The sequence below is a fragment of the Rhizobium sp. NPDC092011 genome (genome assembly GCF_044756305.1).
GTDB lineage: Bacteria > Pseudomonadota > Alphaproteobacteria > Rhizobiales > Rhizobiaceae > Rhizobium.
This window is the reverse complement of the sequence record NZ_JBIVSO010000001.1, coordinates 1371066-1599861: the sequence shown is the minus strand read 5'-3', so window position 1 is coordinate 1599861 and position 228796 is coordinate 1371066. Positions and strand designations below refer to the sequence as shown.

Annotated in this window: 199 protein-coding genes and 1 riboswitch (2 of these 200 only partly in view); of the genes, 91 read left to right on the top strand and 108 right to left on the bottom strand. The window is 59.3% G+C overall.

All coding sequences use genetic code 11. The features are described 5' to 3' along the window. Nucleotides 1–932 carry the 5' portion of an aminotransferase class I/II-fold pyridoxal phosphate-dependent enzyme gene (locus ACIQJ2_RS07270; RefSeq protein ID WP_400668265.1) on the bottom strand. The gene continues 205 nt to the left of window position 1, outside the view, so only the first 932 of its 1137 coding nucleotides appear in the window; its start codon is at nt 930–932; its stop codon lies off the left edge, out of view. Nucleotides 933–1052: 120 nt separating this feature from the next. Between ACIQJ2_RS07270 and ACIQJ2_RS07265 the strand changes: the two genes are divergently transcribed. The 7 genes from ACIQJ2_RS07265 (at nt 1053) to ACIQJ2_RS07235 (ending at nt 8861) form a co-directional block, all read left to right on the top strand. Next, nucleotides 1053–1712, top strand: coding sequence for a transcriptional regulator (locus ACIQJ2_RS07265; RefSeq protein WP_400668261.1), 660 nt, complete (start codon nt 1053–1055; stop codon nt 1710–1712). A gap of 1072 nt (nt 1713–2784) precedes the next feature. Continuing rightward, entirely contained in the window at nt 2785–3480 is a 696-nt protein-coding gene (locus ACIQJ2_RS07260) for a FadR/GntR family transcriptional regulator (RefSeq protein WP_400668259.1), read from the top strand. Continuing rightward, nucleotides 3477–4643 (top strand): PLP-dependent transferase, encoded by a 1167-nt coding sequence (locus ACIQJ2_RS07255; protein WP_400668257.1) that lies wholly within the window; start codon nt 3477–3479, stop codon nt 4641–4643. Before ACIQJ2_RS07260 ends, ACIQJ2_RS07255 begins: the two co-directional genes overlap by 4 nt. A 40-nt stretch (nt 4644–4683) precedes the next feature. Beyond that, nucleotides 4684–5943 carry a sugar ABC transporter substrate-binding protein gene (locus ACIQJ2_RS07250; protein WP_199146770.1) on the top strand — a complete coding sequence of 420 codons (1260 nt, stop codon included), beginning with the start codon at nt 4684–4686 and terminating at the stop codon, nt 5941–5943. Between the two features lie 88 nt (nt 5944–6031). Continuing rightward, a complete protein-coding gene (locus ACIQJ2_RS07245; protein ID WP_400668255.1) occupies nt 6032–6964 on the top strand; it encodes a carbohydrate ABC transporter permease in 933 nt (310 codons plus the stop codon). Between the two features lie 3 nt (nt 6965–6967). Beyond that, nucleotides 6968–7798 (top strand): carbohydrate ABC transporter permease, encoded by an 831-nt coding sequence (locus ACIQJ2_RS07240; RefSeq protein ID WP_400668253.1) that lies wholly within the window; start codon nt 6968–6970, stop codon nt 7796–7798. 4 nt (nt 7799–7802) lie between these two features. After that, nucleotides 7803–8861 carry an ABC transporter ATP-binding protein gene (locus ACIQJ2_RS07235; RefSeq protein WP_400668251.1) on the top strand — a complete coding sequence of 353 codons (1059 nt, stop codon included), beginning with the start codon at nt 7803–7805 and terminating at the stop codon, nt 8859–8861. 41 nt (nt 8862–8902) lie between these two features. Here ACIQJ2_RS07235 and ACIQJ2_RS07230 read toward each other — a convergent pair whose 3' ends face one another. Next, on the bottom strand, nt 8903–10045 hold the full coding sequence (locus ACIQJ2_RS07230) for a M24 family metallopeptidase (RefSeq protein WP_400668249.1): 1143 nt from the start codon (nt 10043–10045) through the stop codon (nt 8903–8905). A 429-nt stretch (nt 10046–10474) separates the two neighbouring features. Between ACIQJ2_RS07230 and ACIQJ2_RS07225 the strand changes: the two genes are divergently transcribed. Continuing rightward, complete coding sequence (locus ACIQJ2_RS07225; RefSeq protein ID WP_400668247.1) at nt 10475–11128, top strand: hypothetical protein; 654 nt, start codon at nt 10475–10477, stop codon at nt 11126–11128. Between the two features lie 806 nt (nt 11129–11934). Here the strand turns inward: ACIQJ2_RS07225 and ACIQJ2_RS07220 are convergent. From ACIQJ2_RS07220 to ACIQJ2_RS07180, 9 genes are all read right to left on the bottom strand, one after another. After that, nucleotides 11935–13200 carry an ATP-binding protein gene (locus ACIQJ2_RS07220; protein ID WP_400668245.1) on the bottom strand — a complete coding sequence of 422 codons (1266 nt, stop codon included), beginning with the start codon at nt 13198–13200 and terminating at the stop codon, nt 11935–11937. Beyond that, nucleotides 13197–13928 carry a response regulator gene (locus tag ACIQJ2_RS07215; protein WP_199093699.1) on the bottom strand — a complete coding sequence of 244 codons (732 nt, stop codon included), beginning with the start codon at nt 13926–13928 and terminating at the stop codon, nt 13197–13199. The genes ACIQJ2_RS07220 and ACIQJ2_RS07215 overlap by 4 nt, the downstream gene beginning before the upstream one ends. Nucleotides 13929–14110: 182 nt before the next feature. Then, complete coding sequence (locus tag ACIQJ2_RS07210) at nt 14111–15163, bottom strand: hypothetical protein (RefSeq protein ID WP_400668243.1); 1053 nt, start codon at nt 15161–15163, stop codon at nt 14111–14113. An 18-nt stretch (nt 15164–15181) separates the two neighbouring features. After that, complete coding sequence (locus tag ACIQJ2_RS07205) at nt 15182–16507, bottom strand: glycosyltransferase family 4 protein (protein WP_400668240.1); 1326 nt, start codon at nt 16505–16507, stop codon at nt 15182–15184. 43 nt (nt 16508–16550) lie between these two features. Further along, nucleotides 16551–17414, bottom strand: a complete 864-nt coding sequence (locus tag ACIQJ2_RS07200) for an FkbM family methyltransferase (RefSeq protein ID WP_400668237.1) — start codon at nt 17412–17414, stop codon at nt 16551–16553. Between the two features lie 118 nt (nt 17415–17532). After that, nucleotides 17533–18591 (bottom strand): polysaccharide biosynthesis/export family protein, encoded by a 1059-nt coding sequence (locus tag ACIQJ2_RS07195; protein WP_246762275.1) that lies wholly within the window; start codon nt 18589–18591, stop codon nt 17533–17535. A gap of 170 nt (nt 18592–18761) precedes the next feature. After that, nucleotides 18762–19775: a helix-turn-helix transcriptional regulator gene (locus ACIQJ2_RS07190; protein WP_199149684.1), complete on the bottom strand. Its 1014-nt coding sequence runs from the start codon at nt 19773–19775 to the stop codon at nt 18762–18764. 644 nt (nt 19776–20419) lie between these two features. Continuing rightward, nucleotides 20420–21154, bottom strand: coding sequence for an ATP-binding cassette domain-containing protein (locus tag ACIQJ2_RS07185; protein ID WP_199149685.1), 735 nt, complete (start codon nt 21152–21154; stop codon nt 20420–20422). Continuing rightward, nucleotides 21151–22356, bottom strand: coding sequence for a capsule biosynthesis protein (locus tag ACIQJ2_RS07180; protein WP_400668232.1), 1206 nt, complete (start codon nt 22354–22356; stop codon nt 21151–21153). Before ACIQJ2_RS07180 ends, ACIQJ2_RS07185 begins: the two co-directional genes overlap by 4 nt. Nucleotides 22357–23174: 818 nt before the next feature. On the opposite strand from ACIQJ2_RS07180, the gene ACIQJ2_RS07175 reads away from it, so the two are divergent. The 3 genes from ACIQJ2_RS07175 to ACIQJ2_RS07165 all read left to right on the top strand — a co-directional run bounded on the left by ACIQJ2_RS07175 (nt 23175) and on the right by ACIQJ2_RS07165 (nt 27627). Beyond that, nucleotides 23175–25118, top strand: a complete 1944-nt coding sequence (locus tag ACIQJ2_RS07175; protein WP_400668230.1) for a capsular polysaccharide biosynthesis protein — start codon at nt 23175–23177, stop codon at nt 25116–25118. After that, nucleotides 25112–26479, top strand: a complete 1368-nt coding sequence (locus ACIQJ2_RS07170; RefSeq protein WP_400668228.1) for a glycosyltransferase family 4 protein — start codon at nt 25112–25114, stop codon at nt 26477–26479. The genes ACIQJ2_RS07175 and ACIQJ2_RS07170 overlap by 7 nt, the downstream gene beginning before the upstream one ends. 92 nt (nt 26480–26571) lie before the next feature. Then, on the top strand, nt 26572–27627 hold the full coding sequence (locus ACIQJ2_RS07165) for an FkbM family methyltransferase (RefSeq protein WP_400668225.1): 1056 nt from the start codon (nt 26572–26574) through the stop codon (nt 27625–27627). A gap of 602 nt (nt 27628–28229) precedes the next feature. Here ACIQJ2_RS07165 and ACIQJ2_RS07160 read toward each other — a convergent pair. Continuing rightward, a complete protein-coding gene (locus ACIQJ2_RS07160; RefSeq protein WP_400668220.1) occupies nt 28230–29039 on the bottom strand; it encodes an ABC transporter permease in 810 nt (269 codons plus the stop codon). Between the two features lie 164 nt (nt 29040–29203). Here ACIQJ2_RS07160 and ACIQJ2_RS07155 point away from each other — a divergent pair, with 164 nt between their 5' ends. Continuing rightward, nucleotides 29204–30415 carry a capsule biosynthesis protein gene (locus ACIQJ2_RS07155; RefSeq protein WP_400668217.1) on the top strand — a complete coding sequence of 404 codons (1212 nt, stop codon included), beginning with the start codon at nt 29204–29206 and terminating at the stop codon, nt 30413–30415. 339 nt (nt 30416–30754) lie between these two features. Further along, the gene (locus ACIQJ2_RS07150; RefSeq protein WP_400668214.1) at nt 30755–31867 is read left to right on the top strand and encodes a DUF4214 domain-containing protein; all 1113 of its coding nucleotides are present in this window, start codon (nt 30755–30757) and stop codon (nt 31865–31867) included. Nucleotides 31868–32048: 181 nt separating this feature from the next. Here the strand turns inward: ACIQJ2_RS07150 and ACIQJ2_RS07145 are convergent, their stop codons facing one another. From ACIQJ2_RS07145 to ACIQJ2_RS07100, 10 genes are all read right to left on the bottom strand, one after another. Then, on the bottom strand, nt 32049–33938 hold the full coding sequence (locus ACIQJ2_RS07145; RefSeq protein WP_400668211.1) for a hypothetical protein: 1890 nt from the start codon (nt 33936–33938) through the stop codon (nt 32049–32051). 52 nt (nt 33939–33990) lie between these two features. Continuing rightward, a complete protein-coding gene (locus ACIQJ2_RS07140) occupies nt 33991–34827 on the bottom strand; it encodes an SAM-dependent methyltransferase (RefSeq protein WP_400668208.1) in 837 nt (278 codons plus the stop codon). Nucleotides 34828–34922: 95 nt separating this feature from the next. Next, entirely contained in the window at nt 34923–37073 is a 2151-nt protein-coding gene (locus ACIQJ2_RS07135; protein ID WP_400668202.1) for a tetratricopeptide repeat protein, read from the bottom strand. A 191-nt stretch (nt 37074–37264) separates the two neighbouring features. Beyond that, nucleotides 37265–39064, bottom strand: a complete 1800-nt coding sequence (locus ACIQJ2_RS07130) for a Hint domain-containing protein (RefSeq protein WP_400668199.1) — start codon at nt 39062–39064, stop codon at nt 37265–37267. 674 nt (nt 39065–39738) lie between these two features. Continuing rightward, nucleotides 39739–40929: a Hint domain-containing protein gene (locus ACIQJ2_RS07125; RefSeq protein WP_400668196.1), complete on the bottom strand. Its 1191-nt coding sequence runs from the start codon at nt 40927–40929 to the stop codon at nt 39739–39741. 54 nt (nt 40930–40983) lie between these two features. After that, on the bottom strand, nt 40984–41676 hold the full coding sequence (locus ACIQJ2_RS07120; protein ID WP_199149696.1) for an outer membrane protein: 693 nt from the start codon (nt 41674–41676) through the stop codon (nt 40984–40986). Nucleotides 41677–42518: 842 nt separating this feature from the next. After that, a complete protein-coding gene (locus ACIQJ2_RS07115) occupies nt 42519–43073 on the bottom strand; it encodes a DUF982 domain-containing protein (protein ID WP_400668193.1) in 555 nt (184 codons plus the stop codon). Nucleotides 43074–43570: 497 nt separating this feature from the next. Further along, nucleotides 43571–43816, bottom strand: a complete 246-nt coding sequence (locus tag ACIQJ2_RS07110) for a helix-turn-helix transcriptional regulator (protein WP_199144089.1) — start codon at nt 43814–43816, stop codon at nt 43571–43573. A 217-nt stretch (nt 43817–44033) separates the two neighbouring features. Then, nucleotides 44034–44705, bottom strand: coding sequence for an NUDIX hydrolase (locus ACIQJ2_RS07105; RefSeq protein ID WP_400668190.1), 672 nt, complete (start codon nt 44703–44705; stop codon nt 44034–44036). A 156-nt stretch (nt 44706–44861) separates the two neighbouring features. After that, entirely contained in the window at nt 44862–46190 is a 1329-nt protein-coding gene (locus ACIQJ2_RS07100) for a dicarboxylate/amino acid:cation symporter (protein ID WP_199144091.1), read from the bottom strand. 233 nt (nt 46191–46423) lie between these two features. Here ACIQJ2_RS07100 and ACIQJ2_RS07095 point away from each other — a divergent pair, with 233 nt between their 5' ends. Together ACIQJ2_RS07095 and ACIQJ2_RS07090 are read left to right on the top strand one after the other, a co-directional pair. Next, nucleotides 46424–48286 (top strand): ATP-binding protein, encoded by a 1863-nt coding sequence (locus ACIQJ2_RS07095; protein ID WP_400668704.1) that lies wholly within the window; start codon nt 46424–46426, stop codon nt 48284–48286. Further along, nucleotides 48283–49659, top strand: a complete 1377-nt coding sequence (locus ACIQJ2_RS07090) for a sigma-54-dependent transcriptional regulator (protein WP_400668187.1) — start codon at nt 48283–48285, stop codon at nt 49657–49659. The genes ACIQJ2_RS07095 and ACIQJ2_RS07090 overlap by 4 nt, the downstream gene beginning before the upstream one ends. Nucleotides 49660–49834: 175 nt before the next feature. Here ACIQJ2_RS07090 and yghU read toward each other — a convergent pair whose 3' ends face one another. After that, nucleotides 49835–50710: a glutathione-dependent disulfide-bond oxidoreductase gene (yghU, locus tag ACIQJ2_RS07085; RefSeq protein WP_400668185.1), complete on the bottom strand. Its 876-nt coding sequence runs from the start codon at nt 50708–50710 to the stop codon at nt 49835–49837. 494 nt (nt 50711–51204) lie between these two features. Next, nucleotides 51205–51351 carry a DUF1127 domain-containing protein gene (locus ACIQJ2_RS07080; RefSeq protein ID WP_184709113.1) on the bottom strand — a complete coding sequence of 49 codons (147 nt, stop codon included), beginning with the start codon at nt 51349–51351 and terminating at the stop codon, nt 51205–51207. 235 nt (nt 51352–51586) lie between these two features. Beyond that, a riboswitch (TPP riboswitch) is annotated at nt 51587–51683 on the top strand. A 47-nt stretch (nt 51684–51730) separates the two neighbouring features. Here ACIQJ2_RS07080 and thiM point away from each other — a divergent pair. Genes thiM through ACIQJ2_RS07060 form a run of 4 tightly spaced genes read left to right on the top strand, consistent with a single transcriptional unit; the run spans nt 51731 to nt 54745 of the window. After that, the gene (gene thiM, locus ACIQJ2_RS07075) at nt 51731–52534 is read left to right on the top strand and encodes a hydroxyethylthiazole kinase (RefSeq protein ID WP_400668181.1); all 804 of its coding nucleotides are present in this window, start codon (nt 51731–51733) and stop codon (nt 52532–52534) included. Beyond that, nucleotides 52531–53166 (top strand): thiamine phosphate synthase, encoded by a 636-nt coding sequence (thiE, locus tag ACIQJ2_RS07070; protein ID WP_400668179.1) that lies wholly within the window; start codon nt 52531–52533, stop codon nt 53164–53166. Before thiM ends, thiE begins: the two co-directional genes overlap by 4 nt. Then, nucleotides 53163–53984: a bifunctional hydroxymethylpyrimidine kinase/phosphomethylpyrimidine kinase gene (gene thiD, locus ACIQJ2_RS07065; RefSeq protein WP_400668176.1), complete on the top strand. Its 822-nt coding sequence runs from the start codon at nt 53163–53165 to the stop codon at nt 53982–53984. Before thiE ends, thiD begins: the two co-directional genes overlap by 4 nt. Then, nucleotides 53981–54745, top strand: coding sequence for a 3-oxoacyl-ACP reductase (locus ACIQJ2_RS07060; protein ID WP_400668174.1), 765 nt, complete (start codon nt 53981–53983; stop codon nt 54743–54745). The genes thiD and ACIQJ2_RS07060 overlap by 4 nt, the downstream gene beginning before the upstream one ends. Nucleotides 54746–54821: 76 nt before the next feature. Here the strand turns inward: ACIQJ2_RS07060 and ACIQJ2_RS07055 are convergent, their stop codons facing one another. The 4 genes from ACIQJ2_RS07055 to ACIQJ2_RS07040 form a co-directional block, all read right to left on the bottom strand. Next, nucleotides 54822–55694: an undecaprenyl-diphosphate phosphatase gene (locus tag ACIQJ2_RS07055; protein WP_199144107.1), complete on the bottom strand. Its 873-nt coding sequence runs from the start codon at nt 55692–55694 to the stop codon at nt 54822–54824. A gap of 374 nt (nt 55695–56068) precedes the next feature. Further along, nucleotides 56069–56431 carry a hypothetical protein gene (locus ACIQJ2_RS07050; RefSeq protein WP_400668171.1) on the bottom strand — a complete coding sequence of 121 codons (363 nt, stop codon included), beginning with the start codon at nt 56429–56431 and terminating at the stop codon, nt 56069–56071. Nucleotides 56432–56734: 303 nt separating this feature from the next. After that, nucleotides 56735–58777: an FAD-dependent oxidoreductase gene (locus ACIQJ2_RS07045; protein WP_400668168.1), complete on the bottom strand. Its 2043-nt coding sequence runs from the start codon at nt 58775–58777 to the stop codon at nt 56735–56737. Between the two features lie 79 nt (nt 58778–58856). Beyond that, nucleotides 58857–59765, bottom strand: coding sequence for a DMT family transporter (locus ACIQJ2_RS07040; protein WP_400668165.1), 909 nt, complete (start codon nt 59763–59765; stop codon nt 58857–58859). Nucleotides 59766–59879: 114 nt separating this feature from the next. Between ACIQJ2_RS07040 and ACIQJ2_RS07035 the strand changes: the two genes are divergently transcribed. Then, a complete protein-coding gene (locus ACIQJ2_RS07035) occupies nt 59880–60755 on the top strand; it encodes a LysR substrate-binding domain-containing protein (protein WP_400668163.1) in 876 nt (291 codons plus the stop codon). A 19-nt stretch (nt 60756–60774) separates the two neighbouring features. Here ACIQJ2_RS07035 and ACIQJ2_RS07030 read toward each other — a convergent pair whose 3' ends face one another. From ACIQJ2_RS07030 to cydD, 14 genes are all read right to left on the bottom strand, one after another. After that, nucleotides 60775–61173, bottom strand: coding sequence for a cupin domain-containing protein (locus tag ACIQJ2_RS07030; protein ID WP_400668161.1), 399 nt, complete (start codon nt 61171–61173; stop codon nt 60775–60777). 363 nt (nt 61174–61536) lie between these two features. After that, nucleotides 61537–63168 carry an FGGY-family carbohydrate kinase gene (locus tag ACIQJ2_RS07025; protein ID WP_400668158.1) on the bottom strand — a complete coding sequence of 544 codons (1632 nt, stop codon included), beginning with the start codon at nt 63166–63168 and terminating at the stop codon, nt 61537–61539. Next, nucleotides 63168–63896: an SDR family oxidoreductase gene (locus tag ACIQJ2_RS07020; RefSeq protein ID WP_400668156.1), complete on the bottom strand. Its 729-nt coding sequence runs from the start codon at nt 63894–63896 to the stop codon at nt 63168–63170. The genes ACIQJ2_RS07025 and ACIQJ2_RS07020 overlap by 1 nt, the downstream gene beginning before the upstream one ends. Before the next feature lie 25 nt (nt 63897–63921). Continuing rightward, the gene (locus tag ACIQJ2_RS07015; protein WP_400668153.1) at nt 63922–65172 is read right to left on the bottom strand and encodes a sugar ABC transporter permease; all 1251 of its coding nucleotides are present in this window, start codon (nt 65170–65172) and stop codon (nt 63922–63924) included. Then, complete coding sequence (locus ACIQJ2_RS07010; RefSeq protein WP_400668151.1) at nt 65169–65990, bottom strand: ATP-binding cassette domain-containing protein; 822 nt, start codon at nt 65988–65990, stop codon at nt 65169–65171. The genes ACIQJ2_RS07015 and ACIQJ2_RS07010 overlap by 4 nt, the downstream gene beginning before the upstream one ends. An 86-nt stretch (nt 65991–66076) precedes the next feature. Further along, nucleotides 66077–67162: a sugar ABC transporter substrate-binding protein gene (locus tag ACIQJ2_RS07005; protein WP_400668148.1), complete on the bottom strand. Its 1086-nt coding sequence runs from the start codon at nt 67160–67162 to the stop codon at nt 66077–66079. 202 nt (nt 67163–67364) lie between these two features. Beyond that, nucleotides 67365–68249 carry a helix-turn-helix domain-containing protein gene (locus ACIQJ2_RS07000; protein WP_400668145.1) on the bottom strand — a complete coding sequence of 295 codons (885 nt, stop codon included), beginning with the start codon at nt 68247–68249 and terminating at the stop codon, nt 67365–67367. A gap of 606 nt (nt 68250–68855) precedes the next feature. After that, nucleotides 68856–69260 (bottom strand): DUF983 domain-containing protein, encoded by a 405-nt coding sequence (locus ACIQJ2_RS06995; RefSeq protein WP_199144130.1) that lies wholly within the window; start codon nt 69258–69260, stop codon nt 68856–68858. Between the two features lie 190 nt (nt 69261–69450). Further along, on the bottom strand, nt 69451–70854 hold the full coding sequence (locus tag ACIQJ2_RS06990; protein WP_400668142.1) for a PLP-dependent aminotransferase family protein: 1404 nt from the start codon (nt 70852–70854) through the stop codon (nt 69451–69453). Between the two features lie 256 nt (nt 70855–71110). Continuing rightward, nucleotides 71111–71236 carry a cytochrome bd-I oxidase subunit CydX gene (gene cydX / locus ACIQJ2_RS06985; RefSeq protein ID WP_199144134.1) on the bottom strand — a complete coding sequence of 42 codons (126 nt, stop codon included), beginning with the start codon at nt 71234–71236 and terminating at the stop codon, nt 71111–71113. An 18-nt stretch (nt 71237–71254) separates the two neighbouring features. Beyond that, nucleotides 71255–72409: a cytochrome d ubiquinol oxidase subunit II gene (gene cydB, locus ACIQJ2_RS06980; RefSeq protein WP_400668138.1), complete on the bottom strand. Its 1155-nt coding sequence runs from the start codon at nt 72407–72409 to the stop codon at nt 71255–71257. A 6-nt stretch (nt 72410–72415) separates the two neighbouring features. After that, on the bottom strand, nt 72416–74017 hold the full coding sequence (locus ACIQJ2_RS06975) for a cytochrome ubiquinol oxidase subunit I (protein ID WP_199144138.1): 1602 nt from the start codon (nt 74015–74017) through the stop codon (nt 72416–72418). A gap of 79 nt (nt 74018–74096) precedes the next feature. Further along, nucleotides 74097–75788: a thiol reductant ABC exporter subunit CydC gene (gene cydC, locus ACIQJ2_RS06970; RefSeq protein ID WP_400668135.1), complete on the bottom strand. Its 1692-nt coding sequence runs from the start codon at nt 75786–75788 to the stop codon at nt 74097–74099. Next, nucleotides 75785–77506 (bottom strand): thiol reductant ABC exporter subunit CydD, encoded by a 1722-nt coding sequence (gene cydD / locus ACIQJ2_RS06965; protein ID WP_400668701.1) that lies wholly within the window; start codon nt 77504–77506, stop codon nt 75785–75787. The genes cydC and cydD overlap by 4 nt, the downstream gene beginning before the upstream one ends. Before the next feature lie 803 nt (nt 77507–78309). On the opposite strand from cydD, the gene ACIQJ2_RS06960 reads away from it, so the two are divergent. From ACIQJ2_RS06960 to ACIQJ2_RS06935, 6 genes are all read left to right on the top strand, one after another. Then, nucleotides 78310–78744 carry a universal stress protein gene (locus ACIQJ2_RS06960; protein WP_400668133.1) on the top strand — a complete coding sequence of 145 codons (435 nt, stop codon included), beginning with the start codon at nt 78310–78312 and terminating at the stop codon, nt 78742–78744. A 94-nt stretch (nt 78745–78838) separates the two neighbouring features. Beyond that, the gene (locus ACIQJ2_RS06955; RefSeq protein WP_400668130.1) at nt 78839–80095 is read left to right on the top strand and encodes an arsenic transporter; all 1257 of its coding nucleotides are present in this window, start codon (nt 78839–78841) and stop codon (nt 80093–80095) included. A 57-nt stretch (nt 80096–80152) separates the two neighbouring features. Continuing rightward, nucleotides 80153–80755 carry a TetR/AcrR family transcriptional regulator gene (locus ACIQJ2_RS06950; RefSeq protein ID WP_199087525.1) on the top strand — a complete coding sequence of 201 codons (603 nt, stop codon included), beginning with the start codon at nt 80153–80155 and terminating at the stop codon, nt 80753–80755. Nucleotides 80756–80797: 42 nt separating this feature from the next. Then, a complete protein-coding gene (locus ACIQJ2_RS06945; RefSeq protein ID WP_400668127.1) occupies nt 80798–81775 on the top strand; it encodes a zinc-binding dehydrogenase in 978 nt (325 codons plus the stop codon). Between the two features lie 183 nt (nt 81776–81958). Beyond that, nucleotides 81959–83137 (top strand): GGDEF domain-containing protein, encoded by a 1179-nt coding sequence (locus tag ACIQJ2_RS06940; protein ID WP_400668124.1) that lies wholly within the window; start codon nt 81959–81961, stop codon nt 83135–83137. Between the two features lie 146 nt (nt 83138–83283). Next, complete coding sequence (locus ACIQJ2_RS06935; protein WP_400668121.1) at nt 83284–85623, top strand: heavy metal translocating P-type ATPase; 2340 nt, start codon at nt 83284–83286, stop codon at nt 85621–85623. A gap of 90 nt (nt 85624–85713) precedes the next feature. Here ACIQJ2_RS06935 and ACIQJ2_RS06930 read toward each other — a convergent pair whose 3' ends face one another. Beyond that, entirely contained in the window at nt 85714–86508 is a 795-nt protein-coding gene (locus ACIQJ2_RS06930; RefSeq protein WP_400668119.1) for an AraC family transcriptional regulator, read from the bottom strand. A gap of 117 nt (nt 86509–86625) precedes the next feature. Between ACIQJ2_RS06930 and ACIQJ2_RS06925 the strand changes: the two genes are divergently transcribed. The 3 genes from ACIQJ2_RS06925 to ACIQJ2_RS06915 all read left to right on the top strand — a co-directional run bounded on the left by ACIQJ2_RS06925 (nt 86626) and on the right by ACIQJ2_RS06915 (nt 89281). After that, nucleotides 86626–87804: an FAD-dependent oxidoreductase gene (locus tag ACIQJ2_RS06925; protein ID WP_400668116.1), complete on the top strand. Its 1179-nt coding sequence runs from the start codon at nt 86626–86628 to the stop codon at nt 87802–87804. A gap of 11 nt (nt 87805–87815) precedes the next feature. Beyond that, nucleotides 87816–88235 carry a hypothetical protein gene (locus tag ACIQJ2_RS06920; protein ID WP_400668115.1) on the top strand — a complete coding sequence of 140 codons (420 nt, stop codon included), beginning with the start codon at nt 87816–87818 and terminating at the stop codon, nt 88233–88235. A gap of 209 nt (nt 88236–88444) precedes the next feature. Then, on the top strand, nt 88445–89281 hold the full coding sequence (locus ACIQJ2_RS06915) for an ATP-binding cassette domain-containing protein (RefSeq protein ID WP_400668112.1): 837 nt from the start codon (nt 88445–88447) through the stop codon (nt 89279–89281). 77 nt (nt 89282–89358) lie between these two features. Here the strand turns inward: ACIQJ2_RS06915 and ACIQJ2_RS06910 are convergent, their stop codons facing one another. From ACIQJ2_RS06910 to ACIQJ2_RS06875, 8 genes are all read right to left on the bottom strand, one after another. Next, entirely contained in the window at nt 89359–90399 is a 1041-nt protein-coding gene (locus ACIQJ2_RS06910) for an LLM class flavin-dependent oxidoreductase (protein ID WP_400668110.1), read from the bottom strand. A 12-nt stretch (nt 90400–90411) separates the two neighbouring features. Beyond that, on the bottom strand, nt 90412–91323 hold the full coding sequence (locus tag ACIQJ2_RS06905; RefSeq protein ID WP_400668699.1) for an ABC transporter substrate-binding protein: 912 nt from the start codon (nt 91321–91323) through the stop codon (nt 90412–90414). Nucleotides 91324–91427: 104 nt separating this feature from the next. Continuing rightward, nucleotides 91428–92372: an ABC transporter substrate-binding protein gene (locus tag ACIQJ2_RS06900; RefSeq protein WP_199144176.1), complete on the bottom strand. Its 945-nt coding sequence runs from the start codon at nt 92370–92372 to the stop codon at nt 91428–91430. Between the two features lie 93 nt (nt 92373–92465). Beyond that, complete coding sequence (locus tag ACIQJ2_RS06895; protein WP_400668107.1) at nt 92466–94250, bottom strand: amino acid ABC transporter permease/ATP-binding protein; 1785 nt, start codon at nt 94248–94250, stop codon at nt 92466–92468. Between the two features lie 39 nt (nt 94251–94289). After that, nucleotides 94290–94838 carry a GNAT family N-acetyltransferase gene (locus tag ACIQJ2_RS06890; RefSeq protein ID WP_400668105.1) on the bottom strand — a complete coding sequence of 183 codons (549 nt, stop codon included), beginning with the start codon at nt 94836–94838 and terminating at the stop codon, nt 94290–94292. 8 nt (nt 94839–94846) lie between these two features. Next, on the bottom strand, nt 94847–96046 hold the full coding sequence (locus ACIQJ2_RS06885; RefSeq protein ID WP_400668697.1) for a M20 aminoacylase family protein: 1200 nt from the start codon (nt 96044–96046) through the stop codon (nt 94847–94849). A gap of 16 nt (nt 96047–96062) precedes the next feature. Beyond that, nucleotides 96063–97412, bottom strand: a complete 1350-nt coding sequence (locus tag ACIQJ2_RS06880; RefSeq protein WP_400668102.1) for an LLM class flavin-dependent oxidoreductase — start codon at nt 97410–97412, stop codon at nt 96063–96065. A 25-nt stretch (nt 97413–97437) separates the two neighbouring features. Further along, entirely contained in the window at nt 97438–98430 is a 993-nt protein-coding gene (locus ACIQJ2_RS06875) for an MsnO8 family LLM class oxidoreductase (protein WP_400668694.1), read from the bottom strand. A gap of 454 nt (nt 98431–98884) precedes the next feature. On the opposite strand from ACIQJ2_RS06875, the gene ACIQJ2_RS06870 reads away from it, so the two are divergent. The 7 genes from ACIQJ2_RS06870 to ACIQJ2_RS06840 all read left to right on the top strand — a co-directional run bounded on the left by ACIQJ2_RS06870 (nt 98885) and on the right by ACIQJ2_RS06840 (nt 105497). Continuing rightward, the gene (locus tag ACIQJ2_RS06870) at nt 98885–99574 is read left to right on the top strand and encodes a CDP-diacylglycerol diphosphatase (RefSeq protein WP_400668099.1); all 690 of its coding nucleotides are present in this window, start codon (nt 98885–98887) and stop codon (nt 99572–99574) included. Between the two features lie 322 nt (nt 99575–99896). Further along, entirely contained in the window at nt 99897–100910 is a 1014-nt protein-coding gene (gene tauA / locus ACIQJ2_RS06865) for a taurine ABC transporter substrate-binding protein (RefSeq protein ID WP_400668097.1), read from the top strand. 54 nt (nt 100911–100964) lie between these two features. Beyond that, the gene (locus tag ACIQJ2_RS06860) at nt 100965–101753 is read left to right on the top strand and encodes a taurine ABC transporter ATP-binding protein (RefSeq protein ID WP_400668094.1); all 789 of its coding nucleotides are present in this window, start codon (nt 100965–100967) and stop codon (nt 101751–101753) included. Then, nucleotides 101750–102604 (top strand): ABC transporter permease subunit, encoded by an 855-nt coding sequence (locus tag ACIQJ2_RS06855; RefSeq protein WP_400668092.1) that lies wholly within the window; start codon nt 101750–101752, stop codon nt 102602–102604. The genes ACIQJ2_RS06860 and ACIQJ2_RS06855 overlap by 4 nt, the downstream gene beginning before the upstream one ends. Before the next feature lie 66 nt (nt 102605–102670). Beyond that, the gene (locus tag ACIQJ2_RS06850) at nt 102671–103741 is read left to right on the top strand and encodes an LLM class flavin-dependent oxidoreductase (protein WP_199144273.1); all 1071 of its coding nucleotides are present in this window, start codon (nt 102671–102673) and stop codon (nt 103739–103741) included. A 110-nt stretch (nt 103742–103851) separates the two neighbouring features. Then, nucleotides 103852–104493, top strand: a complete 642-nt coding sequence (locus ACIQJ2_RS06845; protein ID WP_400668089.1) for a DUF47 family protein — start codon at nt 103852–103854, stop codon at nt 104491–104493. Further along, a complete protein-coding gene (locus ACIQJ2_RS06840) occupies nt 104493–105497 on the top strand; it encodes an inorganic phosphate transporter (RefSeq protein WP_199144194.1) in 1005 nt (334 codons plus the stop codon). The genes ACIQJ2_RS06845 and ACIQJ2_RS06840 overlap by 1 nt, the downstream gene beginning before the upstream one ends. A gap of 112 nt (nt 105498–105609) precedes the next feature. Here ACIQJ2_RS06840 and ACIQJ2_RS06835 read toward each other — a convergent pair whose 3' ends face one another. Beyond that, complete coding sequence (locus tag ACIQJ2_RS06835; RefSeq protein ID WP_400668086.1) at nt 105610–107544, bottom strand: methyl-accepting chemotaxis protein; 1935 nt, start codon at nt 107542–107544, stop codon at nt 105610–105612. Nucleotides 107545–108108: 564 nt separating this feature from the next. On the opposite strand from ACIQJ2_RS06835, the gene ACIQJ2_RS06830 reads away from it, so the two are divergent. From ACIQJ2_RS06830 to ACIQJ2_RS06815, 4 genes are all read left to right on the top strand, one after another. Then, a complete protein-coding gene (locus tag ACIQJ2_RS06830) occupies nt 108109–109419 on the top strand; it encodes an Nramp family divalent metal transporter (protein ID WP_400668083.1) in 1311 nt (436 codons plus the stop codon). A 108-nt stretch (nt 109420–109527) separates the two neighbouring features. After that, the gene (mntR, locus tag ACIQJ2_RS06825; RefSeq protein WP_199144200.1) at nt 109528–109977 is read left to right on the top strand and encodes a manganese-binding transcriptional regulator MntR; all 450 of its coding nucleotides are present in this window, start codon (nt 109528–109530) and stop codon (nt 109975–109977) included. A gap of 200 nt (nt 109978–110177) precedes the next feature. Further along, the gene (locus ACIQJ2_RS06820; RefSeq protein ID WP_400746471.1) at nt 110178–111644 is read left to right on the top strand and encodes a diguanylate cyclase domain-containing protein; all 1467 of its coding nucleotides are present in this window, start codon (nt 110178–110180) and stop codon (nt 111642–111644) included. A gap of 121 nt (nt 111645–111765) precedes the next feature. Beyond that, nucleotides 111766–112575 carry a mechanosensitive ion channel family protein gene (locus ACIQJ2_RS06815; protein WP_400668076.1) on the top strand — a complete coding sequence of 270 codons (810 nt, stop codon included), beginning with the start codon at nt 111766–111768 and terminating at the stop codon, nt 112573–112575. 50 nt (nt 112576–112625) lie between these two features. On the opposite strand, the gene ACIQJ2_RS06810 is transcribed toward ACIQJ2_RS06815, so the two are convergent. The 3 genes from ACIQJ2_RS06810 to ACIQJ2_RS06800 all read right to left on the bottom strand — a co-directional run bounded on the left by ACIQJ2_RS06810 (nt 112626) and on the right by ACIQJ2_RS06800 (nt 115852). Continuing rightward, on the bottom strand, nt 112626–113282 hold the full coding sequence (locus ACIQJ2_RS06810) for a hypothetical protein (protein ID WP_400668073.1): 657 nt from the start codon (nt 113280–113282) through the stop codon (nt 112626–112628). Between the two features lie 341 nt (nt 113283–113623). Beyond that, on the bottom strand, nt 113624–114715 hold the full coding sequence (locus tag ACIQJ2_RS06805) for an LLM class flavin-dependent oxidoreductase (protein WP_400668070.1): 1092 nt from the start codon (nt 114713–114715) through the stop codon (nt 113624–113626). 225 nt (nt 114716–114940) lie between these two features. Further along, a complete protein-coding gene (locus ACIQJ2_RS06800) occupies nt 114941–115852 on the bottom strand; it encodes a LysR family transcriptional regulator (RefSeq protein ID WP_199144217.1) in 912 nt (303 codons plus the stop codon). 103 nt (nt 115853–115955) lie between these two features. Here ACIQJ2_RS06800 and ACIQJ2_RS06795 point away from each other — a divergent pair, with 103 nt between their 5' ends. The 4 genes from ACIQJ2_RS06795 (at nt 115956) to ACIQJ2_RS06780 (ending at nt 123466) form a co-directional block, all read left to right on the top strand. Then, complete coding sequence (locus ACIQJ2_RS06795) at nt 115956–117350, top strand: VOC family protein (protein ID WP_400668066.1); 1395 nt, start codon at nt 115956–115958, stop codon at nt 117348–117350. Nucleotides 117351–117408: 58 nt separating this feature from the next. Then, complete coding sequence (locus ACIQJ2_RS06790; RefSeq protein ID WP_199144222.1) at nt 117409–118941, top strand: aldehyde dehydrogenase family protein; 1533 nt, start codon at nt 117409–117411, stop codon at nt 118939–118941. Nucleotides 118942–118946: 5 nt separating this feature from the next. Further along, nucleotides 118947–120182: a pyridoxal phosphate-dependent aminotransferase gene (locus ACIQJ2_RS06785; protein WP_400668063.1), complete on the top strand. Its 1236-nt coding sequence runs from the start codon at nt 118947–118949 to the stop codon at nt 120180–120182. Nucleotides 120183–120430: 248 nt separating this feature from the next. Further along, nucleotides 120431–123466 (top strand): FAD-binding and (Fe-S)-binding domain-containing protein, encoded by a 3036-nt coding sequence (locus tag ACIQJ2_RS06780; RefSeq protein WP_400668061.1) that lies wholly within the window; start codon nt 120431–120433, stop codon nt 123464–123466. Nucleotides 123467–123647: 181 nt separating this feature from the next. Here ACIQJ2_RS06780 and ACIQJ2_RS06775 read toward each other — a convergent pair whose 3' ends face one another. After that, on the bottom strand, nt 123648–124751 hold the full coding sequence (locus ACIQJ2_RS06775; protein WP_400668058.1) for a saccharopine dehydrogenase C-terminal domain-containing protein: 1104 nt from the start codon (nt 124749–124751) through the stop codon (nt 123648–123650). Nucleotides 124752–124889: 138 nt separating this feature from the next. Here ACIQJ2_RS06775 and ACIQJ2_RS06770 point away from each other — a divergent pair, with 138 nt between their 5' ends. From ACIQJ2_RS06770 to ACIQJ2_RS06755, 4 genes are all read left to right on the top strand, one after another. Continuing rightward, nucleotides 124890–125321, top strand: coding sequence for an Lrp/AsnC family transcriptional regulator (locus ACIQJ2_RS06770; protein WP_199144230.1), 432 nt, complete (start codon nt 124890–124892; stop codon nt 125319–125321). 379 nt (nt 125322–125700) lie between these two features. Next, nucleotides 125701–126234: a hypothetical protein gene (locus ACIQJ2_RS06765; protein WP_400668055.1), complete on the top strand. Its 534-nt coding sequence runs from the start codon at nt 125701–125703 to the stop codon at nt 126232–126234. Between the two features lie 109 nt (nt 126235–126343). Continuing rightward, complete coding sequence (locus ACIQJ2_RS06760; RefSeq protein ID WP_199144234.1) at nt 126344–126838, top strand: histidine kinase; 495 nt, start codon at nt 126344–126346, stop codon at nt 126836–126838. Between the two features lie 187 nt (nt 126839–127025). Continuing rightward, nucleotides 127026–128048, top strand: coding sequence for an LLM class flavin-dependent oxidoreductase (locus ACIQJ2_RS06755; RefSeq protein WP_400668051.1), 1023 nt, complete (start codon nt 127026–127028; stop codon nt 128046–128048). Nucleotides 128049–128167: 119 nt separating this feature from the next. On the opposite strand, the gene cml is transcribed toward ACIQJ2_RS06755, so the two are convergent. Beyond that, entirely contained in the window at nt 128168–129367 is a 1200-nt protein-coding gene (gene cml, locus ACIQJ2_RS06750; RefSeq protein ID WP_400668049.1) for a CmlA/FloR family chloramphenicol efflux MFS transporter, read from the bottom strand. Nucleotides 129368–129707: 340 nt separating this feature from the next. Between cml and ACIQJ2_RS06745 the strand changes: the two genes are divergently transcribed. Beyond that, nucleotides 129708–131210: a globin-coupled sensor protein gene (locus ACIQJ2_RS06745; RefSeq protein WP_199144240.1), complete on the top strand. Its 1503-nt coding sequence runs from the start codon at nt 129708–129710 to the stop codon at nt 131208–131210. Nucleotides 131211–131304: 94 nt separating this feature from the next. On the opposite strand, the gene ACIQJ2_RS06740 is transcribed toward ACIQJ2_RS06745, so the two are convergent. Then, a complete protein-coding gene (locus tag ACIQJ2_RS06740; protein WP_400668043.1) occupies nt 131305–132183 on the bottom strand; it encodes a LysR family transcriptional regulator in 879 nt (292 codons plus the stop codon). Between the two features lie 170 nt (nt 132184–132353). On the opposite strand from ACIQJ2_RS06740, the gene bla reads away from it, so the two are divergent. From bla to ACIQJ2_RS06700, 8 genes are all read left to right on the top strand, one after another. Continuing rightward, complete coding sequence (gene bla, locus ACIQJ2_RS06735) at nt 132354–133247, top strand: class A beta-lactamase (RefSeq protein WP_400668040.1); 894 nt, start codon at nt 132354–132356, stop codon at nt 133245–133247. Nucleotides 133248–133356: 109 nt separating this feature from the next. Next, the gene (gene ampC / locus ACIQJ2_RS06730; RefSeq protein ID WP_400668692.1) at nt 133357–134547 is read left to right on the top strand and encodes a class C beta-lactamase; all 1191 of its coding nucleotides are present in this window, start codon (nt 133357–133359) and stop codon (nt 134545–134547) included. Between the two features lie 544 nt (nt 134548–135091). Beyond that, complete coding sequence (locus ACIQJ2_RS06725) at nt 135092–135481, top strand: hypothetical protein (protein WP_400668038.1); 390 nt, start codon at nt 135092–135094, stop codon at nt 135479–135481. Nucleotides 135482–135684: 203 nt separating this feature from the next. Then, nucleotides 135685–136374: a GntR family transcriptional regulator gene (locus tag ACIQJ2_RS06720; protein WP_400668689.1), complete on the top strand. Its 690-nt coding sequence runs from the start codon at nt 135685–135687 to the stop codon at nt 136372–136374. Between the two features lie 68 nt (nt 136375–136442). Beyond that, nucleotides 136443–137957, top strand: coding sequence for a putative N-acetylmannosamine-6-phosphate 2-epimerase (locus ACIQJ2_RS06715; RefSeq protein WP_400668036.1), 1515 nt, complete (start codon nt 136443–136445; stop codon nt 137955–137957). Between the two features lie 47 nt (nt 137958–138004). After that, a complete protein-coding gene (locus ACIQJ2_RS06710; protein WP_400668033.1) occupies nt 138005–139330 on the top strand; it encodes an extracellular solute-binding protein in 1326 nt (441 codons plus the stop codon). A 52-nt stretch (nt 139331–139382) separates the two neighbouring features. Beyond that, the gene (locus tag ACIQJ2_RS06705) at nt 139383–140249 is read left to right on the top strand and encodes a carbohydrate ABC transporter permease (RefSeq protein ID WP_400668030.1); all 867 of its coding nucleotides are present in this window, start codon (nt 139383–139385) and stop codon (nt 140247–140249) included. Continuing rightward, nucleotides 140250–141071: a carbohydrate ABC transporter permease gene (locus ACIQJ2_RS06700; protein WP_400668027.1), complete on the top strand. Its 822-nt coding sequence runs from the start codon at nt 140250–140252 to the stop codon at nt 141069–141071. A gap of 96 nt (nt 141072–141167) precedes the next feature. Here ACIQJ2_RS06700 and ACIQJ2_RS06695 read toward each other — a convergent pair whose 3' ends face one another. From ACIQJ2_RS06695 to ACIQJ2_RS06675, 5 genes are all read right to left on the bottom strand, one after another. Further along, a complete protein-coding gene (locus tag ACIQJ2_RS06695) occupies nt 141168–141689 on the bottom strand; it encodes an AAA family ATPase (protein WP_400668024.1) in 522 nt (173 codons plus the stop codon). 236 nt (nt 141690–141925) lie between these two features. After that, nucleotides 141926–142906, bottom strand: a complete 981-nt coding sequence (locus tag ACIQJ2_RS06690; protein ID WP_400668021.1) for a branched-chain amino acid ABC transporter permease — start codon at nt 142904–142906, stop codon at nt 141926–141928. Beyond that, nucleotides 142903–143811 (bottom strand): branched-chain amino acid ABC transporter permease, encoded by a 909-nt coding sequence (locus ACIQJ2_RS06685; RefSeq protein ID WP_199144256.1) that lies wholly within the window; start codon nt 143809–143811, stop codon nt 142903–142905. Before ACIQJ2_RS06685 ends, ACIQJ2_RS06690 begins: the two co-directional genes overlap by 4 nt. Next, nucleotides 143808–144557 (bottom strand): ABC transporter ATP-binding protein, encoded by a 750-nt coding sequence (locus tag ACIQJ2_RS06680; protein ID WP_400668018.1) that lies wholly within the window; start codon nt 144555–144557, stop codon nt 143808–143810. Before ACIQJ2_RS06680 ends, ACIQJ2_RS06685 begins: the two co-directional genes overlap by 4 nt. Further along, nucleotides 144554–145351, bottom strand: coding sequence for an ABC transporter ATP-binding protein (locus ACIQJ2_RS06675; protein WP_400668015.1), 798 nt, complete (start codon nt 145349–145351; stop codon nt 144554–144556). Before ACIQJ2_RS06675 ends, ACIQJ2_RS06680 begins: the two co-directional genes overlap by 4 nt. A 122-nt stretch (nt 145352–145473) precedes the next feature. Between ACIQJ2_RS06675 and ACIQJ2_RS06670 the strand changes: the two genes are divergently transcribed. From ACIQJ2_RS06670 to ACIQJ2_RS06635, 8 genes are all read left to right on the top strand, one after another. After that, entirely contained in the window at nt 145474–146208 is a 735-nt protein-coding gene (locus tag ACIQJ2_RS06670; RefSeq protein WP_199144264.1) for a GntR family transcriptional regulator, read from the top strand. Next, nucleotides 146205–146693, top strand: coding sequence for a DUF3830 family protein (locus ACIQJ2_RS06665; protein ID WP_400668012.1), 489 nt, complete (start codon nt 146205–146207; stop codon nt 146691–146693). The genes ACIQJ2_RS06670 and ACIQJ2_RS06665 overlap by 4 nt, the downstream gene beginning before the upstream one ends. A gap of 1 nt (nt 146694) precedes the next feature. After that, nucleotides 146695–147048: a TIGR04076 family protein gene (locus ACIQJ2_RS06660; protein WP_199148936.1), complete on the top strand. Its 354-nt coding sequence runs from the start codon at nt 146695–146697 to the stop codon at nt 147046–147048. Nucleotides 147049–147053: 5 nt separating this feature from the next. Next, the gene (locus ACIQJ2_RS06655; RefSeq protein WP_400668010.1) at nt 147054–148109 is read left to right on the top strand and encodes an aldo/keto reductase; all 1056 of its coding nucleotides are present in this window, start codon (nt 147054–147056) and stop codon (nt 148107–148109) included. Continuing rightward, nucleotides 148106–148534 (top strand): hypothetical protein, encoded by a 429-nt coding sequence (locus ACIQJ2_RS06650; RefSeq protein WP_400668007.1) that lies wholly within the window; start codon nt 148106–148108, stop codon nt 148532–148534. The genes ACIQJ2_RS06655 and ACIQJ2_RS06650 overlap by 4 nt, the downstream gene beginning before the upstream one ends. Nucleotides 148535–148584: 50 nt before the next feature. Further along, the gene (locus ACIQJ2_RS06645) at nt 148585–149841 is read left to right on the top strand and encodes an ABC transporter substrate-binding protein (protein ID WP_400668004.1); all 1257 of its coding nucleotides are present in this window, start codon (nt 148585–148587) and stop codon (nt 149839–149841) included. 136 nt (nt 149842–149977) lie between these two features. After that, complete coding sequence (locus ACIQJ2_RS06640) at nt 149978–151276, top strand: NAD(P)/FAD-dependent oxidoreductase (protein ID WP_400668003.1); 1299 nt, start codon at nt 149978–149980, stop codon at nt 151274–151276. Nucleotides 151277–151437: 161 nt separating this feature from the next. Then, a complete protein-coding gene (locus tag ACIQJ2_RS06635) occupies nt 151438–152667 on the top strand; it encodes an SfnB family sulfur acquisition oxidoreductase (RefSeq protein ID WP_400668687.1) in 1230 nt (409 codons plus the stop codon). Nucleotides 152668–152774: 107 nt separating this feature from the next. Here ACIQJ2_RS06635 and ACIQJ2_RS06630 read toward each other — a convergent pair whose 3' ends face one another. The 3 genes from ACIQJ2_RS06630 to ACIQJ2_RS06620 all read right to left on the bottom strand — a co-directional run bounded on the left by ACIQJ2_RS06630 (nt 152775) and on the right by ACIQJ2_RS06620 (nt 156879). Next, nucleotides 152775–154247, bottom strand: a complete 1473-nt coding sequence (locus ACIQJ2_RS06630; protein ID WP_400668000.1) for a nucleobase:cation symporter-2 family protein — start codon at nt 154245–154247, stop codon at nt 152775–152777. Nucleotides 154248–154568: 321 nt separating this feature from the next. After that, nucleotides 154569–155774, bottom strand: a complete 1206-nt coding sequence (locus ACIQJ2_RS06625) for an acyl-CoA dehydrogenase family protein (protein ID WP_400667997.1) — start codon at nt 155772–155774, stop codon at nt 154569–154571. Nucleotides 155775–155832: 58 nt separating this feature from the next. Further along, nucleotides 155833–156879, bottom strand: coding sequence for a substrate-binding domain-containing protein (locus tag ACIQJ2_RS06620; protein WP_400667995.1), 1047 nt, complete (start codon nt 156877–156879; stop codon nt 155833–155835). A 401-nt stretch (nt 156880–157280) separates the two neighbouring features. Here ACIQJ2_RS06620 and ACIQJ2_RS06615 point away from each other — a divergent pair, with 401 nt between their 5' ends. The 5 genes from ACIQJ2_RS06615 to ACIQJ2_RS06595 all read left to right on the top strand — a co-directional run bounded on the left by ACIQJ2_RS06615 (nt 157281) and on the right by ACIQJ2_RS06595 (nt 163307). Then, nucleotides 157281–158285 carry a sugar ABC transporter substrate-binding protein gene (locus ACIQJ2_RS06615; RefSeq protein ID WP_199148945.1) on the top strand — a complete coding sequence of 335 codons (1005 nt, stop codon included), beginning with the start codon at nt 157281–157283 and terminating at the stop codon, nt 158283–158285. A gap of 61 nt (nt 158286–158346) precedes the next feature. Further along, the gene (locus tag ACIQJ2_RS06610; protein ID WP_400667993.1) at nt 158347–159897 is read left to right on the top strand and encodes a sugar ABC transporter ATP-binding protein; all 1551 of its coding nucleotides are present in this window, start codon (nt 158347–158349) and stop codon (nt 159895–159897) included. Beyond that, complete coding sequence (locus ACIQJ2_RS06605; protein WP_400667990.1) at nt 159887–160906, top strand: ABC transporter permease; 1020 nt, start codon at nt 159887–159889, stop codon at nt 160904–160906. Before ACIQJ2_RS06610 ends, ACIQJ2_RS06605 begins: the two co-directional genes overlap by 11 nt. A gap of 1 nt (nt 160907) precedes the next feature. After that, the gene (locus tag ACIQJ2_RS06600) at nt 160908–161882 is read left to right on the top strand and encodes an ABC transporter permease (protein WP_400667988.1); all 975 of its coding nucleotides are present in this window, start codon (nt 160908–160910) and stop codon (nt 161880–161882) included. 36 nt (nt 161883–161918) lie between these two features. Continuing rightward, nucleotides 161919–163307: an LLM class flavin-dependent oxidoreductase gene (locus ACIQJ2_RS06595; RefSeq protein ID WP_400667986.1), complete on the top strand. Its 1389-nt coding sequence runs from the start codon at nt 161919–161921 to the stop codon at nt 163305–163307. Between the two features lie 36 nt (nt 163308–163343). Here ACIQJ2_RS06595 and ACIQJ2_RS06590 read toward each other — a convergent pair whose 3' ends face one another. Then, nucleotides 163344–164015, bottom strand: coding sequence for a TetR/AcrR family transcriptional regulator (locus ACIQJ2_RS06590; RefSeq protein ID WP_400667983.1), 672 nt, complete (start codon nt 164013–164015; stop codon nt 163344–163346). Nucleotides 164016–164121: 106 nt separating this feature from the next. On the opposite strand from ACIQJ2_RS06590, the gene ACIQJ2_RS06585 reads away from it, so the two are divergent. Continuing rightward, nucleotides 164122–165489 (top strand): cytochrome P450, encoded by a 1368-nt coding sequence (locus ACIQJ2_RS06585; protein WP_400667981.1) that lies wholly within the window; start codon nt 164122–164124, stop codon nt 165487–165489. A gap of 18 nt (nt 165490–165507) precedes the next feature. Here the strand turns inward: ACIQJ2_RS06585 and ACIQJ2_RS06580 are convergent, their stop codons facing one another. Continuing rightward, entirely contained in the window at nt 165508–166545 is a 1038-nt protein-coding gene (locus ACIQJ2_RS06580; RefSeq protein WP_400667979.1) for a dipeptidase, read from the bottom strand. 213 nt (nt 166546–166758) lie between these two features. Between ACIQJ2_RS06580 and ACIQJ2_RS06575 the strand changes: the two genes are divergently transcribed. The 7 genes from ACIQJ2_RS06575 to ACIQJ2_RS06545 all read left to right on the top strand — a co-directional run bounded on the left by ACIQJ2_RS06575 (nt 166759) and on the right by ACIQJ2_RS06545 (nt 174430). Further along, nucleotides 166759–168357, top strand: coding sequence for an ABC transporter substrate-binding protein (locus ACIQJ2_RS06575; RefSeq protein WP_400667978.1), 1599 nt, complete (start codon nt 166759–166761; stop codon nt 168355–168357). Continuing rightward, the gene (locus ACIQJ2_RS06570) at nt 168354–169367 is read left to right on the top strand and encodes an ABC transporter permease (protein WP_400667976.1); all 1014 of its coding nucleotides are present in this window, start codon (nt 168354–168356) and stop codon (nt 169365–169367) included. Before ACIQJ2_RS06575 ends, ACIQJ2_RS06570 begins: the two co-directional genes overlap by 4 nt. Further along, nucleotides 169364–170266, top strand: a complete 903-nt coding sequence (gene nikC, locus ACIQJ2_RS06565) for a nickel transporter permease (RefSeq protein ID WP_400667974.1) — start codon at nt 169364–169366, stop codon at nt 170264–170266. The genes ACIQJ2_RS06570 and nikC overlap by 4 nt, the downstream gene beginning before the upstream one ends. Before the next feature lie 3 nt (nt 170267–170269). Further along, nucleotides 170270–171097, top strand: coding sequence for an ABC transporter ATP-binding protein (locus tag ACIQJ2_RS06560; protein ID WP_199148955.1), 828 nt, complete (start codon nt 170270–170272; stop codon nt 171095–171097). Beyond that, entirely contained in the window at nt 171094–171858 is a 765-nt protein-coding gene (locus ACIQJ2_RS06555; RefSeq protein WP_400667972.1) for an ABC transporter ATP-binding protein, read from the top strand. Before ACIQJ2_RS06560 ends, ACIQJ2_RS06555 begins: the two co-directional genes overlap by 4 nt. A gap of 109 nt (nt 171859–171967) precedes the next feature. Next, a complete protein-coding gene (locus tag ACIQJ2_RS06550; protein ID WP_400667970.1) occupies nt 171968–173476 on the top strand; it encodes a serine hydrolase domain-containing protein in 1509 nt (502 codons plus the stop codon). A gap of 69 nt (nt 173477–173545) precedes the next feature. Further along, a complete protein-coding gene (locus ACIQJ2_RS06545) occupies nt 173546–174430 on the top strand; it encodes a LysR family transcriptional regulator (protein WP_400667968.1) in 885 nt (294 codons plus the stop codon). A 24-nt stretch (nt 174431–174454) separates the two neighbouring features. On the opposite strand, the gene ACIQJ2_RS06540 is transcribed toward ACIQJ2_RS06545, so the two are convergent. From ACIQJ2_RS06540 to ACIQJ2_RS06530, 3 genes are all read right to left on the bottom strand, one after another. Further along, nucleotides 174455–175321, bottom strand: a complete 867-nt coding sequence (locus ACIQJ2_RS06540) for a D-amino-acid transaminase (protein ID WP_400667966.1) — start codon at nt 175319–175321, stop codon at nt 174455–174457. Between the two features lie 122 nt (nt 175322–175443). Further along, nucleotides 175444–176517: a P1 family peptidase gene (locus tag ACIQJ2_RS06535; protein ID WP_199148960.1), complete on the bottom strand. Its 1074-nt coding sequence runs from the start codon at nt 176515–176517 to the stop codon at nt 175444–175446. 147 nt (nt 176518–176664) lie between these two features. Beyond that, a complete protein-coding gene (locus ACIQJ2_RS06530; protein WP_400667964.1) occupies nt 176665–177576 on the bottom strand; it encodes an alpha/beta hydrolase in 912 nt (303 codons plus the stop codon). 366 nt (nt 177577–177942) lie between these two features. Here ACIQJ2_RS06530 and ACIQJ2_RS06525 point away from each other — a divergent pair, with 366 nt between their 5' ends. The 3 genes from ACIQJ2_RS06525 to ACIQJ2_RS06515 all read left to right on the top strand — a co-directional run bounded on the left by ACIQJ2_RS06525 (nt 177943) and on the right by ACIQJ2_RS06515 (nt 180246). After that, on the top strand, nt 177943–179133 hold the full coding sequence (locus tag ACIQJ2_RS06525) for a helix-turn-helix domain-containing protein (RefSeq protein WP_400667963.1): 1191 nt from the start codon (nt 177943–177945) through the stop codon (nt 179131–179133). Nucleotides 179134–179406: 273 nt separating this feature from the next. Next, nucleotides 179407–179628 carry a hypothetical protein gene (locus ACIQJ2_RS06520; RefSeq protein WP_184707810.1) on the top strand — a complete coding sequence of 74 codons (222 nt, stop codon included), beginning with the start codon at nt 179407–179409 and terminating at the stop codon, nt 179626–179628. A 180-nt stretch (nt 179629–179808) separates the two neighbouring features. After that, complete coding sequence (locus ACIQJ2_RS06515; protein WP_400667961.1) at nt 179809–180246, top strand: VOC family protein; 438 nt, start codon at nt 179809–179811, stop codon at nt 180244–180246. Nucleotides 180247–180392: 146 nt separating this feature from the next. Here the strand turns inward: ACIQJ2_RS06515 and ACIQJ2_RS06510 are convergent, their stop codons facing one another. Both ACIQJ2_RS06510 and ACIQJ2_RS06505 read right to left on the bottom strand, forming a co-directional pair. Continuing rightward, a complete protein-coding gene (locus tag ACIQJ2_RS06510) occupies nt 180393–180749 on the bottom strand; it encodes a hypothetical protein (RefSeq protein WP_400667960.1) in 357 nt (118 codons plus the stop codon). Between the two features lie 114 nt (nt 180750–180863). Then, the gene (locus ACIQJ2_RS06505; protein WP_400667959.1) at nt 180864–181277 is read right to left on the bottom strand and encodes a hypothetical protein; all 414 of its coding nucleotides are present in this window, start codon (nt 181275–181277) and stop codon (nt 180864–180866) included. Nucleotides 181278–181452: 175 nt separating this feature from the next. On the opposite strand from ACIQJ2_RS06505, the gene ACIQJ2_RS06500 reads away from it, so the two are divergent. Further along, entirely contained in the window at nt 181453–182229 is a 777-nt protein-coding gene (locus ACIQJ2_RS06500) for an SDR family oxidoreductase (protein ID WP_400667958.1), read from the top strand. A gap of 12 nt (nt 182230–182241) precedes the next feature. On the opposite strand, the gene ACIQJ2_RS06495 is transcribed toward ACIQJ2_RS06500, so the two are convergent. Together ACIQJ2_RS06495 and ACIQJ2_RS06490 are read right to left on the bottom strand one after the other, a co-directional pair. Next, nucleotides 182242–183204: a S1C family serine protease gene (locus ACIQJ2_RS06495; RefSeq protein ID WP_400667957.1), complete on the bottom strand. Its 963-nt coding sequence runs from the start codon at nt 183202–183204 to the stop codon at nt 182242–182244. Nucleotides 183205–183384: 180 nt separating this feature from the next. Next, nucleotides 183385–183804 carry a MarR family winged helix-turn-helix transcriptional regulator gene (locus ACIQJ2_RS06490; RefSeq protein ID WP_400667956.1) on the bottom strand — a complete coding sequence of 140 codons (420 nt, stop codon included), beginning with the start codon at nt 183802–183804 and terminating at the stop codon, nt 183385–183387. A gap of 102 nt (nt 183805–183906) precedes the next feature. On the opposite strand from ACIQJ2_RS06490, the gene ACIQJ2_RS06485 reads away from it, so the two are divergent. Continuing rightward, a complete protein-coding gene (locus ACIQJ2_RS06485; protein WP_400667955.1) occupies nt 183907–185181 on the top strand; it encodes an FAD-dependent monooxygenase in 1275 nt (424 codons plus the stop codon). A gap of 275 nt (nt 185182–185456) precedes the next feature. Next, entirely contained in the window at nt 185457–186089 is a 633-nt protein-coding gene (locus ACIQJ2_RS06480; RefSeq protein ID WP_400667954.1) for a lysozyme inhibitor LprI family protein, read from the top strand. 209 nt (nt 186090–186298) lie between these two features. Here ACIQJ2_RS06480 and ACIQJ2_RS06475 read toward each other — a convergent pair whose 3' ends face one another. Further along, on the bottom strand, nt 186299–186547 hold the full coding sequence (locus ACIQJ2_RS06475; RefSeq protein ID WP_199151565.1) for a hypothetical protein: 249 nt from the start codon (nt 186545–186547) through the stop codon (nt 186299–186301). 292 nt (nt 186548–186839) lie between these two features. Between ACIQJ2_RS06475 and ACIQJ2_RS06470 the strand changes: the two genes are divergently transcribed. Next, entirely contained in the window at nt 186840–188066 is a 1227-nt protein-coding gene (locus ACIQJ2_RS06470) for an ROK family transcriptional regulator (RefSeq protein ID WP_199151566.1), read from the top strand. Between the two features lie 196 nt (nt 188067–188262). On the opposite strand, the gene ACIQJ2_RS06465 is transcribed toward ACIQJ2_RS06470, so the two are convergent. From ACIQJ2_RS06465 to ACIQJ2_RS06415, 11 genes are all read right to left on the bottom strand, one after another. After that, complete coding sequence (locus ACIQJ2_RS06465; RefSeq protein ID WP_400667951.1) at nt 188263–190284, bottom strand: beta-N-acetylhexosaminidase; 2022 nt, start codon at nt 190282–190284, stop codon at nt 188263–188265. Nucleotides 190285–190312: 28 nt separating this feature from the next. Continuing rightward, nucleotides 190313–190783: a GNAT family N-acetyltransferase gene (locus ACIQJ2_RS06460; RefSeq protein ID WP_400667949.1), complete on the bottom strand. Its 471-nt coding sequence runs from the start codon at nt 190781–190783 to the stop codon at nt 190313–190315. Nucleotides 190784–190795: 12 nt separating this feature from the next. Beyond that, nucleotides 190796–191722, bottom strand: coding sequence for an ABC transporter ATP-binding protein (locus ACIQJ2_RS06455; protein WP_400667947.1), 927 nt, complete (start codon nt 191720–191722; stop codon nt 190796–190798). Next, nucleotides 191719–192534 (bottom strand): ABC transporter ATP-binding protein, encoded by an 816-nt coding sequence (locus ACIQJ2_RS06450; RefSeq protein ID WP_199149483.1) that lies wholly within the window; start codon nt 192532–192534, stop codon nt 191719–191721. Before ACIQJ2_RS06450 ends, ACIQJ2_RS06455 begins: the two co-directional genes overlap by 4 nt. Continuing rightward, nucleotides 192531–193433: an ABC transporter permease gene (locus ACIQJ2_RS06445; RefSeq protein WP_199149484.1), complete on the bottom strand. Its 903-nt coding sequence runs from the start codon at nt 193431–193433 to the stop codon at nt 192531–192533. Before ACIQJ2_RS06445 ends, ACIQJ2_RS06450 begins: the two co-directional genes overlap by 4 nt. After that, the gene (locus ACIQJ2_RS06440) at nt 193430–194413 is read right to left on the bottom strand and encodes an ABC transporter permease (protein WP_199149485.1); all 984 of its coding nucleotides are present in this window, start codon (nt 194411–194413) and stop codon (nt 193430–193432) included. Before ACIQJ2_RS06440 ends, ACIQJ2_RS06445 begins: the two co-directional genes overlap by 4 nt. Nucleotides 194414–194435: 22 nt before the next feature. Further along, complete coding sequence (locus tag ACIQJ2_RS06435) at nt 194436–196130, bottom strand: ABC transporter substrate-binding protein (protein WP_400667944.1); 1695 nt, start codon at nt 196128–196130, stop codon at nt 194436–194438. A gap of 551 nt (nt 196131–196681) precedes the next feature. Next, a complete protein-coding gene (locus ACIQJ2_RS06430) occupies nt 196682–197077 on the bottom strand; it encodes a RidA family protein (protein WP_199149487.1) in 396 nt (131 codons plus the stop codon). Between the two features lie 263 nt (nt 197078–197340). After that, nucleotides 197341–199140 (bottom strand): NAD(P)/FAD-dependent oxidoreductase, encoded by a 1800-nt coding sequence (locus ACIQJ2_RS06425; protein ID WP_400667942.1) that lies wholly within the window; start codon nt 199138–199140, stop codon nt 197341–197343. Between the two features lie 66 nt (nt 199141–199206). Further along, a complete protein-coding gene (locus ACIQJ2_RS06420) occupies nt 199207–200280 on the bottom strand; it encodes a 2,3-butanediol dehydrogenase (protein WP_400667940.1) in 1074 nt (357 codons plus the stop codon). A gap of 165 nt (nt 200281–200445) precedes the next feature. Next, entirely contained in the window at nt 200446–202323 is a 1878-nt protein-coding gene (locus tag ACIQJ2_RS06415) for a sigma-54-dependent Fis family transcriptional regulator (protein WP_400668684.1), read from the bottom strand. Nucleotides 202324–202545: 222 nt separating this feature from the next. Between ACIQJ2_RS06415 and ACIQJ2_RS06410 the strand changes: the two genes are divergently transcribed. The 3 genes from ACIQJ2_RS06410 (at nt 202546) to ligD (ending at nt 205322) form a co-directional block, all read left to right on the top strand. Then, nucleotides 202546–203382, top strand: coding sequence for a glycosyltransferase family 25 protein (locus tag ACIQJ2_RS06410; RefSeq protein ID WP_400667938.1), 837 nt, complete (start codon nt 202546–202548; stop codon nt 203380–203382). A 168-nt stretch (nt 203383–203550) separates the two neighbouring features. Beyond that, nucleotides 203551–204345 carry an SDR family NAD(P)-dependent oxidoreductase gene (locus tag ACIQJ2_RS06405; RefSeq protein WP_400667936.1) on the top strand — a complete coding sequence of 265 codons (795 nt, stop codon included), beginning with the start codon at nt 203551–203553 and terminating at the stop codon, nt 204343–204345. Between the two features lie 89 nt (nt 204346–204434). Continuing rightward, the gene (gene ligD / locus ACIQJ2_RS06400) at nt 204435–205322 is read left to right on the top strand and encodes a non-homologous end-joining DNA ligase (RefSeq protein WP_400667933.1); all 888 of its coding nucleotides are present in this window, start codon (nt 204435–204437) and stop codon (nt 205320–205322) included. A gap of 1 nt (nt 205323) precedes the next feature. Here ligD and ACIQJ2_RS06395 read toward each other — a convergent pair whose 3' ends face one another. The 5 genes from ACIQJ2_RS06395 to ACIQJ2_RS06375 all read right to left on the bottom strand — a co-directional run bounded on the left by ACIQJ2_RS06395 (nt 205324) and on the right by ACIQJ2_RS06375 (nt 207935). Beyond that, nucleotides 205324–205890, bottom strand: coding sequence for a methyltransferase family protein (locus ACIQJ2_RS06395; RefSeq protein ID WP_400667931.1), 567 nt, complete (start codon nt 205888–205890; stop codon nt 205324–205326). A gap of 3 nt (nt 205891–205893) precedes the next feature. Then, nucleotides 205894–206631 (bottom strand): glutathione S-transferase, encoded by a 738-nt coding sequence (locus ACIQJ2_RS06390; RefSeq protein WP_400667929.1) that lies wholly within the window; start codon nt 206629–206631, stop codon nt 205894–205896. A gap of 208 nt (nt 206632–206839) precedes the next feature. Continuing rightward, nucleotides 206840–207154 carry a plasmid stabilization protein gene (locus ACIQJ2_RS06385; RefSeq protein ID WP_199149495.1) on the bottom strand — a complete coding sequence of 105 codons (315 nt, stop codon included), beginning with the start codon at nt 207152–207154 and terminating at the stop codon, nt 206840–206842. 39 nt (nt 207155–207193) lie between these two features. Continuing rightward, nucleotides 207194–207388, bottom strand: coding sequence for a hypothetical protein (locus ACIQJ2_RS06380; RefSeq protein WP_400667927.1), 195 nt, complete (start codon nt 207386–207388; stop codon nt 207194–207196). Nucleotides 207389–207662: 274 nt separating this feature from the next. Continuing rightward, complete coding sequence (locus ACIQJ2_RS06375; RefSeq protein WP_199149497.1) at nt 207663–207935, bottom strand: DUF2934 domain-containing protein; 273 nt, start codon at nt 207933–207935, stop codon at nt 207663–207665. Between the two features lie 349 nt (nt 207936–208284). Between ACIQJ2_RS06375 and ACIQJ2_RS06370 the strand changes: the two genes are divergently transcribed. Both ACIQJ2_RS06370 and ACIQJ2_RS06365 read left to right on the top strand, forming a co-directional pair. Continuing rightward, nucleotides 208285–209748 carry a phospholipase D-like domain-containing protein gene (locus ACIQJ2_RS06370; protein ID WP_400667925.1) on the top strand — a complete coding sequence of 488 codons (1464 nt, stop codon included), beginning with the start codon at nt 208285–208287 and terminating at the stop codon, nt 209746–209748. A gap of 123 nt (nt 209749–209871) precedes the next feature. Next, complete coding sequence (locus tag ACIQJ2_RS06365; RefSeq protein WP_400667923.1) at nt 209872–210711, top strand: endonuclease/exonuclease/phosphatase family protein; 840 nt, start codon at nt 209872–209874, stop codon at nt 210709–210711. A 78-nt stretch (nt 210712–210789) separates the two neighbouring features. On the opposite strand, the gene ACIQJ2_RS06360 is transcribed toward ACIQJ2_RS06365, so the two are convergent. From ACIQJ2_RS06360 to ACIQJ2_RS06350, 3 genes are all read right to left on the bottom strand, one after another. Then, entirely contained in the window at nt 210790–211539 is a 750-nt protein-coding gene (locus ACIQJ2_RS06360; RefSeq protein ID WP_400667921.1) for an SDR family oxidoreductase, read from the bottom strand. A gap of 613 nt (nt 211540–212152) precedes the next feature. Further along, the gene (locus tag ACIQJ2_RS06355) at nt 212153–213340 is read right to left on the bottom strand and encodes an MFS transporter (protein WP_400667919.1); all 1188 of its coding nucleotides are present in this window, start codon (nt 213338–213340) and stop codon (nt 212153–212155) included. A 209-nt stretch (nt 213341–213549) separates the two neighbouring features. Continuing rightward, nucleotides 213550–214296 (bottom strand): FadR/GntR family transcriptional regulator, encoded by a 747-nt coding sequence (locus ACIQJ2_RS06350; RefSeq protein ID WP_400667917.1) that lies wholly within the window; start codon nt 214294–214296, stop codon nt 213550–213552. A gap of 102 nt (nt 214297–214398) precedes the next feature. Between ACIQJ2_RS06350 and ACIQJ2_RS06345 the strand changes: the two genes are divergently transcribed. Continuing rightward, nucleotides 214399–215196 carry an NAD-dependent epimerase/dehydratase family protein gene (locus ACIQJ2_RS06345; RefSeq protein ID WP_400667915.1) on the top strand — a complete coding sequence of 266 codons (798 nt, stop codon included), beginning with the start codon at nt 214399–214401 and terminating at the stop codon, nt 215194–215196. A 35-nt stretch (nt 215197–215231) separates the two neighbouring features. Here ACIQJ2_RS06345 and ACIQJ2_RS06340 read toward each other — a convergent pair whose 3' ends face one another. From ACIQJ2_RS06340 to ACIQJ2_RS06280, 13 genes are all read right to left on the bottom strand, one after another. Continuing rightward, nucleotides 215232–216278 carry a sulfate/molybdate ABC transporter ATP-binding protein gene (locus tag ACIQJ2_RS06340; protein ID WP_199149505.1) on the bottom strand — a complete coding sequence of 349 codons (1047 nt, stop codon included), beginning with the start codon at nt 216276–216278 and terminating at the stop codon, nt 215232–215234. Nucleotides 216279–216289: 11 nt separating this feature from the next. Continuing rightward, a complete protein-coding gene (cysW, locus tag ACIQJ2_RS06335; RefSeq protein ID WP_400667913.1) occupies nt 216290–217162 on the bottom strand; it encodes a sulfate ABC transporter permease subunit CysW in 873 nt (290 codons plus the stop codon). Then, entirely contained in the window at nt 217152–218009 is an 858-nt protein-coding gene (gene cysT, locus ACIQJ2_RS06330; RefSeq protein WP_199149507.1) for a sulfate ABC transporter permease subunit CysT, read from the bottom strand. The genes cysW and cysT overlap by 11 nt, the downstream gene beginning before the upstream one ends. 6 nt (nt 218010–218015) lie before the next feature. After that, on the bottom strand, nt 218016–219044 hold the full coding sequence (locus ACIQJ2_RS06325) for a sulfate ABC transporter substrate-binding protein (protein WP_400667911.1): 1029 nt from the start codon (nt 219042–219044) through the stop codon (nt 218016–218018). A gap of 174 nt (nt 219045–219218) precedes the next feature. Then, complete coding sequence (locus ACIQJ2_RS06320) at nt 219219–219662, bottom strand: PTS sugar transporter subunit IIA (protein ID WP_199149509.1); 444 nt, start codon at nt 219660–219662, stop codon at nt 219219–219221. A 98-nt stretch (nt 219663–219760) separates the two neighbouring features. After that, nucleotides 219761–220453, bottom strand: coding sequence for a response regulator transcription factor (locus tag ACIQJ2_RS06315; protein WP_199089730.1), 693 nt, complete (start codon nt 220451–220453; stop codon nt 219761–219763). Continuing rightward, nucleotides 220450–223161, bottom strand: coding sequence for a sensor histidine kinase KdpD (locus ACIQJ2_RS06310; RefSeq protein ID WP_199149510.1), 2712 nt, complete (start codon nt 223159–223161; stop codon nt 220450–220452). Before ACIQJ2_RS06310 ends, ACIQJ2_RS06315 begins: the two co-directional genes overlap by 4 nt. Nucleotides 223162–223220: 59 nt before the next feature. Next, nucleotides 223221–223826, bottom strand: a complete 606-nt coding sequence (locus tag ACIQJ2_RS06305) for a K(+)-transporting ATPase subunit C (protein WP_400667908.1) — start codon at nt 223824–223826, stop codon at nt 223221–223223. Nucleotides 223827–223838: 12 nt separating this feature from the next. Beyond that, nucleotides 223839–225926: a potassium-transporting ATPase subunit KdpB gene (kdpB, locus tag ACIQJ2_RS06300; protein WP_400667906.1), complete on the bottom strand. Its 2088-nt coding sequence runs from the start codon at nt 225924–225926 to the stop codon at nt 223839–223841. Between the two features lie 48 nt (nt 225927–225974). After that, nucleotides 225975–226136 (bottom strand): hypothetical protein, encoded by a 162-nt coding sequence (locus tag ACIQJ2_RS06295; RefSeq protein WP_400667904.1) that lies wholly within the window; start codon nt 226134–226136, stop codon nt 225975–225977. Between the two features lie 12 nt (nt 226137–226148). Further along, nucleotides 226149–227852 carry a potassium-transporting ATPase subunit KdpA gene (gene kdpA / locus ACIQJ2_RS06290; RefSeq protein ID WP_400667902.1) on the bottom strand — a complete coding sequence of 568 codons (1704 nt, stop codon included), beginning with the start codon at nt 227850–227852 and terminating at the stop codon, nt 226149–226151. A 27-nt stretch (nt 227853–227879) separates the two neighbouring features. Then, nucleotides 227880–227969, bottom strand: coding sequence for a K(+)-transporting ATPase subunit F (kdpF, locus tag ACIQJ2_RS06285; protein ID WP_184707725.1), 90 nt, complete (start codon nt 227967–227969; stop codon nt 227880–227882). A 714-nt stretch (nt 227970–228683) separates the two neighbouring features. After that, nucleotides 228684–228796: the 3' portion of a Tim44 domain-containing protein gene (locus ACIQJ2_RS06280; RefSeq protein WP_400667899.1), read on the bottom strand. The gene runs 892 nt beyond the window's last position; the window shows 113 of its 1005 coding nt (coding positions 893–1005); its start codon lies off the right edge, out of view — the gene reads right to left on this strand; its stop codon occupies nt 228684–228686.

Sequence of the window (228796 nt, the reverse complement as noted above, 5' to 3'; positions counted from 1 at the left end):
TAGGCGACGCAGCCGCCGTCGGGCGTGTACCAATCGAAGACATGCTCGAATTCGGCAAAAAAGGATGTCAACTTCACCAGATTGGAGGCGATGAGGCTATTGTTACGCTCCAGGATTCGGTCTGCATTGAGCAGCGCGATCCTCGCCAGACTTTCGCTAGGGCCGGAGTTGCAGATGGAGAGGTAGTGCTTCATCCGCTCCATTTTCGAAAGGACTGCGTGATCGCGGCAGGCGATCCAACCAATGCGCAGACCCGGCAGGCCGTAAGCTTTCGACATGACCCCCAGCGACAGACCCCGCTCATAGATATCAGCCACAGCCGGCAACGTGGCTTTGCCTTCGGCGGCGAGCCCCCGATAGACCTCATCGCTGAACAGCCAGATGCCATGGCGGCGGCAGAGTTCCACCAGCGCGTCGAATCTCTCCTTCTCGAGCACCTTGCCTGTGGGGTTGTGTGGAAAGTTGATCGAGATCAGCTTGGTGTTCGGCCGGATCGCAGCGCCGACGGCATCAATATCGAGCGACCAACCGTCTTCCGGATCTAGCGCCACGGCCGAGACGTCGCAGATGCTGAGGGGTATCGTTTCGGACGACTGGTAGTTGGGCGTCACGACGATCGCATGGTCGTCTTTTTCGAGAAGCGCGTGCATGGCGATGTAAATGCCCTCCTCGGCGCCCGCGAAGCAGAGAATATCGGCCCGCTGCATCGCCTTGTATAATCCGGCGATCGTATCGCGCAGTTCGGGGCCGCCGAAGGTCTCGGTGTATCCGAGCCACAGATTTTCGTGGGCTTGCCGCTGCTCTGGTGTCGCCATGTCGAGCAATTCAGCCATCGTCATGCTTTGCGCGTCGGAAGCGGTCATGTGATAGCGCGCGCTGAACTCCCACTTCGAAAAATAGGTTTCGAGCTTGAAATCTGGCAGGACCGGCATGGGCATTTCTCCGCAGTAACCTATACACTTTCGTGCTGGCGTTTGTTGGTAGAACGTAGTGTTGCGTTGACAAAATGTCAAATGCAGACTGAATGTAAAATTGATAACGGGAAGGACGCGATGCCGAGAAGGACAGATGAGACAAGCGGTGCGACAATCGCTCAAGGCGACGTGCTGCAATTCGTTCCCGTCGCCGAAGCCGTCGCGACACTGCTTAAGCCGCATGCCGAAGTCGTCATCCACGACCTGCGAACGCAGACGATTGCCTATATCGCCAACAATATCTCCCGGCGCGATATCGGCGGCTCCTCGCTGGCGGACCTGAAAGATATCGGAGAACTTGGTACCGATGTGATCGGCCCTTATCGGAAGACGAATTTCGATGGGCGTCAGCTGAAATCGATCACGGCCGTTCTGCGAAACAGCGATGGCGAGACTTTCGGCTTGTTGTGCATCAATTTCGATATCGCGCCGATCGAGGCAGCTCGCAATGCATTGAGCCTGCTTGCGGCCTTTCAGGGCGCGGGCGCGCAACCAAGTGCTCTGTTCAATGCGGACTGGCAGGAAACCGTCAATGGCGCGATTTCAGGCTTTCTCGGTGAACGGGGGCTTGCGGCCTCTGCGCTTGCGAAAGAAGATCATGCCGCCCTGGTCGAGAGGCTGGAGCAGGAAGGTTATTTTTCCATCCGCAATCTGGTCCCCTATCTCGCGCGTCTGCTCGGCATTTCGCGGGCGACCGTCTATAAACATCTGCGCGAGGCGCGACAGCGTAAGACATAGGCCGTAACGGGCACAGAAGATGTCAGCGATTCAGATCGCTCAAGCCTTATCGCTTCAACTCACGCTCGAATTTTTCGATCTGCTGCAAGACCCATGGATCATCGGCAGAATGTTGGGGTGCGTCCCTCTCAGGGCGGCGTTTCCGGCGACCACGGATCCAGTCAATGAAAGCAAGAAGCAGTCGCATGCGAATATCCAAACTTTTAAGTATCTGCGAGACCCGGCGACCGAACCGGTAAACCGGTCGGAAGCCGAGTCTCGACGACCGCAAGGCGTTGCGGTAAGTGCCTTTTGCCCTCGCTTAAATGAACGGTAGCTGAACACAGATACACGCCATGATAGCTTCTGCTCCAATGATCGTGCATCTTTGAGAAGTTTTTCTCATCATTGCACTCACGGATAGTCGAAAGGCGATGATTGCCGGACGGCGTCACCCTACGAGCCGCCGCATGCGATGAGCTTTTTTACGGAAGCGTACCGTAATCGTCAAAACTGACCTAGTCGGATCGAAAAGTCGCGACTAAACCACGCCGCGTCGCTTCCGATTTCCCCGGAGTGGCACAAGCTTAGCCTCGCCCGTGCGAGGCTTTTTTCTTTTTGCGTTGCCGGTTGTTATCGGCGCGGTTCGCCGCCCGGCGCATAGACCGTATCCTGCTCGAACCGGAACACTGATCCGCAGCGGCACTTCATCATGTGCTTGCGCGGATCGGGCGACGGCCGCTCGGTGGAAAAGCCAGTCGGCATTTCATCGATCTTGAAGTCGCGACTGGGCGCGCGCCGATTATCGGTCTCCGAAACCTCGGCAAAGCCGACATGCCCACACTTTGCACATTCCAGTTTCCGTGAATATCGATCTCGCGCAGCCATTCTTTTCCGATCCGGGACTCATATTGCGGCCCTTTTACCAGCGCTGCCGCCTGTCTTGAAGACCGCGGACGGCCTCACTCTATTTCTTCGAACCCCGCAGATTGCGAGCATGGTGGGATCGATCCCCAAAGAATCCTAGTTTTTACAAAAAAGAGATTGACCTGATGGCAGATGTCAGACCAATTTATGATCCATGACAAAAGCCATGCTCACACCACTTCCTTCTATCGACCGGACGCAGCAGGTCATCGAGGCGCTGTCGAGCTTCATCGAATCGTCGAAGCTGCAGGCCGGCGACCGGCTGCCGACGGAACGTGAACTGATGACGGCGCTCTCCGTCGGGCGCTCTACGATCCGGGAGGTCATCACCTATTTCCAGGCGCTTGGCGTCATGGAGTCGCGAAAGGGCAGCGGAACCTATCTGCTGAAGCCGATTTCGAAGGCGACCATCCATATGCCGCTTTCGCTCGATCCGCCGCATTTGCGGGACGCCTTGCTGCAAACGCTGGAGGTTCGTCGCGGCATTGAATGCGAGGCCGGCATGGTCGCGGCGAGAAAGCGCACAGACGAGGACATCGTCATCATCGAGCAAAAACTCAACGAGATGGAGCGCGTTCACATCGCCAAGGGCACATCCGGGCCGGAAGACCTGGCGTTCCATCTGGCAGTCTACGACGCCACTCACAATCCGCTGTTCAAACAGCTTCTCGAACAGATGCGCGAAACCTTCGAGCGCTTCTGGGATCACCCCTTCGACCGCGAGGATTTTGCCCGCCGGTCATTCCCCTATCACCGTACGCTGTTCAACGCCATCGTCGATCAAGATCCCGAGGCTGCGCGTGCCGAAACGCTGAAAATTCTCGACGTGGTCGAGGAAGACATCAAGGAAATGTCCAAATGACTGACGGGCTAGAGCCGTTCGAACTTGCATCCCTCATCACAGCCCATGACGACGGCAATTTTGCCGATGCCGTCGTGCCGCCGATTTTCCAGACGTCGCTGTTCACCTTCTCGAGCTATGACGAGATGATCGCCTCCTATCGCGGTGAAAAGGTGCGGCCGACCTACACGCGCGGCCTGAACCCGACGGTCCGCTTGTTCGAAGAAATGCTGGCCAAGCTCGAAGGTGCGGAAGACGCACTTGGCTTTGCCAGCGGCATGGCGGCGATCTCGTCGGCCGTGTTGAGCTTCGTCGAGCCCGGCGACCGCATCGTCGCGGTCAAGCACGTCTATCCTGATGCCTTCCGGCTTTTCGGTACCATTTTGAAGCGGATGAAGGTCGAGGTGACCTATGTCGACGGCCGCGATGAGGAAGCCGTCGCAAAGGCGCTTCCCGGCGCGAAGGTCTTCTACATGGAAAGCCCGACGAGCTGGGTCATGGAAGCGCATGACGTCGGCGCCCTCGCCGCCCTCGCCAGGAAACATGGCGTCGTCTCCATGATCGACAACAGCTGGGCTACACCCTATTTCCAGCAGCCGCTGAAACTGGGCGTCGACCTCGTCATCCATTCCGCCTCGAAATATCTCGGCGGACATAGTGATGTGGTCGCCGGCATCGTCGCCGGCTCGAAAGAGATGATCGCTCGTCTGAAAGCGGAAGCCTATCCCTATCTCGGCGGCAAGCTTTCGCCTTTCGACGCATGGCTTCTCATCCGCGGCCTGCGCACGCTGCCGATCCGCATGAAGGCGCATGAGGCGGCTGCAATGACGATCGCCAAGCGCCTGCAGGAGCTCGACGTCGTCGAGCAGGTTTGCCATCCGGGCCTCGCCAACCGCCTGCCCGCCGGCCTCAACGGCACGTCCGGGCTGTTCTCGTTCATCTTCCGCGAAGGTGTCGATGTCCGAGCCTTTGCCGACCGCCTGAAGCTCTTCAAGCTGGGCGTGAGCTGGGGCGGCCATGAAAGCCTGATCGTGCCGGGAGAAGTCGTGCTGCAACAGAAGGCGCAGCCGAATTCGGCGCACACTTTCGGCATCGATCCGCGCTCCGTACGTCTCCATATCGGCCTCGAAGGCACCGAGGCGCTGTGGACCGAACTCGAGGAGGCAATCGCCGCCGCCTCGTGAATGAAGCAACCTGAGAGGAAAACCTAAAAAGGGGAACAACATGAAAAGACTGATAACAGCAGCACTCTTTACCGCCATGATGGCCGGGACCGCTTTCGCCGATACGACTTTGAAACTCGTGGAAGTCATCACGAGCCCCGAACGCACCGAGACGCTAAAGTCGATCGTCGCGAAGTTCGAAGCCGAAAACCCCGGCACCAAGGTCGACATCATCTCTTTGCCCTGGAACGAGGCTTTCCAGAAGTTCGCGACCATGGTCTCGGCCGGCGACATTCCCGACGTCATGGAAATGCCCGACACCTGGGTATCGCTCTATGGCAATAACGGCATGCTCGAAAGCTTGGAGCCTTATCTCGCCAAGTGGGAGCATACCAAGGAACTGACGCCGCGCGCGCTTGAACTTGGTCGCTACGTCAAGAACACCGCCTATATGTTGCCCTACGGCTTCTATCTGCGCGCCATGTTCTACAACAAGAAGATCCTGAAGGACGCCGGCGTTTCAGAACCGCCGAAGACGATGGATGAGTTCGTCAAGGCATCCCAGGCGATCTCCAAGTTGCCAGGCAAATACGGTTACTGCATGCGTGGCGGACCAGGCGGCCTCAACGGCTGGATGATCTTTGCCGCCTCCATGGCCGGCGATAACAAGTACTTCAAGGACGACGGCACCTCCACGATGAACAGCCCGGGTTGGGCGAAGGGCATCGAATGGATGGTCGATCTCTACAAGAAGGGCTACGCGCCGAAGGATAGCGTCAACTGGGGCTTCAACGAGGTCGTCGCCGGCTTCTATTCCGGCACCTGTGCGTTCCTCGACCAGGACCCCGACGCGCTGATCGCCGTTGCCGAGCGCATGAACAAGGATGACTTCGGCGTCGCGCCGCTGCCGAAGGGTCCGGATGGCAAGTCCTTCCCGACCATCGGCTATGGCGGCTGGTCGATGTTCTCCAGCAGCCAGAACAAGGATCTCTCCTGGAAGCTGATCGCAACGCTTGAGGGTCCTGAAGGCAACCTGACCTGGAACAAGAAGATCGGCGCTCTGCCGGCCTACACGGCAGCGGAAAAGGATCCTTTCTACGCCGGCGATCAGTTCAAGGGCTGGTTCCAGGAACTGGCGGACAAGGACACGGTGCCGACCGTGATGCCGACCTATCTCGAAGAATTTGCCTTCTTCAAGGATTCGCTCGCCATCAAGACGTCGCAGCAGGCGATGCTCGGCGATATCTCGGCCAAGGATCTTGCCGACCAGTGGGCAGACTATCTGACCAAGGCGCAGCAGAAATTCCTCGCCAAGAAATAACGAGCATGCGCGGCGGCGGAGCAATCCGCCGCCACCCCTGCCCTTGAAACAGACGGCGTTCGAACGCCGCGAACGGGAACTATCGCAGATGACTTCGATCGCCGACACGCTCGCCGGGCGGCAAGACCGCAGGCCGTGGCTGAAGCGCCTCGCCGACGCCTCCGAACCCTACCTCTACAGCGCACCTGCGCTCATCCTCATCATCGCCGTGATGTTGGTGCCGCTGGCAATCGGCATTTCCTATGCCTTTCGCGATATCCAATTGCTCAATCCGTTTTCCGGCGGCTTCATCGGGCTGGACCATTTTCGCGCCCTTTCCAAGGACACGGCCTTCTACTGGGCGCTCAAGAACACGCTCTGGTGGACGGGCGCCTCGGTTGCGCTGCAGTTCATCTTCGGACTGATCCTTGCTCTGCTGCTGGACAAGCCCTTCGTCGGGCGTTCGCTGGTGCAGGCACTGGTGTTTCTGCCCTGGGCCGTTCCTTCGTTCCTCGCCGGCCTCAACTGGTCCTGGCTGTTCAACCCGGTCATCGGTCCGATCCCGCATTGGCTTTACGCCATCGGCCTGATGAGCGAGCCGAGCAACATCCTGTCCGATCCGCAATATGCAATGTGGGGTCCGATCATCGCCAATGTCTGGTGGGGCATCCCCTTCTTTGCCATCACGCTGCTGGCAGCACTTCAGGCGATCCCGCGTGATCTCTATGAAGCCGCGTCGATCGATGGCGCCGGCTGGTTCGAGCGCTTCCGCTCGATCACCCTTCCCTTCCTGGCGCCGACGATTGCGATCACCGTGCTTCTGCGGACCGTCTGGGTTTCCAATTTCGCCGACCTCATTATCGTCATGACGGGTGGCGGTCCGGCGGACCGCACGCAGATCGTCGCGAGCTATATTTTCACGCAGGCCTTCAAGCGGCTGGATTTCGGCTATGCCTCGGCCATCGCGCTTGTGCTGCTCGTGCTGCTGCTCGCCTATTCCATGCTGATCATCCTGCTTCGGCAGAGCTTGCTGAAGGATTGAGCCATGAGACGATCCATCCTCCCCATCATCGCGCATCGATTGGCAATCCTCTGCTATGTCCTCTTTGCGCTCTTCCCCCTCTTCTGGCTGCTCAAGGTCTCGGTGACGCCGAATGACCTGCTCTATACGGAAGGCGTGCGCATGTGGCCGTCACGCACCACGTGGGAACACTATTCCTTCGTGTTGCAGCACAGCGACTTCCCGACCTTTTTCAAGAACAGCCTGATCGTATCCGCCTCGACAGCGATCACAGTCACGATCTGCGCTTCGCTGTCGGGCTATGCGCTCTCGCGCTTCACCTTCCGCGCCAAATACTGGATCGTGGCGCTGATGCTGCTGACGCAGATGTTTCCGCTCGTCATGCTTGTCGCCCCGATCTTCAAGATCCTGACGCCGCTGCACCTAACGAACAGCCTGACTGGCCTCGTCATCGTCTACACGGCTTTCAACGTGCCCTTCGCCACCTTCCTGATGCAGTCCTTCTTCGACGGCATCCCGAAGGATCTGGAGGAGGCTGCGATGATCGACGGCGCAACCCAGTTCACAGCCTTCCGGCAGATCATTCTGCCGCTAACCCTGCCCGGCATCGCGGCGACGCTCGGTTTCGTCTTCACGGCGGCATGGAGCGAGTTGCTCTTCGCGCTGATGCTCATCAACGGCAACCAGGCTGCGACCTTCCCGGTCGGGCTTCTCACCTTCGTTTCGAAATTCTCCGTGGACTTCGGGCAGATGATGGCAGCGGGCGTCATGGCGCTCATTCCGGCTGCGCTCTTCTTCCTGCTCATCCAACGTTATCTTGTGCAGGGCCTGACGGCCGGCGCGGTCAAGGGTTAGTCAAATGGCATCGATCGATATTCAGAACGTCAAGAAAGCCTATGGCCACGTGCAGGTGCTGCACGACATCGATCTTCGGATCAAGGACGGCGAGTTTGTCGTCCTCGTCGGCCCTTCCGGATGCGGCAAGTCCACGCTGCTTCGCATGATTGCCGGCCTCGAAGACATCAGCGGTGGCGAAATCCGCATTGCCGAAAACCGCGTCAACGAGCTGCATCCGAAGGACCGCGACATCGCCATGGTGTTCCAATCCTACGCGCTCTATCCGCACATGAATGTGGCCGGCAATATGAGCTACAGCCTGCGGCTGCGGAAAATGGCGAAGGACAGCATTGCGAAGGCCGTCGCAAATGCTGCAGCCAAGCTCGGCCTCGATCCGCTGCTTGAGCGGCGACCGAAAGCGCTCTCCGGCGGTCAGCGTCAGCGCGTCGCCATGGGTCGCGCCATCGTGCGGCAGCCGAAAGCGTTTCTTTTCGACGAGCCGCTCTCGAATCTGGATGCTCGCTTGCGTGAACAAATGCGAGCCGAAATCAAGAAATTACACGGTGATCTTAAAGCGACTTCGATCTATGTGACGCACGATCAGATCGAGGCGATGACGCTGGCGGACCGCATCGTTGCCATGCATGGCGGCGTTGTGCAGCAGGTCGGTAGCCCGCTTGAGCTTTACGACCGTCCGGCCAATCTCTTCGTGGCGGGCTTTATCGGGTCGCCAGGCATGAATTTCCTCGATGCAACCTATGAAGGAAGCGGCGTGAGGCTTAAGGATGGCACTCTGGTTCCGCTCCTGGAGCCGTTGAAGCTGGCGGCGGGAAGGAAAGTGACCCTCGGCATCCGCCCGGAACATGTGGTGCTATCGTCCAACTCAGCTGACATGTCCGCCAATGTCGAGCTCATCGAGCCGACGGGTTTCGGCATCATCCTGCATCTCTCGCTGCACGGCTTACCTTTCAAGGTATTCACATTGGATCGTAGCGCCTTGAGCGCTGGAGATCAGGTCAATGTGTCATTCCCTGCCCAACATCTGCACGTCTTCGACGAGGACGGAAAAAGGGCGGCCTGAACCGCCCTTCCATCGTCGTTTGAGATCGTTGCTGCCGGCCTTTACGCGAAAGGCTCAGTCGGGCTTTGGGAGGGCTGCGTGAACCAACGCGGCCCATCCTCCGCCATGTAGATATGGTCTTCGAGCCGGATCCCGAACCTCTGCGGGAAAACGATCATCGGCTCGTTAGAGAAGCACATGCCGGCAGCAAGCTTCGTCGCATTGCCGCGCACGATGTAGGGCTCCTCGTGGATCTGAAGTCCCAGGCCGTGACCAGCGCGATGCGGCAAACCTGGTAAATTGTAATCGGGGCCAAGCGAATGCTTCGCAAGCACGGCGCGCGCTGCATCATCGAGGGTCGAGCAGGCGGCGCCGAGCTTGGCGGCATCGAATACGGCCTGCTGCGCCTCGCGCTCTATGGCCCAGGCATCTTCGAAGGCGGTGTCGCCGGCTTTCAGCTTGTATGTCCGCGTCAAATCGGAGTGATAGCCATCGATGCGCGCACCGGTATCGACAAGGATGACGTCGTCTTCGCCAAGTATCTGATCGCCATCGGCGCCGTGCGGCAGTGACGTCGCTTCGCCAAAGGAAACAATGCAGAAGGTTGAGCCACCAGAAGCGCCGGCCTCACGGTGCCTGCGATCGATGAACTCAGCCACTTCGGAGGCGCGGATGCCTGGCTTGAGCAAGGCATGCGCTTGCTTATGGACATCGAGCGTCAGATTCATGGCGTAGCGAATGAGCGCGATTTCGGCCGGTGATTTGATCCGGCGGAGACTGCTGATGAGCGGGCCACCGTTCGTCAGCCTTTCAGCGCCGAGCTTGGCGGCCAGTGCATGATAGAAATAGAGCGGCATATCGTCATCGAGCGCGAGAATGCCGCGTTCGCCAAGCAGGCGCACGACGAGAGCAGCGCTGCTTTCCTCTTCCTGCCATTCGAGAATATCCGCCGGGAGATGCGGCAAGGTCTCGACACGGCTGCGTTCGAATCCCGGAACGATGTAATGAAGCCCGGTCGGCGTCACCAATGCCCCGAGAAACCGCTCGCTTGCATGCCAGACGAGACCGGTAAAATATCGCAGGCTCGCGCTCGGCCCGAGCAGCATGCCGGCCACGCCCTCCACCTCAAGCACTTGGCGAAGTCGCGCAAGGCGCGCCTGTCTTTCCTCATCGGTGATCCGGGGAACTGGATGTTGCCACGACATTCTTCAACTCTCCTCAATATTCTCGGTCGAATGCGTTTTGCGCCACATATGGCGCGACGGTGTCGACACTAATGATCTTGTGGGCAAAATGTCGACAACGAAATGGTTGGCCGCCCCGATTTTCGAATCCTCGGATGGCGGTTACTTGTTATCGACGCGACGATGGTGATCTTCGCCCAAACCTCAAGCACTGTAGGCATCATTCGCTCGATTGTTGCGCACGATTGGTTGCCGCTCTCAAGGGGAAATCCAACCCTACAGCGCAACATATTCTGCTTGAAAGTTGTAACGAAGTATTGCCGCGCCGCGTTCAGCAAACTTGGTTCGCAACATCCCGCCGACATGAAATATTGGGAAATATTGAGACCTATTGTGTTCATCCAGCCTGCATAAAGTCTGCGTCAGTACGTAGTAATGAAGGCAGTGAACATGAGGCAATCATACATCGTCGCAACTTTGTTGATGACAGCCGTTGTCGGGGCGAGCGTTCCGGCATTAGCAGCCGAGCCGCCGGCCGCGCCACAGACCCAACAGGCCGCGGGCGCCGAAGCGGACCAGCAACCTGCACCCAACCAGCCGCCGTCGCCTGGCGGGTCTTGGCCCGGTCAGCATCCGGGCGGCCCGATGATGGGCTTTGGCGATGGCCGACCGATGCGGCCCTTCGGACCTCCCGGCGGCTTCTCCCGTGGGCCGAACCCTGCCCTTGAGATTGCCGGTAAACTCTCGGCCTTGGAAACGTTGATCGGCATTCGCAGCAATCAGCTTGATGCATGGCGAGACTATACCAGCGCGCTCACTGATTTCCTGGCGTTTCCAAGGCATAGGCCGCCTGGCCCGCCAATGCCAAGCGACGATGCGGCGCCGCCATCAGGGCAGGATACCGACAACCGGCCCGACAAGCAGAACGAGCTCTTTGGCGAGCGCATGGCCGACTTTGTGCTGGATCGCGCCGCCAAGGCGACCGTGCTCAAGGACAAAGCGGCCGCATTGCGTAGCGCACTCACCGCCGAACAACTTGCAAGGCTGGAAAGCGCCGAACGCTCCCTCGTTCCTGGTCCACGCCCATTTGGCAATCGGCGCTAACGGGGCTCTCAGATAGCCCCTCTGCCGAATACGGCAGGACCACTTCCTCTCTGCCTCTAACCGACCAAGTTCCCCCCGGACGCCCCCATCGGTTGGAGAGAGCGGCCCTTCAAATGGGCCGAATGGCCCGAGAACGCCCCGCCCGGCATTCTCGGGCCAATATGCGTGCGCGCATACCGGCCATCCGCCGGGAATGCCGATTTCGATTTGCAAGCACGAATGCATCGAGGCTGGACCTCGCAAAACTCATGCAATTGTCTAGATGATTGGTTCAGATTCGGCTCTAACGAACATGGCGATTCGTCGAGCGTTTGCCTCACGGTCAGCAGCGGGATTTTCACCGCGCCTTAAGGAGGTAATCCGGCTTCGCCATTCGTGTTGGGGGCGTCATGGCGAAGCCGGGTAGGCGGGGCGATCAAAGCCTGATCAAGCCAAGCATGTTGATCGACTGTAATTCTACAGGATTCGATGGGCCGAACATTTCTGAATGTTTCTTAAATTGGGCATTATGACGAAATTTGATGTCCCGGCTTTTCTATTTTGAGTATTATTATTTTGATAAGTTCGAAGAACTTAATTTCATATTACCATCCATTGAGAGCCGGGAAAAACACGAGCAAGTAAAACATGATTTTTCATGAAATTATCCTTCACGCATCAGGGCCATTCCGTTGAAAAGGCAAGTAAGACGTGCGTGTAACGATGGCTTTGCTGTGACGCGCTACAGTGTAGCGGCAGCCGTGACATCACGCTGCGCGCCGATCTTTTAAACAGCTCGGCGTGTCACGATCCGTTGAAGTTTTCGCTCAACTGGCGAATTTACTGTCCGTGCTCTTGAACGATACGACCTGCTCCAGCCCTGTTGGCTGGCGGTTGCGTACGGTGATCTCTCCGCCGAAACGCGTGACGATCTCACGCGCGATAGCCATGCCGAGACCGGCACCGGGAAAGGATTTTTGCCTTGCAATGTCGATGCGGAAGAAAGGTTCGAAGACCTGATTGAGCCGTTCCTCGGGAATGCCGGGGCCGGTGTCGATAATCCGGACCACAGCCCTGCTGCCGAGATGGGTGACAGTGACCAGCGCCGACTGGCCATGCGTGGCGGCGTTGATGAGAAGATTGCGCAGCGCTCTGGTAACGGCCAGCGGCCCAGCACTGATCGTCGCGGGCTCCAATTCCCCGCTTTCGACATTCATGTCGATTGCCTTCAGTTCGGCGACGATGTCCCCGACGATCGCATCAAGCCTGACCTGTTCGAGGCTGTCGCTGGAGATCTCCTCCCGCACCAGCCTGATGGCGCTATCGGCTATCCTGTCGAGCTCCTCCAGGTCGGCGAGCCATTTGTGCCGCTCTTCGTCGTTCTGGATGAACTCCGCCCGCAAACGCATCCGCGTCATCGGGGTTCTCAGATCGTGCCCAGCGGCAGCGACGAGCCGCATGCGGCTTTCAGTAGCGGCCTTCACCCTGGCCGAAAGCCCATTGAGCGCTTGCGCGGTTACGCGTATCTCGCCAGGGCCTGTCTCGGGTATATGCGGCAGCGTGCCGTCAGGATTGACGGCGGCAACAGCCTCCTCCAGCAAGCGCAGCGGCTTCATGATCTTGGATGCGGCGAAGATGGACACCAGCACGCTGCCGATGATGATCAGGCCGAGCCATTCGGCAAGGACCTTCCATCCTCCCGGCGGCGGTCCATGTTGCGGCATCGGCATGATGAGCCAGGCGCCATCTGCAAGCTTCAGCGACGCAATCAACGCGCCGGTCGATTGATGCGATATGATCGCCTCGCGCATGCCGGAGATTCGAAGCAGCGCCTCCATCAAAAAACGCGACAATTCTTCATCACGCGGACCGTCGGCAGGCACGGGCGAGACGACGAGCCCGGCCGAGGTTGCGGACGCTCTATCCTTCTCGGCGAATGTTGCCAGAATGGAAAGCTGGCGCGCCATCGGCTGGATCATCATGTTCGGCCGTGGCCCGCGCATGACGAAGCTTGCCACAAAAGACGAAGAGATGACGACGAGAACGATGGCCGTGAGCAGGAGCAGCGCCAGACGCGCACCCAGCGATCTCATGAATCGCCTTTCATCGCCGTTACCGGCACAACGAGCTGATAGCCGCCGTTGCGGATCGTTCTGAAGATCGGCTCCTCGGCCGTTTCCGAGAGCTTGCGACGCAGCCTGCTCATCAACACATCGATCGAACGGTCTGCCGGATCGCGGTCCCGACCCTGTGTCAAATCGAGCAGCTGATCGCGTGACAGCAACCGCCCCGCCCGCTCCAGAAACGCCTTGAGCAGATCGAATTCGGCGCCGGTCAAGGATACGACTTCGCCGTTGTCTCGTGTGACGCGACGAAGCTGCGGATCGAGCATCATGTCCCCGAACTGATATCGCCTTTGCTCCGGCTCGGACGAGAGGTCTTCCGTCGTGCGACGCAGAACAGCGCGAATGCGCGCCGCCAGTTCACGTGGATTGAATGGCTTGCCGAGATAATCGTCAGCCCCGATCTCGAGCCCTAAGATTCGGTCGATATCTTCCTTCAGAGCCGTCAGCAGAATGACCGGCACTCGCGGCCGGCGATTGCGCAGATCGCGGCAGAGGTCGAGACCCGATCCGTCAGGAAGCATCACATCGAGAACCAGGAGATCGGGGTGCCGGCGATTGAGCGCATCATTGCAGCCGCGAAGATCGCTTGCCGTCGACACGCGGAAACCTTGCTCCTCGAGATATCGGCTGAGGAGCGAGCGGATCTCGTGGTCGTCATCGACTATCAGAATATCCGGCGCAGCGCTCGCAGTCATAGGTTTCATCCCGTTTCCCAACCGTTATACAAATTATCGATCCCCTGAAAAGAATGGTTTTGCGGCACCAATACGGAAACTCCTGCACAGGAAACCTTGATTTACAAAATTCCTGGGGCTGGAAATGTTGAGCAACAAAAGAATGCCGTTAACGGTCTATCGAGGGCGAAGGTGCCATCATATCACGCAGCCCGCAACCATTCGACGCTCCAGGCCGAAAGCCGTCCTTCGATGGCGCCGCTGTCCATCATGACCCGAACCTCGATGGGGGCACGTGGATCGACCACCTCCACCGGCACCGCTGCCTCGAAAGACCCCGTGCCTTGCGGGCAAACGCGCAATTTGCCCAAGAGGTCAGTGGCATGGATCTCCAAGGTGAAGATCTGGCCATAGCAGTCCTCTTCGACGTCGAAGAGGAATCTGGCATTCCAGCGTCCGGTCGGCAGGTGCAGATAAGGCCCATAGATGAGACAGCGCGCTCCGCCGGTCAGGTCGATAAGGTCATCCAGGGCATTTCCCAAACTGTCGCCAGATAGAAATGCCTCCTGCGGCCAGAAGATGTTGCCCGTGGCTTGGCGGCGATCGCTTGCCAAGGGACGGAGAACCTTCTTTGCAATCTCGCGCAGTCCTTCACTGACTTCAGGCACGGCCTCCTGTGGTGTCAAATATCCGGCAATCACCGCCGCGGCGGCCTCTTCCAGTTTCGGTGCCTCGGCGCGCGATGGTTGCCCTGGGGGCGTCATGCCGACATGTAGCAGCGCATTCGCAATTTGTTCCAGTTTGAGCTCGGTGCTGAAATGTTTGTCCATCGTCTTCAGCAGCAGGTCTATGCTGCCGCCTTGATCGATCTCGCTGCGGCGCAAGACCAGCGCTCCGGAAGCGCCGGCAAGGGGTTCGAGGCAGGCAAGGCTTGCCGATACGGCTCTGACCAAGCCGATGTCCCGCTGTTCGGTCGCACGAGCGAGATAGGAAACCGCGTCGATGGGGTCTTCGAGAAGCAGCAGAAACGGCACGTTGACCCTGAGGATCAATTCCGAAAGCCTGGCTTCAGGAAACTGCGAGACAAGAACGGCATCCATGCCCGATTGCGCCACGACGTGCTGCTTAAGGTCGTCGACGGTATCAGTCGCTATGACCCTGTAATCGCCGAATGCTTCGCGGGCCAATGCGTGAACCGCAGCAACACCCCAGGAAGACATGACGCCCGGCATCCCGAACGCAAAGAGGATGGTCATGGCGCACTCCTCTCTTGATTACCCGTTGAAGAGGCTATCATAAAGCGTAGCTATCTTCTGCTGATATCGATCCGGCGAAAAACGTGCGGCCTGCGTGGGGCCGGATTTGGCGAACGAGGCGCACAGTTCGTCATCCTGATCCAGACTGACGATCGCCTTGCGCATCTCTTCCGTGTCGTAGGGATCGACCAGCAACGCAGCATTTCCGGCAATTTCAGGGATCGATCCTTCTGTGGAACTCAGAACCGGCGTTCCAAGCTGCATGGATTCGAGCACAGGCAGGCCGAAGCCCTCGTAGAGTGAGGGAAACAGTACAGCGCGTGCCCCCCTGATCAAACTTATCAGCAAGGGATAGGACACGAAATCGAAACGCTGGATCTGACGCTGCGGCAGGATGCGGTCTTCTGCTTGAAGATAGAACCGAAAGCGATCGCCATCGATGAGCTGCTGCGTCTCGGCGCCCTTCCAGCCGGGAGCGCCGACGATGATAAGCGGTTTGGCTGTCTTTGCGGCAAGGTAGGCTTCGATCAGCCGCGAGATGTTCTTCTTCGGCTCGAAAGCGCCAAAGAACAGAAAATAACCTTTCCAATCGAGATGGAAGATGCCGGCGACCTCGTCGGCAACCACATCGGCCGGCTTCTCGCGAAGCCGCTCCGGCACATGAACGGCCTGATAGGTATTGCTGACGCGCGCTTCATCGACACCAAGAACCTTGATGATATCAGCGCGCGACGTTTCGGATACCGTCACAATATGATCCGCCCGCCGAACCAGAGAACGAAGCATCTTATAGTGATAGCGCTTGTCGTCGTCGGTCAGATAGGGCAGCCGCAAGGGAACCAGATCGTGGATCGTATAGATATTCAGCGCCCTTCTTGCCTCGATCGGCATTGGATAGGTACAATGGAGAAGATCGGGCTGTGTTTCGAACTTCATGGTGAGATTATTGCCGTAGCGCTTGAAATGATGGCGCGCGAGCTGAAACAGATCGTTGGCGGCGTAAACGGTGTCCGAACTGCCAAATTGCGATTGAACCGATTTCAGGATGACGGTGCCACTGACGGGGATCGAAATCGGCGTAATGCCGAAAGGGGCGGCGATGCGGCGCCGCATCCAGCGCCTTGCACTCGAAAACGCGCCGGGCGCGCGAGCGCTGGCATCATCGAAGAAAAGGACCTCCCGCAACACAGGGTCCTTCGGGACTTTCCCGGGAATTCCGTGGACCACCCCAGTCCGGTAGCCGAGGGACTGGGCTACCGACATCAGGCTGCGAGTGTAGGTTGCAACACCGGTGCCCTTCGTCAGGGAAAGATTGAGACCATCGTAAAGGATCGTCTTGCTCACTCTGCTCTCTCCGTCTGCATGTGAAGCCCCTCACCGCTCTCGATCAAGCCGGCTTGTCCTGCGACAGGACGAGCAACGAGTCGTCGGCTCCGTATTTCGAAAGCAGGTCCTCGCTGGTGATAGGAACGGCCTCGCCGCTGAAATCGAGGCGCCGCAATGCCCCATAGATGCCGCCAAGTCGCTCGAGGAAACCGCGCGCGTCGGCATAACGAGCGGGATTGAATTCGACCACTATCATCGGCTTATGGAGTGCAATGGTCTCGGCCATTCCTTCAAGGATGACCTCCTCCGCTCCCTCGGCGTCGATCTTGATGAAATCGACACGCGAGCAGGAGGTGCTGAGCTGGTCGAGGGTCATCACGGGAACCTTGATGACGACACCATCCTCCGCACGAGGCTCGAACATTTCTGAAACGATCAGCGCATTCTTCGGCTCGCTGTGGGGAACATAGAGGCAGGCCTCCCCCGATATCGTCGCGCCAAGTCCCAATGTTTCGATGCGCGTCCGACCGAGCAGCCCATTGAGTTCGATGCTGCGGTGCAGGAAATCAGCAGCATGAGGGTTGGGCTCTACGGCGATCAGTTCGCCCTTGGTGCCGACAAGCTCGGCAAGCAGCAGCGAGTAATATCCGAAATTCGCGCCGACGTCGATTGCGGTCATGCCGCGCTTGACGTTGCGTGCACAGAACAACGTCAGCCAGATTTCCCAAAAGCCATCAAGGAGAACATGAGAGCCGAAACCTCTGTCGCGGGTGTCCACGTAGAGCTTGTAGCGACCAAGCACGCGGACCAGAGCAGTGTGGTTCCCAAGATATGCGCTGCTCACGCGCTGCAAGATGGCAGCCTCGGCCTGATGCCGGTCGAAGGCCATCAATTCATGAAGATGTAGCAGTGCCGAAGAACTCATCGTACCTCTCTCGGTCCAAAATGTCCGCAACGCTTTCTGCAGGCCGGGCAACGTCATGCAATTTCCGATACAGGGAGATCGTCCGTTCCCAGCCTTCGCGTTGCTCCGTTCGTTGTCCTCAGTTTGCCGTGGACGCGGCGATGCCGACTGAGGCAGCCGATAGGGCCGTGCCGGTGACACCTTGGAAGAGGCCCATGAACTTCTGAATATCGATCGACGAAGCATTGGAGATATAGATGATATCTCGCGATTGGACGTCGAAGGTCTGCATTGCAAGCAGCGTAGAGCCGTTTTTCAGGTTGAACCGATAGACGATCGGAACAGGGCCGCCTCTACGCAGCAGCGGATTGTTCGGGGCGACGATGCGCCGTGCAACATCAAGCGGCTCATAGCGAAAAAGGAACACACCTGCGACATCCGCCCGGGCATCCTGCAATCCTCCCGCACGCGCAACGGCGTTCGCCATGCTCAAATGTTGCGTACTGAAGGGCACCTCGCCGCTCTGCCCCGATGCGCCGAGGATCGTATATGTTGCCGGCTCGCGCACGACCGTAATCACGTCTTCGGGCCGCAATCTTACGTTTTCACGCGGATTTTGAACAATCGCGGTAAAGGGCAGATGCATCGTACGGCGCCCGCGCGTTAGATAGACGACGCTATCGTTGACGCCCGCGCGCAACCCTCCGGCCGCCGCTATGGCATCAAGCACGCGATTGCCGGCCGGCGACAGCGCAACGCGCGCGCCACCAGCCACCTCCCCGGTGACGGTGACTGTATTCGAGGCACTCTGCTGCACCGTCACCAGCGCCTGCGGCTGCACTGCCTTGCCTACAAGCCCCGAGACGACAGCTCGCTCGACGGCCGCGGGCGTTCGGCCGGCGGCGTTAATTCTCCCTACATAGGGAATACTGATCGTTCCGTCGCTGTTGATGGTTTGCGGCGGAATTGCAACCGAGCTCCCTGCCGCCTGCTGCTGGCCGGAAGTGCTGGAGGCCATGCCGAACAGGCTTCCCGGCGGCGCTTCCCAGAGGTTGACGGAAACGACATCGCCAACCGCGATCCTAAGGCCTGGATCACGTGCACCCTCACCGAAATAGGCCGCAAAGCTGGACTCGGGTCGCGTCACGCTTCTGACCATCGCCGTAGACGTCACATCGACGAGCGCGAATGGCGGCATGGTTCGTGCCGCCGCCTCCTCCAATATGCGGGAAGCCTTTGGTCCAGCCTCCGGTAATGCACAGCCCGTAAGAACGCAGGCGAGAACGCACAGTAATCCGAATTTCAACGGCATCGACGATCCTGAATGCATGGAGACAGTTTTGAAGAGGCACCATCGTGCCAAGCAAGTTAGGCCGCTCCAGCATCATCGTTATGCTCCCGAGTAAAACGAAGGATCGACGAAGGACTGGACCCATAGGCATGTTTGTAGAGAACGGAGAACCGCCCGGGATTGGAGAATTGCAGGCTCATGGCGAGGTCGGTAATGCTTTCGGCGTGGCCGCCTTTGATGGCGCCGTGTGCCGCAGCGAGCCGATAATTGCACAGTATTCCCATGGGGGTATCGCCCCGATAGGTCTTAAACATGCGTTGCAGGGCGCGCGCGCTGCAGCTGGCGGCGTTCGCGAGATCCTCCAGCATGATGGCATTGTGCAGGTTGTCGCGCATGAATGCCTCAGCTTTGAGGAGCTGCCACGGCGCGCTTTCCAGCGTCCCACGGTTGAAGGCATCGGACAGATTGTGCGGCAGCTTGGCAAACAGCTTCACCAGCAGGAGCTCGCCGTAAGCCTTGGCGAGCATCATCCGTTCGGTTTGGCGCGCCGTCGTCAAATCCTTTTCGGCCTGGCGCAATGTTTGATAGAGCCCTTGCGCGCCGCCTTGACGGAAGCTTACCGGTGCCAGCGCGAATTCCTGCACGTACGGCCTACCCGTCAGCTCTTCGAAGCGCTGGCGGATCAAGGATTCCGGGATTTGAAACAATAGCCAGGAGCTACGAGGCTTGATTTCAAGTCGCCTGCCGGCACGGTCGCTAATGCTGGCGACACTGTTGGCGGGAATGCGCAAGGATTTTTGCATTCGCCGGTGATTGATCTCTATCTCGCCAGCAAGAACGAATATGATGCTGACCCGCGGCAAATCCTGTTTCGCGATCCCTTCAAGGCCGGCGGAATGCTCGGCGCTTATGATCGACGCGGATTGAAGCGGTTGCTTGCTGAATTTGAAGGAGTAGTCGCCTGAGGTTTCCGAGGGAACCGTCCATTTCCAATTTGGCTCAAGCATGTCGAGATTGCGAATGATTGCATCACGAGAATAAACTTCGAACGTACCAACGCATTGCTCAACAACTCTTTCCAACATCGCCATCCGCTATTCCTACTCAAAATCCCTGGTTTCATATTAGCTATCGCTAACACGTGATTTCTATCTAGGCCACTTTTTCTAGCGTTCGTTACGACGGCTCCATTGCCCTGCTCACAAAACTACCGCAGGGTGCAGTTGTTGAACTTACGTTACATTACTGATTTTTAAATTAGCACGACGAATTTTAGCGCGACAGTACAGATAATGACGATGTTATACAAAATGCTACCAGTTTGGAGCCTTGCTGAACGGTGAGTTTCCCAAACGCCAGCATTGAAAAAAATACGTCGACATCCACAAATACGTCATGGGTGTCTACTGGTAGTGGTTGGTGAAGTAGTTGTCAGGCGAGCGGAATTGACTTGCAGGAGCCGGTTCGCGCACTGAATCCTTTGGCGCAATAACCGGTCGACGGAACCGAACGACGGTATGGCGAAGACGTCGATCTGCGCCCAAGTTTTTTGCAATTATTATAATATATAATAGACTTAGCTGGGAATGCTTGTCATGGCTATCAGGGTTGCATCCCTTGTGCCGGTCTGGCTGCTCGAAGCATAGAAATCCATCTCTCGCTGTGGATATTGCATTAAGTTGCAATTAATGCGCGTACATCGTCCATCGAAAATAACAACCAAAAGATGCTGAATCTACAATGTGGAGTAGATTCGAAATGCCGTTTCGATATCGTCGAATACCCGGCCCCGACCATTTTTCAATACAAGTGCCGAGCTGCACAAATCTCCGATCACATTGAGATTATGTCCCACAATGATCATGGAACGATCCTTGCGCTTGACGAAAAGCTCTTCGAAACAGCGTATCTGAAAGCGCTTGTCGCCGACGGCCAGTACCTCATCGATGAGGTAGCAATCGAAGTCGATGGCAAGCGACATGCCGAAAGCCAGCCGGGCCCGCATGCCCGAGGAATAGGTTCTGAGAGGCATTCGCAGATAGCGACCCAACTCGCTGAAATCCTCTACCAAATCACGAATTTCATTAAACGGCTTGTCGTAAATGCGCGACAGGAAACGCATGCAATCGAAGCCGGTCATCGAGCCGCCAAAACCACCACTCAAGGCAATTGGCCAAGACATCGACATATTGCGCACGACCTTGCCCGATGTCGGCTCCTCTATCCCTGCAATCATACGGACAAGCGTCGATTTGCCGGCCCCATTGTGCCCAAGGACGGCGATTTTTTCGCCGCGGCCAATCTTGAATGTCACGCCGTCGATCACGCGGCGCATCCGGCCGTGCACTTCGTACTCCTTGACGAGATCGAAGACACCGACGACACCGTCTTCGTGCCACGGAATTTCCTCCTTTGGCGCCGGCGGACCCGATGCCGCCATTTGCTTAAGGCTGGAAGGAAAATTCATCATTGCTGGGCCGCATGCTCGTAAACCTGGATCGCAAAAAAGCGCACGATCCAGAAAATCGCGAAGCAAACAGCAAGCAGCATCAGAAACGAACCGAGACGTTTCGGATACAGCGCATGGTCGGGCAAATTCGGATCGGCTATCCGCTCCAGGTACAATTGCTGCCGCTGCGCGTCGATACGGGCATTTTCCAGCGACACGGTAGCAGATGTCAGCATCTTCGCAGCCATCTCCCTCTCCAGCAGCAGCTGGTCATATTGCGCGATGCGTGGCGCCATGGAGCCGTCGCTGCCGACGATACGCGACCGTTCGTCGCTAATCTGCCGCTCCATTGCCGCCACGCGCGCCCGCAGCCCTTCGCCCTGCGGGCTTTGCGGCGCCTGTTCCTCCAAAGCTGCGAGCCGCGCCTTGCTGTCGGCTAGGTTGTCCGAAAGCCTGGCGATCATGTCCAGGGCGGCGGACGATTGCTTGTTCGGGTCGACAAGCACCTCGCGATTGCGGAACTCGGTCAGGCTTTTCTGCATGTTGGACAGCCTTGCCTGGCTGTCGTTCACCTCGATCTGCGCGTAGTGGATGGCATCCTCGCGAGCACGATCATTGAGGCGATTGATGAGCTCCTCGGCATGCCGAACAAGGGCGTTGGCTAGGCGATAAGCATCCTCGGCACGAAATGCGCGCACGTCCAGTGTCGTCACACCACTGCCGCTGTCGGTATGCACTTTGATGAAACCAAGGTAGTGCCGATACAGAGCCTCATTGTTGGCTTCAGCCCAGGGTAGCGGATACCGGCTGAGGAAGTCGCCTTCGGGACGAGAAAGGATCTGTTTCAGACCATCCCTATCTACCAAGGCATCGACGGCGGCCCGGGACTTGATGAATTCGGTGACAATATAGCTGTCGTCCTGCGCACGGACAAACCCGGTACTCTGAAGGAAGCCGCTGAGCAGCCCTGCGGCATTCCTGTTGGGACTGCGCACGACGAATTGCGTTTCAGAGGAATACTGGTCGGCGCAGATGAAACCATAATAGACCGCCCCAAGCATGCCAGGCACGACGACAATCAACAATAGCAGCAGCTGCGATCGCACCCATCGCGCCACCAAATGGGGCCAAGAAACCGGCCGACCGATGACGACGGCCGACGTGCGCGCATTCACCAGCGTAATGAAATCGGCAAATTCTTTATTATTCTCGATGCGGCTCATTTGGTACCATCAAATCTCTCTTGGGATGGTCAAGACCATCCCACGGACGCCTCTCCGACATCGCCGGTCGGCTCCCGTGGCCTAACGGCTTCCATCGTTTCGCTTCGCCGTTGATGCTAACGCCCACGGCGATTTCGATGGCTGTTTACTTCACATGAGGTTCCCACATATCCTTTTAAAGTCAAATATAATTCCCAGCCTCGAGAATTTTTACATAATTTATCAAGAATAATATCCATCTGTCGCATTTAATACTTTGGCGACGCGATCCGTATGGCGAGGCGAAATTGCGGCGGCAATAACTTCCATTCGATTAGCCGTTTCTCCCTCATTGCTGGTTCAAGGAGTTCGGAATGGGAAAGCTCGGAGGCACCTTGAAGCAAATAGGTAGCGGCTTTGCGTTGAACGTTCATGGACACTTGTCGCTGCTCGGTCGGTTTTGCCGAAGCTTCTTGTCAGTTCTCGTAATTTTGTGGCCCAAGCCGGCAGTTGCGGTATTTGAAGATGCCACTTGGCTGCAATTGCTCTTCATGCCCCGAAAGCGATCGCGCTCATGCAGCCAGCTGTGATCGGATATTGCGGGCCGCGTCGTTCAAGCGCGGGTCATCGCCCCTAGCGGGCATGTTCGGGGGATTTATATGCACATAGATTCGATGGCCTTTCCCCAGGATGCGCAATCATCAATTGCAATGACAAACGAACGACCGCCTTGGCAGCCGCCAAACAACGCACGGCTGCTGGCCTTCCTTCCGACGCGGCAGCGTTTCCCCCTCATCGGCCCCGCTTTTTCCGCATCGCTCAGACCGATCGAATTGACGATGAGCGCCGCTGATGGCGTCGTAAACTGGGGTGGCGGACCGCTTGCCCGTCTGGCTCGCATCTATGCACAGGTGCTGCGCCTGCCATTCTGGACAGTCGAAGGCGGCTTCCTCCAATCGGTTGGCACGAACCCCGCCTCGCCGATCTCCATCGTCGCCGATGACCTGGGCATTCATTTCTCCGCCCGACAACCTTCGCGGCTGGAGGCACTGCTTAAAGATGCCTCGTCCGAAGCAGATATTCAGCGCGCACGAGACTTGCGGCGATGGATCATCCGCGAAAGACTTTCCCAAGACAACAACCTCCGCGAGGAGGCCATTCCCCTTCGCCGAAGCCGACGCAGACGCATCCTTCTTGTCGACGAAGTTGTGGGGAACAGGGTTGTCGAGAGCGCCGGCGCAGATGCGACAACTTTCACGCGGATGTGGGCGGCGGCTCTTGCCGCGGGAAATGCCGACATCATCGTCAAATGCCATCCCGAAGTCGTAGCGGGCCGTGCCAGAGGGTTTCTTCAGCCCCTCGCCCGAGCCGCAGGCGTGCAGTTTGTGGACAGCGCGGTTTCAACCCATTCCTTGCTGGATATGGTGGATGAAGTCTGGACGGTATCAAGCCAAATCGGTCTGGAGGCGCTTCTACGCGAAATACCCGTCGTCACATTCGGCATGCCCGCTTATGCTGGCTGGGGGCTCACCGCGGACCATGCCGAAGGTGCGGTGGCCGTTTCAGCGCGCTCCCGCCGAGGCCGCCATGTCAGCATAGACGAGTTTGCCGCGGCTGCGCTCTTGCAATATTCCCACTACGTTGATCCGGTCTCGCGCAGCCCGATCACCGCGGAACAGGCCGTTGAACGGCTCCTCGAATGGCGCATTCGCGCCCGGTCGCTCGCCGGCCGATACCTTTGCATCAACTTTTCTCTTCACAAACGCGCGGTCATGCGCCGTTATTTGAACAGTCCCCGATCGCTAGTTCGGTTCGCCACCAATCCAACTGCCTCGGAGATCCAAGGCACCGACACAATCGTCCTTTGGGGGAACGCCGCACTTCCAGAGCCAGGCATCCTGGGGGATCGGGGTAAGAAGTTACCGATCATTCGCGTCGAAGACGGCTTCATACGTTCCTCCGGCCTCGGCAGCTCGCTTGTACCCCCATCCTCGCTCTGCTTCGACGAGCAAGGCATCTATTTCGATGCCTCCACCCCAAGCCAGCTTGAAACGATCCTGAACAGGACGAATTTTGACGATGCGTTTCTTAAGCGGGCGAAACGCCTGCGGCAGGCCATCGTCTCCATGGGTATCACCAAATACAATCTGCCACCGCAGCCCGCTCCGGATTATCGTGCCCTGGCCAAGGGGCGCACTATCGTTCTGGTGGCTGGGCAAGTTCCAAACGACGCCTCGCTGCGCTTCGGGATGGCGAGCCACACATCCGACGTCGACTTGCTGAAGGCCGTCCGGCGCGCAAGACCGGAAGCCTTCATCATCTACAAGCAGCATCCAGATCTTCTGGCCAAGGCGGCGGGCCGCCGAGCGCCTCCAACGCCATCGGCTGAGGCTGCCGATCTCGTCATTGGCAATGTCGATTTGAATAATCTCTTGAGCACCGTCGACGAAGTTCATGTCGCGACCTCGCAGATTGGATTTGAAGCGCTGCTGCGTGAAAGGCCAGTATGGTGCTATGGCCTTCCATTCTACGCCGGCTGGGGCTTGACGCACGATACCGTGGTTTCGTTGCGGCGGAAGCGCGTGTTAACGCTCGATGCGCTGGTTGCCGGCGCGCTCATCCTCTATCCGCGATACTGGTCGAATATCACCAATCTTCCATGCGAAGCGGAAGATGTCGTCGCCGAACTCTATCGCGCAAGCCAGGGCTTGGCCCCGAATCCGTCGCGGCGACACTGGCTTGCAAAGGCCATCCATATGCTTGAAGTGAGAAAATCATGGTGAAGCCCGTCGTCATGGATATTTCGCGATTGATGGAACGGGCACATTGCCCGACGCCGACGGGTATCGACCGCTATGAGCTTCATTATGCCAATTGGTTGAACGAGCGTCGAAAGCAGACTGCCCCGATCAATTTCGATCCGTTTCCGCAATCGTCCTGGTTTGTCGAAACCAGCCATAGTAGTGCCGTCGCCATTCCGTCAAAACGGGCCGACGCGCTGGTTTCCATGCTCAATAGCCGCTGGGCTGCGACAGAAATATCGCCTGCACAGACCGCCCTTCTCGATCGGATTTTCGCCGCCATCGACGGTAAGATCAGATGGCAGGCAACGGCGGAAGCGAAAACGGGTGAAGCTCGTACGCAAAAACTGCGTAAGGTCGCGCATGCCGTCGCCAATCATTTCGCACCTAGTCTGCGGCTGCCGGACAGCACCACCTTTGTCCACGTATCGCACAGTCGGCTGGAGCGGACATCGGCTTTCTCCTGGCTCGGAAAAGCCGGTCGGACAGGTGTCTTTTACGTTCACGATCTTATCCCGTTGTCGCATCCCGAATTCGTCCGACCGGAGGAGCCGGAGCGCCACCGCCGCAGGATGGAGACGGTGCTGAAACACGCGTCGTTGGTGCTTTGCAACTCGCAGGTAACGGCACGCGTGTTACGCACGTTTGCCCAGCAGAGCAACAGGACACCCCCATCAATCGCCGTGCTGCCGCCAGGTGTCGAACAGTGCTTCCGGTCGTCGCCATCAGACATGGCACCGACCCGAATGCCATATTTCGTAACACTTGGAACGATCGAACCACGCAAGAATCACATCCTGTTGTTGCACCTGTGGCAATATCTTGCCGAACGTGACGGGCCGATGGCCCCACGGTTGGTAATCGTCGGCAAGAGAGGATGGGAAAACAGTCACATCCTGGCGATGCTGGAGCGGTGCCCCGCCCTGCCCGGACTTGTCATCGAAGTACCGGGACTTGAGGATGCAGCCTTAGCCCGGCTTATCACCGGCGCAGTTGCCCTTCTGGCCCCATCCTTCACAGAGGGTTATGGCATGCCTGTCGCCGAGGCTATCGCGCTCGGCATCCCCGTCATCGCTTCCAACATCAGCGCGCATCGCGAAGCTGCGGCCGGGCAGCCGGCTATCTTCCTCGACCCGCTGGATGGGCTAAACTGGAAAGCCGCGGTCGACACGATCGCCGCCTCGCCACAACGCCGTATGAAATCAAGCACGCCGAGCGGCTGGGACACGCATTTCGATGATTTGGAGACGCTGATCGAAACCGATCTTTCGGCACGACGTCACGCTGCCCAGCGAGCCTCACGAGGTACCGAGAGACTGTCGCCTTCGGCAATTTTGCAGTGATCAACGCCCCGCAGGAGGAGAAGGACAGCAATGCAGGCACAGGACAGCAACGAAACAGATCCGGTTCGCAAACAAGTCGTGGGAGCAGCGAGGTGACAAGCTTTTATGACATCGAGAATTGCTACAAATTCATTCTCGGCCGTCCGATCAATGAGGATGAGCGCAATGTCATCGCCCACCATCTACTGCAGATCACAGATCTCTCGCTCGATGACCACCGCAGGCGTTTTCTGACGTCCAATGAATTTCACCAGCGCCACAGCGAATTGCTGTTTCATAATTTCGTGCCAAAGTCGATTATCGTTCTGTTTGAGACCGCTTACAATTTCAAATTGTACCTGGATCTTCGCCAGTATCATATCTCTTTTGGCATTATGAGCGGCGAATACGAGAAATTCGACATCGAGCTCGTCAAGGCCATCCTGCCCGATAACGGACAGTTCATCGATGTCGGCGGCAATGTCGGCTACTATTCCCTCTCCGTCGCAGCCCACCACTCCCCGTTTAGAGGAACGGTTCTCGCCTTCGAGCCTTTGCCGAAGCTCTGGGATCTGTTCAATAGGTCGATCCTGGAGAACGGTCTTGAAGACCGGGTCAGCGTTCGCCAGCTTGCTCTTGCTCATGCTCCAGGAGAATTACCGCTCAACGATGCCGCGGAAACGGTCAATGCCGGCGCGACACGATTGGTCACGAACGCGGGCGAAACCAAGGTCGGTTGCGTGACCAAGGTCGAGACACTCGATCGCACCGTCGGCCATCTACGACCCGATGTCATGAAAGTCGATATCCAGGGAGCGGAAGGCCTGTTTTTGAAGGGTGCGCAAAGAACCATTGCGACATGGAAACCATCGCTATTGATGGAAATCAATCAGGACATGCTTTCCATCGTCTCCAAAACGAGCCCGGGCGAGATCCACCACCAGCTAGCTCATCTTGGTTACAATATTTGGACCAGTTCCCAGCGCCGCCTGACGCGAATCGCAACGTCCGACGAATTCGACGCGAATTTCTCGGCAGGCATGGTGACCAACATATTTGCAGTTCACGAAGATCGTGCGGGAGACGTCAGCCGGCGGCTTCAACACCTCGAGTTGGCACCGATCCTAACGAAGCGCAAAAGGCAACGCCAGAAGGAGACTGCGGCCTAGCTATCGCGTTCGACTTGCCGCTTCCGATCTGAACAAGGATCGAAAATGGTGACCGTGTTGAGCAGAAAAAGGGAAATTGTATGGGTGGCATCGCCTATTTCGGCTCATGCCCTAGCGAGAAATTCGCCCGGTACGCATTTGAGGATAGCAGGATCGTCTTCTTCTGCTGTGGCATCTACGTTGCCAGCTTCATGAATGACGGACAGGTCGATATAACCACCATTGAGGGGGGCTCTGAACCGATCCAGAAGAAACTTCAGTTCGAAGCCAGAAAGGGTTTCTGCGATCGATTGAAAGCATCCGCATCGACGACACTCGTGGTCGATTTCAATCGGGCAGCGCGTGCTTCGCTCATGAATTGCGAGCACGCCTTGCTCGCCGTTCCCTGCGATCTGCTGAAAGCCGGGCCTGACTTGCAGCGCGAGGCCTTCGGCACCTTCAAAGTCATTCTGTTCCGTAGTCGGGATTTCTGGGCGCCGGTTATGGAGGCTACACAAAGGCTCAACACAATCGAAAGGCGTTGCATAAAACGCCGCTGCGTCGCGACGAATTCCAGAACCAGGTGTCAGGCTGTGTCCAACATTAGCGCGGCAACTGCGGCATCATTCGAATTTGATGTGGTTGCGTACCCTGTTGATCAGGAAGAACCCGACGGCCGTGGTGAACAGGCAGCACTTCAGGAGATAGTCGACGTCGTAGAAGCTTTGCACCGTGTCGCCGAAGACACCGGCGCGAAAGATCTCGAAGCAATGAACGGTAGGGATATAGAGCGCCAGCCGCTGAGCGCCGCTCGGCAGCCAGGCCACCATGAAGAACATGCCGCCGATGGGCAACGTCAAGTACTGAAATGGCGGAACCAGCTTTTCGACGAACTCGAACCGCTCCGAGCCTGCGGCGAAAACAAGCCCGACCGCGAAAGAGAACCAGGCCATGAACAGCCATCCGGCCAGCAGCAGACCGAGATTCTGATATGGCGGTATGATGTTCGCCAAACGTACGACTGTGTAGACAATAACGAGCGCGACGGTCGTACCGGCAGTTTCCAGAAGCGCGCGTGCGATCAGCGCATCGGCAAGACGTATCTGACGATGGTACATCAAAGGCAGGTTCTGGCGCAGGCACGAAACGGCGTGACCGCTGATATGGCGCCAAAGCGTCAAAGGCATGTAGCCGCTCAGAACGAAGGCTGCGACCGTCAATCCGTGTGCCTCGTGATTAAGCAGCGTCCACATGACCATCACGCCCGTGGTCAGCATCATCGGCTCCAGCGCAAGCCAGAGGAAGCCTATATTCTCTCGACCGTAGCGAATGAGCATTTCGCGCATGATCAGTGCGCCAAGGACACGTCCCTGGATCTTCAATCCGGTAATGAACTGCGAGCTGCCGCGAGCGTTTGCCGATCCCCTATTCACCCGAATTCCTTCCGGTTGCTGGCCCATCTCCGTCAGACGGTAAGTCAACGATACCGGCGAAGGCCGACAGCTCAATCTTCATTGCGTCGGAATTGGACAATTACCGTCGGCGGCGTCTCCGCGCCGGACCGCAATGACATGCGATCATCAGAAAGGGCAGACCCATGGCTCTGATAACCCCCGAGACTCAAAACAAGAAACGCGATGCAGAGCAGCGTCCGCGGCCTTTGCGCGAAATGATTGCAAGATCGATCGCCGGGCCTGCGAAAGCACGAAAGCGCCGCAAGCGCTTTGGGCGTCTGACCGTTTATCTGCTGGCCGTCGTGGGGCCTACCCTTGTCGTTGGCGCCTATTATACCTTGATCGCCGCACCGATCTATGTGTCCGAATCCTCCTTCGTCGTCCGCATGGCCGCACCACCATCCTCCAATCTTTTCGGCTCTCTGTTGCAGAACAGCGGAATAACCCGCTCGCAGGACGACACCTTCTCCGTGCAGGAATACATCCGCTCGCGACAGGCGTTAAAGGAACTTGGCGAGCGGCTTCCGATGCGTACCATTTTCGGCAGCGCGCAGGCGGACCGGTTGATGCGCTTTCCGCGGTTCTGGGAGAATAATAGCGAGGAAGAACTCTACAACTACTATTCAAGTCGAGTCTCCGTCATTCACAACGACACGACGGGCATCACGGTGCTGCGGACGACGGCCTTTCACGCGCAGGATGCGGCGGACCTGAACACCTCATTGCTGGCTCTCGGCGGCGATCTTCTCGACCGGCTCAACAACCGTGCCCGTGGCGATGCAGTCCACTTTGCCGATGGCGAGGTGCAGGAAGCGCAGCAGCGGGTCATAGAGGCACAGAGAAACATAACAAACTTCAGAAACAAGGAGCTGATGATCGATCCGAATGCCAGCTCAATGTCAATGATCGATCTCATCAGCAATCTGACAGCCTCCCTCGCCAACACGCGGGCAAGCCTTGCTGAGACCCGCAAGACTGCACCGGACAGCAATTCCATTCCGTTTCTGACGAGCCAGATCGCGGCGCTGGAGGAGCAGATCGAAAAAGAGCGAGCCAAAATGGTCGGATCGGACAAGTCGGTCGCGCCCAGAATTGCGGATTACGAAAGTCTCGTCCTGATGCGGGAATTTGCCAACAAGGCGCTCGTTGTCGCCCTCGATGCCCTCGATGCGGCCCGAGCCGATGCCCGCCGGCAACAGCTCTATCTTGAGGTCATCGTTCCACCGCAGGTGCCCGACGAGGCAGAGATGCCTTATGCGCTCAAGAACATTACAGTCGTTTTCCTGTCCTTGAGCCTTTGCTATCTGCTGGGCTGGCTTATGCTCACCGCCATTAAAGATCACGAAAGCGGCTAACCTCGCGAGCCAACGCGCCTCACACATGTCATCGGAAACCCTGTCTGGGCAACTTCCTTCGTAATATACCGATTGCGCCTCAATAGTATAAATTGCGACGACATCTCAATATAAAAATATTGATAAAGACAAATTTCAGATTTTTGGCGCCACTACATTGATTTCACAGTTGAAAATAGTGTTTTATTGCAATAATTTCTAAGAAAGCACGGAAAACTGACACCAAGCTAGTCCGGCCAACGGGATACAGATCAAACCCAGACGTGATGGTGCATCATATTGATGTGAACAACCGCATCAATGTCAGCAATCCATACGTTTATTTAGGTGCACTATCACATGAAAACGGAAATGGAGTGCATTGTGATCGAAGAGCAATCAAAAACCAGCGATGCAAAGGACGTCATCATCGCAACATACAGAGGCCTTTTAGGACGAGATCCTGACAAAAGCGGTATGAGTTCTTATCTCGATTTGCTGGAGAGCAACTCACTTTCATATGAAGATCTTATACGGCAAATCAGCACTTCTGATGAATTCAAGACCATACATGGACACATTCACACATATGGTTCCTCCGGCAGAGAGGCAATGGATGTATTTCGACAATTCAGAAAGTATGAGGGTCCGGGACGAGCGGGCTTTGTGACCAACTTCCTCGGTTGCGTTTCCAATGTGAACCATGTCGGTCTTGCAGGCCATTCGGGACTGGTTGAATCATTTCCGTTTCCCGGTAATTTTCATGGTGCCGCCTTGGAATGGATCGCGGTGTTGCGTTCAGTTCTGGACGCTCGGGAACGATTCAGCATGATTGAGCTCGGCGCCGGATGGGCACCTTGGGCGGCAATCGGCTACGTGGCCGCCAAACAGAAAGGTTTAAGCGCTCATGTGACCGCGATCGAAGGGGATCGTGGTCATATCGATTACATTCATCATTCGTTTCGTGAAAACTCCATTCCCGATAGTGACGCCGACGTTATCCATGGGGTCATCGGGGTTGAGGACGGAATAGCCAGGTTCCCTCGGGCAGCGCAGGCCGGGCATGTCTATGGCGCCGCCGCTGCTTTTTCCGGCGAGGGCAATGACGGAGATGCATTCGGGACATTTGTGAGGCACCACGTCGGCCTTGTCGCAGAAATTGAAGATGTCGCATGTTATAGTCTCGCAACAGTCCTGAACGGCAAAGGGGTCATTGATCTCATCCATTGCGATATTCAAGGTGCCGAAGGCGACCTCTTTGAACACCATATCGATGTGGTGACGAAGCAGGTGAAGCGCGTATTCATCGGCACGCATTCCGCTGACTTGGACCGGCGCCTCATCAGCTTGTTTCCCAAGCATGGCTGGGTTTGCGAAGGCATCGTTGCCGCAAAGACGAGGGATGATCAGCACGGAGATCCGATGCTTGTTGCGGATGGCGACCAGGTATGGCGCAATCCGGCGTTTTTCTGATCCAGGTCTTGGGACGGCGTTTCGAGGCCCGCCTCGCGCGGGCCTTTTCACAAGGACCGCGATGACGCTTAACTATTCGGCAGGGCAAGTAGACGATCAGCGGCCTGCGACAGCGAATTGATCTTCATGCATCATCGCGTAACCGCCTTGGCGACGAGTACACCAAGTCGCTGCCACCAAGCTATTGAGCTTTATTGCACTCAACGTCGAACTGAATTTGGGAGCTCGCAGTGAAATTGGCATCGGTTAGGACAACTTGACCGTTACTTGCATACTGGGTCAAGACGACGGTCGTGTCCGAGAGCATCTGCGCTTGTACACTGGTCACTAGCCCAGCCATGTGGAGCAGGACCATTGGCGTGGCGCTACCCGGGTCACCCGCGCCGGCGGTGCTGCAAACGTATGGGGAACCGGAGACATTGAAGCTCCCTGCCGCCGCGCCTCCCGCTTTTGCTGAGAAAGCGATCTCGCCATGCAGTTTGAAGCCGCCGTTTGACAGCCTCGCCGCAAATCCGCTCGATGTATACGTCCAGCCCGTGTTGCTGCTCCCGCCAAACGTCACGACTGGGGTCCAGCTGATTTGCCCGAAACCGGATGCAGTGACGTTTCCCGTCGCGGTGTCTGCCAGTCCGCCTATCATATTGTCGGAGTTGACCAGATTGCCCCACGTTCCACTCAGCGTGAGCTTGCCGATGTCGGTGTTTTGATTGAGGAAAAGTGACGTGCTCGATCCTCCGCCCCACGAGACCGTTCCGCACCAAGTGTTATGCGTGAAGAAATTCGCCTCAGCATAAGTGCTCGATGCGGAAAAATCGATGTTTGTCCCGCTGCAGTTCCATGTTGTGTCCTTCATATGAAATTCTTGCAGCGCGGTCGCCGAGTTGAAATTGAAGAGGCCCCCGGTCAAGCCGTTATCACCATCAACGTTGTCAACCCAAAGCGCTCGAATGCTTGGAACCGTGCTGTCTGAGCAGAAAAACCCCGTTTCATTCGATCCTGTGTAGGTGTGATATTCGACGTGTGAGTTCAGGATCTTGAAGATCTGCTGTACCCCGCCAGAGCCCGTATATCCGGCCCATTTGAAGGCGCAGCCGACGCCGCCCGCGCCGGGATTGAACTGGATGCCGTCCAAAATGACCGTATTTGGGCCGCCGCCGGCACCGACGGCCGCCGTCCGCGTGAACAGAACAAAATCGTCAGAGTTCGTAAAGTCTCCGGAATTGTTCATCCCCCAGCGGCCACCGTAAAAATAGACCTCGGGGAAACCGTCAACGACCGAATAATGCGTCCGGCATCGGCCTTGATTTAGGTTGTAGACATGCGCGGCAATGCCGGCAATGGTCGGCCCCCATTTCGTGCACGTATCGAAGTTGAAGACACTGAGATCTCTGATGACGATGTTGTAGCCGTCCGTCATCTGATAACCGACCGCACCGGAATTCGGCACCGATGGCGAACCGACGATCGTGATCCGCTCAATTATTCCGGGGCTATGAGAGCCATCGGAAGCAGCCGACAGGACGCAGGTCGAGTTAGCAACAGCTACGCATTTTATCCATGACGTACCAGCATATCCCGCGTTATAACTTCCGGGCGCCGTCGCTGAACCTCGTAAGCATCCGCCCTGAGGTATCGTCAGAGCATCCACATAAAATCCGTTTGTCGATGGCGGGACGAGGACGCAGACATTACCGGCAGCAAACGCGGCATTGAACGCGGATGTCGCGAGGGTAGATCCGTCGCCTTTCGCCCCCCATTCTCGAATATCCGCACCTTCTGCCGGAAATGTAGCGACCCAGCATTTCCCATCGACACTCGGTACTTGCGCACCACCATCGCCGGAACCGGAATTCATCGAGCAGGGCAAAGATGATGCTATGTAAAGAAGGGTCGGAGCATCACCTACCGCTACATAGCCGAGACGCATGACAACGGGAGGCCCACCCGACACACTCATCGCCGACAAAGCCGCGGTATTCGTTGCAATCTGCACATTGTCGGCGTGAGCTGCGGTGGCAATCAGCAGAAATGGAATTGCGTGTAAGATATATCTATAGATGCGGTTTCGCATTTTATGGTCTCCATTGACCAATAGAGGCGACGCCGCCGCTGTTCCGTAGGATTTACAATTTTGTGATAATAAGAAGAACGGATGTGGCAACAAACCCTTGCATATAGAGTTTGATGTGATCGCGATTATGCATTCCGTACGGCGGATAGTCGAACAAGCGATCTTCGTCGTCGTCGCCTAGCCTTAAGTCCAATGGCGCAACATCAAATCCATTTTCCTCCAGCGTCTTCTTCAGACGCCGCAGGTCTTGACCTCGATAAATCACGTCGACAGCATTATCGATCGTGATCTCGTCAGACAAGCAATTGAACTCCGTTGTATGAACGGCAACGCCGCCTTTTCGAAGCAACTTTGACGATTCTTCTACGAAGTTAATTCCAAGCGCCAAATTCCCTAGATGCTCAAACGAGCAAGAGCTCCAAATAAAGTCGTAACTATCCGGCGTGAACCCCGACAGATCCCGCATATCTGCCGGGTGGAACGATACTCTGCGTTGGAATAGTTCTTTGCTTAGCAAATAATCTTTATAAAGAGCGTCGAGACCGCTCGCATGCTGATTGGTTCCGGTCCAGTGGTCGGCCTCCTCTCCGACAAAAAGATCGGTTGCCTCGATAGTTGCTCCTTGGCTGGCAAAAAGCGACGATAGAGGTTCAGTTCCGACAGCGAAGCCCAGGCCCTTGGAGCCCTCAGTGAGCTTCTTCCTCTCTTGGAGAGCCTGTATTATCGCACACCATTCCCAGAGCTTTCTGTGATGCTTCAGCTCATAACTCCAGTTGGGGTCAATCGCCTTCGCCCATCTTTCGAACCAATCTTCATGGAAGTGCTCATGTCGACAAACCACAGAAGACGGAAGCTGGAATTGATAGAACGTTTCTGTGTCTCCACCCATAAAAACTCTCCAAACACAGCATTAATCTTAGAGACCGAGATACTGATCAATTTCGAAATTGAAGCGAACCAAGCTGGCTAACGGGACGGCGTTAATCAGCTTCGGCTTAGCTGCGATTGGAGCGTTACTTTCTCCAACAAACCCACTCGTTCCAGTGGATCCGCCCCGTCGCAGTACGCAACGGCCGAGAGCCCAAGATGGCATGACCGGTCGCCGGTATCGCCAAATCTGCCTCGCGTCAGCAGATTGACCGTCACCCTCCCGTGCGGCCCGACGATGCCCCCGAACGAAATGTAGGTCGGCCGGTCGACGGGTTGGAATGAGCACGTTTCGCCTCCGGCATCGGTGACAACGACGATGTTCTCGCTGTTGGGCGGGGATTTCACCTCGAGGTAGATGCGCACGCTTTCGCCCTCGGCGAGTTCGCTGTCGAACACAAGCCGGGAGCGGCGCTGGCTTGCCCAAACGCCCCAATCCTCCATGGCGAACCAGCCGGAGTCCCGCGCCGCACGGAAGGTGACTATCCGTCGGCCTTCGGCGGCGATGCGCAACAGTGCCGCGTCGCCACCTTCGATGATTGCGTTGCGCGGCAGGCGACAATTCAAAAGCCCAGGCTGGTCTCCTAGACCCACGCTCATGTCGATCGCCGTCGAGAACAGCTCGGAGCAGAACGCGTCCCACGATTTGGGCACGAAATTCTCTTCGATATCGCGCTGCCAGCTGGCCAGATCGTTGCGATCGGCAATGACCTGCTTGAAGATGTTGTAGCCATCCTCGACGTTGTAGGGATTGATGTAACGCACGAAATGCCCCCCAACCTCGGGCATCGAGGTAGCGTTGGAGGCAATGCAGGGCTTGCGGTAATTCAGACTCTCACCGATGGGCAGGCCAAAGCCTTCGGCAAAGCTCGTATAGGTCGTAAACAGAGAATGCCGGTACAGATATTCCAGCTCGTCGTCCGTGATGTCGTTGAAGATGTAGAGCCAGTCCCCGACATAGCCATGGGTGGCCAGGTGGTGGCGCAGTTCGTCGATCTGCCAACCCCATTTGCCCACCCATACGAGTTTCGGGGCCTTGTCGCCCAGTTCGCGGATCAGGCGTTCCCAGATGCGGATCTGGAACATATGGTTCTTGCGAACCTCGATCGTTGCAACGCAGAGGACATATTCCTCCTCTGCCATGCTAAGGATGTTGGTATTGAGTATCCTGGCCTTCTTCTGTGTCTTGCGCAGCTCCGTGGCAAGCGGAATAGCCTTGACCGGCAACTCGAAGTTGAGGCGTTCCTTGAAATAGGCTCTGATTTCCGATGCGACGAATTGTGAATTCGCCAGAACGAAATCGCATACTGATAATACATCTATCAGCTGTCTTTGGAACTTGTCGACGGCAGCCTGCTGCACGTATTCGGGATTCCGGATCTGGATGAGATCGTGAATGAATACGCAGAAACGCATGCCTTTTTCACGAAGTTTACGAATGACGTCGTAATGCGGGTAGATCCAGAACGCGCCGGCAACGACGAATATATCGTCCTGCGTGGGCCAAACTTCGAAGCGCGCGTCGAACACGGCGGCAATAGCCTTGTCGACCATGCTGCGATCGACAATCGGCACGTCGAACTGGCGAATGAGCGTTGCAAGTGCCATCGGGCTCGCCGCGAGAATCCGATGTCGGTCATACTCCGGTATCACCGGGATAACGCGGTAATCCTTGAAAATACCCGATTCGATATGAAGAACCAGGTTGGCAACGACGCGTTGAATTCCGCTCAGGCTCTTATTGTATTGAGCATATTCCATGAGGTCGGTGACATCGAGCCAGATTGTCTTCACCACGTTTTCGCTCTCGGCGCTGAAATCGGAGAAGACATCGCCAGCGGCGCCGGCTGACACGAGTTCGATGACGGCATCGTGGTTGCCGGGGTTGCATTCCACCGAGCGCTTGTAGCTTTCGATTGCCTCGCCTGTGCGTCCCATGACCTTCAGCAGGTGCCCGCGCTGCAGGTGAATGTCGGAATCATCCGGACTGAGCTCGAGGGCCTTCTGGTAGCGCTTGGCTGCCTCCCTGTGGTTACCCGCTTCCTTCAGGCAGTTTCCGGCCTGAACCCAGATCCCAGTGTCGGCGGGATTGGTCTGCAGATGCTCATCATAGAGGTCGGCCGCTTTCTGCCACAACCTCGAATCCCGCGCGACGTCGGCCTCACGGACGACGTTTCTCATTTCTTCCTTGCTGCGAAATATGTTCATGAAATCTCGCCCGGTTTATTTGGTCAGGTTGATCGTGGCGGATAAGGGGATTTAGGCGATGGTTCTTCGGCTCTCGCAACTCCACCGGTTCTTGCCGGGGACGGATAGGTCTATCCTATCCGTCCCCGGCTGCTGAACCGCTCCTCACTCCGTCGGCGGCCCGAAGGCGGGCCGCAGCAAGGCGGACTTCCTCAAGCGGCGCGGAGCCCCGCGACGTCTTTCTCTGCCGGCGCTACCCAAGGTTGGCCGGCTTCCGCATAGCCGGTCAGGCGCAGGATCACGTGACCCTTGCAATCGGCCCACAACGTGGCCGGCAGCACGAGATGACCATTGGTCCAGGACCAGTGGCAACCTACAGCGAGCTCTTCGGGATGGAGACCGACGAGGCCGTCAAAGGCCACGTCGCGATCCGTCCTGAGGCCATCGAAGATGCGAAGGCTCTCCAACCGCACGCCGAGCGCACGGACTTCCCGACCGGGAGAGAATGTCCGCGACACTAGGCTCGCCGTCTCAGCGGAGGCCGGGAAGATGAACCGGGCGACGTCGCCGTCGATCTGCCCCTCCACGCGTTTGCCGTCGACCAGCATATGCAGGTCCATATCCGCGGCACGACTCCAGCCGAGTGCCTCGGCCCGAGTGATCAAACGCTCGCGGATCGCCTCGACCAGGACACCTCGGTCGACGAAGGGGCGACCATAACGGGTCAGGCTCTCGGTCACGCGCTGAGCGGCATCGACCTCGACGAGGCGACCATAGGCCCTCCCGAAGAAGGCGCGGTTGCCCACTTCCATGTAGCTCTCGCAGCCCAGGCCCTCGGCCATCAGCACATCATGGCTTTCCAGTTCCACGTGCCAATAAGTGACCTCGGGCCACTCCTCGCGGACGATCGTCGCACCGTTGGCCAACTCGCCGATCGGCACGAACACTTCGCCCATCAGGTCCACGCATACCGCATGGCCGCCGGACAGCAGCAAATCGCGAGCGGGCAGGTTATCGCCGAAGGCGCCTGCGCGAACCCGGATCGGCCACTCGTTGCGTACTGGCCGCTCGACCAGCTTGCTGCCGATCCAGATGATCGGACGGGTTTCGCCGGTCGCCGTGATCGCCAAGTCGCCGACCTTCAGATCTTCCACGGCAACTTCACCGCGTACGGTCAGAATCCGCGTCCCCGAGACAAAGCAGGGTGTTGCCACCGGAGTAATGTCTATCGCCCCACCATTCGCGGTAATTGTCAGCGGACCCGCCTGGCCCGCTACGAAGGTGCCAGTCGTGAAATTGGTGCCGGCAACGGTGACATTTCCGAGCGGATTGTTGCTGCTGTCGAAAAGGTTGATCGTCTGCGAGCCGCCACTCGTGTTGATGGAGTAGTGATCGATCGATCCCGCCAACCCCTGAAATTCAATCTTGTCCGTCGCGGCATTGAAACCATTGATGGTCGTGGACGAAAGATTAAGAACAGCGCCGCCGGCGTTCGCGATGAAGGTGCCGCCGCCGGCTCCGAAACTGATGTTCGTGCCGTTCAGCGCGCTTAACAGAGCCGTCCCGTTGGTGAACGTGCCACCATTCTCGAGATTGACATTCAGGCCGCTCAGCGCCCCGGCAAGCGACCCGCCAGCAGCGGTGGCGGTGCCCCCGTCAACGACTAGGTTCATACCGCTCAGCAGGCTAATGCCCGAATTGATGGTAGCGTTGCCGCCCACATAAACCGTGGACGTGCCCAATAACGCAGCGGTAATGTTGACGGTTGCCGTCTCGTTGGGAGCCACCACATAATTCGTGTTCCCGAGAACCGAGAGGATAGACAGCGAATTGGTGCCATTAACAGGCGTCGCGACATTGCCTGGCGCGATATTGGTTACCGTCGTTGTCGAAGAGTCCGGGTTGGTGATGGTGAGGTTATAATTTGCACCTATCCCGCCTACTCCAGGGTTATAGGTCAGACTATACTGTACGCCACTCGCAGTGGTAGCACTATAATTGCCTTCCGCCATGTCTCTTGCTCCGTTAAAGTAAACGAGTTTAGAACTAGTCTATGCTCACCCTCATCGCGTGGGACGATGGAGCTTCGGTTCGCCCTTCGCACATCCCTTCCCAACGCCGCAACGCGAGCAACTTCAGACCATGCAAAGACCACCGGTAGTGTTGTCCAGGTAATCCAGCCCCTGCCACACCGTTCCCGTCACAACAGTATAAAACGCGACAAAATCTCTATAATCATAGTCTAGTAGAGCCATTTAGATTTCTCAGGAGCGTAGTTGGCTTCGCAAAGCGAAGTGCGATCACGCTTCCTCATAGTCTGGTGCTGCGAAATAGTTACGGCATCCGTTTGAGATGGAGAGTTGGAGTATTCGCCTGAATGTTCTCGAGAGGCGCTCGATGGGTATTCGCAGCTTTTCTCGGCAGCGCTTCGAGGTTTGAGAATGCGTTCTCGTTCGCTTTGAAATGGGTCCGTACAGCGCGAGCTACTCTAACGTCGCACCAATGCTCTCGATCATTTCGCGACTCCTGAAACCTCGTCGCCGACGAGATTATCTATAGCGACTACGTCACCGAAATCCGCCTATCTTGGTGACGACTGACTGCTCTCAACCAAAGCTCGCTCTTTGATCGGATCGGCATCGAGTATTTAGTCGAAATAGCCTTGCCTTGTTGCGCATTTCTTCCATCAGGATGCTTCGGCCTCCCGAACGCGATAACCCATGTCCACTGCCCGCCTTTCAATAGACATCCGGGCTTGCTGGAGCACCTTACCGGCATAGACAGGTGGATAGCACCAATCATTCCAGGTGCGCATGGCCGTGCTCGCAAAGGAACCGAACCGCAATACCCCGGGCTCGACAAAGGACATACGACCACCGAGAGCAAGATAAGTGTCAGTCGGGGTGCCTTCGGCAAGAATGATCGAATGCTGTTCGAGTTCGACATGGTAATACTCGAACGGCATCAGCGTCGCCTCCTGAGTGATCGTCGTACCGTTGAGGAGGAGCTTTGCTGGAATCAGCGATTCCTCCAAAAACATGCAACGGTCCGGCGATACATACAGATCCCGGGAGGGGACGTTTTCCGCAAGGGCGCCCGCCTGTATGCGAACCGGAAGGGTATCGCGTGGTTTGTCGATCGCCTTTGGATCGATCCGGCGCCGTCCGACCCATCTGATTTCCGCAACGCCCTTGTGGGTGACCACAAGATCGCCGACCCGCAAATCCTCAACCGGCATATCTCCCTCCGGCGTGCGGATGAGCGTGCCGCGCAGGAAGCAACTCGTAAACGTCAGTGTGTCGGTGTTCGGATCGTAAGTGTAGGTGACATCGGCCGGTATGCTATAGGAACCGAACGGTATTGTGTTCAACAAGCCGCCGAAGAAGGTGAGTGTATTGCCGGATTGGGAAACAACGTTCGAGCCTACGACTTCAATCCTGTCTCCCGATTGAACATTCACGACGTTCGGCGGAGTCGAGAGGTTCAAGCTGATGCTGCCGGTGGTGTACGCGAACAGCCCGCTACCGTTTGCATTGGCAAAATCCACGGTAACACCGTTCAAAAGATCAACAGTAAGTAGGCCTGACTCCACCGTAATACTCGAATTGGCACCTATTGTGTAAGTATAGGTCGAAGCGGCCGCGACGTTTACGAGGTCGGCATCGATGGTCACACTCGCACCGTTGATCGCTCCGATCGTCGTGTTTGAAGCCGCACCGATGCCCACGATACTGCTGATTTCGACGTTCACGCCATCAACGATAACCGTACCGTTAGCAACCAGATTGAGCTGTATGGTGTCGGAGGGAGCGCCGGCGTTGCTACTATCAATCCTGGTCGTGCCGTTATTGATTAGGTTGATGCCAATCAAAGCCATGTTATTATCCTCTGCAACAGATTAACATGTTGTCTTTCAAGGCAAAATTTACAGTCAGAACTTGTAGTTCAAACCTACTCGAATGGCATGGAAATCGAGGCTGGCTTTGGAGTTGAAAGCATCCCCGCCCATGTTACTGCTGCCAAAATCGACATACTGATATTCGAGTTTCGCGGTCACATGATCGGTGAAGGCGTGCTCGATGCCGGCGCCTACCGTCCAGCCGGCTTTGGTCTTATCGTCGTCAAAACTAGCACCGCCGAGTGCGCCTTTGTAATTGACATGACCATAGGCGAGACCGCCGGTACCGTAGAACAAGGTATTGTCAAAGGCGTAACCGATGCGGGGGCGGAGAGTGCCGTACCAGTCGATCTTGGAAGACGCGCTTGCGGTACCATTATTGAAGGAGTCGCTAATGTCGGCGCCCTGGAAATCCGCTTCGAGGCCAACTACCCAGTTAGGGTCGAACTGGTAGTTGTAGCCGATTTGACCACCACCGAGAAAACCGGACCCATCGAGCTTGCCATATCTACCGAGGTAATTTCCGAAGGAATGGAAACCGACATCGTCGCTACCTCCGAAGCCGCCGCCGGCGTTCACACCGACGTAGAAGCCCGTCCACGAGAACGTCGGCGCCACATCCACGGGAGCCTGAGGCGGCGTGGAGACCGCGAGATCTGCTGCGTAAACAGTACTTCCGGCAACCGTCGCCAACAGGAAGACGGTAGATCCCAAAAACTTGAGCATTCGAAAATTCTCCTCAAAGGAATTCGCGAGATTCAACATGTACTTGCGAAAGTCCACGTTGAGGTCATAATATAGGCGCGATTATATCTGTAAATACGCAGCCACTAATAAATATTATCGAAATGTATTCCTTATTTGTATAACGCTGTCGCATTATGTATTGAGAAGATACGAATTATATACTTTGGAAACAGCCAAGAATGCGGACCCATGGCCGGTCAAACACCGCTGGCTACGAGGACTACCATATGACGTAATGGGATGCGGCCTGTCGCTTTCGATATAGACAGTCGAGGCGCCGTTCTGCAGGTTTCTACCGCTACCGCAGATATAAATCTGCTGCACCGGGAGGCCCGACGGGGCGGACCCCTTCAAGGAACGTCTGGCCTCCCGCGTACATCAAACCCATCGCTCCCATTCCCTCGTTTTGGAAATACCCGGCCAAACGCGGTCGGCATGTCCTTGCCTCGCCCGTTAACGCGATAGCATTCAAAGCAGGAAAAGAATGGATCTTGCCGCTGTGGCGTTGCGGAACGTGTGGCGTATCGGCGTTAGGCATCGGTTTACCGTGAAACCGGCTTTCCGAGGCCAGGCGCAATCAGGCCTCTCCTGCCGCTTTACGTATAGACGACATGGCGGTGGCGAGCCACATCTTTGGGGCTATCGCAACCGCCAATTTGCGATAGTCGGGAGGCCCGACCGCACTGATTCACGTGTCGATCGGGTCTCCTCGCTTGCAACAGGTAAAGCTTCGTTACCCAATAGCGCCTCATGGCGCAGGCATCAAAAGAGGTCTTGCAGACGCGCGTGGCGGCTGAGCGTTGGCAAGTCGACAAATTTGCTTACGGAGCTACGCGTATACCGGCCGCATCCGCCGCATTGATGAAAGCCGAACGGACCTGTTCAGGTGAGACCCTGCCGTTGATGCCGTCAACACAGGCTTGCAAGGCTTCTTCAAAAGCGTCGCCGCAACAGATCGGCCATTTCGCCGTCAAATACTCGACGGCTCCTGCGACTGAATCGACGATTTGAAACTCGTCCCCCTCCCGAGGTGCTATTCCGACAGGCTGGAATGCGAGTTCCGAGAGGTCGCTAACGTTGTCCGATGGCAAGGCCTGGTCTTTATAGTCGCCAGCCTCGGACTTTGCGTGCCGCCGCCTCGTGACCAATGTCGCCAGCAAAGTCATATCACGCGCAACTTTCTCCAGCGCCGATATGCTATGTTCTGTCGCGGCCGCCTGACTTGGATCCCTCTCGTCCGCTTGCCGCGACTCCGCCGGCAATGCCAGGGGCTTCTCCATGGTCGCCGGAGGGCTGGAAGTTCCAGCAGGGATCAAACTAAGAAGCTGCGCATCATTATCGAGATCTACGCCAAAACTCTTGTCATTCCGCCCCATGCCGGTATGCCCCAGTAAGCGCCAATACACTCGTCATACGAAACGTAGGCGCACATCACTATGCTGCATCAACAAAAGCACTACTAATAAAACGTTGTTAGTCGAGCTAGATTAGAACTTTGGAACGAGTTTGACCAGTATCGCTACAGCAGAAAGCGAAATATCTGCAAAACCACGCCGATATCGGCTTATTTTCAATGTATAAATAAGGAGGTTTTCGCCTAAAAGGCCAACATATGACAGCGGCCGATGCCAGCTCTTTTCAGCTCAGCAATCGACTTCCTCATCTATAGTTGCATATCGCTCTTGAAGTGCCGATTCGCCATCTATGATTGCGACTTGCGGTGCTCCTTGCTTCGAGCAGCCACCGCCGAGAATTTGTAACTAAGCCTGGCGCAGCGATTGCCGGCGTAGGCATGCCAAAGCGCGACGGGCGCATGGCTGGCCTAGAAATCGCCCTACGGAAATTGAAGGGCGCACCGAAGTGCGCCGCTTGTTCAAACGATGAAGAAAGTCGAAGGCGCGACCTGCAATGCAGCGGCTATTCGTCGGAGCTTTGCGGGGTCAGCGTCGGCGCCGGCCTCAATTTCGACGATCTCCTCGCTGGTGAGGCCACAGGTCTCGGAAAGATCGGCGATCGTGTAGCCAATGGCTTCTCGCGCCTGCCGGACGGCAGCTGCAATTTCACCATGGGGAACGGTGGAAGCCTTTGAACTATCGATATTATTCTGAGTAATGGACATGAAATTTCTCCTTCCAAAGTCCACCGGCGGGATAAATGCCGGGTGAAGGCAGCTATTGCAGCCATGGAGCATCTCGACCGAAACAAATATGGCCGAACGCTGGGTCAATATAGGCATCAATGCGGCGTAGACAAGCGCGTAAGCGCATAGCTGCCTATATCCTGGCTCGCGGCTCGCCGCGAAGGGCAAAATTCAGACATCGATCAAATTGAGGTGATCAGGCTGGCTGCTTCTTGCCGTTCGGCTTGAGTATTTTGCGCTCCGCCGCGAGCAGGAGCCCCTTAAGCTCCGGCTCTCGCACGCGGCTCGCCGCCTCAATGAAGGAAACCCATTCACAACGGCGCTGGCCGCGCTCAGGAAAATCCTGAAAAACCTGTGCGACGTCAAGTAGATGCGCTGCGACGACGCAAGGAACGTCGCTGCCGTCGGCCAGTTGCTTCAGATAGGTAAAATATCCGAAGGCCTTCTTCTTCACCTTGCCGCCCACGCCAGCTTCCTCGAAAGCCTCGATCGCCGCGACCTCGTGCGGCTTCTTACCCTTCATCGGCCAGCCCTTGGGTATGATCCAGCGCCCGCTTTCCCGGCTCGTCACGATAAGAACCTCGACCGCCTGCCCTTCCGATAGTTTTCTGTAGCAGATAGCCGCATACTGCTCGTAGAAGCGACCGTGAAATAACGCGTCGGCGTGGGATGCCAGTTCGGAAAGAAAACTCTCCGAACGCCTTAAGGCCTTCTCCCGCGCTGACGATGCCATGCCGTCAACTACGCGCAATGCCGTAGCGAGCGGATCGCTCGCTTGAAGACCCACAGGCGGACGCTCACCAAAACCATCCGTGTCACGCTCCTCTCCTGTCCGGCACACGACCTCATCGATATCAACCCTTGTCACCTTCATGCTCTGAGCCGTTGCAGTGACAGTTTTATGAAGATGGCTGTTGATGATGGGGCCGGCTTGACGCTGGCGGTGGCCGGCGGACCAAGCCGACGCTGAAACCGGAAACGGCCCCGCGGGGCCGTTTCACATTGAAGGGGATCGATAAGAGAGCTATTCGGCCGGCTGCAATGCCGGCATTTCAATGTCCTCGCTTAATTGCCCCGCCATGGCGGCGGCAAACTTCGTCTGGTCGAGTTCGTTCTCCCAGCGCGCGACCACGATCGTTGCGACCGCATTGCCGACGAAGTTTGTGAGGGCGCGGCATTCGGACATGAAGCGGTCGATACCAAGGATCAAGGCCATGCCGGCGATCGGCACCGAGGGCACGACAGCAAGCGTCGCGGCAAGGGTAATGAACCCGGCGCCAGTGATACCGGCAGCGCCTTTCGAGCTCAGCATGGCCACCAGCAGCAGAAGAATCTGGTCGCCGAGCGACAGCGGCGTATCGGTCGCCTGGGCAATGAAGAGTGCCGCCAGCGTCATATATATGTTGGTGCCATCGAGATTGAAGGAATAGCCCGTCGGGATGACAAGACCCACGACCGAGCGTTTGCAGCCGGCGCGCTCCATCTTGTTCATCAAGCCGGGCAATGCGGCTTCCGATGAAGACGTGCCGAGCACCAGCAACAATTCTTCCTTGATGTAACGGATCAGCGCCAGAATGGAGAAACCGTTGTAGCGGGCGACGGCGCCGAGCACGACGAGCACGAACAGCAGCGATGTGGCGTAGAAAGTCCCGATCAGGAACGCCAGATTTGCGATCGTGCCGATGCCATATTTACCGATGGTAAAGGCCATGGCTCCAAAGGCCCCGATGGGCGCAAACTTCATCAGCAGAGCGACCATGCGGAAGATCGGTGTCGTCAGCGCCTGCAGAAAATCGGTGACCGGGCGGCCGCGTTCGCCCGCGGCGCCAAGCGCTATGCCGAAGATGACCGAGAAGAACAGTACCTGAAGGATATCGCCCTTCGCGAAAGCACCGACGATCGTGTCCGGGATGATGTTCATCAGGAAGCCGACGACGGAGGCGTCATGCGCCTGCGCCGCGTAGTTGTTGACGGCCTTCGTGTCCAGCGTCGCCGGATTGATGTGCATGCCGGCGCCCGGCTGGACGACGTTCGAGACGATGAGGCCGACGATCAGCGCCAGCGTCGAGAAGGTCAGGAAGTAGATGAACGACTTGCCGACAACGCGGCCGAACTTCTTGAGATCCGACATCCCGGCGATACCGGTGGTGACCGTCAGGAAGATGACCGGCGCGATGACCATGCGCACGAGCTTGATAAAGGCATCGCCGAGCGGCTGGAGCGAAGCGCCGAATTGCGGATAGTAATGACCAAGCAGGATGCCGGCAGCAATGGCGGTGAGAACCTGCACATAGAGATGCCGGTAGAAAGGAAGTTTGCCGCGCGTTTCGGCGGCAGCGATGGGAGCAATCATGATGTCCTCCGTTAAGCCCAACCGATCTCTCGGCCCTCCGGGCGACGACTAGAATTCAACAGCCTCCGACTGTTCCACCTTCCTTTGCAACGAGCGTGCCAATCTCGAAAATTCAGACTAACAACTTGATTTAATTTGATTTATAGATTTTCCGACAACGCTCTCAGCAACAAATGTGCGGTATTCCGCACAGATTGATTTGCGGATCGAGCGAGAATATGCACAATGCGCCCATGCCGAAGCGACCGGTGAGTGAACGATTTTTGACGCCAGAACAGTTGGGGCGACGATCCCGGCGGGTCTGGCTTGTCTTCGCGATGCTATCGGCCGCCATCATCGCGGCCGCCCTGTACGGCGCCAGCTTTTACGGGCGCCTGACGGCCATCGAAGCGTTGCAGCGACAGGGACACACGGATGCGAACCTCAAGGTCGCCCTCTTGCGGGCGGTGCTGGAGCGCCCGCGGGCGCTGCCTTTGCTGCTGGCCGACGATCAACAGGTGCGCGATGCGCTTACGGAGCGACAGGCCGATGCCGTAATCGCGCTCGACCGCAAGCTGGAAAGCCTGGTCTCCGGCACGAGCGCAGCGGTTCTCTATGTCGTCGGCAAGGACGGCATCGCCATGGCCTCGAGCAATTGGCGGGAGCCGCTGAGCTTCGTCGGCAACGACTATTCGTTTCGTGATTACTTCCGCAAGGCCATGGAGGCGGGAACGGCCGAGCATTATGCGCTTGGCACGGTCAGCAATCGCCCCGGCCTCTATATTTCCCGCCGCGTCGGCGATGCCGGTTCCGCTTTGGGCGTCGTCGTGGTCAAGATGGAATTCGATCAGCTGGAGGCGGATTGGAGCGAAAGCGGCCGCCCCGCCTACGTTACCGACGAACGCGGTGTCGTCCTGATCACCAATCTGCCCTCGTGGCGTTTCATGACAACTGCGCCCCTTTCTCGCGAAGACGCTGATGTCATTCGCAAGAGCCTGCAGTTCGGCGCAGCTCCCCTCTCGCCGCTGCCGATCAGCCGCCCGGAGGTGATCGGCCCTGATACGACGATCGTCCGGGCCGTTTTGCCCGGCAGCAGCGCCGATGAATACTTGCGACTGACGACTGCAGTCCCGTCAACGCCGTGGCAACTAGGCTATCTCATACCAACAGGTCCGGCTGTTACAACGTCCATGCGGGAGATGCGCTTTCTCACCTTGACGGTGCTGTTGCCGATCCTTGTCTTCGCTGCCTTCCTTCTTCGCAGGCGTCACGTCTCCGCCATGCAGATCGCTGTCAGCAGGATCGCCCGCGAGGAGTTGGAGCGGCGTGTGCTTGAGCGTACCGATGACCTTAGTCGCGCTCGCGATCGTCTGGAGGCGGAGATTGCCGACCATCGCGCGACGGAAGAGAAGCTCCAGGGCGTTCAGCAGGATCTCGTCCAGGCCAACCGTCTCGCCATCCTCGGCCAGGTCGCCGCGGGCGTCGCCCATGAGATCAATCAACCGCTCGCGACGATCCGGGCCTATGCCGAGAACGCCAGTATCTTCCTCGAACGGCAGCAAATCGACCCTGTCAGGGATAATCTGTCGGCCATAACCGGATTGACGGAGCGGATCGGGACGATCACCGATGAATTGAAGGCTTTTGCCCGCAAAGGTCGAACGGCACCTGAACCGGTGGAGCTCAAAGCCATCATCGAGGGCGCTGTTGTTCTGCTCAGGAGCCGGTTTGCCGGCCGCCTCGACGCTCTCAAAATCGAGCTACCGCCATCGGGGCTCGTTGTCGTCGGCACGAGAATCCGGCTTGAGCAAGTTCTGATCAACCTGTTTCAAAACGCACTCGAAGCCCTTGACGGTCGAGATGGCGCGAGGGTCGAGGTTTCGGTGCGCGAAATGACCGATGACGTCGAGATCATTGTCTCCGATAACGGACCCGGCATTCCCGATACAATTCTCGGCTCGCTCTTCACGCCGTTCAACACCTCGAAAGAAAAAGGCCTTGGGCTCGGCCTCGTCATTTCCAAGGATATCGTCGTCGACTACGGCGGCCGGATCGAGGTGGAGAGCAGCAGCAGCGGCACCCGTTTCACCATTCACCTGCGCAAGGCAACGACATGAACGACAGTTCCCCGGTCTTCCTCATCGATGATGACAAGGATCTGCTCAAGGCGACGAAGCAGACGCTTGAACTGGCCGGCTTTGTCGTCTCGGCCTTCTCTTCGGCGAGCGATGCGCTCAATGCTCTCGATGCAAACTTTGCCGGAGTTGTCGTCTCCGATATCCGCATGCCGCAAATGGATGGGCAACAGCTCTTCTTCCGCGTCAAGGACCGCGACGCCGACATGCCCGTGATCCTGATGACCGGCCATGGCGACATTCCGATGGCGGTGCAGGCAATCCAGGACGGCGCATATGATTTCATCGCCAAGCCTTTTGCGACTGACCGGCTGGTTCAAAGCGTGCGCCGCGCCGCCGAGAAGCGCCGGCTCGTTCTGGAAAACCGTTCGCTCCGTCTCGCGGCCGAACAGGCACAGGGCGATCTGCCGCTGATCGGCCAGACGCCTGCCATGGAACGCCTGCGGCACACCTTGCGGCAGATCGCCGATACGGATGTCGATGTGCTGGTGACGGGAGAAACGGGAAGCGGCAAGGAAGTGGTGGCAAGCCTGTTGCATCGCTGGAGCCGCCGGGCGAAGGGCAATTTCGTCGCGTTGAATTGCGGCGCCCTCCCCGAGACCGTCATCGAAAGCGAACTCTTCGGCCATGAGCCCGGTGCATTCACCGGCGCGCAGAAGAAGCGGGTCGGCCGAATCGAACATGCGAGCGCAGGAACCCTGTTTCTCGACGAAATCGAGAGCATGCCGCCGTCGATCCAGGTGCAGATGCTACGCGTTCTGGAAATGCGCGAGGTGACGCCGCTCGGTACGAACGAGGTTCGGCCCGTCGATCTGCGCGTGGTGGCTGCGGCGAAGGTGGATCTGGGCGATCCTGCCCAGCGCGGCGATTTTCGCGAGGACCTCTATTATCGTCTGAACGTCGTTACCCTCTCCATCCCGCCGCTACGCGAAAGGCGCGGCGATATCCCCTTACTGTTCAGCTATTTCGCGAAGCGTGCCGCCAGCCGTTTTAAACGTGACGTTCCGGCCATATCCGGTGCGGTGCACCGCCATTTGCAGCGGCACGATTGGCCGGGAAATGTGCGCGAGCTCTCGCATTTCGCGGAGCGCCTGGTGCTCGGCCTCGAGACGGCGGCGATGCAGGAACCTCCCGACACGCCAGCCGCTGACGGAACACTGCCGCTGCCCGCCCGGATCGAGCGCTATGAGGCGGAACTCATCCGCGAGACGTTGTCGCAAAACCATGGCGACGTCCGCCGCACCATCGAGGCGCTGGGCATTCCCCGCAAGACCTTCTACGACAAGCTGCAGCGCCACGGCATCGTCCGCGGCGAATTCACCGGACCAGAGGGGAGTGATCGTCGAGGGTCCTAGGTGGGCGGTCTAAAACGAAAACTCGCGGCCTTTCAGCCGCGAGCATCTTTGGATCAAGACAAACCCCTACCGCGTTTCCGCTTTTCTTAGAATCGCGTAGGCGCCCTGCCTTCTTGTTTTTCTCGCATTCCGGCCGGAAAACCGCTGCGCAGTTTTCCTGGAAATGCTCTGAGCGTCAGCCGGCGGCTTCGATTTTGTCCTGCGTCTTCGTGTCGAAATCGCTGGCGTCATGGCGTTCGCGCAGCTGCTCGGACGGATCTCCGGACATGCGGTTGACCATGCGGCCGCGCTTTACGGCGGGGCGCGAGTGGATAAGATCAGCCCAGCGCTGCACGTTCTTATAATCCTGCACTTGCAGGAATTCGCCCGCACCATACTGCCATCCCTTGGCGAGGCCGCCATACCAGGGCCAGATGGCAATATCGGCGATCGTGTATTCGCTGCCCGCAATATACTCGCTTTCCGCCAGGCGACGATCGAGCACGTCGAGCTCGCGCTTCACTTCCATCGCAAAGCGATCGATCGCATATTCGATCTTCGTCGGTGCATAGGCGTAGAAATGGCCAAAACCGCCGCCGAGATAAGGCGCGCTTCCCATCTGCCAGAACAACCAGGACAGGCACTCGGCGCGGGCGGGCTGTTCCGTCGGCAGGAAGGCGCCGAACTTTTCGGCGAGATAGGTCAGGATCGAGCCGGATTCGAACACGCGGATCGGCTTGGGGCCACTGCGATCCAGCAGAGCCGGAATCTTCGAATTGGGATTGACCTCGACAAAGCCGCTGCCGAACTGGTCGCCGTCGCCGATCTTGATCAGCCAGGCGTCATATTCGGCGCCGCTGTGGCCGAGCGCCAGCAACTCCTCAAGCATGATGGTGACCTTGACGCCATTCGGCGTGCCCAGCGAATAAAGCTGAAGGGGATGACGACCGACGGGCAGTTCCTTCTCATGAGTCGGTCCGGCGATCGGGCGGTTGATGTTGGCGAACTGGCCGCCATTGGCTTTGTTCCAGGTCCAGATCTTCGGCGGCGTGTATTCGGCAGAACCGGTCATAGGCATCCTCCTTTTGGGGTGAATCAGATTTGGGAGCGATCTTCGATGTAGCGCGCTACGCTCGTCGCACATAGGGACGCCCGTTCATTTTTACGAGAGCCACCGCACTGCTTTTCCAAAGCTCTTGGCTGAAACGAAAAAAGCCTGCCGCGGGAGGAGGTGCGGCAGGCTTTCGGCAATAGTTGAACAGCGCTCGGGAGGAGGAATGGCGCTGTTCGAGCAGACGACCCTGGGAGGAGGAGTGGGCGTCTGCAAAGCGAAGGATGCGGGAGGAGGTGCGTCACTTCGATGACCTGAACATAGCAGTCTTTTGCTCAGTGGATAGGCATTTCTTTGCACGACAGCTATGCGTTATGCGAAAACCGGCACGCTCGACTGAAGCATATTTTAGCAACGAGCTAGGTCGAGACCGTCACGCAGACAAAACAAAAGCGCCTGCTCGGGAGAAAGCAGGCGCCTGAAGAATAGAGCTGATCACTTAGCCGTGGCTGCTATCAGCCAGCGATGGCTGCGCGGGCGACATTGCGGATTTCGCCGCGCTCGATGCCGAGATCGTGCAGTTCGCGCGTGGTCATACGGCCCAGTTCAGCGACCGTCTGACGGTACTTGCGCCAGTTGTTGAAAGAGCGTGCTACGTTCATGATGATCCCCTTTCCTTGGGCATTCGAAGCTGAGCTGCCGTGCTTGGCGCTTCGTTCGCTTCGATGAGAAATATATAGCTTAAGCCCCTCGCTTTTTGCAGAGCCAAGGCGTCACTGCACCCATGCGCCAGATGCATGGATCATTCAGACAATCAGCCACCTCGTTCCGGGTGATCGGCGCCGGCCCTCGCGATTTGCTGATGACAGGGCAGCCATTGTCTGCGACAAGGGAAGGATTGAGAGACAGGGGCGTCCACCGTATGGCGGGCTGAGAAGTACCCTTTGAACCTGAACCAGATCATGCTGGCGGAGGGAGTCGCTCGGGGCTTTGCAACATGCTCGTGCCCCTATGCGCCTCGCCCGCCTGAAAAGGGGCGATATGCAAGACCAAATCAATCTCGGAGCTCTGCTCGACACCATGCGCCGGAGCCCGCCGCTGGTACAATGCATCACCAATTTCGTGGCAATGAATATCGCCGCCAACGTGATGCTTGCCGCCGGCGCCTCACCCGCCATGGTCCATGCCGAAGAAGAAGCCGGCGAGTTCGCCACCATCTCCGGAGCGCTCACGGTCAACATCGGTACGCTCTCGGCCGGCTGGCTCGCGGGCATGCTTGCGGCTGCACGTTCGGCAAATCAGGCAGGTAAGCCCTGGGTTCTCGATCCGGTGGCGCATTATGCAACCGGATTCCGCCGTGGGGCAGTCACGCAATTGCTTGAGTTGCGGCCGACGATCATCCGTGGCAACGCCTCTGAAATCATAGCCCTTACCGGTGGCAATAGCCGCGGTCAGGGCGTCGACAGCCGCGATCCTGTCGACATGGCAGAGGATTCGGCGAGACAGCTCGCCAGCCGGCATGGATGCGTGGTCGCAGTGACCGGTGCGACCGACTTCGTGACCGATGGCCACAAGGCGCAACGCATAGAAGGCGGGTCGCCGCTGATGCCCCGGATTACCGCACTCGGCTGCTCGTTGACCTGCCTTGTCGGAGCTTTCGCCGCAACCGCACCCGACAACCCGTTCGACGCGACGGTCGCCGCCCTCGCTGTCTTTGGCGTTGCGGGAGAACAGGCCGGAGCGGCAGCCGATGGTCCTGGCTCCTTCTCCTGGCGCTTTCTCGACGCGCTGGCCGCCCTTGACGCGGAGACGCTGACTGCCAAAGCGAGGATCGTCGCAGCATGAAAAATTTCGACCTCTCCCTTTATCTCGTTCTCGATCCTGTGCTCTGCGCTGACATCGGCATGATCGAAACCGCGCGCGCTGCCGTTGCCGGCGGCGCAACGATCGTCCAGCTGCGCGACAAACACGCCTCGACCACGACCATGATCGAGACGGGAATCGCCCTCAAACAGGTGCTCGCCGGAAGCGGCGCGCGCCTCATTATCAATGATGATGTCGAGGCAGCCATCGCAATTGGCGCGGATGGCCTGCATATCGGGCAGGAAGATCTGAACGCCCAAGACGCCCGCCGCATGATCGGCCCCGACATGATCCTCGGCCTTTCTGTAGAGACCGAGGCTCTCGCCTCGGCGATCGACGCCGAAATCGTCGACTATGCCGGCATAGGCCCGGTCTTTGCGACACCGACCAAGCCGGATCACAAGCAGCCGATCGGCTTTGACGGTCTTGCCCGGATCATCAAGCTTTGCCCGGTTCCGACGGTCGCTATCGGTGGCCTGAAAGCCAAGCACGTTGCCGAGGCGCTGACGGCAGGCGCGGAAGGAGTCGCGATGGTTTCGGCCATCTGCGGTCAGCCTGATCCGAAGGCTGCGACAATCTTCATCGCCAATGCCATCAAGGAGGCCAGCAAATGATCCGCAATGTCCTGTCCATCGCCGGTTCCGATCCTTCCGGCGGCGCCGGTATTCAGGCCGATCTCAAAACATTCTCGGCTCTCGGCGTTTACGGAATGGCAGCCCTGACGGCGTTGACGGCGCAGAATACGCAGGGCGTTTCCGGAGTTCATCCGGTGCCTCCCGCATTTGTCGGCGATCAGATCGAGGCGATCTTTGCCGAAATACGCGTGGATGCCGTCAAGATCGGCATGATCGCAAATGCAGCGATTGCAGCCGTCGTTGCCGACATTTTGAAGCGGCACCCCGATGTTCCGGTTGTGCTCGATCCCGTTATGATCGCCAAGGGCGGCGCGGCTCTTCTTGCGGCCGATGCCGTCGATGTCCTGAGCCGTCGATTGCTGCCGCTTGCGACCGTCGTGACGCCGAACCTGCCGGAGGCAGCAGCCCTGCTGCACGAGGCCGAAGCAACGAGCCGGGAAGATATGGCGCGCCAGGCACTCGCGCTCTCAGAGCTCGGTCCCGTCGCCGTGCTCGTCAAGGGTGGTCACCTCGACGGGAACGAGAGCCCCGACGTGCTGGCCAGTGGCGGAAACGTCACCTGGTTCGAGGCCGACCGGCTGCCGACCAAGAACACGCATGGAACCGGATGCACCCTTTCCAGTGCGATTGCTGCCGAGATCGCCAAGGGCTCGCCGCTTCCGCAAGCCATTGCCTCGGCCAAGGACTATCTCGCCCGGGCGGTCGCCGCTGCGGGCCAGCTTTCGGTCGGTAGCGGCCATGGCCCCGTACAGCATTTCCATGCGCTATGGGCAGACAATGAAGGAGTAAGGAAATGAGCCTGCCAATAAAGGACCAGATCGTCATCGTCTCGGGCGCGGGACGCGGTTTCGGCGCCGCAATCGCCACGGCCTTCGCCCGCGAAGGTGCCAGGGTTGCGATCAACTATCGAGCAAGCCGCCAACAGGCAGAAGCCCTTGCCGAGAAGCTTGGCAGCGGCGCAAAAGCCTTTCAGGCAGATATGCGCAGTCTTGCCGAAACGGAGCGGCTCGTCGAAGAGGTGACGGCTCATTTCGGCGCACCGACGACGGTGGTGCATAACGCCCTTGCCGATTTCAGCTTCAACGGCGATGCTCGCTCGAAATTGGACGCATTGAGCTGGTCCGAGATGACGACGCAGCTTGAGACGGCCCTCCAGGGTGCGCTCAACCTCATCCAGGCGGCGCGGCCGGCGATGGAGCGCGCGGCATTTGGCCGGGTTGTGACGATCGGCACGAACCTCTTCCAGAACCCGGTCGTGCCGTATCACGATTACACGGCGGCAAAGGCGGCGTTGTTGTCGCTGACGCGCACGGCTGCAGCCGAACTCGGGCCGCTCGGCATTACCGTCAACATGGTCTCGGGCGGGCTGCTGCGCACGACGGATGCCAGCAGTGCCACCCCGGAGGCAGTCTTCGACATCATCGCCGCCAATACGCCTCTTCGCCGCGTCACGACGCCGGAAGAAGCTGCCGACGCGGTTCTGTTCTTCGCAAGCCCGTGGGCTCGTGCCGTTACCGGGCAGAACCTCATCGTCGATGGCGGGCTAGTCTTCGGCTAATACAAAAAACGGAAAGGCGCCGACCATCGGTCGACGCCTTTCTCCTGATTTCCTGGTCCGATATGAATTTCGAGGCTCAGGCCCACCCCATGGTCAGCACGCCAAAGAGGATGACCACACCCAGGACGACACGGTAGACCACGAAGGGCCAGGTGGAGAAGCGCTCCAGGAAGCGCATCAACCCCCAGATTGTGATGAAGGACGAGATGCTGCCGACGATCAGTCCGACGATGAGAATGGACCAGGCTTCCATCGGAATGTGAGCCTTGTAGAGCGTGAACAATTCCTTCAGGCCGGCAAGCGCAATCGCCGGCAATCCCAGCAGGAACGAGAAGCGGGCCGCCTCCTCGCGTTTCAGACCGAGGAAAAGTGCGCCGGTCAAGGTGGAGCCGGAGCGCGAAACGCCGGGCACGAGCGCGCCGACCTGGGTGATGCCGACGAAGAGCGCATCGACCAGTGTCATCTGCTCGATATTCTTTCTGTGGCGGCTATACAATTCGGCAACGGCCAACAGCACGCCCATGACGACGCAGGCGATGCCGATGACCCAGAGGCTGCGGAACGATGTGCCGCAGGCGTTGAGCGACGATGACAGCAACAGGCCGACGATGACGATGGGGATCGTTGCGATGATGATGGCGATGGCAAGCCGCATGGCGGGTGAGCCCCAATCCCTGCGTTTGATGGCATCGAGCGAGCCGAAGGTGACGTAGCGGACATCGCTCCAGAAATAGGAAATAATTGCTGCGAGTGCGGCGAGCTGCATTGCAGCCGAAAACGCCGAACCGGGATCCTGCCAGCCAAGCAGGGCTGGCACGAGGCGCATATGCGCGGTGGAGGAGACAGGCAGGAGTTCCGTCAAACCCTGCACAACTCCCAGAACGGCAATTTTGGCATAGCCCAGGGCGACAAAGCCCGTGTCCACGCCTTGCGTACAAACATCAGCCACGTTTCGAAATCCTCGGTTCTCTTGGGGGCTCTGCACCGGAACGGTGCGATGAACTTCGCTGCGAAACAGTTTTCAGACGAGAGATCGGCAGGCGCTATCGGACGCCTTGCCGGTCTCTCGCCCAGAATCGAGGCGGACCATAATTGCGCAGGCTGAACTCTATCTGAAATTGTCGGTGCAGTTTTCCAAGATTCGGAGGGCACGGCGCTCCGGGGCAGGATCGGCGGGATTATCGGATTGGTCGCAAGCGGACGATCGCGCTAGATACGGCACGAGGCCTTAGTCCCACCTACGAATGTCACGCCATGCTGGAGATCGGGAAGCTCATTCGGCAGACAAGGCGCCGGTCGTGCGCCTGCTCGCGTCAAGAGCGATCAGCGCGATGCGCGCTTCTGAGTATCGCCCATCACCGAGAAAACGCGCCTGATGAATGCCTCGCCGTCGAACTGCCGCGCGGCGCCTTCAGTCACATGTTCCGGACGATCGAAGATAAATGCCTCAAGGTTGACGATCGGCAACTTCAGCCGGGTTCGCACCTCCCCGATCATTGCCGTGTGGGTAACGACGACCTGACAACCGTTCGGCTCGAACCATTCCTGAATTCCGTTGGACGGTATAGCGGTTACCGACAGACCGCGCTCCGAAAGGACCGAGCCTATACGGGTGGCCGCCTGCTGATTGTCGAGGCATATCAGGACGTCGGTCTGCGAAGGGGATGGCGAATTGTCTGAATGCATCAAGCAGCCTCTCGTTCGAGATGACGCAATATACCGATTCGGACGTAACGCAGTGTTATAAGTTGTTACATTTTGTTTCAGGAAAATGACGGATTAAGCTGGCACGAATTTGCGAGAAATTTCCTCTCAAATTAGTTATGGAAATTTATACAATTAATTGAAATTAAATAACAAATAAATTATCATACTCCAGCGCCGGGAGTTGAACCAGTGCTAAAGAACATGATCACGGACGTAATATAGTTGTCGTGATTATGTGCATTGCAGTTCCGGCATGCAGCAACGCCACGAAACACGACCGGCTCATAACAAGGAGCAATAGCGCAGCGCGTCGTAAATGGCGGCGTGGATATTGCGGCTCGATATAGCATCGCCGATGCGGATCAGATCGAAAGCGCCCGTCGCATTCTTCTCCGGCAAAGGTGCCCTACGCGCAATCAGGGCCGGATAGTCGACAGCTCCGAAATTGCGCGAGAGCGGCTTTAGCTCAAGATAAAGCTCATCGTTCGCCATCGTTCCATGCTCGACCACGACCTGGGACACGCGGCGTTCCCATTGCGTCTGCTCGGAAAAATCGGATCCCAGCACCGCCACCAGCGCATTGCCGTCGCGCCGCACCGATTTCAACCGGGTATTGATGGTGACCCGCACATTCTTTTCCGCAAAGCTCTTCGCGTAGGGCACATGGTTCATGCCACCCATTTCAGGGGCAAAGAAACGCTCCGGCGAGACCAGCTCCAGCTCGGCACCGCTATTGGCAATGACTTCGGCTGCCGACATGCCAGGATGTCCGCCATTGTCGTCATAGAGCAGAACCTGGCCCTCGGGCTTCACGGCCCCGGCCAGAATATCCCAGGAAGACGTGATCAGATTGTCGCCGCCATCCAGTTCGGGGGATTGTGCGATGCCGCCGGTCGCCACCACGACGATATCAGGCTCGAATGCCAAGACATCATCCGCGCCGGCATAGACATCGTAATGGATCGCAACGCCGAGACGCTCCAGCTCCGAAAGCCGCCAGTCGACGATCCCGATCATTTCCTTGCGGCGTGGATTGCGAGCAAGCAGGTTTACCTGGCCGCCGGCTTTGCTGCTCGCTTCGAGCAGATCGACGACGTGACCTCGCTCGGCAAGCACGCGCGCCGCCTCCAGCCCCGCGGGACCTGCGCCGATGACGACGGCCTTGCGGGATATCCGCGCTTTCTCGATCTGATGCGGCATATCCGCTTCACGACCGGTGGCCGCATTATGAATACAGAGTGCCTCGCCGCCCTCATAGATGCGATCAAGACAGTAGGTAGCGCCAACGCAAGGGCGAATATGGGCCTCCTGCCCCGACATGATCTTGTTGACGATATGCGGATCGGCAATATGAGCGCGCGTCATGCCCACCATATCGAGCTTGCCTTCGGCGATCGCATGCCGTGCAGTGGCGACATCGCCGATGCGGGCGGCATGAAAGACCGGGAATTTGGTCGCTGCCCTCACCTCGCCGGCAAAGTCCAGATGCGGCGCCGATGCCATTCCCTGGATCGGGATGACCTTGCTGAGCGCCGCATCGCTGTCGATATGGCCGCGAATGATGTTGAGGAAATCGATGTTTCCCGAACCTACAAGGCGCCTGGCAATCTCGACACCTTCCTCCTTCGAAAGGCCTTTTTCCCAGTCCTCGTCTGCGACAAGCCTGATGCCAACGATGAAATCCGGGCCGACTGCCTTGCGGATCGCCTCGGTCACCAGCATCGAGAAGCGCATGCGGTTGTCGAGCGAGCCACCGAACTCGTCCTCACGCCGGTTCGTTGCGGGCGACCAGAAGCCATCGGTCAGATGGCCGTAAGCCTCGAGCTCGATACCGTCGAGACCGGCAGCCTGCATCCGCTGGGCAGCAGCGGCAAAATCGCCGATAATGCGCTCGATATCCCAGTCTTCGATCGCTTTGGGAAAAGCCCGGTGCGCCGGTTCCCGAAGCGGTGACGGCGCAAGCGCTGGGAGCCAGTCTCCCTTGTTCCATCCAGTGCGACGACCGAGATGGGTTAACTGGATCATCACGGCAGCACCGAACTCGTGACAGTCATCGGCAAGCCTCTTCAGCCACGGCACGATCTCGTCCTTGTAGGCATGGAGATTGCCGAAGGCCGGTGGCGAGTCCGCAGAGACGACAGCCGATCCTGCCGTCATGGTCAGTGCAATGCCGCCTTTTGCCTTTTCGCGATGATAGAGCCTGTAACGATCCGTCGGCATACCCTCTTCGGAATAGGCCGGTTCATGCGCGGTCGACATGATACGGTTCTTCAGCGTGAGATGCTTGAGCTGATAGGGTTGGAGCAACGGATCATTTGAGGTCATGTGGTTTCCATTGCCTCCTTCGAAACCAGGGATCTAAGTCCGCATCTTTGCCGAGACCGCAGCCGATGGCTATAGTTTTCTAGACTGGTGCACGAGCGCGGCGGCCATGCCGCAGATCGGCAGCCGTATGCCAGACGATCGTCGCAAAGATGATCGCGCCGCCGACAAAGGTTGCAACAGGCGGCTTCTCCGAAAAGAAGAGCCAAACCCAGAACGGCGTCAGCACGATCTCCATCGAACCAATGAGCGCGGCGTCCGCGGCGGGCATCCGCTTCGATCCAAACAGGAACAGAACAAACGCGAGCGCGAAATTCGTCGCCCCGAACGCCGCAAGCATCAGCCAGTTGTAGGTATCGAGCGAAGCCGTCGACGCGAAAGGCGCGAAGACGACGAATGTGAGAAAGCCGCTGACGATGCTGGAAGGAAGGATCGGCACGCTGCGGTCCATGCGCGGGATAACGATGATGAAGGCAAAGGTTACCGTCATCCCCAGGGCCAGCAGGTCGCCAACGCCCGTGCCGCCGCCAATCGAGGAGGCAACGATGACGGCAACGCCGACCAGGCAGATAGCGCCGGCCACCAAAGTTCTCTTCGCCACCCGCTCCTTCAGCATCACCCAGCTCAGAACGGCTGCGATGAACGGTGCTGTCGCGTAGATCATGGTGACATTCGCGACCGTCGTCATATAGAGCGCGCCGATGAAGCAGGCTTGGCTAAGCGCCTGGCAGACGATCATTGCAATACCGGCGGGATGAAAGATGGAGCTCCACTGGCGCCGCGAGAACCCACCTTCCAGGAAAAAGCTCGGGACAATCAGGAAAACGCCGCCAAGCAACGAGCGCCAGGCAATAGCAGTCCATAGGTCTGCAGTCAGAAGACGCGCGTAGATACCGCTGCAGCTCCATGCCAGCGTTGCCAAAACCACAAGGAGGACGCCCCTCTCGTAATCGCTGGCGGGAGCGGAGCGGGTCGGGAACTGAAAGGTCATTTTGGGGGACTCAAGATGAGATGGTGACTGAATGTCATGTGTGTGCGCCGATATTTGACATCAGGCAAACGAATAGTAGAGATAGTAGCCATCAGAAATATTTGTGACCTGGCCATGCGCGACCCCATCGAAAGCGATCTGCTTCGGACGTTTCTCGTCATTAGCGAGACGACTAATTTTTCCCTTGCCGCGCAGCGTATCGGACGCACGCAATCTGCTGTCAGCGCTCAGATTCGCCGCCTCGAGGAGACCGTCGGCGAAACGCTTTTTGAGAGGAATGCAAGGGGAGCGGTTCTGACCCGTGCGGGACGTCAGCTGCTTCCCTACGCGCAACGGGTCATCGAGCTTCTCAGCGAAGCCGCCGCAACGATCCGTACCAAGCCGCTCGACGGGCCGGTGCGGATCGGCATTCCCGAGGAATACAGCCAGACCGTCCTACCAGCGGCGCTCGCCGCCTTCGCCATCAGGCATCCGGCGGTCGAGGTAACGGTTTCGTGCGACTATACGGCACCGAACCTCGAAGCGCTGGAACGAGACGAACTCGATCTTGCCGTCGTCTTCGATTGGAGCAACCAGACGAAGGGGGAAACTCTCTGCGTCGACCCCACGGTTTGGGTCACCTCGCTGGTTCACCGCCTGCATGAGGCGACTCCGCTGCCTATCGCGGTCTATCGAAACTCGACATGGTGCCGGGATTTTGCTCTGCGCTCGCTGGAGCAAGCAGGATTGCACTATCGCATCGCCTTCATCGCCGACACCGGTTCGGCTCTGAAGAGTGCCGTTCTCGCGGGTCTTGCGGTTTCGACGCTATCGCGCAGCAACATTCCCCATGGTTGCAGGGAGCTGACGATCGAGGATGGTTTTCCCCCGGTCGATTCCTCCCGTGTCGTGCTTCGGCGCAATCCCTATCATTCGAGCCCGGCGATCCGGGAACTCGCGGAAATGGTGGCGGAAGCGTTCCGGCCGATGTCGAGCCTGCTACAACCGTAGTGCTTGCCGCCAGGTTGAGTCATCTTCCCTGATATTCAGCGTCGGTGACATGCTCCATCCAATCCACGACCTTGCCGTCGAGGTGTTCCTGGATAGCGATATGGGTCATGGCCGTCGTCGGCGAGGCGCCATGCCAATGTCTCTCACCCGGCTCGAACCACACGACATCCCCCGGGCGAATTTCCTCGACCGGACCGCCTTCGCGCTGGACGAGACCAAGACCAGCGGTGACGATCAGCGTCTGGCCTCGCGGATGGGTATGCCATGCGGTGCGCGCGCCGGGCTCGAAGGTAACGCTTGCAGAGGCAGCACGACGCGCATCGTTTGCGGCAAATAGCGGATCTAACCGCACCGTGCCCGTGAACCAATCCGCCGGCCCCTTGCCTGAAGGTTCCGTCCCGTTCCTCTTGATATCCATATTGGCTTCCCTTTCAGAAGACGATGCAATCACATGGGATTAATCTAGCTCAAGAACGGTGAGACTGTAGAGGCGAATATGCGCATAGACATATGAGCTGCATTCATAAAATCCCGCGTGATATTCAACGGGATCCATCAAGTTCTGACCGCCGCATTGGACGGCTGTGGCCTAGCCTAGCTGCTGACGGGCTGACGCTCCCCCACTGTGAAAGCGGCCACATTGCTCGTGTGCTGGAGGATTGGTGCCCGCCGTGGACGGACTACCATTTCTATTATCCGAGCCGCCGCCAACCCTCATCCGCCCTTGCCGTCGTTCTCGAAGCATTGCGTCACCGCGATTGAACGGTGCCGGTAGCAGAGCTCAGGATGCCATTAGTGCGCGAATGCTGCGATCGGCAGCTTGCAACAGCTCGAAAGCTTCGTAACGTCGCTCGTGCAATGCCTTGAGAGCACCATCCACGGGCTCGTACCTCTTTGCCAGTCGCGACATGGCGGCCATCGCTTCCACAAGCGAATCGCAATGCCCGGCAGCCGTGGCACCGAGCATGGCAGCGCCGAGAAGAACGGGTTCTTCCGTGTCGGCGACGGCGACCGGTCGGCCCGTCGTATCCGCCAGAAGCTGACGCACAAGGCCGCTCTGGGCAGCGCCGCCGCTGGCAATGATGAGATCGCAAGCGATGCCATCCCGCTCCAGCTTGTCAAGCAACTGCTTGAGACCGTAACCAATGCCGCATAGGCCGGCGACATAGAGAGCGACCAGATCGTCGATGCCGGTTTCCAGCCCGAGGCCCGAGATGACAGCGCGCGCATCGGGATCAGCATAAGGCGAACGATTACCGAGAAATTCGGGAACGACCTGGATGGATTGCGCGAGCTTCACTGCATTGGAAGCGTTCTGCGAAGCCTTCTTTGCCTGCTGGTCGAGCCAGGCGACGAGTGACAGACGCTCGACTTCAGCCTTGGCACATGCCTCGGCGGCGGCAGGATGCATCGTGACCAGATGATCGATTGCCGCTCCCGCAGCCGACTGGCCACCTTCGGTCAGCCAGAGGCCCGGGACCATGGCCGAATAATAGGGACCCCAGACGCCATCGACGAACACGGCCGCCTCGCTTGAGGCCATGGAACATGCCGACGTGCCGAAGATGTAGGCGAGCCTGTTTCGAACATCGGCCTTACCCTCCGGGTCCTTCCCGCCCAGCGTACCGACGCCGCCTGCATGCGCATCGATCAACGACGCGCCGACCGGCGTGCCGGCAACAAGGCCGAGATCGTGGGCGGCGGCTTCGCTCAGGCCTTCGCCGAGAGCAGTGCCCGGCTCGACGATCTCTGTGCCGATCCGCACGAAACCTTCGTCGGCGAGTTCGCCAAGGCCAATATCCTTGAAATATTGCGCATCCCAGCGTTTCTCATGGGCGAGATAGGTCCATTTGCATGTCACCGTGCATACCGATCTCTGCAGCGAACCCGTCGCGCGCCAGGTCAGATAGTCGGCGAGATCGAAGAAATGGCCCGCCGCGGCGAAGGCCCCCGGCAAATTTCGCTTCAGCCACAGCAGCTTCGGCGTTTCCATTTCCGGCGATATACGGCCACCGACGTAACGAAGCACGGCATGGTTTCCGGCATTGATCTCCGCGGCCTCGCCGGCGGCACGATGATCCATCCAGACGATGATATTGCGATTTGCGTCTTTAGATGGTCCCACAGCCACGGGGCTGCCGTCCGCCTTTACGGCAACCAAGGAGCAGGTCGCGTCGAAGCCGATACCGGCGACATCGTTGGCCGCAATCTTTGCCGTGGCGACGGCCTCTTTCACACTGTCACATACAGCCGTCCATATCTGCTCGCTCGACTGCTCGACGATACTGCCAGCCTCGTGCCAGATGGTGATTGGCCGCTTCGCGGCGGCGAGCAGTTGGCCGTCCGCATTGAAGACGCCGGCCCGGGCGCTGCCAGTGCCGACATCGATGCCGATGAAATAAGATGCCGTCATCAGAGATCCGTACTCAAAGGCAGGATCACCAGATCCCGGATTACGATGTTACGCGGCCTCGATAGCATGAAGACAACCGCCTCCGCCACTTCCGTCGCCTCCATCAAGCCGCCCGAGGCGATGGCCTCGTCGAGCTTTGCCTGCGGCCAGTCGCTGATCAGTGCGGTCACAACCGGACCAGGTGCGACTGCGCCGACGCGGATGCCATGCTTGGCCACCTGACGCCGCACCGTATGCGTGAACGCCTGGATGGCATGCTTGGAAGCCGTGTAGATCGGTTCCCAGACCACGGGCACGAGACCGGCGATCGAACTGGTCATGATGATATCGCCCGTTTTTCGCTCGATCATGTGCGGCAGCACCATCCGCACCGAGCGGAAGGCCGCGTTGATATTGAGATCAAGCATTCTGTCCCAGGCGTCTGGATCGCCTTCCGCCACTTCGCCGCCGATATAGGCGCCGGCGTTGGCGTGGAAGATATCGAGTCTGCCGAACTTGTCGAGTATTTGCGGCATCATGGTGGCCACACTCTCGGGGTTGAGAAGATCGACGACCACGGGATGCGCATTCGGCCCTAATTCGGCGCAGAGACTTTTCAGGCTGTCTTCCGCTCTGTCGACAAGGGCGACGCTGGCGCCCGCGTTCAATAGTGCTTTGGCGCATTCCAGACCAATTCCAGACGCAGCCCCGGTGATGGCGGCGACTTTGCCGGCAAAATCCTGTCTCATAACAATCCTTACCTTTTTGAAGAAATCAGCCACGCCCATGCGAGGCGCGGGAACGACGGGCGAGCGAGTCGACAATGACGGCAATGGCTAGAACTGCACCGGTGATCATGTAGCGAAGCGCCGAGGACAGATCGAGCATGGTCAAGCCACTGGCGATCGACTGGATGACGATGATGCCAAGCAAAGCCGAATAGGCGCTGCCGCGACCGCCGAAGAGGCTCGTGCCGCCGATAACCGCTGCAGCGATGGCATTCAGATTGACGTCGCCGCTGCCGGCCTGCTGGCTGGCCGATGCCAGGCGCGCGGCCGCCAGCACGCCGCCAAGCGCTGCAAACATGGCGCAGAGAACGAAAGCGCTGGTATAGATCCGACCCACATTGATGCCGGCGCGGCGTGCCGCCTCGCGGTTCCCGCCGACGGCGGACATCGATCGACCCCATTGCGTGCGCGTCAACGCATAATCCATGACGATGACCAGCACCACGAACACGGCGAACATCCACGGAATGCCGCGATCCTGATTGAGGTAGAAAGCGACAAACTCAAGGGCCACCGTGATGGCGGCGGCCTTCGCGACCAGGCTACCGATGGAAGGGGCAGACAGGTTGGCCTGCTTGCGGCGGCGCACGGCGCTCAAGCCGGTCACCAGCATCACGACACCCGGAACGAGCGCGAAGACATAGGCAAGCGGACGGGGAATGACGAGGAGCTGACCAAAATTCACGATCGCCGAGCCATAGGGCAGATTGATCGAACCGGTTGCGCCGAGCAGATAAAGCTGCATGCCGAGCACGGCAAGCAGCCCGGCCAACGTGGCAACGAAGCTCGGCATGCCCAGTCGATTGAACAGCACCGCATAGATGGCGCCGATCACGCCGCCGACGGCCAGTGCCGCGAGGATCGCAAAGACCACCGGCCAGCCTTCGTTGACCCAGAGCATGCCGACCATGGCCGAGGCGAAGCCGCTGATCGATCCCACCGAAAGGTCGATCTCGCCGACCATCAGCACGCAGACGATGCCGAGCGAGATGATGCCGACGGTCGAGGCGTCGAACAGCAGGTTCGCAAGATTATTGCTGGAGAGAAATGTCGGGTTCAGCGTACCGAATACCGTCCAGATGATGACGAGGCCGACAACGACAGGCAGCGAGCCAAGATCGCCGGACCTAACCTTATCGATAGACGAGCGAATGGTGGCCACGAGCCCGGTTTCATGATTTACCCGAATGTCGCTGCGGTCGAGCAGCACGGCCGATTGTTTGCTGTCCTGGCTCATGGCTGGCCCCCTTCTCTCTGTTCCTGTTGGGCCTGACGGCGCACGGCGCGTCGCGACACGGAATTCTCCGCTGCACCCGTGATGGCGCTAACGAGCTCCTGGTTCGATGTGTCTGGATAAAAGACACCATTGTTGCGGCCGAGGCGCAGGACAACGATGCGGTCGGCCACGGCGCGGACATCCTCCATGTTGTGGCTGATCATGATGACGCCGAGACCCTTGTCGCGGACGCGCTCGATGAGGTTCAACACCTCGGCTGTCTGCGCCACCCCAAGCGCTGCGGTCGGCTCATCTAGCATGATGAGTTTCGGTTCGAGCAGCAGCGAGCGGGCGATCGCCACGGTCTGCCGTTGACCGCCCGAAAGCGAGGCGATGGGGATGCGAACGCTCGGGATGCGGGCCGCCAATTCGTTGAGAAGCGTCCAGGCGCGAACCTCCATCGCCGTTTCATCGAGCTTCAACGGGCTCATTTCGCGGCCGAGAAAGATGTTCGCAACGACATCGAGGTTCTCGCAAAGCGCCAGGTCTTGAAAGACCGTGGCGATGCCAAGATCAAGTGCTGTCGCGGGATCGCTGAGCGTCACCTGCTTGCCGCGAAACGTGATGGTGCCTGAACTCGGCTGGTGGACGCCGGCCAGAACCTTGACGAGCGTCGATTTGCCCGCGCCATTGTCGCCGACCAAGGCCACGACTTCGCCTGCATGTACATCGAGGTTGATATCCGTCAGTGCCGAGACGGCGCCGAAGTGCTTGGAGACCCCATTGAGGCTGAGCACAAGCTCGCCCGACGGGGTTCTATGATCGGAAGCGTCACTCATGACAGGCCACCTTCTCGGGTTGGGATGCTATCGATTGCGTTCGTCTCCGGCCGCCGAAGCGACCGGAGACTGGGAGGAAGCAGCTCTCAGCTGCCGATGCCAAGCTTCTTGCAGCCGTCGGCATAGCGATCCATGCAGAGCTGGGCCGGCGTCTGGATCGGCTTGCCGTTGACGGCCTTGTCGATGATTTCTGCCTTGAGGTTGTCAGCCGTGACCAGAGCCGGCGTGAAGAGCCTGGTCGGCGTATCGAAGAGCTTCGTATCGGCCTTGGGGGTCTCGCCCGACAGCAATTCGATCGCAACATTGGCAGCGGCAGCGGCAACGATCTCGCTCGGCTTTGAGATGGTGTTGTACTGATCGCCGGAAATGATGAGCTGCAGGCCGGCAATCGTGGCATCGTTGCCCGTCACCGGCGGAACCGGGTCGAAGCCTGCCGCCTTGAAGGCGGCGACGGCTGCACCACCCGTGCCGTCATTGGCGGCAACGACGCCGAGGATCTTCTTGCCGAAGCGGGTGATCTGGCCGCTTGCCCATTGCTGCGCCTTCGGCGGCGCCCATTCCGGCGTGTCGAATTCGGCAAGCACCGGATAACCGCCATCGGCGAGACCTGCATGGATGCCCTTCTTGATCAGACCGGCAGCAGCGTCGGTCGGTGAACCGTTGATCTCGAGAAGACCACCGTCACCTGCCTTCACGCCCTTCGCCTTCAGATGATCGACCAGCGACTTGGCGATCATCTTGCCGATCTCTTCGTTGTTGAACGAGACGTAGTAGTCGGCGGCGGCCGACGGGATCGGGCGATCATAGGCGATGACGCGCACGCCCTGGCTTTGCGCGAGCTTCACAAGCGAAGCGGCGGCCGTCGAATCCACGGGGTCGAGCACGATCGCTTTTGCGCCCTGCGAAATCGCCGAATTGAACTGCTGCTGCTGACGCGAGGCGTCGCCATTGGCGTTTTGATAGATGACCTTGCAACCGGCGCAGAGTTTCTTCATCTCGGCCTGGAAGCCGGGGAAATCGTGCTCTTCATAACGCGTGGAGCTCTGGTCGGGCATCAGGAAGGCGACGGTCGCGTCTGTGACCTTGGCGGATTGCGCGAAGGCGGATGTGCCGGTCATAAGACCGATTGTAAGCGCGGCCACGCCGGTGATTTTGAGTGCGAAATGGTTCATTGGAATTTCTCCGTTCCAAATGGTAATGGTTTCCCTCAGTCATCACGGCGGTCAGCGCGCGATGCTCTTGCTTGATGCTCGCCCGCGACCGGTGACCCGATCGACGCGGCGGTAAATTTTGGACAAGCCTTCTCCTTCGGGCTGCTGTGATGCCGGCCCGTTCGCTTGTCCTGAATGCTGAGCTCCTCCCGTTCCTCCCTTTTTAGGCGGCCTCCACCGCGCGTGCGTGCTGTGCCAATAGCGATCTGAACCGCGAGGGTGCCATGCCCTTCTGATCCAGAAAACGCCGATTGAAGTTCGAGATATTGTTGAAACCCGCGGCAAAGCAGATGTCGGTGATGGTCATCTCCGTCTTGGTCATCAACAGATGACAGGCGAAGTTGATGCGCAGCCGATTGACATATTGCACCAGCGCCATCCCGGTATGCCGGCGAAAACTGCGCGAAAAAGCGCTCGCGCTCTGGCCCGTCAACGCGGCAAGGTCCCCTTCGCTGAAGGGCTCCGTCAGGTGCGTGTTGATGTAAGCCAGCGCCTGATTGACACCTGCGGACATGAAACCAGACGGATCGGGCTGATAGCCGGCGCCCGCAAGCGTGCGTGTGCCTTCAGCGCGGCTCAGCGCGCTGAGAACGCTCATAAAACGCTCGATGCGGCGAATACCTGTCGCCTCGACAAGCTCACCGAGGATTGGGCCGACAATGGCAGCGGTTTCGGGCGTGAAGAGTGCGCCGCGACGGCTTGTTTCCAGCATGGCCGCGCAGGCGGACAATTCCGGAAAGACCCGGCTTGCTTCCGCCAGGAAGGATTCGGAGAATTGCAGAACGCGGCAACGCAGGGGAAGCGTCACGCCCGCCGGCACATCGCTCACCCAGTTATGCGGCAGGTTGGGGCCGGTCAGGACCAGATTGCCCGGCTCGAATTCACCGATAAAGTCGCCGACGAAATATTGCCCCGTGGTCGCGACAACATGGTGGATCTCGTACTCGGGATGAAAATGCCAACGAACCGTACGGTAGGGATAGCCGTGCTCCCATGCCTTGAAGGACTCGCCGCTGCCGATCGCGACCACTTCCAAATCGGGGTTCATCAGCCAGCCTCCTTTCGTCCGTCCGCGCGCCACCAGGGCTGCGGCGCCTCCTCCCAGAGGCCATGACGTCTTCCATGAGGTCAAATCTACGCCGTGCCGCAACCTGCCGCTACTACGCCTTGTACGCTTAGCCGATACTTTTTTGACAAGAATGGCGGTCTATTTGGTCGAATGTGCAGTGCGAGATAGGCACTGCGATGCCGAAGCGTTGATATCCGGTGCTAAGCGCAAGGAGTTCTGTATAGGGCCGACAAGGACCTACGGCCGGCGTGCCGTCTGTGACGGTCCGCTGTTTTGTTATTTCTTCTTCGCCTGATCGTGATGCCACTTGATGGCGAAGTACATACCCGTGCCTAGCACAAGAACCTTGAACACGATGAAGACTATAGGGAACCAATCCACCATTTTGAATATTTCCAGACTATTACTCGGGGCTATCTATTGTGAGGTGCACCACCTCAAAAACTGCCGCTTCGGCAGCTTCATTTTTTTGTTCAGACCATCGTCGAATCCAACTTCGATCATAAGAGTCGCATCCACAGGGCATAAGTGGTGCCATCATCCGTCTTGCTGCTGCCACCATCAATTCAAGATGCCCTTACAGCATTAGTTTGCCGAGTGCAGCGTCTCGGTTTCCGGCAAGCGGGCGAGCTTGCCCTCCTCGGCCTTGTAGAAATACTGGCTCGCAACCAACCAACCTTTGAGCGGTCGCAACGGTGGAATGCAGGTCGCCAGCATGAACGGCCCCGTCACCAGGAAGTGAACCCAGATCGGCGCGGAAAAGGCGACTTCGAGCCACACACCGAGCAGCACGCTCGGAATGCAGGCGAAGCAAATGACGAAGAAAGCCGGTCCATCGGCAGGGTCGGCAAAGGAATAATCCAGACCGCACGCTTCGCATTGCTTGCGCAAAGTCAGAAATCCATCGAACATGCGCCCTTGACCGCAGCGCGGGCAACGGCAGCGAAGGCCGGTCTGCAACGGGCTTAACGGGGGATATTCGGTATCCATGGCGCTCTCGCTTTCAAAAGAGACCATCGAGCTATACATTCAATGGCCATATTGCTTGCATTCAATATAGATACAATGAAGTAATATGCGAGTCCATCCGCCAGAATGACGCAGCAAATAATGGCAAACGCTGCGATGCCGGAATGCATTCATTATGCATACAATATAGCCAGCACGGAACCACGGCGAATTAGAAAGCGGAGGCGACCATTTCGGGTGGGCCTTCCAGCGCATGCGCCATGAAGTCCAGCGCACCCTTCAGCCTGTCGCGGCCGATGGGACCACCGAGGCAAACCCTTACTGCCTCGGATGCAGGACCGTCGACGGTGAAGGCGTCGCTTGCCACAACCCCCATACCGGAGTTGCGCATGTGATTGGTGAAGGTAGATCGCGTCCAGCCGTTGGTCAGCGGCAACCAGATGTTAAAGCTGATCGGATCGGATCGATAGCTGCCAGATGGAAGTACGCTGGCGACCATGGCCTGGCGTTCCGCGGCCTCTGCACGCATGAAACGCAAAATGGCGTCGGCTGTACCGTCCTCGATCCACCGCGTCGCCAGCGCCATAGTCAGAGGCGACGCCATGACATTGCCGGTCCGCATCGCGCTGACGAACGGCCAAACCGCCTTGCCTTCAGGTACGACAACATAGGCAAGGCGAAGGCCTGCCCCGATACATTTGGCCAAACCGCCAATATGCCATGTCAGGTCCGGCGCTATCGCTGCAATCGGCTGCGGGCCCTGCGCAGGAACGAAGCCGTAGGCATCGTCTTCCACGATGGGAACCTGATAGCGGCGGGCAACCACGGCGATCTCCCGGCGACGCTCCTCCGGAATCGTCAGTGTCAGTGGATTCTGCAGCGTCGGATTGAGGTAAAGCGCCTTCGGGCGCATCTTTTCACAGGCCTCGGCGAAGGCATCCGGCAAAATGCCCTGTTCATCCATCCGGAGGCCGACGAGATTGAGACGCAGTTGAGCCGCGATCGAACGCATGCCGGCATAGGTGATGTCTTCGGAAAACACCACGTCGCCGGGCCTTGCAAGCAGACCGAAAACTGCAAGCAATGTCGGATGCGCTCCCGGCGTGATGAAAATGCGCTCCTGTGGCGGCAGCAGGCCGCGACGGGCGAGCCAGCCGGCGGCCGCCTCCTTGTCCATGCCGGAACCGCCGAAATCCTGATAGCGCAGCAATGAAACGAGATTGGCCGCCACCGCCGACATGCCTTCGCGCATCCGGGCAACTAGGTCGGGATCGGTCGGATCGGGTGGCAGGTTCATCGAAAAATCGACTAAGGATGCCCGCCTTGGATCAGGAGCCATATCAATGGCGAAACTCTTGGCTTCCTGGCCTTGGCCGGCGGTCACGAACGTTCCGCGGCCGACATGCGAGCCGACCAATCCGCGCTTCTGAGCCTCGACATAGCCGCGTGCGACCGTCGTAAAATCGATGCTCAACCGCTTGGCCAGTTCCCGCTGCGGCGGCAACCTGTCGCCCGCCACCAATATGCCGCTACGCAAATCCATCTCGATCAGGTCGGCGATGGCGATGTAACGCGGGTTTGGAGAGCGGCTGAGATCGGGGTGCCAGTTCTTCATGTCAATGCTCCGCGTCGGACTGTCAGGAAGTCGTCCTGACCAGCATTGATGGTATATTGTTGCACGCCGTTCAAGTCATTTAAATCGCCGCATGCGTTCGGGCAAGCGAGTGACCGCATTTTGCCCAAGAGCTGCGGGCTGAAGGATTGACTGCACCAAACTCGGGCATTGATCACGCCTGAATGAGACCTTCGAGCCAAGGCGGCAAACCGGTGAACCCGGCATGCCGCCTTGCAAACAAGATAGGCCGCCGGGATCACTTCCCGTCAGGGCGGCCAGCCTTCTGTTTGGCCCGATCGTCAACAAGCTCATACCACATGGCGTTGAGGACGGCGAAAGCGGCAGCGAGAGGAAAGCCGAGAAGCCAGGCAAAGTACCACATACGAAATCTCCTTCAGGATCAATAGGCGTGACCGCCCTTGTCGTTGACGGTCTTCGCGTCGACCTTGCCCCACAGCACGCGGTAGACCCAGGCGGTGTAAGCCAGGATCATCGGCAGGAAGATGATCGTAACGACAAGCATGATGAACAGTGTCATGTGACTGGACGAAGCGTCCCAAACCGTCAGACTGGATCGTGGATCAAGCGAAGACGGCAAGAGGAAGGGAAACATCGACAAGCCGACGGTCGAAATGATGCCGAAGATCGCGAGCTTGCTGAACAACAGTACCATCACTTCCCGCCGACCGAGCAGCGCAAGCAGGGCCGCCGCCGTGCCGACAAAGCCAAGCACCGGGGCAACGATCATCCACGGATGCGCGCTGTAATTGGTAAGCCAGGCTCCCGGGCTATGCTCGGCGGTCTTGAGCAGCGGGTTGGAAGGTCCGGCCGCGTCGATTGCGCTGGAGATGCGATAGCCGTCTATCCCAATCCAGAGGAACAGGCCCCCCAAGGCAAAAAGGACGATCACCGCCAGCGCAGCAACGCTGCCATATCGGCGGGCACGCTCCGCAACGATCCCGTCGGTCTTGACCTGAAGCCAGGCTGCGCCATGCATGACCAGCATGGCGACCGACAGCAAGCCACAGAGAAGAGCATAAGGGTTCAGGAGCGCAAAGAAGGATCCTTCGTAGTAGATCCGCATGTCCTCGTCGAACCGGAAGGGGACGCCCTGCAGCACGTTACCGACCGCTACACCGAAAATCAGCGAGGGAACGAAACCTCCGATGAACAGAGCCCAGTCCCAGCCGGTCTTCCAGCCGTCGCTATCGCGCTTCGAACGATACTTGAAGGCGACCGGCCTCAGGATCAGCGCGAACAGAATCGCAAACATGGCAAGATAGAAGCCGGAGAAGGATACGGCATAGAGCGGTGGCCAGGCGGCGAAGATGGCGCCGCCGCCAAGGATCAGCCAAACCTGGTTGCCTTCCCAGGTCGGGCCGATCGAGTTGATGGCAATGCGCCGCTCCGTATCCGTCTTTGCAACGAAGGGAAGGAGCGTCCCGACGCCCAGGTCGAAACCATCGGTCACGGCGAAGCCGATCAGCAACACGCCGAGGAGCAGCCACCAGATGATGCGCAGGGTCTCGTAATCGATCAATTCATGCAGGATCATGGCAGGTCACTCCGCAGCCGGAACGAGATTTTCGGAAATCAGCTTGGCCTCCGGCTTGTCATCCGGATCGGGGCCCTTGCGGATCGCCTTGATCATCAGCGTCATCTCGATGACGATGAGGACGGTATAAAGAGCCGCAAAGCCGAGGATTGTCAGCAGCACCGTGCCGGCACCGAGATTGGAGACGGCCGCGGCCGTCGGCAGCACGCCTTCGATGATCCAGGGCTGGCGGCCGAATTCGGCAACCACCCATCCGAGCTCGATCGCGACCCACGGCAGCGGGATCGCAAAAACGGCTATCCGCAGCAGCAGCGGATACTTGTCGAGCTTGCGGCGGGCAGACAGCCAGAAGAAGACCGTCGTCAGCAGGATGAAGAACATGCCGAGCCCGACCATGATGCGGAAGGACCAGAACAGCGTCGGCACATGCGGGATGGTATCCCGCGCTGCCTGTGCGATCTGCTCCTCCGTCGCCTGACGCGGGTCATTGACGTAGCGCTTGAGCAAGAGCGCGTAGCCGAGCTGATGCCCGATATCCTCAAAGGACGAGCGAGCCTCGGCTGTGGCAACATCCTGCGAGGCATCGCCCGCCGCTGCCGGCTTTGCCGCGCGGATCTTCGTCAGCGCGTCATAGGCCTTGATACCCTGGCGGATATTGTCCTTGGCCTCCTGCTCGAGCTTGTCGATACCTGGGATCTCTGTCGTCAGCGATCGCGTGCCGATCAGGCCCATGACCCAGGGAATGTGCACGGCGTAATGGGTCTCGCGTGCCTCCTGGTCCGGGAAGCCGAACGCGGTGAAGGCGGCCGGTGCCGGCTCCGTCTTCCACATGCCTTCGATCGCCGCGAGCTTCATCTTCTGATGCTCCGTCGTCAGATAGCCGCTTTCGTCACCCAGCACGACCACTGAAAGCGCCGAGGCCAGACCGAACGAGGCCGCAACCGTCATCGAGCGCTTTGCCAGTTCGACGCTGCGCCCCTTCAGAAGATACCAGGCCGAAACGCCGAGAACGAAAACGGAAGCACAGACGTAGCCGGCCGAAACGGTGTGGACGAATTTTGCCTGCGCCACCGGATTGAAGACGACGTCGAAGAAACTGACGATCTCCATGCGCATGGTCTGCGGATTGAGCGCCGAACCCGCCGGATTCTGCATCCAGCCGTTGGCGATCAGGATCCACAAGGCCGAGAAGTTCGAACCGAGTGCAACAGCCCAGGTGGCAACGAGATGCCCGACCTTGGATAGTTTGTCCCAGCCGAAGAAGAACAGGCCGACGAAGGTCGCCTCGAGGAAGAAGGCCATCAAGCCTTCGATCGCCAGGGGGGCGCCGAAAATATCGCCGACATAATAGCTGTAATAGCTCCAGTTCATGCCGAACTGGAATTCCATCACGATGCCGGTGGCGACCCCAAGCACGAAGTTGATGCCGAATAGCGTTCCCCAAAACTTCGTCATCTGACGCCAGATCTGCCGGCCGGTCATGACGTAGGTCGTTTCCATGATGGCGAGCAGCACGGACAGGCCGAGTGTCAGCGGCACAAATAAGAAGTGGTACAGCGCCGTCATGGCAAACTGCAGGCGCGACAGCGCCACGATATCGAGTTCCATAGTCTTTCTCCCACCCCCTACGGTGTGTCTGACAGGAATGCAGCGCCATTCGACGCGCCGCAGGCATGTTACTGACCCCTCAGTCCGGCCGAAGCCGGTCGAGAAGCATTTCGAATTCCATGGTGCCGCGGACTGCGCTTGCGGCGATGCGACCGCCATCCAGCAGTGCGATCCGGTCGGCCAAAGCGGCTTCCCGGCGGATATGCGTCGCAATGACGAGGCTGCGTCCAGCGGCGACCGAAGCGAGCCCATCGAGCACCGCCCCGGCCGTCCTCCCATCGAGGCCTTCCGTCGGCTCATCGAGCAGCCAGAGCGGCGTGTCGCGCAATAGGAGCCTTGCAAGGGCCAGCCGGCGCAATTGGCCGCCGGACAGGCCGGCGCCTCCTTCGCCAAGCCGTGTGGAAAGACCGTGCGGCAAGGCTTCGACGTCCGCCAGTAGCCCTGCTGCCGCGAGTGCCTTGCGCAATTGATTGTCATCCGCATCCGGCGCCGCCAGTTGCAGGTTGCCGCGCACCGTGTCCTGAAACAGTTCGCTGCGCTGCGTCAGCGTTGCGGAAGGCAGGCACGCAGCCGATCCGCCGCTTGCCACGATCTCGCCGGCAAGCAGCGCCAGCAGCGTCGATTTACCGACACCGCTCGGGCCGATCACGGCCAGCCGTTCTCCAACAGCCAACGACAAGGAAAGGTCTTGCAGCACCGGCCGTGCCTTTTCCTCATGCCCCGCAAGGACGCTCGTAAGTTGAAAGGCGTAGCCGGCGGCCGGTCTTGCCATAGTTTGCGCTGCTGCCTCAGCTTTGAGCCGAGGCGAGATGCGCCTGACTGCGAGCAACGTCCGTCCAAGTTCGAGAACTCCGCGGCGCATCGCCGCGAAAGGCTCGGTGGCAGCGAAGGCGACGAGCAACGCCAAGGCTGCCGCAGGCGCTCCGATCACCCCCTGTTTGGCGAGCAAGGCGACCGTCAACAGGGTGGCGGTCAGCAGCAATGTGGAAGCAAGCGAGAAGCCGGCAGCGACAACACTGTCTATCCGGTTAAGGGCATCGTCCGCTTTCGCAAGACGCTTGTCGGCTTCGGCAACGGCGATCCGCTGAGCCTGCAATTGCCCGACCATTGCCAGCTCCGTTTGGCCAGCGACGAGATCGATGCTCCGGGCTCGCAGCGCTTCCATCGCATGTGCGCGTCGGCGTCCCGGCTTCAACGCCATACGTCCACCGACAAAAGAAAGGCCGAGACAGACGATGACGAGCCACAGCCCGGCAAGGGCGCCCAGTGCCGGATCGATGAAACAGAGCGCGATCGTCACCGCACAAGCGGCAAGTATGGCGACAACGGCCGGAACCAATATGCGCAAATAGAGCGAATCGAGCGCATCGACATCGTTCGTCAGCCGAAACAGCAGCTTTGCCGGGCGGCGGATCATCCGGGCGGCGGCGGCGGGCTCCGCCCAGCCGCGAAATAGCCGTTCGCGCAGTGCCGCAAGCACCTTCAGCGTTGCGTCATGCGTGACGAGCCGCTCGCCGTAACGCGACGCCGTTCGACCGATTGCAAGCAGGCGAATGCCCGCAGACGGCATAAAGACGTCAAAGACCATGGCGCTCGAAACCGTCAGGCCGGCAAAGGCCGAAGCCGTGATGAACCAGCCGGAGAGACCGAGCAAACCGCCACCGGCGAGCATGGCCAAGGTGGAAAGGCCTGCACCCAATGCAAGGCTCGCACCGCGCTCGCTCCAGAATAGTTTGACGACAGGCAAAAGCGTCTTGATGGCGCCCTTCATGCTGCAACCCCTTGCGATTGCGCATCCAGGCGGACGATCCGGCCGAGACGCCCGGCCAGTACCGGATCATGCGTCGCCACGATCAAAATACGCCCTTTGGCGAGTGCGAGCAGTGCATCCGTGACGGCAGAGGCCGTCTCCGCGTCGAGATGCGCGGTCGGTTCATCGGCAAGAATGATATCCGCATTCTCATCGACCATCATGCGCGCCAGCGCAAGCCGCAGCGCTTCACCACCGGAGAGACCGAGGCCACCTTCCCCGACCGTCGCCACGCGCTGCGGCGTGAAGACCTTATCGAGTGCGACACCGTCAAGTGCGTGCGCAACCGCCGGACCGTCGATGCCCTTGCGCCCGAGCGCCACGTTGCGCATGACGCTTCCGGCAAAAACATGCGGCGCTTGACCGATCCACGCCATGCGGCGGCGCAGGCTATCGGCATTATAGTCACGCAACGGTATGCCGGCGATGCGCACCACGCCGGCCTCCGACCGTGCCAGTCCCGCCATCAGGGACAGGATCGTGGTCTTGCCGGAGCCGCTGGCGCCCCAGAGCGCGACATGCTCTCCGGGAGCAATCGACAGATCGAGGTGATCGATAACGGCTTTGCGCCCAGCCGCGTGGCGAAAGACCAGCCCTTCGATCTCGATCGATGCCGGGCCAACGGACAAGACAGGCTTCGCATCGCTGCCGCCAAGAATGGTTTGCTGCGACGACGCGAGTGCCTTCAACGCCGCAAGCGCCGCTTCGCCACCCGCACGATCATGCCAGACGGCAGACAATTCGCGCAGCGGCTCAAAGAAGGCCGGAGCGAGCAGGAGAATGACAAGCCCTTGGCTGAGCGTCAACCGGCCTTCCCAGGTGCCGATATCGATCGACCCCAACAGGCTGAAACCGACATAGACTGCGGTAGCGGCCACACCGAGCGCAGCGAAGAATTCGAGTACGGCGGAAGACAGAAAGGCGATCTTCAGCACGGCCATGGTGCGAATCCGCAAGGAGTCCGCATCCGCCCGTAGCCGCATGGCCGTCACATCGACGGCATCGAGCGCGCGGATGGTTGCAAGGCCACGGAGCCGGTCGAGCAGAAAGGCATTGATACCGCCCGTCTCGGCAAGCTGTTTCTCGCTGGCTGCCTTGGCGCGCCATCCGATCAACGCCATGAAGATCGGAATCAGCGGTGCGCAGAAAGTCAGGATGAGCGCTGCGACCCACGAAATGGGCAGAATGCACATCAGCATGACCAGAGGCACGACCGTTGCTTTCATCCGGGCAGGTCGAAAGCGCGCAAGATAGGGAACGACTGCCTCGGCCTGCTCGCCCAAGACACTCGCCGCCAGACCGGATGCAGGTCGACCACTATCGAGAGGCGAGCGCCCAGCAAGCACGGCTGTCGCAGCCGCCCGATGGATGCTCAGTTCGCGCCGGGCAGCGCGAAAGGCCAACCGACCGCCTGCCGCATCCAGAAACGCCCGCAGGATACCGAGGCCCACGACAAGCAAGGCAGGGTTTGTCACCTCGGCAACGCCGCCACCCTGGCTGATCGCGCCCACGCCGATCGCCAGCATCGCGGCCTGGCCGATCCACAATAGCGAGGAAAGACAGAGAATAGCCGGCGCAAGACTTGCGGCAGCGCCGCGACCAGCGGACTGATGAGACGTAATCTGAAGAGCATCCGTGCCCTCCGAGGTGCTCGTTCCGAGAACCTCCCGTCTCTCCATTATCCCGTCGCTGGCGGAGGAAGCACTCACTTTGGCCCATCCTTTCCCGTTTGTGTCACCAAGGAAGGGCCGCCGATGGAACAGGAGCGAATGAACTGCAGGGCAGATACATCCATCCTTCGTCGAACCCAGAACACGCTTGCGGCAATCGACTATATCGGAGCGCTAATATGACCGGCTTTTCGCCGCTTGTCAGCGACAAGAATAGCACAATCCGTCTCGCCGAATAGTTGATCTATCAGCAAGCTGTTCGCGAAATGATCTATGCGTATTGTGCACTGCGCAAAAGCACACAGGATGTCGCAGGCCTTGTTTGAGACTATGGCAGATTGACGCAGAACAAGCTGATCCCACTCCAACATGCTGATTTAGCTCGTTTAAGACGTAGATTTAGCAGTTCGCTAGACGGCCAAGTCATTTTTGCGACGCAGCATTCTTCTGGCGACGATCGATCTCAGTGTTCTCCATCTGTGAATTCCTCAAGCGTCTCAAGTTGCCGTTTCCTCGGGTCTCGATGGAAAGTGAGATCGATGACCGTTCCGACCATGATCAAAGCCGACCGCACGATTGGGATCGCCGAATCGCTTGCCCAGGGTCATAATCGTCATGACGACAACCTGTGCTGAAAAGCGTATCCGGGTAAGCATTGGATGCCTCGCGCACGTCATGCCAAAAACAAGGCTTGACTGACGACCGCATTGTCGATGCTCTGCGCAGACATAGGCTTTCTCGGCGAATGCGAGCTGAGATCGATGACAGAAGACGTGAACTGTTCGTGCAAAGAGGCGTGTAAGGGGATTGGAATGTATGACAGGGTTATTTGTGCGATTGGACTGGGCTCGCGCGAGCGGGCCGAGCATTTGCTGCGCACATCTAACGCACTCCTCACGCCCGGCGGCGAACTGACGGTGGTGCACATCATCGAACGCTTTCCGTCGGCACGTGAAAACCCGGATGAGAGAGCCGTTTCCGCCATCGGCGAGGCGGAAGAAAAGCTCAGCGTGCTCTGCAGGCGTCTTGGCATCAACGCCCAGATTGATGTGCGTACCGGCACGGCGTCGAAGATGCTCCTTCTCGTTGCCAAAGAGAAAAGAGCCGATCTGCTGGTGCTTGCAACACATGCTTCGGATATTTTCGACCGAATTTTCGGCTCGACGACGGAGTATGTCATCCAGCACGCTGAATGCTCGGTCCTCGTCGATCGTGCCGAGAGGACGCCTCTCTCTCGCCGCAGCTAAGCAAGACCGTGCGTGCCATGCCGCCAATGATCGCTTGCCTTGTAGGTCGGGGATGCTAGATAACCGCGTGCAACCCGTATCCAAGATCATCTGAATGACCGAATCCGCCATCACTTGGGGCATCGCCGGACTAACCGCCCTGGGCGTTGTCGCACGCCCGTTCCGCTGGCCTGAGGCGGTCTGGGCCGTTCTTGGCGCGGCTCTTCTCCTTGCTTTCCGGTTGATCGGCCCCACCGACGTATGGGCTGGCGTCTCCAAGGGGTTCGACGTCTATCTGTTCCTCATCGGCATGATGCTCCTGTCGGAGCTAGCGCGCCGCGAGGGATTGTTCGATTGGGTAGCGGCGATAGCCACGTCGCACGCCAAAGGCTCGCCTCGACGACTGTTTTTACTCGTCTATATCGTCGGCGTGGTGGTGACCGTGTTTCTGTCGAATGACGCGACCGCAGTGGTTCTGACACCGGCCGTTTATGCTGCGTGCCGGGCGGCGCGGGTCAGGGATCCAATGCCCTACCTGCTGGTCTGCGCTTTCATCGCCAATGCCGCCAGTTTCGTCTTGCCGATTTCCAACCCGGCCAATCTGGTGATTTTTGCCGGCGGTGAAATGCCGCCCCTCTCCCGCTGGATGGCGACGTTCCTGCTCCCGTCGATCGTCTCGATCGTCGTGACCTTCGCTTGTCTGTACTGGACGCAGAGACATGCGCTTGCAGAAGACAGCATCGCCCGCAATGTCGAGGAGCCAGCTCTTTCACACAGTGCCAAATTAGCCGGATGGGGGCTTCTGGTGACGGCGGTCATCCTGATCGCCGCATCGGCCATGCACGCGGATTTGGGTATCCCAACCTTCGCAGCCGGTGTCGTCACCACCATTATTGTCCTCGCCCTGACGCGCCAGAGCCCCGTCGAGACTATGAGTGGCATTAGCTGGAGCGTATTGCCTCTCGTCGCTGGCCTGTTCGTCATCGTTGAAGCGGTCAACCACACCGGCCTGACCGCTCTTATGTCCGGACAGCTGGCATCGCTTGCGGCCACGTCGCAAACGCAGGCGGTCGGAGCAGCGGGGCTTTCGGTCGCGATCGTTTCCAACCTCGTCAACAATTTGCCGGCTGGTCTCTTCGCGGGCAGCGCCGTGCAGGCGGCGCATGTTCCGGATGCCATTGCCGGGGCCGTTCTCATCGGTGTCGATCTTGGCCCTAACCTCTCCGTCACCGGGTCGCTCGCCACCATCCTATGGCTCGCCGCGCTTCGTCGGGAAGGTCTGCATATGGGTGCATGGGCTTTCCTCAAGCTCGGTATGGTCGTGATGTTTCCTGCCCTGATCCTATCGCTGGCGGCCCTTTCGTTGATATGAATGTAAACAACGTCCGCCTTGTAGACGACCGGTCGATTATTTGTTATCGCACTGGCCATGGCGACCAGAAAGAAATCTGATCTGACACGCAACCATATCCTTGAGATCGGGCGAGAGCTCGTATTGCGCAAAGGTTTTGGAGGCGTTGGGCTTAAGGAACTGCTCGAACAGAGTGCCGTTCCGAAAGGATCTTTCTATTATTATTTTGCCTCCAAGGAGGCGTTCGGCTGCGCCCTGCTCAAGGAATATTGTGCCGACTACGCGCAGCGCCTCGATACGCTTTTCGGCTGGAAAGGAAACGGGCGTCAGCGGTTGATGCACTATTGGAACGCATGGCTTGCCGACGGCAATGCCGGTAGCCTTGCCGACCGTTGCCTTGTCGTGAAGCTTGCAGCCGAAATCTCCGATCTTTCCGAAAGCATGCGCGTGATCCTGCTCGGCGGTGTCGACGACCTTCTCCGACGCATTGCCACCACGCTGACGGAGGGGCGTGATGACGGTTCCATCTCGCCATCATGCGTGCCGGAGAAGATGGCCCGTTCGCTCTATAGCCTATGGCTTGGCGCGGCAATCCTCGCCAAACTTGGAAAAGACAAAACACCGCTCGATCAAGCCATGTTTGCGACCGAGCAAGCCCTTTCCGCCCCCGGCAGCCTTTGAGCAAAGCCAGGACAAGCACATCAAACATGCAAGGAAACCATAATGCGTAGCGCCATTCACGAAGTCTTCGGCGACCCGGCTGCAGTTCTTCGTCTTGCCGAGATGCCTTTGCCGCAACCAGTCGCCGGACAGGTGCGCATCCGCACCATTCTGTCGCCAATCCACAACCACGACCTTTGGACGGTACGGGGCGCCTATGGCTACAAGCCGGTCCTGCCCGCAATCGGCGGAAGCGAGGCGGTGGGCATCGTCGATGCGGTTGGCACGGGCGTCGATAGTGCATTCATCGGAAAGCGCGTTGTCGCAGCCGGCGTTCACGGCACCTGGGCCGAGCAATTCATCGCGCCGGCGGCAAGCCTCGTTCCTGTGCCCGACGTCATCACCGACGAAGCTGCCGCACAGCTCATCGCCATGCCGTTCAGCGCCATTGCACTTCTGGAGTTCCTCAACGTCCAGAAGGGTGAGTGGATCATCCAGAACGCAGCGAACGGAGCCGTCGGCAAGACGCTCGCCATGCTGGCGCATAGCCGCGGTGTGCATGCGATCAACCTCGTCCGCCGCGACGCCGGAATAGAGGAACTGGCAGCATTCGGCGTGGAAAACGCCGTGTCGACAGCCACTCCGGATTGGAAAACGAAGGTCCGCGCCATGGTTGGCGACGCCCCTATCCGGGCAGCCGTCGATTCCGTTGGAGGCGTTGCGAGCAACGATCTTGCCGACCTTCTGGGCGAAAACGGCCTGCTTGTGTCTTTCGGCACGGCGGCCGGAAAGCCAATGCAGATCGCGTCTGGCTCAGTCATCTTCAAGCAGCTCACCATCAAGGGCTTCTGGGGCAGCAAGATCAGCGCGGCCATGACCACCGAGGAGAGGACGCGGCTGATCGGCGAACTGATCACGCGCGTCGCGGCCGGAGAGGTCAAGCTGCCGGTGGAAGCGGCCTATGACATGACGGAAATCGCACAGGCGGTGAAGTCGTCGCTGACACCCGGCAAGGCAGGCAAGGTTCTCCTGAAACCATAATCGACCCAATACGATACGCGCCCATTTGAATGGTCATCGGTACTTCGAGCGCCGGGGCGCGTATCCTTACAGTTTCCCGATCCGGGACGCTTGTCCGACCGACGGCCTCACCGCTCTTTAGAGACTGATCAGACTTTTGCGTTATCAAACGCAAATCTGTCTCATGAGTTCGGAGTAACATCGGTGAGCGCCGTGACATTGGAAGAGGTCGACCGTCAAATCCTGAACGGGTTTCGGTTCCTTCGTTTCAAACCGGCGATAGAAAAGCTCTTCCTGCAGGACTATGCGGCGAACCGAGTGAGGCTAGCGCCGATATGGGCCGTCGTCGGCACGCTGATCTACGATCTCGTCTATTTCGGCGACCGCACCATGATGGCGGACGTCTTTTCCCAGCTTGTGCTGGTACGCTTCGGAATATTCACACCTTTTGCTCTGTTCAGCGTGATCGCGCTCCGGCGCTGGCCAAGCGCGCTGAATTACGATCTTCTCGCGATCTGCGTGGCGGTGCTCGGCGTCTCCCTGCCCATGTCGATCGCCATGCACAGCGGCAGCCCATACCTCTTCGTCTACCAGAACGGCAACGTCGCCGCTTTCCTGTTCTTCGTTATCGCGCTGGCGCCTCGCTTCCCGACAATTCTCCTCGGCCTCGCCCTGATGTGTGCCGTGCAATTCACGACCACGAAACTCAGCGGCGCCTTCGACGATGTCGTCTATACCGGCATCATCACCTTCTACGTCACACTGACGATCTTCCTCGTGCTCAGCGCCTATTTTGCCGAGCACAAGGACCGGCTGAACTTCCTCAACCAGCTTCGCGGCAGCCTGCTGCATGTCGAGTTGGAGCAAAAATCGGAGCGGGACGAACTCACCGGCCTTTTCAATCGCCATTCTCTCGACCGTGTGCGGGCATCGATCTGGCGAAAAAACGGAGAGATTGCCTCCATAGCCGTCATCATGCTCGATATCGACAGGTTCAAACTCTTCAACGATGTCCATGGGCACGTGGAGGGCGACGCGTGCATCCGGGCCGTCTGCCAATGCATTTCACAGGAGATCGGCGGCAACGGAACCGCGTTCCGCTTCGGCGGCGAGGAGATTCTCGTCCTATTGCCCGATACCAATTGCGAGGTGGCCTCGGCCATAGCCGAGAGAACGCGCCGCTCTATCGAGGCCCTCGGGATCCAGCATCGCGGACTGGGTGAAGGGCACGTCACGGCCAGCCTCGGCGTGACATGCGGCAGGACCTCACAGGAAACGCTCGAGGATCTCCTGAAAACCGCCGACGCGGCACTCTACGAGGCAAAACGAGCGGGCAGAAACACGGTCACTGTGGCGCATGCTTCGGCAAGACCACTCCAATAGCGAAGATGAAATCCGAAATTGCCTAGCGTTTCAGTCCCTTAGCTGTATTTCTGAAGTCAGCCCCAAAAAACTTCAAAAAACGCTCTTGTTCCTCTAGTAGCTAGAGGATGTAGCAATGGGTCCAACACGTAAATTGGAACCTCGCTATGACTTCGACAATACAACAGAGCCGCTATCGCGTAGAGGGCATGGATTGCGCTTCCTGCGCCTCGAAAATCGATACAGCCGTTCGCCGCCTGCAAGGGGTGGAAGACGTCTCCGTTTCGGTCACTGCGGGCACGATGACGGTCAAGCATCAGAGTGACGAGGCCCTCGCACCTGCCATCGCGAAGCGCGTTACGGGATTGGGCTACAAAGTCATTCCGCTTCCGTCGAACAACACGCAAGTCGCCAAGGCAGAGGTCGACAACCATGCCTGTGGCTGCGGCCACGATCATCACGACCATTCGTCGCATGACCACGATCATGAGGGACACGACCATAGCCACGGACATGATCACGACCATGATCATGATCATGGCGCCCATGGACATGATCATGCCGGACACGGCCACAAGGCGGCGGGCGAAGCTGTCGCTGGCCTCCATGGCCACGATCATGGGCCGACCAGCGGACCTTGGTGGAAATCTGCCAAAGGCCGCCTGACCATCGCCAGTGGCGTCGCCGTTGCCGCTGCCTGGGCCATCGGCAAGATGGTCCCGGAACTGGACGCATGGATCTTCACCGCTGCTATGCTGGTCGGCCTTATCCCGATTGCCCGACGCGCCTTCATGGCGGCACTGGCCGGAACGCCCTTTTCAATCGAGATGCTGATGACGATAGCCGCGATTGGCGCGGTCATCATCGGCGCCAGCGAAGAAGCGGCAGCCGTCGTCTTTCTGTTCCTGATCGGTGAACTCTTGGAGGGTGTTGCCGCGAGCAAGGCTCGAGCCAGTATCCAATCTCTGACCGATCTGGTCCCCAAGACCGCGCTTGTTGAAGAAAACGGCAAGATCAGCGAAGTCCAGGCCGAAAACCTGCCCGTTGGCGCCATCATTCTGGTGCGACCCGGCGATCGTATTTCGGCCGACGGCGTGATCGTATCGGGCGAGAGCTCGATCGACGAAGCTCCCGTCACCGGCGAGAGCACTCCGGTGCGCAAGGGAACGGATGCCGCAGTCTTCGCCGGCACAGTCAATGGCGATGCCGTTCTGCGGGTCCGCGTCACGGCGGCCGCCGCCGACAACACCATTGCTCGAGTGGTCAAGCTGGTTGAGGAGGCGCAGGAATCGAAGGCCCCGACCGAGCGCTTTATCGACCGTTTCTCGCGTTATTATACGCCAGGTGTCGTGGTGGTCGGCGCGCTCGTCGCCATCGTCCCTCCGTTGTTTCTCGGCGGCTCTTGGGGCGAATGGGTCTATAAGGGCCTCGCCATCCTGCTGATCGGCTGCCCCTGCGCGCTGGTCATTTCCACGCCGGCAGCAATCGCAGCATCCTTGTCATCGGGTGCGAGACGCGGCCTGCTGCTCAAGGGCGGAGCCGTGCTGGAAAACATCGGCAAGGTGACAGCCGTTGCGTTCGACAAGACCGGGACCCTGACGGAAGGCAAACCGAAGGTCACCGACCTTGTTGGCCTCGGCATGAGCGAGACCGAGGTACTTCGACTGGCGGCAGCGCTTGAAACCGGATCCAGCCATCCGCTGGCCCAGGCAATCCTCGGTCGCGCCTCGGCGGACGGGATCGACGTTCCCTCGACCTTCGACGCGAAGGCGATCGGCGGCAAGGGCGTGAGCGGCACCGTCGATGGCGTTGACGTTTTCCTAGGTTCGCCGCAGGCCGTTGCCGACAAGGTTTCACTCGCGCCGGAACAAGCGGCTCGGATTGCCGCCCTCAATGACGAGGGAAAGACGGTCTCCGTTCTCCTGGCCAAGGGAAGCGTCGCCGGGCTGCTTGCGATGCGGGACGAACCCCGCGCCGATACTGCGGCAGGCCTTAAGGCTCTGACGGACGCCGGTATCAAGACAATCATGCTGACAGGCGACAACAAGCGTACCGCACAAGCCATCGGCAAGACGCTCGGCATCGAGGTTCGCGCTGAACTGCTGCCCGAAGACAAGCAGCGCATCGTCGGCGAACTGAAGCGCCAGGGCCTTCGTGTCGCCAAGGTCGGTGACGGCATCAATGATGCGCCGGCACTGGCCGCTGCCGATGTCGGAATCGCCATGGGTGGCGGAACCGATGTCGCACTCGAAACGGCAGACGCCGCCGTGCTGCATGGACGCGTTGGCGACGTCATCGAGATGATCGATCTTTCGAAGCGGACGATGAGCAATATCGGCCAGAACATCACCATCGCGCTCGGCCTCAAGGGTGTATTCCTGGTCACCACGATCATCGGCATCACCGGCCTTTGGCCCGCGATCCTTGCCGATACCGGTGCGACTGTGCTCGTGACCATGAATGCCCTGCGCCTGCTTGGTGGCAAGCGCAGGCGGGTGGCTGCTTAAACTTATTGAAAATGAAGCATGGGCGCCGACAACCTTCGGCGCCCATTTGCGCTCTTGCCGCACGCATCGTCTTGCTGCGCGCGCCGCAATTCAGGGCTTCCTCACCGCAAGATAACGACGCGGCGACAGGCCGAACGCCTTTTTGAACATCGCTATGAAACTGCTCGCGCTCGCATAGCCGAGGCTGTCGGCAACCTCGATGATCGAGCGTCCGGCGGTCAACTCTTCCAGCGCAAGCAGCAATCGCGCCTGCTGACGCCAATTGGCGAATGACATGCCCGTTTCCGAATGAAACAGGCGTCGTGCCGAGCGCTCGGAGATGCCGGCCTGCTGCGCAAGAGCATGGAATGTCTCCTCACTGGCCGGATCCCGAAGCACAGCTTCGGCGATACGGAGAACGCGCCGCTCCCCAGGCATGGGCAAATGGAGGCTTTCGGTCGGAGCTGCGCGAACTTCGTCCAGCAAAACGGCGGCAAGGCGGCGTTGCGGTGGCGAAAGCCTTTCTTCCCAATGCCAGGTAGCCGCCCTTCGCACCAGCGCGCGCAACACCTCGCTAATGCTTAAAACACACGGGCTCTCGGGTAGGCTTGCGCTGGCAAGCGGTGTCAGCGAGATCCCCCATCCACTCAGCACACCGTTGACGCTCGCCTTATGCATCATGCCCGGCGGGATCCAACCTGCACGACGTGGCGGCAGAAGCCATGAGCCGCCCGGTGTCCGCATGTGCACAAGGCCGCTCTCGATGCAGAAAAGCTGACCGCGGGCATGGGAGTGCCAGTCATATTCCAATGTGCCGAGGCGAAAAGCGCTGCCGGGCTCATCCGATCCCCAGAAGGCGATAAGGGGTGGACCGTCTGCCCAGTCGACAATGTCTTCCAGATCCATATTCGTTTGGCCGCTTTGCTACATTTATCGTCCGGATGTCGTTATCACGTCCGGATAACCCTGCGCTATTGTCCTGCTTGTTCTTAAGATTGAAAGCAGAACGGAATCGAATAGCTCATGCAGGATTTTCATGTCGTCATCATCGGCGCAGGCCTCGGAGGTCTGTGCCTTGCACAGGGATTGAAGCGCGCTGGCATCAGTTTTGACGTCTACGAGCGCGACGCGGCGCCCGATAGCCGGCTTCAAGGCTATCGCATCCGGATAGACGCCGAAGGACAGAGGGCACTCGCAGCCTGCATTCCGCAGGAGCTCTTTGCCCTTTTTCGAGCGACGGCCTCTCTCAATGCCTCGTCCGGCCGCTTCGTCACCCCGCAGCTTCTCCCCATCGAAGGACGCACGCCAGCGAGTTGGGATATGGGCGAGGACGACGATATCGGTGACTTGAGCGTCAACCGTCAGACCCTTCGTGAAATCCTGTTGGCGGGGATCGAGGAAAACGTCCATTTCGGACATGAGTTGAAAAGCTATCGTTGCTTTGAAGACGGGTCCGTCTCGGTCTCTTTGGACGGACTGCCGCTAGTATCCTGCGACCTCTTGGTCGGCGCAGATGGCGTGAATTCGCGGGTCCGCAGGCAACTCGCTCCCTACGCCGAACCGCGAGATACGGGATCCATATGCATCTACGGCAAGATGGAACTGCCGCTGGCGGAGGGCTGCGACCTCTTGAGCGACGACACCACCGTGGTCTTTGCGGATGGCTGCACGGCCATCTTCGATCTCATGCGTTTTGACGATGACTTCTCGACGCTTACCTCCCGCTTCGCCCCAGGCTGCAACCTCACGCCGATGGCGGATTATCTCTATTGGGCGCTGATCGGACCCCGGCAACGACTTGGTCTGGAGAAATACGATCACGTTCAGGATCTCCCGGTCTTGCTGACGAACGCCATGCGTGGCTGGCATCCGGGTATCAGGCAGGTCATCAGCCGGAGCAATCCTGCTGATGTCGCAGCGCTGCCCATTCGCAGCGGACGCCCGGACGCCCTATGGTCTTTCGGTGCGGTGACGCTTCTGGGAGACGCAATCCATGCCATGAGCCCTGCCGGCGGCCTCGGTGCCAACACGACACTCGAAGATGCCCGCGTTCTTGCGGAGATCCTGTCCGATGCGCGATCGCAAGCCAGATCGGCCAACATAGCGATGCTCGACTATGAGGCGGACATGCGCGATCGGGCCAGCCGCGCGATCGATGCATCCGAACGTGGTGCCGCAATGCTATTCGAAAATCTCGCCTGAGGAAGAACGCCATGACTATCGACGCAACCGCATTCACTTTCCACGACGTCTCCGAATGGCCGATCATCCGCCAGAGCGCGCAATCCGTACGACCGGGTTATGCGCAGCAATGGGAACGGGAGATGGACTCCCTTCTCGCCCTCTCCATGCCGTTCGTTGTAATCATGGAAGGCGACCAACCCGCCGAGGATCACGAAGACCGCAAGGTGCGTGGCATCTGGCTCAAGAAAAACAAGGCAGCCCTCGCGGCGACCTGCAAGGCCGTCATCGGGGTCGAAGCCAGCGCCATCAAGCGCGCCGCGATACAAGTCCAGATGAGCCTTGCAACGAAAGCCTTCGGCACAAGAATGGAGATCGTCGCCTCGAACACGGAAGCGTTCACGCTTGCCGAACACATTCTCTCCGGCCTGGAAACCGGGGCTGCGAGCTGAAAACACCATCTACCGCTGGCTCGTTGGACCGCCGCAATCGCCCTCTGCAGATTGCGGCGCCTTGCTTTTCTGGCCCGCATAAAAAACAAGTGCATAAAACTCAAGAATAAGTATAGCAATCAAGACCCATCTCTTGCTAGGACGGAGATGCTCTGATTGACGATCCATCCGTGGGTCGAACGCGACGAAAAGACGAAGGACCATAAGTGATGACGACGACCGCCTCCGAAGCGCGCAGCGTTCCGCCAATCGGCGTATCGGCAACATCGGACGAAGCGCTCTTCGAGCTTGATGCGGTCTCCTTTGCAGTATCGGATCGTACGCTTCTGCAGCCACTCACCCTCACGCTCGCGCCACGGCAGATCGTCGGCCTCATCGGCCACAACGGCTCAGGAAAATCGACGCTGCTGAAGCTGCTGGCGCGACAGCAATCTGCGGCGAGCGGTACCATCCGCTTCGAGGGCAAGCCTCTGTCGAGCTGGGGAGACCGGCCGTTTGCCCGCAAGGTCGCCTATCTGCCGCAAGCCACGCCCGCCGCAGCAGGAATGCTGGTGCGCGAACTCGTGGCGCTCGGTCGTTATCCCTGGCACGGCGCGCTCGGCCGCTTCGGCCAGACGGATCGCGAGAAGGTGGAGGAAGCCATGCGGCTTACCGATGTCGCCGGCATGGCGGATCGTCTCGTCGACACACTTTCCGGTGGCGAGCGTCAACGCTGCTGGCTTGCCATGCTGGTCGCCCAGGACGCCGAATGCCTGCTGCTCGACGAGCCAACCTCGGCTCTCGACGTCGGGCATCAGATCGAGGTTCTGTCGCTGGTTCAGAGCCTCAGCCACGCCAAGGGCCTTGGCGTTGTCGTCGTGCTCCACGATGTCAACATGGCGGCGCGTTTCTGCGATCACATCATCGCCCTGCATTCGGGGCGGATTATCGCCGACGGCGCGCCGGATGACATCCTGACCACGGACGCGCTACGCGCTATCTATGGGCTGGACATGCACATCATCCACCATCCGTCCTCGGGCCATCCCGTCGCGATCCCGAGCTGAATAACCGTGGGCTGAAGGAAGGAGCGGACCGGCATACGTCTCTGCCGATCCGCACCCGACTAGCAGTATCCCTGATTTCAGGATGCCGTGCGGCGCAAGACCGGAGCAGCTCTCCACCCCAAGTGCGGTGCAATGTTCGTCACGAAATCATGCAGGATCTGCCGATATTCCTCGTCGTGGAATTCGTAGGGCAGCTCCAAACGAAATTCGCTGACATAGGGCAGGATCGGATCCGCATGGAGACGCTCCAGGATTTCCGCCGACGTACCGACAAGATCGCGTGCAAAGAGCGTTCGCCGTTCACCCTGCGGGGAAAGCGTACGCTCGTAGCGACCGGCGGCATAGTCGGTATAGCGCTTGCGCGTGACGGCATCGGCGCTGTCGAGGGGAACGATGACACGGCCGAGTGCGACCCGCCTCGTATCGCCGCCGGAAGCGCGATAGGTTTCGAGTTGCCGGGATTGTGCGACGAAGAAATCGTCGGTCTCCTCGCCGGTCGTGACATTGCCGATCAGGAGATTGAAACCGTTGCGGCCGGCCCAGGCGGCCGAACGCAACGAACCGCCGCCGTACCAGATGCGATCGATCAACCCCTTGGCATAGGGCTGCAAACGTGGGCGCTGCGGGCCGAACGGGGTCTTGATGACCGTATCCCGATCACCGACATAGGTGCCGCGAAGATTGTCGGCAAAGCGCAGCACCCGCTGATGGGAGAAATCGTGGTTCTCCCAATCGCCATCGAAGGCGAGCGGCCCGATCAGGTCGGCGTGCAGTGGTCGTCCGGCGCTCAATCCGATGTTGAGCCTTCCTTTCGACAGAACGTCGACCGTCGCGAGATCTTCCGCGAGGCGGTAAGGGCTTTCGTAGCCGATCGGAATGACGGCAGTTCCCAGCTCGATATGACGCGTACGCTGCGTTGCCGCCGCCAGAAAGGCGCTGGCCGAGGAAATTCCGGGTTCGAGGTGACGCTGCCGAACCCAGGCGCTGTCAAACCCTCTCTGCTCGCCATACTCCAGAAGCTGCAAGGTTTGCTCGAGGCCCGCCAGCGGATCCTCGTCGGGATAGTTGCCAGGCGTCAGAAAGCCGATGTGGCTGATCGATGGGGCGGGATGGCTCATCGCACTGTCTCCTCAAAATTTCGGCAGGCCGGGCGGATTGGTTTCCGATTTCGGCAAGGCTTCCTCTGCCAGATGCCAATGATCGAGGATCCTGGCATAGGTGCCGTCCTGGATCAGTCCGTTCGTCGCGGCGGTGAGCGCGGTTGCAAGGCCACTCCCCCTGCGGGTGGCAATCGCGACATCGGAACGATCCGGCCAACCGGCGCTCAGTGTACCGACACCTTTGATGTCCTTGTCGCGTGCGGCGATGTAGACGAGCTGGGCGTGTGGCTGCACTATGACGTCGGCCCGCTCTGAGCGAAGGGCAAGCAGGCTGGCAGCGTCGTCGTCGTAATATTGCAATTCGATCGGTTTCAGACCGGCCTTCGTATCCCCATCGCTCCACTTCACCAGAATTCGCTCCTGGTTCGTGCCGGCGCTGACGATAATCCTCAGTCCCGCGGCATCCTTCGGCTCCTTGATGGATGCGATCTTGCTTTTGCCTGTGACGAAGAAACCATGGAGACCCTGCCGGTAGGTGGAGAAATCGAACTTCTCCTTGCGCTGTTCGGTGACGCCGACATTGGAAACGACGGCATCGTATTTGCCCGATGTCAAACCGAGCGGCCAGTCGGCCCAGGCAACCGGAACGAGTTCCAGCTTCAACCCGAGCGCATCAGCAACGGCGGATGCATAGTCGGGATCGGCTCCAACGACGGTCTGGGCGTCCGTTGCATAGGTGGCAAGCGGCGGTCCGCCGGGAGCGACGCCCACCGTCAATTTGCCCGGCGTCACAAACTTGAAGCCCTTGGGTATGGAGGCGATCGCGGCCTCGTTCTTGATTGCATGGATACGCCCGGATTGTTCAGGGCTTAGGTCGAACTCGTCGGCCGCCCACGCCGCGCCAAAGCCTGTCAGGGCGGTTGCAGCGACGGCAGCGAGCATAGTTCTCAAGCTAGGAAGGAAAGTCACGGAAACTGTATCTCCATTTCGGAAGGATGGGAGCGGACCGACGCGGGCCCCACCGGCGCCGGTCCGCTCGACCAACATTACGAACCGCTCTTCGGCAGGCCCGCAGGGTTGGTCCTGGATTGATCGACGGCTTCGGCACTCAGGCTCCAGCGCTTCAGCACTTCGCCATATTTGCCGTCCTTGATCAGATCATTGAGGGCAAGCGTGACAGCATCCGCGAGCCCGGCACCCTTCTTTGTGGTAACGGCGATCTCAGCCGTTATCGGCCAGCCACCGGATAGGGTGCCGACGAGTTTCCTCGTGCCGTTGATTGCGGCGTTGTAGGCCTGAGTCGCGTTCGGATTGAATTCAACGTCGGCCCGGCCGGACTGCAGGGCAATATCTGCGGCCGCACGGTCGTCGAAATATTGTACTTCGATCGGCTTCAGGCCAGCCGCCACGTTCTCGCGATCCCATTCGAGAATGATCTTCTCCTGGTTGGTGCCTGCGCTGGTGATCACCTTCAGACCCGCGACGTCCTTTGGCTCCTTGATAGAGGTGATCTTGCTGTCGGCCTTCGCATAGAAGCCGAGGACGTCCTTGCGATAGGTCGAGAAATCAAATTTCAGCTTGCGTTCCTCGGTGACCGTCACATTGGAGATGACGGCATCGTACTTGCCGGAGGAAACGCCGAGAGGCCAATCCTCCCAGGCAACCGGCACCAGTTCAAGCTGCAGACCGAGGGAATCGGCAAGCAACTGCGCGATATCCGGATCGGCGCCGACAACGGTCTTTGCGTCGGTAGCATAGGTGGCGATCGGCGGATCCCAGGGATTGATGCCCACTGTGAATTTGCCGGGATTGACGAACTTGAAGCTGGGCGCAATCGCCTTGACCGCGGCCTCATCCTTCTGCGCTCGGACCCGATTGGACGTATCCGGGCTGAGGTTGAACTTTTCAGCCGCGTTCACCGCTGTGCAGCTCAATGCTACTGCCGTGATCACACCGGCCAACGCGTATTTCGTTCTATCAAAAAACGCCATCTTCCTTCTCCGTTTTATCTTTAGGTTGTTATGATTGATGCTATTTTCCAATGCCGCCTGGGGCTCGGCATTGTCTTCACCAGCCTGGGATTGCTAGAGAACCTTGGCGAGGAATGCCCGCGTCCGCGGATGCCTGGGATCACTGAGGATCTGCGCCGGCGCTCCGGATTCGATCACATGACCGCCCTCCATGAAGACGACGGTGTCGGCGACTTCACGGGCAAAGCCGATTTCATGGGTGACGATGACGAGCGTCGTCCCGGTGCGGGCAAGCTCCTTGATGACATCAAGCACTTCGCCAACCAGCTCCGGATCGAGAGCCGAGGTCGGCTCGTCGAACAGCAAAACCTTGGGCCGGAGTGCCAGGGCGCGGGCGATCGCGACGCGCTGCTGCTGTCCGCCGGAAAGCTGGCGAGGATAGGCATCGATCTTGTCGCTGAGGCCGACGCGGGCCAGCAGCTCCTGCGCGAAAGCGATAGCCTCATCTCTGCTTGCCCCGCGCACCTGTATCGGCGCCTCGATGAGGTTTTCCAGAACAGTCAGATGCGGGAAGAGATTGAAGCTTTGAAAGACCATCCCGATATCGGTTCGCCGCTTCAGGATGTCCTTCTCTTTCAACTCGTAGAGAACCTCGCCCTTTTGCGTATAGCCGACGAGCTCGCCATCCACCGAGATGAAACCGCTGTCGACGCGTTCGAGATGGTTGATGGAACGCAGCAGCGTTGATTTGCCCGAGCCGGATGGACCGATGATGGCCGTCACGCTGCCCGCTGGCAGGCTAAGCTCGATATTATCGAGAACCTTGAGCGTGCCGAAGCTCTTCGAGATGCCATGAATACGAACTACCCCACCCTTGGCGTAAAGGTCGGTTGCGCCGCGAAAGGCCGCCATCGTTCTCGTGTTTGCGCCGGCATTTGCAACAGCAACCGGAAGCGGCCGACGGAAGCGCTGGAAGAAAGCCTGGAAGGGCAACGGTGTCGGATTGCGTACGGCGCCCTTGGAAAAGTAACGCTCGATGTAGTGCTGGATAACGGACAGGACCGTCATGATGACGAGATACCAGACCGTTGCCACCATCAGCAGCGGGATCACTTCCAGATTGCGGCGATAGATGACCTGAACGGTGTAGAAGAGCTCCGGCAGCGCCAGCACGTAGACCATGGATGTGCTCTTGGCGAGGCCGATGATCTCATTGAAGCCTGTGGGAAGGATGGAGCGCATGGCCTGCGGCAGAACGATGCGGAAAGCCTGGCGCCGCCGTGGCAAGCCAAGTGCAGCCGCAGCCTCCAATTGTCCTTGATCGACGGAAAGGATACCACCACGCACGATCTCGGCAAAGAAGGCCGACTGGTTCAGCGTCAGCCCGAGAAAGGCAGCGGCAAACGGCGTCAGGAGCTGCGTCGTCGGATAGTCGAACAGGATCTTATCGGTAAAGGGAACGCCGATGGTGATCGTTTCGTAGAGGTAGCCAAGATTGTTGAGCACCAGCAACAGAACGATCATCGGGATCGATCGCAACAGCCAGATGTAGCCCCAGGACAGGCTGGACAGCAGCGGCGATTTCGATACCCGCGCCAGAGCCAGAGCCGTCCCGAGGATGGAACCGGAAACGGCGGCAAGCGCCGTCAGAAGCAGGGTTCTGCCGAGGCCCACAAGCACCGGCTCAGCGAAGAACCACTCGGCGAACACGCCCCATCCCCAGCGGGGATTGGTGAAGGTGGAATAGAGAACGACGGCGAGAACAAGCGCTGCGAAGATCGTCCCTATCGTGCGCCCGAGATGCCGTGCCGGCACGATGCGATAGCGCGCATAGTCCGTCTTCGCCTCGCTTGCTGCGGCCGCGGGATCGATGCCCGCGAAATCCGTTGTCAGTGCCATAATGCCTGCCCCTTATGATTGTCGTTGCTTCGCTCGCGGTTACCGGCCGGCGACGGCCAGCCGCGGCTTCGATCCGGAAGTTTCGAGGGAATGGAATTGCGCCAATTGGCTGACATCTTTTTCGAAAGGCAGGCTCCTATAGATTTCCGGGTCGACCGAAGTGTCGAAGAGAGCCGTATAGCCATTGTTCAGATAGAGGCCGACGGCCTCCGGCTGCCGGAAGCCTGTCGTCAGGTAGATGCGCTGATAGCCTTGCCGCGCTGCCTGCAACTCGAGCTCCACAAGCAGCTTGCGCGCCAGCCCCTGGCGCCGGAGATCGTGCCGCGTCCAGATGCGTTTGAACTCTGCGGTCCGGTCGTCATAGTGCTTGAAGGCACCGCCGCCGATTGTCTCGCCATCGCGCAGCAGAAGCAGGAAATTGCCATGCGGCGGCGCAAAGGCTTCCGGCGGATATCGGTTCAACTCGGCAGCCGCGCCCTCGGCGTTGAAATAGGTGCCGTAGCGGCTGTCATACTCAAAAATCAGCTCGTCGATCAGCGGCTTGGCGCGCGGATCCAGCGTCGTGGTGTAAAGAAACGTGTCGCTCATGTCGTTCGTCACCTCTTGTCATCAGCGAGGAAAGTTTCGGCGAGCCGCACCCAGTAGCGGGCAGCGGGCGCGATGATGGCGTCGTTGAAATTGTATTGGGCGCTGTGCAGCGGCGCGCTGTCGCCATTGCCGACGAAGAGATAGCTGCCGGGCTTCGCCTCCAGCATGAAGGCGAAATCCTCGCTGGCCGTACGCGGACGAAAATCCGCAGCCAGAGCTGCAGGTCCGAGCGCGTGCACGGCAACGTTCCTGGCGAAATCCGTTTCGTCCGCGTGATTGACCAGCGCCGGAAAACCGAGGCGATAATTGACTTCCGCCATCGCTCCGAAGCTTTCGGCCTGCGCCCGGGCAAGCGCCGGGATGCGCTCCTGAAGCTTTGCGCGCACGCCTTCGCTGAAGGCCCGCATGGTGAGCTTCATCTCGACGCTTTCCGGAATGACGTTCGATGCGGAGCCTGCGTGAATGGATCCCACAGTCGCAACCGCCATGTCCTGCGGATCGATATTGCGTGAGACCACGCTTTGAAGCGCGGTGATGAAGGCAGCCGAGGCCAGCACCGGGTCCACCGCCCGATGTGGCTCGGCGCCGTGACCGCCCTTGCCCACGATCTTGACGACCGCCTGGTCGACCGACGCCATGGCGGGCCCGACGACAAAGCCGAATTGGCCCGTCGGCACTCCCGGCCAATTGTGCAGGCCGAAGACGGCATCGACCGGAAAGCGCTCGAAAAGACCTTCCGACAGCATCTTGCGAGCGCCGGCGCCTATCTCTTCCGCAGGCTGAAAAATCAGCCGAAGCGTGCCGCTGAAATTGCCGCTTTCGGCGAGATAGCGGGCGGCGGCGAGCAGGATGGACGTGTGCCCGTCATGGCCACAGGCGTGCATGACGCCGGGATTGCTGCTCTCGTAGTCGAGCCCCGTCGCCTCCTCAATGGGCAGCGCATCCATGTCGGCACGAATGCCGACGCTGCGCTGCCCATCGCCCCGCCTGAGGGTCGCGACAACGCCGGTTCCCGCAATACCTGTTGCAACCTCATAACCCCAGTCGGCAAGAAGTGAGGCCACTTTCTTGGAAGTGCGATGTTCCTGAAAGGCGAGCTCGGGATACTGATGCAGGTCATGCCTCAGCGCGATGATCTCGTCGAGATAGGTGGCAATCCCTTGTTCGACGGGGTCGTTGACCAAGGCTGGTTTGACGATGGCGTTCATGGTGATCTGTCCCGGCTCAGGCGCCAACGGCCTTTGCGGGTTCGGCATGCTCTACATCCGCGGCATAGCGGCTTTCGCGGAATGGCAAGCCAAGGTGATCGCGTAGCGTATCGCCCTTCAGCACGGGATCGAAATAACCCCGGCTGGTCAGGATCGGCAGGACATATTTGGCGAAATCGTCGAAGCCTTCGCCGATCACCGGGAAACCAAGAATGAATCCATCGGCCCCCTCCTGATCGACCCAGCGAACAATCTCGTCCGCGATATGTTCGGCCGTTCCGATGAAAGAGGTGCGGGGCGTCGCTGCGTCGAGCGCGACTTCCCGTAGCGTAAGTCCCTTCTCCTGGGCCGTCTTCTTGATGCGATCGGTGGTGGCGCGGAAATTGTTTCGGCCGATATCGCCGAGATCGGGAAACTGCTCGTCCAGCGGATAGACACTGAAATCATGATGATCGAAGAAGCGGCCGAGATAAGCGAGTGCCTCCTCGATCGTGACGAGATCGCGGATCTTTCGATGCTTGGCGTCCGCTTCTTCCTGCGTCGCGCCGACGATCGGGCCAATGCCCGGGAAGATGCCGACATCGGCCGCACTGCGTCCATGCGCGATCGCGCTCTGCTTCACCTGCTTATAGAAAACCTTGGCGTCATCGAGCGGCCCGCCATTGGTGAAGACGGCGTCGGCATGCTTGCCGGCGAGCCGGATGCCGGAATCGGAGGCACCGGCCTGGAACACCACCGGCTGGCCTTGCTTGGAACGGCCGATATTAAGGGGTCCTTCGATACGGAAGAAACGCCCCTTGTGGTTCAGGCGATGCAGCTTGGTCTTGTCGGCATACACTCCCGCTTCACGGTCGCGCACGAAGGCATCGTCATCCCAGGAATCCCACAGGCCCTTGGTGGCATCGAGATATTCGTCGGCGATCTCATAGCGCAGCTCGTGTTCGGGATGTTCGCGGCTGTAGTTGCGGCCGGATCCTTCGAGTGGTGAAGTCACCGCATTCCAGCCGGCGCGGCCACCACTAATGAGATCCAGCGAAGCGAACTGGCGAGCAATGGTGAACGGGTCGCTATAGGAGGTCGAAACCGTGCCGACCAGGCCAAGCTTCGTTGTATAGGCGGCAAGTGCCGAAAGGATCGTCAGCGGCTCGAACCGGTTCAGGAAATGCGGGATCGACTGTTCATTGATGTAGAGACCGTCGGCGACGAAGGCGAAGGCGATACCGGCCTCCTCCGCTTTGCGAGCCGTCTTGACGAAAAAGTTGAGATTGGTGCTGGCATCGGCCGGGACGCTCGGATGCTTCCAGGCGTTCATATGGCCGCCTGGGCCCTGCAGCATGATACCGAAAGTGACGTGTTTCTGAGCCATGATTGATCCTCCTGGGACAGGCCGTTCAGGCAACGAGGGAAAGGCGTTCTTTGGCGAGCAGTTCAATCGAGGCGAGCCGCTCGGCCGCCGTCAGCGCCGGCGTGTCGAGCACGAACTCCTCGACGCCGTAGCTGCGATGCAGCGCGTCGAGTTCGTCGCGAATTTGGGCGGCCGTGCCGTGCAAGACGCTCGGCACCTTCTCTTCGGTGCGGTAATCCGTGACGCCGGCCTGACGGGCGAACTCCGCCGCCTGCTCCTGGGTGCCGACATTGACGCTCTGACCGTTGGGCAGGAAGAGCTTGACGATACGAAGCTGACCGACGCGCTCGCGGGCATGGGTCTCGCTTTCGGCAGCGAAGGCTGCGAGCGCCAGGATCGGAACCTTGCCGCCCGTCGCGCGTCCGTAAGCTTCGAAGGTCTTGCGCAGATTTTCCGGATCGCCATTCAGATGACCGGCGAAGACCAGCGTCCAGCCCTTGTCCGCGGCAAGCTCTGCGCTCTCGACGCTGGCGCCGAGGAGGAAGCGCTCCGCTGCGCGAGGGGGAAACGGCGTCGCCAGGGCACCTTCGGATCGCGGATCGGCAGCGAGATAGCCATTCAGGTCGGAAAGCTGTTCAGCAAAGCTCGGCTTCTTTTCCGGATCGATGGCGACTTGCAGCGCCCGCGTCGACAACGGAAAGCCGCCGGGCGCCTTGCCGACCCCGAGATCGATGCGGCCGGGCGCGAGCGAAGCCAGCAGATTGAAGGCTTCGGCAACCTTATAGGCGCTGTAGTGCTGCAACATGACGCCGCCCGAGCCGATACGGATCTTCGACGTTCTGGCGATGAGATAGGCAATCAGCACTTCCGGTGCCGAACTTGCGAGGTTCGCCATATTGTGATGCTCGGCGACCCAGAAGCGATGATAGCCAAGTTCTTCGGCTCTGACGGCCAATCGAGCGGTGACGCCGAGAGCATCGGTGGCGCTAAGCCCCTGCTCAATAGGGCTTTTGTCGAGAAGGCTGAGGAGATAGGACATGCCGGTTCGTTTCATCCATATTGCCTCGATGCCGACCATCAAAGCTATAATCTATAAAAAGCATAGATTTTAAGGAATTTAAGAAACGGCTTTCTCTTTCTTCCATCCAATGCGAAAAAAATAAGCATTTCATCATATGATGGCGAAGCGGCCACGGCATGACGCGTGATTGCGAGCGAACCGACAACCTGTGCTTTAAAAATGCCACAAGCGTTCGTTAGCCGATTTGCCGGACAGGGGTTCTGAAGCTATCAAGATTCCGCCAGCCGCAATGGAGATCCCCGCCCGATATCAGCGTCCACAGCTCTTCTGCGTCTATCGCAAAGGAATTAAGATAGGCTATGATGTGCGACAGATCGCTGGAAATGATTGGCTTGTCAGCAGAGATACGAAATCACGCATGAAATATCGTCCTGTTGTTCTTATTAGCTTTCTCGCTGTAGCAGTCATCGTCATGAGTTCCTTCGTCAGCCGCTCGGCTCTGGGGCTGGTTGTCAGAACCTGCGAGATCAACTCCGCGCTGACGGGATCGCCCTACCCGTGCCTCAAAGTCGTTCAGGCACAGGACCCGTTGTCGTCCTACGCAGTATTGCGGGAACCGACAGACAAGGAGAGAACAATCCTTGCGCCGCTGGCTGATGTGCCCGGTATCGAAGACCCTCGCCTTCTGACGGCAGAGGCGCCAAACTATTTTGATGACGCGTGGCGGGAGCAATCGACCGGCACCGGCCTGCGCACGGAAAAGGTTTCGACGCAGCGCTTTGCGCTGGCGATAAACGCCGCCAATTGGCGTACGCAGGATCGGCTCCATATCCATATGGGGTGCGAAACGCCGCGCTTTCGCGCGCTCCTGAAGACGCATGCGGCAGATATCGGAAGCGACCGATTTACAAACCTGAAGACCAAAGCCGGCTGGTGGGCACTCTTTCACCAGGCCGATGACCTCACAAATCTGAACCCGTTGAAGCTCGTCGCAGACGGCTTGGAAGGCGCCCGCTCCGACATGGAGAACGTTGTCGTTGGCGTCTTCGGCGCGACATCCCCGGAGGGTCAGCGCGGCTTTTATATTCTGGCAAGAATAATGGGAGAAAACAAATCCCGCGGATCTGCAGAGGACATGATCGATCCGAAGTGCCAGCTCTAATGTCCGGCAAGCCGTCACGATTTTTCTGACCTGTGCAGGCAGAATGAATGCGAGAAAGTCAGGGGCTCGCCCCTGCTGAAGCAGAGCGCCTGAAAGAGGTCCTGCGCCACCTCCAAGCAAGTATCCAACTTTCGTTCCTGCTGACGCCTCTTGCTTCGAAATGCGTTGACTCCGCCGTGGGCGTCAATTTAGACAAACCATTCCCCTTATAGTCTATAAAAATAGTTTGTTATTTCTATCGATCACCCCGCTCCTTTCGCTAGGCTTTATCCATTGAAGTCAGGGAACCGCCGGAAATTGACACCCGGCAAAGGGGACAGATATGAAATTCAAGCAATTCGTCGCCGCGGCTGCGTTCGGTCTCGCGAGCATCTCGATGGCGATCTCCGCAAACGCGGCCGATAAAAAGGTCGTCGTCGGCTATCAGACCGATGCATTGCCATCCTCCGTCGCCATCGCCAATGGCGATTTCGTCAAGGAGACCGGCTATAAGATCGACTTCCGCAAGTTCAACTCGGGAGCAGAGATCTTCGCCGCCATCGCATCGGGCGATGTCCAGATCGGCTATGTCGGCTCGAGCCCGTTTGCAGCGGCCGCATCGCGCGGCCTCGAAGTCAAAGCTTTCTACCTGTCGTCCATCTCCGGTATCGATGAAGCGCTCGTGGTGCGCAACGGTTCGGGCATCAACACGCTCGCTGACCTCAAGGGCAAGAAGCTGGCGGCAGCGCCCGTTTCGACAGACCACTACCAGTTGCTCGCGCTTATCAAGTCGCTCGGCCTCACCGAAAAGGACGTGCAGGTCTTCGCCATCCCGCAGCCAGAAATCGTCGCCAGCTACAATCGCGGCGATATCGACGGCGGCTTCGTCTGGGATCCGGCACTGAGCGAACTGAAGAAAGGCGGCAAGGTGCTCGTCACCTCAAAGGACGTCGCCGACAAGGGTGCACCAACCTTCTCCGCTTGGGTGGCAACCTCGAAATTCGCGGCCGACAACCCACAGTTCCTGAAGGCGTATGCCTCTGTCATCAACAAATACTATGCCTCTTTCGCCGCGGACAAGGCGGCCTGGGGACCGGACAGCGATAACGCAAAGTCTCTTGCCAAGCTGCTCGGCGGCACGGCGGATCAGCAGGCGGCGGCGCTCAAGAACCTTACGCTCCTGACACCCGACGTGCAGGCATCGGCCGATTGGCTCGGTGGCGGCGAAAAATCAGGAGCGGCAAAGATCCTGAAGGACACGGCAACCTTCCTGAAGGGCCAAGGCAAAGTCTCTGATGTCCTGCCGAACTACGGCGCCTTCGTCACGGCCGACGCACTCGTAACTGCGAGCAACTGATCCCTCTGACGCCGGCGCGCCTGCCGCGCCGGCGTCGAACCTTCGAGAAAAGACATGCTTCAAGTCGATCACGCCAGTGTATTCTTCGCAGCGCGCGACGGGAGAACCGTTCATGCGCTCGATCGCGTCTCCTTCAACATTCCCGAACGCGGCATTGTCGTCGCCCTGGGAGCGTCGGGTTGCGGCAAATCAACATTGCTCAATGCGATCGCCGGCTTCCTGCCACTCTCGGAGGGGACCATCACCCTGTATGGCAGGCCGGTCTCAGGCCCCGGTTCCGATCGTGGCGTGGTTTTCCAGAAAGACTCGTTACTGCCGTGGAAGTCGGTCCTCGACAATGTCTCGCTCGGTCTGCAATTTGCAGGTCTAGGGCGGCGGGAACGGCACGAGCGTGCTTCGGAGCTGCTCCGCCTCGTCGGCCTGACTGACTTTGCAAACGCATCGCCCTATGAACTCTCGGGCGGAATGCGCCAGCGTGTTGGCATCGCCCGCGCATTGGCGACCGACCCGGACATCCTGCTCATGGACGAGCCCTTCGGCGCGCTCGACAGCCTGACGAGGGAACAGATGCAGGAACTGCTCGTCTCCATCTGGGCCAGAACCAACAAGCGGATCTTCTTCATAACCCACTCGATCGAAGAGGCCCTGTTTCTGGGCACCGAGGTGCTGGTGATGTCACCGCGACCTGGCCGCGTCGTCGCCCGCTTCAATCTCGATTTCGTGCATCTCCTCGCTGCCAGCGGCGACGCCAGATCGATCCTGACCTCTCCCGAATTTGCCGAACTCAGAGAGGAAATTCGCGCACTCCTGCACAATGCAGACAACATCAGGAGCGCGGCATGACCGACATTTCTGGAACGCGTCCCGTTATCGCCCGTTCGCCGGAAGCAAAGGCTAAGCTTGTTCGCATGCCGGGCTTCGGCGTCGGCTCCAAGCCGACGATCGCCATCAGCTTCGCAACCGGGGCCGCCTTCCTCGGTCTGTGGTGGCTGGTCTCGAAACTTGGCCTGGTTTCCCACCTCTTTCTACCAAGACCCGATGAAGTCTTGACGCAAATCGGTGTCGTCTATCGCGACGGTTATGCCGGCGCCTCGCTCTCAGAACACATAGTCGCCAGTCTGTTTCGCATCGTCGTTGCCGCAGCGATCGCAATCGTGGTCGGTATTCCCGTCGGCCTGTTGATGGGCCTCAGTCGTTGGGCAAAGGGAATTCTCGACACGCCCATCGAATTCTACTGGCCGCTGCCTCCGCTTTCGTACCTGCCGCTGATGATCATCTGGCTCGGCATTGGTGAAACCTCGAAGATCACGCTCCTGGTGCTCGCCATGTTTGCGCCTATCTGCCTGTCCGCTCAGGCGGGCGTCCGCTCGCTACCTCTTGAGCGTGTCAATGCGGCGCGTTCGCTTGGCGCAAGCCGGCTGCAGCTCTTCCTTTCCACCGTCCTGCCTTCGGCCTTGCCGGAAATCCTGACCGGCGTGAGGATTGCGTTCGGGATCGGCTGGGGAACGTTGGTCGCAGCCGAACTCATCGCCTCAACCCGCGGCATCGGCTTCATGATCATGTCGGCATCGCAATTCCTGGCAACCGACGTCGTCTTCGTCGGCATCGGCATCATCGCGATCTGCGCCTTTGCCTTCACAGCGGCAATCCGCATTCTCGAGGCAGTTCTCGTTCCCTGGAAGGGGAAACTCTGAGCGCAGGACGCACAGGCGTCGCCAATCTCGGTCGCGGCGGGAATTTCCCATCCAATGCAGGCAGGCATGGTCATGAGCAGCGAATTCCTCTGGTACATTCCCAACGACACGAAACCCGGCCATCGCGGCGATTCCGCCGTCGAAAATCACAATAGCCTGGAGACACTGACGAGCCATGCCAGAGCGCTGGAAGAGCATGGGTGGAAAGGCGCCCTGATCGGCACGGGTTGGGGACGGCCTGATACCTTCACCGTTGCCGCTGCCCTTGCCGCCAGGACGACGAGCTTCGAGCCATTGATCGCCATCCGCCCAGGTTACTGGCGGCCCGCACAATTCGCATCCGCGGCTGCCACCCTGGATCAGTTGAGCGGCGGCCGGGTGCGGGTCAACATCGTATCGGGCAAGGACAATCTATCCGCTTATGGTGACAGCGAGGGCGATCAGGCGCATCGGTACGACCGTACCCGGGAATTCATGCGACTGGTTCGCAGGCTCTGGACCGAGGAAAGCGTTACCTATGAAGGCGAACATTTCCGCGTTGCTCAATCGACGGCGGCGCCTCGGATCCAGGCTCGCGGCGAGCGCCGACACCCCAAGCTCTATTTCGGCGGCGCTTCGCAAGCTGCGGAGAGCGTCGCCGCCACCGAGGCCGACGTCCAGCTCTTCTGGGGCGAGCCGCTTGATGATATCGGGGAGCGGATCGAGCGCTTGACGTCTCTAAGCAAGGCGCTGGATCGCGATCTCGCTCCACTCGAATTCGGCTTGCGCATCACCACGCTCGTACGCGAAACCAGCGCACGGGCATGGGCAGATGCAGAAGCAAAAGTCGCAAGAATGGCCGAGGACAATGGAGCAGGCTGGCACGACCATCGCCAGTCGATAGCCGTCGGTCAGAGACGCCTGTTCGATCTCAATGCACGCGGCGATGTGCTCGACGACAATCTCTACACCGCACCAGGCAAATTCGGCGGCGGCGGGGCCGGAACGACGTGGCTGGTCGGATCCGCAGAAGAGGTTGCCGGCTCCCTGCGCAAATACCGCGAACTGGGTATCACGCATTTCGTCCTCTCGGATACGCCCTATCTCACGGAAATCAGGCGACAGGGGGATCAGCTATTGCCCCTTCTGCGCGATTGATAGACGGAAAAGACCTTCGCTATACCCACAGAACATCGCGAGCACGCGGCTTTCCAAGCCGCGCTCCGTCAATTATGACGGTTTCATGACAATGAATGCATGGAGCTTTGATGTTAGGCTGGTTTCGCAAACTCATGCCGCGCGAGGATCGCTTTTTCGATCTCTTCGCGCAGCACTCGCGCACGATCGTCGGCGCCGCTGAAGCCCTGAACGAACTTTTGGCCGGCAAGGACATCGACGCGAAAGGTCGACGGATCGTCGAGCTCGAAAATCAGGCAGACGGCATCACGCGCGACGTGCTGCTTGCCGTGCGCCGGAGCTTCATCACGCCTTTCGACCGCGGCGACATCAAGGACCTCATCATGTCCATGGATGACGCCATCGACATGATGCACAAGACCGTGAAAACCATACGGCTTTTCGAGCAGAAGAGTTTCGACCCCGGCATGCAGCAGATGGGCGAAGTGATCGTCAAGGCAGCCCATCTGGTCGCCGAGGCCGTTCCCCTCCTCGATCGCATCGGGCCGAATGCCTCAAGACTGGCCAACCTCACGGAAGAGATCGTCAAGGTGGAAGGCCGCGCCGACGAACTCCATGACCAGGGGCTGAAGGATCTGTTCCGCAATTACGGCGCCTCCAATGCTATGGCCTTTATCATCGGCAGCGAGATCTACGGCGAACTGGAAAAGGTGGTCGACCGCTTCGAGGACGTCGCCAACGAGATCAACGGCATCGTGCTCGAGAGCGTCTGATGGAGGCCACCCTCGCCTTTCCCTTGCTGGTGGGGATCATCGCCACCGCCTTGTTCTTTGACTTTCTGAACGGGCTTCACGATGCGGCGAATTCCATCGCCACCATCGTGTCGACCCGCGTCCTGCGGCCGCAATATGCTGTGCTGTGGGCGGCGTTTTTCAACTTCATTGCCTTCATGTTCTTCGGGCTGCACGTAGCTGAAACACTCGGAACAGGCATCATCGATCCCAGCATCGTCGATGCTTCGGTCATCTTTGCCGCGTTGCTGGGGGCGATCGTCTGGAACATCGTCACCTGGATATTCGGCATCCCCTCCAGCTCGTCACATGCGCTGGTCGGCGGGTTGATCGGCGCCGGTCTCGCCAAGGTCGGCGTAAGCTCGATCGTCTGGCTCGGTGTCTTCAAGACAGCCGGCGCGATCGTGATGTCCCCGCTGATCGGATTTGTGCTGGCGCTTTTTCTGGTCCTGATGGTGACGTGGCTGTTCGTGCGGCAGACACCCTTTGCCGTCGACAGCACGTTCCGTATTTTGCAATTCTTCTCCGCGTCGCTCTATTCGCTCGGACACGGCGGCAACGATGCGCAGAAGACCATGGGCATCATCGCTATTCTCCTTTATTCTCAAGGATATGGCGGCAGTTCCTTCCATGTGCCTCTATGGGTCGTGCTTTCCTGCCAGACGGCCATGGCCCTCGGCACGCTGTTTGGCGGATGGCGGATCGTGCACACGATGGGCTCGAAGATCACCCGCCTCAACCCGATGCAAGGCTTCTGCGCGGAGACCGGTGGCGCGCTGACGCTCTTTGCCGCGACCTGGCTTGGCATACCGGTATCCACCACCCATACGATTACCGGCGCCATCATCGGCGTTGGCGCGGCGAGACGCGTATCGGCCGTCCGCTGGGGCATTGCCGGCAATATCGTCATCGCCTGGATTATCACGCTTCCGGCCGCTGCCGGCATTTCTGCCCTTTCCTATTGGGCCATGCAGCTCCTGAAGTGAGCGATAAAAACCGGATTCCTCCGGTTTCACAAAAAAAGATCGCGACCAATTGGTCGCGATCCAGAATAGTAAACTATATCAATGCTCTATTGAGCGCGCCGGATGCGCAGCATCAAAATTCTTCCCACGATGCGGCAGCCGCGGTCGCCGCACTGGAGCCCGAGAAGGCTCCGGTGATCCTTGCTCTCAGGGAGCGGGCCGGCGAAGCAGCAGGGCTCGACTGCTCCGTAACAGCAGCAGGCCGAGCCTGGCTGCGGCCTGTCTGAAGGGCGAACTGCCCAAGCAACTCGTTCAAGGCGGTCACTTCCTTTGCCAGGCTGTAGCTAGCGGCCGTGGATTCCTCCACCATCGCGGCATTCTGCTGTGTTCCCTGATCGATGGTGTTGACGGCGGTGTTGATCTCCTGCAACCCGGTCGCCTGCTCGCGTGCGGCTTCGACGATGGCGCGGACATTGCCGTCGATTTCCTCCACCTCGCGCACGATCTGCTGGAGCGATTGCCCTGTTCTGGTGACTAGATTGACGCCGCTGTCGACCTGCTGGCCCGAAGTCGAAATCAAAGCCTTGATCTCCTTGGCTGCTTTGGCGGAGCGCTGGGCGAGTTCGCGCACCTCCTGGGCGACGACCGCAAACCCCTTGCCGGCTTCGCCCGCACGAGCGGCTTCGACACCGGCATTGAGGGCGAGAAGATTGGTCTGAAATGCAATATCGTCGATGACGCCGATAATGTTGCTGATCTCGCTCGATGACTTCGAGATTGCCTCCATCGCGGCAATGGCCTCGCGCATGACTTCGCCGGACTTCTCGGCGCCGATACGGGCGCGGCCGACCAATGAACTCGCCTCTTCCGCCCGCCGGGTGGAATCCTTGACCGTGGTGGTGATCTCTTCGAGTGCAGCCGCTGTCTCCTCGACGGAGGCTGCCTGCTGCTCGGTACGCTTGGAGAGATCGTCGGCCGCTGAGCGAATCTGGCTGGCACCGGCCGCAATAGCCTGCCCGCCCTGGCCGACTGCCCGCAGCGTCTCCTCAAGCTTCGTCATGGAGGCGTTGAAGTCGGCTCTCAATTGGTCGAGATGAGCAACGAAAGGCTTCTCGATGCGATAGGCCACATTGCCGTTCGAAAGCTCGGCAAGGCCCCCTGCCAGACCGTCAACGGCGAACTGAGTATCTGCGGCATCCTTCGCCTTCTGTGCTTCGCGTTCGAGCCGTTCCTTTTCCGAAAGGCTTCGGCCGGCGGCGGTTTCCTGCTCCAGGCGAATGCGCTCGATGGCATTGTCGCGGAACACCGCGACGGCTGCAGCCATTTGGCCGACTTCGTCGCGACGCCCGATCCCAGAGATCTGCTCGTCGGTGTTGCCATCGGCAAGAGACGCCATGCGGGCGCGCAGCCGTTCGATGGGCGCTGTAATCCCGCGGGCGGACACAAGAATGGCGATCAGGATCGCCCCGGCGATGACGATACCAAGTACTATGAGCGTATCAATGATGGTGCTGGTCGCCCGTTGATCCAGCATATCGCTCTTGGCATCGATATTCGCATTGAAGGTATCCAGCCACTGGCCGACTGCCAGAGCCTCGTCATCTATCAGCGGGTCGGCCTGCTTCAGCAATTTGGTGGCGGTATCGTTATCGTCCACCAGTCCGGCCTTCACCGCCTGATCGGTCAGCGCAATAATGTCATTCGCCTTTGCCGCCAGCCTGTCCACGGCATCCGCCTGGGCAGGTATCAGACGCTTGACGGCGGTAAAGCGGTCGAGCAGGCCTTGTCTATTCTCCTGATAGTTCTTCGAGAACTTCACCATTTCCGGGTCTTTGGTACTGTAGACGAGGATCTGATAGGCGTTGTAGCTCAGTGCCGTCACCCGCTGGCTGGCTCTCGACATCTCCACGGCCGCCGCTTCATCCTTTGAAATGAAGTTCGAGTAGGTGGAAACGCTGTCCCTATATTGGCTGGATACGACGAGAACGCCTGCAATTCCGATCAGGCAGATCGGAATCATTATGGAAAGTACCTTCGTCCTGATTTTGGCATTCTGGAGAAATGACATGATGTGCCTGCTCTTGGTGAAGAGCCTGCAATCGCGTGCACGCCGCAGAGTGCGCCCGCGCCGATGATTGCCTGCTTTGGGATCGGGAGAATCGCAGATGAAGAGCGTCCTGCTCACCGCCGATAGCGCTGCAGACCGACAAAAACATAACAGGCTGATAAAACCGTTAATATAATTAAATGTTACATAAATTTAATTATGAGGAAAATTCAATATTGCAACAATAAAATCTTGCGAATTAAAAATTGCACCGAAGAAAACAACTCAATTTTCACGATACATATCAGAATTAAGCAGAAACAAAACTATACTTTTAGATGCTATTCTTTGAGAGAACAACTCTAGCAGGGATACACATACTGTATTCCGCATCAACCTAAAATCATTCCTTCTATTCGTATCGACAGAACGCCGGAAATCCGATCCGCGCGCCCCGACCATGCATCCCCTCTCCCGTCGCCGAGGCCGAGGCCGAGGCCGAGGATTAGCAGCAACTCTCAATAATGGCTTGTTGACATAAATTTAGCCTGAGCTATATTTTTTACAACGAGCTGGAGAAGCCCCATGACAGACTCGATTGCCCGGCAAACCCTGTCGGAACGTACCGATACGCAGATTCGCGAAGTTTTGGCCGGCAGGCGCCGAGGGTTCAGATCGACCCTTCTTTTCGCAGGCCCGGCGGTTATGGCCTCCATCGCCTATATGGATCCCGGCAATTTCGCGACAAATATCCAGGCAGGCTCCGGCTATGGCTATTCACTGCTATGGGTGGTCTTAGTCGCAAACCTCATTGCCATGCTCTTCCAGGCACTCTCGGCAAAGCTCGGAATCGTCACCGGCCGCAATCTTGCCGAGCTCTGTCGTGACGAGTTCTCGGCTCCCATTCGCTATACAATGTGGGTCATCAGTGAAGTCGCGGCGATGGCGACGGATCTCGCCGAATTCCTGGGCGGTGCGATCGGCCTGTCGCTCCTCTTCCAGATGCCTCTCATCGCCGGCATGGCCGTTACGGCTGTTGTGACCTATGGTGTGTTGCTGATGGAGAAACGCGGCTTTAGACCCATGGAGCTGGTCATCGGTGGCCTCGTTGCCATCATCAGCCTTTGCTATCTCCTTGAGATGTTCATCGCGCCTGTCGCCTGGGGTCAGGCGGCTCTTGGCACGGTCCTACCCTCGATCCCGGATTCTACCGCCCTGACCATCGCGGTCGGCATCATCGGCGCGACTGTCATGCCGCATGCGGTCTATCTGCACTCCGGCCTGACCCAGCACCGCGCTCCGGGGCGAAACGATAGCGAGCGCCGCAAGCTCGTATTCTTTTCCAATTGGGAATGCGTGATAGCGCTCGCCGTCGCTGGTGCCGTGAATATGGCCATGGTGATCATGGCATCGGCCGCCTTCCACTCGGGCCACTCAGACGTCGCAGAGATCGAAACCGCCTATCACACCCTTACGCCCCTGCTCGGTGGAGCGGCGGCAAGCATCTTCCTGATCTCCCTCATGGCCTCCGGCATCTCGTCTTCGGCGGTAGGCACCATGGCCGGGCAAATGATCATGCAAGGCTTCGTCGGCTTCCGTATCCCGGTCTGGCTTCGTCGGCTGGTGACGATGCTGCCGGCGTTCGTGGTCGTCCTCATGGGCGTCAACACCACCGAAGCGCTCGTCTATAGCCAGGTCGTGCTCTCCTTCGCGCTGCCCATTCCGATGATCGCGCTCGTCTTGTTCACCCGAAACCGCGCCATCATGGGCAATTTCGCCAACGGTCGAGTGACCGATATTGCTGCCATCGTGGGCACCATCGTCATTCTCTGCCTGAACGCGATCCTGCTTCTCCAGACGTTCGGCATTCCAATCCCCGGGCTCAGCAACGGTTGATCCCCATATCTGGGGATCTGAGAGCGGAGTTTCATAACGCAGTTGAATTATTTATAGTCGAGGCTAAACGTCATTACACGACTCTTAATCTCATGAGGGCAAGCCGCCTTGACGAAACCACCCGCTACCCCGGAAAGCCGCCTCGCATCCACGGAAGTCGAGACGCATGTCGAGGCCTTTCAGAAAAGCCGCGATGACCGGCGTACGGAGCTCATGGAAGACTACGTCGAGCTGATCGCCGATCTGATAGAACATGCCGGCGAGGCGCGCCAGACGGATATCGCGCAGCGGCTGGGGGTAACTCAGCCCACCGTCGCCAAAATGCTCAAGCGGCTGGCCGAAGAAAACCTGATTACCCAGCGCCCTTACCGCGGCGTTTTCCTGACTGAGGAAGGACATCGTCTGGCTATGGCCACGCGGCGGCGGCATCAGGTCGTGGAAGCCGTCCTCTGCCGCCTGGGCGTCGATCCCGACACCGCGAGAAACGATGCCGAAGGTATCGAACATCACGTCAGCGAGAAAACCCTGGAAGCTTTCGAGCGGTTTCTAAAAGCATGACGGATACAGGCGTGGCCCAAGAGCCATTTTGAGCACAGTTTCAACAAGAATGAATTGAAAATAGTCTTTAAACAACCGCCTGACTTGACCAATCAACCGGTATCAACGCAAGTTTTACAAATATTCGCTAAGCAGCATTTAGCGAACCGCCGGTCCCTGTGTTTTGCATTTCGCCTTTATAACCGGCGTAGGGAATCATGATGAACGCCCAGGATCTTAGTTCCACCGTATTCGATCTCGCCCCCGTTGCCATGTGGCTGGAGGACTTCAGCGGCGTCAAAGAGCAATTGGAACTCTGGCGGAGCGAAGGGGTCACGGATCTGCGCTCCTTCCTGGTTGCGGATCTGCGTCGCGTCGCTACCTGTTCGCAAAAGATCCGCGTCCTCGCCGTCAACGCAAAAGCCCTGGAATTGTTCGAAGCGCCATCTTTCGAGGCGCTGGTTGGCGGACTTTCCAATATCTTCCGCGGCGAGATGCTGCAGAGCCATGTCAACGAGCTGGTGGCGCTATGGGAGGGAAAGACGGAGTTTTCGAGCACGGCGATCAACTACGCGCTGGGTGGTCGCAGACTGGATATCCAGCTGCGCGCCGTCATACTGCCTGGCCACGAGACCTCCTGGGACCGCCTGCTGCTGACCACCGAAGACGTGACGGCGCGCGAGGAAGCACGGCGCGAGGAAGAACGCCTGCGCCGCTACGCCGAGGGAATGTTCGAACATTCGCCGGTATCGCTCTGGGTTGAGGACTTCAGCCGCATCAAGATTTTGCTCGACGACATCCGCAAGCGCGGCATCATCGACTTTCAGGTTTTCCTCGACGTGCATCCGGAATTCGTGCAGCAATGCATGAGCGAGATCAGCGTACTCGACGTCAATCAGGCGACCCTGGATCTGTTCTGCGCGCCGGACCGCCAGACCTTGCACCAGCGGATCGGCGAAGTCTTCCGCAACGACATGGAAAAGCATTTCCGCGGTCAGCTGCTGGAACTTTGGAACGAGCGGCTCTTCCATCAGCGCGAAGTGCTGAATTATGCTCTCGATGGCTCCGAACGGCACGTTTTGCTGCAGTTTTCCGTTTTCCCGGGCCACGAACATGACTGGTCGCTGGTCCAGGTCGCGCTGACGGATATTACCGCGCGCAAGAAGGCCGAGGCCTATCTCGAATATCTCGGCAAGCACGATGTCCTCACCAGGCTCTATAATCGCGCCTTCTACATGGACGAGATCAACAGGTTGGAACGCAAATCCTTGCGGCCGGTCTCCGCCATCATCATCGATCTCAACGGCCTAAAGGAGGCCAATGACGAGAGCGGGCACGATGCTGGCGACTCCCTGCTGCGGCGTATGGGAGAAGTGCTTTCCAGCGTTGTATCCCAGCCAAATCATGCCGCCAGGATCGGCGGCGATGAATTTGCCGTCCTCATGCCGGGAGCCGATGAAATCGCGGCGGCGGCCATGGTGGAAACCATCAACGAACTGCTGAAGATCAACAACCAGTTCTATTCCAGCGCGCCGCTCAGCATTGCCGTCGGGGTGGCCACCAGCCAAGATGGCGAGACCATCGAAGCCACCGTGAAGCGGGCCGATCTTGGAATGTACGAACACAAGAAGGCTCATCATGCCGCGGCGGCCAAGGTGGGTACGCATCAGGCAAAGCATGGCGCCTGACGGCGACGCCCAGCATTTCTGTCCCTGCTAGAGATTGGGCGGCTAGCCGCGAAATAGCCGTCAAGCGGGAACAAAAGCCCGCTGGCTTTCATTTGGCCATGCGGAAACACGGAGTTTTTATATGGAAGATCAAGCGACCAGCGTTGTCACTGCCACCCGCACGGCCCTGGATCAGGCCTCCGCACTTGCAGTTCAATACGGTTTTTCGATCCTCGGTGCGATCATCCTCCTGATCGGTGGCTGGATTCTTGCGGGCGTCGTCAGCCGCGCAGCTTATCGCGTCATCTCGCGCATCCGGGGCATCGACGAAACGCTGGCAAGCTTCTTCCAGAACGTCCTTCACTACAGCCTGCTGATCCTGGTATTCATCACCGTTCTCGGACAGTTTGGTGTCCAGACCGCTTCGATCATCGCCACACTGGGCGCCGCAGGCCTCGCCGTTGGCCTGGCGCTTCAAGGAACCCTTCAGAATATTGCCGCCGGCATCATGTTGCTGGTCCTGCGGCCATTTCGGGTCGGCGAATATATCGAAACGACGAACGTCAAAGGCTACATCAAGGACATCGGTCTCTTTGCGACGGAGATGAGAACCGCTGATGGTCTCTACCTGATGGCACCGAACTCCACGCTTTGGAACACGCCGATCGTCAATCACAGCCGCGAGCCGGATCGCCGCCAAGAACTCTCGATCACCCTCGGAAGCGGTGCCGATATCGAGCTTGCGCGCAAGACTATTCTCGACGTGGTCACATCCGATCAGCGGGTCAAGACGACCCCTGTGCCTGTCGCCTATATAGACGATTTATCCGCCGACCAGACAGTACTGAAGCTCGACTATTGGACTGTTACTTCATCCTGGACATCAGCCCGGCAAGACATCATAGCAAAGCTGCGATCTCAGCTTGCTTCGGCCAACATCCCGATCAAATAGAGGGCAGTCGCGGATCTTTTCGCACCTCGGCCGAAACAGGCGACGGGCCGCTACCATCTCACGCGATAGTCAAGACGCAGATTGCCTGACGGCGTCAATCTCTGCGGATCGGTGAACGAGCCCGAAAAGTTGAGGTTCGGGGCAAGCGGTTGCTGAAACGACACCGTACTGGAGAAGATGCTGCCGACCTGCTTGAGATTGCCGCTCGCCGATAGAGATGTCCCGGTCCACGGAACAGCAACTGTCACCACCTGTGTCGCCGTGACCAAGGTCGGTGCATTCCGCATGCCCGTATAGTTGAGGTTCAACGAGCGGGAGGTGCTCATATCGAGATCTTCGGAGACGATCCAGCCGTGCGAACGCCCGAAGCAGATAGCTCCCGCGCCGTTGACCGTGTCCAACCGCAGCGCCACCTCGCGCCGCGCGGCACCCGAAAAACGGCCTGGACGATCGACTGCCATACCCCAGAACGTCGCGAGCCTGCTGTCGCGCGCGATCGTTCCATTGGTCGTCCCGCCGATGCCAAGATCCATGCCGGCACTGACATCCCACGCCATCGGCAATCGAAAGCCGACAGTGGTCTTGTAGGTTCGCGGCGCAACCTTCACCGGCGACCAGATCATCATGTCGCTGGCATTGGCGGCTTGCGACAGCGGCAGCACGCTTGCAAGAACGCCCAGAAAGGCGCGCTTGGCAACAAAAGCCATTCATAAACCCATTTATCTTTGCCCCGAAAACTGGCATCGGGGCGCATCAAGACAACAGCCGAATACGCCGCTAACGCCGCATCTGGCCTCGGATTGATTTGTTCGGTTAAGCGCCCGAAATCAAAGCGCATCGGAGCCATAGCCCAGGCATCCGATTGAAGGACAAAGCCGCCACAAATCAGGCAGCACCTTCATCCAAAGGATCACATCCACGGCCGCGCTTGTAAACCCCTGAGTTCAGGTTTTTTGCTGCAGCGCACATTTGCCGCCTGTTGCGGCAGCACGGCAATTCGTCGGTGTCCGATGAGCAAACCGCTGCAATCAGCGCGTGGGTCGTCGCATCACTCCACCCGAAGACCGGCTTTCTTCAGAAGCGGGAGTACCCGATCGCAGAAATAGGGAAGCTCTTGCGTGTAATTGACGAACGACAGGGCGATGCCGGCATAGCCCTGCTCGGCGATTGCGATCATCTCGTCCGCAATCCGCTGAGGCGTACCGATCAATGGATAGCTCCCTGCCCCTCCCGCAAAGCGCTGCCGATAGCGATCATAAGCGTCGCGATCATGAGACTGAGAAAACTCCTTCTTGCCGGCCATGTGCTGGTCGACGGCGGCATGATCCGCCATGGTAACGGCATAGCGGGTATAGTAATCCTCCGCCTCCGCCTGCGTTTCGCGGCAGACGACGTGACACACGGTATAGACCCCCACCTGCCTTCCGCTCTTTTCCGCCCGCTCGGCGATATCGGCGACGTGCTTTCCTGCCTCCGCGATCTCCGTGAACGTCGTGAAGAGGTAGTCGCAGTGGCCGGCGGCGAAATCGCGGCCGGGACCGCCGAAGGCTGCATTCATCGTCACGGGCCGCGGCGCCTGCAGGCTTGCCGGCCGGCTGACGGCTTCCTTCAGATTGTAGTAGGTTCCGGCGTAGTCCAGAGGTTCGTCGGAGGCATAGAGCCTTTCGACGATCTCGAGCCATTCCGCCGCCTGGTCATAACCCTTCTCCACCAGCGGCACGCCGAACATGCCGAATTCCTTCGGGTTCCAACCGCAGACGATATTGAGCCCGGCGCGTCCCTGGCTGATGTGATCGACCGTGGCGAGAGATTTGGCTGCATAGAGCGGATGAACAAGCGGCACATGGACCGTCATGAACAGACCGATACGATCGGTCGCCGCGGAAAGGGCTGCGGCCCAGGTGAAAGTCTCGAACGACCATTCCCGCACCCGGTTCTTGCCGCCGAAGCCGCGCCAGCGGGCGATCGGCAGGAAAAATTCGAGACCGGCACGGTCGGCGATCTGGGCCGCCGTCAGATTGTCCTGCCATCCTGCCGTCCAGCGCTCGGGCACATCGGTGATCGCCAGCCCGCCATCGGCATTCGATGAGAACACGCCAAGCTTCAGCCGGTTCGGTCCCTTCAGCGGATGCGTCTTCATGGTGGCTTGCTCCTCCCCGAGTTCACCTTGCACCTGCGCCACATCGAAAATTCAGCAGCACGACAGAGCAATGTGTGACGCCCACAAGAAAGAATTTCAAGCTTAAAATTTATCGATCGATTTCAAGCACGCCGCATATAGATCTCGAGCGGCCTTGCAACACCGACATGCGTAGGCTCAAAAGCGTGAGGCGCGCGAAGTAGATGCGAACGATCGCGGCGCAATTCAGCCTGCCTGCGATCGGGGCGGAACTTCATTCAGGAGCCAGTTCTGAAACAATGTCGCCGTCTCGTTTGTCTGCTTCTTTTCCGGCATGACGATGTAATAGCTGTTCTCTGTCGGCATCGGCAGATCGAACAAGGGTCGAAGAGTGCCGGAGCTCAACTCCTCCTCGATCAGATAGGTGGGCAGAAGCGCCACACCCAGCCCGGACATGGCTGCGGCGATAATCATGGAAAACTGGTCGAAGCGCGCGCCGGGGTAGGCGTTTTCACTCGGCAGATCCTGCAGATCGAACCATTGAGCCCAAAGCTTCGGGCGGGTGGTCAGGTGAAGCAGCGGCGCGTCGGCCAACTCCACCGGCGACTGCAGATCCAGCCGAGCTGCAAGCGCCCGACTGGCAACAGGCAGGACTGTCTCGCTGCAAAGAAAGGTCGCAACAGCGCCGGCCCAGGCCGGCAGCCCGTAGTGGATGGCCAAATCGAAATTGTCCTCGTCGAAATTGAAAGGCTTGGAGCGCGATTCCACGGTAACGGCGACGTCACGATGTTCTTCGAGAAATCTGCCGAGGCGCGGCACCAGCCAGCGAGTGCCGAAGGTCGGTAAAGTCGCCACTTTCAGCGACAGCTTCATCTGCCCAGCCGCAACGGCGCCAATCATCAACCGTTCCGAACGCAGCAGCAGATCCTTGACCTCCGGCAACAGCCGAAGTCCGGCCTCCGAAAGTACGACGCGCTGTCTCACGCGCTCGAAAAGCTTCAAGCCGGTCTGCTGCTCCAGTTCGCTGATCTGACGGCTGACGGCACTTTGCGTCAGATTCAGCTCCTCGGCAGCGCGCGAAAAATTCTGATGGCGCGCTGCGCACTCAAACGCCTGAAGATTGACGATGTCGGGGATAAGGCGTCGACGCATAGTCATTCCATTTCAGCATCAAGTTAGGATTTTCTCTCACAAGACCTCCTCGTCAGCAAGATATATTCTGCGTGATAGGAATGATGTAGCCTTTCAGGAAGAGATTACCATGAAGTCCGATCACATCTCGACCAGCGATATACGCAGTGCCTTTTCGGCCGCTATGTCCGCGATGTACCGCGAAGAAGTACCCGCCTATGGTACGCTTATGGAGCTGGTCGGCCGCGTCAACGACGAGACGCTGGCCGCGCAGCCTAAATTGAAAGAGCGCTTGCAGGCGACCGACTATCTCGATCGCATCTCCGAAGAGCGGCATGGCGCGATTCGACTCGGAACGGCCGCAGAACTTGCCATGATGGCGCGCGTCTTCGCAGTCATGGGCATGTATCCGGTCGGCTATTATGATCTCTCGACGGCGGGTGTGCCGGTGCACTCCACGGCGTTCCGCCCGATCGGCGATGCCGAGTTGAAGCGCAATCCGTTCCGCGTGTTCACTTCGCTGCTGCGCCTCGATCTGATCGCCAATGAACAGCTGCGCGAGGCATCGGCGCAGATTCTCGCGAAGCGTCAGATCTTCACCAAGGGCGCTGTCGAACTCACCGAGAAGGCCGAGCGCGATGGCGGTCTCGGCAAAGAGGATGCTCAGCGCTTCGTCAGCGAAGTGCTGGAGACTTTCCGCTGGCACGATGAAGCAAATGTCGATGCTGCCATGTATCACCGCCTTCATGACGCGCATCGTCTGATCGCCGATGTCGTGTCGTTCAAGGGGCCGCATATCAACCATCTGACGCCGCGCACCCTCGACATTGATCAGGTCCAGTCGCTGATGCCCGAATACGGCATTGCGCCCAAGGCCGTCGTCGAGGGACCGCCGACCCGCGCCTGCCCTATCCTGCTGCGGCAGACTTCATTCAAGGCGCTGGAAGAGCCGGTGTCTTTCCGCAATGCCGATGGCGTTTGGGAAACCGGCTCGCATACCGCGCGTTTCGGCGAAATCGAGCAGCGCGGCGTCGCCCTGACACCCAAGGGGCGTGCGCTCTATGATCAGCTGCTCGATGCCTCGCGCAAGATCGTGCGTCCTGCGGCCGATGGGTCGAATGCCCGTGACTATGAAGCCGCACTCGCCCAGAGTTTCGCAGAATTCCCCGATGACTGGTCAGCCATTCGGGCCCAGGGCCTGGGTTACTTCACCTATTCGCTGACGGCCAAGGGCAAAGCTGCCGCAACCACCCGCGGCGACATCGAGACATTGATCGATCAGGGCCTCGTTCAGTTCGATCCGATCGTGTACGAAGACTTCCTTCCCGTCAGCGCCGCTGGTATCTTCCAGTCCAACCTCGGTGACGGCGCGCAGCAGGAGTTTGTCGCAAGCCCGAACCAGAAGCGCTTCGAAACCGATCTCGGTATGAAGGTGCTGAACGAATTCGACCATTATGCCGGCATCGAGCAGGCATCGATCGACGCCTGCCTGCAGGCGTTGTCCAAACAAGACGCAGCCGAGTGATGCGATGCGGCGGAAGTGCCGCCCGCAGCCTGGATCAAGACAAGTGGAGTTTGATAAGATGAACATCGCAGCAAAGAACATTTCCGTCGCAGCCGAAGCGGCCGCCATCCTCGAAAAGCTCGGCGTCGACAAGGCGCTCTACACGCAAGGCGACATGCCGTCCTACTCTCCGGTCACCGGCGAGAAGATCGGCAACCTCAAGACCGTTTCGGCGGCTGAAGCGGCTGAGCGTATCGAGAAGGCCCATGCGGCATACCGCGCCTGGCGCCTGGTGCCGGCGCCGAAGCGCGGCGAACTGGTCCGCCTGCTCGGCGAAGAGCTTCGCGCCGCCAAGGACGATCTCGGCCGCCTAGTCTCCATCGAAGCCGGCAAGATCCGTTCCGAAGGCCTCGGCGAAGTGCAGGAAATGATCGACATCTGCGATTTCGCAGTCGGTCTCTCCCGTCAGCTCTACGGTCTGACGATCGCCACCGAACGCCCGGGCCATCGCATGATGGAAACCTGGCATCCGCTCGGCGTTGTCGGCATCATCTCGGCCTTCAATTTCCCGGTCGCCGTCTGGTCGTGGAATGCGGCACTGGCCCTGATCTGCGGCGACTCGATCGTCTGGAAGCCGTCTGAAAAGACGCCGCTGACGGCGCTCGCCTCGCAGGCAATTCTCGACCGCGCGCTTGCGCGCTTCGGCGATGCGCCGGAAGGCCTGTCGCAGCTGCTGATCGGTGACCGCGTCATCGGCGAAGTCCTGGTCGATCATCCCAAGGTGCCGCTCGTCTCGGCAACCGGCTCGACCCGCATGGGTCGTGATGTCGGACCGCGGCTTGCCAAGCGCTTTGCACGCGCCATCCTCGAACTCGGCGGCAACAATGCCGGCATCGTCTGCCCGTCGGCCGATCTGGACATGGCACTGCGCGCCATCGCTTTCGGCGCCATGGGCACGGCCGGCCAGCGTTGCACGACGCTGCGTCGCCTCTTTGTTCACAAGAGCGTCTACGATCAGCTCGTGCCGCGCCTGAAGAAAGCCTACCAGAGCGTCTCGGTCGGCGATCCCCTGCAGTCCTCCGCGCTCGTCGGCCCGCTGATCGATAAGGCGGCTTTCGACGGCATGCAGAAGGCAATTGCTGAGGCAAAGTCCCACGGCGGCTCTGTGACCGGCGGCGAACGTGTCGATGTCGGTCATGCCGATGGCTTCTACGTCAAGCCGGCGCTCGTGGAAATGTCGAAGCAGGCGGGACCGGTCTTCGAAGAGACCTTCGCACCCATCCTCTACGTCATGCCCTATGACGATTTCGATGCCGTCCTTGACGACCACAATGCGGTAGCCGCCGGCCTGTCCTCCTCGATCTTCACCCGCGACATGCAGGAATCCGAGCGCTTCCTCGCGGCCGATGGTTCCGATTGCGGTATCGCCAACGTCAACATCGGCACATCGGGCGCGGAAATCGGCGGTGCATTCGGCGGCGAAAAGGAAACCGGCGGCGGCCGTGAATCCGGCTCGGACGCCTGGAGAGCCTACATGCGCCGGGCGACCAATACCGTCAACTACTCCAAGGCCCTGCCGCTGGCACAGGGCGTTTCCTTCGACATCGAGTAAGCTCCATGACGATCGCCACCACCATAGAGGAAGCGGGCTTTCAGCCCGCTTCGCGGATCGCCTCCATTGGCGTGTCGACCATCCTGCAGATCGGCGCGCGCGCCAATGCGATGAAGCGCGAAGGCCTTCCCGTCATCATCCTGGGTGCGGGCGAGCCGGACTTCGATACGCCTGACAACGTCAAGGAGGCCGCAAAGGCCGCCATCGACCGCGGCGAGACGAAATACACCGCACTTGACGGCTCGCCGGAGCTCAAGAAGGCGATAGCCGGAAAGTTCCTGCGCGAAAACGGCATCGACTACGCAGTCGACGAGATCACGGTCGCAGCCGGCGCAAAGCAGATCCTGTTCAATGCCTTCATGGCATCAATCAATCCGGGCGACGAGGTCATCATCCCGACGCCGTACTGGACGTCCTATTCCGACATCGTCGAGATCTGCGGCGGCGTGCCCGTGCTGATCCCATGCGATGCTGCGGCCGGCTTCCGCCTCAAGGCGGAACAGCTCGAGAAGGCCATTACCCCGAAGACGCGCTGGCTGCTGCTGAATTCGCCGTCCAACCCGTCGGGTGCGGCCTATTCGGAAGCTGATTACCGGCCATTGATTGACGTCATGCTGCGGCATCCGCATGTCTGGCTGATGGTCGACGACATGTATGAGCACATCGTCTATGACGGCTTCCGTTTCACGACACCAGTCGCGATCGAGCCGCGCCTCAAGAGCCGCGCGCTGACCGTCAACGGCGTCTCCAAGGCCTATGCGATGACCGGCTGGCGCATCGGCTATGCCGGTGGACCTAAGGCGCTGATCAAGGCGATGGCCGTCATCCAGAGCCAGGCAACGTCCTGCCCCTGTTCGGTTAGCCAAGCGGCGGCCATTGCGGCATTGAACGGCCCGCAGGATTTCCTCAAGGAGCGCACGGCAAGCTTCCAGAAGCGCCGAGACCTTGTCGTTGGCCGCCTGAATGCCATCGAAGGCCTGGACTGCCTGGTGCCGGAAGGCGCCTTCTACACATTCTCCGGCTGCGCAGGCGTTCTCGGGACGACAACGCCATCGGGCAAGACCATCGCAACGGATGCGGACTTCTGCGCCTATCTGCTCGACGAAGCACATGTCGCTGTCGTGCCAGGTTCGGCCTTCGGCTTGTCGCCGTACTTCCGCATTTCCTATGCGACATCGGAAGCAGACCTCGTCGAAGCCCTTGATCGCATCGAAAAGGCCTGTGCGGCTCTCCGGCGCTAGAGCCAGAAGATTTCAGGTCTCCTCGACCTGAAATCTCAACCCGCTCCAGAATCAAAGAAGTAGAGCATGATGGTGTCCGAAAACCGCCTATACTTTTCGGCATCATGCGCTATGGCAACTCCAGCAGAAACGCAAATCCGCCATACGCTTGGAATTGCGTGAAAACAAAGAGATAGAGCATTTCCATAATTCTGTTTAAAAGCGGAAATGCTCTACTCGTCGAATGAAAAGCCGGAAGCCTTCACGTCATGATACCACGCCTTGTCTCGGCGAAAGACAGTTTGCAACAGCAGATCGGCGCCTTCGCGCGCCGACTGGCGGAACTCGGCTTTCGCGGCGACGTGGAGATGGATGAAGGCGCAAGGACGGTCGCTTCGACCGACAACTCCATCTATCAGCTCAAACCGGCGGCCATTCTCTATCCTAAGAGCGCAGATGATCTGAAGATCATTGCAGCGGCCATGTCGGAACCGGCCTTTTCCGACATCACAATTGCTCCGCGCGGTGGCGGCACCGGAACCAACGGACAATCGCTAACCTCGGGCGTCGTGGTCGATTGCTCCAGGCACATGAACCGCATTCTGGAGATCGATCCGGTGCGGCGGATCGCCCGCGTCGAAGCGGGCGTCGTCAAGGACCAGCTGAACAAGGCGCTCAAGCCCCACGGCATGTTCTTTGCACCGGAGCTTTCCACCTCCAACCGCGCCACCATCGGCGGCATGATCTCCACGGATGCCTGCGGCCAGGGTTCCTGCCTTTACGGCAAGACAAGCAACCACGTTCTTGGCCTTCGCATTGTACTGTCGGATGGCAGCGACTGGTGGTCGCGCCCGCTCGACACCTTCGCTCTCGAAGAGGTCAAGGCACGACCGGATCGCGTTGGAGAGATATGCAGGGTCGCCGATGGGATCGCGCGCGACAAACGCGATTTGATCGAGACGACCTTCCCCAAGCTCAACCGCTATATGACCGGCTACGACCTCGCCCATCTAAGACGGGAGGATGGCCGCTTCGATCTCAACGCGGTCCTTTGCGGCTCCGAAGGCACGCTTGCCATGATTGCCGAGGCAGAGCTCAATATTCTGCCGCTGCCGGCGCAGGCCGCGCTCATCAATATTCGCTACGATGCCTTCAACACGGCACTGGAGGATGCGCGGTTGCTGGTGGCCATGAAGGTTGCCTCGGTGGAGACGGTCGACGAGAAGGTGCTTGGTCTTGCCAAGGGCGATATCGTCTGGACCGGCATCGCCCGTTTCTTTCCGGAGGACACCTCAGGCTCTGCCAACGGCATCAACATCGTGGAAATTCTGGCCGACGATCGCGATGAGCTTGAGCGCAAACTCGCGGAGGTAACTGCTGTTCTGAATGCAGGCCCTCCGGCACGTCACAAGGGCTATACTGTCGCTCGGGAGCGGACCGAAATCGAGGCTATCTGGTCGATGCGCAAGCGTGCCGTCGGCCTGCTTGGCAACGTGGAAGGCTCGGTACGGCCGGTGCCGTTTGTCGAGGACACGGCAGTTCCGCCGGAGCATCTTGCAGCCTATATCCGCGAGTTTCGCGCCCTTCTCGACGCAGAAGGCTTAGATTACGGCATGTTCGGCCATGTGGATGCCGGTGTGCTGCATGTGCGACCGGCCCTCGACCTTACGCGTGACGACCATCAGCCGCTCGTTCGCAAAATCAGCGACGGCGTCGTTGCCCTCACCCGCAAATATGGCGGGGTACTCTGGGGAGAGCATGGCAAGGGCGTGCGCTCGGAATATGTTCCCGACTATTTCGGCGAACTCTATCCCAGCCTGCAGGAGATCAAGCGGTCCTTCGACCCTGGAGACCGCCTTAATCCGGGCAAGATCGCCTCGGGTTCTTCAAAACCGCTCCTCAAGATCGATGAGGTGCCGTTGCGGGGCGATCTCGATCGTATCATCGGCAACGATATCCGCGCCGCGTTCGACAATGCTGCCTATTGCAACGGCAACGGCGCCTGCTTCGATTTCGATGCCGCAAGCCCAATGTGCCCATCCTTCAAGGCGACGGGCGACAAGCGCTACTCACCGAAGGGACGCGCAGCGCTGATGCGCGAGTGGCTGCGCCTGCTTTCAGAGCGACAAGTCGACCCACGACGCGAAGCGGAGGCCCAACGCCGCTCAAGCGGCTTTGCCAGTCTTTTCCGGCGGATGATCAATTCGGTCAATCCGGCCAACAAGGACGATTTCTCGCATGAGGTTCGGGCGGCGATGGATACCTGCCTCGCCTGCAAGGCCTGCGCGGGCCAATGTCCCGTCAAGGTCAGCGTTCCCGCCTTCCGGTCGAAGTTTCTGGAACTGTACTATGGCCGTTATCTCAGACCATTGAAGGATCCGATCGTCGCCGCCATTGAAACGACCCTGCCCCTGATGGCGCGTTTCAGACCCGCCTACAACCTGCTCACCGGTTCCAGTGCCGGTCAATTCCTGATGCGGCTTTCCGGCCTTACCGCGCTCCCGACCATGCCCGCAATTTCACTTGAACAAGAGGCAGCGCGTCTCGGTGTTCAGGTCGCAACTGCAAAACGGCTGGAGGAACTCTCATCGGAGGAACGCGCCCGCGCGATCATCGTCGTTGCCGATGTCTTCTCCACTCATTTTGACCCTGCCGTTGTCGTGGCCTCTCTCAAGCTCATGCTGAAGATGGGCGCAAAGCCGTGGCTTGCAGCTTCGCAGCGGAACGGCAAGGCTTTGCATGTGCATGGTTATCTCGGCCGCTTCGAGAAAGAAGCGGTGAAATCGCGTGACTATCTCGACCGTATTTCACAGATGGGCATTCCTCTCGTCGGCATCGACCCCTCGATGACGCTGACGTATCGCAGCGAATATGCCACCCTGCCCGCCGCGAAGTTGCAGCGACCGGTTTTGCTGCTCCAGGAATGGCTGGCTGATAATCTCGATCGATTGCCAAAGCCGCAAACCTTGTCTCAAAAGCATTTCACGCTGCTGCCTCATTGCACCGAGCGGACGAACGCGCCAGCCGCCCTCAAGCAATGGTCCGCGCTATTCGAAAAACTGGGCATCAAGCTGGATATTGCCGATGTCGGCTGCTGCGGCATGGCAGGCACTTTCGGCCATGAGGTGCGCAATCGCGCCATATCCGAAAAGCTGTACGCCATGAGCTGGCAGGACAAAGTCGCCGAGATGAGCGATCAGAACGTGGTCATGGCGACGGGCTTTTCCTGTCGCTCCCAGGCGGCAAAAATGGAGCGCCGCGCCACCCCGCACCCCGTCGAAATCCTGAACAGCTTGCTCGGCTGAAGCCGGCCGCAGAGCCGCGCAGCCTGCTCCACCACTTCGGCCTTACGGCCCACTCCACATCGCGTCGTGCAAGGGCGCGGCCTTTCTTGCGCTTATCTCACAGCGAGAGCCGTAAGCCTGCCTCAAAACAAATGTGGCGCCCCAAGGCGCCACACTGCAAATTCTGAAAGCAAGACTTAGCTCAGACTGCTTCTCTAAGCTTGATCTTTTCCAGGCTGTAGACCTGACCGAAGCGGTTGTTGAGGAAGTCGCCCAGATCGATTTCTTCCTGGCAAACGAAGCCCTTGGCGGAAAGCTTTCCGTTGGCAAGCAGATCGAGCACGGTCGTGATGCCGGCAGCCGTGGTGATCTGAATGGCGCTCATCTTCTTGCCGGCAACGATGCCCGAATAGACCTTGTTGGCATAGGTTTCCTGCATGTAGCGACCATCGCGCCAACCGCAGACCGTGACAAAGATAACGACGACATCCTGCATGGTGGCCGGCAGCGCGTTTTCGAACAGATCCTTCAGAACATCGCGGCGGTTCTTGAGGTTGAGGTCGTTGAGCAGCGCCTTGATGATCGCCTGATGGCCGGGATAGCGGATCGTGCGATAGTTCATGGTGCGAACGCGGCCTTCAAGCGTCTTGGCAAGCGTGCCGAGACCGCCGGAGGTGTTGAAAGCCTCGTAGGTGACGCCATCGAGGGAGAATTCCTCACGCTCTTCCATGGCCGGAACGGTGACGAACTTGCCTTCGACGATGGCTTCGCACGGCTCGATATATTCGTTGATCAGGCCGTCCGTGCTCCAGGTCAGGTTGTAGTTCAGAGCATTGGACGGATATTGCGGCAGAGCGCCGACGCGCATACGCACGCTGTCGAGGCTGTCGAAACGCTTGGCGAGATCATTGGCAACGATGGAGATGAAGCCCGGCGCCAGGCCGCACTGCGGAATGAACGCGGTCTTCGCGTCCTTGGCCAGTTCCTCGACCTTCTTCGTCGTGGCGACGTCTTCGGTGAGATCGAGGTAGTGAACGCCAGCTTCGAGAGCAGCTTCCGCGACAAAACCTGTGAGATGGAAGGGAGCAGCCGACAGAACGGCAAACTTCCCGGTCAAAACGCCTACGAGGGCCGCCCGGTCGGTGATGTCGACGGCTGCGGTAGAAATCGCGGCATGGCGGTCGATCTTGGCAAGCTGCTCCGGACTGCGGTCGGTGACGACGACCTTGTAATCGCCGGTATCAGCAAGCATCAAAGCGATCGCTCCACCGATTTTGCCTGCGCCGATGACCACTATGTCTTTCATATTATTCCCCTGCGTTTCATGAATAAGATTTTTATAAGTGTAGGCAGTGACTGAACGATTCATAGCGACAAAAAACGCATTTCGTTGTATAAAAATGCGCAATATGACGATCATGTTTTACAAAATGCAGGAACGACCATGCAGGTAACGGGGAAAGACCGCGAGTTGCTGGCATTGTTGGGCGAAAATGCCCGCATGCCGGTGGCGACGTTGGCCAAGAAACTCTCTCTTTCCCGGACGACGGTCCAGGCCAGGCTTGAGAGGCTGGAGCGCGAAGGCGTCATCGCCGGATACGGCGTGCGGCTTTCGGAGACCTATCTCTCCGGTCTTATTCGCGCGCATGTGCTGATTACCATTGCGCCAAAAGCGCTATCTGCCGTGACGGCTTCGCTGGATGCCATTCATGCCGTGACGACGCTTCATTCCGTCAGCGGCTCCTTCGACCTCATCGCGATCGTCGCCGCGCCGTCGATTTCCGAACTGGATCAGTTGATCGATGAAATCGGCAAGATCGACGGCGTCGAACGAACTTTGTCATCCATCATTCTCTCGACGCGAATCGCTCGCTGACTGGCATCCCCGTTTTGCATGCGAGGCCCTCCGCAGTGCCGAAATCCGGCCGGGCTCAGCCTAGAGATGTTCTCGATTTCGTATCAACGGCGCTTTATGTGTCACGGAGCACCATACCTCGCCTCGAAGCCGAGGTTTCGACCCAAAAATGGACCTGGCACGCCGCGCAATATTTATGGCTCTCGCCCATCGAAACACCTAGAAGAACGACATCCTATCTTTTCGTAAGGGCCTAATTCCAATGCCGAAATCTCGCTCCGCCCTGGCGAACTAGGCAGGCGGCCGGAGATGCGACTGTCGCGATCGACGAGTGACATTGTCCCGTCATCCTTGCAGCATCTCCTTCATCAACGACCAGCTAAATGGATCGAAGAGCATCATGCGACGCGCCCTTGGACTGATACTCGCTGCCTCTCTTGCGACCGCGGCCCATGCCGATCCTCTTGCAGATCTGGTTGCAGATCTGGCGGCCGCGCAAAAGGCGACCATCGAAGCCTGGGGTAAGGTTCCCTTTTCGCAACAAAACGTGACCTTCGTCTCCGAGTCCTCAAACGCCTACGGTGTCTACAAAGCGCGCGGCTCTGATGTCTTCAAGACTGGAGAGCCAATCATCACCTATGTCGAGCCGATCGGCTATGGCTGGAAGCAGCTTCCCGGCGGCCTCTATGAAATGCACCTGATGGCCGATCTCGAGATTGTCGACACGAGCGGTGAGGTCCTCTGGAGCAAGCAGAGCTACATGGATACGCGCCTTGTCAGCCACAAGCAGAACATGGAGTTCAATTTCGACATGACCTTGACCCTGGATGGTCTATCCGCCGGAAAATACAAACTTCACTACACGCTTCACGACATGACCTCGGGCAAGACGTCATCTTTCGATGAGGACTTCGAGCTCGCCTCGGGCGGCTGAGATCGGCGACCACTTTTCCGGCGCAATGATAGCGGCCGGCAATAGTGCATGCCCGTGCACCCAACGGAATCAATCCACCACCACAACCCATCGACGATTTGGAGGCCCCATGAAAAAGATAGTGTTTCTCGCCGCTGCGCTGGCAGCATTCCCGATGCTTGCAAATGCCAAGTCGATCGCCTTCCCGAGCGACGCGCCGGTTGCCAGCGTGAGCATCCCTGATAGCTGGAAGCCGCAGGAAACCGAAACCGGTATCGATTCGACCTCGCCGGACTCCGCCATCTACTTTTCCCTGGATGTCGCCACCGATGCTAACGTCGACAAGATTACTGACGACGCAGTCAATTTCCTCGCCAAGAACGGCGTCAAAGTCGATGCCAGCACCCGCAAGGACGATGACAGCAACGAAGTCAACGGCATGAAGCTCACGCTTCTGAACTGGCAGGGCACCGACAATGACGGAGCCGTTAACATCACCCTCGGCGTCCTTTCCCCAGCGCCAGACAAAATGCTTATCCTGACCTACTGGGGTTCCAAGGACGATCAGGACAAACACAAGCAGGAAGTGCTCGATATCATCGGCTCCATCAAGCCTGCGAAGTAATGCCCCTCAACCCGGGACTGCGGCGCAGCGGCCCCGGACTGACATTCTTGGAGCCCGCTCAATGGCGGGCTCTTTTCGTTGTGATGAAATGCATGCGCCGTCGGGATACCTCCAGTCCGCTTGTATCTCGCGTCGAAATCGTGCCATGACATAGAGACGAGCGAACCAAACATTATGGAGCGGCGCCATGAAGAAGATCGGATTCCTTTCATTCGGCCATTGGACGCCCTCGCCCCAATCGCAAACGCGCTCCGCCGCAGATACGCTTCTGCAATCGATCGATCTTGCCGTCGCAGCAGAAGAACTTGGCGCTGATGGCGCCTATTTTCGCGTGCACCACTTTGCGCGCCAGCTGGCCTCGCCGTTTCCGCTGCTAGCGGCCGTCGGCGCCAGGACCAGTCGCATCGAGATCGGCACCGCCGTTATCGACATGCGCTACGAGAACCCCTTCTATATGGCTGAAGATGCCGGTTCGGCCGATCTGATCGCCGGGGGGCGGCTGCAGCTCGGCATCAGCCGCGGCTCGCCTGAGCAGGTCATCGACGGTTGGCGGCATTTCGGTTACGAGCCGACCGAGGGCGAGAGCGACGCAGACATGGGTAGGCGACACGCGGAAGTGCTGCTCGACATTCTGCGCGGCGAAGGCTTTGCCAAGCCCAATCCTCGGCCGATGTTTCCAAATCCGCCCGGCCTGTTGCGTCTCGAGCCGCATTCGGAGGGCCTGCGCGAGCGGATCTGGTGGGGCGCCAGTTCCAATGCGACCGCCACCTGGGCGGCAAGGCTTGGCATGAATCTGCAGAGCTCCACCCTGAAAGACGACGAGACCGGCCTGCCTTTCCATGTTCAGCAAGCCGATCAGATCCGGGTCTTTCGCCAGGCGTGGAAAGAGGCCGGCCACAAGCGCGAGCCACGGGTGTCCGTCAGCCGCAGCATCTTCGCGCTGGTCAACGATCTCGATCGTGCCTACTTCGGCAGCAGCGGCAAGGATGCGGACAAGGTCGGCTTCATCGACGAGAGGACGCGGGCCATTTTTGGTCGCAGCTATGCCGCCGAACCAGATGTGTTGATTGAAGAACTGGCGAAGGACGAGGCGATTGCCGCCGCCGACACCTTGCTGCTGACCGTCCCCAATCAGCTGGGCGTCGAGTACAACGCGCATGTGATCGAGGCGATCCTCAAGCATGTCGCGCCTGCCCTTGGATGGCGTTGAAGCAACACTCCTGGAAATCAGGATTTACGTCTCAGGAAACCTTGGTAACTGCCCGCAGAAACTTGATTTTTTTGCGGGTAGTCTTTTTGGATATATCGCGATAGAGATGCGCTGGCTCCCTATCGGGTTTTCGGCTCGCGACGCTTGAGCAGGACCTGCGCGACCAGCACCAGCAATGCCATTGTGGTGGAATAGGTCACCAACGGCCAGGCGCTGTCGCCATCCAGAATGGTGACTGACAACGTTCCCCCGATACTCACGATCAGGCTCTGGATGCAGGAATAGAATGCAACTGCAGATCCAGCGGTGTCACCGAACTCCGCAAGGGCGCCGTTGGCTGTAACAGAGGCAGCAAACACGATTCCGACTGCCATGATCCAGACCGGCAGCAGAAAGCTTGCAAAGGACGGAGACCCGAAGACCTGGCCGACGGCGAGAAGTGCCGCGCCACAGATGAGCATCAGCATGCCTCGCGTCACGCAACCCGGGATGCCCCATCTTGCAACCATGCGCCTCGCGAATCGTGTCGTGACAATCATCACGCCGGCAACGGTCGCGAAGGCGAGGCTGAAGCCGAACTCCGAATAGCCGGCATGTCCAATCAAAACACGCGGCGCAATCGAGAAGAATACGAAGAACGTCCCCATCACGGCGCTGAAGGCCAAGGTGTAGACCCAGAAGGGGAAACTGGCGAAGATCGGCAAGACTGATCGCCGCGAATTCACGGAGACGGGCGGCCGCGTTTCGTGCCACCAAACCGTCGCATTGATCGCCGCCGTCAGCGTCAGCAAGGCGAGCAGCACGAAGATCGCACGCCACCCAAAGCTGTTGGCTACGACGGCCCCGACGATCGGTCCGAGAGCTGGCACGAACGAAAGTATAGCACCGAAGGCACTGTAGATGACAACGCCCTCCTCGCGATCGGCATAGACGTCGCGAACCGTTGCAAATGTCGCGACCAGCACCGCCGATGCGCCGCTGGCCTGCAGTAGGCGGCAGAAGACGAAGGTGCCGGCCGTCGATGAGCATGCAGCGCCAAGGGACGCGGCGGCGAAAAGAACAGCGCCGAAAAGCAGCACCGGACGACGGCCGATGCGATCCGAAATCGGGCCGAAGATGATCTGCCCGACACCGAGGATAATCATGTAGCCGCTCAGCGTCAGCTGGATCACTGAAGGCGACGTGTTCAAAATGCCCGGCATCGCCGGTACAACTGGAAGATAGATATCCATGGCCAGTGAGGCGAGGACATCGAAGGGCGCCATCAGCAGCAATGCCGCCGACAGCGAATAGGCCCATGAGGGGCGGTCATAAGACATAAGAATATATCCGCTCGAAGGAGAAATCGGGCGGCGACTGCCTACGGTCTCGGTCTGGATGGGATCGACAGGACGCCGCAACAACAAAGTGAGCTGTTGCGGCTTATCTATCTGCTGATTTTAGGCTTCCCATGCCAAACGCTCCACGGCGAAAGAATTGATGATGCGGATCGCACTTAGCAGATCGAACCAACCCTAGCAATGATGCGCCACCTTGCCAGCGTGCCGGCGGGTGCGCTGAAATGCGCAGGTCCAAGCACCCGAAATAACCCGTCAATCTAATGAATTCTTAACCATGACTGTGGCCTAACTGGTTGTAATTTCTTTATTGGAGCAGATCATGTCGCGTGCATCGAAAATGAACGAGTTGGATGATCGTCTCGACTTCGTAGGACTGGGCCAGGATGCTCGCCAGGCCTTGACGGAGTTGCAGCCGATTATCGAACTTGCCGTCAAAGGTTCTCTTGATGTCTTCTACGAGAAGATTACCAAGCACCCGGAGATGGCGAAGTTCTTTTCATCTCCGCAGCATGTGGCGCATGCCAAATCCAAGCAGCAGGAACACTGGAAGACCATCGCATCGGGCAAATACAGCCCCGACTATGTGGATGCCGTGTCTGCCGTTGGCCGGACGCATGCGCGCCTCGGGCTCGAGCCGCGTTGGTACATCGGCGGTTATGCCGTCATCCTCGAAGGCATGGTGCGGGCAATCGTCGCGCAACAGCTCAAGGGGATGCTACAGCGCAAGCACGAGCAGGCTCTGTCACGGCGGCTCTCTGCCGTCCTCAAGGCCGCCCTCGTCGACATGGACTTCGGCATTTCCGTCTATCTCCAGGTGCTTGCCGACGAACGCGACCGCGCGGAAACCGAACGGGCGGCAGCACAGCAGGAGCAGCAACGCGCGCTCAACGCGCTCGGCGTTGCCCTGAATGGCCTGGCAAACGGCGATCTTACGGCTGATATCACCGAAGCTCTATCCGCCGAATTCGAGATCCTGAAGAGCAACTATAACGAATCGCTGACTTCCCTCGGAACGGCGATGCGGCATATCGAGGATTCAGTGACCCGCGTTCGCGACGAAGCCGGCTCGATCTCGTCCGCCGCCGACAACATGGCGCGGCGCACGGAACAGCAGGCATCTGCGCTTGAGGAAAGTGCAGCCGCCATCGAGCAGATTACCACCATCTCGGAGCAGACGGCCGAGCGAACCCGCGAAGTACAGGCAATCGTCAAGGAATCGGCCTCCGAAGCCGAACGGTCGCGGCAGGTCGTTCAAGAGGCGGTCTCGGCCATGGACGATATCGAAACCTCATCGCGCAAGATGACCGACATTATCTCCGTCATCGATGATATTGCCTTCCAGACCAATCTTCTGGCGCTGAATGCCGGCGTCGAGGCAGCAAGAGCCGGCGAGCAGGGCAAAGGCTTTGCCGTCGTTGCCCAGGAAGTTCGTGAACTCGCCCAGCGCTCCGCCACTGCAGCAAAGCAGATCAAGGACCTGATCGACCGCTCGTCCAACGACGTCCGTCGCGGCGTCGAACTTGTCAACCGCACTGGCGAAGCATTGGAACTCATTGGCAACCAGGTGGCCTCCATCGATCGCAACGTCGGCGCCATCGCGCGCTCGACGCAGGAGCAGGCCGTCGGCATCAGCGAGATCAATTCGGCAGTCCGCAACATGGATCAGATGACGCAGCAGAATGTGGCGCTGATGGAAGAAACCAATGCCTCGACCCGCCATCTGGCTGACATCAGCAACGAGCTCGCCGGATTGGTCGGTCGTTTCAAGACAGTCCGCTCGGGCTCCCGGACGGGCGCCGTCAGGTTGAAGCTCGCCAGCTGAGGGCTGCCGCCAGCCACTTGAAACCGAGCCCGCTGAGGGATTTGGCATCGCACGGCTCCGGACACAGGTCCGGGGCCGCTTTCGGCTGTTCACCTTACGCCGGCATCTCCTCAATTTCCGCGATAACCCACTGCCGGAACGCCTTCATCGACGCCGTTTCCGCACGCGACTTCAGTCGCGTCAGCCAATAGCTTCCGGTCATAGCGGTGATTCGGAATGGCTGCATGATTCGCCCGGCCTCGATGTCGTGGGAAAACATCGCAACGGGAACGAGAGCGACGCCGACGCCGCGCGCAGCAGCCTCGACCAGCGTCAGCGACGAATCGAACATCCAGCCTCGAAGATGAGGAGGCGGCAAGCCTGCTGCCCTGAACCACAGCGCCCATTCGTCGATCCGGTATGATCGTAGCAATTCAAGTTCGGCAAGATCCGTAGGGATGCGCAACCGCTCGCCCATGGCAGGCGTGCAAACCGGCGACAGCGGCGCGTCCATCAAGTGAATGGCCTCGGTTCCGTGCCAGGCGCCATCGCCGAAGCGCATGAAGAAATCCAGTCCGTCGAGCACCATGTCGGCCCGGTTGTTATTGGTCTTCAAGCGCAGGTCGATGTGCGGATGCTGCGCCTTGAAGCTGCCAAGCCTCGGCAGGAGCCAGCCGATGGCGAAAGTGCCGACGACGCCGACCGTCAGGATCTCGGCAAAATTTCCCTCCTCCAGCTGGCTGAGCGTCGCGCTCATGCGGCGAAAGGCGTCGGTCAGCACCGGCAACAGCGCGTGCCCCTCGTCGGTCAGCGCCAGGCCGCGTGGCAGGCGCTTGAAGAGCGTCACTCCCAGCACGTCCTCCAGCGCCTTGACCTGATGGCTGACGGCGGTCTGCGTGACGCGAAGCTCCAGACCCGCCCGCGTGAAGCTGCAATGGCGCGCCGAGGCTTCAAAGACGCGCAGCGCATTCAGCGGAAGCTGTGAGATGTCCATTGTGTCCTAAGCCCAAGTTTTTCTCATGCCTAAGCCCAAAATTGATCGTTTGTCTAGGGCACGAAGCAACGGCATAGTCCGCCTCGCAAGGTGATTTGCAGGGTCTCAACGACGTCTACGGAGCCTGACGTACCAGCCCTCTGCTCAACAAAAATCGAATTGGAACCACGATGACGATCTTATTGTCGCGCCGGCAGAGCCTTGCCGGCGGCTTGCTCGCGCTCCCCGTTTTGGCGGGGATTAGCGGAGTTGGACACGCGGCGGACGATAACTCCGGTGAAGCGCAGCTTGCGGCACTCGAAAGCAAGCATCCCGGGCGCCTCTGCGTCAGCATTCTCGACATGGCAAGCGGCAAGCGCGTCGAGCATCGCGCCGGCGAGCGCATCCTGATGTGCAGCACGTTCAAGGCGCTTCTGGCGGCTCTGGTGTTGGCGCGTGTCGATAAGGGCGAAGAAAGACTGGATCGGCGTATTCGCTATACGAAAAGCGATCTCGTGAGTAACTCGCCGGCAACTGAACTGAATGTTGGCGACACGGGCATGACCGTCGCTGAACTCTGTGTAGCCGCCATCACACTCAGCGACAACGCGGCAGCAAACCTCCTGCTTGCCAGCTCCGGCGGCCCGAAGGCGTTGACCGCATTCTGCCGCAGCCTCGGCGACGAAATCACACATCTCGACCGTATAGAGCCGGAATTGAACTATCACGATTCACCGGGCGACGAGCGCGACACGACGACGGCTGCTGCCATGCTGGAGAACCTGCGGCGTCTCCTGTTCACGGATGTCTTATCGCCGGCGTCGCGATCGCAGCTGGCGGCATGGTTGATCATGACGAAGACGGGCGACGCGCGCCTGCGTGCAGGTCTTCCGAAGAATTGGCTGGCCGGCGACAAGACGGGAACGAACGATGACAAGTTCGGCAACGCCAACGATATCGCGGTGCTGTGGCCATCGAACCGTGCACCCATCATCGTCACGGCCTATTGCGAGATACCTGGAATAAGCTCTGACGAACGCAACGCCGTCATCGCCGAGATCGGCCGCATCGCGGCAGCGATCTGAACCCCGCATATCGGAGGACGGCAATCCCGGCCTGGCGTTGCCGTCCAAATCATCTCTCTGCCGCGTCGTCAGTACCGGCGGCTCCTAAAATAAGGACATCATCTTGAACATGCATTTCATTCCGTTGCGGAAGCTCGGCATTGCCGCCTGCTGCCTTAGCTACGGCGTTGCGGCCCATGCCGCAGGCGCTAACAATGAAGATCGCCTCCGGCAGGTCGTCGATGCAGCCATCCGCCCACTCATGAAGGAAAACGACATTCCCGGCGTGGCCCTCGCGATCAGCATCAAGGGCGAACGTCATGTGTTCAACTACGGCGTCGCCTCAAAGGAAACCGGTCAGAAAATAACGAACGATACGATTTTCGAGATCGGCTCCGTCAGCAAGACCTTTACCGCAGCGCTGGCTTCTTACGCGCAGGTAAGCGGAAAGCTGTCCTTCTCGGACAAGGCGACGAAATATATGCCTGAACTTGCCGGAAGCAGCTTCGACAAGATCAGCCTGCTTGATCTCGGCACCTATACCGCCGGTGGCCTGCCTCTGCAGTTCCCGAACGAGGTGTCCGATCAGGACAAGATAGTCGCCTATTATCGCAACTGGCACCCCTCCTACGCGCCCGGCAGCTATCGGCAATATTCCAACCCCAGCATCGGCCTGTTTGGCTATCTGGCCGCACGAGCCATGGGCGAGCCGTTCGACACGCTGATGCAGGACAAGATCCTTGTCGGCCTCGGCCTCGAACATACCTATGTTCACGTCCCGGCCGCTGAGATGCGCAATTATGCCTATGGCTATTCAAAGCAGGGCAAACCCATGCGCGTTGGCCCCGGCGCTCTTGATGCTCAGGCATACGGCATCAAGACCACGGCCTCCGATATGCTCAGCGTCCTCGAAATCAATATGGATAGTTCGAAGCTCAAAGACGGAAGCCTGCAGCGCGCGATCGCTGAAACCCATGTGGGCCACTATACTGTGGGGAATATGACCCAGGCTCTGGGCTGGGAGACCTACGCCTATCCGACGACCCTTGCCCGCCTGCTTGGCGGCAATTCATCCGACATGGCCCTTGAGCCGCATAAGACCGAGCCGCTCAACACGCCGCAACATCAGAAAAAGGACATCTTGCTCAACAAGACCGGGTCGACGAACGGCTTCGGCACCTACACCGTCTTCATTCCCTCGCAGCAGATCGGCATCGTATTGCTGGCAAACAAGAACTACCCCATCCCCGAACGGGTCAAGGCGGCATACAAAATCCTGACCGCCGTCAAAAACCTGTCGGCCCCTGGCAGTGCGCAGTAAAGGGCATAATTGCCGTCTCCCGCCTCATCCATAAAACGGCCGGCTCTCGAAAAAATCTCGAGGGCCGGCCATCATTCCATCTGTTGATTTCTATCGGTTACTGGGCACCTGGCGCGGGGCAGCATCTGCTTGGGAGGCTTCTGTCCCGTTGAGAAACTCCTGCAGGAGCCGGGTAATCCGCTCTGGCGAAGTGCCCTTGGCATATTCTTCCTGCATCCGGCGTCTAACTAACATTTCCAAGACTGACATGTCTTTCACCTCATAAATCCGGCGCAAGGCAAATGTCGCTCTCATTGGCACGAGAGGCAAGTTGCAGTTTTTTCATGGTTTTGCCCCGCAAATGTCGAAGTTGCCCCGCATCGCGCCAGGGCCGCGGACATCCGCCGGTTTCGAACCCAAGCGCGATCATTCTCCCCTTGCCAAACATCGACGCATCGTAGATTTGAAAGCGGCCAAACGGTCGGTTGTTTGCGCTTCGTTAACCTCAGTGCTTTAGCGGGCCACACCCCGGCCTTTGAATGAGGTCGCATGCAAGGAATGAATAATGCCCGTAAAGAAGAATTCTGCCTCCGATGTTTTCCAACGCAAGATCTCGGATTTTTGTGATCTGAGGCTCGCGCCGCTGCTGCAGCCGCGCAGTTTTGAAAATCTCAAGGGCTTCATGATCGGGCTCATCGTCTTCCAGTCGCGTCCTCCACTGCGCGCAGGGCGCATCGATTTTCAAGAAATCGCATCACTCTGCGGCATGGACGCCGAAATGAGTCCGGAGGTCAAACGGGCCGCCCAGCCCGGCTTCGATGCGATTCTGCGCTGGCTTGGAGTAACCAAGGCCAAGACAACCGTGATCACCCCCACCACCGCCAAAAGCCCGCTGCGCGTGGCCGGCAAGACGAGCGTGACCAGGCTGCCGGAACGCCGGTCCATCGCATCATAAGCCCCGGGCCGCAAAAGCCGGCCCTTTCTCCTTGGGGCATCCATTTCTTCCTCTCTCGACAGATCACGAAAAGCTCGCCAGAATAATACCAGTAGCGAACAGGATGAAATTTTCTCCATGCTCGCCTCATGGAAGGATGTTGCATCTTGGCGACCGATATTATTGAGCTGATCAGGAACGAGTTCACCGCCGCCGCGCTGGAGATGCCTCTCTACAAGAGGCTCAAGACGGCGATCGAAAGCGCCGTTCGCAGCAATGCTTTCAAATCCGGCTCGGCTCTACCGGGCGAACGGTCCATAGCCGAGGCGCTTTCGCTATCGCGCGTGACCGTTCGCAAGGCGCTGGCGATGCTGGAGGAGGAAGGCATGCTGAGCCGGCGGCAGGGTGCACGCAGCGAAATCGGCAATCGCGTCGAGAAGTCGCTGTCGACGCTGACCAGCTTTTCCGAGGATTTGCGGGCACGGGGAATGGAGCCGGGCTGCGTATGGCTTTCCAAGCAGTTAAGCCGCCCGTCGCCGACGGAAATGATGGCGTTGGGCATCTCTGCAAACGCACAGGTTCTGCGCATGCGCAGGGTGCGAACGGCAGATGGCGCCCCGATCGCCGTCGAACACGCGGCCGTGCCCGTACGCTTCCTCCCCTCGCCCTCTTCCGTCGGTGATTCCCTATATGATGCGCTCGCCCAGCGCGGCTTTCTACCAAGACGGGCGGTTCAGAGAATGCGCGCACGCGCCGCCTCCGTTGAGGATGCTCTGCATCTGCGCTGCGAGCCCGGAGCGCCGATCCTGACGACGGAACGGCGATGCTTTCTCGCCGACGGCGAAATCGTTGAATATTGCGAAACGCGCTACAAGGGCGAGGTCTATGACTTCGTCTTCGAGCTCCAACGATAATACCAGTTTAAAACCGGTTGCTTTCCGGTAACCTTCGTCTATCGTGACACTCCGAAAAGGGGTGCCGAATGCGTAAGGAAGATCTCAATCTAAGCCTCATCGTCTCATGTCAGCCGGTTCCTGACGGAGCCATGGATGAAGCCATTTTCGTCAGCGGCTTCGCTCGGGCAGCCCTCGCCGCTGGAGCGCGGGCACTACGTATCGAATCTGCGGCCTATGTCGCCGCTGTGAGAGCCGCCGTCGACGCACCGATCATCGGCATCGTCAAACGCGACCTCGATGACAGTCCGGTCCGCATCACTCCCTTCGTCGCCGATGTCGAGGCACTGGCCGACGCAGGCGCCGACATCATTGCCTTCGACGCAACCGACCGGCCACGGCCTGCGACGATCGAGGTGCTGCTTGCCACCATCAAGGCCCGCGGCTTGCTATCGATGGCAGACTGCTCCTGCCTGGAAGACGCCAAGCGCGCGCTTGCGGCCGGCGCCGATTTCGTCGGCACGACCATGTCCGGTTACGTCGGCGGCCCGGAGCCGGTGGAGCCGGATATCGCCCTCATCGCCGCCATGCGGCAACTGACCCCCTACGTGATCGCCGAGGGCCGTATCCGCACTCCCGAACAGGCAGCGGAGGCGGTCAATGCCGGCGCTGGTGCCGTCGTCGTCGGTTCGGCGATCACGCGGACCGAACATGTGACGTCATGGTTTCACGATGCCGTCTCCGCCGCCTTCTCACAGAGGGAAACGGCAACCCTTGCGATCGATATCGGCGGCACCAAGACGCTTGCGGCACTTGTGCGCGGAACGCAGGTCCTGGCCGAAACGACGATCATGACCAGCCGGGCGGCCGGTCCCGATACCTGGTTGGCCGATATCGCCGAGCATGCAGCGGCCTGGAAGGGTCGGTTCGAGCAGGTGGGCATTGCAGCGACCGGACTTATTCGTGATGGGCGCTGGTCTGCGCTTAACCCCGCCACCCTTACGATCCCGGATGGCTATCCCCTGGTTGCACAGGCCAGCAGATTGTTCGGCAAGCCGGCCTTCGCCGTCAACGATGCCCAAGCGGCGGCCTGGGGCGAGTACCGGTTCGGTGCCGGCAACAATGAAGATACGGTGTTTCTGACAATTTCCACCGGAATCGGCGGCGGCGTTGTCGTCAATGGGCGCCCGTTGCTCGGCCTTGCGGGTCACTTTGGCCTGCTTCGTGCCCCGACACAGGGTCAGTCTCCGCTTGAAGATGTTGTTTCCGGCCGTTGGATGGCGGCCGAAGCTGCTACGGCTGGACACCCGGCCGAGGCGCCGGAAATATTCGAGCAGGCGCGCCGTGGCGAGATCTGGGCACAGGCCATCATCGCGCAATCGGCTTCTCGTGTTGCCTTCCTATGCCGAGACATCCAGATGATGTTTGCTCCAAAACGTATCGTCATCGGCGGTGGCATAGGTCTGGCACCTGGCTACCTCGAAGCCGTTCGAGCCCAGTTGACGGAGCTTCCTTTACATCTCGCACCGCATCTGGTGGCCGCAAGCCTTGGCCCACGAGCCGGTATCATCGGTGCCGCGGATCTGGCCGGACGCCATCGCTAAACAAGCCTGCATACGTCAATCAACAACGATAAAGAGAGGGAACTACGATGAAATTCAAGCATATATCGTCTGCGCTGCTGGCCGTGATGCTGTCGGCAACTGCCCTGCCAGGTTTGGCAAACGCCAAGGTCGTGGTCCTCGGTTGGCCAGGCGGCTCCGAGGAAACCGCGCTGCGCGCCACGACAGATTTATACAACAAGACGGCATCGGATGCCGACAAGGTCGAGTTGCTGTTCTTCAACCGCGACGGCTTCTTTGACAAGCTGCAGGCCGACATGGCAGCCGGCTCGAATGCCTTCGACGTCAATCTCGTCGCGACCTATTCGATCGGCCGCTATGCGCCCTATATGGAGCCGATCGAGCTCAATGCCGACGCGTCGAAGGTATTTGGCGATACCGTCCTGAAGACGATGCAATTCGACGGCAAGCAATATGGCGTGCCGACCGACCTTTCGCTGCACTTCATGTACTATCGCAAGGATCTCGTTGATGCGCTCATGGCCGATCCGGAGGCCAAGGCGAAATATGCCGAGATTTCGAAGAAATTCCTCGGCAAGGAGCTTGCGCCCAAGCAGCCTGACGATTGGACATGGGACGACTGGGCAGCCACCTCGCTCTATTTCAGCAAGCAGGTCAACCGCCAGAGCCCGGTCCGCTACGGCACCGTGCTGCAGATGAAGAACCTTCTCTTCAACATGATGGTCTTCCAATCCCTGCCGCGCTCCTATGGCGGCGACTGGATGGATGCCAGCGGCAACGTCACGATCGATTCGGATGCCTACAAGACGGCGCTGAAGCTCTACAAGACGCTCTATGACGCCGGTGCTTCGCCGAAGGATTCGCTAAGCTACGAATATGCAGAAACCAATGCGGCCTATAGCTCCGGGCAGGCGGCAACCGCATTGCAGTGGAATGCCGCCGCGGCCGAGCTCACCGATCCGAAGAAGTCTCCTGCCGTCGCCGACGTTACCGGCGTCGTCGCGCCTCCAGCCGGTCCGAACGGCCGCGCCGACCATATTCACGGTCTTGGCCTCGGCCTGAACAAGAACGCCAAGAACAAGGAAGGTGCAATCAAGTTCCTGACGTGGCTTTCTTCCGAGGATGCGGCTCTGGCCTATGCCCGTGCTGGCGGATCGCCCGCTCTGACGCCCGACGTCGTCGCCAAGGTAGCCAAGGAGCGTCCGGATCTGGTCAAGCTCGGTGAGTTCGCCAGCAAGTACGGCTACGTCATGACCGGAGCCACCTCCGCCAAGGCGTTGTCGGTCTATGAACTGCAGGCCAAGGAGTTTACCGGCTACTGGTCAGGCCAGCAGAGCCTCGAGGACGCCCTTGCCCACACCAAGGCGGGCATGCAGGATCTCCTGAAGAAATAAGGACAGAGACCGGGTGCCAGCAACAGGGCACCCGGTCGCTGCGGCTGACAATATGGCTCTTGTAAAACGCACCGAAGGCAGGCTCTACCTGACACCGCTTGTCGGGTTTCTGCTGCTGTTTCTCGGCTTTCCGGCTCTCCTCAATCTTGTCTATTCCGTTTCGACGGTTTCATTCGAGACATTGCGCAGCCCGCAGATCAGCGGATTTGGCAACTACGTCATCGCGCTGACGGAGCCGGCCTTCTGGCAGTCGGTATGGTTCTCGTTGCGCTTCGGCATCATCACCGCCGTCAGCGAGTGCCTGCTCGGCCTTTTTCTGGCGATTTTCCTGAGGCCGCTGCTTTCGGTCCGGCCTGTGCTGATGGCGCCGCTCATGCTGCCGTTGATGGTGGCTCCCGCCATGGTCGGCCTGATGTACCGGCTCGTGCTGCACGAATTTGCCGGACCTGTTCCCTATTACCTGTTCGAATGGTTCGGCGACAGTCCGGCGTTCCTCGACTACACCAATGCCTTTCGCACACTCATCGTCATCGAAGTGCTGCAATGGACGCCGTTTGCCTTCCTGCTCTTTTACGTCGCCTATATCGCCATCCCGGCAGACGTGCATGAGGCGGCGGCGCTCGACGGCGCGACCGGTCTGCAGCGGCTTTGGCGCATCGATCTGCCGCTGATGGTTCCGACACTCGTCGTTGCCTTCTTCATCCGCTTCATCGATGGCTTCCGCGTTTTCGACAATGTCTATGCCTTGACAGGAAGCGGCGCGGGCGGCTCCACCACCTCGCTTTCGATCTACATCTATCAGGCCTTCTTCAAGGAGGGTGCCATCGGCAAGGCGGTTGCCGCTTCCGTCGTCCTGTTCATCACCTCGCTCCTGGTCCTTTATGGTCTGAACTGGCTGGGCGCCCGGAGGAAGAGATAGATGCTGAAATCACTCCGCTGGATCGTCTATGGCGTCGTCGTGCTTGCCATGAACTTCCCGATCATCGTGACGCTCATCACATCGTTCAAGACGGCACGGGAGATTTCCAGCAATCCCGGCCTGTGGATCGAGCAGCCGACGCTGGACAACTATGTCAGGGTCTTCACGGATACCGAGCGGTTCAACATCTTCCTTTACCTTGCCAACAGCACCGCGGCCGCTCTTATCGGCACGGCGCTCGCAATCCTGCTCTCCTTCCCTGCGGCCTATGTCATCACGCGTAGCGAGACGGGGCAGAAGCTTCTGCTTCCTCTCGTCATCAATCTCCGCGCCGTACCCCTCATCGTTTTCGCGATCCCGCTTTACATGATGTATCAATGGCTCGGCCTGCTGGACACGCGGATCGGCCTTGGGCTCATCCTGACGATCGTCAACATACCGCTTGCACTGGTCATGCTGGTCAATGCCATCAATGACATACCGACGGAACTCGACGAGGCAGCCATGGTCGATGGCGCCAGCGTCTTCCAGATCATGCTCCAGGTTATCAGGCCGGTCGTGCAGCCGGCGCTCGTGACCACTTTCATCTTTGGCTTCATCACCGCCTGGAACGAGTTCCTCTTCGGATTGATGCTGACGACCAATCAAGCCGTTCCCATGACGGTCGGAGCCTCGTTCTTCTTCGCTGCAAGCGGCGGCGGCGTGCAATGGGGCATGGCTTCCGCCGTCATGATAATCGGAGCCCTACCCCCCGCGCTCCTCGGCCTCGTGATGTACCGGCAATTGTCGGGCTCGATGACCGCTGGCGCGGTCAAAGGTTAGCTCGCATCCGCATCGGCGGCTTTGTGCCTTTGTTTGTCGGGCGCCGAGGTCGGGCGCGACCCCGGCACGGCCCGACTTCGATAGGGCGGCGACATCTCAAGCCGACCTGGAGATGACGTTGAATCCCTCCGTCTTCGTTGGCGGCACGAAATAGCTGGAGATCTGCTCGAATTCGGCATCCGAGGCTGCGAAGTCATGCGTTCCGGCTGCATTGCGGGCACGAAGACGCGCCTTGCAGACATCGTCAGGCACATCGAGGAAATGCAGGCGGTGATCGGCATCGGCTGCCTCGAAAAGCGTCCTCATCCAAGCTCGCATCGCGACCGTGTTCGCCGGAAAATCCAGCACGACAGATACCCCAGCACGGAGCAGATCCTGAACGTGGGGACCGACCGCCTCGCGCAGTCGCCGCGAGCAGCGGATGTAGTCTCCAACATCCTTCATTTCGGGACTGAACAGACGGCTGAGCCAAAAATCCTCGCTGATAACAACGGTGGAGGGCATTTGCCCCAGCTCGGCAGTGAGGGTGGATTTTCCAGCAGCAATCTTTCCGCACACCATGTGCAAAACCGCGCGATTGGTAACCTGAGGGACGCTATCGAATTCCTGATCTGACATTTCCGACTCCGGGAAAGCCCACGAGACGGAAAAAAGAAAACCCGCCTGAGGGCGGGTTGCTTTATTTGGACAACAGAAATCCTACCCACCATTCATCGAATGGCGAGAATAATCTCAAACTTGGCGGTGTGTAGGTTGTCCATATCTTCCAGTATCATATGCACCTCCGCCGTCAATGTTCGATCCACTCCCTCACGCGTGCGGATGCGGACTGCTCCCCCTATCAGACGGCAACCTCAAGGGGTGCGGCCTTCGTCCACCATTGACGATGATTGCTGCGCCGGCGGCCGGCGGCGAGGCCCATCACCCAAAATTCCACCCGGGCGCACCAGCAGAATTACGCAAAGCATGACGCCGATTGCCACGATCTGCAGCGAGGCGGCGCGAGCCTGCTGTTCAGGAGAGAAGAGTGCGCTCGTCAGCGCGCCGGAGCCTGCCCAGATTGCCCAGACCGCGACGCTACCGATGATGGCTCCCTTGTTGCTGCCGGAGCCACCGACGATGAGCATGACCCAGACCTGAAAGGTCAGGATCGGAAGATAGTTGTCCGGCGCGATAAAGCCGATGAAATGCGCCTGTATGGCGCCGGCCAGCCCCATGATCGCACCGCCGACGGCGAAAGCCTGAACGCGATAGAAGCGCGCACTCTTGCCGAGTGAGACGGCGGCGCGCTCATCTTCACGCAAAGCTTTCAGAACGCGTCCCCAGGGGCTGCGCGCCAAATGCTCGAGCGCAAAATATGCAATCAACAGCACGGCAACCACGACGCCGAGGTTGGCGAAGTTGAAGAGCAACGGTGTCTCGGCAAGGCTGGAGAACGGGCGCGGAATGAAGCCGATACCGAACGGACCGCCCGTCAGCCTTTGCGCATTCAGCGCCACAAGCTGAACGACCACAGCCACACCGAAGGTCGTTATCGCCAGATAATCCGATTTCAAACGCAGCGTCGCCACGCCGATGATGGCCGCGGCAATACCGGCGACCACCATCGCTCCAAGCCAACCGACGAGGATTGGCAGATCGAATCCGCCGAAGCGACCGGCGGTATCCGGCGTCGTCAACAAAGCTGACGTATAGGCGCCAATGGCGACGAAGCCGGCGAGACCGACATTGAAGAGGCCCGTCAGCCCCCACTGCAGGTTCAGGCCGAGCGTGATGAAGGAAAAGATCAGCGCCGTGGTCAGGAAGAAAGCGCCGTAGCCAACAATATCCATCATCGCTCTCTCACTCCGAAAAGGCCGATCGGCCGAATGAACAGCACCGCCATCAGGATGATGAAGGAGATGGCAGCGCGCCATTCCGCCCCGACAAGCTGAACTGCAGCCGCTTCTGCAAGACCGATGATCAGGCCGCCGAGAACTGCGCCCGGCACGCTGCCGATCCCGCCGAGAATGGCGGCGGCAAACATCGGCAGCAGCATGTCGAAGCCCATCAGCGGGCGGATCTGCACGAGAATGCCGATCATGACACCAGCAACACATGCGAGCCCTCCACCGATCAGCCAGGTGACGCGCACGACCCTGGCGACATCGATGCCGACGACGCGGGCAAGCGCCGGGTTCTGGCTGAGTGCCTGCATGGAGCGGCCCGTCTGCGTTCTGGTCATCAGAAGATGCACGCCCAGGACGAGAAGTGCCGTGATGATCAGCAGCGCGATCTGATCGGGCGTGATGCGAATACCGAAACCGACAGGCATGGCGATCTGGATGGCACGACTGAAATAGGCTGGCCGCGACGTGAAGAAGAATTCCAACAGACTGCGCAGCGCCATGGAAGCACCGAAGCTCGCCATGACGACGATGATCGACTGACCCTTGGCCCTCAGCCTGGAGAACAGGACTTTATCAAGCGCAAGAGCAAGAACGCCGGTAAAACCCATTGCGGCGATAACCGCGACAATCAGCGGCCAGCCGAAGGAGAGCGGGCCGATTGGCGCAACCTTCCCGAAGATCGCACCGATCGCACTGACGACGGCAAGCGTCGCATAGGTTCCCCAGGCCATGAAATCGCCATGGGCGAAATTCGAGAAGCGCAGAATTGAATAGGTCAGCGTCACGCCGATGGCGCCAAGTCCGATCATGGACCCCGTCAGCAATCCGTCGACGATGAATTGCAGGTTCATGCCGCACCTCCTGTTCTAGGGGCCGCAGGTCTCTGGCCGAGATAGAGCTCCGCGACGACGGGGTCGTTCCAGAGTTCGGAGGCTACGCCCTCATGCCTGTCCTTGCCTTCGACAAGCACATAGGCGCGATCGCCGATGGCAAGCGCCGCCTTGGCATTTTGCTCGACCAGCAGAATGGTGACGCCCGATTTGCGGATCTCGGTCAACATGTCGAAGACCATCGAGACGAATTTCGGCGACAGGCCGGCCGATGGTTCATCGAGAACAAGAAGCTTGGGGTGAACGATGAGCGCGCGCGCAACGGCCAGCATCTGACGTTGTCCGCCGGAAAGATTGCCGGCAGCGATGCGGCGATGGCGGGCGAGATCCGGAAAGGTCGCGTACATCTCTTCGATGCGGACGGGAACCTCCTTCGGCTTCAGAATGCCTCCTGCCACCTTCAGATTGTCCTCGACGGACATCAGCGGGAAGACATTCTCCGTCTGCGGCACGAAGGCAAGACCGAGCCGCACCATATTATGCGCCGGCGCGCGGGTGATATCTCTGCCAGCCAACTGCACCGCGCCGCTTTCAACCGGAACAAGACCGGCGATCGCCTTGATGAAGCTCGATTTTCCGGCGCCGTTCGGACCGAGAACGACGACGATCTCCTTTTCGGCGACGGCAATCGAAGCGCCGCGAACGATCGGCACGCCCGGTTCATAACCGGCGACGAGATCGCGAACGATGAGGACAGGTTCGCTCATGCTGCGCCTCCCAGATAGGCTTCGATGACGCGTGGATCACGGGCCACCTCTTCCGGCGTGCCCTCGCAGAGCAGCTGGCCGCTCGCCATGACAAGCACGCGATGACAGAGGCGTGTCACCATATCGATATTGTGCTCGATCAACAGAAACGTGACGCCGCGCTGATTGATGTCGCGGATGCGGTCGATGATGGTCTCGAGAAGCGTGGCGTTGACGCCGGCGGCGGGCTCATCGAGCAGAATGAGGGCCGGATCGGCCATCATCACGCGGGCAAGCTCCAGCAACTTGCGCTGCCCGCCGGACAGCACTCTTGCCGGCTCATGGGCCAGGCGCGTCAAATGAACGAGATCGAGCAGCTCCATTGCCTTGGCATAGGCGGCCTTTTCCTGCTCGGCCACTTTCCACGGCCGCAGGAAATTGGACAGCAGGCGCTCGCCAGCCTGATCCTGGGCAGCCAGCATGACATTGTCGAGGAGCGTCAGATTGGGGAAAGGGCGCGGAATCTGGAACGTGCGGCCAAGCCCGCGACCGATCCGCCGATGGGCTGCCTCGCCCGCAACAACTGCACCATTCAAGACGATCTCGCCGCTGCTCGGCGCGACGCTGCCGGCCAATAGATCGAACATCGTCGTCTTGCCGGCGCCATTCGGGCCGATCAAGCCCAGAATTTCGCCTTGCCGCACATCGAACGAGACATCGCCGACGGCGGTGATGCCGCCAAAGCGGCGCACCACATTCTTTGCGCTCAGAACGGGCCGGGTTTCCTCCCCATGCCGTTCACTTGTCGTACTCATGAGATCCCTCTGGCCGGAAGACGGTCGCTGCCGCTCCCTGATTATTTGATTTGTGATCACACTTGCATTGATCACGCTAATCAGCTTTAATCCACTCTGCAAGCCGAAAAAAGGGATTTCGAATGCAAAAGGCCACCGCCGACAAGAGCGATCCGATTGCCGCACAGCTTGCGCCCGTGGGCCGCGAAACGGTACAGGACCGCGTCTATTCCGAGCTGCGCCGCGCGCTGATCGGCGGCCTGTTCGAACCGAGCCAGGTGCTGACGATCCGTGGCCTTGCCGATGCTCTGATGACAAGCACGATGCCGGTGCGTGAAGCACTCGGCCGGCTGATTACCGAAAAGGCGCTGGAGGCCCTCCCCAATCGATCGGTTCGCGTGCCGCCAATCACGCTCGAGCGCATGGACGATCTTCTGCGTGCCCGCATCCTCATCGAGGGTGAAGCCATAGCTCTCGCGGCCACTCGCATGACTTCACGCCAGATCGCCACCATCGAGAGCATGCTCGGCGAATGGGACGAGATGCGCGCGCTGAAGCAAAAGAAGGACGTCGACCGCGAGGTGACGCTCAACCAGGCTTTCCATTTCGAGATCTACCGCGCTTGCGGTTCGGCCGTGCTGATCCCGATGATCGAGAGCCTGTGGCTGCAGTCCGGTCCCTGTATCCGTGTCGCCATCTACGCCTTCTCCGACGCCGGCGAAGTCGACACCGCCCATTATCACCGCACCATCGTCAAGGCGATGGCCGCGCAGGACGCCAAGGAAGCCCGCGATGCGCTCGTCGCAGATATCAGCCGGCCCTTCACCTTCCTGCGCAGCAAACTGGAAGCAGAAGCCAAGAAGGGCATTTCCGCATGAGCCAACGCGCCATCAAGATTACCGAACCACGTTCCGGCCTCAGCGTCTTTGCGCCGCTACTGGACGCGAAGGCGCCAGACAATGCCGCATTTCTCTGGAACTATCTTAGCGAACAGCGCCTTGTCGGCGGCATCCATGCCATGTGGACCGGCCCGGAAATCTCCTGCCCGATCCCGCCGGCGCACCTGAAGGACGCCGCCTACGCCGCCGCTTTGCCGGCCGAGAATGCGACGCTGACACCGCAGCCGGGCGACATTGTGCTGAGCTATGTGCCACCACGCATGTGGGGCGGCAATCCCGATGCGATCTTCGATATCGGCCTGTTCTACGGACAGGGCGCTCGCCTGCTTTTCCCGATCGGCTGGCTCGCCGGCAGTGTCGTCGCGCAGGTGCGTGCAGAAGAGCGCGAGCAGTTTGCGGCCGCCTGCGGCGTCATCCGCCGCAACGGCGCTTGCGACGTCACCTTCGAACGTGCGGAGATTTGAGATGACAGCCGTAGCCGATGATAGTTTCGAGCTGTTCGATCTCAGGATCGAGGCCGTCATTCCTGAGGGCAAGCCGATCTATTGCGGCGCCAAGCCGGGCGACTATTTCGAGCTCAAGGGCGAAATGCTCTCCATGCCTTCGGGCCAGGGGTTTTCGATCTACTCGATATCGGCCGTGCTGCCGTTGCTCGCAGCCAAGCAGCGGCCAACCCACAGGAACGACTGGATGACGTCGGACGCAGAAATCGCCTGCCCCGACCCGAACTGCGCAAGCCGGCTGCGGATCGTCAGAACAGGCAAGCGGCGCTTCAGCCACGCCGAAACGACAGCCGTGCCGTTGCCCGAAGGAGAATGAACCGTATGACCGCCAAGACTTTTGAGCTGAGCCCCGGATACAAGATCTCCCGTGTCATTCGCGGCGGCTGGCAGCTTGCCGGCGGGCATGGCGCTATCGACCGCGCCCAAGCCGTGACCGACCTGATCGCCGCTTTCGACGTCGGTATCCGCACCTATGACTGCGCCGACATCTATACCGGCGTCGAGGAGCTGATCGGCGAGGCGCGCGAGCGGCTTCGAAACGAGCGCGGGGCAGAAGCGGCTGGGGCCATGAAAGTCCACACCAAGCTCGTACCGGATCTGGAAAAGCTTGGCTCGATCAATCGCGACTACATTCGCGGCATCGTCGACAAATCGCTGCGCAAACTGAAGACCGAACAACTCGACCTGGTGCAGTTTCACTGGTGGGACTATTCGCTGTCAGGCTATCTCGACGCACTCGGCTGGCTTGACGAGATGCGCCGGGAAGGCAAGGTGCGTAATGTCGGCACCACGAATTTCGACACGCCGCATATAGCGGAGATCCTCGCCGCCGGCATTCCGTTGGTCAGTCAGCAGCTGCAGTATTCCGTTCTCGATCAGCGCCCGGCGCATAGCCTCGCAAAGCTCGCGGTCGATAAGGACGTGAAATTCCTGTGCTACGGCTCGGTGGCCGGCGGTTTCCTCAGCGACAAATGGCTTGGCCAGCCTGAACCTGAGATGCCGCTCGAGAACCGTTCGCTCGTCAAATACAAGCTGATCATCGACGATTTCGGCGGCTGGGATCTGTTCCAGTCGTTGCTCGGCACGCTGAAAGCCATTGGGGATCGGCATGGCGTCGATATAGCCACGATCGCCAGTGCCTGGGTGCTTGGACAGCCACAGGTAGCCGCCGTTATCGTCGGCGCGCGCAATCAGGCGCATGCGCTTGCCAATGCCAAGATCATGGATATTGCGCTGTCAGATGATGATCGTCGGCAGATCGCCGGCGTGATCGCCCAGGGGCCGGGTCTTGAGGGCGACGTCTACACCTTGGAACGCGATCGCACCGGCAGGCACGGCTCGATCATGCACTACAATCTCAACGCGGGGAAAGTATGAGCCAGGAACCCTCTCTCTTTCAGAAGGCCAGCACCGAGGTCCTCGATTTCCATCGCTTTTTCGAAGGCTGGTATGATGCAGCAACGGCCGATGGCGTCGATTTCGGCCGCTGCGAGCGCACATTCGGTCGGGCTTTTCACATGATCCCGCCGACCGGGCGTGTCTTCGACCGCGCCGAGACCATCGAATTGATCCGCGCGAACCGGGCGACTTTTCAGGGTAATTTCACCATCGAGATTTCGGATATCCGCGCGACTTATGAAACCGCGGACACGATCGTCCTGACCTATATCGAGGCTCAATCGCGCGTCGGCAAATACAGCAGGCGTCAGGCGAGCGCACTCTTTACCGCAAGTTCATCGGCACCCAACGGCGTCGAATGGCAGCATCTGCAGGAAACCTGGCTGCAGATGCCGGACAACTGACAGGTTCGCAAAACAGAATGAAAATCGTTGACCGAACAAGGGGAACAAAGATGAAGAAGACGATATTTCAAATCACGACGGCTCTGGCCCTTCTCGCAGCAGCAGATGCCGCCAATGCCGCCGATTGCAAGGTGACGGTCGGTCTCGTGATGGAACTGACCGGCCCCGCCGGCGAATATGGCCAGGCGGGCGCAAAGTCCGTCGAAATGGCCTTCCGTGATATCAACGCCGCGGGCGGAGCTCATGGCTGCGATCTGGTGACGGACACGCGCGACAGCCAGAGCCAAGGCAACGTTGCCGTCGATGCGGCAACGCAGCTCGTGCAAGTGAAGAGGGTTCCCGCCGTTATCGGCGGTATCATTTCCTCGGTCACGATCCCGATCCTGACCTCCGTGACGGCGCCCGCCAAAATCGTGCAGATCTCGCCCGCCGCCTCCTCGCCGACGCTGACGGCGCTCGGCCGCGAAGGCAAGACCAACGGCATCTTCTTCCGCACCATCACCTCGGACTCGCTGCAGGGCATCGCCGCGGCCAAATACGCCATCGACAAGGGCTTCAAGAAGCTCGCGATCATTCACGTGAACAGCGACTTCGGCGTCAACATGGTCGCCGAGTTCTCGAAAGCCTACAAGGCTCTCGGCGGAACGATCGTTTCGACCACGCCCTATAACGAAAAGCAGTCGAGCTATGCGTCGGAAGTCACCGCCGGCATGGCAGGCAGCCCGGACGGCCTCTATCTCGTCAGCACGCCGGTCGACGGCGCGACCATCGCCCGCACATGGATTTCGCAGGGCGGCCCGCAAAAGTTCCTGCTCAACGATGGCATGAACAGCCCGGACTTTATCGACTCCGTCGGAGCCGATTATCTCAAGGACGCCTATGGCACCTCCTCCGGCACGACACCGACGCCCTCGACGGAATACTTCAATAAGAACTACAAGACCTTCTCCGGCATCGAGCCGACCAATCCGGCAGCAGACCGCGCCTATGACGCCGGCGCGATCGTCGGTCTTGCGCTTGCGATCGCCGGCGACGACACCTCGAAGCTGAAAGACGATATCTACAAGGTGGTCGACCCGAAGGGCACGCCGATCTATGCCGGCAAGGAAGAGTTCGCCAAGGCTCTAGGCTTGATCAAGGAAGGCAAGCCGATCCGCTACGAGGGCGTCATCGGACCTGTCTCCTTCGATCAGTATGGCGACATCACCGGCCCGTTCCGTCTGTGGAAGATTGCCGATGGCAAGGTTACCACCGATGGCGAGCTGAAGATGGAAGACGTTGCGGCCCTTAAGGACAAGATCAAGTAAGCCGATAGAAGCCATTGAAAACATGGCGAGGTGCCTGCACGGGCACCTCGCTCGGAAAACAGAGACCAACATATCCTTTCATCGGCCGGCATATCGAGACAGCGGTCTGGCTTAGGTTTTGGAAGATCATCCGCGAATGCCCAGCAGCATTGCTCGCCCCACCAATCCGACGCTATGGACGCTGACGGCCAACCCGCCTCCGGAGTTTGCCCTCACACTGCCTTCACGGTGCGACGTGGCCGTAATCGGCGGCGGCTTTACGGGCCTGACAGCGGCGCTTCATCTTGCGCGCGCCGGCCGCTCCGTCTGCGTTCTGGAAGCAGGACGATTGGGTGCCGGCGCCAGCGGCATGAATGCCGGCTTCGTCGTCCCGAATTTCGCCAAGGCGGATCCGGCCACGGTTCGGCAGAAACTGCCTCGTGAGAAGGCGGATGCGCTCCTGTCGCTCGTCGGGGCCGGGGCGGATCAGGTCTTTGCGACCATTGCCGAAGAAGGCATTGAATGTGATGCTGCTCAAACCGGCTGGCTGCAACCTGCCTATGGCGACGACATGGCTCGCATCCTGAGACAGCGAGTTCGCGATTGGACAGAGCTTGGCCGCCCGGTCGAGTTTCTCGATGCGCGGGAGATCCAAAGCGAAACCGGAATGGATCTCTATTCCGGTGGCTTGATCGATCATTCCGGCGGAACCATTCACCCCTTGAACTATCTCTATGGCCTCGCCAGCGCCGTGACGCGACATGGCGGCATGATCCGCGAAAACAGCTCGGTCGATCGCGTCGAGCAATATGGCAGCACCTGGCGGATCGCTCTCGCAGGTCAGGAGGTCGAAGCGGACAGCGTCCTTCTTGCTACGAATGCGTTCACGAGCGGTATTGCGTCGCGCATGGGGCGGACCGGCGTGCCGCTCCGGGTCTATCAAGTAGCGACCAAGCAGCTCGATGCGGAAACGATTGCCCGCATCTCGCCGCATCGCCGCCCCGTTGGCGATACCCGTTCCAATCTTTTCACCTACCGGCTCGATCGCGACAACAGACTGATCAGCGGCGGCATGGCCATCAATCCCTTAGGAGCTTTTGAGCGGGTGGGGCGAGCAGTCGTCGACAGGCTTGCATCGGAACTCCGTCTGCCCCGCCATCCTGGCGTCGAGGTCGTCTGGACCGGAACTGCCATCATGACACCGGATTTCCTGCCACGGCTCTACCGCTTTGGCGACGGCTTCTTCGGCGGCATCGGCTGCAACGGTCGCGGAATCGCCATGACGGCTCAGCTGGGTCACCTTCTTGCCAGACTGGCGCTTGGCGAGCAGGCCCAATCCCTGCCCATCCCGCTGCAGGCCGGCCGCCGGCTACCTTTCCATAGTCTCACCCCGCTTGTTGCCTCGCTGGCGCTTGCGCATGCTCGCTTCGAAGACTGGCGCGCCGGACAGCTGTAACGCGCAAGCCAGATCCGCTACCAATCGTATCGCGGGGCTTGAGATATTTATTGTCTATCATTTCTACCGATAAAGAAATGAAGCCGCAGGCCAATCTGTAAAAACGAAATGCCTTTCCTCGAAGCGCAGCTTTGAATGCGGCATCGTGACGCCGAATGAAATTGGAGTCCCCCATGAACGCGCAACTGCACCACCTCAACTCGAAGCATCCTCACGCCACCTTGCTTCAGACAGAGCAGCAGGCGCTCGCCGTCGCCCGCGAACTTGCCGGGCACTTCGCCTCGACGGCGTCGGAACGCGACAGCGAAAGACAGCTCCCCTTCACCGAGATGGACACCCTGGCACAATCGGGACTGCTAGCGATCACCGTTCCTGAGGAATATGGCGGACTTGACGTCTCCAATGCCACGCTCGCCGAAATCACCGCGATCCTCGCCCAGGCGGACGGATCGATCGGGCAGATCCCGCAGAATCATTTCTATATTCTGGAGGCCTTGCGCGTCGACGGTTCGGAAGATCAGAAACGCTACTTCTTCGGTCGCGCCCTGGCCGGCGACCGTTTCGGCAACGCATTGTCGGAGCGCAGCACGAAGACGGTCGGACACTATAATACGCGTATCACACGGGACGGTCCTGGCTATCGTATCAACGGACAAAAATTCTATTCGACAGGCGTTCTCTTTGCCGATTGGATCACGGTCTTTGCACTCGACGAAAGCGAAAAGCTCGTCATGGCCTTCGTGCCCAAAGGCACCGAAGGCGTTGAAATCATCGACGATTGGGATGGCTTTGGTCAGCGCACGACCGGCAGCGGCACCACTGTTCTCAACAATGTCTATGTGAACGCCGATTTCGTGGTCCTTCATCACAAGGGCTTCGAGCGGCCAACGACCATCGGCTCGGTCGGCCAGATCATCCATGCCGGCATCGATCTCGGCATTGCCCGCGCCGCATTTGCCGAGACGCTGGATTTCGTGAAAACGAGAGCGCGCCCCTGGATGGATAGCGGTGTCGAGCGCGCCAGCGACGATCCGCTGACGATTACCAGGATCGGCCAGATCGCCATCCGGCTGGAGGCCGCAACCGCGACCATCGAGCACGCCGGCCGCAAGGTCGATGCCGCGCAGGTCGAGACCACGGAAAAGAGAGTGATCGAAGCAACCCTGGCCGTTGCGGCAGCCAAGGTGCTGACAACGGAGATCGCCATCGAAGCGACCAACACGCTTTTCGAGCTTGCCGGCACGGCATCGGTCAAGCTCGATCTCAATCTCGATCGGCACTGGCGCAATGCCCGCACCCATACCCTCCACGATCCCGTTCGCTGGAAATATCATGTCGTCGGCAACTACCATCTCAACGACGTCGTTCCACCGAAGAACGGCGCGCTTTAAGCAAGCGCCCGAGCTAGGGCCACCCGATCGAAACGAAGCGTCACGCAGGCATAGTAAAACGGCCTGAAAGCGTGGAGGCGCTCCCAGGCCGTTTTGAGTATCCGGTGCTAATGAGCCTCTGCGACGACGAGTGGGACCTCCGAGCCATTGGCATCATAGAGCCTGCCGTTGAGGAAATAGTCGCCATCGTGGAGAACGGCGATGTCCTGATATCGGATCGAACGCTCCGTGCCTGCAACGAATACCGACTGCTGATCGGAATTTCCGGCCTTCAGATGGTTGAACAGGAGATTGAGCGTGATTGCCATCAATGCCGCCGAGCTGATGCCGGAGTGGAAGATGGTGACGACCCATTGCGGGAAATGCTCGTAGAAGGTCGGCGATGCGATCGGGATCATGCCGAAGCCGATCGAGGTCGCCACGATAATGAGATTCATGTTGTTCTCGTAGTCGACCTTGGCGAGCGTTCTGATCCCGCTTGCGGCAACCGTTCCAAACAGCACGAGGCCAGCTCCGCCAAGAACCGAGCTTGGAACCGCCGCAACGATGCGGCCCACGACGGGCAGCAATCCCAGGGCGACGAGAAACAGACCACCGGTCGCTACGACATAGCGGCTCTTGATGCCGGTCACGGCGACCAGGCCCACATTCTGCGCAAAGGCACTTTGTGTGAAAGAACCAAAAACCGGAGCGATCATGCTGGAGAGCATGTCTGCGCGCAGACCGTCGCCAAGCCGACGCGCGTCGACTTTCGTCCCGACGATCTCGCCAACAGCGAGAATGTCGGCTGACGTTTCGACGAGGATCACCATGATGACGATGAACATCGAGAGGATCGCGGCGGCATCGAATATCGGATAGCCGAAATGGAAGATTTGAGGCAGGGCGACGAAAGGCCCATTTGCCACGCGTGAGAAGTCGGTCATCCCGAGCGCATAGGCAATGCCTGTTCCGATGACGATGGCAAGCAGGATCGAAAGTCGTGATATAGCCGCACTTCCCAATTTGCTGAGCAGCAGCACAATCACAAGCGTTGCGGCGGCAAGCAGAATATTGGCCTGACTGCCGAATTCCGGCGCGTTCCTGTTGCCGCCCATGGCCCAGCCCGCGGCAACCGGCATGAGCGTCAACCCGATCGTGGTAATGACGATGCCGGTGACGAGCGGTGGAAAGAAGCGCGTAATGCGCGAGAACACCGGTGTAATGGCAAACCCGATGATCGACGCTGCGATAACCGCGCCGAGAACGACCTGGATGCCGCCATGTCCGGTAATGGCGATCATGGTCGCGACGCCAGAAAAGGATACGCCCTGCACGAGAGGAAGGCGACTACCGAAGAACGGAAGCCCGATCGTCTGCAGAATGGTCGCAAGGCCACCGGCAAAGAGCGACGCCGTGACGAGCAGGGCAACGTCGGCGGGTGCGAGGCCCGATGCCTGGCCGATAATCAGGGGAACGGCAACGATACCGCCATACATCGTGAGAACATGCTGAAAGCCGTAGGCCAGATTGGCGCCGAAACCGAGCTTTTCATCCTCGGGGGATAAATACGCGGTATTTTCCTCTGCGGGTACTGCCAAGGTAAACTCCTCCATACCTTTGCGTTTCTCATTTCCTCCAAACGAGAAATGCAGGTTACGGTGTCCGACCTCCGATGACTTTATAGAAAAATGCGAAACACCTTATGGAAGACACCGTCCGCCTATCGATATTGGATTGAGAGCCAGTTGCACGTCAATAGTGCAAGCAGACGGCACCTGCGCGCGCTTTGAACACACGCAGGTTGCATGGCAAATTCGGCTTTCAATAAAAAACCTCCATGCGATCCTTGCGGACCGATTGGAGGTTTTCACCGGTCACTGGCCGGATTCTCGTCTGAGCATGCCTTCAGTGTCAATGGCTTAGCTGTAGAGGCTCACCTCTGGGATCTTGTCATTGAGAATGAATTCTCCGACTTCCTTCGCCTTATAGAAGACCGGATCATGCAAGGTATGCGTACGGACGTTACGCCAGAAGCGATCGAAGCGGTATTTTTCCGCAGTTGATCGTGCGCCTGTCAGCTCGAAAACCCGCGAGGTGATATCCAGGGCAACATGCGTGGCGTTGACCTTGGCCGCATAGGCTTCCGCGGCCACCTCCCCTCGCTCTCGCGCCGTCGCCTTTTGCCCTTTGGCAAGAACGGCCTGTACGGTCGCCGCCGCATGATCAGCCAGAGCCGCGGAGGCTTTCAGAGCGGCGGTAAATTCGCCGACACGCTCGAGAATATAAGGATCGTCAGCCGCCCGTTCGACACCGGAGGTTATCCATGGCCGTGTGGTCGTCCGCACGTAGTCGACGGCCTCACGCAGTGCGCCTTCGGCAGTGCCCAAATAGAAATTTACGAAGACCAGCTGAATAAGGGGCGTGTTGAAGGTCGCCAGCACGGGCGTCTCGCCACCGGTCGATGCCGCCTTGTCCAGATCCTCTTCGTAAACCGGAAAATCATGGAATTCGACGCTGCCGCTGTCGGACAGACGCTGGCCAAAATTGTCCCAGTCGTCATTGGCCTTGTAGCCCGCCCGATCGGTCGGAACGGCGAAACCGACGATCCTGTCATCGAGCGCAGCATTGGCATTGATATAGTCGGAGACGCGTGCGGCGGTCGAGAAGGACTTGCGGCCGTTCAAAACATAGCCGTTGCCACGGCGCGTCAAAATTAGTCCAGGGTCGCGCGGATTGACGGCAGCCCCCCAATAGAGGCTGCTGGCGACTGTCTCGCGGGCAAGCTCTTGTGCACGCGCCTCGTCGAAAGCCCAATAGATGTATTGGCTATTGACGTAGTGATAGCCGAGAAGCTGACCGATGGAGCTTTCACCACGGGCAAGAATGCGCACAAGCCGCAGGCCGTCACCCCAGTCGAGGCCGCCGCCGCCAATCTGCTGTCCATGCAATGCATTCAACAGACCCGCATTCTTCAGCTTGACGATCTCGCCAAGCGGCGGCCGGCCCTCTCGGTCTAGCTCGGCAGCGCGTCTGGACAGGTCGGCCGCAATTTCCTCAGCCCTGGCAAAGAGGCTCTCCCGCGTGACATTCCGATTGCCCGCAAACACGACGTTGGACTGGCTCATATCTGAACTCCGGTTATTTGGTGCGATGTGGCGGAACGTGAGCCACCACAAGTCGAGCTTAGAAAAGTTTCTGCGGTATCCAGCTGGCCGTCGCTGCGTCGCTTGCGTTGAAGGCCGGAACCTTCTGCGCCAGCTCCTCGATCGTCTTGACGCCGGCGGCACGCAGCCCTTCCTGGGTCAGGAGCGTCGGTTTGACGGCAATCTGGTGCGGCACTTCCTGTCCTGCGATCTGCAGCGCTGCCGCGCGAATGGAAACGGCTCCCACGACGGCGGGATTGGTTGCGACTGTCGCCACCCAGGGGCTGCCGGGCTCGGTGATTTCCTGGATATCGGCCGTTGAGACGTCGGCCGAATAGATCTTCAGCTTGTTTGCGATACCGAGATCGTTGGCGGCGAGCTTCACGCCGCGCGCAAACTCGTCGTAGGGGGCGAAAATGACGCTGATTTCAGGATTTGCGGTCAGTGCCGCCTTCGCCTGATCGGCCGTCGAAGTTGCCGTCGTATCGCTGACATTGCCGAAGCGCGCCTTCTCGATCACGCCGGCATTCTGCTTCTTGAACGTGTCCCAGACCTCGTTGCGGCGATCGAGCGGTGCAAAGCCGGCAACATAGACATAGCCCGCCTTGAAATTGGTACCATTGTCCTTGGTGACCTGCTTCAGCGCGAGTTCGGCCAGCTGGTGATCGCTCTGTTCGACCTGCGGGATTTTCGGATTGTTGAGATTGACGTCGAAGGCGACAACTTTGATGCCCTTGTCCAGCGCCTTCTGGACGACGTCGCCCAGCGATTCCGGCAGACCATGATCGATGACAATGCCGGAGACGCCAAGGTTGATCGCCTGCAAGATCTGCTCCCGCTGCTCGGCGGCATTCTGGCGTCCAGGAAAGACGCGCAGATCGATATCAAGCGCTTTCGCCTGCGCCTCGGCTCCGGCCTGATAAGCCTGGAAGAAATCGCCTGCGGAAATGTAGCTGATCAGCGCAACCTTCACGCCGCCCTTGTCAAAGGGAGCAGGCGCGCCGCTGACGCCGCCCGCTAGCGCAGCCTGCGAAAAGAAGAGAGAAACTGCCGCGGCTGACAGGGCAAGCCTTGAAAGGGACTTCATCTTAGCGAACCTCGCGATCGATCTGGAGCGTCGTCTGACGGACAATCCCGCGACGCATGCAATTATTAGATATAATCTCTATGTTTTTAGTAGATTAAATCATCCGATTTTGGCGAACTTCGGAGATTCTTTGTTCTCCGAGGAAAGACCAGACGGCAAGGCATTGCCTCAAAGGCACAGTAGCGGGCCAATTGCGCCAACAGATGCGATCGGAAGATTACGGCCGCTCCACCCGTTTTAGGCAGGTTGCCGCAAACGCCGATCTGCGCACACGGTTTGCCGCTCACGGATATTCCCTCCCGCCCGGCGGTTTTGGAAAATCGTTTCTCCCCTAAAGCCGTAAAATCTATCTATTTTATATTCTATTGTTTCATATGCATTGCTGGAGAGGACATACCTACATGACCGAGAAAAACACGACCGGCTTTGGGCGCCGGGATATTTTGAGACTGACCGCCGCCGGCGCCGCCCTGGCAACGGCGGGGATTATTTCGAGCAAGGCTTCAGCCGCGGATGATGCCTTGTCCCTGAAGGGCAAACGCATCGCGATCAGCGCGACCGGCACCGATCACTATTTCGATCTGCAGGCCTACAACGCCCAGATCGACGAGGTAAAGAAACTGGGCGGCACACCGATCGCTGTCGACGCCGGCCGAAATGATGGCAAGCTCGTATCGCAACTGCAGACGCTGATTGCACAAAAGCCGGATGCAATCGTCCAGATTCTCGGCACGCTGAGTGTTATCGATCCATGGCTGAAGAAGGCACGGGACGCGGGAATTCCCGTCTTGACGGTGGATGTTGGATCCACGAACTCAATCAACAACACCACGTCGGACAACTGGGGCATCGGCAAGGATCTGGCGCTGCAGCTCGTTTCCGATATCGGCGGCGAAGGCAATATCATCGTCTTCAACGGCTTCTATGGCGTGACGCCCTGTGCGATCCGCTACGATCAGCTCGTCAATGTCGTCAAGTATTTCCCCAAGGTGAAGATCATCCAACCGGAACTCCGGGACGTCATTCCGAATACGGTTCAGGACGCCTTCACGCAGATCACCGCGATCCTCAACAAGTATCCGGAAAAGGGTTCGATCAAGGCCATCTGGTCCGCCTGGGATATTCCCCAGCTCGGCGCCACGCAGGCACTCGCCGCCGCCGGCCGCACCGAAATCCGCACCTACGGTGTCGACGGAAGCCCGGAAGTGCTGCAGCTGGTAGCCGATCCAAACTCGCCCGCTGGCGCAGATGCTGCCCAGCAACCCGCGGAAATCGGCCGCACGGCCATTCGCAACGTCGCAAAGCTTCTGGCAGGTCAGACGCTGCCGCGCGAGACCTATGTGCCTGCGCTCCTCGCCAACAAGAGCAACGTCACCGACATCGTCAAGAAGCTCGGCATCGGCTGATGCGTGGACCGGCGATGCGGCTTCCGGCGCATCGCCACATTGAATGCGAGGGCCTTTTGCAATGACGGCGAGCGAATTTCCACCAACGACTGAAAGCTCTGAGCACATCGTTCGCTTCGATGGCATCGTGAAGCGCTTTGGCGGCGCACAGGCATTGGCTGGGGCCTCGCTCGCCGTGCGCCGCGGCACCGTGCATGGCCTTGTCGGGCAGAACGGGGCAGGCAAATCGACCTTGATCAAACTCCTAGCCGGTCTGCACAGGCCGGATGAAGGTCGCATTGAAATCGAGGGGCGCGAATACGATCGGCTGACACCGCATCTATGCGAAGAACTTGGCATCCATTTCATCCACCAGGACCGGCTCCTCGTGCCGACCTTTACCGTGGGAGAGACCCTGTTTCTCGGCAGAGAGTTGCGCTTGGCGGGCACACCGTTCCTCGACCGAGGCTCGATGCAGCGACGGGCTGAAGAAATCCTCGCCAATTATTTTGGCGTGGATTTGCCGAGGAATGCTTTGATCAGCGAGCTCTCGACGGCCGAGCAGCAGATCGTCCAAATCACCCGGGCATTGCTGCATCAGCCAAGGATTCTTGTCTTCGACGAGCCGACCGCGGCCTTGGTGCGCCAGGAAGCGGATATTCTATTCCGCCTCATCCACCGCCTGCGCAGCGAAGGTGTAACCATCATCTATATCTCGCATTACCTCAATGAAATCGAGGCTTTGTGCGACGATGTTACAGTGTTGCGCAATGGCGTCGATGTCGCTTCGCTACCTATGAGCGAGACCTCGGCAAACGGCATAGCAACGCTGATGGTCGAGCGGGATTTAGGCGAGATGTTCCCGAAGCGGCAGTTAGACCTCGGCGCCGAAATCTTAAAGGTTCGCAATCTCTCGGCAGCCAACCGCTTCCATGATGTCAGCTTCACGCTGCGTCACGGCGAAATCCTCGGCATTACCGGGTTGCTCGGCTCCGGAGCAAAGGATCTCGTCCGAACCCTCTTCGGACTGCAGGCGGCGACGGGCGGCGAGATCGAGATTGACACGAAAGCCGTGAGGCCGCGAAGCCCGGGCGAGGCAGTCGATCATGAGTTGGCGCTGGTGCCGGAGGATCGCCGTGGGCATGGCGTCGGCCTGGATCTCAGTGTCCGAGAGAACATCACGCTATCGAGCCTTGCCCGTTATACGCGCTTCGGCTTTCTCGATCGCAAGCGCGAAGCAAGCGATACGGACGAGCTCATCAAGCGCCTGCAGATCAAGACGGCAGGAAGAGACGCTCTGGTCCGCACGCTGTCGGGCGGCAACCAGCAAAAGGTTGCGATCGCCAAATGGCTGAGCCGAAAGTCGGAAATCTATTTGCTGGATGAACCGACCGTCGGTGTCGATATCGGCTCCAAGGTGGAGATCTATTCGCTTATCGGCGAGCTTGCCGCTCGCGGTGCGGGTGTAATCGTGCTGTCATCGGACCTGCCTGAACTCGTCGGCATAACCGACCGAATTCTTGTGCTCTTCCGCGGTCGCCTGACCCGTGAATTCGTTTCTTCCCAAACCACAACGGACGAAGTCCTGTCAGCAGCGACTGGAGCCATAGAAGGATTGCGTCATGTCAGCTGACGCCCAGCTTGCCTCCCTCCCCGAGATTAGCGGCACAAGAGCCCTACCTTCAAGCGGCAAGCTCGCCGCCGCAACCCTGCGCTTCGGCTCCCTGCTCGCCTTCCTATCGATCCTGGTGATCTTCTCGCTGATAGCACCTTACTTCCTGAGCGTCGGCAATATCGGCAATGTACTCGGCCAATCGGCCATCTCTGGCGTCCTTGCCATCGGCCTGACGATCGTGCTGATTGCTGGCGGCTCCAATGTAGTCACGGGTGGGATCGACCTGTCGCTGGCCGCCAATATGGGCCTTAGCGCAGCCGTCTACGCCACGCTGATCCAGCTGGGTTTCAGTGACCTGTCGGCGGCCGCAGGCGCGCTCGCTACAGGGTTGGCAATCGGCGTCGTCAACGCTCTGGCGATCGTGCTGGCAGGTATCGTACCCCTGCTAGCGACGCTTGCGGTGATGAACATCATCGCTGGCCTGGAGCTTGTCCTCACTCAGAATACCGTCCTGCCCGCCACGACAGATTTCCTGACGACGCTTTCCGCTTCGGACGCCTTCGGCATACCTATTCTCGCTTATGTGCTGATCGGTTTTGCGGTCATCGCTGCGGCGATCGTCCAATATACCCCGCTGGGCCTGCGGCTCTACGCCGTCGGTGAATTTCCTGATGCTGCGCGGGCAGCAGGCCTTCCGTTGAAGAAACTGGTTGCGGGTGCTTTCGTCGCCAGCGGACTTTGCGGCGGGATCGCCGGCATCCTGTCGGTGTCCTATCTCAGCGGCAGCACGACCGGCTCAGGCGAGATGCTGCTTCCTGTGGTGGTGACGGCGCTGCTTGGTTCGGTCTTCTCACGCCGCCTGGTGCCGACGATCGGCGGAACGTTGATATCGACCCTGTTTGTCGGTTTCCTCATCAACGGTTTCCAGCTCCTGAACCTGCCGAGCACGCTCGTCAGCGGCGTTCAGGGCCTGCTCATCCTGGTCGTCGTTTCGGCCACCACTTTGCTGCGCAAACGGGAGATCTGACATGTCCGCCGCCGTTTCAGGAAGGCCTCTTGCGGGCATTGCTCGCTATGGCCTCATTGTCGCGCTTGTTGCCGTCTTCTCACTCTTCTCAGTGGCTACCCCAACATTCCTCAGCGCGGGCAATCTGCAGAGCATTCTCGTCAACAATTTCACGCTACTCGCCATCGTTTCGATCGCCATGACTTTTGCCGTTGCGACGGGTGGCATTGATCTTTCCGTCGGCACCGCAGTCGATTTTGCAAGCTTTGCCTTCGTCTCGGGCATTCTGGCCGGCTTGTCCGTGCCGCTGGCGGCTTTGGCGGGCCTTGGCGCCGGGGCGCTGGTCGGGGCGTTCAATGCAGTTTTGATCTCCGGTATCGGCGTGTCGCCATTCCTGGCAACGCTTGGGGCGCTGTTCATCGGTCGCAGCATCCAACAACTGCTGACAGGCGGCGGCAATCCGGTCTATCTGCCACCATCCGGCGTCCCCGAGGCATTTCGCTTCATCGGACATGGCACGATCTGCACTGTTCCCGTGCCGCTCCTGATCGCGGCGATCATCATCGTCGCCGCTGCGTTGCTCTTCGCCCGGATGCGCTTCGGGCGCGTGGTCCTCGCAATCGGTATCCAGCCGCGGACGGTGCGCTATTCGGGAATTGCGCTTCGAGCGCATATCGCCGCTACCTTCGTTCTCGCCGGTATCATCGCCGCGTTTGCCGGGTTGATCCTGACAGCGACAGTGACGGTCTATATCCCCTCGTCCGGCAACGGCTTCATGCTGAATGCCATTGGCGCCACCTTCATCGGCACGACCTTTTCACCCCTTGGACGCCCGAACGTCGCAGGCACGGTGCTTGGAGTTCTGCTCTTGAGCATCGTCGCCAATGGCCTGCTGCTGACGGGCCTGAACTTCTACTGGCAGCAGGTCGGCACCGGATTGCTGATCTTCGCCGTGCTCGCCTTCAGCTTCGTCAACAAGAAAGCCGTCGGTGCCTAAGCGCCGGCTCATTGAAATCATGCAGGAACAATAGAGATGACCCGCGAAATCAGGCTCAACGCCTTCGACATGAACTGCGTCGGACACCAGTCACCGGGGCTTTGGCGCCATCCGCGCGACAAAGCCTGGACCTACAAGGACCTCGACTATTGGGTCCATCTGGCAAAGACGCTGGAGCGCGGCAAGTTCGACGGGCTGTTCATCGCTGATGTGCTTGGGGTTTATGACGTTTTGAACGGCAACGTCGACGCGGCACTGCGCCATTCCGCACAGGTGCCGGTCAACGACCCGCTGCAGCTCATTCCAACCATGGCTTACGAGACGGAGCATCTCGGCTTCGGCCTGACCGCCTCGCTGTCCTTCGAGCACCCCTATACCTTTGCGCGGCGCATCTCGACACTCGACCATCTGACCAAGGGTCGTGTCGGCTGGAACATCGTCACCTCCTATTTGAACAGCGGCGCCCTCAACATCGGTCAGGCTGCCCAAACGCAACATGACGACCGCTACGGCCTGGCGGAGGAATATCTCGAAGTCTGCTACAAGCTCTGGGAAGGCAGCTGGGAAGACGATGCCGTCATCCGCGACCGCGAGAAGGGCATTTTCACCCGGCCGGAAAAGGTCCATCCCATCCGGCATTCCGGCAAGCATTTCACTGTTCCCGGCATTCACTTGAGCGAGCCGTCGCCACAGCGGACACCGGTGCTCTATCAGGCTGGCTCGTCCAGCCGCGGCAAGGATTTCGCCGGCGCCCATGCCGAATGCATCTTCGTGGCTGCGCCCTCAAAGGCGGTGCTGAAGCGCTATGTCGCCAATGTTCGCGAAGCCGCCGAACGCACCGGCCGCAATCCCCGCGAAATCCTTTCCTTCAACCTGCAGACCGTGATCCTCGGTGAGACCGATGCCGAAGCGCAGCGCAAGTTCAACGAATACCGGCAATACGTCTCCCTCGAAGGCGCCCAGACGCTGATCTCAGGCTGGACCGGCATCGACTTCGGGCAGTTTTCCCCGGATGAAGTCCTTCGCCATCGCTATACCAACGCGGTCCAGTCTGCCGTCGAGACCTTCACGACGATCGACCCGGACAAACAATGGACGGTGCGCGAGATGGCTGACTGGGTTGGTATCGGCGGCTTCGGCCCGGTCTTCGTCGGCTCGCCACAGACGGTCGCCGACCTGATGCAGGAATGGATAGAGGATACCGATGTGGACGGCTTCAATCTCGCCTATGCCGTCACGCCCGAAAGCTTCGAGGATGCCGTCGACCTGCTGGTTCCCGAACTGCAAAAGCGCGGCGTCTACAAGACAGACTATAGCGCGGGGACGCTACGCGAAAAGCTCGGCGGCAGCGGCCCACGGCTCGCCGCGCCGCATCCGGCGGCCGGCTATCGCAATCTTCGCGATGTCGTCGCGCAGGCATCCTGATCAGGACCATCCAGACCCGACGGCGGCTTTCAGAACTCAGGCAAAGGGCTCTGAAAGCATTGCGTCAAGATCGGCTTTTGCCTCGTCCGAAAGATAGGGCCGCAACAGGCCCGAGACCTGGCTCAGTCCCCAATGGACGTGTTGCGGGCCGAGTTCGTGAACACCCTCCTGCAGGCCGAGATAGACGGCCCAATAGGTCGAGACGATCCACATGTTCGTCAATAGCGGCTTGCGGTCCTCGGCAGCGACGCTGATCAGACCAGCATTTTCCATTCGCTGAAAAATGACGTCGACGGATAAGCGCATGCCGCCACTGACCATCAGGATCGGCGCTCTCAACGCCGGTGCTGTCGCCAGCAGTCCCGGAATGTCGCGAAACAGGAAGCGGTGGGTCCAGACGAGCGAAAACCACTTGCGCAGAAAGCCGGCATAGGCTTTTGAATCCGCCCCCTGAACGGCATCGGCCTCCTTGACCAACGTCAACGCATCGGCTTCGAAACGGGCAAACAGCGCCAAAACGAGGGATTCCTTGGTGCGAAAATGGTAGTAGAGATTGCCCTGATTTATGTGAACGGCCTTAGCGATCTCGGCAGTCGTGACCGCCTCCGGCCCTTTCTGATTGAAGAGCGACAATGTCGCAACGAGGATCCGTTCGCGTGTCCCGAGCCGTACCACCGGGCCTGGTCCCCTACCTTTATTTTCCGCCACGCTCATTGCCCCTTGAAGCTCCAAAGCGTTCATCTTATCTTTTTTAAGGTAAACACCTTAATCCTGATCTACAGGCATTTGTGCGGTTGAACAAGGAGACTGAAGGATGAATGCAAGCGTCGATACTGCAGGCGTGTCGCCAGGCGCATTTCCGCTCACGCAGCGCTCGATGCCGCGCGTGCTTCTTTCTCTGATCCGCAACCCTCTTGATGCGTTGCCGCCCCAGATCTTCGAAGAGCCTTTCGTCTTCACGCAAATGGCGGGGAAGTCCCGGCTCTACCTCGCCGATCCCGAGCTGATCTATCAGGCACTCGTCCGCAATTCCGACGCGCTCGGCAAGGGCGAAGATGTGCGACGTCTGCTCGGTCCCGCACTTGGCGAGGGCATCCTGACGTCGGACGGCGTGCATTGGAAATGGCAGCGCCAATCGGTCGCCGGTGCCTTTCGCCACGAAAAGCTGCTTGAGCTTCAACCTGCCATGATTGCGGCTGCAGAGCATCGGCGCGATCTTTGGCTCGCGCACAAAGGCAATCCCCTCGACCTCTGTCAGGAAATGATGCGCACCACTTTCGACATCATCGTCGAGACGATGATGTCCGGCGGCGATGGTATCGATGTCGACAGGGTCGAACGCAACATCACCAATTATCTCAAGCCAACCGGCTGGAAATTCGCGCTTGGGCTGGTCGGCGCGCCAGCATGGATGCCGCATCCCGGCAAAGAAAAGGCAAGAGCCGCCGTCATCTTCCTGCGCGAAACCCTTGCCAAGGTGATTGCCGAACGGAGACGCAGCGGCATCGAACGACACGACCTTGTCTCAATGCTGCTTGAGGCGGCCGATCCGGAAACCGGCCGCATGATGACGGATGAGGAGATCATCGACAATCTGATGACCTTCATCACCGCCGGGCACGAGACGACCGCGCTCGGTCTTGCCTGGACACTTCATCTTCTCGCTCGCCACCCCGACTGCCAGGCCAGGCTCTTCGACGAAATCGCAGCGGTAACGGAAGGTGGCCCTCTTCTCACAGAGCATGTCGGCAAGCTCACCTATGCGAAGCAGGTTTTCTCCGAATCCATGAGGCTCTATCCGCCGGCCCCGATCATTTCGCGTACGGCGGTGCGCGAATTCACGCTCGGTGCCTATACAATTCCGGCGGATACGATCCTCTACATTCCGATCTACGCTGTGCATCGCCACGCCGCCATATGGGGGGATCCGCTGGTCTTCGACCCCGATCGCTTTGAGCCGGAGACGGCGAGAAACCGCCATCGCTTCGCCTTCATGCCCTTCGGCGCAGGACCGCGCGTGTGCATCGGCAACGGCTTTGCCATGATGGAAGCCGTTGCGATCCTTGCCGTGCTGCTTCAGAAGTTTCGGGTGACCGGCGCGAGCGAACCCTCGCCCAAGCCGGTCATGAAGGTGACATTGCGGCCAATGCATCCCTTGCCGATCAATCTCATAGAGCGATAGGCGAAACGACGCCTTGTCTCAGCCGCCCCAGGTCTGCTCCAGGACGCGGACCCAATTTTCATGGGCAATTTTTGCGATCGCCTGATCGTCGAAACCATGCGCGCGCAGGGCGTCGATCAGCTTCGGCAGGCCAGCGGCATCGCCGAGCGCCTGCGGAATGGTCGTGCCGTCGAAATCGGATCCGAGGGCGACATGATCGATGCCGATCCGCTCGGCGATGTAAGCAACGTGTCGGACGAGGACCTCAAGCGGCGTGTCGGCGTTCTTCACGCCGTCATCGCGTAGGAACAGCACCCCGAAATTGATACCGACTAGGCCGTTCGACTCGCCGATCGCATCGAGCTGCTTGTCTGTCAGATTGCGGCTGTGCGGGCAGAGCGTATGAGCGTTGGAATGCGAGGCGACGAGCGGCGCATTCGAAAGCTTCGCAATCTCCCAGAAGCCCTTCTCGTTCATATGCGAGAGATCGATCATGACCTTCAGCTCGTTGCAAGCGCGGATCAGATCCTTGCCGGCATCGGTCAGGCCGGCACCGATATCGGGCGTCGAATTGAAGCGGAAGGGCACACCATGGGCAAAAACATTCGACCGGCTCCATACCGGACCGAGCGATCGCAGCCCGGCCTGATGAAGAACGTAGAGCGCATCGAGATCGGCACCGATCGCTTCCACGCCCTCGATGTGGAAAACTGCGGCAAAACGGCCTTCGGCAATCGAGCTGCGAATGTCCGCAGCGGAGCGGCAAACCTTCACCCCACCATCCGACTGGGCTTCGATGTCGAAAAGAAGCCGGGCCATCGCCAGCGTCTCGTTCAATGCATCGGGTTGCGCGGGGGTGACAAAGTCGACGTTTTCGGGGCGCGGCTGGTCCGGGGACGGGATGAAAATCGCGCAGAGCCCACCGGCCAGGCCGCCACGACGCGCACGTGGCAGATCGATGTGCCCCGCATCCTCGCCCTGCAGGAAGGCATTGACGGAATTCGAACTGCTGCGGCGCAACCGCAGCAACACGTCATTATGGCCATCGAAGACGGGGACGAGCGAAGATTGGGTCATGTTCCATTCCAAAAATTGTCGTTGATACATGCGTAGGCAAGCTTGCAGGGCCGAGCAAATGCAAACCGCGCATAGGCTCTGCGAAAAACGGAATTAGGCGCTCGCAATAGGCGCTGTTAAAGAACCGGGCGAAAATACGATAGCGGCCGAGCCGTGCCAAGCCTTGTCTGCTTGCCACCGAGCCTTTGCCGCAAGAGTGAAAGGGGATTTCGCATGGTTTCCAGACGCCAGTTTCTCATCGGCAGCGGTACGCTGCCCTTCCTGTCCTATCTCGATCTTGCAGAATCGGCATTTGCCGCAACGCCGAAAGACGTGCTTGTCGTTGCCCAGCAGCTCGACAACATGACGAGCCTCGATCCGCATGAAAGCTTCGAAGCCGTTGGCGGCGAAGTCATCAGCAACATGTATCAGAAGCTGGTGCGTCCCAACACCGATGATCCCTCCAAGGTCGATCCGGTGCTGGCCGCATCTTGGGCTGCCGATGCCGACGGCAAGGTCTTCACCTTCAAGCTTGCCAAGGCAAGCTTCGCAAGCGGCTCTCCCGTCACGACCGAAGACGTCGCCTTCTCGCTGCACCGCGCGATCAAGATGAACAAGGGCGCCGCGTTCATCATCAATCAGTTCGGCTTCACCGCCGAGAATGTGGAAAGCCGCATCGTCGCAACCGATGCCGACACGCTGACGCTGACGACCGAAAAGCCCACCGCGATCGCCTTCCTGCTTTATTGCCTCTCGGCCAATATCGCCGCCGTGGTCGAAAAGAAGGTCGCGCTCGCCAATGAAGTGAACGGCGACATGGGCAATGCCTGGCTGCAGAAGAACAGCGCCGGCTCCGGCAGCTTCCAGCTTCAGTCCTGGAAGGCGAGCGAAGCGATATCGCTGACGGTCAATCCGCACGGTCCCTACAAGGGCAATCTGAAGCGCGTCATCCTGCGCCACGTCACCGATCCGGCTTCGCAGCTCCTGATGCTGAAGAAGGGCGATGTCGATATCGCCCGTGATCTGACCTCGGAGCAGCTGCGCACCATCCAGAACGATCCGGACTTCACACTGGTCAGAAAGAGCATCGCCGGACTGGTGGTGATCTCGCTCAATCAGGGTGTCGCCAATCTGGCCAAGCCGCAGGTCTGGCAGGCGGTAAAGTGGGCGCTCGACTACAAGGGCATGCATGAGAACATCGTGCCGTTGACCCACACGATCCACCAGAGCTTCGAGCCGGAAGGTTTCCCTTCGGCAATCAGCGACACGCCCTTCCAGAAGGATGTTGCGAAGGCGAAGGCTCTGATGGCCGAAGCCGGGCTCGCCGACGGGTTCGACGTGATCATGGATCACTATGCCGCCCAGCCGTATCCCGACCTCGCTCAGGCCATTCAGGCAAACCTCGCCGAAATCGGTATCCGCGTGAAGCTGCAGTCCGCCGAAAACCGGCAGGTGCTGACCAAGATGCGCGCGCGCCAGCACGAGATGGCCCTTACCGTATGGGGCACGGATTACTTCGATCCGAACTCCAACGGCGAAGTCTTCACCATCAACAAGGACAATTCCGACGACGCCAAGAGCAAGCCGTTCCTGTGGCGCTCGCGCTACAAGAACGACGACTTCGCCGCAAAGGCCGAAGCCGCGCGCGACGAGAAGGATCCGGCCAAGCGTATCGCTCTCTATGAAGAGCTGCAGCGCGAGCACATGCAGAACAGCCCCTTCGCCTTCATGTTCCAGACGGTGAAGACTGCGGCTTGCCGCAAGGCCGTGTCCGGCTTCCGGCTTGGCGCTCTTTCGGAAGCCAATTCCTATCAGGAGACCAACAAGGCTTGACCCGTCGGATCAAATCTTTCTCTGCCATTCTGAGCAGCGTCATCCTGACGCTGCTCGGATTGTCGATCGTCACATTCCTCATCGGCCGCGTCATGCCGGTCGATCCGGTCATTGCCGCGGTTGGCGACAATGCGCCCGAGGCCGTGGTCACGCGCGTGCGGGCGGAAATGGGCCTCGACCAGCCCCTCCCTGTGCAGTTCCTGCATTATCTGAGCCAGCTTCTGCATGGCGATCTCGGCATGTCCGTTCTGACGAAGAATCCGGTATCGCAGGACATTGCCCGCTTCTTTCCCGCGACATTCGAGCTTGCGACCGCAGCCCTTATCCTTGCCGCCATCATCGGCATTCCGCTCGGCGTGTGGGCCGCCGTCAGGCAGGGAACGATCACCGATCAGGTGATCCGCGTCGTCTGTCTGGCCGGACATTCCATACCGGTCTTCATGCTGTCCCTCATTTCGCTGCTGGTCTTCTATTCGGCGCTCGGCATCGCGCCTGGCCCGGGACGGCAGGATATCATCTATGACGGCATGATTACGCCGGTCACAGGTCTGCTGTCCGTCGATACGCTGCTTGCCGGCGACCTTGGTGCCTTCTGGGATGCACTCGCTCACATGGCGCAACCCGTCTGCATCCTCGCCTATTTCAGCATGGCCTATATCGCCCGCATGACACGCGCCTTCATGATCGACGCCCTGAAGGGCGAGTTCGTCATCACCGCGCGCGCCAAGGGCCTGTCCCTCAGCCGCGTCATCTGGGGGCATGCTTTCCCGACGGTTGCCGTTCAGCTGGTAACGGTGCTGGCGCTGACCTATGCCGGACTGCTCGAAGGCGCCGTCGTCACCGAAACGGTCTTTTCCTGGCCCGGCATCGGCCAGTATCTGACCAACTCGCTCATGAACGGCGATATGAACCCGGTCATCGGCACCACGCTCCTGATCGGCATCATTTATGTGGGGTTGAACCTCGTCGCCGATCTCTTCTATCGCCTGCTGGATCCGAGGGTGCGATGATGCTTGCAACTTTTCGCAATTGGGCTCTCGACGAGTCCCCCGCTTCCCGACGTCAGGCTGCCTGGGGCGATCGCTATCGCATCTGGCTCGGTTTGAAGGGCAATGCCCTTGGGATGATCGGTCTTTCGATCATCGCGCTGTTCATCCTGCTTGCGCTTTTCGCGCCCTGGCTTGCAACCCATGATCCGGCGACGCAGGATCTGGCGAACCGTCTTGCACGTCCAAGCTCTGCCCACTGGCTCGGCACCGACGAGCTCGGCCGCGACATCTATTCTCGCCTGCTCTATGGCGGTCGCGTGACCCTCGGCATGGTCATTGCCGTCGTCGTGCTCGTGGCACCGATCGGCCTCGCCATCGGCTGCATCGCCGGCTATTTCGGCGGCATGGTCGACACGGCGTTGATGCGCCTGACCGACATCTTCCTCGCCTTTCCCCGTCTCGTGCTGGCGCTCGCCTTCGTGGCCGCGTTGAAGCCTGGCGTCGAAAGCGCCGTGCTTGCAATCGCACTCACCGCTTGGCCTCCTTATGCCCGGCTGGCGCGCGCCGAAACGATGACCGTACGCGGCGCCGATTTCATCGCCGCCTATCGACTGACGGGCGCTTCGTCCTGGCGCATCATCATGCGGCATATCGCGCCGCTCTGCTTGCCGAGCCTCATCGTTCGCGTGACGCTCGACATGAGCTCCATCATCATCACCGCAGCAAGCCTCGGCTTCCTCGGCATGGGTGCGCAGCCGCCTTCGCCGGAATGGGGCGCGATGATCGCAACGGCCAAGCGCTTCATCTTCGAGCAATGGTGGGTTGCAACGATCCCCGGCGTCGCCATCTTCCTCGTCTCGCTCGCCTTCAACTTCCTGGGCGATGCGCTGCGCGACGTGCTCGATCCGAAGGGGAACTGATCCATGCTGGTCGAGATCGAAAATCTGCGCATCGGCTTCAAGACGCGCACCGGCTTTGCTCCCGCGGTCAAGGGCGTGTCTCTGCGCCTTGGCGCCGAGAAGCTCGGAATCGTCGGCGAAAGCGGCTCCGGCAAGAGCCTTACCGCGCGCGCATTGATGAAGCTTTTGCCAAGGCAAACCCGCATCGAAGCCGACAAGCTCGCCTTCGACGGCATCGACATCGTGTCCGCCAGCGAAAAGCAGATGCGCACCATCCGCGGCAAGCGGGCAGGTTTCATTCTGCAGGATCCGAAATACTCCCTGAATCCCGTCAAGACCATCGGCAATCAGGTTGCCGAGGCATGGCGGACCCATAAGGGCGGAAGCCGCCGCGAGGCTGCAGAGGCTGCAGCCAATCTGCTCGAGCAGGTCAAGATCCGCAATCCGAAGGCTGTCGCCGCCTCCTATCCGCATGAAGTCTCAGGCGGTATGGGTCAACGCGTGATGATCGCCATGATGTTGGCGCCGGACCCCGAACTGCTCATCGCGGACGAGCCGACAAGCGCGCTCGATGCGACCGTGCAAGCCGAAATCCTGCGGCTGATCGAGGAGCTCGTCTCGCAGCGCTCCATGGGGCTGCTGCTCATCAGCCATGACCTGCCGCTCGTCTCGCATTTCTGCGACCGCGTTGCAGTCATGTATTCCGGGCGCGTGATGGAGGAGATCAAGGCTTCCGAGCTGCTTTCCGCCGCTCACCCCTACACGCGCGGCCTGCTGAATTGCATTCCTTCGCTTACGCATCCGAAGGAACGGCTGCCCATTCTCGAGCGTGACCCGGAGTGGCTGAAATGACGATAGAGATCGATAATCTGCGGATCCGCTTCGGCGAGCGCGAAGTCGTCAAGGGCGTCTCCTTCCAGGTAGAGGAAGGCGGCAGCTTCGGCATCGTCGGCGAATCCGGCTCGGGCAAATCCACCGTGCTGCGCGCCATGGCCGGCCTGAATACGAGCTGGGCCGGGCGCATCGCCTTCAACGGAGAAGCCGCACCACAGCACCGCACACCGGATTTCTTCCGCAAGGTGCAGATGGTCTTCCAGGATCCTTACGGTTCGCTGCATCCGCGCCAGACCATTGACCGCATCCTGAGCGAGCTGCCGCTCGTTCACCGCATGGGCGACATCGATCGGCGTATCGCGTCAGCGCTCTCCGATGTCGCCCTGCCCCAAAGTGCCCGCTTCCGCTATCCGCACCAGCTCTCGGGCGGCCAGCGGCAGCGTGTCGCCATCGCCCGTGCGTTGATCGCAGAGCCGAAAATCCTGCTGCTCGACGAGCCGACGAGCGCACTCGACGTTTCCGTCCAGGCCGAGATCCTCAATCTGCTGTCCGATCTTCGCGCGGAGCGAAAGCTCACCTATGTGATGGTCAGCCACAATCTCGGCGTGATCGCTCATCTCTGCACGCGGGTCGGCGTCATGATCGATGGCCAGATGGTTGAGCAGCTTACGTCCGACGATCTGCGGCGCGGCAACGTAACCCACCCTCATACACGGGAATTGCGCCGCCTGAGCGTCGAGTTCGAAGAAGCGGAACCGGCCAACTGCACAACTCCTTAAATCGAAATCGATCTAAGGAGTTATGCAGAAATTTTGAAGTGCTACAGCGACCTTTGCGCGTCAGGTATGACGCGCAAAGGTCGCTGTAGTCCGCAATTACGAGGCATGCATGTCTGAAACGGTAAACTGGAAAGCGGCGCAGAAATGCGCTGCTCAATTCGCGCAGAGCTGGAGCGATGGTGAGCCGGGCGGCGCTGTCATCGGCTTCGATGAAAATGGTGTCCGCTTCGCCGAAGCCGGCGGCGTCGAAAGCCTCTCGACGATGGCCCCTTTCACCGCCGCAAGCGTGGTTCGCTACGCCTCGGTGACGAAACACGCCTTCTGCGCGCTGGTGCTCGCACATTCCGACAAGATCGGTCTTGACGACCGTCTGGGCAAGCATCTGCCCGAACTGCAGGCGCCTCTTCGCGATGTGACCGTCGGCCGCGCACTCGACATGAGCGGCGGCCTGCCCGATACGCGCGAATGCCTGTCGCTGCTTGGGCTGTCTGTCTATACAGAGACCAAGGCTGGCCCGCTGCTCGATTTTCTCGTACGCCAGACACGGCTAAACTATGAAGCCGGCACCGAGATTTCCTACTCCAACACGGGTTATCGCCTCGTAGAAGCGGCACTCGAACGACAGGGCGTATTCTTCCGCGATTACGTTCGTGAGGTCGGCGCACAGACCGACGCAGTACTCGATGCACCCGATGTCTGGAACGATCCGGTCATTGGCCTGGTTCCGGGCTATTGGCTAGACGGAGAGCGCTGGCAGCTTTCGGCCGCCGGCCTGCATATCTCCGCCTCCGGCAGCATGACAGGCAGCGGCGAGAGCCTTGCGAAATGGCTGATCGGCCTCCTCGGTGACAAGGGATCACTCGAAGGAGTCCTGGAGCAATTGTCAGCTGCGCGGCCGCTTGCCGACGGCCGCATGAGCGGCTATGGCCTTGGTCTGCGTGAAAGCCTGCTCGGCAATCGCTCATTCATCGGGCACGGCGGCTCCCATCCCGGCTACAAAAGCTACTTCCTGCTCGACCCCGCCCATAAGACCGGCTTCGTGGTGGTGTCGAACCGCGAGGACACCAACGGCTATAAGATCGCCCTGGAATCCATGGCGGCTCTGACTGGCGAGACCCTGCCGTGTGCATGTCAAGCCCTTCGCGATGGCACCTATGTCACGGAAAGTGGTCCGTGGTGGATCAAGGTCGCCGGCAGCACGGTGACCTATCTCGATGCCGACGAAACGATTTATGAAGATGAGAGAGTCTGGGTTTCATCTCGCTCGGCTTCGTCACCGATGCGCCTGAAGATGGACGGCGAGGACATTGTCGGAGAGGTCGGACATGCGCAGCGTCGCTTCAGCCCCATTCGAGAGCAGGACGTCCCGGCATCTCTATCAGGCGTCTGGAATTCCTCTGAAGGAGCAAGCTTCAAGATCGAAAGCGGTAACGTTATCATGGGCATAGGCCCTGTGCGTCATCATATGCCGCTAAGCGCTTTGGGTAATGGACGCTTCCTGTTTACCCTCGTCGACGGCCCCTGGACCAAGCGGGTTTGCCTCAACCTTCTCGACTCAGACCGGTTGGAGTTGGTGCTCGCCCGGGCAAGAATGATCGAATACCGCCGCGCCGGGTGATTGCATTCCCGGCTCATTCGGGCCAAGGAGAACCCGGCATCAACGGCCGGTTTCTCTTGGGAGCTTCGAGTGGAAGTCAAATGGCTTGAAGATTTTCTGGCGCTGGCACGGACGCTAAATTTTTCGAAGGCGGCCGACGAGCGCCATGTGACGCAATCGGCCTTCAGCCGCCGCATCCGGCAGCTGGAGGGCTGGGTTGGTACGAGCCTGATCGACCGGGCAACCTATCCTTCGCGCCTGACTGCGGCCGGCGAACGTTTCGTGCCAGTAGCAGAACAAACGCTGCAGGCGCTCTATCAGGCGCGACGCAATCTCCAGCATGAGGATGGCACCGATGCTCGCACCGTGACGCTCACGGCGCTGCACACCCTGTCCTTTACCTTCTTTCCGGATTGGCTGAGCCGGCTCAACACCCTAATCGGGCCGATCGTCTCGCATTTGCGGGCGGACTCCGGCACCATGGAAGAAAACCTGAATTCGCTTATCGACGGAGACTGTGATTTCCTTCTCACCTACCAGCATCTGCACGTGCCGATGCTGCTCGATCCGCAATTCGAATATCATACGCTCGGTCAGGAAAAGATCCTGCCCATCAGCGCGCCGGGCGCGGACGGTGCGCCGTTGCATCGCGTCGAACCCGGCTTCTGCCATGTCAGCTATCAGAAGGCATCTTTTTTCGGACAATTGGTGGCGGGCACCATCGGCGAGCGGCTACCGACAGAGAACCGGGTGCATGTCGGCAGCATGTCGGTTGGCCTGAAGGGAATGGTCGCAGCCGGCTTCGGCCTTGCGTGGATACCGGAAAGCTTGGTCAAAGCAGAGCTGGCGGACGGTCGGCTGGTCTATGCAGCCGAACCTGATTGGAACATCGACGTCGAAATTCGCGTCTACCGCTCCCGCGAAAACCGTCGTCCGATCGTCGGGCGCATCTGGTCGATGCTGGACAAGCCCTGACGATCGGGTTGTCGTTGCGACGGCTCAAACCGCCGTACGGCGCGCATTTTCCATGTAAAGCGCGCGCAGGCGCTTGAACATCGGCCCCGGCGTGCTGTCGCCGACCGCTGCGCCATCGATGTTCGTGATGGCGACGATGAAGTTCGAAGCGCTCGTCAGCCACACTTCGGCGGCCGCCTTTGCCTCGTCGACGGAGAATGGTCGTTCCTCCAGCGCCAGCCCCGCTTCGCGGGCCAGATCCAGGATGGCAAGCCGCGTGCATCCCGGCAAGGTCGCCTGGCTGTTCGCGCGCGTAACGATGCGGCCGTCGCGGGTGACGATGTAGCCCGTCGAGGACGCACCTTCCGTCACCATGCCGTTTTCGACCAGCCAGGCTTCATCGAAGCCTTCAGCCTTGGCCGCACGCTTGGCCATGACCTGCGGTAGCAGACAGACACTTTTGATGTCGCGCCGCGCCCAGCGCTGATCCGGCATAGACTTGACCTTGAGGCCCTTTTCGACAGCGGCGACATGCTCCAGCGTCTTCGCCTGCGTGAAGATCACCAATGTCGGCGGCAGGTCTTCGGCATAGAAGAAATTGCGGTCTTCGGCGCCGCGCGTGTACTGGAGATAGACGACCCCCTCGGTCAGCTGGTTTTCCGCCACGAGACGCTTCTCGATTTCGACGATCTCGCCTGTGGTGATGGGCAGATGGCCACCGATTTCCCCGACGCTGCGCTCCAACCGCGCCATATGCAAAGCGCTGTCGATCAGCTTGCCGTCGAGAACGGCAGTCACCTCATAGATGCCGTCGCCGAACAGGAAACCACGGTCGAAAATGGACAGATGCGCCTCGTTTTCGGGCAGGAAGGCACCGTTCAGATAGACGGTGCGGATCGTCGGGGCAGACATGAAAACTCCGTAAAATGCGGGATGTGGAAATGAAATTCAGATGTGAGCCAGAGCATGATGCCGAAAGGTGCGGACAGTTTTTAACTCGGCATCATGCTCTGCTTATTTGCTTTTGAGCGGTTTCAGAGTTCAGGTCGAACAGACCTGAAATCATCCGGCTCAAGTGCGCGAAGGCTGATCGCATCGGCTGACGAGATCTTGCCGGTCGCGGCGTTGAAGCCCCTAGTTTCGACCGCCATGGCAAGCGAATTGAGGATAGCTTCTTCGGTCGCTTCGATGGCGGCTTCGAAGAGCGGCGACACGACGTCGTTGCTCAAGGATGGGATCGCACTCCCCCTCTTGCGGTGTTCGGGGGTCCGGCGCACGGCCTCGGCGGTCGAAAAGGCCAACGCATAATCGCCCGAACCGTTGCTCAGCGCCGCACCGGTGCGCGCAAGGCCACCGAAACAACGGCGCGCCAGCCTCTCAAGGTTGCGTGAGCAGAGCGGCGCATCCGTGGCAAGCACGATGACGATAGAGCCGTCCTTGTCGTGTTCCGCCAAGGTCGCATAGTCGCGACCGGCAACGATAAGATGGCCGCCGTAGTTCGATTGGACAAGCACGCCGAGCCGATAGGTTTCTCCGCCGACCGGCACCAGGCGGGAGCTTGTCCCGATACCGCCCTTCAACCCGAATGCAACCGTTCCGGTCCCGGCGCCCACGGCGCCCTCTTCGACCGCCCCCGATGTTGCGCCGTCGATCGCCTGCGAGATCTCATCGACGCTCGGGCGAGCCGCGCGAATGTCGTTGAGGCGGGAATCGTTGGTTTCACCGACCACGGCGTTGATCGACACTGTCAGCTCATTGCCGGGCTGGGCGAGAGTGTGGCGGATAAGGGCATCGATGCCGCGTCCAACAGCCAGCGTGTTTGTGAGAACGATCGGCGTCTCGATCTCACCGAGCTCGACGATTTGCGTGGAGCCAGCAAATTTTCCGAAACCATTGAGAATGGCGAACCCGGCGGGGACCTTGTCCTGAAACAGATTACCGCCATGTGGCAGGATCGCGGTTGCGCCCGTGCGAGTGCGCTCGCCTTCATGACATGTGACATGGCCGACGCACACGCCGTCGACATCGGTGATCGCGTTCAGCGGGCCAGGCTCGAAATGCCCGGGTGCAAAGCCAAGCTCGCGGATTCTATGGCGTTTCTGGTCCATTATTCATGCCTCACAAAGATGGCACGACATTACTCTGCCGCGCGGCGCGAAGGCACAACAAAAACGGAATAGTTTCAGACCGGCTTTGCAAAGATGGATGTTGCGTCTTCCGACACGACACGACGACCCGCGCGCATATGGATCTCCCTAGAGAAAGCGATGGTCGCGCAACCAGGTCTCCCACCAGCCGGGCCATTCGGCGCTCGGCGTAGCCGGCTTGCCCATGCCAAAACCATGCCCCCCGCTCGGCAAGCGGTGCAACTCGGCAGGGATCCCGGCCTTGCCGCAAGCGTCTGCCATGATGAGTGTGTTTGCCGGATTTGAGATGGGATCGTCCTCGGCCTGCACCAGGAAAACCGGCGGGCACCCCGAGCGGACATGCGTCTCTACAGACCACTCCGCACTGGCTTGTGCATCAGGATGGGCGCCAACCAACGAACGACGAGCCGAGGTGTGGTCATATGGTGGTTTCAGCGTGATGACCGGATAGATCAGTGCAACCAAGTCGGGCCGTACGGATTGGCTATCCGCTATGTCGACTTGTTGATATGAGGCAAAGGCGGAGCGGGTTGCCGCCAGACCCACCAAGTGACCGCCGGCAGAAAAGCCGAGAACACCGATGCGTGTGCGATCGAGATGCCGGCTCGAGGCTTGCGAACGCATGAGGCGCAGGGCGCGTTGTGCATCCTGCAACGGCGCGAGCGGGCCGTTGTTCCATCCTTCTCGCGGCAACCGATAGGTCAGCACGAAGGCGGTAATGCCGCGCGCCATCAGCCACCGAGCGGCAGGATAGGCCTCTTTTTCCAGCTCGATGCGCTTGTACCCGCCGCCGGCGGCAATCAGAACGCTCGCGCCATTTGCCTGTCCTGGCGCAAAGATCTCCAGGCTCGGCATGACGATATTACTGACGGCGCCTCTGTCGCTCGTTTGCAGACTGCCGGAGGGGCCGCCGTCCCCTGGTGGTGGCCCCGGCCAAAGAGGGATGATCGAATTCGACGCTGCCGCTCTCGTAGAAATTGCGGCAACCATCGTACCGATCAGAAAGGAACGGCGATCCATCGTTATCAATCCGGAGACCTCGCATCCGTGCAGGGACAGCCGCGATAGGTCGAGATTGCAATCATCTCTGGCCTCTGCGCACCCACGGATGTGAAGCGAACATCTGCATATGGCAGCAATATGGCGTCCTTTTATGGGTCTCAGTGACGTCCACCCACAACCCAACAGAGAATTTCTTTTGCTGCTCTTCCTTACGCACTAACGATAGATTGACTGGCCGCAAGGCTTGCCTTTTCAAAAAAGCGCTGCAAATGAATGCCTTAGCGTGGTAGATATGTGAGAAGAGCGTGTCTCGCCACCTTCCATCTCTTCTCGGGAGGGGCTTGGTGACCATGCTCCGACCCGACGGTATCTGAGGAGACCAGATTGCCTGACTTTCGACGCGAGGAACAATCCGCTTCCGCGGAGGCCAAAGCGAAAGATGATGTTGGAAGCGGTGACGACAAGCCCGCACAAGCTGAACGCCGGCGCTTTCCGCGTTCGAGCACGACAATCGGCGAAGAACAGCGTCAGCAAATCCCTGCCCTGAAGCCGCTTTTGTTTTCCACCCGAGATCTCGAGCCCCGCGCGCAATTTGCAGCATGGCAGGCATATATTGCTCCCCTCATCGACATCAGGCTGCCGGACAATATCAGCACCGAAGCCGGCTTTCTCGCCGAGCATGTGGCCTGGAACCTTGGCGGAATACTGATCACGCAGCAGAGTACGCCACCGCATAGCTATCTGCGCTCGCAGGCGAAAGTGAAGACAAACCTCGTCGATCATTGGCATATTTCCGTGCTGCACAGCGGCAAGACATGGACCGAGGTGGACGGGCTCGTCTCAGAAGGCGAGCCAGGCAAGGTCGAGTTGCGATCTCTCGGCCACCCGTTCCGCGGACGCTCGACGGAAGCCAAAACCCTGTCACTTATTCTGCCTCGCACATTGCTGTCGGATGCCCCCGCTTCGACCGACGTCAAAAACAATGTCGCCCTTTCCGGAACGCTCACGAAGCTCCTGATCGAATATCTGGATATTATAGAGAGTAATCTCGTCAATTTCGCCGCGGCAGATCTCCCGCATGTCGTTCAAACGCTACGCGACATGATCCTTGCAAGTGTCTCGTCGTGGGCGGCCCAATCCGCAGGCACCGAGCAACACAGCATATTGACCCTGACGGAGCGCATCCGTCGGTTCGTCGAGAACAATCTTACCTCGGACGATTTGACGGTGGACCGCATTTGTCGCGAACTCGGCATATCCCGCACGAAGCTCTATCAGGTCTTCGAACAGGAAGGCGGCGTGCATCATTATATTCAGCGGCGGCGCCTGCTCTCCGCACATGCGGCGCTCAGCGATCCTGCCAATCGGGAACAGATCGTCGACATTGCCTTCACGATCGGCTTTTCGTCCGCTGCGCATTTCAGCCGGGCGTTCAGCAAGGAGTTCGGCTACAGTCCTCGTGAAGCAAGAAACCTCTCCTCTCCCCATTATTCCGGGCAGGTACTGCCGCCAATGCCGGTCGACGGGACTCAATCCTTCGAAACATGGTTGAGGATGCTTGGTCACAATCGCTGACGGATGCCGTCAGCTGTCGTCACTGTGAGACAAGACCCGCTTATTTCCCTAGGCAAGCGGCAGAATGCTCCCTGACATTTCCTCTGCAAGGCACACGAGACCGCGTTTGGCAATCGTGAAAATGTACGCTGCTGCAAGTTTCAGGATGCATGGCTAACGACACACAATTCGTAACTTATTAAAAATGAAACGAATATTGGAGCCGACATTAGTGCCTTGGTGTGTGGCGAGTACACGTGGAGTCCACCAAGGCAAGTCTTAGGGAGCAGATCGATGGTATCCACACGCCAGACAATAGAGATCAGCAAGCCACAGCATTCCGCCAACGATGCCTATCGCGCAGTCGAGCGCGAGGAAATTCTGGAGCTGGCATTTCGGGATTTCGTCCAGGCAGTCGTCGCGGCGGGCTGGAGCGAGTCTGAAGTTGCACTGACTTTGGCTGATATTGCAGACGACTATGTCATGGCGCTCGCGGGCAGGGTCGCAGAAAAATAGTGTTGCATGGCCGCCGGTGCTCCGCAGGGGTGAGCACGCGCGACCAACAGCAACTCTTGACCATGCCGCCGGTACTGCCGCCCATCAAAGGCGATTGACCGGCGGCATTGGTTTTTCCGAATGAGCGGACTTCCTTCAATCCCAACATCCCCGAACACAATTAAAAAGACGAGCGCGACGATGAAGATCAGACAGCATCTTTGGTTCCGTCAGGATATGGACGCAGCGCTTGAATTCTACACATCGCTGATCCCCGGTTCGTCGATCGGTTGGGTCTCTAACCTCCTGACCAGCAACCCGAACGGCCCGGCCGGTAGCGCCAGGGTTGCCGGCTTCACACTCGCCAACCGCCCCTATATGGGCTTCGAGGCTGGTCCGTTCGACCACTTCGATCATAACTCTCAGATCATGATCGAATGCAAAACGCAGGCCGAAGCGGATCGTCTGCGCCGCGCGCTTGGCAAGCCGGGTGCTTCAACATCATGCAATCCGGTGCGCGATGCCTGGGGAGTTTCCTGGCTGCTTTTGGTCGGGCAAAAGGTCGACGGCGTCGATGCGACACTCCAGACCGATATAATCGGCGCCGATCCGATACGGGGCGATCGCTCCGTCGCCTGAACGGCCTACGGTGCCTCAACACGCAGATGCCTAAGGGCATGGCCCATCAGCACATTCCCGCATCTATCGAATGGCAAAGACACCCCGTCCTTTTGCCGTCAACGCAATTCCCAGCGGAAAGCTGCGAAGCTTTTACTGGAATCGCTTCAGAGATAGCGGTCTTCGCCATGCCAGCTCGCAACGCTCGAATGAGCTGATTTCGACAGGAACATCCCTGCAGCCAAGCAGTAGAGCAGCAGGATGATGGCCGCCTCGACGATCAGCGGCAAAAATGCGAAGCGCGTTCCCGGCGGTTCTTCCTCGTCAGGGAACAGATCGGGCAAACTCAGCACCATCGCGATCAAGGGTGACAACAGCACCACGAGAAAGGCGATTGAATGAAACCACAGCCGCCCCCGGGGCAGTTTTCCTGCAGCCCAAAAAGCGGCCAGTGGCGCGGCTATATTGCATATCAAGCCCAATACCGCAGCAAGGGCTACCGGCAGGATCGAATCGTCAAGCATGGATCCCCATTCTCTTTTCTACCCAGGTTAGTACCGGGATCAAAGAATAACAACCTCTCCATAAGTGCTATGGATGAGGTTCACGCATAACGGGGTCTCCAATCATGAGCGGCTCTACTTGATGGTAAAGCCGACCGATTCCATCGGCTTGCCGTCTACCGAAAATTCGACCTTGTAGGTTCCGACCGGCCAACCATTGTTCGGCTTGGATATATCGGAGTTCACCTGACTAATCCCGGAGGTGATATCCAGGTTGGCCTCGTCGATCTTGTAATTGGCCGGAGCGGCCCCGCCGGTGTCGATGGCAATCCATGCGACGTTCACCTTGCTTCCCGATGGCACTTCATCGGTCAGCTCCGCCGAAACGAAAATTTTCGGCGTATCCGCCGCAAAACTGCGCTGCGTCGTATCAGCATCCTTGTCAGTCGAAACGATGATATTCTCAAAGCCGGCGGCCCAAAGGCTTGACGAAACAGTCGTCAAAGCCGTCACGGCGAGAGCAAAAAGTAGTTTCTGGGGGCGACGCATTCTCAACTATCCCTTCGATTGAGAAGATGATCTGATGTCAGTATCGCTTTCAGGATAACAAAGACTCAGGCGATACTCACATCCGAACGCACTGATAGCACGCAACACATTAACAGCCAGAATATTGCTCGCTACGGCGACAAACTATTGGCGACGAACTGGACGGGAGACTTGAATGAGCGGGATTTCACCCACGGCACAAAGTGGAATAGCGCTGGTGACGGGCGGCGGCACGGGCCTTGGGCGTGCAATGGCGAAAGCGCTCGGCGCAGCCGGTTACAAGGTCGTGATCTCCGGGCGAAGGGCTGATATCCTTGAGACCGCCGCTCAAGAGCTGGCGAAAGAGACAGGTGCTGAATTTTTAGCAGTTGCCGCCGACATCAGCGACCCGGTCTCGGTCCGTGCCCTCTTCGACGTTGTTGAAAGCCGCTACGGTCGCCTCGATCTGCTCGTCAACAATGCCGGCATGGGCCTGCCCGCGGTCCCGATGGAAGAACTGAGCTTCGAACAATGGAATGCCATCGTCGGCGCCAATCTGACCGGTGCCTTCCTCTGCACGCAACAAGCCTTCCGATTGATGAAGAGCCAGGTTCCCCATGGTGGCCGCATCATCAACAACGGCTCGATTTCAGCCACGACCCCGCGCCCCCACTCGGCACCCTATACGGCGACGAAGCATGCGATCACCGGCCTGACGAAATCGACGGCGCTCGATGGCCGCCCTTTCGACATAGCGTGCGGCCAGATCGACATCGGCAATGCCGCCACCGACATGACGGCACGCATGAGCGCCGGAGTGCTGCAGGCAAACGGAGAAACCGCCGCAGAGCCGACCATCTCCGCCGAGCATGTCGCCCGCGCCGTGGTCTACATGGCCAGTCTGCCGCTTGAAGCAAACGTGCTCTCCATGACTGTCATGGCCACGCAAATGCCACTGGTCGGCAGAGGCTAGCAACTACCAGCGTTAGATCGCCGGGCGCGCGGAGGGCTTGACCCGCCGCCGCTCGACTAGGCCGCCGACACTGAAGATCAGCATTTCGATCTCGGTGTCGATCTTATCCCCGTCCAAAAGCCGGACGACATCGTCTATGCCCGATACGGCGTGGCCATCGATTGCCAGCAGGTAGTCACCCTCCTGCAATCCGCCTCGCTCCGCGGGACTATCCTTCTCGACGCGGCGCAGCCGCACCGCGGTCGAATGCGTGACGCCCGCCTCCAAAGCGATACGCCGATGCAGCTCGACGGTGTCGGCGGCAATGCCGATATAGGCGCGCCGGACGTGACCGAAGCGCAGGATCTCCGAGACGACATGCTTCGCGGTATTCGAGGCGACCGAGAAGGCAATGCTCTGAGCACCCTGGATCACCGCCGTATTGACGCCGATCACCTCCCCCGCGGACGATACCAGCGGCCCGCCGGAATTACCCGGATTGAGCGCAGCATCCGTCTGGATGATATCGTCCATCAGCCGTCCGTTGGCTGCGCGCATCGATCGACCGAGCGCCGACACAATCCCGGCCGTGACGGTCCATTCGAAGCCCAGCGGGTTGCCGATGGCGATTGCGATGTGGCCGCGCTTCAGCGTCTTGGAATCGCCAAGCCGTGCCCAGGCGCCGGGCCAGTCGTTGGCACGGATGAGCGCAAGGTCGGTGTCGGGATCGCGACCCAGCACCCTGCCTTCGACGGTTGCCCCTTCCGGCGTCTTGATGCGGACTGTTTTGGCATCGTCGACGACGTGATTGTTGGTAACGACAAGACCATCGGGAGAGATGGCGAAGCCGGAGCCATGCCCGGCGCGGCCGCCCACGCGTTCGATCCGGCTGACGGCCGGCCCGACGACATCGACGGCACTTGATACCGATTGCGAATAGGCATCCAGCAGCCCGGCATCGGATGACGGCTGGATGTCACGATCAAGGAAGCCCATGAAAACTCCTAGGACGCGGGTGCGTCTCCACGAGGACCGGCAGCAGCTGTGAAAGGCAGGAGGCTGTCAGTTCGACAGATTGGAACAACTGCTATTCAGATGAGGCGGCATTGCTCGAAGTTCAAGGGCGACAGATCCATGGCGGCCGTGCGGGATTTCACGGCCATCTCACATCAAGGATCATTTGGCCTTTTTCTGTTGAAGTCGCTCCAGTTCGTTCTCCTGCATCTGGATAGCCTCGGTCAGAAATCGCAGGACGATCCGCTTTTCGTTATCGGAGAAGTGTTCAAGCATTCGCAATCCGGCGTCCTGGATCGGGCCGTAAATCTCCCTGGCGACCTCGACGGCCATGTCAGAAGGAGCGATCAAAATTCTGCGCCGGTCTTTGGGATCCGCAATGCGATGCACGAGACCTCGCGCAGTCAGGCGGTCGACCAATGCGGTCACCGATGGCGGTGCAAGACCCACGGCCTTGGCCACGACATTTGCCGGTTGAGGCGCTCTCATGATGACGCTCAAGCATTGACGTTCGGCACTATTCAATCCGTAGAGCTTGCCGAAGGTTTCGTCGAAAGCCTCCGTCACTTCCTGCCATCGCATGCATGCGAATCCAATTGCCTCCGCAAGATCCGGCGACTCTTCATTTGACTTTTCTTCGATCATCGAATAATTCATTTATCGAACAATTAGAAGGAGGAACCAATGTGCCCGATGAATTACGCAACTGCAACTCCCAATCCTGAAACAACCAGATCGACGGTCGGAATTTGCGGCGCGGGTATAGGCGGTCTGGTGCTTGCGTTGAGACTGGCGAGATTGGGGTTCCGCCCGATTGTCCTGGAAGCGCGTACACGGGAGGCCGCCCTCTCCGAAGGTGAATTTCTGACGCTCGCGCCCAACGGAATGAATGGGCTGAGGGCCGTCGACTGTTATGAAGATGTCGTGCGCGAGGGAGTGGAGACCAAAGCCATCGAACTTCGCAATGCGGGCGGCAGGAGACTTTTCCTCGTCAATCAAACCGATCATCGGGCAAAATTCGGCGCTCCGTCAGTCACCGTCAAGCGAGGCGCGCTGACCAGGATACTGATAGCCAAATGCGAAGCGGAGGGCATTGCTGTGCATTTCGGCAGGCGCGTCTCCAGCGTGGCGATGAATGCCTATTCGGTGTCGTTGAACTTCACGGAAACCGGGGGCCTTGCCGTGGATTTTCTGGTCGCGGCCGATGGCCTGAGATCATTGGTTCGCTCTCAGGTTTTTTCAGACTTTCCCGCCCCCCATTTCACCGGTCTCATCGGCGCGGGCGGTATCGTTGACGCAGATATACCAGCTACCGATGGTGTCATGCGAATGACATTCGGCGACCAGGCCTTCTTCGGTTACATCACGTCGGCTTCAGGTTCTGTCTATTGGTTCAATTCTTTTGCCGCCGACAGCGCAGACACCGTGCGCGGACTGGATCCGAATGCTCTGGCCGACCTCCTTCGCAAGATGCATGCGGACGACCCGTCTCCCAATCCTGAGATCTTGCGCGAGGTCAAAAAGGTCGAGCGGAGTTATCCGATCTTCGATATGCCGCCGCTTCCGGTCTGGTCGCGAGGACGCGTGGTTCTGCTCGGCGATGCTGCACATGCGATCGGCCCGCACGCCGGGCAAGGAGCATCGATGGCCATCGAAGACAGCCTAGTGCTTTCGGCGTGTCTCGCCGCAACCCTAAGCCATGCGGACGCTTTCGCTCGTTACGAGGCACTGCGGCGTCCGCGGATCGCCCAGGTCGTAAAACTGACCCGACAAAACGCTGCGCGGAAGCGCAAGTCCACCCGTCTTGGTCTGCTGCTGCGAGACCTGCTGCTGCCTCTGCTGTTGCCGATCGGCATCCGGATGAGCCGCAAGCTTTTTGCATATCGCGCGGATCTCCAGCCTTTGGGTGTGTTGCACGCCGAATTCAACGATCCGAGACATCGGCAAGACGCAGCATAAAGTCTTGAACGGATGAACGACCTTGGCAGATAAAGCCCGATAGCTTGGCGCCGTTTCCCCAACCCAGCGACGTTTTGCGCCGGCGACAGGAGGAGATTTGCGCGGCCAAGCCAATCGGCTCCAATTTGCGATATACCCCACGAACACCATAGGCGCCTGCTCGCGCTCTTCAACCACCAAAGCGAACGGCAGGCTGATCGTGAAAAGCAGCGAGGAGACTTTACGACGGCGACCTCAGCCATAGTTAGCTGGAAGGCGTGGAAACGGAGGCCCCAATGATGATTTCTAATGCTGCCCTGACAATACTCATCAGCAATTTTCTTGCCTTACCGGCCATCGCTAGCGGCATCGATTGCACGAAAGCCGCGTCGACAAGCGACCATCTGATTTGTGCAGACCAGTCGCTTCGCGCGCGGGATTCGATTTTGGGCGATCTCTATGCCGCGGCCATAAAAGGCGACGATGCGGGCAAGATCAAACAACAGCAGCAGCGCTGGGTGAAATCGCTGCAGTCATGCGCGGATGCTGCATGCATCCGGACAACATATGACGACCGTATCGGCAATCTGCTGGCAAGCAAAGGCGGGCAAAGCGTCTCCACCAACTTCAGCGCCGAAAATGCCAACGGTAACGAAGGCAATCTGTCGATATTCGGCCCGGTTGATGGCCTAGCGGCAGTCTTTGTGACGTCGACTTTTGTCGGGCCAGGCGGCGCCGATGCGGGCGACGTCAATGCAGACAATGTCAGCGGCGTCATTCCTCTCAAGGACGGGCATGGTAAGCTCTCCTCGGACAATTGCTCCATCCGCCTTGATCGCCTGAATGCGCGGACCTGGCGCGTCTCGCAGTCGGGAGCATGTCAATTTGCCAACGGCGTCGCCATGCAAGGCACCTATCGCCGGCAATAGTGGCAGTTGGCGGGTAGCCGCGACCGGCTGCAACTATCCTGCCCGCAGCCGAAAGCGGAATGGCATTTCGAAACGCCGGGATGATACCGTCCTGTGAAAATAAAAACGCTGTGAGGCGGCAATGCGCATCACAGCGTTTCCATTGCATCAATCCATCACATCCCCGGCACCAGCGCAGCCGGGAATCCTTGCTTGAAACGCGTCAGCAATCAGCCGCCGACAGCGTCGGACGTGCACTTCTTGACGAAGCTCGTCTTGGCTGCGCCGGCAAGCTTCTTCGCTGCCGCCTGGGCGTCGCAAGAGGCGGCCGCATCCTTCGCGCATTTGTTGCTGAAACTGGTCAAGGCTGCTCCCGCCAGTTTCTTGTCGGCGGCCTGAACCTTGCATGTGGCGTCGGCAGCCATCGCTGCGGTGGCAAGGCAAGTTGAGAAAATCGCAAGTCCGAGCAGTTTGATCATCGAAGTCCTCCGGGGCAAACCTCTGCAAAAGGCCGAGGTAACCGGAGTCTAACCGAACCCTTGCCATAGTAAAGACGTCCTCGATCATCGGAGACGCAGAAAAACTGCACTTAAACAAGGTCTACCCTTGGTTCGTTGAGCTTCAGCGTCTTGAATCGATAGACAAAAGAATGGAAAGTAACCACATAGGGGCACGCCATGGCAAAGCGCCGCGCCCTCCCCGTCACGCGCCGGCCTCCGTGGCAAATAACAACACGAACCGAACGCTGTTTCAGAAATTCCCACTCAGCTCATGAAGACAATTTCAGGCACGAATCTCGAACAGGCCAAATCGCATAATCGGCGTGTCGTGATCGAGGCCATCCGTACCAACGGGCCACTTTCACGCGCGGCAATCGCCCGAATGACGGCGCTGACGACTCAGACGGTATCCAATATCGTCGAGGAGCTCGCGCGCTCGCACCTGCTGATCCCGATGGAGGCGCAGAAGATCGCCCGCGGCCAGCCGATCATTCCCTATACCATCAATCCGAATGGCGCCTATTCGATCGGCCTTGAGCTCGGCCGACAGCGCGCTGCCGGTGTGCTGACGGATTTATCTGGAACGGTTTGCGCCCGCATCGACCGCCATGTCGACAGACCTGGACCAACCGAAGCGATCCCGGTGCTTGCCGCCATCGTTAGGGATTTGCAGGATGCCTTTTCCTTCGATCGAGACCGGTTGCTTGGGGCAGGCATCGCCCTGCCCGGACGCTATGCCGATGGCGGCGTGACGTCGCTCAGCCCGCTCAACCTGCCGGGCTGGCAGGATTTCCCCGTCGCCAGCGAGCTGGAACGACAGATCGCTCTGCCAGTTCTGGTCGAGAATGATGCAACAGCAGCGGCGATCGGCGAGCGTCTTTACGGTGTTGCGCGTGGGCTCGGCAGTTTCGTCTATCTCTTTCTTGCCGGCGACGGCGGCATCGGCGCCGGCATGTTCCTCGATGGCCATCTCTATAAGGGCAGCCGCGCCAATGCCGGCGAAATCGGACACATCATCGTCGAACCGCATGGAAGGCTGTGCAGCTGTGGCAAGCGCGGCTGTCTCGATCGCTACGTATCACCTTCGGTCGCCTACGAATATCTCGGCATCGAAGGCGCTCAGGAGCTTTCACCCGACGATCTAGACGCGATGGTCGCGGCCAACAACCACGGACTGGAGACCTGGCTCGAACAGGCTGCTCAGCCGTTGCGACAGACGATCGACTTTCTTGAACTCGCCTTCGATCCGCAGACGATCGTGCTCGGCGGCAGCGCACCGACATCGCTTTTGACGCGACTGGCGGCTCGCGTGGAGCCGCTCCATATTCCCGTGAACCCGATGGAAGAGCGCAAGATCCCGCGCCTGATGGTCGGGGCGACCGGCAAGGACACCGCTATTCTCGGCGCCGCCGCCCTGCCGATCTTTTCGGAAACAAATCCGCAGTTCGATGTGCTGCAGAAACCAATCATCCATCGCGCTTCCCAGCAGGCGGGATAAGCGGCAGAAGCGTTTGAAGCGGCCAGCCGTTGAACGCGATCAGGCGCGGCAAATGTGCCGCGCTTGGAGCCGGACGATCTTAGGTCGAAGCGATCTAAAATCATCCGGCTCCAGATTCAAAGAAATAGAGCATGATGTCGCCCGAAAACCGCACACACTTTTCGGCATCATGCTCTAAGGACCAAGCATCAAGCTGTCAAAATTGATGCAGGCCGTAAAGCAGCGGCATCGTGCCGACGAGCGCCTTGAACCGCTCCCAGGATTTCTCCGATGGCTTCGTCCAGCCGGTTTCCGCAAGTGCGGATAGGCGCGGGAAAACAAGGCGGTCGAAAATGGCGCGATCGGTCATCGACTCCGACCAGAGGCAGGCCTGAATGCCACGAAGCTTTTCCTTCTGGGTGTCTGTCCAGCCACCGATGGGATCGAAGGTGTAGAGTTTCTCCGGATCCGAGTGGCCAGCCCAGCTTGCGCCTGGCTCGTCCCAATCCGGACGCATCGCCATGTCGAGATAGTAGACCTGGCCCGGGCAGACCACCATCTCATATCCACGGCCGGCCAGCTCGGCCGCGACTTCGACGCTACGCCAGCTGCAGAGATAGCTCTTGTCCTTGTCGATCCTGTCGCCATGCGCCGCCTCTTCCCAACCGCCGGTTATGCAGCCTTTCGAAGCGAGAAACGCCTGGATCCGCTCCAGGAACTCGGCCTGAAGAACCGCGGTGCCGGAACCGTCAATATCGTCCGCGCCATGCGTATTGGTGATCACGTTCAGACGCTTGGCATGCGCGTCCGCCACGTCGTCGCCGGCAAGTTCGCGCAGGCGCGCAAGCGCTTCCGGCGAACCCGACCACGCACCGAGCGGCACTTCGTCGGCGCCGATATGGATGGCCTTGAACGGGAAAAGCTCGATGAGCTCGGACAGGATCGTCTCGATGACCTCATAGGTCTTCTCGCGGGCCGGATTGATGCAATTGTCCGGAAAGCCCTGGACGGAGTAGTAGCTGCCGGCCTCGTCGGGATCTCGAAGCTCGGGAATTGCCTGGAGCATCGCGTAACAATGGCCCGGCATGTCGATCTCCGGCAAAACCTCGATGCCAAGACCCTTGGCATAGCCGACGATATCGCGCACAACCGCCTTAGTGTAGTAACCGCCGGTGCGAGCCGGGCTGGAGCCGAGAAGCGGCGGCATCGGCAAGCCATGCCCACGCCATGCACCAATTTGCGTCAGCGCCGGATAGGCATCAATCTCGACACGCCATGCTTCATCATCCGACAGATGCCAATGGAAGCGGTTCAGCTTGTTCCAGGCAAGCACCGCCATCAGCTTCTTGATTTCAGCGGAACCGTAGAATTGCCGCGCGACGTCGAGGTGCAAGCCGCGCCAGCTCATCGCCGGCTCGTCGATGATCTCGCCGCCTGCCGGGAAATGGAACGCCTGCGGATGCAGGCGCGCGCCGCGCCAGATCTGGCCGATGGTAACGAGACCATAGACGAAACCGGTCTGCGCGCTCGCTTCGACCGTTATCGTCTCCGGGGAAAAGGCGAGCCTATAGGCCTCGGCGCCCAGACCTTCGACATGGCGCAATTCCACCGGCACGGCACCTTCCGCCTCGGAACGGATCAATCCTTCGGCCGAAAAGAGGTGCTCGACAAGAGCAGTAAAGCTTTCAGCGGCAGCTTGCGCATCGGGGCCTGCGGCCTTCAAGGCGAAGCCGGCCGGCAGTGGACGTCGGGAGGATACCGCTACATGGTTCGGCCACGGAATGATCGCGAGCGGCACCGGCGGATTTGACGGCACCGGATAGACTTCCGCGCCACGCTTCAACGGCGCATTGCTTGACGATGTGCGCGTCGGCTCGGTGCCAAGTGAAGCCGTGGTGCCATCGGCAAATGCGAGATAGGCGCTGTTGGCGCCATCGTTCCAGTGACGGAACTGCCAGCTCAAGGCGCGAACAGTGATGGTCCACGTTTCGCCACCCGCCAGTACGAAGCCTTCCGGCGGCTGGAACTCGGTGAAGTTGGAAAGACGCTTGGAGATCGTCGCGCCTTCGACGATGCCGGCCGGGTCGACACGACCCGGGCCGCTGACGCAGAGCGCGAAGCCGGAAAGCGGCTCCGACGAAAGATTCTTCAGCCGCAATACGTAGGAAAATTCCTTCTCGTCGGTCGGCGGGTTCCATGTGGTTTCAAGCCGCAGAGCCAAGGATCGCGGTATGGACATGAGTATTCTCTCTTCCTGAAGGGATTGTTCAAAGCTTGAGCATGCCGGCGTAGATGCCGGGCGCGGAATTGGGGATCTGCGTGGCGCCGACCGTCTTCTCGTAGAATTCGGATGGGCCGACATCGCCGATAATGGCATAGGCGTAGCCCAAGGCCTTCATGTCGGTGAGCGAGGCGAACAACAGCGCACGACCGATGCCGAGACCCCGCACCTCTTCGGCGACGCCTGTCGGACCGAAGAATCCGCGTGCGGTCGCCTCGTGGCACGCAAAGCCGACAAGCTCGCGATTGCGCGTGGCGATGAAGCAGGTCGGCGGCTGGCGTGTCATCGCAACGGTCGTCTCGCTTGCCCAGCCCTGGCTGAAATGTTCGGCCACCCAGCCGGTGATCAACCGCAGCTCTGGCGGCAGGGCACGACGGATTGCAATGCCACCCTGCGCCATCCGCTCGGTCGATTGCGTGTCGGCGGGCAGCGTCGATAGATTGACCAGATAATCCAAAGTGAAATCCTTCTAATTCGATGCGACGAGCGCACGCATAAAATGATTGGCGCCGACCTGCTCGACCGTGGTGGAGACCGGGCGGGTGAGCGCGCGGATCTTCTCTGCCTGTTCGAGAAAGCGGGCGCTGCCGCCGGTCACGAACCTGCGGCCTCCATGCGGAACCGCTGACAGCAGCAGTTGGGTGTAGGGATGCTTTGGCGCGGAGAGCACCGTTTCCGTATTGCCCCATTCCACCATCTGGCCGGCAAACATCACGACGATCTCCTCGGCGACATGGGCGGCCGTGGCGATATCATGCGTGATGTAGAGCATGGCGAGATCATTCTCGCGCTTCACACGCGCCAGGAGATCAAGGATGTCCTTGCGGATCGAAACGTCAAGCATCGAGGTCGGCTCATCCGCCACCAGCACGCTCGGCGCAACCGCCAAGGCACGGGCAATGTTGACGCGCTGGCGCTGACCGCCCGACAGTTCGTGGGGGAACTTCTGCCGCGTCAGCGTCGGATCGAGACCAACGCTGACCAGAAGTCGGGATATGTCTTCATCCCGCTCGGCCTTTGGCTTATCCGCCCCATGCAATTGCAAGGGTCGAGCAAGGTGGTGGTTGATCGTGAAGGCCGGGTTGAGCGAAGAGAACGGATCCTGAAAAACCATCTGGACGTCTTTGCGGTACATCCGTTCCTCCTTGCCCGAACCGCGCGCGCTGCGATCCTGTCCGCGGACGAGAATCTTGCCAGCCGTCGGCTTGTCGAGCCGAGCGATGATGCGAGCGCAAGTGGTCTTTCCGCAACCGGACTCGCCGACGAGAGCGAGTGCCTTTCCCGCAAATAGCGAGAAGGACACACTCTTCAGCGCGTGCACCGAGCCGAAATGACGCTGAACGTCCTCAAGCCGAATAACGGGTTCGGCAGTCACAGCCTGTATATGCGGTTTCATGCGAAAACTCCGGGAGCGTGGGCGCTGGCTGGAAGCTGAGGAATGGCGTTCCAAAGCTTGCGCGTATACTCATGTACGGGCGATTGGCTGACCTGGGAGACATCGCCGACCTCGACCAGCTCGCCTTTCAGCATCACGCCGATGCGATGGCAAAGCTGGGCCATCAGATGCAGGTCGTGAGTGATGAACAGAACGGAAAAACCATAGGTCTGCTGAAGATCGAGCACTTGCTCGAGGATCTCCCGCTGCACCACGACGTCGAGTGCGGTCGTCGGTTCGTCCATGATGATGAGCTCAGGTCTAAGCGCCAGGCAGATGGCGATGACAATGCGCTGGCGCATGCCTCCGGAAAACTGGTGCGGATAATCGCTGACGCGATGCACGGGAATGCCCACCAGCTTGAACATTTCCTCGGCGCGAGCGCGGGACTCCTGCCGAGAGCATCCGGTGTGGCGGTGCAACACGTCATGGAACTGCGCCTCGACCCGCATCAGCGGATTGAGCGAATTCATGGCGCTCTGAAACACCATCCCAACCCGCTTCCAGCGGATCTTCTGCAACTCGGCCTCCGGCATCTTGAGCAGATCCTGACCATCCAGACGGATGCTTCCGCCGCTGATCCAAGCGGGCGGCTTGGAAAGCCGTGTGATCGCAAAGGCGATCGTGCTCTTTCCGCAGCCGGATTCGCCGGCAAGACCGAATATCTCCCCGCGGCCGATGTTGAACGAGACATCTTTCACCGCACGGAAGTCGCCCTTGTCGACCAGGTAGTCGATGTTGAGGTGCTCGATTTCAAGCAGGTTATCGCTCATTGGCCTAACCTCATCATGCGATTGCGGGCTCGGGTCAGACGGAACCACCGGGTCAGTGCCGGTCCGGAGCGCAATTGCGGATTGGCGATTTCGTCGAAGGTGAAGTTGATCAGCGCAAGGCCAAGGCCAGTCAGTGCGATACCGGCGGCGGGCACGGCAATGTCCCACCAGGCGCCGACCATGATCGCCGAAGCGTTCTGGGCGTTGTAGAGCATCGTGCCCCAGGTCACTTTAAGCGGATCGCCGAAGCCGAGATATTCGAGCGTCGTCTGGGCAACGATCGCATAGATGATGCTGCCGACCAGATTGATGCCGATCAGCGGTGTCAGGTTCGGCAGGATTTCGACAAAGATGATACGCCATGCCGGTTCGCCGATCATCTTGGCCGCCGTGACGAAATCGCGATTTCGCAAAGCCATGGTTTGCGACCGCGTCATGCGCGCACCCCATGGCCACGAGGTCAAGGCGATGATCGTCATGATCGTCATCGGACCGACCGTGCCCGCAAAAGAGGCCAGCAGGATGAGCAGCGGCATGTTCGGTATGACCAGCACCGCATTGGTGGCGAGATCGAGTACCGCATCCGTCCTGCCGCCGGCATAGCCGGCAATGAGGCCGATGGCAGTGCCGATGACGGTAATGGCGATGCCGGTCGCGAAGCCTACCGAAAGCGAGCTTCTGGCACCCCAAACGAACTGCCGATAGACATCGCGGCCCATCTTGGTGGTTCCGAAGACATGTTCGACCGAAGGCGCCTGATGTGAGCGACCGACGCGAGCGCCAGGCTCGCCGGGCGCGATGATCGGTGCAAAAATCGCCATCAGGCACAATGCGGCAACGATGATGAAGCCGACCAGCGCCTTCTTCTGGCTGAAAATGGAACGAAGCGCAAAGCTCATCGTACGCCCTCCCTCAATCTCGGATCGACAAGGCCGTAGATGATGTCGACCAGGAAATTCGCGGCAAGGGTTGCGATGGTCATCAAGAGCAATTGCCCCTGAATGACCGGGTAGTCGCGCGCCACGCTGGCGGTGAACAGCGTCAGCCCGAGGCCCGGATAGTTGAAGACGATTTCCGTGACGATCGAACCGCCAAAGACTGCACCGAGCATCAGTGCCAGATTGGTCAGCACGGGCAGAAGTGCGTTTCGGGCGCCATAGCTGAACATGACGGCGAAATTGCTGAGCCCTTTCGCTCGCCCCATGGTGACATAATCCTCACCCAGGATGACGATCATCGAAGAGCGCATTGTCGTCTGGAATTCGCCGATGAGGAATGGCGAAAGCGTCAGCACCGGCAGGATGGCATGCATGAAGACGCTGCCGAAGAAGGTGAAATTGAAGCCCGGATCGAGATTGGGATCATAGGCATATCCCACCGGAAACCAGCGCAGCGATACCGCAAAGACGAAGAGGATCGTCAGGGCGATGATCACCGGCGGGATCGAGAACATGATGACCGACAGAGGCGACACGACCGTGTCGAACCGCCCGCCGCGCCGCCAGGCCGAGATCGCGCCGAGCACGACGCCGACGCACAGCGAAAAGGCAATCGCCGTCACCACAAGGAAGATGGTCCACAGCGTGGCGCGGCTCAACACCTGCACCACTGTCTGCGGATAGTATTTGACCGAAACGCCAAGATCGAGGGTTGCGAGGCCTTTGAGATAATCGAGAAACTGCATCATGATCGGCTGATCGATCTCGCCGAAGCGCGCCTTGATCGCCTCGACGGCGGCAGGCGTTGCCCGCGGCCCAAGCTGGGCCACCATGGCGTCGACGGGACTCCCCGGCATAAGCCGGGGAAGAATGAAGTTCACGACGATCGCGAAGGCCAGCGCCACCGCGTAGACGCCTAGGCGCCGGCTTGAAATACGCATGTCTGCTTCCTTGGCTTTGGTCTTATTGGACCGGCTTGAGACGCAGAAGATGCATGAGACGCATGCGATTGTTGTCGTGGTTTTCCGGGTTCATGACCGGATCCTTGTCAGTAACCCAGCCGGTGAACCGCTTGCTGGAGTACTGGTACCAGGTCGGACCGTTGAAAACAGGCACGACCGGGAAATCGTCCGCGATCAGCACCTGAATATCGTTGAAGATCTTCTTGTGCTCGTCTTCGGAAGAGGACTTCCGATACTGATCGAAGAGCGCATCGAGCTTCGGGTTGGAATAGCGCGGCGCAGAAACGGTAAGCTTGCCGGCATAGTCCGTGGACAGGCTCTGATAGTAGCCCTGGAACGGTGTTGCGCTATCGGCGCGCGAGTTCATGACCACGTCGAAGCTGCCATCGAGCAGCTGCTTGCGCCACTGTTCGTATTCAGGTGTCGCGACGGAGGCATTGATGCCCATGGCACGCAGGCCTTCGACGGCGATCTGCACGGCATCGATCCAGTCGGTCCAGCCATTCGGCACGATGACCGGGAAAGCGATAGGCTTGCCGCTTGGCGTCGTGCGGAAGCCGTCAGCACCCTTCTTGTAGCCGGCGTCATCGAGGATCTTGTTTGCCTTGTCGGTGTCAAAGCCCATGAAGGCATCCTTGTCGCCTTCGGCAGCCTTGTTGCGCCAGCTCTCGAAGCGCGGCGGCAGGCCGCTCGCGTGCAGGTTGACAACCGGATAACCGAAGCCGGCAATATCGACCATCGACTTGCGATCCATCGCCAGGCTGAAGGCGTGACGGAAGTTGATATCCTTGAAGGCCTCAAGATTGCCGGCATTGCTCGACTTGTAGTTCATCTGGAAGGCGACGGTTTCGGCCGGCGGCTGCCAATAGCCATTGTGCTGCGGATCGAGCGCGACGAAAGTCTTGTCGATCTGCGGCAGGAAGGAGCCGATCCAGTCCACAGTACCTTCCGGCAACAGAGCCAGCATCTGGTCGTTGCCCGAAATCTGCGGCAGGCGCAGACAATCGACATGCAGCGAGGCGGCATCCCAATAGTTTGGATTGCGGCACTGCTCATAGACCTGCGGCGTGAAACGGCGAACCTCCGTCATCGGGCCGGAGCCGATGGGCTTCTCGTTCTTGAAAGCGACCGGGTCGGCAACGTCCTTCCAGATATGCTCCGGCACGACTGCCAGATCGGCGAGCGACTGCGGGAACTCGGAATTCACGGCTTTCAGCTTGATCGTCACCTGGGTCGGTGATGGCGCCTCGACGGAAGCGACGGTCTGGCCGACGCCGACGGTATCGACGGCGGGGTTCTTCAGCATCAGGTCGATCGTGTATTTCACGTCGGCCGAGGTCAGCGGCTGACCATCCGACCACTTCACGCCGGGACGCAGATCATAGGTGATCGACAACAGATCGTCGGAGAATTTGTAGCTCGTGGCCAGGCGCCATACCGGCTTGCCGCCGTCGTTGGCGTTGAAGATAACCAGCGGCTCATAGATGAAATCCATCGTGCTCTGGCGGCGACCGGCCAGATCGAAGGGATTGAAATTACTGACCCAACTTGTCTGCTCTTCGATGTGCATCGTCAGCACGGATTCGGCCGCCGAGGCAGCCCCGGCGCCGAAAGCCAGCGACACGCCGAGCGCCGCCGTTGCCAGCCATGATGTCCGTTGGAAGAGATTGCGCAGTCTGCTTTTCTTCAGTCCCATTCTTAGCTCCCTCTCGTTGACCTCTACTAGTCAATCAAATTGATTTAATCGTGAGTTTGAGCAATCGTCAATCCGCTGATTGGAAATCAACAGGCGAATGGGATTGGTGTCCGGACATCGCAGCGGATAACCCGTCGAGGATCTGCCGCAATCGAAATCATGAAGGAGGTCTGCCTGACATCACTGAGAATTGCCTTCGTCGCAGAGCGACGTCGACGGAGGTCTGGCAACTCAAATGACGCGCCGCCGGCCCGTCAAAATGAGAGTAAGAAGATCGCCTTGGGAAAATAATCTTGTGATTTCGGCTATTTACAGCGGCATTATGATCTAGGGCTAGAGCATGTCGCGCAAAAGTGTGCAGCGGTTTTTGCGGCTACGACATGCGTGAAATCAAAGAGCTAAAGCGCGTGAAGCGAATCTTAGAGATCGCGACGCGCTTTAGACCCGGATCTGGCTGTGATTGCCCATGGCGCGATCAAGCACAACAATGCGGCTCCGCCTTGAACATAAGGCGTCGGAAAGCGGAGCCGCGATAGTCAGGAGGCGTCGGTTCAGTCGAGCGGCTTGTAGGCGATAACGTCCATCTCGACCTTCACATCAACCATCATCGGAGACTGAACGGTGGAGCGGGCCGGTGGGTGATCGATAAAATGCTTCTGGAAAACGGCGTTGAAGCTCGAGAAATCACGAGCATCATCCAGCCAGACATTGACCTTCACGACATGCTCAAGCGTGCAATCGGCAAGTGCGAGCACGTCCTTGATATTGGCGATGACCTGCTCGGTCTGCGCAACGATATTGCCGACGATAACTTCGCCGTTGATCGTGGGGACCTGGCCCGAGACGTAAACGAAATCGCCGGCGCGAACCGCCTTGGCAAAGGGGCGGCGCTGGCCTCCGGCCTGGTTATCGGCGACATCAAAACGGATCAGCTTGTTCTTGCTCATGCTCTACTCGACCTTTCTCTCTTGTCGAAATCAGCAGCCGCCAGCATCCTGGAACGCCGAGGACGAGGCGCGACTCCCCTGCGCCCTTCCATATCCGCCATGACGCGGTCACGCCAGACGTTTCGCTGCTGTGGGCGAGCATCGACGACGTCGCACCCCATCGGAGAGAAGGTGAAAAACTATGATCTCGGACAGCAGCGGGTTCCGATGCAATATCCGAGATCACAATAGTTTCAAATTCTTATAATTCTTTCTTCAGCCAGCTAACGTCGATGATGAACGGCCTGCAAGCCATAGACAGGAGTAGAAATACCTTCCATGCGCGCTTTCAACTGCAAGGAAAGATACTGCGAGTAATGACGCGATTGGTGCAGATTGCCACCATGGAACCACAGCGCTTCCTGTTGTGTCGGCTTCCACATGTTGCGCTGTTCGCCTTCCCAAGGACCGGGATCCTTCGGCGTTTCCGAACCCAACCCCCAAACCTTGCCCACCTTGTCGGCGGTCTCCTGATCGATCAGGTCAGCTACCCAGCCGTTCATCGAGCCATAACCGGTCGCATAGACGATCACGTCGGCCGGGACTTCCCGACCATCGTCGAGCTTGATCGAGTTTTCGGTGATCTCCTCGACCTGGCCTGCCTGCAACTTGATCTTGCCATCGATGATCAGTTGCGAGGCACCGATATCGATATAGTAGCCAGAGCCGCGACGCAGATACTTCATAAACAGCCCCGATCCATCCGCTCCCCAATCCAGCTGGAACCCGGCCTTTTCCAAAGCTGCATAGAAATCTGCATCTCGCTCGCGCATCTGATTGTAGAGCGGGATCTGGAATTCGTGCATGATCCGATACGGCAGTGATGCGAAGATCAGATCGGCCTTCGCCGTCGTCACGCCATTTGCCAGAGCCTGCTCCGAATAGAGTCCGCCGAGGCCAATATCCATCAGCGTCTCCGACCGGACGATATGGGTGGACGAGCGCTGGATCATCGTAACGTCGACGCCGGCTTCATGCAGCGCGGCGCAAATGTCATGCGCCGAGTTGTTCGAGCCGACAACGACCACCTTCTTGCCCTTGTAACCATCCGGCCCCGGATGTTGCGAGGAGTGGTGTTGCTCTCCCTTGAAACGCTCCCGTCCTTTGAAGTCCGGAATGTTCGCCTTGCCCGACATGCCCGTTGCAAAAACAAGCTGCTTGGGCTTCAGCACAACTTCCTCGCCGTCACGGTCGACGATGACGGTCCATTCCTTGGCCCGCTCGTCCCATGTCGCCGATTTCGCCGCCGAGCGCGTCCAGTAATTGAGTTCCATCACTTTCGTGTAGAATTCGAGCCAGTCGCCAATCTTGTCTTTCGGCGCGAAGACCGGCCAATTCTTCGGGAAATCGATATAAGGCAGATGGTCGTACCAGACCGGATCGTGCAGGCAGAGCGACTTGTAGCGCTTGCGCCAGGAATCACCGGCCCGATCGTTCTTCTCCAGAATGATCGTGGGGACCCCGAGTTGGCGCAGGCGGGCGCCGAGCGCTATACCGCCCTGCCCGCCGCCGATAATGACGACATAGGGTTGCTTGTCGTAACCGAGCGTGCGCGCTTCCTCCTCACGCTCCTCCTTCCAGGTCTTCCCGCCGATATTCTGGCCGTGCTTGGCCCCGAGCGGACGGGTGAAGCCTGACTTTTCTTCGTGCCCCTTGAGCTCGACGAGCGCCGTCAGCAGCGTCCAGATCAGACCATTCTTGAAGCGCACGAGACCATAGCCGCGCCCAACTGCAGTTTCGAAAGAGATCCAGCTTTCAAGCACTCCGCCGGCCTCTGTGGCTTCCTCGCCTGCGGCAACCCGAAAGTTCGAGGGTTTTGCGCCGGCAAGCTGTGCTTTCAGCATGTCACGTACCTGATCGCGTCCTTCGACGGTCTTGATGTTCCAGGTGAAGGCAACAAGATCACGCCAGTAGCACTCCTCGGCGAACAGTGACACGGCCTCATCGATACGGCCTGCCGCAAGCGTCTCGCCGAATTTGTCGAGAAGCGCCTGGACGCGTGTGGTTGGGGTTTTGTCGAGCATTTCATCTCCTCCTGCTCTTTGAAAGGATGCAAGGCAGCTCCTCAACCGCCTTGCGATATCAATAGGCTATCGTGACAGGTCGATCAGTATCTTGAGGTGCCGACCGGCGGGATCGAGCAACTGATCGAACCCTTCTTCGACCGCTTCACTCAGCGACACGAATTTGGTGACGATCCTGAGCGCCGGAATTTGGCCGCTGGCGATAAGCCGTGCGACGCGCGGCCAGTAGTGCGTCGGATAGGCCCAGGATCCTCTCACATCGATGTCCTTGAAGGTGACGTCGAACCAGTTCAACGGATTCTCATGGGGATGCAGACCGGTCTGGACGACGATGCCCTGCTTGCGTACGGCATCGGCGCAGTTCTTCAGCGCATGTTCGTTGCCGACGCATTCGATGGCAATATCGCAGCCGACGCCGCCTTCCGTCTCGCTGCGCACGACGTCGCCCACCTTTTCCGACCTGGGATTGATGGTTCGGACATGACCGAGCGCCTCTCGGGCAAGCGTCAGCCGGGTATCGTTAAGGTCTGACAGGAAGAGTTGGGTCGCGCCGGCGGCGCGTGCTGCCATCGCGGTCAGGATACCGATAGGCCCGGCGCCGGTTATCAATACGCTACTGCCCGCCGTGACGCCGGCTCGATCACAAGCATAGACGGCAACCGCAGTCGGCTCGATGAGGGCAGCCTCTTCGTCGCTCAGGCTCGAGGGGATAGGCTGCACATTGTAGTCGTTGAGAAGTGCAGCCTGTGCCATGCCGCCCGAATGCCAGGATAGGCCGACAAGCGCGAGCTGCGAGCTCAGATGGAAAAGGCCCCGGTCGGCATAGTAATCCCCCACACGCGGCATGATCAGCGGCTGCACCGAAACACGATCGCCGACTGTCACGTGCGAAACACCCTCGCCCACGGCTTTGACCACTCCGCCAAACTCGTGACCGAGAACCTGCGGTCCATGCGCCTTGGTGAAGGGATGCGGCTCTTTCGGCACGAAGATCGGGCCATAGGCATATTCATGCAGGTCAGTACCGCAAATGCCGCAGTAGCGATTCTCAATCAAAACCTCACCCGGACCGGGCGCTGCCGGCTGCGGGATATCCTCTATGCGTAAGTCCTTGGCGGCATGGAAGCGGAGAGCCTTCATTCCTGTTTCCTCCTCATTTGCTCTTGCAACGAGAAGTGAGCAAGCACCGTGCCAGATTGAAGAGGATTTTCAAAATCCAATAAATTCAATCAATTATCGGTCATGCATGATGTACGTCGCTCGACGTGCGTCACCTCCGCTGCAACAGGTGTTGCAGCGGATGCGTCAGTTGAGGCGCTTCAGTCTGCGATGAATGGTGGAGCGGTTGACGCCAAGTTTGCGGGCGAGTTCAGAGATGTTGTTACCGCATTCGTCAAGGGCCTGGCGCAGATCGGTGTCGCCTTGTGGCCGATCAGGCAGGATGGCGTCTCGATGCAGCGCATCAGGCAGGCATTCCATCCCAATGACGCCCCCCTCGGATAGCGCGGCAGCAACGCGAAGCACATTCGAAAGCTCTCGCAGATTTCCCGGCCAATCGTGATCGAGCAGTCGTTTGCGAGCTTCGGCATCCAGCCGATAGAATTGCGCATTCTCCCGCCCGACACGATGCAATAGTTGGTCGATCATGGCATGCAGATCCTGCCTCTCGCGCAATGGCGGCAAGGCGAGCATGACCGCATTCAGGCGATAATAGAGATCTTGCCGGAATTGACCGAGCGCCACCAGCTCTGCCAGATCCCTATGCGAGGCGGAGAGAAGACGCAGTCGCACCGGTCGCGCCTTCAATGCCCCGACCGGCTGCACCTCATTTTCGGATAGTACGCGCAGCAAACGGCTCTGCAGGGAAAGCGGCATATCGCCAATTTCGTCGAGGAACAGAGTGCCGCCGTCCGCCTCCTCGATGAGGCCGCGCTTGCCCTTCTGATTAGCGCCGGTAAAGGCGCCGGGCGCATAGCCGAAGAGTTCCGATTCCATCAGCTGTTCAGGAATGGCCGCACAATTGACCGCCACGAATTTTCCGCCGCCGCCACAGCTGTCGTGGATTGCCCGGGCCAGATATTCCTTGCCGCTGCCGGTCTCACCATGGATGAGGATGGGAATATCTCGCCCGGCGAGTTTCGCTGCTCGGGCCTGCAAGCGCTCCATTGTCGGATCGCCGAAGCTAAGGCCTTCGAAAGCGGATTGCCCCTTGGAAACGTCCGCCGTCGGCACGCGGCGAACGCCAGCCGCCGGAGCGATGGCGCTGGCGAACACCGCCAGCCCGCTCTTGGCCTTGAGCAGCCTGTCTCCATTCGGCCGGCCGCGCATGAACTGCGGCAGATCGTCCAGTTCGATATCGAAGAAGCGATCGATAGGTTGGCCTATGAACTGCCGCGTTGCGATACCACGCATGTTCATGGCGCGTGCCAGCGCGCCGAAGCCGCCATGCGTCATCCCGGTTATACGGCCGCTGCCATCTAGCGCGATCGCCGCATCGGGATCGACATCGAGAAACTCCGGCGAACGCGCCAGTCGCAAGACCCAGTCGTTGCGCGTGCGGGTCATCAGATTGGCAAGCTCGATGCGCCGTGCCGTAGAGGCCACGAGATGCAGGGCAAGTTGCTGGCTGGCCTTCGCTGTCGGCGAGCGCAGCTGCGAGATATCGAGAACGGCCGTCAAATCGCCCAGCGTGTCGAAGATCGGCGCGGCGGTACAGGTCAATCCGATATGGCTGGTATCGAAGTGATCATCCTGATGGATGATGACAGGCTCGCCCGAGACCATGCATGCGCCGACGGCGCAGGTGCCTGCCCTATTCTCCGACCATTCCGAGCCAAGGTAGAGTCCCGCTTTACGCAATTGATTGTCAAAGGTCGGATCGCCCATGAAATCCACGGTCACACCGCGAGCGTCGGACAGAAGCAGGACATAGTTCTGCTCGACGACCTGGCCGAATAGCTGCTCGAGACCGGAGCGGCCGATACGGATCAACTCCTCCGCCTGCTCGCGATGCTCACGCAGCTTGGTTTCCGGCACGATATAGGCTTCCTGAGCAGCGGCAGGATCGAGCCTGTAATCGTTCAGACAACGCAACCAGGACTGTACTACCGGCGCATCGCGCGGGCTCGTGGCCCCCATTGCGACACGCTCGATCTCCTTAATGTGCGACAAAGTCGACACCATGGACCGCTCCTCCTGGACGATATCGTCGCACATTCGCGGCCCCTCAACAACGTGTCTTTCGGCCAGCCAAGCATGTGTAACATGTGCAAAACCGGCTTTGCCGGCGTTTGAAGGCATTCCGCGTTGGCGTTGCGCCTTGGCCTGTCAGGCTCCTGTCAGCTGAAATGAACATGTTCGCTCCGGAAAGCGACGCAATGTCGCGACGTTGAATTGGACGAGAACATGCATGATGCAGGGCGTACCGGGGCTTCGCTGAAGATATTTCTGATCAACCTGGATCGGGCAAGTGATCGCCTGACCGACATGCGGGAGAAGCTGGAGCAGTTCGGCCTAACGTTCGAACGTGTGCCGGCGATCGACGGCAGCCTGATCGAATTTCCGATCAAGCAGTTCAGCGAAATCTCTTTTCGTTTCATGCATGGCCGCCGGCGAAATCCCGGGGAAATCGGCTGCTATCTGAGCCACGTCGAGTGCGCCCGGCGCCTTGTTGCTTCCGATGACGAATTCGCGCTCATTCTGGAGGACGATCTCGAATTTCCGCCCGACCTTCCCGACATCATCAAGGCCGCGCTCGGGCAGGCGGAGACATGGGATATCCTGCGCCTGTCGACCGTCAGCGCGGGCAGGAAGTTCGAGTTCTCCAAACTCACCGAAAGCCGCAGCCTGGCGATTGCCTTGACCAGGGAAAAGGGATCAGGCGCCTATCTCATCAATCGACGGGCCGCGCGATGGTTCGTCAAGGTGCTGCTCCCCATGCGGCTACCATTCGATCTGGCGTTCGACCTGGAGTTCTTTCAGGGACTGAAGTCGGCTTTCGTTACCCCCATTCCCATCAACCAGCAGCTCGGGCTGCCGTCTCAAATTCAAGGCATCCGGCAACGGCGGCGGTATCATCGCTCGCGAGCACACTATCTGACCGTCCTTCCATATCGGCTTTTCGTCGAGGTCAACCGAGTGTGTTTCCGGTTCCTGCTGCTATCTGGCCATTTGTTACGAGCCCGCGTGCAGCGACACGGCACCGTCGTGCCGCAACCGCTGAGCAGCGATATCCTTGCCTGATCTGACTGAACGACCGGAGCATCGGCAACAATGCGCATCACGCTGGTCTGAATGGCTACCCAGCGGGGGCATTGCCGCGTCCATTTGCCCATCTTGCCCTACGGCTCTTGCGCCTCACGTAGCAGAATGATTTCATCATATGATTATCGAGGTTCCGGAGGAGACGTCATGGCAGAACTTGCGCAATCCCTTGCTTCCATTCGCATTCCCGAACTCGCCGGCAAGCGAGTGCTGATCACCGGCGCATCGACCGGCATAGGCGCTGCCGTGGCGCGCGCCTTCGCCGCGCAAGGCATGAAGGTCGGCCTCCACTTCAATGCAAGCCGCGAGCCCGCTGAACGACTGGCGGCCGAGGTCACGGCTGCCGGTGGCACGGTTCATCTGATACAGGGCGACGTCTCCGAAGACGGCGAAACCGAACGTGTGGTTGAGGACGCGGCCAAAGCCCTTGGTGGACTGGATGGGTTGGTCAACAATGCCGGCGGCATGCTGGGGCGGCTTTCGACCTCCGCCATGACCGACGAGCACTACGAGCGCGTCATGAACCTCAACGCCCGCTCGGTGCTTGCGGCGACCCGAGCTGCCCACCCTCACCTCAAGAAGCAGGGTGGCTTCGTCATCAACACGACATCGATCGCCGCGCGCAACGGCGGCGGGAATGGCGCGATCCTCTATGCCGCCTCGAAGGGCTTCGTATCGACCATCACACATGGTCACGCCAAGGAATTCGTCAACGACAAGATCCGCGTCAATGCCGTCGCGCCCGGCGTCATCGCGACGCCCTTCCACGAGCGCTATACGAATGACGAGCAGATGGAGCTTCAGCGTAAAACCATCCCGATGGGCTTCGTCGGCACGCCGGAGGATTGCGTCGGCGCCTATCTGTTTCTGGCATCGCCGACACTGTCCGGCTACATCACGGGCCAGATTATCGAAGTCAACGGTGGCCAGTTGATGCCGTAGGGCTGCGAAACGATCGACTTCCTGCGTCGGGCAATGCTAGTCTCCGTCCGATACAGCTTTCCCGTCACAGGAAGATGGAGCGCATGCGAATGGCAAAGACGCCCATTGAGAGCCGAACTGCAACTTCCGTTCAATTGACGCATCCCGAGCGGCTCTACTGGCCGGACGATGGCGTGAGCAAACAGGATCTGGTTGACTATTACGCTCTGGCTTGGCCGCGAATGGCGCCCTTTGTAGTCAATCGACCGTTGGCTCTGCTGCGATGCCCGGAAGGCATAAGCGGGCCTCGCTTCTTCCAAAAACATGCCTGGAAGGGCCTTAGTCCGCATATTATCGAAATTGCCGATCCCGAGGACGAGCAGAGCGCCAAGTTTCTGAAGATCGTGGGCTTTGACGGTCTTGCGGCGCTCGTCCAATCAGCGGCGCTGGAAATACACCCCTGGGGCACGACGACAGACCATTGGGAAAAGCCCGACATGATCATCATGGACCTCGATCCCGGCGAAGATGTCGACTGGACCGTGGTCATTACGGCCGCGCAGGAGATCAGGGAGCGCTTTTCGGGGCTCGGCCTTGCTTCGTTCGTCAAGACCTCCGGCGGCAAGGGACTACATGTGGTTGCGTCTCTCAAGCCCGATGCAGCTTGGCCGCAGGTCAAGGATACGGCCGAGGCTATCGCTCATGCAATGAGCGCCGATAGCCCGGACAGATATTTGTCGGTCGCCAGCAAAGCGAAACGAGCGGGCCATATCTTCATCGATTACCTGCGCAACGGTCGAGGCAACACAGCGGTCGCACCCTATTCGTCTCGGGCGCGAGCGGGAGCCGCCGTTTCGATGCCGATCGGTTGGGAAGAGTTGAACGACAAAATCGGGCCGGCCACATTCACCGTCAAGAACGCCGCGGCGCGCCTGGGGAGCGCAGATAGCGATCCCTGGGCCGGCTTTTTCGACGCCGCATCGAAACTGAAGGCGTGACCTATTTTATGAATGGGACGAGAGCCGGCGTGGTGGCCTTGTAGTCGGCATAGGCGCTGCCGAAGGTCTCGCTCATCCAACTTTCCTCGATTTGGACGCGGCGCAGAACCGCATAGAGAATGGCGACGATGGCAAGCCCCGCGGCAATATCGCCACGCGCGATAGCCGAACCGATGACGGCGAGCGTCAGACCTGAATAGATCGGGTGGCGTACCAGTGCGTAGGGACCGGAGCGGATCAGCGCATGGTCTTGCTTGACCGTGATGACACCACTCCAGTTGCGGCCAATGTGAAAGCGCGCCCATATCGCGAAGACGACCCCGATGAGCGTCAGAACAGCGCCGACATAGTAAATGTTCAAGCCGTGCGGAATAATAAGAATGTTGAGGTGACCCAGCCAGGAACGGTGGGCAGCCAACAGAAAGGCGCCTAGCCAGATCGGCAGGGTATTGCCCAGTCGCGACAGGGGATTTTCCTGCCTCACGGTTTTCTTGACGCCAAAAGAGGCGAAGAGCCAGATCAGGATCAGAACGATCCAGCACGCGGGGATGAACTGATAGACGAGCATCGCTTACGCCATATCTCTATCCAATTCGGGGTAATGCCGGAAGATGCCGTTTTCATTGAAAGGTATACGGCGGTCCGACTGCAGATAGCGAGCAATGTTGGGCCGTTTCATGACAGCCGCATGCAGCGCGCTCAGATGCGGGTAGCGGCTCGAAAGATGCGCGGTCGCGCGCGGAAAGGCATATCGCAATCCCTCGTAGATCTGGAAGAGCGACAGATCCGCGTAGGTCAATTCGCCACCGAAGATGTGAGCGGGGCCCTTTGGATTCTGATGAAGGACCCGTTCGAAATAACCGATGTATTTCGGAATGCGATTTTCGATAAATTCAGCGGCACGGGCCTTAGCCTCCACCTTCTGATCTTCATAGTACTTCGAGGTGGCAATGGGATGGTGGGTATCATGCACTTCGGCGACAAAATCGGTAATCGTCAGCTGGAGCCCATTCAACACATGGCGCTCGCCCTCATTTTTCGGAGCAAGGCCCAGCCTCGGCCCAAGATACATCAGTATGTTCGCCACATGGGGAATGATGAGATCGCCATCCTTCACGAACGGCGGCGCGAACGGGATATCGGCATGGGATCTGCTTCCCATGATCGCCATCATGGCCGGTATTCCATGTCCGTTACTGGACGATCCACGGCAAACGTCAACGTAATCGGCGCCCGCCTCCTCCAGCGCCAACCGCACGAACTCGCCACGACCCTGAATACTGTCCCAATAGTAAAGCTCATAAGGCATTTTTCTCTCCCAAAGCACATCCTGCAGCCATTGCAGATCGATATGTCGATGTCGCCAAATGCGGGCTCGGGCTTTCGACGGTGGAATGCACTGCCCGCGCCTGTTGAGAGCCTATCATCGGCTTTGCCAAACGAAAGGGTCTATGCTGCTCAACGAGCCTCTCACCCGCTATTAGCGCGACCGAGGCCTTTCTTTTTCTGATCATCTCTCAGGAATGAGTGCCCTGTTCGTGGCGCTTGCGCGTCGCGGCAGCCTTCTTGGCTGACGCAGAACGCTCGGATGCCGGCCGGTTCGCAGAAGCACGGCCGCCGATCCTGCCACCTTTCTCCGATGAGAGGTGGTTTTCCGGGTGGCCGCGACCCGAACCCGATTTCTTGCCGCCGCCACTCTCCTTGTTGACCGTCGCCCACGCACGCCGCTCTGCTTCGTCATGGGAAACGCCACGGTTCTCATACCCTTCTTCGATATGCTCGGCTTTACGCTTCTGCTTGTCCGTGTAAGCGGATTTGTCTCCACGTGGCATGATCTTTCTCCCTGTTTCGGATGAAAGACCAACCCATCGTCACGGAAAAGGTTCCGATACCTCGCTGGGAGAGCCGCGATCGATGGCTCCGAACCAGGTGCGGCGGCCCGTGCGGGGCGTGCCATGCCCTTCAGCGGAGGCTGGAAAAAACACCCCGACGGAACGGTCGATGATCAGGATAAGGATCAATGCGGCCAAGAGGTAGAGCGCGGCAAGCGCGAGAAGGGATGTCATCGTGCCATCCCTACCTGGCCCAGCCAGGTGCGACGACGGCACATTGCAACGATCATCGATACAGCAACTTCCAGATCATCGATACAGCTATTGCGCATGGCGGGACTCCCTAACCCGCTCCAGTAGCACCAATGTGTGACAATTATTCCGTGCCTTGAGGCCAAGCTACCGAAATTATTGCGAATATCTCTACATCAACTGTCAAGAAACGAGCGGCTCGACGCTCATCATCGAGCCGCCCTCGCCTCCGCCGCACTCAGGGGCGGCACTTGCATCAGGCTTTGGCTTTAACAGCCTTCTTCGGGGTCCGCCTCGTGGTAGGCTTGTCCGCCGTCTCTTCGACGGCGGCAGCTACATCGACCGTCGGCTTGCGCTTCGCCTTGGATTTCGCGCCGAGCTTGCTTTCCTTGCCGACGCTCTTCTCAAATGCAATGCGCTCGCTGCTTGCCTGCTGCCAGTGCGTAACATCACGACCGGAAGGATAACCTTCCTCCTCCCAGATGGCATATGCACGTTTCTTGATCCATTCGTCCCGAGATTCCAACATCTGCTGTTCTCCGTTCGCATCGATGAACATGATTGGTGAACAATGCCCGTTCTTGAAATGCGGGCTTTCATACCTCCCCCGAGCAGCCAAGACCCCACGCTCAACTGCGAGCAACGGGGCGATTTCGCGAGTCTTGACCCTCGAACCGCAGTGGCGCTTCACACAAGGAACACAGGTATACCGTGGGGGACGGTAGCGAAGCGGCCGAACGGTGTTACTATGATCGCGGCGATCATGCGGTTCAATTAAAAATATCTAATACGATCGGCTTTCGCACCGAAAACCTCCATGCATCAAAGATTGCAAGGCGGCAGATTGCAGCTTTTGCTGCCGAAGATATACTCGCGGCATGATCGACCTTGTGGCTGCCCATTGGGGCCAAATTCTCGCTGTGCTCTCCATCGCCATGGGAGCGGTCGCGGCGATCCACGCAGCCATGACCAAAGAGGATGTTCGCGCAGCGATCGGCTGGGTCGGCGTCGTCATCCTATCGCCTATCATCGGGGCGCTGCTCTATGCCGTCGCAGGCATAAACCGCATCCGCCGCGCCTCGCTCGGCTCGCAACGCGACGCGCTCTTTCGCGAAAACGCAATCGGCAAGCTCGCCAGCTTCGATGCCGAGGACGATCAGGTACGGCGGCTTTTCGGCGACCGCTTCGGCTCGATGAAAACGCTCGGCGACCGCGTGGTCCGCTATACGATGAGCACCGGCAATACCATCGAAATGCTGACAAGCGGCGATGCCGCCTATGCCGCGATGAAAGCCGCGATTGACGGCGCCGAGCGCAGCATTCTCATGGAGACCTATATATTCGACCGCGACCCGATCGGCCTGCGTATCGCCGATGCGCTGATCGAGGCCGTCAAACGCGGCGTCAGCGTGCGCGTCCTTATCGATGCGGTCGGCGCTCGCTATTCGGTGCCGAGCATCATGGGCTATCTCAGCCAGGGCGGCGTCAATGTCGACGTCTTCAACGGCAATGTCATCATCGGCCTCAGATTACCCTACGCGAACCTGCGCACTCACCGCAAGATTCTGAGCATCGACGGGCGGATCGCCTTCACAGGCGGCATGAACATACGTCAGGGCTTCACGCGCGAGTTCGCCCACGAACACAGCGCGCGCGACATGCATTTTTGCGTGACCGGTCCAGCTGTTGCGGACCTCTTCAATACAGCCGCCGAAGACTGGCGCTTCACCACGGGCGAGGTTCTGGACAGCGACGAATGGCGGATTGCGGTGCCAGCCAACGAGCCCGGAGCACCGGTCCTGATGCGCGTCGTCGCCTCGGGGCCGGACCGCAGCCTCGAGACCAACCACAAGATGCTCATCGGCGCGCTATCGGTGGCGCACAAGACGATCCGCATCATGTCCCCCTATTTTCTGCCGGATCGGGAGTTGATCAGCGCATTGGTGACAGCGGCAAGACGCGGCGTCGAGGTCGACATCGTCGTACCGACGGCCAACAACCTCGTGCTCGTCGACCGCGCCATGACCGCACAGTTCGACCAGATGCTGAAGAATTATTGCCGCATCTGGCGCGCTGAAGGGCCGTTCAACCATTCGAAGCTGCTGGCGATCGACGGCATCTGGGCTTATGTCGGTTCGTCCAATCTCGATCCGCGGTCCCTGCGATTGAATTTCGAGGTGGATCTCGAGGTGCTCGATCGCGGCTTTGCCGGCACGATCGATGCCCATATCGGCGCGATTCTGGAAACTGCGCATCCGGTCGATCTCGAGAAGCTGCGGGCGCGTCCGTTCGTCGTCAGGCTGATCGAGAAGATCCTCTGGCTCGGTTCGCCCTACCTCTGACAGGAACTCGCAGAGACAAACCGTCCCTGTTGCAGCCTTTTCACATGACAAGGTCAACTATCGGTTCCTATACTCTGCCTGATGTACCCGACATGGTCTGATCAAGGAACGGTCGACGGATAAATGAGAAAAAAGAAAGAAAGCCTCCGTGCGAGCATTCTGGAAAGCCTGAAGAACCGAAGCAAATCGCGTCCGAGGCCAACGGACAAACCCGACCGTCCGGAAGGCACGCTGATCGCCTCCTACAATGTCCACAAATGCGTCGGCGCCGACCGCCGCTTCGATCCGGAGAGAACCAGTCGGGTCATCCATGAAATAGACGCCGACGTCATCGGCCTGCAGGAGGCTGACAGCCGCTTCGGGGAGCGTACCGGTCTGCTCGACCTGCGCCGCCTCGAACGCGAAACCGGGCTCATTCCGGTACCGATCGCTGGCACCCGCAAGGCGCATGGCTGGCACGGCAATGTCGTTCTCTTCAAACAGGGTACAGTGCGCGACGTGCACCAGATCAAGCTGCCGGGGCTGGAGCCGCGCGGCGCGTTGATTGCCGAGATCGAGCTCGCGCGTGGCGGCAGCATCCGGATCATCGCCGCTCATCTCGGCCTGCTGCATCGCTCGCGCGCCCAGCAGACGCGGCTGATCGTCGATCTCATGAACAATGGCGGCGAAATGCCGACCATTCTGCTCGGCGACCTCAACGAATGGCGGCTGGGCGACCGCTCATCGCTCAATACCTTCCAGAACGCTTTCGGGCCGCTGCCTCCGGCCGTACCGAGCTTTCCGTCGACGCTGCCGCTTCTGGCCCTCGATCGCATCATGGCAAACCGGCGAGGCATGATTTCCGCGGTCGAAGTGCATGACTCGCCATTGGCCCGCGTCGCCTCCGATCATTTGCCCATCAAGGCGGTCATCAGCCTCGGATCATATGGGGCGGAGACCGAAGCCCAGTCACAAACGGCCTGAACTTGAGGCCCGTCTGTGGGTTCAGCATGGCCGTCACGGCCCCTTAAAGAAAGGCCGTGACGAGAGCCGAACCAGGTATCAGGCGGGGTTGATCGCCGCGAAGACGTCGTCGTAGCGCCCTTCCCGTTCGGCTGAACGGCGTGCGCGATCGCGCTCGACCAGCACCTCGCCCCGCGGATGTCTTCCCGTCTCCAACAACTGCATGACCTCCGCCACATAGGCGTCGACCGGTATGGCGCGCGGATCGGTGACTTGATGACTGCCCGTAAGCTCGGTCTGCACGTAAGGCGGCGAAAGCTCAAGCACTTCGACCGGAATGTTGCGAAGCTGATGTCGCAACGATTGCAGCCAGGAATGCAGGAAAGCCTTGCTGGCGCAATAAGTCGGGAAATCTGCGCGCGGAATGAACGCGAGGTTTGAGCTGGTCGCCATGATCGCAGCCGCCTTCTGGGTCTTGAGCAGTGGCAGGAAAGCAGCCGTTGCGCGCAATATGCCCAAGATGTTCGTCTCGATGATCGCTTGGGCATCGGAAACATCCCAAGCTTCCGCGGTCATATCCTCCGATCGGGAAATGCCTGCGTTGGCGATGAGCATGTTGAGTTCGGGAAAGCATGCCCGCACGTCTTTTGCCAGCTTGGACATCGAGCTCGGGTCATCAAGATCGAGCGGCAATCCCACCAGTCCGGGGCGGTCTGCAGCGATTTCTTCAAGCAGGGATAGGCGCCGTCCGGTAATGATGACGCGATTGCCGCGGTCATGGAACGCTTCGGCAAGTGCGCGACCGATTCCGCTGGTGCCGCCGGTGATGAGGATGGTGTTGCCAGTCATTCGCATAGTTTTGCTCCATCGTTTCGTTTGGCCATGGGCCGACGATTTGACCGCTTGCGAATTCCTTTTCAGGGATGTCCGCGGAACGGCCGTTTAGAGCGCGCACCTGTTCGATTACTGTCATTTGCTTGAACCAACGCGGCTGAAGCGAAACAACACGGCTGTACAGGTGGCGCCAGCGCCAGATGGGGAAACGTCGTCTTCCTGTGCCACTCGATTGCAGCCCGGCCATCGCGACAAGGCAATGCACCAAGGACCCGGTCGTTAGGTTCGAGCGAACAGCTTTGCCTGACGGCATACCAACACGCGGTAACGCTGTTTGAGCCAACAAGGGGCCAGGGATCGGAGGTGGAGAAAACGAAGTCATACCATAAACGCCTCTTGCATCGAGACCTCCCTGCTGGGACCTTCTCGACAAAGGCGCGTTGGATGACGGTAACGCCTACGACAGTGCTACACGAGCAACTGTGTTTTGGCCTCTAGCGCGATAGCCTGCATGCTGTCAAGCGAAGGCTTCCCCGCATGCGGAGAAGCTTCAGAACCCGGAAATGGTAGCCGCGGCCCGTGAAAGGCAAGTCTCCGGCCGGTTTGCATCAAAGCCAGATATGGCGAACTATGTGAGAACCGCATGCGGGGGAATGGCACCACTGCGCCTTTCGCCGAGGGCAGAGAAGATTGCAACCACGCAGGCCAGAACAAGCGCGAAAGCGCCCAGCACCGGCAAACTGCGATAGCCATACCCTCCCTCAAGCAAAGCAGCGCCCACGACCGCCGCAATGGCGATCCCAATATTGAACCCCGATGGAATGAGCGAGGAAGCCAAGCTGGGTGCATCGGCGGTCCACATCAGAATGCGAGCTTGAATCGGGGTGCCGATAGCGAAATTGAGAGCACCCCAAACAAAAATCGTCACGGTCATCGCCACGGGATAGGGGCTAACCATATAGAGAACGGCGAGCGTTACGGCCTGAATGGCAAGCAATGCGATCAACGAGGGCATGAGCTTCCAATCCGACAACCGCCCCCCGATGAAAACGCCGAGTGTTGCCCCAACGCCATTGAGGAGGAGTACCCAAGGAATGACCATGGCATTAAGACCCGTCACCTCCCGCAGAAGCGGTGTTATATAGGTGAAAGGCACCATCTGCCCGATCATCAGGGCAAGCATCATGATGAGGGACGTCCAGACTTGCTGACGTCCAAGGACGCGCACTTCCTTGCCCAGGTGGCCGGACTGCTGGGGCTGGCTTTTGGTCTGCGGGATCAACACCCATATCGCGATCAGTGCGAGGACACCGACTATGGTCATCGCCCAGAATGTGGTCCGCCATCCCCAAAGGCCGCCAATAGCGGCACCTGCGGGCACGCCGATGATGTTCGAAACCGTCAGGCCGGCAAGAATGACGGAAACGGCGCGACCACGAAACTCCTGTGGGACGAGGCCGACCGCAACCACCATGGCGATGCCGAAATAGGCGCCATGGGCGACGGCGGTCGCAACCCGGAAGGCGAGCATTGTGGCAAAGCCTGGCGCGAGCGCACATGCGACTTGCCCCAAGCAGAAAGCGATTGTGAGAGCGAGAAGAACGGTGCGGCGCGAGACCCGCCGCGTGGCCATTGTCAGGAATGGCCCGCCGATAGCGATACCCAGCGCATAGCCGGAGACCAGATATCCGGCAAAGGGAATGGAGACCCCCAAGCCCTGAGCCACATCCGGGAGAATACCTGCAATGACAAATTCAGTGGTGCCAAACGCGAAGGCGGCTAGAAACAAAGCAAATAGGGGTAAGGGCACGTCCATCTCCCATATAAAGGCATAAGGATTTCTTTATATCATAGCCGCACGAACTTCAAGCGCGGGTTGCGGGAAAGTGAGCGGTGCGGAGCGATCCGCGCATACTATTTGGAGCTGTTGCAAAGGAGAGTGGCCGCAAGGCAGCCGAGGTCGACGGCATAGACCGCGCAATGCCGAAGGCCTTCACGGAGATTGTGAGACGCCTGCCCTGTTGGCTATTTTCCGCGGATGAGGCTGCGATAGCGCTGCTGGCTGCCCACAAGATGTCGGCGCATGGCTGTCCTGGCGGCTTCTTCGTCCCGGTCGGAGATCGCCTCGGCAATCTGGCGATGTTCGGCCTGAATCTGCGTAATGTAGTCGATGGCGGCATCTTTGTTGCCGTGATCGAGCAGGAAAGAGCGAGGGATCATGCTTCTACCGCTCAGCTCCAAAAATTGCTTGAAGCGCGGATTGTTGGTCGCGTCCGCTATGGCCAGATGAAAGGCAAAATCGGCGTCCGATGTGGCGACGCCGGCGCGCAAGGCACGATCGATTTCGTTGCAACGTTCGAGGATCGCCTCCTCCTGTACCGGTGAACGGCGAACAGCTGCAATCGCCGCCGCCTCCGATTCGACAGCGGTGCGCAGCTCCAGCATTTCGATAATCGACGAAATCCGGGCCGGATCCGTCGTAAGGAGACCTGCCGACGGAAATGACGGCGCCGCACTGACGAAGACACCGACACCGTGCCGCACGTCTACGAGACCGTCGGCACGCAGCGATGCAATCGCCTCGCGAATGACCGTGCGGCTGACCTTGTAGCGCTCGGTCAAACCACTTTCGCTCGGCAGCCTCTCACCGGGTGCAGATGCACCGCCCAGAATATCCTCGCGCAATTGCTGGGCGACATGGTCGACAAGGTTGCGCTTGCCGGAAGGCTGCGCTTCGTCCTCTTTCCTTGCGATCAGGCCCTCGCGCCGCATCCCATTCTTCCTCGGTTTTGCCGGCCAATCCTACAGATATATGATGACTGGCAAAAGGATATATTATAACTTATCCGCAACGAGATCGATCGGGAGACAATCATGTTGAAAACTCTGCTGCTTACGGGCGCTGCCGGCGGCGTCGGACAGGCCCTCAGGCCGCTCCTGTCGCAAATTGCTGAAAACGTTGTCCTGTCCGATCTCACCCCGATACGCGATCTCAGGCCGAACGAACGTTTCGTCGCCTGCGATCTCGCCGACCGCGATGGCGTCACCTCTCTCGTTACAGGGGTCGACGGCATTATCCATCTCGGCGGCATCTCGGTTGAAAAACCCTTCGATATGATCCTGCAGGGCAATATCGTTGGCCTTTACAATCTCTACGAAGCCGCACGCGCCGCCGGCAAGCCGCGCATCGTCTTTGCCAGCTCGAACCACACCATCGGCTTCTATCGGCGCGACGAGCGCATCGACAACAAAGTCCCGACACGGCCGGATTCGCTCTATGGCGTCTCGAAGGTTTTCGGCGAGGCCGTCGCCAGCCTCTACTTCGACAAGTTCGGCCAGGAGACGTTGTCGGTCCGCATCGGCTCCTGCTTTCCGGAACCGCGCAACACGCGCATGCTGGCGACCTGGTTCAGCGCGCGGGACTTTTTATCCCTGTGCGGCTGCGCCTTCGATGCGCCGCGTCTCGGACACACGATCATCTATGGTGTTTCCGACAATGACGAGCAGTGGTGGGACAACGGCAATGCCGCCTTCCTTGGCTGGAAGCCGCGCGATAGCGCTGCCCCATGGCGCGCCGAAATCCTGTCGCAAGCCACGCGGGAAGATCCGAACGATCCGGCGGTCGTCTATCAGGGCGGCGGCTTCGCATCTGCTGCCCATCCGGAGGACTGATCAGTCAGCCTCGTTTCGACAAAGGCGCCCGCCCCTCAGACACCGTTACGGAACAGCGTCCATCGGGTCGGCCTGAAGGCAATGCGGTTCCGATCGAGCGCATCCGCCTTGTTCGGCGGCAGCTCGATCTCGATATTATCGTGGTTGGCGCCGATATTGAGCTCAAGATGCCTTGTGCCCGCGACGCGTCTGCTGGCGATAAGCAAGCCGGCAATAGAGCCGCCATCACCCTCATGCAGCTCAATGTCGTGCGGGCGGAAATAAAGATAGGCCTCGCCATTCGGCTCGTGCGGCGTGCTCAACCCTAGCGGCCTGTCCTCGAACCATATTTCGCCGCTTGCGATGCGTACCTTGACGCGATTGGATTGCCCGATGAAGCCATAGACGAAGGGAGAATTCGGCGTGTCGTATATCTCGTCCGGCGTTCCGACTTGCTCGATGGCGCCCTTGTTGAGCACGACCACACGGTCGGCAAGCTCCAGCGCCTCTTCCTGGTCATGGGTCACGAAAACCGTGGTGTGGCCGGTCCGATCATGGATCTCACGCAACCACTTGCGCAGATCCTTGCGCACCTGCGCATCGAGAGCGCCGAATGGCTCGTCCAGAAGTAGGACGTTCGGCTCGACCGCCATAGCGCGCGCCAGTGCCACACGCTGCCGCTGCCCGCCGGAAAGCTGGGCTGGATAACGCTTCTCCAGACCGTTCAATTGCACTAGTTCCAAGAGCTCCACCGCACGCCTGCGAATTTCGTCGCGCGGCGGACGGCGCGATGCCGACCGGACCTTGAGGCCGAAGGAGATATTCTCCAGCACGGTCATATGCCGAAACAAAGCGTAGTGCTGAAACACGAAGCCAATGTTGCGCTGCTGTACGGTCTTTCGCGAGGCATCGTCTTCACCGAAGAAGATCCTGCCTTCCGTAGGTGTTTCCAGACCGGCAATGAGGCGCAGAAGCGTCGTCTTACCCGAGCCGGACGGACCGAGAAGCGCGATCAGCTCGCTCGAGCGGATATCCAGCGACACATCATGCAATGCGGGAAAGCGACCGAATTCCTTGCGCAGGTTTTGAACGCGAACTTCCATCAAAAATTCCTTCAGTGACGCCGGCTGGCTGCGATCTCTTCGCTATAGCGCATTTCCAGCAACGTCTTCAGCAGCAGTGTGACAAGGGCAAGCAGGGCCAGAAGCGTAGCAACGGCAAAAGCCCCTGAGAAATTATATTCGTTGTAGAGGATCTCGACCTGCAGCGGCATGGTATTGGTTTCGCCGCGGATATGACCGGAGACGACCGAAACCGCCCCGAACTCCCCCATCGCGCGGGCGTTGCAGAGCAGCACGCCGTAGAGCAGGCCCCATTTGATATTCGGCAGGGTGACATACCAGAAGGTCTGCCAGCCATTGGCGCCGAGCGAGAGGGCCGCCTCTTCATCGGCGCTACCCTGCTCCTGCATCAACGGGATCAATTCGCGCGCGACGAAGGGGAAAGTCACGAACATCGTCGCCAGAACGAGACCGGGAACAGCAAACAGGATCTGGATACCATTGCTCTGCAGCCATGGTCCGAGCACGCTGTTGGAACCGAACAACAGCACGAATACCAGACCCGAGATGACCGGGGAAACCGAGAAAGGCAGATCGATCAGGGTCGTGAGGAACGCCTTGCCCTTGAACTCGAACTTGGCGATCACCCATGCGGCAGCGACGCCGCAGACAAGGTTAAGCGGCACGCTGATGCCGGCAACGATCAAAGTCAGCCGGATGGCTGCGAAGGTTTCCTCATCGACCAAGGCGTCGAAAAAGGTTTCAATGCCCTTTCGAAAGGCTTCGACGAACACGGCGGCCAGAGGCAGAAGCACCATCAGCGTCAGGAAGGCCAGCGAAATCAGCACAAAGATAATGCGGGCAATCCGGCTTTCCGTGATGACCGACTGTTCCACAGCGGGCGCGGCAGAAAGATCATGCGCCATAGCCGTACCTCCTTCTGCTCCAGGCCTGAATGAGATTGATGATCAGAAGCATGGTGAAGGAAATGAACAGCATCACGGTCGCGATCGCCGTCGCTGCCGCGTAGTTATATTCCTCGAGGCGGATGACGATCAGAAGCGGAGCGATTTCCGAGACGTAAGGCTTATTCCCGGCGATGAAGATGACCGAGCCGTATTCGCCGGCGGCACGGGCAAAAGCCAGCGCAAAGCCTGTGAGCGCAGCCGGCGCCAAGCCGGGTAGCAAGACGCGGGTGATCGTCTGGAAGCGGGTCGCTCCCAAGGTCGCCGCCGCCTCCTCCACCTCACGGTCGATCTCCTCCATGACAGGCTGGGCGGTACGCACCACAAAGGGCAGGCCAACGAAAATCAGCGCGATGACGATGCCGATCGGGGTGAAGGCAATCCTGATGCCGAGCGGTGCCAGGAACTGGCCGATCCAGCCGTTCGGCGCATAGAGCGTCGTCAGCGCGATGCCGGCGACGGCCGTCGGCAAGGCAAACGGCAAATCGACCATGGCGTCGAGGATGCGCTTGCCGGGAAAGCGGTATCGTACCAATACCCAGGCAAGGATAAGCCCGAGGACAGCGTTGACGAGCGCAGCGACGAAAGCGCCGCCAAAGCTCATCCGCAGCGCATAGAGCGTGCGCACATCAAGAGCCAGAGCCCAGAATTTCGACCAGCCGAGAGCGCTGCTCTTCCACAGCAATCCAGACAGCGGAATGAGAACGATGAAGATGAGCCAAGCCAAGGTAACGCCGAGCGCCAATCCGAAGCCCGGAATGACACTCGGCTGCCGAAACCGCCACCGTTTGCGGGTTATGGAATGCATTCAGACTTATTGCCCCGGCTTGTAGATCTGATCGAAGACGCCACCGTCATCGAAGAACTTCGGCTGAGCTTGGCTCCATCCGCCGAAATCGTCAATCGTCGCGAGCTTCAAGGCCGGGAAACGGGCGATATCCTTGGGATCGGCCGCTTCCGGCTTGGTCGGCCGGTAGTAATGCTTGGCGGCGATCTTCTGGCCCTCGTCCGAGTAGAGATAGTTCAAATAGGCTTCCGCGATCTTGCGGGTGCCTTTCTTGTCGACATTGCCATCGACGACCGCGACCGGAGGATCGGCGCGGATTGAGACGGATGGGGTTACGATCTCGAATTTATCGGGACCGAGTTCGTCGAGCGAGAGATAGGCCTCGTTTTCCCAGGCGAGCAGCACATCGCCGAGCCCGCGCTGTACGAAGGTCGTCGTCGCGCCGCGCGCGCCGGTATCGAGCACGGGAACATGCTTCAAAAGCTTGGAGACATACTCCTGCGCCTTGGCGTCATCGCCACCATTGGCCTGCTTGGCCCAGGCCCATGCCGCCAGAATATTCCAGCGAGCGCCACCCGATGTCTTCGGATTCGGTGTGATGACTTCAACGCCATCCTTGACCAGGTCCGGCCAGTCCTTGATGGCCTTCGGGTTGCCCTTGCGCACCAGGAAAACGATGGTCGAAGTGTAGGGAACGGAATTGTTGGGGAACTTGGTCTTCCAATCGGCCGGGATCTTATGCGTCGCCTTGGCGATTGCGTCGATATCGCCTTCGAGCGCCAGCGTCACGACATCGGCGTCGAGACCATCAATGACCGAGCGTGCCTGGGCACCGGAACCACCATGCGAAGCCTTGATGTTGATCGTTTCGCCGGTGTCCTTCTTCCACTTTGCAGCAAAGACGGTATTGAAATCCTTATACAACTCACGCGTCGGATCGTAGGAGACATTCAGAAGCGTCTTGTCCGCCGCCCATGTCGGCGCAACCGCCGCAATCGAAAAACTGCCGATCAAAACTGCGGTGGCGAGAAGCCGGGAAAGCCTTATCGTCTGCATGGATGAACCCCCTTCGTTTGCCCCTAAACCCTATCAACTTGGTCGTATAAAGTAACGAAGACCGTTCCCGTTTTCAGGAACTTCGGAGAACAGCATCCCATAGAATCCAGAAAAGTGAAATCACATTCCAGCGGGAGGGCGCAACGCCACAATCACCAGTAACCGATGCCGGGATCAGACGTGAAAGATGGAATAGAGTTCGTCGGCGCTTTTTGCCTGTTTCATCGCAGCCTGTACGCCTTCAGCCCTCAGCCGTCTAGCGATGGCGGCCAGCACGTTGAGATATTCGCTGCGGCCGCCCTCGCCGAAAAGCAGCAAGAAAGCCCATTCGGTCGGGATATCGTCGATGGCCTCGAAGTCCACCGGCTGAGCGAAACGGGCTAGAAGCCCCCGCGGCCTCGTCATGCCAGCGATCGCAGCGTGAGGAACGGCCACACCGTTGCCGATGCCAGTCGTTCCAAGCTTCTCGCGCGTTTCCAGCGCTCGCAGCACGACCGAACCATCAAGGCCGAAACAGCTGGCTGCCTTCGTGGATAGGATCTGCAACGCCCGCCATTTTGTCGGTGCGGCCACTCCGATGAAAACATGTTCGGGCAGGATGATGGTGGAGAGGTCCATGGTCGCTCTTGGTGGTCGGACAATCGGCTATTTATGCATAAGGCTCATCGGATACGGGGCGGCACCTCCGGCCCCGCACCGTATCCGGAACCCTCATCTCATTCCGGCTCGCGGAGGCGATAGCCGACGCCGGTTTCGGTGGTGATGTAGTGGGGTTGATCCGGGATCTGTTCGATCTTCTGCCTGAGCTGTCGAACATAAACGCGCAGGTACTGCACATCCGCGGCCGGCCCCCAAATCTGCTTCAGCAGGAACTGATGGGTGAGCACCTTGCCCGCGTGCTGCGCGAGCACCCGCAGAATATCGTACTCCTTCGGCGACAGCTTGATCTCGCTGCCATCCACCTTGACGATGCGCTTGACGAGATCGATCGAAAGGCCGCCGGTCTGGAAGATCGCCTTTTCGCCCTGCTGCTGCAAACGATGACGCAGGGCGACGCGAATGCGCGCCGCAAGCTCGTTGACGCCAAATGGCTTGGTGATGTAGTCGTCCGCGCCGCTTTCCAGGGCCTTGACGATACCGGCCTCATCGGTGCGGCTCGACAGGATCACTACTGGTATCTGCACCCCGTCTTCACGCCACTCGATCAGCAGATCCTGCCCGGACTTGTCGGGCAGACCGAGATCGAGCACGACCAGATCGGGCCGATCCTCATTGACCGAAGCCTGAGCTGCGGCGGCATTTTGGGCCTCGTTGACAACGTAGCCCTGGGCACCGAGGCCGACGCGCAGCAATTTGCGGATCGGCGGTTCGTCGTCGACGACGAGAATCTTGACGGCAGTCGTGTTCATTTCAATTCATCCAGCTTCGGGACATCGATTGGTCTTGGCATGCGGATGGTAAAGACCGCTCCTTGGCGATCCGTTCGGTTACCGGCGGCAACGGTGCCGCCCATGGCCTCGACAAAGCCACGGCAGATCGAAAGGCCGAGCCCCGTGCCGGCCCTCACCTGATCGCCCTTGCGGACGCGATAAAACGTATCGAAGACGCGCTCGAGATCGGTGGGCGGAATGCCGGGCCCCTCGTCCATAACCCGGAAGACGATATTGTCGATATCGGCCCAGGCCTCCAGACGAATGGCCGAACCATCCGGGGCATATTTGGCGGCGTTGTCGAGCAGATTGAACAGAACCTGCTCAAACAGGACAGGATCGACCTTCACCATCGGCAGGTCGGCAGGTATCTGGACCTCGACGCGGTGGCGGCTGAGGATTTTCTCGGCGCGGCGCAGCGCGCTGCCGACGATATCGCCGCCATAATGCAGCGCATAATTCGGCTCCATCGCGCCGGACTCGATCTTGGTCATGTCGAGCAGGTTGACGATGAAACGATTGAGCCGCTCGGATTCATCGATAACCGTCGATAGAAGATCGACGCGATCCTCGTGTGGCAGGGTTTCCAGATAATCACGCAGGGTTCCCGCCGCGCCCATGATCGCGGCGAGCGGCGTCTTCAGGTCATGGGAGATGGAGGTCAGCAACGCAGAGCGAAGGCGGTCCGCCTCGACGGCCAGCTTGGCTCGGTCGACATCGGCCACCAGCTGCACGCGCTCGATGGCAAGCGCCGCCTGATCGGCAAGAGCATCGAGAAGTCGCTGCTGCTCCGGCGTCAGAAGCGGACCTTCTCGGCGATCGCTGTCGAGGCCGATAACGCCGACCGCAGTGCGGCCGGTCCGCAGCGGCACGTAGAGACGCTTGGCGCCCGGCAGGGTATCGGCGCCACGACCAGCGGCATGATTGTGTTCCCATGCCCAGCGTGCCGCCGCGATATCGGCATCGTCGAGCGTGTCGTCAGGCGGATAGCCGGCCCTGACGGCGATCGTTCCGTGCTCCGGTAGAAGCAGAACAACCCGCAGCTTCAGCATCGAGGCCAATTGAAAGGCCGTCGCCCACAACACGTCATCGAGCGTGCCGGTGCCGGCGAGCTTTTTTGAAAATAGATAGAGGTCTTCCGTCGTTCGCGCACGCTGGCGGGCGGCAAAAGCTTGCCGCTGCACCGTCGCTGTCAGGTTGCTGGCAATGATCGCGACACCGAGGAAGAAGAAGAAGGCGAGAACGCTTTCCGGATCGCTGATCGTCAGCGTGTAGCGCGGCGGCAGAAAGAAGAAATTGAAGGCAAGCGCGCCGAGAATACAGGAATAGAGCGCCGGACGCAGACCCTGTGTCACGGCGCTGGCAAGGACCGCCATCAGGAAGACGAGCGCCAGATTGCGCACGTCCAGAACCTGATCGAGGATGACGCAGAAACCCAGGGCAATGGCGACATAAAGCGTCGCCAGAGCATAGCCACGCAACTGGAAGGGAGGCGGCGAAGGCGCTACCTTGACGCCGCGGTTTGCGGCCTGGCCGTCCGCATCGCTACCGGAAATGACATGGACGCTGATGTCCCCGGCCTTGCGGATGAGATCGTATGAAACTGAGCGCCGCGACCAGTCGCGCCACGACCCGATCTTCGGCGAACCGATGACGATATGGGTGACGTTGTTGCTGGCTGAGTGGCGAAGCAGCTCCTCGGCAACTTCGCGGCCCGGAAGGGTTATGGCCTCGCCACCGAGCTGTTCGGCAAGTCTGAGCGTTGCGGCAATCGTATCGCGTTGCGCCTCCGTCAAGCTGATCGATCGATTGGTCTCAACGTAGACGGCGGCCCAGGGTGCGCGCAGACGCGACGCCATGCGCGCCGCATAGCGCACCAGTGAGGCGGAACGCGGGTGGTGGTCGATGGACACCAGCACGCGCTCGCCGGCAGCCCAGGGCCCGGGGATCGCATGGGCCTGCATATGGGTCAGAAGCTGATCGTCGACGCGCTGCGCCGTGCGCCTCAGAGCCAGTTCGCGCAGCGCCGTCAGATTGCCTGGCGTGAAATAGTTGGTCAGCGCCCGCTCTGCCGTCTTCGACACATAGACCTTCCCATCATGCAGGCGCTTGATGAGATCGTCGGGGGTGAGATCGATAATCTCGACATCATCGGCAAGATCGATGATCGAATCCGGCACCGTTTCCCTGACGCGGATGCGCGTGATCTGCGAGACGACGTCGTTGAGGCTTTCGACATGCTGGATATTCAGCGTCGTATAGACATCGATGCCGCGCTCCAAAAGTTCCTTGACGTCGAGATAGCGCTTCGGATGCCGGCTGCCATGCGCATTCGTATGCGCGAGCTCGTCCACCAATACCAATCCGGGCCGACGCTTCAGGATGGCGTCGAGATCCATCTCCTCGAGCGCCCTGCCCTTGTAGTCGACGGCAACACGCGGAATGATTTCAAAGCCCTCGACTAGGGCCTGCGTCTCGCGCCGGCCATGGGTCTCGACCACGCCGACGACCACATCCACCCCGTCGGCGATCTTCGCCCTGCCCGATATGAGCATCTCATAGGTCTTGCCCACACCGGGCGCCGCGCCCAAAAAGATCTTCAGCCGTCCGCGTGCCTCTGCCTTTGCTTTTTCCAAAAGTGCGTCGGGCGAAGGCCTGCTCATCATGTCGCGGCTATCATCTGCCATCGGTGGGTGGTCTTTCATGACGAGGTTGAGACGGCATAGGCCGTCTCAACCTGTTCAACTTACTGTTTCATAGAAGCATCGAGGACTTGGTTCAATGCCAGTACGTTGACGACAGGCTCGCCGAGGACGCCGAACTCCCGGGATTCTACGGCAGCATCGACAATCGCCTTGAGCTTGGCCTCATCCATGTTGCGCGCCTTGGCCACGCGCGGAATCTGGAAATAGGCGGCATCCGGCGAAATGTCCGGGTCAAGACCGCTGCCCGAGGTCGTCACCATATCCACCGGGACGGGCGTGTTCGGGTTCTGCGACTGCAACGTCGCCGCATCGCCCTTGATACGCGTGATCAAGCTCGAATTGGTCGGACCGAGATTGGAGCCGCCGGAACTGGCCGCATTGTAGGGCGCGGAGATCGTCTTGGTCGCGTCATTCGGATCGGTGTCGGTCGTAGCCGAGGGACGGCCATGAAAATACCGGTCGCTCGTGAAGTTCTGGCCGATCAGGCTGGAGCCGATGACCTTCCCATCCTTCTCCAACAGGCTGCCATTGGCCTGATGGGGAAAGAGAGCCTGGGCAGCGCCGGTCATGGCGAGCGGATAAGCAAGGCCGGTCAATACGGTTGTGGCGACGACCATGACGATGGCGGGTCTGATTTGTTTCAACATGAGAGGAACTCCTTAGGCGAGGCCGATGGCGTTGATCGCCATGTCGATGGCCTTGATGCCGATAAAGGGAACGATGATGCCGCCGAGGCCATAGATCAGCAGATTGCGGCTCAGCAGCGCGCCGGCGCCGATCGGACGATAGCGAACGCCCTTCAGCGATAGCGGGATCAGCGCAACGATGATCAGCGCATTGAAGATGATGGCCGAGAGAATGGCGCTTTGCGGCGTCGCCAGCCCCATGATGTTCAGCATCTTCAGCTGCGGATAGAAGGCGATGAACATGGCCGGGATAATGGCGAAATACTTCGCGATATCATTGGCGATGGAGAAGGTGGTCAGAGCGCCGCGGGTCATCAGCAACTGCTTGCCGATCTCGACGATCTCGATCAGCTTGGTCGGGTCGCTGTCGAGGTCGACCATGTTGCCGGCCTCGCGGGCTGCGACTGTGCCGGTGTTCATGGCCACGCCGACGTCGGCCTGGGCAAGCGCGGGGGCGTCGTTGGTGCCGTCGCCGCACATGGCCACGAGCTTGCCCTTGGCCTGCTCCTCGCGCATCAGAGCCAGCTTCATTTCAGGAGTAGCCTGTGCAAGGAAGTCGTCGACGCCGGCTTCCGCTGCAATGGCCGCTGCCGTCAACGGATTGTCACCGGTGATCATCACGGTGCGGATGCCCATGCGGCGCAGCTCGGCAAAACGCTCGCGGATGCCGCCCTTGATGATATCCTTGAGATGGATGACGCCAAGCAGGCGACCGTCGCGGGCGACGGCAAGCGGAGTGCCGCCGGCCTTGGCGATCTCGTCGGCAATCCCCTGCAGTTCACGCAGCGTCTCGCTCGAAGTGCGCGAAATCACCGCCGTGCCGTCGGTGCTGCTATTGGCTGCACCGTCCACATAGGCAAGCACTGCGTCCACGGCACCCTTTCGGATCGACGAGCCATCGAGGTCGACGCCGCTCATGCGCGTCTGGGCGGTGAACGGCACGAAGGTTGCCCTGAGGCTCGTCATGTCACGGCCGCGGATCGCATATTTCTCCTTGGCAAGCACGACGATGGAACGGCCCTCCGGCGTTTCGTCGGCAAGCGAGGCAAGCTGGGCGGCATCCGCCAGATCCTGCTCGCTGACGCCCCGAACCGGACGGAAGGCGGTTGCCTGGCGATTGCCGAGGGTGATGGTACCGGTCTTGTCGAGCAGCAGGGTGTCGACGTCGCCCGCCGCTTCGACAGCCCGGCCCGACATGGCAAGCACGTTGAAGCGGACCAGGCGGTCCATGCCGGCAATACCGATCGCCGAGAGCAGCGCGCCGATGGTGGTCGGGATCAGAGTCACGAACAGAGCGACAAGCACGACCGTCTGGATCGAGCCGCCGGCATAGGCGGCAAAGCTCGGGATGGTCACGGTGGCAAGCACAAAGATCAGCGTCATGCCTGCAAGGAGGATGTTGAGCGCAATTTCGTTCGGCGTCTTCTGCCGTTCGGCGCCTTCCACCAGCGCGATCATGCGGTCGATGAAGGTCGAGCCGGCAGCTGCGGTGATGCGGACGCGAATCTCATCCGACAGAACCTGCGTACCGCCGGTTACGGCCGAGCGGTCGCCGCCCGATTCACGAATGACCGGCGCGGATTCGCCCGTGATGGCAGCTTCGTTGACCGAAGCAACGCCTTCGATGACTTCGCCGTCCGACGGAATGATATCGCCGGCCTCGACCAGAACGACATCGCCGACCTTCAGGCTGGTGCCGGGCACCATCTTGTAGTCGGTGCGGCTATTGCCGACGAGCAGTTTCGCCTGAGTTTCGGTGCGCGACTTGCGCAAGGAATCCGCTTGCGCCTTGCCGCGGCCCTCGGCAACGGCTTCGGCGAAATTGGCGAACAATACCGTGAACCACAGCCAGATATTGATCTGCAGCGAGAAGCCGAGATTGCCGCCTCCGGTGACGAGGTCACGCAGGAAGAGAATGGTGGTCAGCGTCGAAACGACCGCAACCACGAACATGACGGGGTTCTTGGCAAGCGTGCGCGGGTTCAACTTCTTGAAGGAAGCGCCGATCGCCGGAACGAGGATGCGAGAATCCAGAATACTCGCTGATTTTAACTGGCTCATAAGAGGCTCCAGCGTGAAGAGGAAAGGGTCAGATCGGAACGCCGCCGATCAGCCCATCAGAAATCCGAAGACGACAAGGCCGAAGAACAAAGCGACCATTGCCAAGAGGATGGCGTCGGATGCGCAGGTCCTTCCGGCCTGGCCACGCCCCCTGTCGAAGGGGCGTGGATCGATCGCTTTTCTAAGCTTGCTCAGAAGCGTCTGGCTCATGGCCATCATTCCTTAGAAGGCCTGGCCGGCAATCATCGCGAGGTGTTCGACGATCGGCCCAAGCGCAAGCGCCGGGAAGAAGGTCAGACCACCGACGATCAGGATCGTGCCGACGAGCAGGCCGACGAAGAGCGGGCCGTCTGTCGGGAAGGTGCCGGCCGAGGCGGGAACCGTCTTCTTCGTGATCAGCGAACCGGCAATAGCAAGTGCCGGTACGATAACCAGGAAGCGGCCGATCAGCATGACGAGACCGAGCGTGATGTTGTACCAGGGGGTGTTGGCGGACAGGCCGGCAAAGGCTGAGCCGTTGTTCGCCGCAGCAGAGCTGTAGGCATAGAGGATTTCGGAGAAGCCGTGCGGACCGGCATTGCCGACGGACGCCACTGCCGAAGGCAGCACCACGGAAATCGCGGTGAAGATCAGCATGCCGAAAGGCAGGCAAAGTACGGCAAGCATCGCCATCTTCACTTCCTTCGCCTCGATCTTCTTGCCGAGATATTCCGGCGTACGGCCGACCATCAGGCCCGCGACGAAGATAGCGATGATGACGAACATGATGATGCCATAGAAACCGGCACCGACGCCGCCGATGATGACTTCACCGAGCTGCAGGTTGATGAGCGGGATCAGGCCACCGATAGCGGTGAAACTGTCGAGCATGCCGTTGACGGCGCCGCACGATGCCGCCGTTGTGATGACGGCGAACAGCGAGGAAGCGGCAATGCCAAAGCGCACTTCTTTGCCTTCCATGTTGCCGCCCTGGATCCCGAGCGCATGGGCTAGCGGATTGCCGGCGGCTTCCGCCCAGTAGGTGACGATAACGCCAGCAACAAAGAGCGTGCACATCGCCGCCAGGATGGCCCAACCCTGACGCTGACTGCCGACCATGCGACCGAAGACGTTGGTCAGTGCCGCGCCGATTGCGAAAATCGACAGCATCTGGATGAGGTTGGAGATGGCATCCGGATTTTCAAACGGATGAGCCGAATTGGCGTTGAAAAAGCCGCCGCCGTTGGTGCCCAGCATCTTGATCGCGAGCTGCGAGGCGACGGGCCCGACGGCTATCGTCTGCTTGGCACCTTCTAGGGTCGTTGCGTTCACATAGGGGCCAAGCGTCTGCGGCACGCCGAGATAGACGTATACCAGCGTCAGCACGATGCAGATCGGCAGCAGCACGTAGAGTGTCGCGCGTGTCATATCGACCCAGAAGTTGCCGATCGCCTTGCCCGAAGCGCGCGAAAATGCGCGGATCAGCGCGATGGCGATGGCGATGCCGGTTGCCGCAGACACGAAGTTCTGCACGGTCAGACCTGCCATCTGCACGAGGTAGGACATCGTGCTTTCGCCGCCGTAGTTCTGCCAGTTGGTATTGGTGACGAAGCTCGTGGCAGTGTTGAAGGACAGTTCAGGGCCGACCGCGGTCATGCCGGCCGGATTGTAAGGCAAACCAGCCTGTAGTCGCTGCAGCGCATAGAGAACGATGAAGCCGGCGAGGCTGAACAGCAACAGCGAGACCGAGTAGGTCGTCCAATGCTGATCTTCGCGTTCGTCCGTGCCGGCCAAACGATAAAGTCCCCGTTCCACCGGACGAAAGACGTAGGAAAGGAGTGTGCGCTCGCCGCTGAAGACACGTGTCATGTAACCGCCAAGCGGTTTGACGAGCAGAAGGAGGATCCCGATGAAAATCAGGATCTGGAGCCATCCGTTGAGGGTCATGGAAGTAACTTTCCCTATTCAGCGCTATTAAAAGCGCTCGGGGCGAATGAGTGCATAGACCAGATAGGCGGTGAGAAAGAGCGTCACGCCGCCACCGAGAATGTAATCGAGAAGCATTGTCGTCTCTCCGACTAGAGGCTGTCGCAGGCCTTGGTGTAAGCGACGCAGAGGAGGAAAAATAAAACGCCGATCCCGACAAGAAATATGTCCATCATCGATCGCGATCCTTGATTGTTATTGTTGAGTGCAGAAGCGATGGGGAGCGCCGCAGATAAGCAGCGCTTCTTTTCTATCTGCCGAGAGCGAAGAGCACTTCGCGTGCATCTTCGATCCACAATATGCGACCGAATGGCATTAAGGTTCGAGACGGGCGCGTAAGCGAAGATATAAAAATCTTATAAATGCCCGCTTCGATCGTTTAGGCCGGCGGCCGCGTCTTTATGACCAGGACCGTATTCAAAGATACGATGCGAAAGCGCCGGCCCTCCGGGGAACCGCGCAGAAATGCACTCTAAGCGAAGCGATCTTGGCTGGACTGAGCGATCTGGCTCACGTCCGGGAAAACATCGAGCAGCGGCGTTTCCTGCACGACGAGGGTGATGACATGATCAACGAGCGCTTCGACAGCTCGACAAGAAGAAATGCGGGGAGCTCTTCTACGGAAAGTTGCCGGCGTGCATTCGCCCGACAACAACCATCCGACTGCCTGACAGGCTATGACCAGCCGAGAAGGAATGAGGCCTCACCAAGGAAAGGTCGATGAAGGCCTAAGAAACAGTTACGCCCGCCCTCGATGTTGCGAAGGCGGGCGTCAATCAATTGCAGGCGGACTTAGGCGTGAGCGGCTTCCGTTCCCTGGATGGCCGAAAGCGTCCATTCGGAACCCGGTTTGCGTACGAAAGTCCAGAGCTCGACGGTTTCTGACGGCTTGTGATCGTCGCCAT

What these genes read in the sequence shown, in the direction of transcription:
- cydD (WP_400668701.1), bottom strand. Translation starts at nt 77,506, where the DNA reads ATGGAGAGACGGGAGGTTCTCGGAACGAGCACCTCGGAGGGCACGGAT.
- ACIQJ2_RS06955 (WP_400668130.1), top strand. Translation starts at nt 78,839, where the DNA reads ATGACCGAATCCGCCATCACTTGGGGCATCGCCGGACTAACCGCCCTG.
- ACIQJ2_RS06660 (WP_199148936.1), top strand. Translation starts at nt 146,695, where the DNA reads ATGACAGCCGTAGCCGATGATAGTTTCGAGCTGTTCGATCTCAGGATC.
- kdpB (WP_400667906.1), bottom strand. Translation starts at nt 225,926, where the DNA reads ATGAGCCAGTTAAAATCAGCGAGTATTCTGGATTCTCGCATCCTCGTT.
- ACIQJ2_RS06760 (WP_199144234.1), top strand. Translation starts at nt 126,344, where the DNA reads ATGAAAAAGATAGTGTTTCTCGCCGCTGCGCTGGCAGCATTCCCGATG.
- ACIQJ2_RS06370 (WP_400667925.1), top strand. Translation starts at nt 208,285, where the DNA reads ATGATCGACCTTGTGGCTGCCCATTGGGGCCAAATTCTCGCTGTGCTC.
- ACIQJ2_RS07095 (WP_400668704.1), top strand. Translation starts at nt 46,424, where the DNA reads ATGCCGAAGCGACCGGTGAGTGAACGATTTTTGACGCCAGAACAGTTG.
- ACIQJ2_RS06530 (WP_400667964.1), bottom strand. Translation starts at nt 177,576, where the DNA reads ATGGATCGCCGTTCCTTTCTGATCGGTACGATGGTTGCCGCAATTTCT.
- ACIQJ2_RS06715 (WP_400668036.1), top strand. Translation starts at nt 136,443, where the DNA reads ATGCGTAAGGAAGATCTCAATCTAAGCCTCATCGTCTCATGTCAGCCG.
- ACIQJ2_RS06320 (WP_199149509.1), bottom strand. Translation starts at nt 219,662, where the DNA reads ATGGACCTCTCCACCATCATCCTGCCCGAACATGTTTTCATCGGAGTG.
- ACIQJ2_RS06690 (WP_400668021.1), bottom strand. Translation starts at nt 142,906, where the DNA reads ATGATGGATATTGTTGGCTACGGCGCTTTCTTCCTGACCACGGCGCTG.
- ampC (WP_400668692.1), top strand. Translation starts at nt 133,357, where the DNA reads ATGCATTTCATTCCGTTGCGGAAGCTCGGCATTGCCGCCTGCTGCCTT.
- ACIQJ2_RS06625 (WP_400667997.1), bottom strand. Translation starts at nt 155,774, where the DNA reads ATGAGCCAGTCCAACGTCGTGTTTGCGGGCAATCGGAATGTCACGCGG.
- ACIQJ2_RS07240 (WP_400668253.1), top strand. Translation starts at nt 6,968, where the DNA reads ATGAGACGATCCATCCTCCCCATCATCGCGCATCGATTGGCAATCCTC.
- ACIQJ2_RS06390 (WP_400667929.1), bottom strand. Translation starts at nt 206,631, where the DNA reads ATGCCTTATGAGCTTTACTATTGGGACAGTATTCAGGGTCGTGGCGAG.
- ACIQJ2_RS06675 (WP_400668015.1), bottom strand. Translation starts at nt 145,351, where the DNA reads ATGAGTACGACAAGTGAACGGCATGGGGAGGAAACCCGGCCCGTTCTG.
- ACIQJ2_RS06365 (WP_400667923.1), top strand. Translation starts at nt 209,872, where the DNA reads ATGAGAAAAAAGAAAGAAAGCCTCCGTGCGAGCATTCTGGAAAGCCTG.
- cydC (WP_400668135.1), bottom strand. Translation starts at nt 75,788, where the DNA reads ATGAAGGGCGCCATCAAGACGCTTTTGCCTGTCGTCAAACTATTCTGG.
- ACIQJ2_RS07225 (WP_400668247.1), top strand. Translation starts at nt 10,475, where the DNA reads ATGAGGCAATCATACATCGTCGCAACTTTGTTGATGACAGCCGTTGTC.
- ACIQJ2_RS06875 (WP_400668694.1), bottom strand. Translation starts at nt 98,430, where the DNA reads ATGTCCTATCTCCTCAGCCTTCTCGACAAAAGCCCTATTGAGCAGGGG.
- ACIQJ2_RS06600 (WP_400667988.1), top strand. Translation starts at nt 160,908, where the DNA reads ATGTCCGCCGCCGTTTCAGGAAGGCCTCTTGCGGGCATTGCTCGCTAT.
- ACIQJ2_RS07090 (WP_400668187.1), top strand. Translation starts at nt 48,283, where the DNA reads ATGAACGACAGTTCCCCGGTCTTCCTCATCGATGATGACAAGGATCTG.
- ACIQJ2_RS06510 (WP_400667960.1), bottom strand. Translation starts at nt 180,749, where the DNA reads ATGCTTGACGATTCGATCCTGCCGGTAGCCCTTGCTGCGGTATTGGGC.
- ACIQJ2_RS07235 (WP_400668251.1), top strand. Translation starts at nt 7,803, where the DNA reads ATGGCATCGATCGATATTCAGAACGTCAAGAAAGCCTATGGCCACGTG.
- ACIQJ2_RS07115 (WP_400668193.1), bottom strand. Translation starts at nt 43,073, where the DNA reads ATGGGGCGGAATGACAAGAGTTTTGGCGTAGATCTCGATAATGATGCG.
- yghU (WP_400668185.1), bottom strand. Translation starts at nt 50,710, where the DNA reads ATGACCGGTTCTGCCGAATACACGCCGCCGAAGATCTGGACCTGGAAC.
- ACIQJ2_RS07185 (WP_199149685.1), bottom strand. Translation starts at nt 21,154, where the DNA reads ATGATGAATTTTCCTTCCAGCCTTAAGCAAATGGCGGCATCGGGTCCG.
- ACIQJ2_RS06765 (WP_400668055.1), top strand. Translation starts at nt 125,701, where the DNA reads ATGCGACGCGCCCTTGGACTGATACTCGCTGCCTCTCTTGCGACCGCG.
- ACIQJ2_RS06535 (WP_199148960.1), bottom strand. Translation starts at nt 176,517, where the DNA reads ATGGACCAGAAACGCCATAGAATCCGCGAGCTTGGCTTTGCACCCGGG.
- ACIQJ2_RS06935 (WP_400668121.1), top strand. Translation starts at nt 83,284, where the DNA reads ATGACTTCGACAATACAACAGAGCCGCTATCGCGTAGAGGGCATGGAT.
- ACIQJ2_RS07230 (WP_400668249.1), bottom strand. Translation starts at nt 10,045, where the DNA reads ATGTCGTGGCAACATCCAGTTCCCCGGATCACCGATGAGGAAAGACAG.
- ACIQJ2_RS07060 (WP_400668174.1), top strand. Translation starts at nt 53,981, where the DNA reads ATGAGCCTGCCAATAAAGGACCAGATCGTCATCGTCTCGGGCGCGGGA.
- ACIQJ2_RS06840 (WP_199144194.1), top strand. Translation starts at nt 104,493, where the DNA reads ATGGAGGCCACCCTCGCCTTTCCCTTGCTGGTGGGGATCATCGCCACC.
- ACIQJ2_RS07000 (WP_400668145.1), bottom strand. Translation starts at nt 68,249, where the DNA reads ATGAACCCCGATTTGGAAGTGGTCGCGATCGGCAGCGGCGAGTCCTTC.
- ACIQJ2_RS06500 (WP_400667958.1), top strand. Translation starts at nt 181,453, where the DNA reads ATGAGCGGGATTTCACCCACGGCACAAAGTGGAATAGCGCTGGTGACG.
- ACIQJ2_RS06835 (WP_400668086.1), bottom strand. Translation starts at nt 107,544, where the DNA reads ATGTCATTTCTCCAGAATGCCAAAATCAGGACGAAGGTACTTTCCATA.
- ACIQJ2_RS06850 (WP_199144273.1), top strand. Translation starts at nt 102,671, where the DNA reads ATGGTCATGAGCAGCGAATTCCTCTGGTACATTCCCAACGACACGAAA.
- thiE (WP_400668179.1), top strand. Translation starts at nt 52,531, where the DNA reads ATGAAAAATTTCGACCTCTCCCTTTATCTCGTTCTCGATCCTGTGCTC.
- ACIQJ2_RS06555 (WP_400667972.1), top strand. Translation starts at nt 171,094, where the DNA reads ATGACGATAGAGATCGATAATCTGCGGATCCGCTTCGGCGAGCGCGAA.
- ACIQJ2_RS06505 (WP_400667959.1), bottom strand. Translation starts at nt 181,277, where the DNA reads ATGCGTCGCCCCCAGAAACTACTTTTTGCTCTCGCCGTGACGGCTTTG.
- ACIQJ2_RS06495 (WP_400667957.1), bottom strand. Translation starts at nt 183,204, where the DNA reads ATGGGCTTCCTTGATCGTGACATCCAGCCGTCATCCGATGCCGGGCTG.
- ACIQJ2_RS06580 (WP_400667979.1), bottom strand. Translation starts at nt 166,545, where the DNA reads ATGACCCAATCTTCGCTCGTCCCCGTCTTCGATGGCCATAATGACGTG.
- ACIQJ2_RS06325 (WP_400667911.1), bottom strand. Translation starts at nt 219,044, where the DNA reads ATGCAGACGATAAGGCTTTCCCGGCTTCTCGCCACCGCAGTTTTGATC.
- ACIQJ2_RS06670 (WP_199144264.1), top strand. Translation starts at nt 145,474, where the DNA reads ATGCAAAAGGCCACCGCCGACAAGAGCGATCCGATTGCCGCACAGCTT.
- ACIQJ2_RS06885 (WP_400668697.1), bottom strand. Translation starts at nt 96,046, where the DNA reads ATGAACGCCATCGTCAAACCAGCCTTGGTCAACGACCCCGTCGAACAA.
- ACIQJ2_RS06610 (WP_400667993.1), top strand. Translation starts at nt 158,347, where the DNA reads ATGACGGCGAGCGAATTTCCACCAACGACTGAAAGCTCTGAGCACATC.
- ACIQJ2_RS06810 (WP_400668073.1), bottom strand. Translation starts at nt 113,282, where the DNA reads ATGGCTTTTGTTGCCAAGCGCGCCTTTCTGGGCGTTCTTGCAAGCGTG.
- ACIQJ2_RS06475 (WP_199151565.1), bottom strand. Translation starts at nt 186,547, where the DNA reads ATGATCAAACTGCTCGGACTTGCGATTTTCTCAACTTGCCTTGCCACC.
- ACIQJ2_RS06350 (WP_400667917.1), bottom strand. Translation starts at nt 214,296, where the DNA reads ATGCGGCGCGAGGGCCTGATCGCAAGGAAAGAGGACGAAGCGCAGCCT.
- ACIQJ2_RS07010 (WP_400668151.1), bottom strand. Translation starts at nt 65,990, where the DNA reads ATGAGTGACGCTTCCGATCATAGAACCCCGTCGGGCGAGCTTGTGCTC.
- ACIQJ2_RS07050 (WP_400668171.1), bottom strand. Translation starts at nt 56,431, where the DNA reads ATGCATTCAGACAATTCGCCATCCCCTTCGCAGACCGACGTCCTGATA.
- ACIQJ2_RS06485 (WP_400667955.1), top strand. Translation starts at nt 183,907, where the DNA reads ATGTGCCCGATGAATTACGCAACTGCAACTCCCAATCCTGAAACAACC.
- ACIQJ2_RS06910 (WP_400668110.1), bottom strand. Translation starts at nt 90,399, where the DNA reads ATGAGCCATCCCGCCCCATCGATCAGCCACATCGGCTTTCTGACGCCT.
- ACIQJ2_RS06385 (WP_199149495.1), bottom strand. Translation starts at nt 207,154, where the DNA reads ATGCCACGTGGAGACAAATCCGCTTACACGGACAAGCAGAAGCGTAAA.
- ACIQJ2_RS07035 (WP_400668163.1), top strand. Translation starts at nt 59,880, where the DNA reads ATGCGCGACCCCATCGAAAGCGATCTGCTTCGGACGTTTCTCGTCATT.
- ACIQJ2_RS07155 (WP_400668217.1), top strand. Translation starts at nt 29,204, where the DNA reads ATGGCTCTGATAACCCCCGAGACTCAAAACAAGAAACGCGATGCAGAG.
- ACIQJ2_RS06995 (WP_199144130.1), bottom strand. Translation starts at nt 69,260, where the DNA reads ATGGATACCGAATATCCCCCGTTAAGCCCGTTGCAGACCGGCCTTCGC.
- ACIQJ2_RS06770 (WP_199144230.1), top strand. Translation starts at nt 124,890, where the DNA reads ATGCAGGTAACGGGGAAAGACCGCGAGTTGCTGGCATTGTTGGGCGAA.
- ACIQJ2_RS06415 (WP_400668684.1), bottom strand. Translation starts at nt 202,323, where the DNA reads ATGGTGTCGACTTTGTCGCACATTAAGGAGATCGAGCGTGTCGCAATG.
- ACIQJ2_RS06620 (WP_400667995.1), bottom strand. Translation starts at nt 156,879, where the DNA reads ATGAAGTCCCTTTCAAGGCTTGCCCTGTCAGCCGCGGCAGTTTCTCTC.
- ACIQJ2_RS06430 (WP_199149487.1), bottom strand. Translation starts at nt 197,077, where the DNA reads ATGAGCAAGAACAAGCTGATCCGTTTTGATGTCGCCGATAACCAGGCC.
- ACIQJ2_RS06880 (WP_400668102.1), bottom strand. Translation starts at nt 97,412, where the DNA reads ATGGCTCAGAAACACGTCACTTTCGGTATCATGCTGCAGGGCCCAGGC.
- thiM (WP_400668181.1), top strand. Translation starts at nt 51,731, where the DNA reads ATGCAAGACCAAATCAATCTCGGAGCTCTGCTCGACACCATGCGCCGG.
- ACIQJ2_RS07140 (WP_400668208.1), bottom strand. Translation starts at nt 34,827, where the DNA reads ATGGGTGGAGACACAGAAACGTTCTATCAATTCCAGCTTCCGTCTTCT.
- ACIQJ2_RS06315 (WP_199089730.1), bottom strand. Translation starts at nt 220,453, where the DNA reads ATGAACACGACTGCCGTCAAGATTCTCGTCGTCGACGACGAACCGCCG.
- ACIQJ2_RS06560 (WP_199148955.1), top strand. Translation starts at nt 170,270, where the DNA reads ATGCTGGTCGAGATCGAAAATCTGCGCATCGGCTTCAAGACGCGCACC.
- ACIQJ2_RS07220 (WP_400668245.1), bottom strand. Translation starts at nt 13,200, where the DNA reads ATGAGATCGCTGGGTGCGCGTCTGGCGCTGCTCCTGCTCACGGCCATC.
- ACIQJ2_RS06780 (WP_400668061.1), top strand. Translation starts at nt 120,431, where the DNA reads ATGATACCACGCCTTGTCTCGGCGAAAGACAGTTTGCAACAGCAGATC.
- ACIQJ2_RS06870 (WP_400668099.1), top strand. Translation starts at nt 98,885, where the DNA reads ATGAGTTCCTTCGTCAGCCGCTCGGCTCTGGGGCTGGTTGTCAGAACC.
- ACIQJ2_RS06925 (WP_400668116.1), top strand. Translation starts at nt 86,626, where the DNA reads ATGCAGGATTTTCATGTCGTCATCATCGGCGCAGGCCTCGGAGGTCTG.
- ACIQJ2_RS06695 (WP_400668024.1), bottom strand. Translation starts at nt 141,689, where the DNA reads ATGTCAGATCAGGAATTCGATAGCGTCCCTCAGGTTACCAATCGCGCG.
- ACIQJ2_RS06310 (WP_199149510.1), bottom strand. Translation starts at nt 223,161, where the DNA reads ATGGCAGATGATAGCCGCGACATGATGAGCAGGCCTTCGCCCGACGCA.
- ligD (WP_400667933.1), top strand. Translation starts at nt 204,435, where the DNA reads ATGGCAAAGACGCCCATTGAGAGCCGAACTGCAACTTCCGTTCAATTG.
- ACIQJ2_RS06615 (WP_199148945.1), top strand. Translation starts at nt 157,281, where the DNA reads ATGACCGAGAAAAACACGACCGGCTTTGGGCGCCGGGATATTTTGAGA.
- ACIQJ2_RS06755 (WP_400668051.1), top strand. Translation starts at nt 127,026, where the DNA reads ATGAAGAAGATCGGATTCCTTTCATTCGGCCATTGGACGCCCTCGCCC.
- cml (WP_400668049.1), bottom strand. Translation starts at nt 129,367, where the DNA reads ATGTCTTATGACCGCCCCTCATGGGCCTATTCGCTGTCGGCGGCATTG.
- ACIQJ2_RS06640 (WP_400668003.1), top strand. Translation starts at nt 149,978, where the DNA reads ATGCCCAGCAGCATTGCTCGCCCCACCAATCCGACGCTATGGACGCTG.
- ACIQJ2_RS07245 (WP_400668255.1), top strand. Translation starts at nt 6,032, where the DNA reads ATGACTTCGATCGCCGACACGCTCGCCGGGCGGCAAGACCGCAGGCCG.
- ACIQJ2_RS06595 (WP_400667986.1), top strand. Translation starts at nt 161,919, where the DNA reads ATGACCCGCGAAATCAGGCTCAACGCCTTCGACATGAACTGCGTCGGA.
- ACIQJ2_RS06975 (WP_199144138.1), bottom strand. Translation starts at nt 74,017, where the DNA reads ATGGAACTCGATATCGTGGCGCTGTCGCGCCTGCAGTTTGCCATGACG.
- ACIQJ2_RS06455 (WP_400667947.1), bottom strand. Translation starts at nt 191,722, where the DNA reads ATGAAACCGCATATACAGGCTGTGACTGCCGAACCCGTTATTCGGCTT.
- ACIQJ2_RS06520 (WP_184707810.1), top strand. Translation starts at nt 179,407, where the DNA reads ATGGTATCCACACGCCAGACAATAGAGATCAGCAAGCCACAGCATTCC.
- ACIQJ2_RS07135 (WP_400668202.1), bottom strand. Translation starts at nt 37,073, where the DNA reads ATGAACATATTTCGCAGCAAGGAAGAAATGAGAAACGTCGTCCGTGAG.
- ACIQJ2_RS06470 (WP_199151566.1), top strand. Translation starts at nt 186,840, where the DNA reads ATGAAGACAATTTCAGGCACGAATCTCGAACAGGCCAAATCGCATAAT.
- ACIQJ2_RS06845 (WP_400668089.1), top strand. Translation starts at nt 103,852, where the DNA reads ATGTTAGGCTGGTTTCGCAAACTCATGCCGCGCGAGGATCGCTTTTTC.
- ACIQJ2_RS06785 (WP_400668063.1), top strand. Translation starts at nt 118,947, where the DNA reads ATGACGATCGCCACCACCATAGAGGAAGCGGGCTTTCAGCCCGCTTCG.
- ACIQJ2_RS06575 (WP_400667978.1), top strand. Translation starts at nt 166,759, where the DNA reads ATGGTTTCCAGACGCCAGTTTCTCATCGGCAGCGGTACGCTGCCCTTC.
- ACIQJ2_RS07175 (WP_400668230.1), top strand. Translation starts at nt 23,175, where the DNA reads ATGAGCGCCGCTGATGGCGTCGTAAACTGGGGTGGCGGACCGCTTGCC.
- ACIQJ2_RS06830 (WP_400668083.1), top strand. Translation starts at nt 108,109, where the DNA reads ATGACAGACTCGATTGCCCGGCAAACCCTGTCGGAACGTACCGATACG.
- ACIQJ2_RS06680 (WP_400668018.1), bottom strand. Translation starts at nt 144,557, where the DNA reads ATGAGCGAACCTGTCCTCATCGTTCGCGATCTCGTCGCCGGTTATGAA.
- ACIQJ2_RS06745 (WP_199144240.1), top strand. Translation starts at nt 129,708, where the DNA reads ATGTCGCGTGCATCGAAAATGAACGAGTTGGATGATCGTCTCGACTTC.
- ACIQJ2_RS07130 (WP_400668199.1), bottom strand. Translation starts at nt 39,064, where the DNA reads ATGGCGGAAGGCAATTATAGTGCTACCACTGCGAGTGGCGTACAGTAT.
- nikC (WP_400667974.1), top strand. Translation starts at nt 169,364, where the DNA reads ATGATGCTTGCAACTTTTCGCAATTGGGCTCTCGACGAGTCCCCCGCT.
- ACIQJ2_RS07030 (WP_400668161.1), bottom strand. Translation starts at nt 61,173, where the DNA reads ATGGATATCAAGAGGAACGGGACGGAACCTTCAGGCAAGGGGCCGGCG.
- ACIQJ2_RS07150 (WP_400668214.1), top strand. Translation starts at nt 30,755, where the DNA reads ATGAAAACGGAAATGGAGTGCATTGTGATCGAAGAGCAATCAAAAACC.
- ACIQJ2_RS06920 (WP_400668115.1), top strand. Translation starts at nt 87,816, where the DNA reads ATGACTATCGACGCAACCGCATTCACTTTCCACGACGTCTCCGAATGG.
- ACIQJ2_RS07210 (WP_400668243.1), bottom strand. Translation starts at nt 15,163, where the DNA reads ATGACCATCCTCTTTGCGTTCGGGATGCCGGGCGTCATGTCTTCCTGG.
- ACIQJ2_RS06915 (WP_400668112.1), top strand. Translation starts at nt 88,445, where the DNA reads ATGACGACGACCGCCTCCGAAGCGCGCAGCGTTCCGCCAATCGGCGTA.
- ACIQJ2_RS06605 (WP_400667990.1), top strand. Translation starts at nt 159,887, where the DNA reads ATGTCAGCTGACGCCCAGCTTGCCTCCCTCCCCGAGATTAGCGGCACA.
- ACIQJ2_RS06820 (WP_400746471.1), top strand. Translation starts at nt 110,178, where the DNA reads ATGAACGCCCAGGATCTTAGTTCCACCGTATTCGATCTCGCCCCCGTT.
- ACIQJ2_RS06815 (WP_400668076.1), top strand. Translation starts at nt 111,766, where the DNA reads ATGGAAGATCAAGCGACCAGCGTTGTCACTGCCACCCGCACGGCCCTG.
- ACIQJ2_RS06305 (WP_400667908.1), bottom strand. Translation starts at nt 223,826, where the DNA reads ATGTTGAAACAAATCAGACCCGCCATCGTCATGGTCGTCGCCACAACC.
- kdpF (WP_184707725.1), bottom strand. Translation starts at nt 227,969, where the DNA reads ATGCTTCTCGATTACATTCTCGGTGGCGGCGTGACGCTCTTTCTCACC.
- ACIQJ2_RS07025 (WP_400668158.1), bottom strand. Translation starts at nt 63,168, where the DNA reads ATGACGGCATCTTATTTCATCGGCATCGATGTCGGCACTGGCAGCGCC.
- ACIQJ2_RS06740 (WP_400668043.1), bottom strand. Translation starts at nt 132,183, where the DNA reads ATGGACATCTCACAGCTTCCGCTGAATGCGCTGCGCGTCTTTGAAGCC.
- ACIQJ2_RS06435 (WP_400667944.1), bottom strand. Translation starts at nt 196,130, where the DNA reads ATGGGACTGAAGAAAAGCAGACTGCGCAATCTCTTCCAACGGACATCA.
- ACIQJ2_RS06710 (WP_400668033.1), top strand. Translation starts at nt 138,005, where the DNA reads ATGAAATTCAAGCATATATCGTCTGCGCTGCTGGCCGTGATGCTGTCG.
- ACIQJ2_RS07250 (WP_199146770.1), top strand. Translation starts at nt 4,684, where the DNA reads ATGAAAAGACTGATAACAGCAGCACTCTTTACCGCCATGATGGCCGGG.
- ACIQJ2_RS06375 (WP_199149497.1), bottom strand. Translation starts at nt 207,935, where the DNA reads ATGTTGGAATCTCGGGACGAATGGATCAAGAAACGTGCATATGCCATC.
- cydB (WP_400668138.1), bottom strand. Translation starts at nt 72,409, where the DNA reads ATGATCCTGCATGAATTGATCGATTACGAGACCCTGCGCATCATCTGG.
- cysW (WP_400667913.1), bottom strand. Translation starts at nt 217,162, where the DNA reads ATGGCGCATGATCTTTCTGCCGCGCCCGCTGTGGAACAGTCGGTCATC.
- ACIQJ2_RS06355 (WP_400667919.1), bottom strand. Translation starts at nt 213,340, where the DNA reads ATGGACGTGCCCTTACCCCTATTTGCTTTGTTTCTAGCCGCCTTCGCG.
- ACIQJ2_RS06860 (WP_400668094.1), top strand. Translation starts at nt 100,965, where the DNA reads ATGCTTCAAGTCGATCACGCCAGTGTATTCTTCGCAGCGCGCGACGGG.
- ACIQJ2_RS06450 (WP_199149483.1), bottom strand. Translation starts at nt 192,534, where the DNA reads ATGAGCGATAACCTGCTTGAAATCGAGCACCTCAACATCGACTACCTG.
- ACIQJ2_RS06395 (WP_400667931.1), bottom strand. Translation starts at nt 205,890, where the DNA reads ATGCTCGTCTATCAGTTCATCCCCGCGTGCTGGATCGTTCTGATCCTG.
- ACIQJ2_RS06550 (WP_400667970.1), top strand. Translation starts at nt 171,968, where the DNA reads ATGTCTGAAACGGTAAACTGGAAAGCGGCGCAGAAATGCGCTGCTCAA.
- ACIQJ2_RS06295 (WP_400667904.1), bottom strand. Translation starts at nt 226,136, where the DNA reads ATGAGCCAGACGCTTCTGAGCAAGCTTAGAAAAGCGATCGATCCACGC.
- ACIQJ2_RS06905 (WP_400668699.1), bottom strand. Translation starts at nt 91,323, where the DNA reads ATGCTCGCTGCCGTCGCTGCAACCGCCCTGACAGGCTTTGGCGCGGCG.
- ACIQJ2_RS07260 (WP_400668259.1), top strand. Translation starts at nt 2,785, where the DNA reads ATGCTCACACCACTTCCTTCTATCGACCGGACGCAGCAGGTCATCGAG.
- ACIQJ2_RS06930 (WP_400668119.1), bottom strand. Translation starts at nt 86,508, where the DNA reads ATGGATCTGGAAGACATTGTCGACTGGGCAGACGGTCCACCCCTTATC.
- ACIQJ2_RS06465 (WP_400667951.1), bottom strand. Translation starts at nt 190,284, where the DNA reads ATGTCCATACCGCGATCCTTGGCTCTGCGGCTTGAAACCACATGGAAC.
- ACIQJ2_RS06950 (WP_199087525.1), top strand. Translation starts at nt 80,153, where the DNA reads ATGGCGACCAGAAAGAAATCTGATCTGACACGCAACCATATCCTTGAG.
- ACIQJ2_RS06405 (WP_400667936.1), top strand. Translation starts at nt 203,551, where the DNA reads ATGGCAGAACTTGCGCAATCCCTTGCTTCCATTCGCATTCCCGAACTC.
- cysT (WP_199149507.1), bottom strand. Translation starts at nt 218,009, where the DNA reads ATGCATTCCATAACCCGCAAACGGTGGCGGTTTCGGCAGCCGAGTGTC.
- kdpA (WP_400667902.1), bottom strand. Translation starts at nt 227,852, where the DNA reads ATGACCCTCAACGGATGGCTCCAGATCCTGATTTTCATCGGGATCCTC.
- ACIQJ2_RS07170 (WP_400668228.1), top strand. Translation starts at nt 25,112, where the DNA reads ATGGTGAAGCCCGTCGTCATGGATATTTCGCGATTGATGGAACGGGCA.
- ACIQJ2_RS07190 (WP_199149684.1), bottom strand. Translation starts at nt 19,775, where the DNA reads ATGGCGATGTTGGAAAGAGTTGTTGAGCAATGCGTTGGTACGTTCGAA.
- ACIQJ2_RS06490 (WP_400667956.1), bottom strand. Translation starts at nt 183,804, where the DNA reads ATGCGATGGCAGGAAGTGACGGAGGCTTTCGACGAAACCTTCGGCAAG.
- ACIQJ2_RS07215 (WP_199093699.1), bottom strand. Translation starts at nt 13,928, where the DNA reads ATGACTGCGAGCGCTGCGCCGGATATTCTGATAGTCGATGACGACCAC.
- ACIQJ2_RS06890 (WP_400668105.1), bottom strand. Translation starts at nt 94,838, where the DNA reads ATGAGCGACACGTTTCTTTACACCACGACGCTGGATCCGCGCGCCAAG.
- ACIQJ2_RS06650 (WP_400668007.1), top strand. Translation starts at nt 148,106, where the DNA reads ATGAGCCAGGAACCCTCTCTCTTTCAGAAGGCCAGCACCGAGGTCCTC.
- ACIQJ2_RS06805 (WP_400668070.1), bottom strand. Translation starts at nt 114,715, where the DNA reads ATGAAGACGCATCCGCTGAAGGGACCGAACCGGCTGAAGCTTGGCGTG.
- cydX (WP_199144134.1), bottom strand. Translation starts at nt 71,236, where the DNA reads ATGTGGTACTTTGCCTGGCTTCTCGGCTTTCCTCTCGCTGCCGCTTTC.
- ACIQJ2_RS07100 (WP_199144091.1), bottom strand. Translation starts at nt 46,190, where the DNA reads ATGATTGCTCCCATCGCTGCCGCCGAAACGCGCGGCAAACTTCCTTTC.
- ACIQJ2_RS06895 (WP_400668107.1), bottom strand. Translation starts at nt 94,250, where the DNA reads ATGGCACTGACAACGGATTTCGCGGGCATCGATCCCGCGGCCGCAGCA.
- ACIQJ2_RS06725 (WP_400668038.1), top strand. Translation starts at nt 135,092, where the DNA reads ATGCCCGTAAAGAAGAATTCTGCCTCCGATGTTTTCCAACGCAAGATC.
- ACIQJ2_RS06775 (WP_400668058.1), bottom strand. Translation starts at nt 124,751, where the DNA reads ATGAAAGACATAGTGGTCATCGGCGCAGGCAAAATCGGTGGAGCGATC.
- ACIQJ2_RS06645 (WP_400668004.1), top strand. Translation starts at nt 148,585, where the DNA reads ATGAAGAAGACGATATTTCAAATCACGACGGCTCTGGCCCTTCTCGCA.
- ACIQJ2_RS06900 (WP_199144176.1), bottom strand. Translation starts at nt 92,372, where the DNA reads ATGGCGTTTTTTGATAGAACGAAATACGCGTTGGCCGGTGTGATCACG.
- ACIQJ2_RS07045 (WP_400668168.1), bottom strand. Translation starts at nt 58,777, where the DNA reads ATGACCTCAAATGATCCGTTGCTCCAACCCTATCAGCTCAAGCATCTC.
- ACIQJ2_RS06655 (WP_400668010.1), top strand. Translation starts at nt 147,054, where the DNA reads ATGACCGCCAAGACTTTTGAGCTGAGCCCCGGATACAAGATCTCCCGT.
- tauA (WP_400668097.1), top strand. Translation starts at nt 99,897, where the DNA reads ATGAAATTCAAGCAATTCGTCGCCGCGGCTGCGTTCGGTCTCGCGAGC.
- ACIQJ2_RS06440 (WP_199149485.1), bottom strand. Translation starts at nt 194,413, where the DNA reads ATGCGTATTTCAAGCCGGCGCCTAGGCGTCTACGCGGTGGCGCTGGCC.
- ACIQJ2_RS07110 (WP_199144089.1), bottom strand. Translation starts at nt 43,816, where the DNA reads ATGTCCATTACTCAGAATAATATCGATAGTTCAAAGGCTTCCACCGTT.
- ACIQJ2_RS06515 (WP_400667961.1), top strand. Translation starts at nt 179,809, where the DNA reads ATGAAGATCAGACAGCATCTTTGGTTCCGTCAGGATATGGACGCAGCG.
- ACIQJ2_RS07195 (WP_246762275.1), bottom strand. Translation starts at nt 18,591, where the DNA reads ATGCCGCCATTCGCGCTCGTCGATGTGACGTCTACGGCGATGGTCAGA.
- ACIQJ2_RS06585 (WP_400667981.1), top strand. Translation starts at nt 164,122, where the DNA reads ATGAATGCAAGCGTCGATACTGCAGGCGTGTCGCCAGGCGCATTTCCG.
- ACIQJ2_RS06685 (WP_199144256.1), bottom strand. Translation starts at nt 143,811, where the DNA reads ATGAACCTGCAATTCATCGTCGACGGATTGCTGACGGGGTCCATGATC.
- ACIQJ2_RS07200 (WP_400668237.1), bottom strand. Translation starts at nt 17,414, where the DNA reads ATGAGTTCTTCGGCACTGCTACATCTTCATGAATTGATGGCCTTCGAC.
- ACIQJ2_RS06380 (WP_400667927.1), bottom strand. Translation starts at nt 207,388, where the DNA reads ATGACATCCCTTCTCGCGCTTGCCGCGCTCTACCTCTTGGCCGCATTG.
- ACIQJ2_RS06720 (WP_400668689.1), top strand. Translation starts at nt 135,685, where the DNA reads ATGCCTCTCTACAAGAGGCTCAAGACGGCGATCGAAAGCGCCGTTCGC.
- ACIQJ2_RS06790 (WP_199144222.1), top strand. Translation starts at nt 117,409, where the DNA reads ATGAACATCGCAGCAAAGAACATTTCCGTCGCAGCCGAAGCGGCCGCC.
- ACIQJ2_RS06665 (WP_400668012.1), top strand. Translation starts at nt 146,205, where the DNA reads ATGAGCCAACGCGCCATCAAGATTACCGAACCACGTTCCGGCCTCAGC.
- ACIQJ2_RS06960 (WP_400668133.1), top strand. Translation starts at nt 78,310, where the DNA reads ATGTATGACAGGGTTATTTGTGCGATTGGACTGGGCTCGCGCGAGCGG.
- ACIQJ2_RS07005 (WP_400668148.1), bottom strand. Translation starts at nt 67,162, where the DNA reads ATGAACCATTTCGCACTCAAAATCACCGGCGTGGCCGCGCTTACAATC.
- ACIQJ2_RS07015 (WP_400668153.1), bottom strand. Translation starts at nt 65,172, where the DNA reads ATGAGCCAGGACAGCAAACAATCGGCCGTGCTGCTCGACCGCAGCGAC.
- ACIQJ2_RS06445 (WP_199149484.1), bottom strand. Translation starts at nt 193,433, where the DNA reads ATGAGCTTTGCGCTTCGTTCCATTTTCAGCCAGAAGAAGGCGCTGGTC.
- ACIQJ2_RS06700 (WP_400668027.1), top strand. Translation starts at nt 140,250, where the DNA reads ATGCTGAAATCACTCCGCTGGATCGTCTATGGCGTCGTCGTGCTTGCC.
- ACIQJ2_RS06360 (WP_400667921.1), bottom strand. Translation starts at nt 211,539, where the DNA reads ATGACTGGCAACACCATCCTCATCACCGGCGGCACCAGCGGAATCGGT.
- ACIQJ2_RS06345 (WP_400667915.1), top strand. Translation starts at nt 214,399, where the DNA reads ATGTTGAAAACTCTGCTGCTTACGGGCGCTGCCGGCGGCGTCGGACAG.
- ACIQJ2_RS07020 (WP_400668156.1), bottom strand. Translation starts at nt 63,896, where the DNA reads ATGAGACAGGATTTTGCCGGCAAAGTCGCCGCCATCACCGGGGCTGCG.
- ACIQJ2_RS06800 (WP_199144217.1), bottom strand. Translation starts at nt 115,852, where the DNA reads ATGACTATGCGTCGACGCCTTATCCCCGACATCGTCAATCTTCAGGCG.
- ACIQJ2_RS06945 (WP_400668127.1), top strand. Translation starts at nt 80,798, where the DNA reads ATGCGTAGCGCCATTCACGAAGTCTTCGGCGACCCGGCTGCAGTTCTT.
- ACIQJ2_RS06480 (WP_400667954.1), top strand. Translation starts at nt 185,457, where the DNA reads ATGATGATTTCTAATGCTGCCCTGACAATACTCATCAGCAATTTTCTT.
- thiD (WP_400668176.1), top strand. Translation starts at nt 53,163, where the DNA reads ATGATCCGCAATGTCCTGTCCATCGCCGGTTCCGATCCTTCCGGCGGC.
- ACIQJ2_RS07040 (WP_400668165.1), bottom strand. Translation starts at nt 59,765, where the DNA reads ATGACCTTTCAGTTCCCGACCCGCTCCGCTCCCGCCAGCGATTACGAG.
- ACIQJ2_RS06410 (WP_400667938.1), top strand. Translation starts at nt 202,546, where the DNA reads ATGCATGATGCAGGGCGTACCGGGGCTTCGCTGAAGATATTTCTGATC.
- ACIQJ2_RS07180 (WP_400668232.1), bottom strand. Translation starts at nt 22,356, where the DNA reads ATGAGCCGCATCGAGAATAATAAAGAATTTGCCGATTTCATTACGCTG.
- ACIQJ2_RS06425 (WP_400667942.1), bottom strand. Translation starts at nt 199,140, where the DNA reads ATGCTCGACAAAACCCCAACCACACGCGTCCAGGCGCTTCTCGACAAA.
- ACIQJ2_RS07265 (WP_400668261.1), top strand. Translation starts at nt 1,053, where the DNA reads ATGCCGAGAAGGACAGATGAGACAAGCGGTGCGACAATCGCTCAAGGC.
- ACIQJ2_RS07120 (WP_199149696.1), bottom strand. Translation starts at nt 41,676, where the DNA reads ATGCTCAAGTTTTTGGGATCTACCGTCTTCCTGTTGGCGACGGTTGCC.
- ACIQJ2_RS06540 (WP_400667966.1), bottom strand. Translation starts at nt 175,321, where the DNA reads ATGTCTGCCCCGACGATCCGCACCGTCTATCTGAACGGTGCCTTCCTG.
- ACIQJ2_RS06705 (WP_400668030.1), top strand. Translation starts at nt 139,383, where the DNA reads ATGGCTCTTGTAAAACGCACCGAAGGCAGGCTCTACCTGACACCGCTT.
- ACIQJ2_RS07125 (WP_400668196.1), bottom strand. Translation starts at nt 40,929, where the DNA reads ATGGCTTTGATTGGCATCAACCTAATCAATAACGGCACGACCAGGATT.
- ACIQJ2_RS06340 (WP_199149505.1), bottom strand. Translation starts at nt 216,278, where the DNA reads ATGGAAGTTCGCGTTCAAAACCTGCGCAAGGAATTCGGTCGCTTTCCC.
- ACIQJ2_RS07145 (WP_400668211.1), bottom strand. Translation starts at nt 33,938, where the DNA reads ATGCGAAACCGCATCTATAGATATATCTTACACGCAATTCCATTTCTG.
- ACIQJ2_RS06990 (WP_400668142.1), bottom strand. Translation starts at nt 70,854, where the DNA reads ATGAAGAACTGGCACCCCGATCTCAGCCGCTCTCCAAACCCGCGTTAC.
- ACIQJ2_RS06795 (WP_400668066.1), top strand. Translation starts at nt 115,956, where the DNA reads ATGAAGTCCGATCACATCTCGACCAGCGATATACGCAGTGCCTTTTCG.
- ACIQJ2_RS07080 (WP_184709113.1), bottom strand. Translation starts at nt 51,351, where the DNA reads ATGAACGTAGCACGCTCTTTCAACAACTGGCGCAAGTACCGTCAGACG.
- ACIQJ2_RS06855 (WP_400668092.1), top strand. Translation starts at nt 101,750, where the DNA reads ATGACCGACATTTCTGGAACGCGTCCCGTTATCGCCCGTTCGCCGGAA.
- ACIQJ2_RS06420 (WP_400667940.1), bottom strand. Translation starts at nt 200,280, where the DNA reads ATGAAGGCTCTCCGCTTCCATGCCGCCAAGGACTTACGCATAGAGGAT.
- bla (WP_400668040.1), top strand. Translation starts at nt 132,354, where the DNA reads ATGACGATCTTATTGTCGCGCCGGCAGAGCCTTGCCGGCGGCTTGCTC.
- ACIQJ2_RS07255 (WP_400668257.1), top strand. Translation starts at nt 3,477, where the DNA reads ATGACTGACGGGCTAGAGCCGTTCGAACTTGCATCCCTCATCACAGCC.